The following is a 194,283-nucleotide window of genomic DNA, read 5'->3' on the forward strand; positions in this document are numbered from 1 at the left end:
CGCTCGACCTGGTGTTCGTCAGCGCGGACGGACGAATCGTCAACGTCGCCGCCAATGCCAAGCCCTATTCGCAGGACCTGATCCCGTCGCAGGGTCCCGCCGTCGCGGTGCTGGAGCTCGCGGGCGGCGAGGCGGCGCGCATGGGCCTGCGCCCCGGCGACCGGGTCGAATACACGCTGCCGTGACGCGTCTGTGCGCCGGGGCCGTGACGCGCTCACGCCGGGTTCAGGGGCCGCGGTCCACGCGGCGCGCATGATCCTCGCTGCCCTGCTGCTCGCCGCCGCTACCCCTGCGCCGCCGCAAGACCCGCGCGATGCCGAGCGCTACAGCGCCTGCCTCGCGACCGCCGGGGCCGAACCCGCGGTCGCGGTGACCGAGGCGGCGCGCTGGCGCGGTGCGGGCGGCGGCGTGCCGGCGCGGCACTGCCTGGCGCTCGCCTATCTCGCGCAGAAGCAGTTCGCCGGCGCAGCGCTCGAACTCGCCGGTGCGGCGCGCGAGGCGGAGGTTGCGCGGAGCCCGCTTGCCGTCGATCTTTGGGGTCAGGCCGGGGTTGCCGCACTCGCGGGTGGCGACGCCGCGAACGCGGTCACCTACCTGACCAGCGGCATCGCGATCGCCAGCGCGCCGGTGGCACGCGCTGCACTGCTCACCGACCGGGCGCGCGCGCTGGTCGAGCAGAAGCGGCTGGCCGAGGCGCGCACCGACCTCGATGCTGCTACGCGACTCGACGCGACCGTCGCCGATACCTGGCTGTTGCGCGCCACGCTGGCGCGGCGGACGGGCGACCTGAAGACCGCCGAGGCGAGCCTCGTCGAGGCCGCTCAGCTCGCGCCGGCAGATGCCGACGTCAGGCTGGAGGCCGGCAACATCGCTGCCGCACAGGGCCGCACCGATCTCGCGCGCGCCGCATGGAACGCGGTGATCGCCTCGGCACCGGGAACACCGGCGGCGTTGGCGGCACAGGCCGCGATCGTCGCCGCCGGTACGCCGACGCCTAGTGCAGGCGCTCCATCTCTTCCTTGAGGCGGAGCTTCTCGCGCTTCAGTTCGGCGAGGCGGACGGTGTCGGGCAACGGGCGCTGACCCTCGCGCGCCAGCGACGCTTCGAGCTGCGCGTGGCGAGCGGCGAGCGTGACGAGGTGCGCGTTGGACATGGGCTGCATCCCTTGGCTGTTGTGGTCCGGGATGAACGAGGAAAACACATGGCCGTTGCCTTGTCGCGCGCTAATTTGGCACGGTTCGGCGAAGCGCAGCTTTGCGCCGCCAAGTCGCTGTAACGGCGGACGACGGCGGGGCGGCGTGTTACACGGGTTACGGGAACGGCACGGGGGCAAGGCGTGGAAGAAGCCGAACTGCGCGCGCGACTCGAAGCGCTGACGCACGAGCATCGCGATCTCGACGCCGCGATCGATGCGCTGCGTGGGCTTGCGGGGCACGACCAGATCCAGCTCGCGCGTCTCAAGAAGCGGAAATTGCGCCTGCGCGACGAGATCGCCGTCGTGCAGGATTACCTGATCCCCGACATCATCGCCTGAGGTCCGCATGCTCGCACTGCTCGCCGCCGTCACGCTGGCCGCCACGACACCGACCGCCGCGCAGCTCCAGGCGGGCCTTGCCGGTCGGTGGACCGGCGCGCTGGGCTACCGCGACTATCAGACCAACAAACTGGAAGAGATTCCCGTCGCCACCGAGTTCCGCACTGTCGGCGACGGCGTGACGCTGATCGGCGTGTCGACCTATGACGACGGGCCGCGCGTCGGGTCGGTCTATATCACCAGCGTCCAGCTGTTCGCGGGCGACAGCGCGACGACCGCAACGTCGCGCAAGGGGCGCGCGATGGAGCTGGCGACCGACAAGGTCGCGGTGACGCGCTACGTCGACGCGACGCACTGGACGATCGTCGCCAGCCGCGACGGCACCGACGACGACAATCCGGCGAAGCTGCGCACCACCGAGACGCGCGACGGCGACAGCCTGCTCAGCATCAAGGAGGTGCTGCCCGCGAGCGCCACCGACGGCAAATACGTCTATCGCAACCAGCGCCGCCTGACGCGGGTGCGCTGAGGCGGCACTGCCCGGCGCTTCCGGATTCTGCTATACCGGACCCAGCGATATGGGGAGGTGGGTATGAATCGATTGATGCTGGCCGCGCTCTTGGCGGCAACGGTTCCGGCGGCGGCGAGCGCGGCGGTCTCGGTCATCGGCGGCGGGCTGGGTCGCGACTGCTACCTTGCGGCCGAAGCGGCGCGCGGGGCGCGCGACGGGCTCGACAGCTGCAACCGGGCGCTTGCCGACGAGGCGCTGTCGATCGGTGACCGCGCCGCGACCCTGGTCAACCGCGGTATCGTCAAGATGCAGGCGAAGGACCTGAGCGCCGCGATCGAGGATTTCGACGTCGCGATCCGCACCCGCCCGGGGACGGCGGAGGCCTATATCAACAAGGGGATCGCGCTGATCCATCTCGGCGGGCGCGACCGTGATGCGGTCGAACTGCTGACGCTCGGCCTCGCCAAGAAACCGACGCGGCCCGAGGTCGCCTATTATGTGCGCGGCATCGCCAACGAGCAGCTCGGCGCGACCCGCGAGGCGTATGAGGATTATGCGCGCGCCGCGAGCCTGAAGCCCGACTGGGCCGAGCCTGCCGAGCAGCTGTCGCGCTTCTCGGTAGTGCGCAAGGCGACGGCGGGCATCTGACGGAAAAAGCGCCCCCTCCCGGTCATGGGAGGGGGCGCGTCAGCGCTTACTCGGCGGCGAGGCGCGTCGCCTCGAGCACCGGCGTGTTCGCCGCGGCGAGCGGCGTGCCGATCTCGACCTTGCGCGGCTTCTTGTGCTCGGGGATCTCGCGCACCAGCTCGACGGTCAGCAGGCCGTTCTCGAAGCCCGCGCCGGTCACCTTGATGGTGTCGGCGAGCTGGAAGCGGCGCTCGAACCCGCGCTTGGCGATACCGCGGTGCAGGAAGGTGCGCTCACCGGCGTCGGCGTCGGCATCGGCCTTGCCGGTGACGATCAGCGTGTTCTCCTGAACCGTCAGGTCGAGCTCGTGCGCCGCAAAGCCCGCGACTGCCATCGCGATGCGATAGGCGCCGTCGCTGACTTTCTCGATATTATACGGCGGGAAGCCCGAGTCGCCGTTGTCGCCGCGCGCGGCGAATTCGACGAGGCGGTTGAGGTTCTCGTAGCCGATCGAGGACCGGAGGAGGGGGGAAATGTCGAAAGTCCGCATGTCTTCATCCTTTTCGAAAGCGATGGTCGTTCGTCCCGCCCAGGGGGGCCGGGAACGTGACCGGCCCCTGACGGCAACCGGTCGACACGGAATCTAGGTGGTGGAAACCGGGCTTCAAGAGGCGCGGCTCGCCGAACTCCATACCCGCGCGCTGCGGCTGCGCGACGCCTGGTCTGCGGCCTGGTCGGGGCTCGTGCCGGTACCGGGCGATGCCCCGACGCGGGCGCATGCAGCCTTGGCTCGCCTGGCCGCCTCGACGCAGCTGATGGAGGCGATCTCGTGGCTGCTCGTCCGCCATGCCGGGGACGCGACGCCGACCCGTCGGCACGCCGGGGCCCATGCGCCGCGTGGCCTGACCGGCGAACGCGCGACGGTCGCCGCGGCGATCGATCGACTGTATGGCGAGATTCTCGCCCTCGACGCAGGACACGAAGCATGACCGCGCTGTTCCACCTCGCCTTTCCGGTCGACGACCTCGATGCGGCGCGCGCCTTCTACGGTGACGCGATGGGCTGCGCCGAGGGCCGCGCGTCGGACCGCTGGGTCGATTTCGATTTCCACGGCCACCAGATCACCGCGCACCTGACGCCGCGCGGTGCCGAGACGAGCAGCGAGGTCGACGCCCACGCCGTGCCGATCCCGCACTTCGGCCTGATACTGGACATGGCTGCATGGACCGCTCTGCGCGACCGCCTCGTCGCGGCGGGCACGAAGTTCGTCATCGAGCCTTACATCCGCTTCGCCGGCGAGATCGGCGAGCAGGCGACGATGTTCCTGCGCGATCCTTCCGGAAACGCGCTCGAGTTCAAGGCATTCGGCGACCGCTCGGCGGTGTTCGCGCACTGACCTCCCGCGCTAGAGGTCGCGCCGCCCCAGCAGGCGCAGGCGCAGCGCGTTGAGCTTGATGAAGCCCTCCGCATCGCGCTGATCGTACGCGCCGGCGTCATCCTCGAAGGTCACGATGCCCGGTGAGTAGAGCGAGTAGGGCGACTTGCGCCCGACCACCGCCGCCACGCCCTTGTAGAGCTTGAGGCGCACCGTGCCGGTCACCTTCTTCTGGCTGTGGTCGATCGCCGCCTGCAGCATCTCGCGCTCGGGCGAGAACCAGAAGCCGTTGTAGATCAGGCCCGCGTACTTGGGGCCCAGCTCGTCCTTCAGGTGCATCGCGCCGCGGTCGAGGGTGATCTGCTCGATGCCGCGGTGGGCGATGTGCAGGATGGTGCCGCCCGGCGTCTCGTACATGCCGCGCGACTTCATGCCGACGAAGCGGTTCTCGACGAGGTCGAGGCGGCCGATGCCGTGCGTCTTGCCGAGGTCGTTGAGGCGCGCCAGCAGCGACGCAGGCGACAGCGCCTCGCCGTCGACCGCGACGGGATCGCCGCCCTCGAAGTCGACCGTGATGTACTGCGGCGTGTTCGGCGCGTCCTCGGGGTTGTCGGTGCGCGAATAGACATAGTCGGGCACCTCGTTCCACGGATCCTCGAGCACCTTGCCCTCCGAGCTCGTGTGCAGGATGTTGGCATCGGTCGAGAACGGCGACTCGCCACGCTTGTCGCGCGGGATCGGAATCTGGTGATCTTCGGCGAAGGCGATCAGCGCCTCGCGGCTGGTCAGGTCCCACTCGCGCCACGGCGCGATGATGCGGATGTCGGGGTTGAGGGCGTAATAGCCGAGCTCGAAGCGCACTTGGTCGTTGCCTTTGCCAGTCGCGCCGTGGCTGACCGCGTCGGCGTTCAGAGTCCGGGCGATCTCGATCTGGCGCTTGGCGATCAGCGGCCGCGCGATCGACGTGCCGAGCAGGTACTGGCCCTCGTACAGCGCGTTGGCGCGCATCATCGGGAAGACGTAATCGCGGACGAATTCCTCGCGCAGGTCCTCGATGAAGATATGCTCGGGGCGGACGCCCATCAGCTCGGCCTTGTGCCGTGCCGGCCCCAGCTCCTCGCCCTGGCCCAGATCGGCGGTGAAGGTCACCACCTCGCATTTATAGGTCTGCTGGAGCCATTTCAGGATCACCGACGTGTCGAGGCCGCCCGAAAAGGCGAGCACGACGCGGCGCACGCGGCCGGGCTCCTCGCTGTCGTGGGGGAATTTCTTGACGTCCTGCGACACTGGTCTGGGCCCTTTCGAAGCGCGCGCACCATAGCGGCGAGCGGCTCCGTTGCAACGATTGCGGATTTGTGACGTTGTGCAGTGCAGCATGGAGACTCAGATGGAGCCGCTCGACCCGCGCATTCAGGCCTGCATCGAGGCGTGCAACCGCTGCCACGGCAGTTGCCTGGCGATGGCATTCAATCATTGCCTCGACCAGGGCGGCGACCATGTCGCGCCGCCGCACTTTCGCCTGATGGCCGATTGCGCGCAGATTTGCGCGACGGCTGCCGACTTCATGCTGCGCTCGTCGGTGCATCACGCGGCGATCTGCGCAGCCTGCGCCGATGTCTGCGACGCCTGCGCTGACAGCTGCGAAGGTCTCGACGGCATGGAGGACTGCGTGGCCGCGTGCCGGGCGTGCGCGGAAAGCTGCCGCGCGATGGCCCTGCCGCACTGATCAGGCAGGTCTTGCGCCGACCGCCGCGCCGCGTCAGTCGAACATGTCGAACAGGCTGCGCTTCTTCTTGCGGCGGTAATCGTCGTCGTAATCCCAGTCGCGCCGCCCCTCGGGCCGGTACTGCGGACGGTTGTCGTACGGCTGCTGGTGCTGCTGCGGTGGCGGCGGCGGGCGCTGGCCGGCGTCGTCGGTCGCGACCGCGAGCAGCTTCTCCAGCTCGCCGCGGTCGAGCCAGACACCGCGGCACGTCGGGCAGATGTCGAACTCGACGCCCGACCGCTGGACGGTCTGCATCGCGCCATTGTCGTTGGGACAGAGCAGCAGGGGCATCAGAGATCTCCTTGGGCGTAGGGGGTCACGTCCATCGCGGGATAGCGTGCCTGAACCCCCGCGAGCGTCTCCGGGGTCCAGTAATCGTCGCCGGGCGGCGGAAAGCCGAACAGGTCGCGCTCGCGCACCGTCATCGCGGCGAGCGCCTCGCTCCAGCCGGGGCGGATCGCTTGGTCGGGCCACGCCATCTTGCCCGTCCAGCGCTGCCCGCGCCGCTTGAAATCGGTCATGATGATGAAGCGCGACGCATCCGCGGCCTCGAAGTTGGCGCCGCGATGGAAGACGTGGGTCTGGTACAGAATCAGCGTGCCCGCGGTGCCGGTCAACGCGACCTCGTGCTCGCGCAGCGCGTCGCCGGTCAGGTTGCGCGGGCTCAGGGGGATGTCGTGCGTGTGCTCGAGCGGCACCGCGCGCGTCGCGCCATCGGCCTCGCTAACGTCGGACAGCAGCATGATCGTCGTCAACTGCGGCCGGTCGAGGCGCGGTACGACGAGCGTGTGGTTGCCGTAGTCGCGGTGGTGCGGCTGGTCGTAGTCGATGGCACCGGCGTATTTCGCCCACAGCTCGACCTTGTAGAGGTCGATGTCCTCGCCCCCCAGGAAGCGCTCGGCGGCGTCGACGAGACCGGGCAGCACGGGCAGGCAGTCGAGCGCCGGGTTGTCGTAGGGGAACAGGCGGATCCCGGCGAACTGGCTCTTGCCGAACTTCGGATGCGCCTCGGGGTCGGCGAAATAATCGGCGGGGCGCGGGAAGATCGTCCACAGCGCCTCCTGCGCGGCGTGGAGCCGGTCGGCGGGGATGAAGTCGGGCACCATCGCGAAGCCGCGCGTGCGCACCTCGTCGAGCGTCGCGTCGGAAACGATCATTCGCGGCCTACCGGATAGAGGAGATAGCGGTCGTCGTAGTAGGGCGTGCGCGCATAGAACCACGCCAGCCGCGCGTCGCCGTCGGCGGCGAACTTCGGATCGGCGGCGAGCTTAGCGTCGAACTCGGTCTTGATCTTCGGGTCCTTAAGCATGGCGTCGGCTATCGGCGCGATCGCGTAGCCCTCGATATATTCGGTGCGCTGCAGGATGCCGGGGACGAGGCCCCAGGCGAGCGCGCCGTCCGGGCTCTCGGCCTCGAGCCACAGCGCCGCGAGCGCCGCCAGCGGCTGGTCGGCGGGCACCCGCACCGAGCCCGCAGGCCAGACCTCGCGCCGCCGCTCGCGGGTGACGCCCGTCGTCAGCGGCACGCGGCCCTCGCTTGCCTTGCCGAGCTTGGGGTCGACGAGGCGCGCCATCTCGACGTCTTGCGCGCGCGCTTCGGTCAGCGTCTCGAACTGCACGCCGTGGATGCGCAGCCGCTCGATGATCTCGGGCGCGGTCGGCGGCACCCACCACGCGACGGGCAGGGTCGCGGTGATCGACGGCTCTTCTCCGAAGATCGCGACGCGCTCGTTCTGCGGCTTGCCCAGCCAGCGCACCTCGGCGCGCCCCGATGCGGGCGACTGGTAGCTGTCCTGCGCGATGCCCTTCCACTCCATCGTCGCGACGGGCTCGGTCCGGGGCCGCCACGCCAAAGTAGCCGACTTGGGCCGCGCCGCGCGGTCGCTCGCGATCGCCGCACGCACCCCGGCCGCATCGTCGCCGAGCAGCTTCAGCGCCGCCTCGACGAGGACATAGGTACCGAGCACGCGCTGGCGATAGGGCTTCAGGCTATGCGTCTCGATCAGCACCGACGGCATGCCGCGAAGGTCGCCATAGCCGTTCGAGAAGCGCGGCGTGGTCGCGTTGAAGAACACCCCTGCGGCGGGCCGCTTGGTGTCGATCAGGTCGACGTACAGGCCTGGGATATGCCCTGCCTTGGCCAGCGCGGCGTCGGTCGCGGGCTTGAAGCGGCTGTCGAGCCAGCGGCCGATCGCCGGCGAATAGGCGTACAGCCCATTCCAGCCGTTGTAGCTGATCGTCACGTCGTACTGCTCGTCGTGACCGTCGGTGACGTGCAGGTCGAGGTAGAGCGCGGGATCGTACTTGCGGATCAGCCCGATCATCGCGCGCATTTCGGGCGCGTCGGCCTTCAGGTAATCGCGGTTGAGGTTGAGGTTCTGCGCCGTGGTGCGCCAGCCCTGGTTCTCGGGCCCGCGCTGGTTGGGGCGGTTGAAGGGCCCGCTGCGCTCGTGCCCGTCGACGTTGAAGATCGGCACGAAGACCAGGTTCGCACGGTCGAGCAGACCCGCCTTGCCCTTGAGTGCGATATCGCGGAGCAGCATCAGCCCGGCATCCTTGCCGTCGATCTCGCCCGAATGGATGCCCCCCTGCGCGAGCAGCACGGGCTTTGCGGGGTCGAGCGTCGCGCCGTCCTTGCTGACGATCACCGCGAGCATGTCGCGCCCCTGCGGCGTCTTGCCGAACACCTCGACGCGGATCAGCGGCGACGCGGCGTCGAGCTTGTCGAGCCAGGCGCGGGTCTCGGCATAGGTCGGCGTGCGGCGGAAGCCTGCGGCCTCGGCGGGCGTGATCCACGGGTCCGACGGCTTGGCGATCAGCTTTTCGCTCGCCCCCCGCCACGGCAACTCGGGCGGCAGCGGCGCGGGTGCCGCGGCGATCAGGATCAGAGCGGCGGCGATGGCGGACAGTCTCATGCCCGCGACGCTAGCCGTGCGCTCGTCCCCGCGTCTAGAGCGCCCGGTACCGCGCCTCGGTCTCGGCGATGTAATCGCGCGTTAGCGGCAGGGCTGTGCGCTGGCGGGTCATCTGGATCTGCACGTTCATATGGCCGTCGTTGCGGAACGCCGCGGTTGCCGCCGCCAGATAGAACAGCCACATGCGGTAGAATTTCTCGTCGTACAGCGCGACGATCTCGCTCCTTTTCGCGACGCAGCGGCGGTACCATTCCTCGATGGTCAGCGCGTAATGCAGGCGCAGCACCTCGATGTCGGTGATCCACAGCCAAGATTTCTCGATGCGCGGCACGATCTGCGACAGCGCCGGGGCATAGCCGCCGGGGAAGATGTATTTCGCGGTGAACGGGTCGGTGGCACCGGGGCCGTCGGCGCGCGCGATGGTATGAAGCAGCGCGACGCCGTCGTCGGCGAGCAGGCTGTGCACCTTGTCGAAGAACACGCGGTACTGCGGCAGGCCAACGTGTTCGAACATGCCGACCGAGACGATGCGGTCGAACCGCCCGGTCAGCGCGCGATAGTCGATCAGCTCGAAATGGACATGGTCGCTGACACCGGTGTCCACGGCGCGCTGCCGCGCGACCTTGAGCTGCTCCTCCGACAGCGTGACACCGGTGACATCGGCGCCGGAGACGCGGTTCAGGTAAAGCGCCAGCCCGCCCCAGCCGCAGCCGATGTCGAGCACCTTCTGCCCGGGCCGCAAGTCGAGCTTGGCGGCGATGTGCGCCAGCTTGTCGGCCTGCGCCTGCTCGAGGCTGTTGCCGGGATCGGTGAAATAGGCGCAGCTGTATTGCCGGTCGGCATCGAGAAACAGGTCGTACAGCCGGTCGCTGAGATCGTAATGGTGCGCGACGTTCCGCTTCGACTTCGCCGCCTGGTTGAACTGACCCAGCCACCCCGCCAGCGCCGCCTGACGCCACAGCGCGAAGCGGACGGGATTGTCCTTCTCCCAGCGCACGTTCCACGTCACGAGGTTGACGACATCGTTGATGTCGCCGCGCTCGAGGATCATCCGGCCGTCGATGTACGCCTCGCCCGCACCCAGCGCGAGGTTGCGCGCGATGGCGTTGGCGGTCGCGGCGTCGGTGACGCGGAATGTCGCGGGGGGCACGCGGTCGGACGGTGCGCCGTAGCGATATTCGCGGCCCTTATGGTCGATGACGCACAGGTCGCCTTCGCGGATCATGTGCTTGAACAGGCGGTCGAGCAGGAACATCGCTGGGCTTTCGAAGGTCGGTCGTGCGGCGGTTACGCGGCCTCGACCCAACCCGCTTCCTTGGCGGCGGCGCGGCGGTCGAGCTCGGCGCGGCTGACCTTCTCGCTCGCCGACTTCAGCTGGCCGCACGCCGCCATGATGTCGCGGCCGCGCGGGCGGCGAACGGGTGCGGAGATGCCGCCGCGATAGACGATGTCGCTGAACGCCGCGACGCGCTCGGGGGTCGAGGTCTCATAGTCGCTGCCGGGCCAGGGGTTGAACGGGATCAGATTGACCTTGGCGGGCAGCTTGTACTTGCGGATCAGCCGGACGAGCTCGTGCGCCTCGGCGTCGCTGTCGTTCTTGTCCTTGAGCATCACATACTCGAAAGTGATCCGCCGCGCGTTGTTGGCGCCCGGATAGGCGGCGCAGGCCGACAGCAGCTCCTCGATCCCGTAGCGCTTGTTGATAGGCACGATCTCGTCGCGGATTTCCTTGGTGACCGCGTGCAGCGAGACCGCGAGGTTGACGCCGATCTCGGCCCCGGCACGCGCCATCATCGGCACGACGCCGCTGGTCGACAGAGTGATGCGGCGCTTCGACAGGCCCAGCCCGTCGCCGTCCATGACGATGGCGAGGGCGTCGCGAACGCTGTCGAAATTATACAGCGGCTCGCCCATGCCCATCATCACGATGTTGGTCAGCAGACGGCCCTCGCCGTTGGTCGGCCATTCGCCGAGCGCATCGCGTGCCAGCATGACCTGCCCGACGATTTCGGCCGGGGTCAGGTTGCGGACCAGCGCCATCGTGCCGGTCAGGCAGAAGCGGCAGTTGAGCGTGCAGCCGATCTGCGAGCTGACGCACAGGGTGCCCCGGTCGGCGTCGGGGATGAACACGCACTCGGCCTCGTTGCCGTCGTCGAAGCGCAGCAGCCATTTGCGCGTACCGTCGCTCGACACCTGCGCCTGCGTCACCTCGGGGCGGCCGACGACGAAATGCTCGGCGATCACCGCGCGCGCGTCCTTGGAGATATTGGCCATCGCGTCGATCTCGGCCGCGCCGCGATTATAGACCCAGTGCCAGATCTGGCTGGCGCGCAGCTTGGCGGCCTTGGCGTCGAGACCGGCACCTTCCAGCGCAGCGCGCAGCGCAGGGCGCGACAGCCCGACGATCGCCGTCTTGCCGTCGGCGCGAGCACTCGGGGCCCGCGGCACGGGCACGGGATCGATAAGGCCTGGAATCTGCACGCGCGGCATGTAGAGGCGGCACGCGGCGAAAGAAAGGCCGGTTGCAGATCGGGCCCGGCAACAATAGTCTGTGCCTCGACGACCGCGCCGGTACGGGCGACCCTTCAACCGGGAGCACCGCCGATGATGCTGAACCACGTCACCCTGCCCGCGCACGACTATGACGCAAGCCTTGCCTTCTACACCGCACTGGGCCTGACCCAGATCGTTGCGGCACCACCGCGCTATGCCCGGTTCGAGATGGACGGCGGCGCGACGCTGTCGTTCGAGGTCATCGAAGGTGGCCGCGCCGGCACTGCCGAAACCTACCTGCACTGCGAGGATGTCGACGCCGCCTATGCTGCGGCCCGGTCACGCGGCGTCGTGTTCGACTTCGCGCCGCGCGACGAAACCTATCTGTGGCGGCGCGGGGGGGTCACCGACCCGGCGGGAAACCTAATCATCCTGTATCATGCAGGGACTAATCAGCGCTTCCCGCCGTGGCGGCTCGATGGCCTGATGGCCTAGGCGTTAGCGCGGGCCGCGGTCACCGCGGTTGCGTCCGCCACCGTTGCCGCTCGACTGACGCATCTCGCGACGCTCGGTGCGGACTTCCTGGCGCTGCTCGCGAACCGCCTGACGCTGCTCGCGCACCGCCGAACGGTCGACCTGCACCGGGGCCACCGCCGCGGTGGGGGCAGCGACCTGGCCGATCGCCTGCCCGACGCTCACACCGGGACGACCCGGGCGATTGTCCTGGCGATACTCGCGGCGATCCTGACGCCGGTCGGCGCGGAAACCCTGGCGGTCCTGCGTCCGGTCCGCGCGATAGGCGTTCCGGTCCTGCGTGCGGTCGGCACGGAACTGCTCGCGGGTTACCTGCCCGTTATTGAGCGCAGCGCGGTCGTCGCGGCGCTCGCCACGGAAATCGCGGCGATCGTCACGGCGCTCGGCGGTATAGTTGCGGCGATCGCGCGCCCGCTCCTGCCAATAGCGCTGCTGGTTGCCGTCCCACTGGCGGCGCTTGCCGCCGCGGTCGTAGACGTAATAGCCGGTGCCCGGATAATAATAGTCGCCGAACCAGCCGAAGCCCGCGCCGGCATAGCCGAACGGGACCGAGCGATAGCCATAAGGGTCGCCATAGTAATTGTCGTAGCCGCCGCCGTATCCGACGCCGCCATAGCCGCCGTCGTAGTAACCGCCGTCGCTGGCGTAACCAACGCCACCGTAACCATAGCCGTCGGTTGTGCACGCGCCGAGCGCGAGGAGTGCGGCACCGGCCAGGCCGGCTCGAAGAATATTTGAACGCAACATCGTGATTCTCCCGTCAATGGGCGGGTTATGCAAGTGTTGTGTTGAACGCGCGGTGAACCCTTTAGGCCGCACGGGCGCCAGAAAAACCGCCGCCGAGGTGGAGCGCGGTTTGCGTGCCGTCGACGATCTCGAACACCGTGCCTTGCGGCGCGTCGTCGGCGAAGGCGACGCCCTCGAAATCATCGCCGCCCGCCAGCAGCCCGCGCAGGACGCGCAGCGTGATACCGTGGCTGATCACCAGCACGTCGCGCGCTCGGTCGAGGCCGGCGAGCCACGCCTCCAGCCGCGCCCGAATCGCCGGGTAATACTCGCCGTTCGGCGGCACGACGTTGAAGGCGCGCCGGTCCGGGCAGACGATCGGTCCGGTCTCGGCGACGATGTCGGCATAGCGCCGCCCCTGCCAGTCGCCGACGTCGATCTCGAGCAGGCGGTCGTCGGTGCGGATGTCGAAGAAGTCGATGCCCAGATGCTCGGCGACGATTGCCGAAGTCTGCAGCGTCCGCCCCGACGGCGACGCCCAGAAGTCGAGGTCGGGGCGCTGCCCCAGATGCTCGCGCAGGAACGTCCCCATCGCCTCGGCCTGCGCGATGCCGGCGCGGGTCAGCGGCGTGTGCGCCATATGCCCCTGCATGCGGGCTCCCGCATTATAGACGGTCTCGGCGTGGCGGGCGAGGATCAGGCGCATGGGCGTGCTTGTGGGATGACAGGCGGGCGGGCGCAAGCTAGGTCGTCCCGCCATGGCCAGACTCTATCCCGACGCCGCCGCCGCCCTCGACGGCCTGTTGTTCGACGGCATGACGATCGCTGCCGGAGGCTTCGGCCTGTGCGGCATCCCGGAGAAGCTGATCGCGGGCATCGCCGCCTCGGGGGTCAAGGACCTGACCATCGTTTCGAACAACGCCGGGGTCGACGGTTTCGGGCTGGGCGTGCTGCTGCACAGCCGCCAGGTCCGCAAGATGATCTCGAGCTACGTCGGCGAGAACAAGGAGTTCGAGCGCCAGTATCTCAGCGGCGAGCTCGAGCTCGAATTCGCGCCGCAGGGCACGCTCGCCGAACGGCTGCGCGCCGGCGGGGCGGGCATTCCGGGCTTCTACACCAAGACCGGCGTTGGCACGCTGATCGCGGAAGGGAAAGAGCACAAGGACTTCGACGGCGAGACGTACATCCTGGAGCGCGGCATCGTCGCCGACCTGGCGATCGTCCACGCCTGGCGCGCCGACCCCTACGGCAACCTCGTCTATCGAAAGACCGCGCGTAACTTCAACCCGAACGCCGCGACCGCGGGGCGCGTGACGGTCGCCGAGGTCGAGGAGATGGTGCAGCCCGGCACGCTCGATCCCGACGCCATCCACACGCCGGGCGTCTATATCCAGCGCATGATCGTGGCGGCGGACAACGAGAAGCGCATCGAAAATCGTACCGTGCGGGAGCGTATCTGATGGCCTGGACCCGCGACCAGATGGCGGCACGCGCCGCGCAGGAGCTGCACGACGGCTTCTACGTCAACCTCGGCATCGGCATGCCGACGCTGGTGGCGAACCATGTTGCCGAGGGAATCGACATCACGCTGCAGAGCGAGAACGGCATGCTCGGCATGGGGCCCTTCCCCTACGCGGGCGAGGAAGACCCCGACCTGATCAACGCCGGCAAGCAGACGATCACCGAACTGCGCCGCACCAGCTATTTCAGCTCGGCCGACAGTTTTGCGATGATCCGCGGCGGCCACATGGACCTATCGATCCTCGGCGCCATGGAGGTCGCGCAGAACGGCGACATCGCCAACTGGATGGTGCCCGGCAAGCTGGTCAAGGGCATGGGCGGCGCGATGGACCTGGTCGCGGGCGCACGCCGCATCGTCGTGCTGATGGAGCATGTCGACAAGGCGGGCGGCGCCAAGTTCAAGGCGGCGTGCAGCCTGCCGCTGACCGGCGCCGGTGTCGTCGACGTCATCATCACCGACCTCGCCGTCTTCGAACGCGCCGACCGCAAGGGCGCTCCCTTCCGCCTGATCGAGACCGCACCGGGGGTCAGCGCCGACGAAGTGCGGGCGAAGACCGAAGCCGCGTACGAGGCATGATCCGCGTCGGGGTCGGCGGGTGGACGTACGAGCCGTGGCGCGGGACCTTCTACCCGCAAGGGCTGCGGCAGGCGGACGAGCTGAAGCATGCCAGCCGGGCGCTGACCGCGATCGAGATCAACGGCACCTTCTACGGCTCGCAGAAGCCCGAGAGCTATCAGAAGTGGCACGACGAGACCCCCGACGGGTTCAGGTTCAGCCTCAAGGGGCCGCGCTTCGCGGTCAATCGGCGGGTGCTGGGCGAGGCGGGCGAGTCGATCGCGCGCTTCTTCACCACTGGCATGGACCGGCTCGGCGACAAGCTCGGGCCGATCCTGTGGCAGTTTGCGGCGACCAAGCAGTTCGACCGCGACGACATGGCGGCGTTCATCGCGCTGCTGCCCGAGAAACTCGGCGAGCGGCGGCTGCAGCATGCCCTCGAGGTGCGCCACGAAAGCTTCCGCGATCCCGCCTTCCTGGCGCTGGCGCGCGGCGCCAATTGCGCGGCGGTGTTCGCGCACGCCGACAAATATCCGACGCCGCTCGACGCGACCGACGCGCCGACCGCCGACTTCGCCTATGCCCGGCTGCAGAATTGCGCCGAGGAGGAGGCGACCGGCTACCCGCCCGCGGCGCTCGACGGCTGGGCGGCGCAGGCGCGCGACTGGGCGGCGGATGGCGCGCGCGACGTCTATGTCTTCTTCATCTCGGGTGCCAAGGTTCGCGCGCCGGCGGCGGCGCAGGCGTTGATCGCGCGCCTCGCCGCGCAAAGCTGACGATCCGTTAACGAAACTGTCGCCGAAGCCCGACGTTTCCAGCGGTGTGAGCAACTCAAATTCCGAAGACGGCCGCCGCGACGACGATCGCGTCGTCGGCAACCCGCAAGCGCCGCTTCCCGAACCCTGGTTCATCCGCGAGGCGCGGGAGCGCAGTGCGGCGCGTCCGGTCGAACGGGTGGTCCCCGCCCCGGTGATGCCGCAAGCAGCGGCGGTCGAGGCTATTCCAGCCGCGCCCCCCGCCGACCGCCGGTGGCGGACCGCTTCGCTTATCGCCCTGGGTATCCTCGCCGCGATCTTCATCGGCCTGGCGTTGATCCCCAAGCAGGGCGGCGCGCCACCCGTCGCCGACCTGCCCGAAGATGGCAGCGCCGCCTCCGTGCCGCCGGTGCCGCTCGACTGTGCAAGTCCTGCATCGATCGCCAGACTCCGCGATGTCCTGGTCGGCCAGGCGCGCAGCGCCGGCGGGAGTGGCGCGATGCTCGACAACAGCGCCGCGGCCCTCTCGGTCAGCGTCGCGGCAGCATCCGACAGCGGGCGCGGCGACGGCCGGACGCTGGTCTGCCGCGGCCTGCTCAGCCTGCCGGCGATCGGCGGTGCCGCACCCCTCGCCGCGAGTATCGAGTACCGGATCCGCCCCGCGGCGGGCGGCGCGGTGGACGTGTCCGCGGTCAGCGGCGCGGCGCCGATCGTCATGGCGCTCGTGGAGGCCGGGGCGGATCAGGTGACGACGGTCGAACCCGATGGCGCAGCGGTTATCGAAGCCGAGCCGATGCCGGACGTTCCGGCGCCCTCGCAGCCCGCCGCACCCTTCATCCCCCGCGCCGCGCCGCCGCCCGCTCCCCCCGTATCCGTTCCGAACGAGCCGGAGGTCGCCGGCCCCAGCTTCGATTGCGGCCGCGTCACCTCGCGCGTGCTCGAGGCGGTCTGCTCGAGCCCGCGCCTCGCGGCGCTCGACGTCGAGATGTCCGAGCTGTTCTTCGCGCTCCGCGACGGGGCGGACCGCAACCTGCGCGACGAGCTCGACGCCGGCCGCGACGACTTCATCGCCCAGCGCCAGTCGTGCCGCGACAACCGCTGCATCGCGCGTGTCTACCGCGACCGGATCGAGGAGCTCGAAACCTATCGCTGATGACGCGCGCGGGGTAACTTACCGCTACCGCCGCGCGCGTGCGCCGCTATAGTCGCCGCCACAACTGGGGGCATCGAGGACAAGAATGAAGGCGACTGTCGAACGCGCGACGCTGCTCCGGTGCCTCGGCCACGTCCAGTCGGTGGTCGAGCGTCGCAACACTATACCGATCCTGTCGAATGTGCTGATCGAGGCCGATGGTGACGGCCTGCGCCTGATGGCGACCGACCTCGACCTGCAGGTCGTCGAGACCATCGCCGCGACCGTCGCCAGCCCCGGCGCGACCACCGTCTCGGCACACACGCTGTTCGATATCGCGCGCAAGCTGCCCGAGGGCGCGCAGGTCGAGCTGGCGGTCGCCAACGAGAAAATGACCGTCGTCGCCGGCCGCGCGCGCTTCAGCCTCGCGACGCTCAAGCGCGACGATTTCCCGGTGATCGCCGAGACCGATCTCCCGACCGCCTTCACCTTGCCGGCCGCGACGCTGCGCCAGCTGATCGACGGCACGCGCTTTGCGATCTCGACCGAGGAGACGCGCTATTATCTGAACGGCATCTTCCTGCACGTCGTCGACGGGACAGAGCCCAAGCTGCGCGCCGTCGCGACCGACGGCCACCGCCTCGCGCGCATCGAGTTCGACCGGCCCGAGGGCGCGGGCGGCATGCCCGACATCATCGTGCCACGGAAGTGCGTCGCGGAAATCCGCAAGCTGCTCGACGAGGCCGACGGCGACGTCGCCGTGTCGCTGTCGGCATCGAAGATCCGCTTCAAGCTCGGCACCGCGACGCTGACCTCTAAGCTGATCGACGGCACCTTCCCAGACTACAGCCGCGTCATCCCGACCGCCAACGACAAGCTGCTCAAGATCGACGTGAAGAGCCTGTCCGAAGGCGTCGACCGCGTCGCCGCGATCGCCACGACGGAGAAGACCCGCGCGGTCAAGATCGCGCTGGGCCGCGACAAGGTCACGCTGTCGGTCACCAGCCCTGAGAACGGCACCGCGGCCGAGGAAGTCCCCGCCGACTACACGTCGCCGGAGTTCGAGGTCGGCTTCAACTACCGCTACCTGCTCGACATCCTCGCCCAGGTCGGCAGCGACCAGGTCGACATCCACCTCGCCGACGCCGCCGCCCCGACGCTGATCCGCACCGGCGATGCGTCGAATGCGCTGTACGTACTGATGCCGATGCGGGTGTGATGCGCGCGGCCCTCGTCGCGCTGCTGATCGCCACGTCCGCGTTGGCGGCGCCCAAGCCGTCGAAGATCGCCATCACGCCTGCCAGTGCCGACGCTGCCGTGCTGGTTCGCGCGCCGCGCCTCCCGGTCACCTACACGCTCGGCATCTCCCGCTTCGATCCTGTGGCGCAGAACCTGCTGACCGGCACGTTCAGCGGCGGCTGGGTCAACATGGTGATCGACGGCGGCGCACCGGGACAAAGCTATGTCCTGCGCAAGCTCAAGCCCGGCACCTACGTGGTTCGCGACGTGTCGCAGCAGGAGTATTGGGCGGTTTGCTTCGGCGACGCGACCCGGCAGTTCAGTGTCGGGCCGGGCCAGCTGCTGTTTCTCGGCGACTTCGACGGTGCGACGCCGATCGCCGAACTCCATGCCAATGTCCGCGCCAACCCCGGCCATGGCAGTGCCAAGCAGGACACGATCCACCACTACCTCGACAAGGTCACGCCGCCGCGCCTGGCCGAACCCGATGCGGTGGCGCTCGCCGAGGCGGCCGCGTGGCTCAAGGCTGAGAGCCCCGGCACCACCGTCACGCCCGTGGCGGCAACGCTGACGCCCACGAAATTCGGAACCGGCGTCACCCTGTTCGGTCAACGGGCGTGCGGCGGCTATTTCAAGAAGAAGGTCGCGGAGGCACCTGCTCAATGACCTTCGACGATCTCACCCCGGCCGCGCTCGCCCTGCCCGGCGTGACGCTCGGCACGAGCTACGGCACCCCCGCGCTTAAGGTAGCGGGCAAGCTGATCTGCCGCCTGCGCGAGGACGGCGACTTGGCGCTCAAGGTCGAGGACGGCTTGCGCGAGGCGCTGCTCGAGACGCAGGCGGACGTCTTCCACACCACGCCGCACTACGACGGCTATCCGATGCTGCTCGTGCGGCTGGACGTTGCCGACGCCGAACAGGTGGCGGGGCTGGTCGAGCGCGCGTGGGGCACGCTGGCGTCGGCGAAGCTGCGGAAGCAGCGCCAGGCCTGAGCCGCGACATCGCGGGTGCTGCCGTCGCGCGAGGCGACGCGTTACCCCGGCGTCATGATCCTCATCCCCGTTCTCGGCGACCAGCTCAGTCCGTCGCTCGCCAGCCTGCGCGGCGGGCCGGACGGCGCGGTCGTGCTGATGGTCGAGGTGTTCGACGAGGCGACCTACGTTCGGCACCACAAGAAGAAGATCGCGCTGCTCTTCTCCGCCATGCGGCATTTCGCGGATGAGCTGCGCGCCGCCGGGTGGACGGTCGACTACGTGACGCTCGACGCGGCGGGCAACACCGGCAGCTTCACCGGCGAGGTCGGGCGGGCGATGGCGCGCCATGCCATTGACGGGGTCCGCATCGTCGAGGCGGGCGAGTGGCGCGTCGCCGACATGATCGACGGGTGGAGCGCGCAGTTCGGCGTGCCGGTCGAGGTGCTGCCCGACGACCGCTTTCTCTGCAGCCGTGCCGACTTCGTTGAATGGGCGTCCGCCCGCAAGCGCCTCATCATGGAGGACTTCTACCGCGAGATGCGCAAGCGCACCGGGCTGCTGATGAGCGTCGGCAAGCCCGTCGGCAACCGCTGGAACTTCGATCCCGAGAACCGCAAGACCCCGCCGCGCGGGCTCAACACGCCCGGCGTCGCGACCTTCGAACCCGATGCCGTGACCGACGACGTGCTGGCGCTCGTCGCGGCGCGCTTCGGGGGGCATTTCGGCGACCTGACGCCGTTCCGCTTCGCCGTGACGCGGGCACAGGCGCTGGTAGCACTCGATCATTTCATCGAGCACGCCCTGCCGCGCTTCGGCGACTATCAGGACGCGATGGTCGCGGGGCAGGATCACCTGTGGCACGCCGCGCTGTCGCCCTACATCAACTGCGGGCTGCTGCTGGCGCGCGAGGTCGTCGATGCGGCGGTCGCGGCGTACGACCGGGGCGCTGCGCCGATCAACTCGGTCGAGGGCTTCGTCCGCCAGATCATCGGGTGGCGCGAATATATCCGCGGCATCTACTGGATCGAGGGGCGCGACTACACCGCCTCCAACGCGCTGAAGGCGACGCGCGACCTGCCCGCCTTCTACTGGACCGGCGAGACCGACATGCGCTGCATGGCCGAGGCGATCGGGTCGACGAAGCGCGAGGCGTACGCGCACCACATCCACCGCCTGATGATCACCGGCAATTTCGCGATGCTGGCGGGCATCGACCCGCACCAGGTCCATGTCTGGTACCTGATCGTCTACGCCGACGCATACGAATGGGTCGAGGCGCCCAACGTCATCGGCATGAGCCAGTTCGCCGATGGCGGCCGGCTGGGGTCGAAGCCCTATGCCGGCGGCGGCGCGTACATCAACCGCATGTCTGATTACTGCGGCAAGTGCCGCTACGACGTGAAGCAGAAGACCGGCCCCGACGCCTGCCCGTTCAACGCACTCTACTGGGATTTCCTGGCGCGCCACCGCGAGGCGCTGAAGGACAACAGCCGCCTGTGGCGCATGTACGACGGCTGGGACCGCCTCGGCTCCGAGCGCCAGAAGGCGACGCGGGAGAGCGCGGCGGCGTTCCTCGCTACCCTGCCGGGCAAGGCGCCCGAATGGACGGACGGCACCGCGCCGCCTACCAGCGGGACGTGCCCCACGTCGCCCGCCTGACGCTGACCGATTTCCGCTCGTACGCGACCGCCGACGTGGTCGCCGAGCCGGGGCTGATCACCGTCACCGGCGACAACGGGCAGGGCAAGACCAATCTTCTCGAGGCGGTGTCGCTGCTATCGCCGGGGCGCGGCCTGCGCGGCGTCGCGCTGTCCGAGATGGCGCGCGAGGGCGGCGCGGGGGGCTTTGCGGTCGCTGCGGCGGTGGAGGCCGAGGGCGGCGCGATCGAGGTCGGCACGGGCACCGCCGCCGCGACCCCCGAACGCCGCGTGCTGCGCATCAACGGGGCGGCGGCGCCGATGACGCGCCTCGGCGAGTGGCTGTCGGTGCTGTGGCTGACCCCGGCGATGGACCGGCTGTTCGCCGAACCGGCATCGGCGCGGCGGCGCTTTCTCGACCGGCTGGTGCTGGCGCTGGTGCCCGGCCATGCGCGCGAAACGGTGCGCTACGACGCCGCGATGCGCGCGCGGACGCGGCTGCTGACCGGCGATGCGCCCGATCCGGCGTGGCTTAGCGCGCTCGAGCTCGCAATGGCCGAGCATGGCGAGGCGATCGCCCGCGCGCGGGCCGAGACGGTCGCGGCGCTGGGCGACATCCTCGCCGCGACCCCGGCGGGGCCGTTCGCGCAGCCGCTGCTCGCGCTGGCGGGGAACGACGCCGCGGACCTTGGCACGTTGCTGGCACGCAGCCGCGCCGCCGACGCCGCCGCGGGCCGCGCGTTGACCGGGCCGCACCGCGCTGATCTGGTCGTCCGGCACGCCGCCAAGGCCGAACCCGCGTCGCGCGGCTCGACGGGCGAGCAGAAGGCGCTGCTGATCGCCATCATCCTCGCGCACGCCCGCCTCGTCGCGGCGCGTACCGGCCGCGCGCCCATCCTCCTCCTCGACGAGATCGCCGCCCACCTCGACGCCGCGCGCCGGGCGGCGCTGTTCGAGCGGCTGGCGGAAACGGGGTCGCAGGTCTGGATGACGGGGACCGACGCGGCGCTGTTCGCGAGCGCGGGCGGTCGGCGGTTGCGCGTCGAGTCCGGTGTGGTGACCGGCTAGTATTCGAGTTTCGGGTACCATCCGTCGGGCCGACCGCCCGGTGTCAGGTCGAGGACGGTCCATAGCGGGGCGAAGTCCGGACCGCCGCGCGGATCATGGCCGGGATCGGCCATCTCGCCGGTCATCTCGCCTTTCCAGAACAGGCGGGCCGCGCCGTCGACGCGCTTGAACACTGCGAGGACCGGCCACTCCGAGCCATCGGTATCGAGCCCGCCGAAGTCGCGCGGATAATCGTCGCCGACGGCCTGCACGAACCTGAGGGCCTGCCAGCCCCGCTCGCGTGCGAAGGCGGCCTGGCGCTCGACCGGGGAGCGGCCGATGACGACCAGCGCGACTTGCTGCGTCAGATCGCGGGCGTTGGCATCGAGCGGACCCAGCAGGTTGGTGCACATCGGGCACGGCCGCTCGCGCTGCGGCCCGTACATCCAGAAATAGGTGACGAGCGTGTCGTGGTCGCCGAACAGGTCGATCAGCCCGACCTCGTCGCCATTGCCGTCGCGGAAGCGGTAATCGGTATCGATCGCCGGGCCATCGGGCAGCGTGCGCCGCAATTCGGAAACCCGGTCGATCTGCCGCTGCAGCGCGATTTCCTCGGCGAGCAGGCTCTGCCGGACGCGGGCATAGTCGGCGCTTTCGCCCGGGAAGTGTTTGCGTAGTTTGGCAAGTTCGGTCGCAGCAGTCGCTTCCACGAGCATGTCCTCCCTTTGCCTCGATAACGCTCGGCTCCAGGAAAAGTCGATTGCACCTGATACGGCGCTGCACTGAATCCTCGCGTACACGGGCGCGAACCCCTATATGACACTATCGAAACAGCGCCCCCGCGCGAGGACCCCGCATTGACCGACGAACCCCAAGACCCCACCGGTGATTCCGAGCGCGCCGACTATGGCGCCGATGCCATTCAGGTGCTGCGCGGGCTCGATGCCGTGCGCAAGCGGCCGGGCATGTATATCGGCGATACCGACGACGGGTCGGGCCTCCACCACATGGTGTTCGAAGTCAGCGACAACGCCATCGACGAGGCGCTCGCGGGCTATTGCGACCGGATCGACATCCGTCTGAACCCCGATGGCAGCGTCACCGTCGCCGACAACGGGCGCGGCATTCCGACCGGCATCCATTCGGAGGAGGGCGTTTCGGCGGCCGAGCTGGTGATGACGCAGCTCCACGCCGGCGGAAAGTTCAACAACAGCGACGACAATGCCTACAAGGTGTCGGGCGGCCTGCACGGCGTCGGCGTGTCGGTGGTCAACGCGTTGAGCGACTGGCTCGACCTGCGCATCTGGCGCGAGGGGCACGAGCATTACATGCGCTTCCACACCGGCGTGCCGCAGGCGCCGCTCGCCGTCGTCGGGCCGCAGGGCGAGCGGCGCGGCACTGAGGTGACCTTCCTGCCGAGCCCGGCGACCTTCAAGATCGTCGACTTCGATTTCGCGAAGCTCGAGCATCGCTTCCGCGAGCTGGCGTTCCTCAATTCGGGCGTCCGCCTGTTCCTGACCGACGCGCGCCACGCCGAGCAGAAGGTCGTCGAGCTCTATTACGAGGGCGGCATCGCGGCGTTCGTGAAGTATCTCGACCAGTCGAAGACCGCGCTGATCGCAGCCCCGGTCGCGATCACCGGGCAGCGCGACGACATCGGCATCGAGGTCGCGCTCGAGTGGAACGACAGCTATTACGAGCAGGTCCTCTGCTTCACCAACAACATCCCGCAGCGCGACGGCGGCACGCACTTGGCCGCCTTCCGCGCGGCGCTGACACGCACCCTCAACAGCTATGCCGACAAGTCGGGCGTGCTGAAAAAGGAGAAGGTGACGCCGACCGGCGACGACATGCGCGAAGGCCTGACCGCGATCATCTCGGTCAAGCTGCCCGACCCGAAATTCTCGTCGCAGACCAAAGACAAGCTGGTTTCGTCGGAGGTGCGCCAGCCGCTCGAAAGCCTGATCGCCGACAAGCTGGCGGAGTGGCTCGAAGAGAACCCCAGCCAAGCCAAGACGATCATGGCCAAGATCATCGACGCTGCCGCTGCCCGCGAGGCGGCGAAAAAGGCGCGCGACCTGACGCGGCGCAAGGGCGGCCTCGACATCTCGTCGCTGCCCGGCAAGCTGGCCGACTGCCAGGAGCGCGACCCGGCGCTCTCGGAGATCTTCCTGGTCGAGGGTGACTCGGCGGGCGGCTCGGCGAAGCAGGGGCGCAACCGCGCCTTTCAGGCGATCCTGCCGCTGCGCGGCAAGATCCTGAACGTCGAGCGCGCGCGCTTCGACCGGATGCTGGGATCGAAGGAGATCGGCACGATGATCCAAGCGCTCGGCGCCGGGATCGGCCGCGACGAGTTCAAGATCGAGAAGCTGCGCTACCACAAGATCGTCATCATGACCGACGCCGACGTCGACGGCGCGCATATCCGCACGCTGCTGCTGACCTTCTTCTACCGGCAGATGCCCGAGCTGATCAAAGGCGGCTTCCTCTATATCGCTCAGCCGCCGCTGTATAAAGTCTCGCGCGGCCGGTCGGAGGTGTATCTGAAGGGCGACGCGCAGCTCGACGATTATCTCGTCGACACCGGCATCGCGGGCATGGAGCTGCAGTCGGCGAGCGAGCTGCGCACCGGCAACGACCTGCGTGCGCTCGTCGATCATGCGCGGCGGATGAAGACGCTGACCAGCCACATCCCGACTCGCTACGACGCGCGGCTGGTCGAAGCATTGGCGCTGACCGGCGCGCTCGACCCGGCGATCGGCGACGATCGTGAGAAGCTGGTCGCGGCGGGTGCGAAGGCGGCGGCGTGGCTCGAGCACGGCGAGCACGTCAAGGGCTGGGTCGTCGAGCCCGCGGCGGAGGGGGGTTATCACCTCAGCCGCGCCGACCGCGGCGTCACCGACCATTTCATCGTCGACCGCGCGCTGCTGCAGTCGGCGGAGGCGCGCAAGCTGCACGCCCTCGCGCTCGAAGTCGGCGATGCCTATGCGGCGCCGTCGAAGCTGGGCGACATCACCGTCCGCCGCCCGTCGGAGCTGCTGAACGCGGTGCTCGACGCCGGGCGCAAGGGGCTGAGCGTCGCGCGCTACAAGGGGCTGGGCGAGATGAACGCCGAGCAGCTGTGGGAGACGACGCTCGACCCCGCGGCGCGCACGCTGCTGCGCGTCACGGCGGACGAGGCCGACCTCGCGGACGAGATCTTCACCAAGCTGATGGGAGACATCGTCGAACCGCGCCGCGCCTTCATCCAGGACAATGCCCTGTCGGTGGCGAACCTCGACGTCTGAGGTGGATCTGACTTAAAGGACTTCATTGCCCTTTTAAGGGACTTGGCTGTTTCTTTCAGCGCCTACGTTGTTCGAGTCTCGTGCGGAACAGGTGCGCCCTTCGCCAGCAGAACCGAAGGACGGGCGTTTGGTCGGGATTGCGCGAAATTTGAACGCAATCGGCGCGGTTTTCTTGTCAGGCGCCGCGTATTGCCAACTACCGATAGTAGGACCACGTCTAGGGGGCGGCCTGGCGCATAGGTCGCGTTCGGACCGGAAAGCGATCGCCAACTCAGTGGCTCGTCGGCATTCACACCGAGCTCTACAGAAGCGGGCAGATCGCCAGACCGATCGACTGATGGCTCTGTGCGACCGATTGGCCCTTCGATCGATCCGTCGACTGGGGATCGTCGTAAGTCTTGCGCAAATTGAGCAACTACGGCGAAGCCTAGGCCATCCGGACCTCCCTGATGGCTTCACAAAAATAGGCGAGAAGAACTGTACTTTCTTCTACGTGGTGAAGCTTGCTGGCCGTGAGATCGTCATCTCTTACGACACCAAGAACGGTTCGATTTCGGACTTTTTCGATTTAACCGAATTCGAGGGTTTGGGCTTCATGCGGTCATAAAGTTTGGCGTGCGTCTTCGCGACGAGCCGGGCCGGGCCGGGGCCACGCTAAGTTCCTGATTGCCAGCTATATGGATATCGCGCTGCGATCACGATTGATGGTCGGCAGTTCCACGCCTGGATAAGATATCAGTGCTACGATTTCTGCCTTACGCGTTAACGTGATGCCATCTGGATTGTAAACCCGGTACGTGAAGCCTCGCTCATGGCCAAGCACCTGAGCCCATTCGTTTTCAGCGACGCCCGCACGTTCCATGATCCTGGTGACATTCTTCCGGAATGAATGAAATGCCTTTGAGCGGGCGCGAAAACCGCGACTGGCTTTGAAGCGGGAAAACTCTCGTCCCGCGTCAGCGCCTGCCTTTTTGCCAGGTCCCTCGGGATTGAACGTCGGCCAGATCCGAGCTTCCGGATCACGACAGGCTCGGTCCGTGAGCCAAGACAGCGCCGGGTGGACCGGCACTTGGCGATTGCCTGCGGGAGTTTTGGCGTCACGGATCTCAAAATAGGTGACGCCTTCTGCTTGTCGCATCTGGCCCCAGGTGAGCGACGCAATTTCATCCAGCCTCAACCCGGAATGCATGCCGACCAGAGTTATTTCGAGGAGGTCCGAGCGTCGCGGGGGAGGGACAAGCAAGTTGTTCAGTTCATCGTGTTCCCACGCTCTGTAGGGCGACATGTTGACACCGGCGCGAAGCCTTGTGTGGAAGTCCACGAACGGGTTGCTGCCTTCGCAATGACCGCGCTTCTGAGCCCAATCCCAAAGCGCTTTGAGCGTGGCCATATGCCGGTTCATTGTCGCATCAGACAGGCCGCGCTCGCGGTTGCCATGGACGACGAGCAGAGCGTCCCAGCTCATAGACTGGGAAGACTTTGGCCGGACCCAATGTGGATCGAATAGACGGATCGTGTCGTAAAACCTCGCTGCATCGGTGCTGCCGATGGCGCGTATCGGCTCGTTCGCCCAGAAGCCCTGGAACAGCCGATACGTTGCCCGTTTTTGATTTTCGGTATTCGTCGCCTTCCGACCTGCTTTTGCTTTCCACTGTCGCATGAAGCTTTCTGCGACGTCGGCAAAGTCGGGATCCGATCGGCACGATTGAGCCGTGCGCCCGTGACGATCGGACCTGTCCTTCTGGCTGGAGCGACGCCCTTGACCGGCTGACTTTGCTGATGTCGAGCATTGGGCAGCTAGGGGCTGGTCGAACAAGGCGGCCCCCCCGTCGACGGGTCTAGCTTGTGCGGGGTCGACCGCGCCCGCATGGCGGCTTAGTTGCGCCAATCCGTCCGCAAGTAGCGCAGCCTCATAGATCTCGCGGAGCGGTTCAGCGATGCTCGTTTCGCCACGAAGCCGCGCTGCGAACTCGGACTTGAGCATCGCTCTTATGATCGCTGCGCGCTCATTCGCTACGTTGCGATTGGCAGTCTCCAGCTTCTTCTCGACGACAGCCAGGCCACCGTATGCCTGCCTTAGCGCAGCGGGGACTGTCTTACGAAGAGAGAACCTGCCATCTCGGCGAAGCACGATCATTTCACGATTTTGCCCCGGGGTAGCGGACCACGTGCGGGAGCTATGGCCCTATTCAACATCAGCTAGATGTTGTGATATTTCAATCGGTGCCGATCGCTAACGGGTCTGCAAGGCTGCAGTCACGAAGTCGCCTCCCATGCGAAGGCCAACCGGGTCGACAGTGTGGCCAACCTCCGGCGAGACGTGCGCCGTCACCGTGATGCCGAGATGCTCCAAATCTCGCTTGGCGGCATGCAAAGCGGCGACTGGTACCACCGGATCTGCCGAACCATGTACGAGCAGCACCTTGCCCGGCTGCAGCGCGACGCGCTCGACCCGGACGCGATCAAGCGTATGATCGCGCTGATCGAAGCCGAGCAGGGCCTTCCCCTCTATGACGCCGTTGGCCGGCTCAAGCGCGAACTCTCCGTCGACGATCGGGCTGTATTCCACTTCGAAGGAGGTGGCGTGACGATCGCCGCAGAGGTGCGGCGCGACGAGTTCGAGGGCTGGATTGCCACCGATCTGCAGCGGATCGAGACGACGATGATCAACGCCCTCGCCGCCGCACGCATGCAGCCGAACGCGGTCGACCGAGTGTTCCTGACCGGCGGCTCCTCGCTCATCCCCGCGATCAGGGGGATGTTCGACCGCCATTTCGGCGAGGAGCGCATTGCGACAGGCGGCGAGTTTACATCGATTGCGCACGGGCTTGCCCAGATCGGAAGCGAGCCCGATCCGGTAATTTGGACTGCGTGAGTTCGTTGTGGCTGACCGGTCGTCAGACAGGATCCACAAGTAGATGTTCCCGGCGCCTTTCGCCTTCCCAACTTCCGACGTTCAATCAAAGGTGTGAGATCAACCTGGAGCGCGGCTATGGTGAGAATTGGGATGCATCCGGCGTTCCCGATCTGAATGCTAAGCGCCAGCTCACTCCGAGACCGGCCATTCTCAGGTCGAAAGGCTGAATGTGCCAAATAGTCTTTTTCAAATACGGGAGGGCTAGGCGGTTTTCCGATGAGCGAAGGCTGATAGGTTTAGTGTCAAACCCTGCAATATTCGCATCGCCTCCGGATCGTCGTCAGTGAGAAGCTCGACCAAATCTTCTTGGTCAGGTTGGCCAAGCGCCACGCGGTAGAGAAGCCGTTGGGTCTTCAACTTCGCAAACCGATCGATGTCGCGGCTCTGTGGCAGGGCGAACAGGTGGCGTTTGAGCTCCGCGCCGGGCAGCGTCCACCAAGGCGTCAGGCCGGTCTCGTCATTCTTGAACGCCGTATTGGCGCTGGCCGCGACAGAGTCCCAGGGAGAGGTCCGATTGCGGCGGGCCTCGGTCAACCCATCCTTGCCCAGCTTTTCGGCGAGAGGGCGACGGACAGCGAGCCCGCCAAAGCGCTGCACGCGCCCCTCGCGCTGCTCGAGATCTACGGGACTTGAACACAGGTCCCAGTGACCGAGGCGGTCGCACCAGCTATGGAAATCGAGACCTTCCTGACCAACCGAGGTTGTCGCGAGGACATAGGGCCAGAAGGGCGTATTGAATGCACTCCTGATCTCCTCCGAGCGCGCGGGAGCCTGGTTGTCGTCGTTCTGCTCTTTCCTGAGAGACTCGCTTTCGGTTCCGCCGAACGGTACGGCCGCATGACATCGGATCCGGATTTTCTCCTTCTGCGCCTGCCCCTGAAAGCCAAACGTGCCGACGTTCGCTGATAGCGCCCCGGACAGATCGTCAACCAGACCGATCGAGCCCACCTTGGATTTGCGCAGCCAGAAATGCTCGTCGAGGACAGCCTCGAGACACCCTTCGACGCAGGCGCGCTGATACTTGGCCGTGGCGTCATCCCCTGGTAACACCGACCAGAACACAGGACGATCAAGATAGGTGCGCAACTTCGTCCAGCAGAGCCGCGCCAGCTTGCGGTAATGCTGGTTCTTATAGTCAAACAGCTCCGGCAAGTGACGATACAGCGCGCGGCCCACGACGACGCCCGGCGCGCCGAGCGCCATGTCTACGAGAGCGTCGAGCTCCCATTTGCTGATCCAGCTAATCGGCTCCGCCTCTTGGCGTAGCTTGAGAAGAGACTGGAGCGCAGCGTCCTTGGGCGCCACCCATGCCCAAGCTTTCTGAATAGCGGCAAACTCGCGCGCGTGCGGTTGCTTCTGTGCGGCCTCGATAGCTGCCAGAACCGCCCACGCCGGCTTGCGACGACGATTGTCGCGCTTGTTCAGCGCTTCGCCCGCAATCGAGGCAGGGAGCGCTCGAATGATCTGTTGTCTTGCGCGCGCGCGGACATGCCTGATCGAAGCGCCATCGCGAACATCGAGCGGGTCAACAACGCGGATCAGGAACGGGCTCGGGTGAAAGAGCGCCAAGGTCGGTCCTTGGTTGGGCTTGGGATTGAGGTGGCGTTTCTTCCATGCATTCGCGTAGGGAAGGCTGCTCTTACCCACGAACTTGCGCTCGACCTCTAGGCTGACCAGTGCGGCGACGCTTTGTGGTGTCGCCCTGAACCGGCTGAAGATCAGCATCTTCTGAGGCTGCTCCACCTTTGCCCAAGGACCTACAGGATCCCACCAAGGCAGCGATGGAAGGATCCAAGGCAATGCGAGCGCATCGGTCGGTACAATATCGCTGAGCGCACGAAGTTTGGCGCTCCCCCAGGCATCCTTCGGGGGCTTGGTCCAGGTTGTGACGCCGAGGCGCGGGACATTGCGCGTCGCCGGGAACTGCACACCGCGCGTGATCTGATAGCGGTCACCCAGCGCCTGAGCCGGTAGGGGAACAGACAGCCAATAGGCGATCGTCGCGGTCTTCAGATTCCTGGGCACTTCGGCGGTGAAGTGCCGATAGACATCCAAATCGTGTGGTTCGATCCGAACGGGCTTGGGCGGCGGTTCATTTCCTTCCCGAGATGCCGGTCGTTCGGTCCGAGACATGAGCGGCGTTAGCAGCGCCTCAAGTCGATGCTTGATCGTCTCGGCCTCGCCGATCGCCGCCTGACGGCTCTCGACCGGCAAACGCCCAATCACGTGAAGCAGATTCCCAAACCGACGGAATTGTACCTCAGCCTCTGCGCGCACCTCGGCACCACCAAGAAATGCGATGAGATTGAACAGTTCGACGTGGGGCGCAGCGCCCGAACCGGTCTCCCACCGCTCTGCGTAAAATCGATACGGAGTGGCGGAAAGCAACAGGATAGGCGGCGGCGTCGCATCGTCCTTGCCTTCGAGCAACTGGCGCGCAAGCGGATTGTCGTCGCCCGAATCGAGCAGCTCTCGGTAGCATTGAAACTCATCGAGAATTACGAGATCGGGTGTCGCGGAATCGAGCGCTGCCTGCGCCAGCGCCTTGCGCATCATGCCGACGATGTGGCCGTCCGAAAATGTCGTGTCCCTGACCGCCCGCGAGATTGTCTCGCGCGCAGGCTTGCCAAATTCAGCCCTTAGTGCCCGGCCATAGGCGGTCTTGAAAGCGACCGATGCGTGTTCGAACTTCCGCTGGGCTTCGGTGAGCGCCCAGCCCCAACCTGTACTGGCACCGTGCTCGATGAAGCCATCTGGAAACGTGTCGGTCAGACCGGGATAAATTTCGTCGAGCAGCAGCTTGATAAAGGCGCGCTCGACCGCTTTACCGCCGTAGAGGCGCTTCTTGCTGGAGAAAGACGTGTGCGGCGTGAACGCGTAAAGCCGTAAACTGCTGCTACGCTTCTCTTCGAAAGGGATGAGGCCCACGCGATCGATCTTGGAGAGCGCCGCGTCGGCGGCATCATCGTCCAGGAAACGAAGCAGCTCGAACTTGTTCTGGTCAGCAACCTTCTGACCGCTCGAGATGTAATAGACCGTGAACTTGCGGGCTTTGCGGGAGAGCGCCGCGAGCGTGTCGCGGGCGACAACGGTCTTGCCGAGACCGACCTCGTCCGCAACTAGGAACCGGCGACGCCGATTTCCGCCGGCAAGGGCTTCTGAGGCTGCTGCGACCGTGGCCTGCTGGAAAGGCTTGGACGGGGCGCTCATGCGAAGAGCTGCGTGCGGGCGATCGCCCAGATTTGGGCGAGTTCGTTCAGATCCTTCTTCTCGGAAGCGCTAAGGTTTCCGTCATGGGCGAGCAACGCTTCGACATAGGGTCTGAAATGCTTGTCGACCCTCTTAAATGCCTTTTCGTCGCGCGCCCATGCGGTGAGTATGTCTTCGAGCGTCAAACGGCCATAGCCCAACGCCTCGCGCCCCTTGGCCGCGCCTCCCAGGTCTTCGTCCCAGGCGACGTCGCCGACCGGGACTGTCTCGCCGCCGAGCATCGCACGCATCCATTCGTGGAAGGCACGCAGGCCCATATGGCTGGCGAGCGCGGCAAGGTCGCGCTTCTCATCGAGTGGCGGATCGACTTCGACACGCTGCATCCATCGCACTGAGTTTTGTGTGGAGGACACACGGACCTGAATGAACGCGGATTGGACGGACAGTGGGATCGTCCCGAGATCGAGCCGAACGCCGTCCTTGGGCCATGCGAGAAGATCGCCATTGGCGTGACCCGCAGCCAGATGGTGGCTCTCTTCAGCTAATAACGGCAGCGATCTCGCATCCAGAACGAAGCGATCACCGTCACGATGCAGGATCGGATCCCAACAGGCCATGAGCGCTTTGCGCGAATCCTCAAGCGCATCGGCTTCGCTGGTGTCGGCGGACTTAACTAGCGCGAGCTCTCCGATCGTGACCGGGGTGGCCTTACCGATCAGGAAGGCGAGGCCGGGATTGAAGGCCTCTTCGGCCTCGAGCTCGACCATGACTTCGGAATTCCGACCCGACCAGGCGCGATCGGTCGCGTTAGCGCTGCCAACCCGGACTATCGTGGTGTCACCCTGATGAAAGGCGAAGAGCTTGGCATGGAGCGCGAGTGGCTGCGGTTCGGCTTCGTCGTCCTCAGAAGGCGAGGTCCGGGGCGCTTCCGGAGCTTTCTCCTCGGTAGCATCATCTGGCGCCGCGTAAGCGAGTAAATTCGAAAAGGCTGCGAGCGGCGCCCCCGACCGGTTCGCCATGTCGATCAGCGCTGGCATCGACGACACCAGGGTTCGTGCACCCTCCGGACCCCAGCGCCCAGCCTCTTTCAGAAAGTCCGATGAGAGGAAGGGGCTGACGATCGTGAGACCGTCGATCGCGCCGGCCGGTGGCTCAACGGCGAGACCAACGCCCTCATAGAGCCCATCCAGGAGCGCGCGCATCCGGAAGCCCTCGGGCGCCTTCCACCAGACCGCGTCCAGTTCTTCGCTGATCGCCGACGCATCCGGCCGCCCGGCGACCTTGGCAAGGCCGGCGCCAAGATTCCCAACCCCTTCGAGCCGCGCCCTGCCTTTGCCGCGCTTTGGATGTCCGTCGAGAAGTATGCCCACTTCGAGATTTTGGGAGCGAGTAAGGTTCCGGCTACCGATCCACAGTCTCCAGCGCAACGGGCCCTTCGGGCTGCCGTAGGCCACCAATGCGATCTTGGGATGCCAGCTGCGTACCCGCTCGTCATGCGCTTGTTCGATCACGAATTGGTCGAGGATTCCCGCGATGCGCGGTAGCGTAACTGGCCGCGCAATCCTTCCGCGCTGAATGATTATTCGCACGTGGTCTCGGAGCTGATCGACGGCTTCCGCGAAATCGATCGCGGTGCCGCTGCCCTGCTCGTTGTTGCGACCGATCAACGCCAGCAGCATCGCTGCGATGGCCGACAGGTCTACGGAATAGGTCGCGAACAATGCCAGCCGGACGGTCTCACCGCGCTCGGGGCGAAGCTCGTCGAGATAGGGTTGCCCGGGCCATGCAGGCGGTCGCTCTTTCACGCGACGTCCTCCAAATCTCGAAGCAAGCGTTTCACGTTATCCCAACGGTAGTGGAGGGGCTGCGCATAGCCGTGCTTGTCGCCCTGCCACTCCATGCGTCGATCGACGCCGAACTGATTGTTCGCGAGACGGGCCCGGTCGCCTTTCCGGCTATACTCAGCCCGTTCATAGACGCCGAGCAAGGGCGCGGGATTTTTTTTCTTCGAGCGGACCCAGGCAATGGTCTCGCGAAGCACCGCCTCGACTGCCGTGGGCAGGTGACCGACATCCTCGAGGAAGCGAGCAAAGTCTAGGGCGGCGGCCTGCACCCCCCATTTATCCACGACGTCTACCAAATCTTTGCGGTGCAGATTCTCCTGAGGCCGCTTGTCACGTTCTTCCTTCACCGATTCGACCAAAGCTGCATAGACGGCCCGGCCGATTGCCGAGAGCGCTGCCGCCTGCCCCGCACGCCTGAGACGTGCCGCTTCCTTGCCAGCTAAGCCGAGAATCTCGTCGTCCCAACTACGCTCGGCCTCTTTCAAAGGGCGGCCGACGAGCTTAGCCAACAACGAGGGTTCGCTCGGGTCGGTTGGAGATCGGACCGCGCGAAGCTTTCGTGCCAAGAATGCTCGCTCATCAGAACTGAGTTCGAGCGTCATCTTGCCGTTGCTTTCCCAATCTAGCGGAGCATCGATCAGGCCCGTGATCGGCCACGCGATCGTCTCGAGGGGCTTGCCGTCATCATCATGCAGGGCTCGTTTGCTTCCGCCCGCGAGCAGCCTCGCCATATCGGGACGGCTCCATTGGCGTCCGTCGGGCCGCGCTGCAATTAGTCCCCATTTTGCGAGCGCCGTCCAATAAACATAAGCCGGCGGCTGGCTGATGGCGCGCGGATAGACTTCGCCGCCGATCACGCCGTCTGGCTCGCCCTCACCGTCCTTGTACTGAAGGCGGCCGGTCAGCCGATGCTCAAGATCGATGAATGCCTGAGCGAAGTCCTTTGGGGCGGGACGCTTCGCTCGCAGGCTCTGATAGAGCCATGGAATGAGGAGGGTGTAGCGTAGCCGGGTGTGCAAGACCGACGTGCCCGGGAAGAGATGGTCCGCGTAGCGCTGGTGGACGATCAGGAAGCCGACCTCGTCACGGACGCCGGCGTTGGCGCCGAACATCATCCGCTCTGCTTGCCCGAGCGCCGTTCGCGACAGGAACGTAAATCCAAAAGACGACAAGCGACGGCTCCCCCAGAACGCAGCGGATCGGAAAGTTGTTTGACGCCAGTCAGGACGACAGGCTTCCTACTTATAGTGTGGCCTGCACGCGGCGGCGCGATCAACCCCCTCGTCCGCGCCATTGTTTGATCTGACTGTACCCCGCCAACGCTCGGGGCGCCTCAATTCCGAATTCTCCAGGCGTCGATGACCAGAGGCGTTCGTGACGCCGAGGTCGAAGACTGGTGGCACGTGAATACCCCGGACAATGGGCGCTCGGACACGAAACGCAACATCGCCTACCTGCGAGCCTATCGCCGGATCGCGACAGGAGGCCACCTCTATGCCACGGGCATCTTGCTCGACCGGTCACGACTTTGGATGGATCGCTCGGTTATCAGCCGCCTTACGCGCGACGGCTATCCGCCCTGCAGTCGGCGCGCTTGGTGTCCTATACAGTCTTGTGCATTATGGCCGGAACTGAATGGCGCGGGTGAAGTGTCGGTAACTCGGTATCAGCGACAGGTGGAAGAATGGCTAGTCGCCTGCTTCCCTGCGACCGTCGCGAGAGATCGGAACGAGCGGACCCATCGCTTTCTCGAAGAGGCGCTGGAGCTCGCGCAGGCGAACGGCTGTACGCGTGAGCAGGCCGGGGCCCTTGTCGACTACGTCTATGGGCGGCCGGAAGGCCGACCGGAGCTCGAGGTCGGCGGTGTGATGGTCACGCTGGCCAGCCTATGCAGCGCCAGCGGGATCGACATGCAAGACGCCGGCGATGCGGAACTGCGCCGGAATTGGGAACGCATCGACACGATCCGTCAGAAGCAGGCATCTAAGCCGCCAGGCTCGCCCCTTCCTGAATGACCGCAGGATGCTCGCTTCAGGCATGCCGTGACGCCGGAAGGTGGCGCGCTTGATCGTGTCCTATGAAACGCCGGCGCTCCAGCAGGCCTGCTTCTCGCTGGAGGTGGCGGAAGCAGAGTATGGCGCTGTCCACGCCCAAGCGCTCATCGCGCTCATTGCCGACATCGAGGCGTTCGAGAACGTAGCGGAACTTGCCGACTTCTGGGGTGACGAGCTGCTCGTCACGATTGACGATTCACTTTCTCTTCCCATCGGTGCACACTATCGCGCATCGCTCGCTGCCGTCGGGACCCGCTACCGACGGGATGCCGGTGGTCGCGTGGTCTTGTCGAGCGTTACGAGGTTGAAGCTGTTGGCGATCACGGGGTGTCAATGACAAGCGAACAGCGCACCACGGCCGATTGGTTCTCGAAGCCCGGTGACACGCTGCGCACCCTCATGCAGCGACGGGAGATCACCGCGAACGAACTTTCGCGGCATGTGGGCGGTCCAGCGGTCATGCGCGGCCTGCTTGACGGTTCACATCCCATCGATGTCGATGTCGCTGGAAGCCTCGCCTCGGCACTCGGAGGGACCCAGTCCTTCTGGCTCAAGCGGCAGGCGAGCTACGAGGAGGCCCTCGACCGGGCCGTCGTCGCAGCGGCGTCAACGGAAGCTGCCGACTGGCTCGAGCGAGTGCCGGCCCCGGGCGCGCGTCGCGGCCGCAGATTGGACGAGGTGGCAGTGCGCGAGGAACTCCGCCGGCGCATATCCTTCTTCAACGTGCCGACCATGCGAAGCTGGCAGGCGCGCTATGGGCGCCTGTGTACGGATACTCGCTTCCGGACGTCCGGTAGTTTCTCGTCCTCCGACCCTGCGGTACTGCTTTGGCTGCGCCGGGGCGAGCTGGAGGCGGACTTATTGTCCACTCGGCTCTGGAACGCAGAAAACCTGCGCGACCGTGTAATTGAGATCAGGAAGCTATCGAGGATCAGCCAGCCGGCTCGCTTCCTTCCTAAGCTCAGGACACTGTGTGCCGAGGCCGGCGTTGCCGTGGTCGTCGTTAAGACGCCCCCGGGCTGCCATGCCAGCGGCGCTAGCCGTCTTGTGACCGCCGACAAGGCGATGATGCTCCTCAGCTTCCGGCATCGGGCGGACGACCAGTTCTGGTTCACCGTGTTCCACGAGATTGGCCATCTGGTCCTGCACGGCGCGAAGACGTTCGTCGACGAGGACGCTACCCCGGATGACGATTGCGAGCGCGAGGCCAACCACTTCGCGAGCCAATGCATCGTTCCTGAAAACCGGCTTTCGGAGTTCGAGAGCCTGCGGCCCGACCGCGACGCCATCCTGCGGTACAGCGTGTCGGTCGGCGTGGCGCCCGGCCTTACTGTTGGGCAGATGCAGCATCGGCGCATGATCGAGCGCAACCGACTTAATATGTTGAAGCGTCGTTGGACTTGGGACGAAATCGATCCCGCCCTCGTCTAGCGCGTCACCCCTTAAAGTGAACGAAACGCAGGGGACTCTTCTGCCAGTTGCAGAGCGCGTCCTCCATAACTTCCATTCCCACCTGCAAATCCTTGTCGAGTTCGTCGAGCATGGCTTGCAGCGCCGCGATCGATACGCCTGAGCGGTGCTGCCCGGTGAACAGCAGGCTGACGCCAGACCGAGGTCCCGTGGCTCCATCGAGGTACGCGGATCCTGGGATGATCGGCACTAGGCCATAGCGGCCAAGCAACATCAGGTAGTCGAAGCGTGCCAGCCGTCCGAAGCTGATGACCGGCATCTCGCGGTAGAGGACATCAAAGATGACACGAGGGTCGTTTCCCGCTCGACGTACGAGGTCAGCAAAGAAGCGACCATGGCCATTCTGCCCGATCCACCCGACATAATCCGCAACGACGCGGGCCATGTTGCGGTTCGCGGTGGGCCGGAGGCTTTCGTACTTGCGGTGGTTGCCGAACTTACCCCCCACTGCTTCCCAGTTCGTGGCAAGCCAAGCCGAGAAGGCCGCCGGGCTTCCGCTTACCGATGCCCAATCCCATGTTCCGTGGCCTAGTCGGCCGTAGACGTCGGCCAGCCGCTTCCAGCCGCTGTCCGCCGGTCGAGCGAAGTGGGTCATAAGGAATATTAGCCAAGCCGCCTCGTCTACGTTGCCGGTCTGCGCATGGAAGGCGACTGCCCGCTCGGGATCGAACCCCGGAGAATTCGGGTCGGCACGGAACGCCGCAACCGGCCGACGCTGGACTGCGTTGTAATATGACTCCCGGCGAAGGCTCGCGACAAACTGGAGAGACAGCGCCTCCAAAGCGCGAGCGTCTGCTATGCCCGGCAGCGCTCGCGCCCCCGCTGCATGTCGTCGAAGCGCGTCGGAGATGCGCAGCCGCTCATGGTCCCACGAAGGCCACATCACGCTGCGCCTGCCTGAGGCAGCGCGGACAGCGCCTGCTCCCCCACGGCTCGTCTTCCCTCTAGATAGACACGATACATCGGGTCGAAGAACTCGCGCTTCAGATCGTCGAGGGGCTCACCGCGCCGTGATGCCCAAAACACCTGCACCAGGCGGATGAAGTCCGCCCAGTAACCTGGTCCGGCCACACCGTCCGCCACGACGGACCCACCGCTCCGTATAACGGCCTCGGCGGCGAGCAGCTTGGGAATGAGCGCGAACGGGTCACCGTCTGGCATCCTCCCCATCTCGATCGGCCGCTGGAAGCCCTCACCCATGTATCGGGCCAGCCGATCCGCGAACTCGTCGTAGAAGTGCATACTGCCAGCGTGATGGATGTAGTGGCCAAGGTCCAGACCGAGCCGACGCGTCATCATTTCCTGCAGCATCGTGAAGCAGAAGACGTCGTGCGGCAGACCGAAATACGCATCGTTCGACCTCATCATCACCGACATATGCAAGAGGCCATCGCGGATGTGGAACTGCAAAGTAGTAGTGCAGGGGATCTCCGACTTGCGAACCGCAATGTCCGACGCGTCGAAAAGTTGGATTACCGCCCGCCGGGATCCCGGGCTCTTCGAGAGCAGCTCTATCACGTTGGCGATTTGATCATGCTGCCCGTGCATGCCGAACAGGCGCGGTCCATACGCTCCGGGTAGAATGCCATCCACGGCATCCTCCTCGTAGCGCTTGATATACGGAAGGATGAAGTCGAGCCGATCGGACTTTTTTAGATACCAAAGTAGCTCGCCGATCGCACTGAACGGCCGGCCTCGATCCTCGGATCGGCTGATCCGCGCACGAGGGTTCGTAAGTCGCAGCGTCACTCCCAGTAGTTCGGTGCTTGGCCCTCTAGATCCTCCGTCATGCTTGAGGCCGCTGTCGAGTAGTCGCTCGTAGAGAGCGAACAGCAAATCATCAATATTCGCACACTCGAGTTCCATGCCCGTCCCCGCAGCGCCCTAGATGCAGTTTAGCTTCCGCTCGATCCTTAGCAATGGAGCGTTCGGGCACATCCGCCAGAACTGATCCTGTCCGCCCCGGTCGCCAAAACCCGTTTTCGAAAGTAAAGAGGGGTGCGGGCGAAGCGATCCGACACCGGCAAGCCCCGGAGCTGACCGAAAGCATGGGGTTTGGGCGATGATCGAAGAAATTAGTCAAGCAACCGGCCTTGATCAGGGTGACATCCGGCAAGTCATCGATCAGTTGGCGATTCATCTTATCGCAGGCTCGAAACCTATAAGGGTCGAAATGCAGACTACATTGGGGAGTCTCTGCATTGGGAGGTAGGCTCAAGAGCCTTTTTTCACCTTCTCGGCTTTCTCGCAATCTTCTCCGAAAAGTACGAATGGGAGGCCGGAGCTGCTAACGAGTACCTTCTCCGACTCGGCTCGTCTGCCGACTGGGCTCAGTATCGATCTGATCAACCCGGAGAAGTGGATGAGAGGAAGCCTCGTTAAAGACCCGATCGCATCGTACGGCCGATTTGTTGCAAGCGTATCGAGCACAGGCGTCTTGACGGCGCAATTTTTGGCTCCGGCCTTGCACCAACGCCGCTGGATTGAACGGAACAAGCTAGCCGACCACGAGCAAGTCGAGCAGGTTGCGGATATCCGCAACCTGCACCTTAACCGCCGGGCGCTAAACTTTCAACCGAGTGCGTCAATTCAGGTGAGCAGGTGGACCGGTTACACTGTCGCCAGCGAGGCCACCGGGGTAGCCTCGACCAGTTTGTACAGCAATCTGGCCAGGGCTCGGAATTTTTGTCGTGAGCCGCCGTGGTATGCTCTTTTACCTTAACGCAAACTCATTTACGCTCCGGGAATGGATGTTGCAGCTAATCTGCATAAGACACTCGTCGCATGGCTGGGCAGCGCCGATCTGCGCGCACCTCGATCGTCAGGCGAGACTGGCGATGGGCCGGTCGCGCAAGCTGCGATTTCTGCCGATTATCAGCGTATCGTTTTGCTCGCCGATCAGCCGCAACAAGATGTCCAAAGGTATGTCAATTGGCTCGGGTGCCGTACGAAGGCAGTCGTTGCGGTCATCCCGGTCAGCCTAACCTCGCCGACCGCCTTTGCCGAAATTTACGAAACTGCGTCGACGGCATTGAGCCGCGTGACGCGGGACGATCCCGACAGGGAACTGGTCATTCATCTCAGTCCCGGCACCCCAATGATGGCAGCGGTGTGGATTATTCTTGCAAAGACCAAATTTCCAGCAACGCTGATCGAGTCATCGATCCGCCACGGTGTCAAGATCGCGTCGATACCGCTCGACATGACCGCCGAATTACTGCCGGATCTACTTCGACCTGCCGACCGTCGCTTGGAGCAGCAGAGCAGCCTCCCCGTCGCAGTGGACCCGGCGTTTTCGACCATTATTCGATCCAGCGAAATTATGGAGCGGCTGTTGGCGCGAGCCGCTCGCTGCGCCGTAAGATCAGTGCCGGTACTTATCGAAGGGGAGACCGGAACCGGAAAGGAATTGCTGGCTCGCGCTATCCACGCTGCCAGCCCGCGCGCCAGCCGGGATTTCGTTACCATCAACTGCGGCGCCTTGCCCAAGGACCTAGTCGAGGCAACGCTTTTCGGTCACGAGCGCGGTGCCTTCACCGGCGCGGTTGCCGCCCGTCCGGGGGCGTTCGAGCATGCCGATGGCGGCACGATCTTTCTCGATGAAATCGGCGAATTGCCGCTCGACGCCCAGGTCAAACTGTTGCGTGTCTTACAGGAAGGAGAGGTACAACGGATCGGAGCGGAGCGACCGCGAAGAGTCGATGTGCGGGTCTTGGCGGCGACCAATCGCGCGTTGGCGAGCGAAGCCGCAGCGGGCCGTTTTCGTGATGATCTCTTTTATCGCCTTGCCGTCGCAGTGCTCGATCTGCCAGCCATTCGCGAGCGGGGCGACGATTTGGCCTTGCTTATTGATCGCCTGCTCGAGCGCATCAACAGCGACAGCGCTTCCCAACCCGGATACGCGTCTAAGCGCCTTGCGCCGGCGGCGCGACGACGCCTCCTCAATCACGACTGGCCTGGTAACGTGCGCGAATTGAACAACACGCTTCTTCGCGCCTCGATCTGGTCGGATAGTGAAGTTCTGAATCTGCAGGACATTGAAGATGCTCTGCTCCAGCGAGCCTCGTCTGGACTAGCGGGGCAGCAATTTCGTCCTGCAAAGGGTGCTAGCCTTCCCGATCATCTCGCAACGTTGGCGCGGGCCGCCCTCGAGACCGCGCTTGAGACCGCTGGCGGGAATCGAACCGAGGCCGCCCGGCTGGTTGGGCTGCCAAGCCGTCAGACTTTTGACAACTGGCTTTCAAGGTACGTCAGGCCGCCGATCGGAAGCGGTGACGCAGTTGGCACGCGACATGCATAGACCATATTCCTGACATGACGACATCCATCAACTTTGAGTTCCTTCGGGAACGCTGGCCCGGCCTCGCCGCCCTTGGCGGGTTCGCCGAGGCGTATGCCGCGAGCGATCCCGCGAGCGCGCTGATGAAGCTGCGCCGCTTTGGCGAGGAAGCAACTGCGTATATTTATCGGGCGCACCGCCTACCGCGCCTGCCGCAATCCAACCAAAACGACCTGCTGACCAGCGCGGCGTTCGAGACGGTCGCGCCGCCGGTCGTCCGCAACAAGCTCCATACATTGCGGATCGTAGGCAACCGTGCCGTACACGGTGGTGCCGTAAACGCCGAGCAAGCGGTGCAGTGCTGCCGCGAGGCGTTCGACGTCGGCCGACTTTTCGCGGTCACGTATGCGGGCGTCTTGCCGAGCGCGTTGCCCGAGTTCGACGCAAACGCGCTAAGCCAACGTTCCGAGCCCGAGACTGCCAAGCTGCGCGCCCGTGCCAGCGCCGCCGAAGCGGCGCTCGCCGACGCTCTCGACCGGCTATCTCGCGCTGCCGTCCCCCCGCCGTCAGGCGTCGCCGTCGCCCTGCCCGATGCTGCGCAGGCGCTGGGTTTCAATGAAGCGCGGACACGCTCTGAGCTCATAACAGCGCTTCTGACTGAAGCGGGCTGGAGCGGCAGCACGGTGCACGCCGAACGTCCTGTCGGCCACCAGCCCACGCCCTCGGGCAAGGGCTCTATCGATTACGCATTGCTCGACGACGACGGCACCGTGCTCGCGGTCTTTGAGGTCAAGCGCACTGGTACCGACCCCGAGCGGGGGCGCGAGCAAGCGTTGCACTATGCCAAAGGTGTCGCGCATGAGCAGCCGTGGCAGCCGCTGGTGCTATTCGGTAACGGCTTCGACCTGTGGCGCTGGGACGAGGCGCGAGGCGAACCGCCGCGCCGCATCTTCGGCCTCCCCGCTAAGTCGAGCCTGCAGCGCCTACGGCACCAGCCGCGCCCCCTGCCACGGCTTGCGGACCACGCTCCCGACGCTCGTATCACTGGACGCGATTACCAGCGCGAGGCGATCGCGCGCGTCGCTGCTCGCTTCGATGCCGGACACCGCAAGGCGCTGATCGTCATGGCGACGGGCACCGGTAAAACCCGTGTTGCGGTCTCGCTCTCCGACGTGCTGCTGCGCGCTGGCTGGGCCAAGCGCATCCTGTTCCTCTGCGACCGTCGCGAGCTGCGCAAACAGGCGCGTGACGCCTTTGCTGAACATCTGCCGGGCGAGCCGATCCGCGTTATCGACCGGCGCATGCCCGCCGATCCGCCCGAGCGCATCTTCTTCGCCACCTACCCGGGCATGATGGGCGTTTACCGCGCGCTCGACAGCGGCTTCTTCGACCTGATCATCGCCGATGAATCGCACCGGAGCCTGTATAACATCTATCGCGAGCTGTTCTTGTGGTTTGACTCGCGCCAGCTTGGGCTGACCGCGACGCCCGTCGATATGGTCAGCCGCAACACTTTTGCGATGTTCGGCTGCGAGGACGGCGCGCCGACCTTTAACTACGGCTTGGCTGAGGCAATCGCCTACCCGTGGCTCGCGCCGTTCGAGGTCTTTGACCATTCGACGACCTTCCTGCGCGATGGGCTCAAGCTCGAGGTGCTGACGCCCGCTCAGCTCAAGGCGCTTGAGGACGAAGGCAAGGACCCCGCTGAGCTCGACTTCGACGCTGCCGAGATTGACCGCGCGGTGTTCAACAAGGACACCAACCGCCAGATCCTGCGCAATCTGATGGAGCACGGCATTCGCGACGCCGACGGGGCGCTGCCGGGCAAGACCATCGTCTTCGCGCGCAGCCATGCCCATGCGGTGCTGCTCGTTCGCCTGTTCGACGAACTGTATCCGCAATACGGCGGTCGCGTCGCGCGCGTCATCGACAGCCACGACCCCCGCGCCGACACGCTACTCGACAATTTCAAGGTTCCGACCTCCGACCTACGGATCGCGGTGTCGGTCGACATGCTCGACACCGGCATCGACGTGCCCGAGATCGTCAACCTCGTCTTCGCGCGCCCTGTCCGCAGCCCCGTCAAATTCTGGCAGATGGTGGGACGCGGCACCCGGCTGTGCGCCGACCTTTTCGGTCCCGGTGCCGACAAGACCGTGTTCCGCATCTTCGACCATTGGGGAAACTTCGAGCATTTCGGCAAAAGCCTCGCGGTCGCGCCGCGCGAAACGCCGAGCGAGGCGCTGCTGACGCGCGTCTTCCGGGCGCGCATCCAGCTTGGCCTTGCTGGTCAGGAGGCTGGCGAGGCCGACACTGCGGCCCTCGCGGCGACTCTGATGGCGCAGGACCTTGCCGCCCTCGACGAGCGCAGCGCCGCCGTGCGCGACAAGTGGCAGGCCAAGCGTCAGGCGCAGGATCCTACCCTGCTCGCGCGTCTGGCCCCTGCCGATGTCGCTCTGCTCGGCGACATCGCGCCCTTGTTCACCTGGGGGTTGCTCGACGACGGTGCTGCCGCGCGCTTCGACCTGCTGATAGCCAACCTGCAGACCGCGCGCCTGCGCGGCACCGCCGCCGGCTCGCGCTTCGCCGAAGCCGTGATGGAGGCGGCCACCCGCTTGCCGATGACCCTCACGCAGGTCGCTGCGCAGGCCCCGCTGATCCGTCGCATCGCTACACCCTCGTTTTGGGCAAGCGCGACGACCGCCGACCTCGAAACCGTCCGTCTTCAGTTGCGCCCGCTGATGCGTTTGTCGCCCGAGCCGCTGCCAGGCCCCGGCCCGGCGCTGCACGATATCGTCGAGGACGCGGCCGGCATCCGTACGGCGCGCCGCGCGGCAACTTTCCCCGCAAACGACATGGCGGCGTATCGGCACCAGGTTGAAGCGGCCCTGAAGAAACTTTTCGTGACCGACCCCGTGCTCCGCCGCATCCGCGCCGGGGAGGCAGTCAGCACCTCCGACCTCGATCACCTCGCCGCGCTTGCGCTGGTCCAGAACCCATCCGCCGACCTCGCGACCCTGCGCGAATTCTATCCCGAAGCCCCCGCCTTCGCCGCCGCTATCCGTGCCATCGTCGGGGCGGACCGCGATGCTGTGCACGCGACCTTCGCTGCCTTTACAGCGCCGCGTGCCCTGACCGGGCCGCAACTCCAGTTCCTGCGTCTGCTTGAAAGCGAGATCGTCCGCGCCGGTGTCCTCGCGCCCGCGCGGCTGTACGAGCCACCCTTCACCGGCATCGAGGCGAGCGGTCCCGACGCCCTCTTCGGCCCCCATATCGACGCGCTGTTCGACCTCGTCGCGCGCTTCGCCCCCCCGTTAAAGGACGCCTGATGGTCGACTCAGCCCTGCGCGCGCAGATCGATGCGCTATGGAATCAGTTTTGGACCGGCGGCATCACCAACCCGCTCAGCGTCATCGAACAGATTACCTTTCTGATCTATGCGCGCCTGCTTGATGTGCGCGAGGAGGCCGAAGAGGCACGCGCCCGCCGCCTCGGGCAGCCGCATGCGTCACGGTTCGACGACGAGGAACTGCGCTGGCGCGTTTGGAAGCACTGGTCGGGCGACAAGCTGCTCGCGCATGTCCGCGACCGGGTCTTCCCGCACCTGCGCCGCAGCGGCGGGGACGGTGGCACCATGGCCGCGTTCATGGCCGACGCGCAGCTGCTGATCCAGAAGCCCAGCCTGCTCGTCACCGCCGTTGCCGCTGTCGACAAGCTGCCGCTGACGCAGGGCGATACCAAGGGCGATCTCTACGAATATTTGCTGTCGAAGCTGACCACGGCGGGCATCAACGGACAGTTCCGCACGCCGCGCCATATCATTGAGCTGATGGTAGACCTCGTCGATCCGCAGCCTGGCGAACGCGTTGGCGACCCGGCGTGCGGCACCGGCGGTTTCTTGATGGAAACGATCAAGCACCTGCTGCAAAATGCCAGCAGCACCGAGCATCCAGACAGTGGCGACCGCCTGGCGCCTGCGCAATGGGATCACCTCCGCTCCGACGCCGTTCACGGCTTCGACTTTGACGCGACGATGCTGCGGATCGCCGCGATGAACCTGATGCTCCACGGCGTCGACGCGCCAGGCGTGCACTACCAGGATACGCTGTCGGGCAAGTTCGTCGGCGGCCGCAACACCGCGCTGGCGATGGACGCCTTCGATGTTGTGCTGGCGAACCCGCCATTCAAGGGCAGCCTCGATACCGAGGATGTCGCCCCCGACCTGCTGCGCGCCGTCAAGACACGCAAGACCGAGCTGCTGTTCCTGGTGCTCATCCTGCGCCTGCTGCGGGTCGGCGGGCGGTCGGCGACGATCGTGCCCGATGGCGTGTTGTTCGGCTCCAGCGCCGCGCACAAGGGCATGCGCGCCTTGCTCGTCGACCAGCACCAGCTCGACGCGGTCATCTCGCTCCCGGCTGGCGTGTTCAAGCCTTATGCCGGGGTGTCCACGGCCATCCTGGTGTTCACCAAGGGCGGGCGGACCGGCGACATCTTCATGTACGACCTCGAGAACGACGGATACAGCCTCGACGACAAGCGCACGCCCGTTGGCGGCAGCCAGTTGCACGACGTACTGACGGCGTGGAGCGCGCGCGGCAAAGCGGGCCTCGGCGACCGCATGTCGTCCGCCTTCACTGTTCCCGTCGCTGAGGTGCGTGCGCGTGGCTACGACCTCAGCGTCAGCCGTTGGCGCGAGCGCCCGGCGGAGGTCCGCGACTTCGAACCGCCGCACATCATCCTCGCGCGCATGAAAGAGATCGAAGCCGAAATCGCCCGGGACCTGGCCGAACTCGAGGGGTTGCTAGGGTGAGCATTACTTGGACTGAGAAGCCACTTGCAAAAATGGTCACTGTTACCGCTGGACAGGGCGCGCCTCAGGATGCTGCAGATTTTGGCGGTACTGGGCACCCGTTCATCCGTGCGGGTAGTCTCGACAGCTTGCTAAAGGGTCTTCCAGAAGCAGACTGCGAGACACTGTCCGATGCTTCCGCAAGTAAGAACGGCATGCGGCTTTTTCCGCGAGACACCATCGTTTTTGCCAAAAGCGGAATGTCGGCAAAGCTCGGTCGTGTCTATCGATTACGCGACGCCGCCTATCTAACGAGTCACCTTGCTGCACTCGTCCCCGATGGTCGCGCCGATCCCGGCTATCTGCATCGCTGGCTCACCAAGAATCCTCCATCGCATCTCATCCCGAACGACTCTTACCCCTCGATCCGGCTGTCGGATATCGAGCGGTTGTCCGTTCCAACCCCTTGCGAAGCCGATGAGCAGCGTCGCATTGCGGCCATTCTAGACAAGGCGGATGGCATCCGGGCCCGCCGCCGTGCCGTCCTCGCCCTCACCGACGACCTCCTTCGTGCCGCCTTCCTCGACCTGTTCGGAGATCCAGTCGCCAATCCACAAGGTTGGCCAAAATTGCCCTTGGGCAATTTGGGAAAATTGGAACGCGGACGTTCTATGCATCGTCCCCGGAATGACCCCAAGCTTTATGGTGGTATCTATCCCTTCATTCAGACGGGAGACGTGGCGCGCGCGAAAGACGTCATAAAATCCTGGTCCGTCAACTACTCCGACTTCGGCTTGAAACAAAGTCGCCTCTGGCCTGCTGGTACATTGTGCATCACAATCGCGGCGAACATTGCGGACACCGCAGTCCTGGGTTTCGATGCATGCTTTCCCGATAGTGTGGTCGGTTTCGTACCTAGCGACGATGCAACATCCGAGTATATTCAGCATGTGTTTCGTTTGCTTCGCGCTCAAATAGCAAAGGATGCGCCCGTCTCGGCGCAAGCCAACATCAATCTGGATATCCTTCGAAATTTGATTGTATGCGTTCCGCCTCGGGCCTTGCAGAGGAAATTCTCTGATTTGGTTGCCCGAAGTCGTGAAACGAGTATCCGATTTCGCTCGGCTCTCGCCGAAGCTGATACCCTCTACGCCGCCCTCGCAGACCGCGCTTTCAACGAGGAACTGTAATGCGTCTGACCGGCTTTTCGGTGCGCAACTTCAAGTCGATTGGCAATACCCCCGCCGTCGTGCGGCTCGCGCCCGTTACGTTGCTGTTCGGCCCTAACGGTGCGGGCAAGTCGAGCCTGCTCCACGCCCTCCACTACGCGCGCGAGATCGTAGAGCACGCCAACCTCGACGCCGACGTGACGCGCACCGGTGGCAGCCTCGACCTCGGAGGTTTCGCGAACTTCGTGCACGCCCGCGACCTCGACCGCGACGTGGTGCTGACGTTCGACATCGACCTCGAAGATGACGGCCTGCCGGACACTGGCTCGGTCAACGACGTCGCCGTCATGGGCTTCGAGATTGGCCACGACGAGATCGCCAGCCTCGACGAAGCAACTAACGCCCGCGTCACGCTGACAATCAGCTGGAGCCACATGGTCGGCATCCCCTATGTCGCACGCACTGCAGTCGCTATCGACGGTGAGCCGTTTGCGGCGCTTGAAGCCTCTGCCGAAATGCGCAGCGTCGAATTCGTCGATCTCAACGAATTTCATCCGGTGTTCCGTTCGCGCCTCGCCGTCGAACCCGACGACCTGGGCGCCGGCGAACGCTTTGCCAGTCTAATCTACCGCAGCATGACGCAGGACGGCGAACTCGTGCGGCGAGCACCCGTGCACCGCTCTCGTGTCGGTGCCTTGCCCTTCCTCGACCGCAACCTCGGACTCGATCAGGACTTCTCGTCGCTCGAAGAAATGCGCGGCGCGATGGCGAGCGACCCGGCAGAAACGGTGCGGATGGTGTCAGAGCGGTTGGCGATCAACGCCTATGCCTCGCGCGCGATGATCGGCGCACTGCGCGCACTCCGCGACGCCCTTGCCGCGCTCGTCCACGTTGGTCCGCTACGTGCTCTGCCACCGCGCGGCTACCTCGCCCAGCGGACGCTCGACGCAGGTCGCTGGCATAGCGGCCTGGCGGCGTGGGACCGACTTCACCACGACGACGGCACGCTGGTTCCGGTTGTCGACGACTGGCTAAGCGACCGGCTGCACAGCGGCTTTGGCGTCCGCATCGTCGAGGAGCGCCGAGTGCCCGTCGGTAGCGCCGTCGACGATGCGCTACGCACGCCGAGCCTATACTACGACGATGAGCTCGATAGCGCCGGTACCGTTCTATACGGTCGCCCCGTCGAACGGCGTATCGCGCTGACCGACACCGGCAACTACCTCGAAGTGACACCGCACGATATCGGCGTCGGTATCTCGCAGCTGCTGCCCGTCATCGTCGCCGCGCTCGCCCCTGAGAACCGCCTCGTCGCGATCGAGCAGCCCGAACTGCACATTCACCCGCGCTTGCAGACGCAGCTCGGCGATATGTTCGTCGCGGCGATCGGTGCGCCTGAAGCAGGAGCCGCCGATATCGCGCCGGCCGGAGGCAATGGAAGGACGCTTCTGATCGAGACCCACAGCGAGCATCTGCTTCTCCGCCTTCTGCGTCGCATCCGCCATACCGACGCCAGCGACCTCGCGCCCGGGGAACCGCTGGTAACGCCCGCGCTGGTCGCGGTGCACTATGCCGAGCCTGGTCTTAACGGCATGGAGATTCGGGAACTCCGCATCTCCCGAGACGGCGACTTTCTCGACGATTGGCCTGGTGGGTTTTTTGACGAGCGCGGCGACGAGCTGTTCAAGTGATTGCAGAGTTTGCTGTCGAGCCAACCTCGATTGTCGCCAGTATTCACCTGTTCGATAATGTCACGAGCCGCTTCGGTTTCGATCAGGGACGAACAATCTCAGATTTCGCTGGTGGCAGGGACGCCTGGGCGGAGCGCGTCCGCAATGCGGCAGCGTCATCATTGCGACCAGTCGAACGACTGCGTGTCGCTGATCGCCTCAATCAGCTGCGCCGCACGGCCGGGATTTTGCGCTTGCGAGAGCCCTACATTGGGGGTCCCGCCGAATGGGAAGAAAACATAGTTCGAGAACATGCGCGGAAACCTTGGGATGGGGTGGTCAGTCGGTCCGAAACCTGCGGCGGCGTCCCGGCCTGCGCCGCCGATCGAATTGGCGACAGCGCGTTATTCGAGAGCGGCGGGATCGCTCGTCAACCGCGCTCGGAAGCGGCGCTCACAAATTTGGTCGGACGTCTACTCGGCAATTCGCGCCAACTGGACCTAATCGATCCATACATGTCGATGACATCACGTTGGGTCGACCCGATTGCAAGCCTGATTGCCGTCTTCACGGCAGGAGGTCGCAGCGTCGGCGACATCGCTTTACACATGGACGAGGCGAACCAAACAAACGAGACCGACTTCGTCGCAGAGTGCCGCCGACGATTGTCACCCCGTCTCCGTGGGGGAGTGAAGATAACAATTTTTCGCTGGGGTCGAAGTGACGACCGCATGCATGAGCGGGCAGTCATCACTGAGCTCGGCGGCTACGACATCAACTCCGGTCTGGACGTTTGTGCAGGAGCGACAACATCTGTGAACCGTATCGGCCGGATTGAGGCAGCACGGATTCGCGACCGCTACACTGCCAATGGGCCATTCCCCCTCCGCCATCGCTTTACCTTGGTCGGAGAAGGGCCAAGTTGATGATCTGATAGGCTCAAAACTGCTGGCCAACGAATCGCGGGACTGGTGGATAGTCTCACCGTCGACGGCTCCGCTGAACATGAGCGGCCCGCCAGAAGACGAAGGGTCTTCCGCCTCTCATCACTGTAGGGCTCGATGGGGTATCGGGACAACGCCGCGACAGATATCTAGCGATTTTAGTTGGTGTTCTGGCTGAGCCCGGCACGACTCGCTTCATGGTGGAGATCTAGGTAGCCAAACGCATGGTTGCGGCCAGTTTTGAAGTTGCAGGCGCGAGGTGGCGTGCGTAGGCGAGTGGCTGTTTGGGGCTCGACCAGCGTAGTCCTTGCATGATTGCGCCGATATCGACTCCAGCGGCAAATAGGTCTTGATCGCAACCGACGCGCAGAGAATGCGAAGAGACACGGACTGCTGCTTTAGCAAGCTCGTCGTCCGATAGTTCGCCATCGTTTTTGAGTTGTTCGAGCAGGTGGGCAACGCGCTGCTGCAGGATCTTGGAAACCGCGCCGTCGGCGAGATGTCCGGTCGACGCGACCCGGTACGAGAGCGAGCGGAATACATAGCCAGCTTCGATGGCCGCTCGACCGAGCCACGCATCGACATGTTTGATCGAGCGGGCCGACAGCCAGGCCCGCGCCCCGTCGCCCGCCTGGTCGGTTTTCGAGCGCGGGATAAACAGCGACGCGTCACCGTTTGTTAGGCGCTCGATGTGTTCGACCTGAATGCGAACCAGTTCCGAACGCCGCAAGCCCGCGTCATAGGCCATCGAGATCAACGCACAGTCGCGTAGGCCTCGTGGATCATCAGGAATTGAGTCCAGCAAGCGCATGACCGAAAGTGGCTTCGGCACATCTGCGACAACATCGAGAGTGTCGCCTTTAAGACGAAGTCCGAAGGCCTGCTTGACGGTGCGCTTATCGATCCGCGCCAGTTCCTTCAGCTTCCAGCGGACGTTGTCGTCGACGCAGTTTGGAAACCCGGCCAGCGCGTGAAGCCGCACCAGCGAGGCGATCAGGCGATTGAGCGAGGCTTTTCGTTTGCCTGCGCGGGACTGCTCATCAACCAACAGATAGAGAGCGTGCGGGGTCAGCGGTAAGGTCGGACAGTTGCGGATGCGCTGATAGGCTTCGACGATCCGAAGATCGCTGCGGATCGCCCGAACGGTGTTAGGAGCGGCCGCCTGCATCCAGCCGACGATACGCCGATGCAGCTCGGGGTCGGGCAGCGAGGCCGGCGAAATCGCACGGAGGATCTCCTGTCGAGCTTCGCCGGCCGCGTCTGGCCCGGTCGCAACCGACATCGAACCATCCCGTTGTTCTGTCATGTCGTCACTCGCCCCAGATAATCGGAAATCTGACTATACTCGATAACGACCAGTAACAACGATAATAGCCCTTATCGTGCTTACCCAGCGAACTTGGGTTCTGGCGGTGAAGGCGCCAATTCGCGGAGCGGCTAGTTGGCGGTTCGGAAGGCACTCCTAGCGTTCCGAAAAACGGAGTATTCTCTCCAAGGTAAACGGTCCGCGAGCGTCGGGATGACTGTGAATACAAAGGGTTGCATACGTCTCTAACGCACCGTGAGTGTGGGACGTCAGCGCATGCTTTCACCGCCGACAACCGGGAAGGGAATGTTGAAATTGCGCGCTTGCGCCATCAAACGGCTTCTGCAAGGCTCGTTTTATCGCTGGTCAATCCCAGCGATGGGGCGTGGTAACCCCGAAGGCTGTCGGCCGGTCGCAATCTTGTTGTGGCCGGGTGGCCGTCGCGCATGTCCAGGGCTCGCCTAAAGGCGGCGGCGCTTGCGCGACAGCTCAGGTTACCAACACCCGGCTTCTGCCGGCGCCTCTCGACCCATGGAGAGGCTCATGATCAAGCTCGAAATGCCCGGTCAGATAACGCTTGATGCGTGGGATCGCGAACTCAGGGAAATCAGGCAATTCCTTGGCCCCTACGGTATTGAGCATATTGAAGATTTGTACATTGAATTGCGCGGCTTTGATGCCTTAGGTCGCGAGTATTTTATCGAGAGGTCGGTGAGGCTTATTCCGGTGCTCGATTTGCCTGGTGGCCCGCGCCGACGGCGGCGAAGAACGTCGACAAGCTATTTCGAGGTTCTCTCGCTGCCCCGATCCTCAAGCAATGACAGCTGACCTCACATATCGTCTCATACATTCGACCGATCATTTGTGCGAATGACGGGACCGTAAAGGCGCAGAGCGATTTTAGCGGTTACGGCTGCGGCGAAGCCGCCGAAGCGATCGCGGTAGTCTCGAAAGCGTTTAGGAATTAGCGGACTCTCGCGTGGGATCGCGACCAGGGCGAGGCGCGAGCCGTTCGGCCGAGGCGGGTGAGATGTCGCGGCACCCGACGGACCGGTTGCCCGGTGTCGGTGCGGTCATTCCATGGCGCATTGCGGCGCGGCCGAAATGCAAATTTGGGCGCTTTTGCACGGCAGTCTGCAACCCACCGTCTGGTCTTTTTCTCCCAACCTGCCCGCACCGCGAGCCCAGTTAGGCGCCGCGTGTTAGGGCTACAGCGGCAGACGGTTTCGCCAAGTCGAGCTACTCCATGGCACATGGCGGGACCAATCTGCCGACCAACGTTGCTCGATTTGGGATAAAGATTGGTAGATTCGGGACGCCTAACATAATTGAGTCTGGCCTAATTTGCCTATTCCCGCGAGTCCCGATCCTCGTCGCACAGTTAAAATACTTATCGTCAAAGTAGAAGATGCAAGTGTCTTTGACATCTGCAATGTGCTGTGCATATTGTAATTGAAGAGCGTATCGATTCGAACCTATTCGTAGAAGGATTATCGACATGGGATGCATCGGCCCTAGCTTATCATATGTTCCGCTGTGTCGGATTGGTCCGGAGTTGTGCGCGAGTGAGTTCAAATCAGATACGACGGGTAGTATGAATGGCTGGGATTACCACGGCGTCATTGGAATATTGGTAGCCGACTGGGACACGAGTTTCTTGGCGACGGGCTTCGGTTGAGCGTACCGAGTGCAGTGCGTCACTCGTCTGGGCCTTCGAAGAGCCGCTGGCCTCGTTGAAGGCGCTGATCTCGCGCGCCGCCGACCGCCTGGCCATGCTTAGCCTCATCGGTATGCGCCTGCTCGCCCCTGACCTGTTGCACGGGATCGGCCCCGAGACACTGGTAAGAGAAGGACCGCGACCATGACGCGATTTCTCCGACTCGCCACGGGCGACACGCTGATCGAGACGATGCAAGACGGTGCGCGTCGCAGGCACGTCGTCGTGCGGCGCCTGCGGTCCGCCTACGTGCTGCGGAGCAACGACGAGCGCGGCGAGCGAACGTGGACTGACGATGATCTTTGGGATCGCCACGTGCGCGGCGCCCTCGAGCACTTCGCTGCCGACCTCACGCAGCTCGATGCGAAGATCGTGAACGTGCTTGAGGCGGCCTTCGAGAGCTGGCCCAAGCAGTTGCAGTTTAGAGCACACTGCAAAGAGCAGTATTGCCTCTACGTCGACCAGCTGCACCGGCGCGGCGTCAGGCTGATGGCCGCCTACGAGCGCGCGGCGAAGACGATTTTCCGCCGCAACCGAGAGCGCTGGACGCTGCTTGCTAACAGGCAAGAGGGCGAGCGGGCTGCCGAGCGCCGTCTGCGGGCGCGCAAAGGCGTGTCAGTGATTGAGGAGCAGGAAAATGATAAGCTGGTGGTCACGCTCGACCAGCCGTCGCTTTATACCGTGCGGCTCTGGCACCAGCGCTGGGTTTCGGCCGGCCGCGTGATTGAGGTCTTGATTGATCGCTACCATGATCGAGGCGACTTCAAGCCGAAGAAGATGTCGAAGCTGGACGTACAGCAGGACGAGAGTCGCCCGCTGTGCGTCTACGGGGCGATGGGGTGGATCGCCAAGTCCGTGTATATGAAAATGCCCCGCGTGCCGGTCATGCACGCCTACCGTCAACTGAAGGCGCTCTGCACAGATCGAGGAATCGACTGCATTTCGCATACAACTTTTTATGCCTTCATTAGAAGGTATTATACTGACTACGAGGAGTACAAGGCACGCCACGGCTGGAAGGCCGCCTATTACCGCTTCAAGCTGTTCTCCCGGCGCGAAGCGCCCTCGACGCTCCTAGAAGAGGTCGAAGTTGACCACACTCTCCTCGACGTATTCGTCCGCGACCCGAACGGCCGAGTCGGCCGGCCCTGGCTTACACTCCTCTTGTGCCGCGCCACGCGGTGCGTTGTGGGGATCCATATCGGCTTTGACGTGCCCTCCTACGCCACCCTCCAGCGCGCCTTAATACATGCCATCAGTCCGAAGGACGTGAGCGCCCTCGGCCTGAAGCACGACTGGCCGTGCAGCGGCGTGATGGGCGCGGTGATAACCGATCGCGGCCTAGAGTTCCTGTGCGAGAGCTTCGTCGCTGCCGGCCGCCGCATCGGGTTCGCCATCGTCAACCTGCCCGGGCGCTGCCCGCACCTCAAGGGTGCCGTCGAGCGCTTTTTCGGCAGCATTAACGTGCGCGTACTCAGCTATATTGACGGGACCACGATCTCTCGGACGCCCCAGCACTACGATCCGGAGGCCAAGGCCAGGTTCTCGCTGGCCGATCTCACCCACCGCATCGTCGAGTGGGTCGTCGACCACTACCACCAAGAGGCGCACGAGGCGCTCGGCTGCGCGCCCGCCGCTCGCTGGGCGGAACTTGAGGCGACCCAGGGCATCCCGCCCGCCAACTTTCACCTGCTCGTCATCCTGCTGGGCGAGCGCGTGAATCGCAAGGTGATCAACACCGGCATCCACTGGGAGGGGCGGACCTATAAGTCCGATGAGCTGGAGAAGCTCCGCAAGCAGCGCGGCGGTCTCAATAAGGATTGGGAGATCCGCTGCGATCCGTACGATCGAGGCGAGGTCTGGGTTCTAGACGACACCATCAAGGTCGCCCGCTGGATCGTCGTGCCTGCAGTGCACCAGAGGACGGCACGTGGAATCACCCGCTTCCAAGCCCGCACACATCTCCGGGTGGGGCGCCAGCTGGTGCCGAAGGGTGAGCCCCTCACCGACGCGGTGATGGAGGAGGCAAAAAGTCTGGCGGATGCCGAGGCGGCGTCCGGTGTGGGGCGGCAGGTGCTGCGCTACTCCGCCGATGGCGCCCTCGCCACCCCCGTGGTCGGCGGCATGAGCATCCCGGTCATTCTGGGGTCGGCGCCCGCGCAGCGGGGCGAAGCCGGGTCGGTTGGCGGCAGCTCGGGGGCGCCGGGCGACGACCGGCCCACCCAGGTCCGAGAGGCTGCGGCCTCTGCCGGCGCCGCATCAGCCACCGACCTTGCGACCGCAAGCGACGAAGATGCTGAGGCGTCGGAGCGGTTGCAGACCCTGCTCGACGAACTCCTTCAGGTCTGAATGGAGAGGACCAATGCAGGAGCCCATCATCAGTCCGGCTGACGCCTCGCCCGCCGCCCCCCTTACCTTGGCCAGTCACGCCGGGTCGGTCCGCCTTGGCGCGGCCACCGCCGTCCCCGCAGCGGAGGCCGGTGGAGAAGATTTGGCCGAACCGCCAACTGCCACCGAGCGCGATGAGGCGTTCGGACGCCTGCAGGAGCGGATGACTAAGCTTGAATTGACCATCATCTCCCATCCCACCCACGATGCGGCGCTGGACGCACTCGAGGAGTGCCTCGCCCGGGCTAGGATGCGCAGCAACGGCCGGCGTCTGAAGGCGAAGGCGCGTCTGATCTACGGGCCTAGCGGTGCCGGCAAGACCACGCTGCTCGAGGCGTTCCTCGACCGACACCCCGATGTCGAGATGGAAGACGGCGACATCCGTCGGGTAGTCCCGGTCGAGATGCCCGAGCAGACGACCAAGCGCGCTCTTGTCGACGCGGTGCTCACAGCGATGGGCTACAAGGCGAACAACCAAGACACCGCCAACCAGATCATCGAGCAGATTGTCGACAAGGTGCAGCGGCTCGGCGTCGAGATGATCTTGATCGACGAGGGCCACCACGTTGTGGCCGGCTCGTCGCTGGAGGCGATCAGTGAGTTCCTGAAGAGCCTGCTGAACCGGGTCAAGTGCCAGATCGTCATCTTGGGGCTGCCCGAATTGCGCGAGCTGAACGACTACGCGCAGTTCGACCGTCGGCTGATGCCTGACGTGGTGCTACAACCCTACGACTGGACCAGCGTCGGGGGCCGACTCCAGTGGCTGGCGCTGCTGAGCAAGTTTGAAACTTTGCTCGACCTTCCCGAGAAGTCGCGCCTCGCTAGCGAGGACTCCGCCATGGCCATTTACGTTGCGACGGGCGGGGTGGTTGGGATCGTCTCCAAGTATCTCTCCCGCGCGCTCGAACTCGTTACGGCGCGCGGCCTCCAGCGCGTCGACAAAGCGCTTCTGGCCGAGATCTTTGCGGCGTGGCATCCCGTCGACTGCACGCCGACGAGGATCGACTTCACCGCCAAGCTGGTGGTTCCCCGAGGCGAGACCAACGAGACACTCCTGAAAAAGCTCTTGTCGGTGCCCATTGACCCCGAGACCAACCCCTTCGCCGCGTCCGCTGCAGCGTGCGAGGTGATCTGGGCTCGGCGACTCAGCGCAGGTGGTGACGTGGTCAAGGCGAAGCAGCGGACTATTGGCGGCGGTCGTCGTCGCGTCCTTGGGAAGGGCCCGCCACCGGTCAGGGCGTTCGGTCGGTGACCCGCCTGCCGCTGCGGCTCAGACCGGTGGTGGGCGAACCCGGGCATGGCGCCCTTTTGCGTCTCGCCGGCAGGAACGGCGAGTCGCGGGCGGGCTGGTTCGCCACTAGCCTGGGCCTCGATTATCGCGAGGTGCTGACGGGGCGCCACGTCGAAGCCATCGCCACCAGGGCTGGCCTTAACCCGGGCGAATTGGCGCGCTTCTCGCCAGACATAGACGCACCGACGCGGACGGTGCTCCTGAACGGCCAGGAAGTTGCACTCGGGGACTGGTCGGCGTCCTCGCGCCGGGCCTGCGTTGCATGCTGTGCTGCAGATGAGGAAGAAGCACGCGCCACCGGGCGCGCGCTTGATTGGGCTGTCGCGCATCGCGCCTTCCTAGACGTACGGTCGATCGAGCGCTGTCCCATCCACCGGCTACCCCTCCACAACTGCTGCCTAGGCTGTGGGACAGAGCTGCTCTGGTCCCGCGCGCCGTTGGGCGCGTGCCCGCATGGCTGCCGTCTCTCGAGCTTCAACGCCCGTGGCGATCTCGATGTGAGCCTTGAGCGATACCTTGCAGCCAGGATCGGCTTCGGCCCTACCATAGCGATGTTGCTGCTCGACGGCCTCCCGTACCGGCGCGTCGCGCAGCTTCTCGAGCGAGTGGGCCGGGTGGAATTGCTGGGGTGGACCCGGAGGCTTGCCCGGCAAACGCCGGAGGCGGACGCGGCCGCCCGCCGCCTGGGCTTTGAGATGGTCAGCGACTGGCCCGCCTCGCTCCTCCGCGCTCTCGACGGCATACTACTCGCCGCCTCGGAGCCGGTCGGCGTGGAGGAGGGCATCATCGCACGCTACGGCTGGGTCTACCCGGACTGGCTCGCGGTGGAGAACGACGAGGTCACCGCCTTGATCGCACCGATCGTGCGCGGGCACGCGGTCCTAAACGGGATCGTGGCCCGCGACGAGCCAATGCTCGGCCATCGTCCCCCGCCGACGATTAGCCTGACGGCGGCGGCCCGCCTTAGCGGCCTAAGCCGCGAGCGTACGCGCGCGCTTCTCGAAGGTGCGGGAGCCATCCCGGACGGCTCCAAGCGCGGCGTCGCCTTTGCGCTGGAACCGGCGGCAGTCGCTGCCGCGACGACTGCTCAGAAGACAATGGGCCTCACCAGGGAGTCTGCAGCCGTCCTGCTCGGAACCTCTCGCTCGCGCGTCGCCGACCTCCTCAGGGCTGGACTCTTGGACCGCGAGGGGAAGCATGTCGCCGCCACCTCGATCGAGACGCTGCTGCGTCTGCTTCATTCGAAAAGCAGGTCCCAGCCGGCACCCCCTTCCGCCGTGCCCCTGCCTCGCGCGTGCCGAGGCTGGGGCGTCCCGCTGGCGGAGGCGTGCGAGGCGATCGTCGTGGGGCGTCTCGCGGTGTGGGCTTCGCCGGCCAGCGGGGGCCTGTCGATGCTGCTCGTTCGGCCGGAGGACCTTGGCGCCCGTCGCCGCCAGCTGAGTCTGGCTGTCGCCGCTCGTCGCATTGGCATTCATACCGAATGCATGGGTCAGCTAGTGCGGGCCGGCGCGGTCGCGATCTGACGATGGCGGCGTGGATGCGGCTAGCCTGGAACGGTTCGCACATCTCCATGTCCCCGCCTCCGCAGTCGCCGTCGCCAGCGGCCGTGACGTCCGGCGATTAATAGTCGATCTTCGCAAGATCGGCGTGCTGCCGCGCTTTGGACCGCCTGACTTCCGCCAAGCCATTTACCTGCGCGTTGCACTCCCCGGCCAGCGGGCATGACTGCCGTGCCCCAAGACTGGCGAGGCGCGCTCGACCTCTCGGGAGTGCCCCGCCTACCGCTCCGAGTCACCCCGGGGGTCCATGAGATCGCCATCTCCTTGCTGAACCGACAGGCTGCACGCAGCGGGTTCTCCGGCATGGCGGAATTGCTCTCCCGCACTCCCAAGCTGCCTCGCAAGGGCCGCTACACGATGGGGGAGCTTGTCGAGATTGCTGCCAGGGTTAACGGGTGCGAAGAGGCCGCGCTTGCCCGCTCCAGCATCGCCCGGATCGGTGCTTCGTTCGAGCTTAACGGCGTGACCGTCCAGTCGGGACGGTTCGCTGTACAGGGCCGCGTGTGCGTCGGCTGCCTGCGGCAGGATGCGGCAGCTGCGGCCGCCCGGTCGCGCGCTTGGGCACCCTACTTACGCGACTGGTGGCAGGTGGCCCAGCTCGGCTCCTGCCCTAAGCATCGCCTTGGTCTGCTCGGCGTTTGCCCCGGTTGCTCCTCGCCGCTGGACCTGCGGCGGCCGCTCGCCGGCCGGTGCAGGTGCGGGGAGGACCTGCTTGCAGCCGTGTGCACGAGCCTGCCACCTGAGCAGGTCGAGGCGGACGCCTATCTGCTGGGGCGGCTTGGCAAGTGGCATGGGCGCGCTGTCCCGCTGGCCGACGGCCTATCGTTCGGTTCTGCGGCGGGGCTAGCGCTCAACATCGGCGGCTCGCTTGATCCGAACCTCGGGTTTAACCGGACGTGGCGACCGGGAGTCGACCGGTCGCGCTACGGCTCGATTGGCTTGCAGATCTTGGAAGAGGGCTGGGACGCGTTCGATCGGGCGCTGGGCGAGATCTGGTCGATCGCCACGGCGGTTCGTGTCCGTAGGAGGTTGGTCGGCACCTACGGCCGGTTGCAACACTGGCTCAACTTTGAAAAGGCATCGGATCTCGAGCCATTCCGCACGCGGCTGCTCCAACACGCGGCGCGGCACGCTGCGGTCTCCGGGAGCACTCGGATCTTTGGCGTTCCGCTCGAGAGGGCTGAGCGGATGACGATGGATGCTGCGAGGGTAGTGGTCGGCAAGCACCCCGGACCCATTTACTCTGTGCTGAAGGCGCTCGGCATGGCGGATCAGGCCACCGGGACCAACCGGTCAGATCTGATCCTGGTTTCTGCTGTCGAGCGTGTAAAAAAAGAGTTCGAGGAACTGGTCGATTCGGCCGAGGCGGAAGCTATGCTGGGCAGCACCAGGCAACAACTGCGCCGGTTCACCGCTGCCGAAATGATCCGCCAGTTCTGTAAGGGGCTCGGCCCCACTTCGACGGCCTACTATCGGCGGGTTAGCGTCGACCGGCTTGCGTCTGCACTCATGGACGGTCTGTTGATGGTCGATAACATCCCGGTCGGCATGATCCGCCTGGAGACTGCAAACAATCTCCTCAAGCTGGAGAGAGATGCTGTCTTCAAAGCAGCGTTCGAGGGCCGTCTTCGGCTCGGGGCCCTGCTGGTCGGAACGGACGGACGGCGTTCGGTCCGGAACGTGCTGGTCAAGCGCGAGGATCTCCGGACCCTCGTGGAGGGGACCGGCCAGCGGCGCTACAGCTATGCCGAGGCGGGTTCCGTCCTCGGCATATCGCGCCTGACTGTAGGGAAACTAGTGACGTTGGTTGCTCCCTCTAGGAAACCCGGCCGCCTTTTGCACGAAGAGATCCGGGCGATGCGAGAGCGGTTCGTTACAAGAAGTGAGATCGTCGCCGCATGGCCGCATCGCCTTCGGGGCGTCGGTGTCACCAAAGCGCTGGCCAACCGGGGCGTTCATCCGGTGTTCGACAACCTCTTAATTAATCGGGTCTTCTATCGCGCCGATATCGTGGCGGCACTTGGATCGATGCCAGCAAAGCCGTTTCGGGACCCCCTAGGGACCGCTGAACAACGAAGTTGCTAAGTCGATTAGGGACCGAACAGCGAACTTGTAGAATGAACAGCTAAGTGCCTTAGCCGACGCTTCAAAAATAGGAGTTTTCCGTATGCCCCACTTGAACGAACTCCTTAAAGTCAGAGTGGAGTACGACGTCGTCATCGTCGGCGCAGGCCATGCCGGCGCGCAGGCGGCGATCGCGCTGCGCCAGGCGAAGTTCGCAGGCACCATCGCGCTCGTCGGCGACGAGCCCGAGCTGCCGTACGAGCGCCCGCCGCTGTCGAAGGATTATCTGGCGGGCGACAAGGCGTTCGAGCGCATCCTGATCCGCCCCGCCGATTTCTGGACGGGCCGCGATATCGCGATGCTGACGGGGCGCAAGGTCGTCGCGGTCGATCCGGATGCGCGGCGGGTCACGACCGCCGACGGCGCTTCGATCGGCTACGGGGACCTGATCTGGGCCACCGGCGGCGCGCCGCGGCGGCTGTCGTGTCTGGGGCATGATTTGTCGGGCGTGCACAGCGTGCGGACGCGCGCCGACGTCGATCGGATGATCGGCGAACTGCCCGACACGGCCCGCGTCGCGGTGGTCGGCGGCGGCTATATCGGGCTCGAAGCGGCCGCCGTGCTGAGCAAGCTCGGCAAGCAGGTCGTCGTGCTCGAGGCGCAGGACCGCGTGCTGGCGCGCGTCGCGGGCGCGCCGTTGTCGCGCTTCTACGAGGCCGAGCACCGCGCGCACGGCGTCGAGGTGCGCCTCGGCGTGCAGGTCGACAGCATCGTCGGCGAGACCCGCCCGACCGGCGTCCGCCTCCACGACGGCGAGATCGTGCCGTGCGACATGGTCGTCGTCGGCATCGGCATCGTCCCCGCCGTCGCGCCTCTGCGCGCCGCCGGTGCCGAGGGCGAGAACGGCGTCGACGTCGACGAATATTGCCGGACCAGCCTGCCCCACATCTATGCGATCGGCGACTGCGCGGCGCACCGGAACGCCTTCGCCGAGCATGCGCGCATCCGGCTGGAGAGCGTGCAGAACGCCAACGACCAGGCGGGCGTCGCGGCGCGCGCTATCACGGGGGCGCCCGAACCCTATCACGCCGTGCCGTGGTTCTGGTCGAACCAGTACGATCTGCGGCTGCAGACCGTCGGCCTGTCGACGGGGCACGACGGGGTAGTGGTGCGCGGCGACCCCACAGCGCGGAGCTTCAGCCTCGTTTACCTGCGCGAGGGGCGGGTGATCGCGCTCGACTGCGTCAACGCCACGCGCGACTATGCGCAGGGCCGCGCGCTCGTCGTCGCGGGCGCGCGCCTCGACGCGGCGGCGATCGTAGGGGCGGTGGCGCTCAAGGAACTGCTCTGACCCCCTCGCGCGGCACGACCTCGATGATCGTGTCACCCGCCTCCAGCTGCTTCGCCTCGGGCTCCCAGAAGCAGAACATGCGCCCCCCGCGGTAAATGCGGTGGCCGAGCCCGGTGCGGATCTCCGCCAACGGCTTGCCGACCTCGTCCGCGGTGACCAGCCGCTCGTTCAGACCGACGCGGCCGTCGTCCGCCGCGAGATCGGCCATGTACTCGGCGATATGTGCGCCATGGGTCGAGCCCGCCAGCAACAGCCCGGCGAAGCTGGCGGGATTGATGACCGTGTTGGCGCCGGCCTGATAGGCGATCGCCTCGTTGTCCCCCGACCGAATGACGACGCTGATCGGCACATTTGGTGCGAGCCGCCGCGCAGTCAGGACGATCAGGATCGACGTGTCGTCGCGGCCCGCGGCGACGATCAGCGCGCGCGCCCGGTCGATCCGCGCCGCCTCCAGCGCGGCGTTGCGCGTCGCATTGCCCGCCATCACCGTCGTGCCGCACGCTTCGGCGGCCTGCAGCGCCGCCGGGCTGTCGTCGATGACGACGATGGTCTCGGGCTTGGCGCCGCGGCTGACGAGTTCGGTAACCGCCTCGGCCCCGCTGGTGCCGTAGCCTGCGACGACGACATGCCCGTCCAGATTCCGCTGAATGACGTTCATGCGCCACTGCTCCCCGACACGCTTGAATAGGAAATCATAGGCCGACCCCAGGAAGATCAGCCAGACGAAGATGCGGATCGGCGTCACGACCAGCGCATCGAACAGCCGCGCCTCGGTGGTCACCGGCACGATGTCGCCGTAGCCGACCGTGGTGATCGTGATCATCGTGAAATACAGCACGTCGGGGAAGGTGATCGGCGCGCCCGAACTCTGGCGCAGCCCGTCGCGGTCGAACCAGTGCACCGCCAGCGCGACGCCGATCAGCCCGACCGCGAGCAGCATCCGCCAGGTCAGCGACACCCATGGCGAGGTGCTGCTCTTGCGGCGCAGCTGGTAGCGCCTGAACTGTCCCTCGCGCTCCCGCATCGTGTCTCAATAGCGCGATCAATAGGTCTTCGAATAGCGCAGCTCGACGTTCGACCCGCCGAACGAGCTGGTCGAGCTCAGCACGCTCAATGTGCGGCTCAGCGCGATCTCGAGCTGCGTCGCGGTGAAGCCGCGCGCGTCGGTGATGACCTCCACATAGATGTTGTTGCTGATGTACTGGCCCGCTGCGAGCGCCGTGCCGCGGCCCGCGGTCTTGTCGGCGCCGAGGACGCGCAGCCGGTCGATGCCGCTGGCGGAGCGCAGCTTGCCGAGCGGGTTGAGCCCGCCGCCGCCCGAGCCGCGCAGCGAGTTGAGCGCGGCGGCCAGCTGGATCGCCTGCGTCGGCGACAGCGAAGTGATCGACCCGCCGAAGAGCAGCCGCGACAGCACCTCGTCCTGCGCCAGCGCGGGAGTCGAGGTGAAGGTGATCTCAGGGCGCTGGGCGCGACCGCCGATGTTGATCGTCGCCGACACGCCGTCGACCGTCGTGCTGGCGCTCAGCGACAGCTGCGGGTTGGTGAACGCGCCGCCGTCGAAGGTCACCGCACCGTCCTGCGCCAGCTCGAAGCGGCGGCCGGCGAACGAATAGGTGCCGCGCACGATCTGCAGCTTGCCGACGACGACCGGCGCGGTGGCGCTGCCGGTGATGCGCATGTCGGTGCGCCACTCGGCCTCCAGCCCCATGCCGCTGACGAAGATGCGGTTGTCGGCGCGGATGCGCAGGTCGAGGCGGAACTGCGACGACGGTGCGGCGGCGGCGGCGGTCGGCGCGGGCGCACCCTTGCGGCGCACGCCGGTCAGCTCGCTGATCTCGGCGGCACCCTGGCGGATGATCGCGTAGCGCGCCTCGGGGATGGTCAGCGTGCCCTTGATCAGCCCGACGCCGCGGCTGCTGGTGATCGCGATCTGGCCGGTCGCGGACGCCCCCAAAGCGTCGCCGCGCGCCAGCTGGGCGTTCGCCAGCGTGACGTTCAGGTCGAGCGGGAAGCCGGTCGCAGCGTCGAGGCCTATCGTGCCGCGCGCCACGACGGTGCCGCTGCCCGCGCGACCGGTCAGCGACAGGATTTCGAGGCGCGACCGGCTGAAGCGGCTGTCGAGCGCGATGTCCCGGATGACCGTACCGTACGCCTGGTTCTCGTAGCGCAACGTCGCGGCGCGCACGACCCCGGTGACGCTGGGGTTGTCGACGCGCCCGCCAAGGTCCGCTGCGACAACGACGGGCCCGCTGACCTGCTGCCCCGCGATGCCGGTCAGCGCCCACAGCAGCTCGGCGGGGCCGTTGTATCGGATGCCGCCCGACAAAGGTGCGGCGAGCAGGCGCTGGCTGAGGCTCGCGCCGGCGCCCAGCGGGGCAAGCTGCGCACGCACCCGGCCGATGACCGAAGTGCCACGACGGACGACCGCGTCGAGCCCCGCGCCGGTGCCCGACAGGCGCAGCCGCGTGCTCACGTCGAGCGGCGCCGACACGGTATAGGCGGCGGTGCGCGTGAAGTTCGCGATATTGAGGTTGGCATCGACCGCCGGGGTGGCGCCGCCCGCCTGGGTCGCGTCGATCGTGCCCGACACCTTGCCGCCGAGGCCGAGGCCGGGGGCGAAGGTCTCGACGATCGCAAGGTCGATGCCATCGAGGACGGCGCGCAGGCGGCTGTTGCGGCCGTACTCGCCCGCCAGCACGGCGCGGCCCTGCGGGACGATCAGTGTCGCAGGCGCGAGGCTCCAGCCGCCCGCGGTCTTGGTCGCGACCGCCGGGGCGGCGAGGCGGAAGGCGATGCCGTTGAGCGTGCCCTTGGCATTGCCGACGACGCGCGTCGGCGTCAGCGCGGCCTGCGCGGCAATGTCGAACGGTGTCGGCGCGGTCCCGCTGGCGACCAGCCCGACCGTGCCGCGGCCGGCGCGATAGTCGAACTTCGACTGGACGCGCTTCACCAGCAGCGTCCCCGAGCGCAGGTCGGCGAGATAGGCGGTGCCGCTGACCGACGGCGTGCCGGGCGTCAGCAGCGCGGTGGCGCGGACGGTGCCCGACCCGATGGTGATCGGCACCGTTCCCGGGATGCGCGCGGCACTGGCGCGGACGTCGACCGTGGCGCGCTGGACGCCGCGCTCGGACGCCAGCAGCACGCCGCCGTTGAAGCCCGAGCCCGCGAGCGTCAGCCGCCCGGCGAACGGTCCGGCCTCGGTCTGCGCGACGCTGCCCCTGAAATCGATGCCGGCGAAGCGCGCGCTGGCGATATCGACGGTCAGCGGCCCGGCGCCTGAACGCACGAGCACGTTCGCGGCGAAAGGCCCGTACTCCGAGCCGCCGGTCGCCTTGATGCGGTAGCCCGCGGCAGTGCCCTCGAGGTCGGCGACGACATTGTTCAACTGGACCCCGACATTGGGCCGCGCGGCGCGCAGCCGGACGAGCGGGCGCGCGACGGTGCCGCTGCCGCTGACCGACAGTGGGCCGTACTGGGTCGACGATCCCTGCGCTTGGAAGGCGATGCGGCCGTCTGGACGATAGCTGCCCTCGCCGCCGGTGATCCGGAAGCGCGGCGCGGTCAGGCGCAGGGCGCTGAAGCGCGCGACGCCCGCGGGATCATAGGCGATGCGCGCCGTGGCGACGGCGTTGCCGCCGAGCTGTTCGCGCAAGCTCGCGTTGTCGAGCTGCCGCGTCGCGACGCGGACGCTGCCGGTGATGCCGAAGCCGCCGCGTGCGCCGCTGACCAGCCGCGCGTCGGTCAGCAGGTCGACGCGGCCCAGTCCCTCGACGCGATAGTCGTTGACCCGGCCCTTCAGCGCGCCGTTGTACTGGCCCGTCGCGGGCGTCGCGACGACGATGGCTGTCGCATCGAGGCGGTCGGAGCGCAGGCGCAGATTGTCCGACAACAGCCGCCCGTTCGACCAGGCGAGGTCGCCGTCGACGCGGAGATTGGTCAGCAGCCCGCCGGCGGCGGCGTTGAGCCCGGTGACGCGGCGGGCGCGGGCACTGACCGGAATCAGGATGCGCTCGGCATCGATCGTCGCGCGGCCCGTCGCGGCGAGCATCTCGACCGTCGTGCCGTTGAAGACGAGCGTCGTCGCGCTGAGGTCGTACGCCAGCGCTGGCGTGCCGAACGGCCCGTCGAGGACGACTGCGAAGCGCAGATCGCGACCCGCGAGGTTCGGCGCGACCGCCCCGGGGCGGAGCAGCTGCCCGGCAACGCGGAAATTGCCGAAGCGGCTCTCGGCGAGGTCGAGCAGCCCGGTCGCGTTCGCACGGAAGGCGGTCGACTCGGCGGTCGCGGTCAGGTCGACGCGGCGCTCGGCAAGGCGCGCGGTCGCGTCGATGAGGACACCGCCGTCGGTCAGCGACGCGACCGGACCGGTGGCGAACAGCCGCTGCGGCTCGACGCGGCCGCGCACGCCGAAAATGCCGTCGCGGCCCGTGACCGCGAGGTCTGCGAGCGGCGCGCCGCCGGCCTGTGCCGCGACCTGGCCTTGCCACGCCTGCCAGCTGCCCCGCCCCGCGACGGTCAGCAGCAGCGGCTTGCCGAGTTTCGCATAGCTGTCGACCAGCCCGCCCGCCGGGCCTGCGAGCCGCGCATCGACGATCAGGCGGTTGTTGGCGGGCACCGCGTCGAGGCGCAGGCGCAGCGTGTCGCCGCCCGACAGGCCCGCACCCTGCACCGCGGCGGCATCGGCGGTGACCTTCGCGCGGCCGTCGGCGATGTCGATCGCCGCGCTCAGCCGCGCGACATGGCGCCGGCCGGTGACCGCGGGCGCGATCTCGAGCCGGTTGACGACGAGGCGGTCGAGCTTGAGGTCGATGTCGGGGAGCAGCGGCTCGTCGGGGTCCGACGGCCCCAGCACCGGGCGGCGCAGCAGCTGCGCCTCGTCGACCAGCACCTCGGCGATCTCGATCCGCTGGCTCAGCGCGGGCAGCGGCGACCAGTCGACGACCACCGCGGGCGCGGTTGCGAGCACGCCCTTCAGGTCGCGCACCTCGACGTCGCGCAGCGTCATCCGGCCATAGATCGACCCGTCGATTCGTCCCGCGCGGTAGTTGAGACCCGTCGCGCTGGTGAAGCCGGCCAGCTGGTTCAGGATAAATCGCTTGCCCGGCTGGGTGTTGAGCCCGGCGATCAGCGCCACGACGAGCACGGCCAGACCGGCGACGATGCCGGCGACCCAGAGCAGGACGCGCCGCACGCTCAGAATGCCTGGCCGATAGAGATGTACAGCGCGACGCGCCCTTCGCCGGGCCGGCGGCCGAGCGGCGTCGCGACGTCGATCCGCATCGGTCCGAAGTTGGTGTAGTAGCGCCCGCCGATCCCCGCGCCATAGCGCATGCCGCTCAGCGACGGCGACGACGCCTCGCCGACGCGGCCGCCGTCGACGAAGGGCACGATGCCGAAGTTGCCGAAGCGGTAGCGCACCTCGGCGCCGAACTCGGTCAGCGACCGCCCGCCGAGCGGCTTGTTGTCGAGGTCGCGCGGGCCCAGCTCCTGGAAGCCGAAGCCGCGCACCGACCCGCCGCCACCGGCGTACAGCCGCCGCGACGGCGCGATCGAGTCGCGTGACGCCCCGACGATGCTGCCGACCCGCGCGCGGCCCGCCAGCACGATCGCGTCGGTGACCGGGAAATAGGCACTCGCCTCGAACAGGGTGCGCGCATAGCCCTCGAATCCTGCGCTGGTCTGCTTCTGCGCCTCGGGACTGACGCGTGCGGTCAGGCGGAAGCCGCGCGTCGGGTCGAGCAGGCTGTTCGACCGGTCGTACCCCAGCTGCAGCGGCAGGGCTGCGATGAAATAGGTCCCGCGATCACGGTCGAGCCGCGTCGCGTCGAAGGCGGTCTCGCGCGACGCGATCAGCTCGGTGCCGACGCTCCACGTCCAGCGCTTCTGCCAGATCGGCGTGCTGCTGCGCGACAGGCTGGCATTCAGGTTGAAGGTCTCGGCATTGTACGCCTCGAAGCGCTGGCGCGCGAGCGAGGTGCCGAGCTGGAAGGCGCGGTCGCGCTGGCCGGCGTTCGAGCGGCGGAACTGCGCGCTGACACCCTGCTCCTGCGTGCCCGCGATCGCCGCGACTGTCAGCGCGCCCTCGGGCGGGAACAGGTTGCGGTGGGTCCAGCTGCCGGTCGCCTTCAGCCCCTCGCCGGTGCCGTAGCCTATGCTCGCGGCGAGCACCCGTGCCGGCCCGCGCGTCTGGCGGACGAGCAGGTCGACCGTCTCGGTGCCGTCGGCGGCGATGGTACCGGTGGCGACGGGCTCGACCGACACGGTCGACAACAGGCTGGTGCCGATCAGCGCCTGGCGGAGGTCGTCGACCTGGCGGCTGTCGTAGATCTCGCCCGCCTCGAAGCGCGGCAGCAGCGCGATATGGTCCACGTCGAACACCGGGTCGCCCGCGACGCGCAGGCCCCCGAAGCGCGCCTTGCGCCCCGCGGTGACGGGCAAGGTGTAGTCGCCGACGTGCGTCGCCTCGTCGAGCAGGATGTCGCGCTGGCCGACGGTGGCGAAGGGGTAGCCGCGCTCGGGCAGGCGCAACGCGATGCGTGCCTCGCCGCTCTCGACCACTGCGGCGACGATCGGGTCGCCGGTCTTCAGTTCGAGCGCCTCGAGGGCATAGCCGCGCGGCTCGGCGGCGGCGTCGGAGATGACGATGCGGCCGAGCGAATAGCGCGAGCCCTTGGTGGCGGTCAGCGTCACCGCCAGCTGCCCCTTGGCGTCCGGCGTCGCGATGACCGTGCTGGTGGCGACCGCATCGAAATAGCCTTCGGAGCGCAGCAGCCGCGCCATCAGCGCCTCGTCCTCCTCGGCGCGCGCGGCGATCTGCGCGGCATTCTCGGCAGTACGCCCCTTGCCGAGCAGCGCCGACAGGCCCTTGAACCGCGCTTCGAGGGCATCATCGTCGAGGCCCGTCACCTCGACGCGGTAACCAATGCGCGGCGCGTCGGTATCGGCGACAACGACCGTCGCGGGTGTCTCGGCAACGGCGGTACCGAGCGGCACCAGCGGCGCACCGAGCGCCGGGTCGGCGGGGGTCGGTTGCGGCGGCACGACGGGCGCCGCTTCGCCGGTCAGCGGCGGCAGCTCGGCCTGCAGATCCTGGTCGGTCAACGGCTGCGCGACCGCCGCATGCGCCAGCCCGGCTACGACGATCGACAATGCGGAACGGCAATATAGTCCGGACACCGTCAAGCGATCGTCTCGACGGAGTAATGCGGGGTCATCGGCGTTGAACCCTCCCGGGCGAACAAGGGTCCGTCGGCTCGTCGCGAGCCGACGGACCGGTTGCTAGGCACGACGGATGCGATACGGTCCGGCACGCGCCGCCAGCATTTCGCCTTTCCAGCTCAGCCGCACCAGCCCCTCCGCAACCAGCAGATCGATCGCCGCGTGCACCGCCGGCATGGTACCGCGCCAGTCGTCCGCGTCCAGCGCGCGCGCCACCTCGCTCGGGCAGATCGTCGCGTCGGCGGCACGCTGGCCGAGCAATGCCAGCGTCGCGTCGCGGGCGGTGGTCACCGGCTCGCCCCTCGCCGCGCCGATCCAAAGTTTCGATTGCAGTCACCGGTGCGGGCGGGCCTATTTGATTTCATGCTCGTTTCAATCCCGCGAACGACAGCGTGGTTGCTGGCTCTGCTCGCCCTGGCTTTCGGCGTCCAGCGGGCAGCTGCCGGTTCGCCGGAACTCGACGCCCGGCTGGCGGCGGTCCGCGCCGATGCGATGCGGTCCGTACCGGCGCCGGAGATGCTCGCCAAGATCCCCGCCGTCATCGCCTTGTCCAAGACCTTCGAGACCGGCGGCGAGCCGGCGAAGGCGGGCGCGGCGCTCAATTCCGCAGTCATCTACGCACTGCTCGGCGGCGACCTGCGGCGTGCGATCGCCATCGCCGACCGGGCGGCGGGTCTGTGCGCCGGGGCGGGCGACCGGCGCTGCTACGGCAATGCAATGAACCAGTCGGGGATCGCGCTGTGGCGGCTAAACGACCCTTATGCCGCGATGCAGCGTCTCGACCGCGGCGCGCGCGCCTTCGTCGATGCGGGCGACATCGAGCGCGCGGCGATCGCACGGCTGAACGCCGCCAACATCCGCTACGACATCGGCGACCTGACCGGCGCGCTGGCGGATTACGACCGGATCGACCGGCTGTACGGCAACAGCGCGCGCTGGGACCCGGTCGGCATGCTCGCCAGCAAGGCCGAGGTGCTGGTCAAGCTCGGCCGCCTCGACGAGGCCCGGGGCACCGCGCAGAGGGCGGCCGCGATGCTGCAGCAGCGCGGGCGGTCGAGCGGCACGCGCTGGGAGAGCGATGTCGTCAACAGCACGCGCGGCGTCATGGCACTGGTCGAGGCGAGCCTGGGCAACGCCGCCGCCGCACTGCCGCTGTACCAGGCCTATGTCGCGGCGGCCGAGAAGTCGGGGTCGCCGCTCGAGCGGCACAATGCGCATTATGCCTTTGCCGAGGGGCTGATGCTGCTCGGCCGGGCCACTGCCGCCTATCCGCACGTCCGCATCGCGCTCGACCTGATCGACGAGACCGATCCCGCGGGGCGGCGCGACACCTACGACCTCGCGTCGCGCATCGCTGCCGACAGCGGGCGCACGACCGAGGCGCTCGACCATCTGCGCAACGCGGAAAAAGTGCGCAACGAACTTGCCGCGACGACGCTGCGCTCGGCGATTGCCGATGCCAACGCCCAGACCGCGGTCGCCGAGCGCGAGGCGCAGCTGGCGCGGCGCGACGCCGCCTGGGCGACGCAGCGGACGCAGCTGCTCGGGCTCGTCGCACTCGCGGTCATCCTGACCATCCTGGTCACGGTGGTGGTCTTCGTCCGCTACCGCGCGCGGACGCTCGAGCAGCGCTATGCCGCGGTGCTCGACGAGCGCACGCGCCTCGCCCGCGAGCTGCACGACACGCTGCTTCAGGGCTTTACCGGCATCACCCTGCAGCTGCGCGCGGCGGCGAAGCGCGACCCCGCCAGCGTCAACGGCGTGCTCAGCACCATGGCCGACGAGGCCGGGCGCTGGGTCTCCGAAACGCGCCAGGCGGTGTGGGACATGCGCGCCGCGACGTCGGACCATGACCTGCAGAAGGGGCTCGAACAGGCGATCGCCACGACGCGGACGCAGAGCGACGCGCAGATCAGCCTCGATTGCGAGTTGTCCGGACAACCCGGCCAGACCGTGACGGGCGCGTTGCTGCGCGTCGCGCAGGAGGCGCTGGGCAACGCCGCGCGCCACGCCAGTGCGACGCGGATCGACGTCGCGGCGCGGACGACCGCCGAACAGGCGCGCCTCAGCATCGTCGACGACGGGGTCGGCTTTCGTGCCGCGCCCGAATTGTCGGCGCTCGGCGGGCATTGGGGGCTGCTCGGGATGCGCGAGCGGATCGAGGCGCTGGGCGGCGTGCTCACCGTCGATGCGGCGCCGGGCCGGGGCACGCGGGTCACGGCGGAGGTGCCGCTGTGACCGGCCTGCTGCGCATCCTGTGCGTCGACGACCATCCGGTGGTGCGCAGCGGGGTCGCCGCGATGCTGGCGACCGAGCCCGACTTCGCGCCTGCCGACCTCGCCGCCAACGGGCACGAGGCGCGCCTGCTCGCGACCGCGCGCCGCCCCGATGTGGTGCTGCTCGATTTCCGCCTGCGCAAGGAGGACGGGGTCGATCTCGCCGGCGAGATCAAGGCATTGGCCCCTGCCGCCAAGATCGTCATGATGACCACCTATGCCGGCGACGAGCCCGCGCACCGCGCGCTGCAGGCCGGGGTGCACGGCTATCTGCTCAAGGATTCGCTCGACCGCGAGCTGATCACTGCGGTGCGCGCGGTGCTGGCGGGGCGGCGCTATGTCCAGTCGGAGGTGGCGCGGCAGCTTGTCGAGAACGGCCCGCGCGTCATGCTGACGGCGCGCGAGCGCGACGTGCTGGCACTGCTCGCCGAAGGGCTGCGCAACAAGGTCATCGCCGACCGGCTGGGGGTGGGCGAGGCGACCGCGCGGTCGCATGTCGAGGCGATCCTGCTCAAGTTCGGGGTGCGCGAGCGCACCGCCGCCGTCGCCCACGCCGCGCGACGCGGATTCCTGCACCTCGGCTGATCTCCGCCGATTTACGGAGACTATTGCCCGCCGTCCGGGTGACGCGCCGGCGCCGGTGCGGGCGCATCAAGGCGCATGGCCTCGCTCGAAAGCTTCCGCGCCCCGACGCGCCCCCTGACCGACCAGCTGCGTCGCGTGCCGCTGTTCGCGGCGCTGCCGACCGATCGCCGCGGCTGCCTCGAACTGTTGCGCGAGGGCGCGCTGTTCGAAGTGCCGGCGGGAGTCGAGATCGTCGCCCCCGGCGATGCGGCCGCGCTGCTCGTGGTGACCGAAGGCGCGCTGGCCGACGACGGCGGGACGCGCGTCTGGTCGGCGGGCAGCTACCTCGGCGTCGCCGAAGCGCTCGGCGGCCTGCCCTTCACCGATGCCGTGCGCACCGTCGCGCCGACCCTGCTCTACCGCCTCGACGGCGCGCTGGTCGCCGAACTGATGACCCGCTGCCCGGCGATCGCGGCCAGCCTGCGTGCCGACTTCGCGCCCGCCGCGCGCCGCGCCGATTTCACCCCGACCGCATCGATCTGACCGTCCAACCCACAGGGAGAGCTGCCGTGAACCATGCCGCATCGAAGTCCGCGCCGACGCGCACCGCCCTGCGACGCCTCGCGAAGGCCGCGCCGCTCGCCGCACTCATGCTCGGCGCCGCGCCGGCCGCCGCCGAACGCATCTTCTTCGACGATTTCAACGGAGAGGCGGGCGGCGGCACCGCGACCTTCCAGACCAGCCTGAGCAACTGGACCATCGACGGCTATGTCGACGTCATCGGTACCGGCAACACGCTCGGCTACACCGTCGGCAGCACGGTCATCGACCTCGGCGGCGGGCTGACCGGCGGCTTCATGAAGAGCAAGTCGACCTTCCGCTACGATGCCGGCCAGGTCGTCACCATCTCGTGGGATATGGCGGGCAATCAGATCCGCCCGCTGGGCGAGGACGTGCCCTATCTGCAGTTCTACTTCGAGCAGACCAACCCCGAATCCTACCAGGAGGTCTATTACCTCGACGGCACCGCCTTCTTCGATTTCGCCGACTTCTACCCCTATACCGAGGGCGAGAACACGGTGCGGATCTTCGATCAGTACTTCGCCTACGGCTACGGCCTCTTCGGCGACTACCCGACGACGCGCCAGTCGATCAGCTTCCGCCCGGTCATCGCCGGGGCCTTTCAGTTCGAGCTCGGGACCTACAGCGGCGGCGGCTACGGCCCGCTGATCGACAATTTCGCGGTCGATGTCACGGACTTCGCTGCGCCGGTACCCGAGCCCGCGACCTGGGCGATGCTGATCGCGGGCTTCGGCGCGGTCGGCCTCCGCGCCCGCCGTCGCCGCGCCGCGACCGTCGCCGCCTGACCCGCCCCCCGACAGGAGACCGACATGACGATCAAGACCCTCATGCTGTGCGCGGCCGTGCTGGCGACGCCGGCGTTCGCCGCCAACGGCATCGGCCGGACCCAGTCGGGCAGTGCGAACGGCCTCAGCTGGACGGCGGTCAGCCGCATCGTCGGCCAGACCTCGACCGCCACGATCGCGGGCGGTGGCAACCCGATCTATCTGCCCACGCAGCCGCAGAAGGCCGGCGTCGTGCAGCTGCTGATGGATTACGGCCAGCTGGGCGCCGCGGTCTGCTCGGGCAGCCTCGGCTCCGACCGGCGCACGATCGTCACCGCCGCGCACTGCGTCAGCCCGTTGTCGTCGGGCCTGACGCCCGACAAGGTGACCGCGATCTTCTGGAACGGCGATCCCGACGCCGGCGCGCTGGGCAATGCCGCGGCGACCGCGATCGACATCACCGAGACTTTCGTCAATCCGGCCTATACCGGCCAGGTCATCGACCAGAACGACATCGCGGTGCTGCGCCTGGGCAGTGCCGCGCCGTCCTGGGCGACGGCGTACGACCTGTATGACGAGGGCGATCTGACCGGCAAGGCGTTCAACGTCGCGGGCTACGGCCTGCGGTCGAGCGAAGGCGGCGCGCTGGGCACCGATCTCGGCACCAACCGGCTCCGCGAAGGGGACAACACGTACGAGTTCCGCCTCGGCGACCCGCGCTGGAACGGCGTGCTCAACTTCGGCACGGCGTCCGAATACGCCTTTTCGTTCGTGTCGGACTTCGACAACGGGCTGGCGGAGAACGACTCGTCCTGCAACATCGCCGTTGCCATCGCGCTGCCGGCCGGGACCTTCTGCAATACCGGCCTGGGCGCGCGCGAAGTCGGCATCGCGGGCGGCGATTCGGGCGGGCCGGGGTTCATCGACGGCAAGCTTGCGTCGATCAACAGCTACGGCCTGACCTTCGGCAACGACTTCGGCGACGTCGACCTATTCCTCAACGCGAGCTGGGGCGAATTCAGCGGCTATGTGCCGATCTACCTCCACAGCAGCTGGATCGGCGCGGTACAGGCGGCGATTCCGGAGCCCGGGACCTGGGCGATGCTGATCGCCGGCTTCGGCATGGTGGGCGGCGCGATGCGCCGTCGCCAGGGGGTCATGGCCTGATCGGCAGTCCTTACGGGGCGCGGGCGTCGCGCACGAGCTCGCGCAGCCGCTCGAGGGGCACGCGTCCGGTGACCAGATAGGGCCCGACGACGAGCACCGGCGTCCCGGCGAGGCCCAGCCCGCGCGCCAGGCGATCGGTGTCGTCGAGCAGGCGGGTCACCGCGGGGCTCGCCGCGTCGCGTTCGAGGCGCTGCCAGTCGACCCCGGCGGCAGCGGCGGCGGCACGCAACGCCGTCTCGTCGAGCGACCCGCCGCGCCGCATCAGCGCATCGTCGAACGCCGCGTGCCGTCCTTGCGCGGCGCTGGCGAGGGCGAGGCGCGCGGCGCGGGTCGAGCGGGCCCCGAGGGTCGGCCAGTCGCGGTAGACCAGCCGGACGTCGGGGTCCTCGGCGACGAGGGTCCGCAGCGCCGGGTGCAGCGCGCGGCAGTTGCCGCAGGCATAGTCCGAAACCACGTAGATCAGGACGTTCGCGCTGGCGGGTCCCAGCGTTGGCGCGCGCGGATCGGCGAGCGCGGCCACGCCGGCGAACAGCGTCGGCGGCTCGGCCGGGCGGCGGCTGCCAAGCCACGACGTCAGCAGCTGCGTCAGCACGATGATCAGCAGCAGCCCGCCGAAGACCTGCCAGGGGCGCGGCCGCGTCACGCTGCCAACAGCCTTGAGTTCGATCGGTCGGACACGCGAGGACCAGTCTGCGGTCGGCGCGCGTGGGTCAATACGCGCCTTGCCGCGCCGAAGCCCCGCGGGCAGGTGACAGCGGGTTCGCCGGTTGCCGAATACGACCCGGCGCGCCATCTGAGGCCCATGCGACAGGAGATCGGCGTGCGACTGACGGCTTTCCTGCTGGTGCTGGCAACCGCGGCGAGCGTGCAGGCGCGCACCTACGACCTGACGATCGAGCGGCAGGTTCGCGAGATCGAGCCCGGGCGCAAGGCGAGCGTCATCACGCTGAACGGCAGCGTGCCCGGCCCGGTGCTGCGCTTCACCGAGGGTGAGACGGGCGAGGTGCGCATCACCAACCGCCTCAAGGAAAAGACCTCGATCCACTGGCACGGGCTGCTGATCCCGGGCGAGAACGACGGCTCGCCGGGGTTCAACGGCTTCACCGGCATCGAGCCCGGCGCGACCTTCACCGCGACGCTGCCGCTGCGCCAGTCGGGGACCTATTGGTACCACGCGCACTCGGCGACGCAGGAGCAGGCCGGGCAGTACGGCGCGCTGATCATCGACCCCAAGGCGGGCAGCGACATCGCGCTGAAGGTCGACCGTGAACAGGTGGTGCTGCTGTCCGAGCACACGCGCGAGACGCCCGAGCGCATCCTGCGCAACCTCAAGGGCGACGCCGGCTATTACAACTTCTCGAAGCGCACGACCCCCGAGCTGATCGCCGACGCGCGCAAGTTCGGGCTGAAGGCGACGCTCGCCGATCGCGCGGCGTGGGGGCGGATGCGGATGGACCCGACCGACATCGCCGACGTCGGCAATTACACGCTGCTGGTCAACGGCGAGCCCTCGGCACGCAACCCGTCGCTGCGCTTCACGCCCGGCGAGACGGTCCGCCTGCGCTTCGTCAACGGCTCGGCGATGAGTTTCATGGACGTGCGGCTGCCGGGGCTGACGATGACGATCGTCGCCGCCGACGGACGTGCCGTGCAGCCGGTCGAGGTCGACGAATTCCGTATCGGCGTCGCCGAGACCTATGATGTCGTCGTGCGGCCGAAGGACCAGGCGTATCCGCTGTGGGTGGAGACGCTCGACCGCAAGGCGTCGGTGCTGGCGAGCTTCGCCCCGCGCGCCGGGATGGCGGTCACCGCCCCTGCGCCGCGCCCGCGCCAAGTGCTGCTGATGAGCGAGATGGGCCATGCGATGGGCGGCATGAAGATGGCGGGCGCCGCGCCGATGGCCGGGCACGACATGGCGGCGATGGACGACGCGACGCTGACCCGCGCCGCCGCACGCCAGGCGCTCCCGGCGACGGCCGCGCCGGCCTGCACCGCCGAACACGCCGCCATGGGCCATTGCACGATGACACCCCCCGCCGCACCGGCACCCGCCTGCACCCCCGAGCATGCGGCGATGGGCCATTGCACCGCCGCCCCGCCGCCGCCTGCTGCGCCCGCCTGCACGCCCGAACACGCCGCGATGGGGCACTGCACCCCGGCGGCGCAGTCACAACCGCGCAGCGGCACCGCGGTCGCGGCGAAGGTTGCAGGCGGCACGCCGTTCCCGCGCGTCGACTATGGCTATGGCAATGACCCGATGGCGGGCCACGACATGGGCATGCCGGCGCTGGCGCGCGAGGGCGACACCGACGGCTCGGGCCGCGTCTTCGGCTGGGCGAGCGGTGCTCCCTACGGCAGCCGCGTGCTGTCGATGCGCGACCTCGTGGCGCTCCGGCCCCAGGCCGACACGCGCGCCCCGACGCGCGAGATCGTCGTCAAGGTGTCGGGCAACATGGAGCGCTACATCTGGACATTGAACGGCGCGAAGTTCGGCGAGGCGCCGCCGATCCGCGTCGCGTTCAACGAGCGCGTCCGCGTCACCTTCGTCAACGAGACGATGATGGCGCACCCGATGCACCTGCACGGCATGTTCTTCCAGGTCGAGAACGGTCAGCCGATCGACCGCATGCCCGACAAGAACGTCATCGCCGTCGCGCCGGGCCGCACCCAGTCGGTGCTGCTGACCGCCGACGAGGCGGGCGAATGGCCGATCCACTGCCACCTGCTCTACCACATGGAGTCGGGCATGATGCAGAAGCTGGTGGTCGCGTCGGTCGACAATCGCGACGGCACGCCCGCGGCGGCGCACGCCGGGCACGGCAGCCATTGATGCGGGCGCTGGCGCTCGCGCTGCTGGTCGCCGCCCCCGCCTTCGCCCAGCCGAGCGACGGGCCGGCGGTCGCACCGGCACCCGCCGACAAGGCGGTCATGGACCGGCAGGTCGACATGGGCGCGATGGGGCACCACGAGCGCACCTACACCTACAACCGCATCGAGCTCGATTATGCGCGCGACGATGGCGCCGGGCTGCTCAACTGGGACGCCGAGGGCTGGGTCGGCGGCGACCGCGACAAATTCTGGTACAAGGCGGAAGGGGAGCGCGCCGGCCGCAAGGTCGAGCAGGCCGAGTTCCAGGCGCTGTACAGCCGCAATGCCTACAGCTTCTTCGATGTGCAGGGCGGCGTGCGCTACGACCTCGAACCCGACCGGCGCGGCTATGCGGTGGTCGGGGTCCAGGGCCTGTCGCCGTACCTGCTCGAAACCGAACTCCACGCTTTCATCGGCTTCGAGGGCGACGTGTCGATCCGCTTCAAGCAGAGCTTCGACCTGCTGGTCACCAACCGGCTGATCGTCTCGCCGATGGTCGAGACCGACCTGTACCTCAACGACGCCGCCGACCGCCGCGTCGCGTCGGGCTTCTCGCGCGTCGAGACCGGCGCGGCGCTGCGCTACGAATTCAGCCGCAAGTTCGCGCCCTATGTCGCCGCCGTCTACGACCGCAAGCTCGGCGGCACGGCGCGGCTGGCGCGTGCCGACGGCGACGATCCCGGCGGCTGGACGATCCGCGCGGGCGTGCGGGCGTGGTTTTGAAGTCGCCCCGGGTCGGCGATTTCAACCGGATGAGGTGACTGTCCGGCCGAGCAAGTCCACGGCCGTCTCGCTGTCGATGACCTCGGCGTATTTCGCCTGCAGGTCGAACAGGTTGGCTTCGTGCGGGGCCGAATGCCGGTCGGCGCAGGCATCGCGCACGACGAACGGCGCAAAGCCGTGCTGCAGCGCATCGAGCGCCGTCGCCCGGACGCATCCCGACGTCGAGAAGCCGGTCACGAGCAGCGTGTCGATGCCGAGACCGCGGAGCGTCGACGCCAGCGCCGTGCCGAAGAACGACGAGGCATATTGCTTGGTGACGACGACATCGTCGGGGCCGGGCCTCAGCGAGGGCGGAAAATCGCCGAGCGGCGACCCGGCATCGAAGACGCTCAGCACCGGTAGCTTGCGGTAGAACAGCCCGCCGTCGCGGCCGCCCGCGGTATAGACGACGCGGGTGAACAACACCGGCACAGCCGCCGCCCGCGCCGCTGCCACCAGCCGCTCCAGCACCGGGATCGCCGCCTCGAACGCAGGGTCATGGAGCGCCGCGCCGGGGGTCAGATAGGCCATGCAGACGTCGACGAGCAGCAGCGCGGGCCGCTCGCCGAACGGCAGATGTCCGTCGAACGACGCCGCGTAGGAAGCGGCGAGATCGTCGCCCATCAGATCGCGCCCGCCGCCCGCAGCGCCTCGATCTCGGTGTCGGAGAGGCCGAGCAGGCCGGCATAGACCTCGTGATTATGCGCGCCGACGGAGTCGGGCGCCGGCGTCCGCACGCTCGACGGCGTGTCGCTGAGCTTCGGGAAGCTGTTCTGCATGGTCAGCGTGCCCCAGCGCGGGGTGTCGAGCTCGACCAGTGCCTCGCGCGCGGCGAAATGCGGGTCGGCGAGCATCTCCGGCGCGCGGTAGATCGTGCCGGCCGGGACGCTGTGCGCGATCATCGCGGCCTCGACTTCGGCAACGGTCCGCGTCCGCGTCCAGTCGGCGACGCGCCCGTCGAGCTCGACCTGGTTGCGCCCGCGCGAGACGTGGTCGACGTAGCGAGGATCCTGCGCCAGCTCGGGCTGGCCCATCGCGGCGCACAGCCGGGCGAACACCGCGTCTTGGTTGGCGCCGATCAGATATTCGCCGTCGCGGCAGGGATAGACGTTCGACGGCGCGATGCCGGGCAGCACCGACCCCGACCGTTCGCGGATGACGCCCGATACCTGATATTCGGGGACGAGGCTCTCCATGACCTGCAGAACCGCCTCGTACAGCGCCGAATCGACGACCTGGCCGCGGCCCGTGCGTTCGCGTGCGTGCAGTGCCGCGAGTGCGCCCATGCAGCCGTAGGTCGCGGCGAGGCTGTCACCGATCGAGACGCCCATGCGCGACGGCGGCCGGTCGGGATCGCCGACGATCGCGCGCCAGCCGCCCATCGCCTCGCCGATGCCGCCGAAGCCGGCGCGGTCGGCATAGGGGCCGGTCTGGCCGTAGCCCGAGACGCGCACGACGATCAGCCGCGGATTGTCGGCCATCAGCACGTCGGGACCCAGGCCCCATTTCTCGAGCGTGCCGGGCTTGAAATTCTCGATGAGTATGTCGGCAGTGGCGGCGAGCTTGCGGACGAGTGCCTGCCCCTCGGCGACGCGCAGGTTGGCGCTGACCGACTTCTTGTTGCGCGACACCACCTCCCACCACAGCTTGGCATCGCCGCGGCCCCATTCGCGCATCGGGTCGCCGCCGCGCTTGCCGTCGGCGGCGGGCGGCTCGACCTTGATGACCTCTGCCCCCATGTCGCCAAGCAGCTGGCCGCAGAACGGCCCCGCGATCAGCTGGCCGAGCTCGATGACGCGCAGCCCCGCCAGCGCGCCGCTGTTGACAGGCTCGCTCACGCCGCGGCGCGCTCCGGGCGCCAGACCGGCTGGCGCGGCGCGGGCAGCCCGGTTTCGGCGAGGCAGTTCGCCCGCAGCGTCTCGATCTCCGGCCCCCGGTCGAACAGCGCGGCGGTCGCCGGCCGTGCGGCGCGGATTTCGGCCCGCAGGGCCTCGGTCGCCGCCGCATCGCCGACCACGACGCCGTAGGCGCGCGCCCCGGCGGCGGTGACCAGCCCCTCGCCGACCTCCTTCTCGACCAGCGCCGGGTCGCGCAGCAGCGGGTCGCCCCAGCCGCCGCCGCCCCAGGTGATGAAGTGCAGCTGGTCGCCGGCCTCGACAGCCAGATCCTCGAGCTTGTTGCCGACGATCGCCTCGCTCCCGTCGGCGCGCTCGAGGATCTTGCGCGCCCGAGCGCCCGGTGCGCCGCCGTTGACGCCCCAGGGGGGAACGAACCAGCGGTCGTCGTGGATCGCGACGATGCCGGGTTCGAGGAAGCGATAGGTCATGTGGATGCCGTTGCCGCCGCGGTGCAGCCCGGCGCCGCCGCTGTCGGGCACGGTCTCGTAGCGTTCGATGCGCAGCGGGAAATAGCGTTCGAGGAACTCGTTCGGCACGTTGGTGAAGCCCGGCCACAGCGAATGCCCGTCGGGCCCGTCGCCCATCGGCCGCCCGGGTATGCCGCCGAAGCCGATCTGGAACAGCTGGAACCACTGCCCCGTGCGGTCGACGCCCGAGTAGAAGAGGTGGGGGCTCGACGAGAACCCCGCAGCGTTGAGGAATTCGGGCGTCCGCTGCCCGAGCAGCCCGCCCAGGATGTCGAAGATGCGGCCCAGCGCGTGCGTCCGCCCCGACAGTGCCGCCGGGAACTTCGGCTTGAGCAGCGACCCTTCCGGAATCCGCACCTCGATCAGATCGTAGAAGCCGTCGTTGAACAGGATCGCGGGGTCGAAGACCATGATCATGTAGATGCCGAAGAACATCTTGAACATGTTCTCGTTGAGATAGAAGTTGATCGAGGCGTCCGACTGCGGGTCGGTGCCGGCGAAGTCGAGGATGACCCGGTCGCCCTCGCGGTGCATCGTGCAGCGGATCCGGTAAGGGCCGAAGCCCATGCCGTCGTCGCAGATGAAATCCTCGAAGCTGACCGGCTCGGTGCCGATCGAGCTGGCGATCAGCGTCTTCATCGCGCGGTGGTTGCGCGCCAGCAGTTCCTCGGTCGCGGCGACATACAGCTCGTCGCCGAAGCGTTCGCTGAGTTCGAGCACCCGCCGCGCCGCGACCCGGCACGAGGCGATCAGCGCGTTGAGGTCGGCGCGGCACCAGTCGGGCTTGCGCGTCTGGTGCATGACGAGGGTGATCAGGTCCTCGTTATACTCGCCCTTGCGCCAGATCTTGACCGGCGGGATGCGCACGCCTTCCTCGAAGATCGAGTGCGCGTTGATCGGCATCGACCCCGCGACCTTGCCGCCGATGTCGCTCTGGTGGCCGAACATCGCGGTCCAGGCGATCAGGCGGCCGGCCTTGTAGACGGGCAGCAGGACCAGCCAGTCGTTCGAGTGGCTGATCGCCCCCTCGACCGAATAGGGGTCGCTGAGGAAGAACATGTCGCCGTCCTCGACCGTGCCGCCATAGCCGTCGAGGAAGCCGCCGATGAAGCTGCCGAACTGGCCGACGACCATGCGGCCGTGCCGGTCGGCGATCAGCGGGAAACTGTCGCCCTGCTCGCGGATGCCCGGCGACATCGCGGTGCGGACCAGGGTCGCGTCCATCTCGACGCGGGCGTTGCGCAGCGCATTCTCGATGATGTCGAGCGTGACGGGGTCGATCGCGACCTTTTCGAAGGGGACCGTGCTGGTTTCGACGATGGTCGCGGGCATCAGTGCGCCTCCGGACGGATCAGGATGTTGCCGACGGCATCGACGGTGCCGGCATGGCCGCTTTCGATCAGCGTCGTCGAGTCCATCTCGACGACGATCGCCGGGCCGGGGATGACGTCGCCGGCGCGCAGCTTCGCGCGGTCGTAGATCGCCGCCGGCTGCATCCGCCCGTCCATCCACAATTCGTGGTTGCGCAGCTTCGCCGCCGCAGGCGACCCGTCGCCCGGTTCGAGCGGCGCCGCCGGCAGGTCGAGCGTGCGGCCCAGCGCGACGGCGCGCAGGTTCACGATTTCGTGCGGGCTGGCCATGTTGAACGTGAACAGGCGGCGATGCTCCTCGTCGAAGCGCGCCAGCAGCCCCGCGATGCCGTCGGCGCGCAGCACGTCGGGGGTGATCGTCATCGGCACCTCGAAGGCCTGGCCCTCGTAACGCACGTCGATCTCGAACAGCGAAGTGACTTCGTCCTCGGGCACGCCTTCGGCGACGAGTTCGGCGACGGTCGCCGCCGCCATCGTCTCGAGCGCGCCGAGCAGGTCGGCCTCGCTGGTGTCGCGGGCAAGGCGCGCGAATGACCGCGCCGCCTCGGTCCGCATCCGCGTCGTCGCGTCACCGAGCGCGCACAGCACGCCGGGTGACACCGGCGACACCGCGGGCCAGCTGCCCATCAGCCGCGCGACCGCGTTGACGTGGAGCGGCCCGGCGCCGCCGAAACCCATCAAGGCGAAGTCGCGGGGATCATAGCCCTGTTGCACCGAGATCATGCGCAAGGCGCCGAACATGTTCTCGTTGACGATGTCGATGATGCCGCGCGCCGCCGCCATCAGGTCGATGCCGAGCGCATCGGCGATGGTCTGCACGGCAGCGGTCGCAGCGGCCCGGTCGAGGCGGAACGCCCCGCCGAGCAGGTTTTCGGGCAGGTAACCGAGCACGACATTGGCGTCGGTCACGGTCGGCAGCACGCCGCCCTTGCCGTACGCGGCGGGTCCCGGCACCGCCCCCGCCGACTGCGGCCCGACGCGCAGCGCGCCGGTCAGCTCGGGCACCGTCGCGATCGAACCGCCGCCCGCGCCGACGGTCTTCACGTCGAGCGACGACGCGCGGACGCTGAGGTGACCGACCTCGGTCGTCCGGGTGCGACGCGGCTCTAGGTTCTCGATCAGCGCGACGTCGGTCGAGGTGCCGCCGACGTCGAGCGTCAGGATGTTCTTCAATCCGGCGTTGCGCCCGACCCACAGCGCCCCGGCGACTCCGCCCGCCGGGCCCGACATCAGCAGCGAGACGGGATGCTCCTCGGCCTTTTCCGATGACATCAGCCCGCCGTCGGAGCGCAGCAGCGCGATGCGACCCTGCATGCCGGTGTCGCGCAACTTGGCGCGCAGGCTTCGGACGTAGCGGCCCACGACCGGACGCACGGCAGCATTGGCGACGGTGGTCAGCGTGCGCTCGTACTCCTGCATCTCGGGCAGGACGACATGGCTCAGCGACACCGGTGTCCCGGGCATGATCTCGGCAGCGAGCGCGCCGATCCGGGCCTCATGGTCGCCGTTGAGATAGGCGTTCGTCAGACTGACGGTGATCGCCTCGACCCCCCGCGCCTTGAGCAGTTCGAGCGCGGCGCGGACCGAGGCTTCGTCGAGGGCCGCGACCTCCGCCCCCTGGCCGTCGATCCGCCCGTCGACCTCGACCGTGTCCTGCAGCGCCGCCATCGGCACCGGCTTGGGCCAGACGATCCAGCCGGCGAGGCCGCCGGGCACGAAGCTGCGCGCGATCTGCATGACCTGGCGGTAGCCGCGGGTGACGATCAGCCCGACGCGCGCCCCCTTGCCCTCCAGCACGGCATTGGTCGCGACGGTGGTGCCGTGCAGCAGCGTCCCGATTGCGGACGGCTCGATCCCGGCCTGGTCGCAGATCGCGGCGACACCCGTCAGGATGCCGGTGGCACTGTCGGCCGGAGTCGAAGGCGTCTTGTGCCGCCAGAAGCGACCGCCCGCCGAATCGAGCAGCAGCAGATCGGTGAAGGTACCGCCGACATCGACGCCGAGACGATAGGCCATGCGCTGATCTGCCCCTGTTTGTATACAATCTATTCTTCTGTTCGCGCTCCGGTCAAGCCGGCCTGGCGGAATGCGTCGTCATAGGCGTGGAAGGCGCGCCGGATGTGCGCGGTCATCACCGCGCGCGCCCATTCGGCGTCGCGGCGGCGAAAGGCGAGGATCAACTCGTCGTGCTCGGCGTGGCTGCGGGTCACCGCCTCGCGGTCGTAGTGCCGCGCGGTGCGCAGCACGATCGGCTGTTCGACGACGGTCGCCAGCATCGCCGCGAGCCGCTCAGACCCGGCGGCGTCGGTGACAATCTGGTGGAAGGCGCGGTTGTGCGCGACGAAGCTCGCGGTATCGACCGTCGCGCCGCCGACCGCCACCCCGACCGCGGCGTTGTGCGCCGCCATCGCCTCGATCTGCTCGGGCGCAATGCGCGCCGCGGCACGGGCGGCGGCATGGCCCTCCAGCATGGTGCGCAGCGCGAACCCCTCGGCGATGTCGTCGGGCGACAGAGTGGCGACATAGCTGCGCTGCGTTTCGGAGCGCTGGATGAAGCGTTCGGCCTCCAGCCGACGCAGCGCCTCGCGCACCGGCGTGCGCGACACCCCGCAGGCAACCGCCAGCGCTTCCTCGCGCAGCGGCGCCCCGGGCCCGAGCGCGCCCGACAGGATCTCGCCCCGGACGTAGCGGTAGGCGGTATCGGCGGCCTTCGACATCGCGCCCTGTGTCGCGCCGAACACAACGGCTGACAAGTGGTTTCGGCCGTGCGCGCACCCCTTGACGGACCTGTAATGTATACAATAGCCTTTCCCGGTACATCGGAAAGGCGGTCGAAGCGACGTGTCCGAGGCCAAGCGCATCAAGGTCATCGTGCCCATCCCGATGGATCAGGCGGGCGTCGCCAATCGGCGTTCGCAGCTGCCGGATGCGCTGATCGCGCCGGGCTTCGTGCCCGAGTTCGAGGCGGTGAAGTGGGGCGCGGCGCTCGGCGACTCCTACCACGACATGCTGCTGATGGACTGGACGGTGTTCCAGGCCGGCATCGATGCCGAGGACCAGGGCTATGCCGCGGTCGTCGTGGATACCGTCAGCGACTCAGGCGTCCGCGCGCTGCGCTCCCGCCTCAGCATCCCGGTCATCGGCCCGGGCGAGGCCGCGTTCCACGCCGCGATGCTGCTCGGCAAGTCGTTCACCGTGCTGACCATGTGGCCGCAGTGGTTCCCGCTCTACGAGAAGACACTCGGCGACTATGCGCTCGGCGACCGTTGCGCCTCGCTGCGCTCGATCGACACGCGGCCCGACGTTACCGAGCTGCTGGCGGGCAAGGAAGAGGTGATCTTCGAGAAGCTGCGCGCCGAGGCGTTGCTGGCGATCGAGGAGGACGGGGCGGACGCCATCGTGCTGGGCTCGACCACCATGCACCAGTCCGCCGCCTATCTCGCCAGCGTGCTCCCGGTGCCGGTGATCAACCCCGGCGTCGTCGCGTGGAAGACCGCCGAGATGCTCGTCTCGCTCGGGCTCAACCACAGCAAGAAGGCCTTCCCCTCGCCAGAGGTCGGCAAGGACGCGGATATCAGGAGGGGCTGGGCATGAGCGGCTGGACCGAGGGCGGGACCGCTGCGGTGCCGGTGCCCTACCCGTATCTGATCGACATCGTCACCAAGCGCTATTTCGACGGCGTCGACAACAAGGCGCTGGACCAAGTCCTCGACTGTTTCACCGAGGACGCGGTGCTGACCGAGGTCACCTCGAACACCGTCCACAACGGCCGCGACGCCGGCATCGCCGCCATGTTCCGGAAGCTGTTCGCGGACTTCTCGGCCATCTGGCACGGCAACTTCGTCCATGTCGCCGATCCCGCAACCGACGCGATCTGCTCCCAGTTCACCGTCCTGATCACGCCGAACGGCGGTGCCGAGGTACGGTACGAGAACTGCAACCGCTTCTACCTGAAGGACGGCCGCTTCCACCGGGTCTATGTCTATATGAGCGGCGACAATCTGCTCAGGTCGGGAGACGCCTGATGCAGTACGAGCCCGGCCTCAGCCGCGAGCAGCTGATCGATCTCGCGCTGCATCGCTACTTCGCCGCGGTCGACCGCAAGGACCTGGGCGGCGCGCTCGGCTGCTTCCACGACGAAGCGCTGTTCACGGTGCAGACCTCGCACACCCGCCACGCCGGCCGCCAGGCGATCGCGCGGATGTTCGAAGATTTCTTCGCGGCCTATGCGACCATCGTCCACCGCGGCTTCACCTGCACGGTGGATGCCGCCCACGGCCGCATCGCGGCGTCGTTCGAGGCGGTACTGACCGGCCACGACGGTTCGGTCACGACACTTAACAACACCAATTTCTGGCGCGTCCGCGACGGTCGCTTCCAGGAGGTCCACGTCTACATGAGTGGTGCGAACGTCCTCGTCTGAGGACCGAACAGGGGGACATGCGATGCGCGCGACGGGAAGATTGCTGATCGGGGTCGCGGGTGCCGCGCTGAGCACCGGGCTTCACGCCCAGTCGACCGCCGCCCCCGCCGCCGAGGCCGCGAGCGCCGCGGCGCCCGAAGACGGCGAGATCATCATCACCGCGCGGCGCGTCAACGAGGCGCTGATCGACGTGCCGGCCTCGATCACGGCCTTCTCGGCCGCGACCATCGAGGCCAAGAACATCCAGAAGGCCGAGGACTTCGTGAAGCTGACGCCCGGCGTCACGATCGTCACCGGCACGGACGAGGCAGGTAGCACCCAGATCAACATCCGCGGCATCAACGGCGCCCGCGACGCCGAAAGTTCGGTGGCACTCGTCGTCGACGGCATTCTCAAGACCAACACCGCGCAGCTCAACCAGAAGCAGGGCACGCTGCGCCAGATCGAAATCCTGAAAGGCCCGCAGGGCGCGCTGTACGGCCGCAACGCCGCGGCGGGCGCGATCGTCATCCAGACGGTCAAGCCCGGCGACACGTTCGAGGGCGAGGGCCGCGCCTCGTTCGGCAACGTCGGCACCTACAGCGCCAACGCCTATGTCGCCGGACCGCTGTCGGACACCGTCGGCTTCGTGGTGTCGGGTGACTATGCGACCACCAACGGCTTCTACCGCAACAGCTTTCTGAACAACCGCAAGGTCGTCGACGACCAGACCAGCTGGAGCATCGACGGGCGCCTCGTCGCCAAGCTCGGCGAGGCGACGACGCTGGATGCCAAGGCCCGCTACGGCGAGCTCGACGGGGCGTCGATCAACTTCAACGCGGCGTTCCTGCTGCCCAATTTCGGCGGCGCCTTCTACGAGGACGTCAACGAGCATCCCTTCAACAGTTACAGCAACATCCGACCGACCAACGACCAGAAGACGTTCGAGGCGTCGCTGAAACTCGATCATGACTTCGACTTCGCGACGCTGACCGTCTGGGGGCTGTACAGCGATATCAAGAACGACTTCGTCGCCGACGGCACCTCGGGCGATTTCGCCCGCTACATCAGCGCCGCCCAGCCGGCGGGGAATGCCGCGGTCAACGCCTGTTTCGCCTCGACCGCGGCACTGACCGGCTTCCCGGTCAACGCCCCCGGCTTCATCGGCCAGATCCCGGTGCCGTTCATCTTCGCGCCGGCCAACGGCTCGACCTTCGGACCCTATTCGCCGACGACGTGCGACGGGACCCAGTATCAGAAGCGCGACCAGCGCGACTTCTCGACCGAAATCCGCCTGGCGTCGAACGGCGACGGGCCGCTCAACTGGCAGGTCGGCGCCTATTATCTGCACATCGACCGGCACGTCGGGGTCAGCCTCGGCGCCGACACCGGCAACGGCGTGATCAAGCAGCTCTACAACGGGCCGACCACCACCAACCCGACGTCGCAGCTGTTCGACGACAAGTTCAAGACCGACGTCTACGCCGGCTTCGGATCGATCGACTACAAGCCGACCAGCCGCTTCGACCTGTCGGTCGCGCTGCGCTACGACATCGAGCGGCGGCGCGCCGACAATCAGGTTCCGGTCGCCATCGATCCGTTCACCGGCAGCTTCATCAACCCCGGCATCGTCGGCGGCGTCGCCATCCCCGACCAGAAGAAGACCTTCAAGCAGTTCGAGCCCAAGATCAGCGTCCGCTACGAGATCTTCGACCGCAACAACGTCTATGCGAACTACGGCGTGGGCTTCAAATCGGGCGGCTTCAACAACCAGGGCGCGTCGGCGATCGTCAACACCAACTTCAACGACGGCGTGACGCCCGGCACGATCGACGCCGACGTCACGATCAACGACATCTACCGGAAGGAGAAATCGGACGCCTTCGAGGCCGGGATCAAGGGCCGCGTCGGGCCCGTCAACTACAGCCTCGCGGGCTATTACACGCGCATCAAGGACATGCAGTTCTTCGAATTCTTCGTCGGCAGCTTCGGCCTGCTGCGCGTCGTGTCGAACATCGACCGCGTCGACATCAAGGGCGTCGAGGCGAACGTCGACGCGACGATCCTCAAGGGCTGGAGCGTCTATGCCGCCGCCAACTATACCGACTCCGAGATCAAGAAGAACCGTTCGCGCCCCGACACCATCGGCAACGAGTCGCCCTACACGTCGAAATACACGATCAACGCCGGCAGCCAGCTCGACCTGCCGGTCACCGACAGCCTGAGCTTCCTCGCGCGCGCAGACTGGCGGCTGACCGGCCCGACCTGGTTCCACACGGTCCAGAACCAGACCGAGCCGACCTTGTTCAGCGCGCTGCTGCCGATCTCGGCGCTGGGCCTGCCCGCCTTCGTCGGCGACGGCAAGTTCGACCGGGCCCGGCGCGACAGCTTCTCGGTCGTCGACCTGCGCGCCGGCATCCAAGGCAAGAGCTGGAAGATCGTCGCCTTCGCCGACAACGTGTTCGACAAGAAATATCTGGCCGAGGTCATCCCGGCGATCGAGTTCGGCGGCGCCTTCATCTCGCCGGGCGCGCGCCGCCGCTACGGGGTGGAGATCGGCTACAAATTCTAGGGGCGATCCCCGCCGGCGCGATCGCCCCGGACTCAGTCGGTGCGACGCCCGACCCGGGCACGCGATGTCTGATCGAGGTCGACGACCGCGTCGACGGTCTGCAGCAGCGCGCCGATCGCGTCGTGGAGCGCCACCAGCAGTTCGCGGTTGGCGGCGGGCTTGCTCAGCTCGGGCAGCTTGAACAGCGCGCCCGACCAGCTCGGCAGCGCCAGCAGTAGCCGGTTGTCCACCGCCAGCGCCAGCGGCTTGCCGAAGCCGGCGCGTTGGCCGAGTGCCTTGAACCGTTCCATGAAGGCCGGGGTCAGCAGGGCCCGCGCGCCGATCTGGTCGGTGCCATAGACCTGCCAGCCGGCCTCGAACTCAGGGTCTTCGACGCGCACGCGCGTGCCCGGCCCGCTCTGCATCCAGTCCCTGACCGTGCCGATCACCCCCTCGTCGGCGATGATCGCGGTCGTGCCCTTCAGGCCGCGCGGCAGGGTGATCTGCGCGATCAGGCCGTTGAAGACGCTCCTGCGGTTCTTGCCGTTGCGCTTGTGCAGCGACAGCTCCAGGATGCTGATGTCGAGGCCGTGGTAGGTGCCGAACAGCTCGTCGGTGGCGCTGCTCTCGTCGAAATCCTCGAACACGTGCTCGCGCCTCAGCTGCTCGAGATCGGGGGGCACCGCCTGGCGATAGGATATGTCGCCGAACCCCGCCGCCAGCTTCGGCAGCACCTTGTCCTTGTACAGCCGCGTGTACTTGGCGCTGTTGCTCGCGGTTGCCCAGAAATAGCCGGCGACGGCGCCGATGCCGACGAACATCAGCAGGCCGAAGAGGCCGCTCGGGTCCGTTTCGAACTGGTCCCTGAGCCACCACGCGGCGCCGGCGACCGCGCCCGCGGGCACGCGCCACTTCGCCCGCTCCATCGCCTCGGTGTAGAGGTCCACGCGGGTCTTCTCGAGCTCCGTCAGCACGTCGGCGAGACCGGCCGCGAGCTGCTCGCCGAGCAGCGACTGGGCCGGTGCTGGCGCAGACTTGGGCGCGAGTTTCGTTGCCATCCAGGCGCCGCCCGCCATCACCAGCAGCCCGCCGAAAAGGCCCGCGAAGATGCCCGACAGAATTCCGCCGATGCCCGGCGACTTGTGGATCGAGCCGATGACCGCGGCGACGAACACCGCAACGGCTGCGACCAGCGCGCTCGTGAAGACCAGCTTCGCGGTCCCGCCGCGTGCCGTGGCCGCGTCGCTCACGGTGCTACAGATATTTGCTGGCGTCGACCGCAGCGCGGCTCGCGTCCGGTGCCTCGTAGAAGGGCGGCGGCGTCGATGCGCCCGCGAGACCCGCCAGCAGAGTGCCGGGAAAGATCTGGGTCGCGTTGCGCAGGTCGCCGACCGCCGAGTTGTAGAAACGGCGAGCGGCCGAGATATTGGTCTCGACCTCGCTCAGCCCGCGCTGCGCCTCGATCATCGGGCCGTCCGACTTGAGGTCGGGATAGGCCTCCGCGACGGCGAACAGCTTGCCGAGGCCGATATCGAGCTGGCCCTCGGCGGCGAACTTGGCGGCCGGGTCGGTGGCGCTGGCCGCCCTGGCGCGCAGTGCGGTGATCTCGTCGAGCAGGCCGCGCTCATGCTCCATGAAGCGCTTGGCGATGGTCAGGAGGTTGGGGATCAGGTCGTGGCGCTGCTGCAGCTGCACGTCGACCCCGGCGAGCGCCTCGCCGACCCGGTTCCGCCGCGTGACGATGGTCGCGTACCACAGATAGAGGCCGCCGATGATGACGGCGACGACGATCCAGCCGATGACACCCATTCGAACGCCCCTTACTGATGCCTCGCAACTTGACCGTTCCGGGGCCGTCTCGCAAGCGCGGCGTGCGCCGAGCGCGTGCCCGTCGAGGCCAGACCCAATCCGCCCTACCCCTGTGTCAGACCACGCGCGACGACAGGCTGTATGACGATCTCGACCCGGCGATTCCGCTGACGGCCGTCCGGATTATCGCCGCCGCCGGCCGTTGCATTTTCTGCCACCGGTTGGCGCTCGCCGAGCCCGGCGATGCTGATCGCGCGGTCGCCGCGGCGCTTTAGCCATGCTGCCACGGTGTTCGCCCGGTCCAGCGATAGCCGGTCGTTATAGTCATCGCTGCCCTTCGCGTCGGTATGGCCGTTCACCTTCACCGGCGCGGTGGGGTAGCTTTCGAGAAGATCGGCAACCTTGCGCAGCGACGCTTCAGCGTCGGTCCGAAGGCTGGCCTTGTCGAAATCGAACAGGACGTCCGCCGGCAGATCGACGACGATCGACTGGTCGTCGGTCTGCCGCGCTTTCAGGTCGGATAATAAATTGGTCGTCAGCGCGAGGCGCTCCGGTGCGACTTCGGCTGACCGCATGACCGAGGACGGTGCCGCAGCTTCGCCGAAGCTGCTCTCAGGCCCTGCCGTACCGCCACTGTCGGTTGCACCGGCGATAACGAGTTTGCTTTCCGGCGCATCGACCACCAGGCGGAAGCTGCTTGGCTCGTCCTTGAGGCTGCGCTGCGAAACGCGACCGTCGCAACCGGCCAGCGCCAGACCGAGGCAAGCGGCAAGAAGGGCAATCGCCGGCCGCGTCGCAACAGCGGGCTCGGCCCTGGCAATTCGCATCACCGCGTTGCGCCGTCCAATGGGATGACCATCGTCAGGCCCGGCGAGACGATGCTTGCGCCATCGTTGTTGTCGTTCACGACCAGCTTGATCGACTTCGCATCGGGTGCCACGGCGCCGAGAAAGACGAGCTTGCCGTTCATCGTCTGGCCTCGCTCGATGCGCAGCGACTGGTTGTCCTGCGGCGGCTTGAGCATCAGCCGCTCGCCGCTCGCGTTGAGCAGGTAGGTGCCGTTCCCGGCGAGGTCGAGACTGTTGGTGATCGTGCCGCCATAGGATGCGCTGACATCGAGCGTCGTGGCATCGGTGCCGAGCTCGACGCTCTTGACGCGCAGGGTGACGCCGACGGGGGCAACGCCTTGCACGTTCACGGCGATGGTTCGCGGGTCCGACGGAATGGCGGCGGCGGCCGGCGCGGTGGCACTGCCCCCTGCCGCGGGTGCCTCGGCGGTGACCGCGCCGGTCTTGGCCGGTTCGGACGACGTCGGCGGGGAACACGCGGCGATCAGCGACGCCAATGCCGTGACCGAAAGCATCGCACTGAATTTACGCATCTATTCACCCCGTCTTGTTGAACCACCGGAAACCGAGGCAGCCGATATTGGTTCCGAAACGAGTTGGCCCGGGGACCCGGCATCCCCCCGGTCGTAAGGCAGCCAGATCGCAACGCGCGTCGACTGCCCCAGTGCCGCCGTCGTGCGCGCCAGCCCGCGCGCCTATGTCAGCGCCGGCTTTGCCGGATCGACCGTCAAGGGCTCGACCGGCGCCCGGGTCGGCATCGCGTTCGGCTTCTGAAGCGGATATGATGGCGAACGAGGGGAGCCGGACAATGATGCGTCTGTTCATCGGGGGTGCGGTGCTGGTCGCGCTGGCAGGGTGTGGCGAGACCAGGGACGGCAATAAGCCGACGGGGGAGGCGACCGCGAAAGCCGCGCCCGCCGGGTGGAACGCCATGGACGCCTGCGCGACCGTCGGCACCCCGGCCGTCGCGGCGGCGATGGGCAAGGCGGTCACCGGCACCGCACTCGACCCGGTCAGCCAGCCCGACGGTCTGCGCGCCGGCTTCTCGATGTGCACCTTCACCCTCGCCGACGGGGCAAAGCTGACGGTGCTGACGCGCGAGGCTGCGGACGGCGACGCCTATGATGCGGCGGTCGCCGCCGCACGCAAGATCGGTGAGGAGTTCGGCTCCCCGGCAGTCGATGTCGCCGGCATCGGCAAGGCCGCGATGTGGACCGCCAGGCCAGCGGCGCTGCAGGTCTTTCTCGACGACCGGCGCTATGCGACGATCAGCCTGTTCGGCGCGGACTTCATGCCCGACGGCAGCGAGGCGGCGCGCAGCGCGGCGACGGCGATTGCACGAAAGCTGGCGTCGTGATCGCACGCCTGCTCGCCGCAGCGGTCATGGCCAGCGCCGTGCCGGCCTTCGGACAGGCGCCGGAGATCGTCCGGGACATGGCGGGGAACTGGCAGGTTCTGCCGGTCGACGGCAGGCCGGGTTGCACGATCATGCTGACCGCTAAGTCAGCCGGCGCCGAGAGCTGGGCGGCAAAACCAGAGGCATCTTGCGCGACCCGCCTGCCCGCGCTGAAGAACGTCAACGCATGGCGTCTGCAAGACGGCGTGGCGCTGCTCGCGGGGCCGGCGAGGGTCGCGTTGAGCTTTATCGAGGATGAGACCACGCTGCTCAGCAGCCCTGACCTGATCGCGCCGAAATATTACATGATCCGCGCGATCGCCGGCTTCACCCATGTCCCCCAGGCTGGCGAGCTGGCCGGCGAATGGACGATCACGCAGGGCAGGACGGCCTGTTCGATCCGGCTGCAGGGCGGCGCGATCGGACAGAGCGGCACACGGGTGGCGAAACCGGCTCCGGCGTGCACCGGGACGGCGCGCAAGCTCGACCATTGGTGGTTCGAGGGGCTGACCCTGCTGATCGGTGGCCCCGACGACCGGCTGGTGCAGTTCCACCCGACCGGCGACACGCGCTTCGCGGGCGAATCGACCGGCCCCAACGGCGCGCCAATCGCCCGCTGGTCGCTGACGCGGCCGGTCCGCGCGAAGGGTTCATAGAAGGGCTGGATCGAGTCTCCTGCTCGGACTGCTGCGCCGCATTCAGCGGCGGCGCACCGAAAGCGTCGCGATAACCAGTGCGGCGCCCGCCGCCAGCATCAGCACCCACAGCATCAGACCGAATGCCGGGCCATCGCGCACGAGAGCAATGATCAGCGCGGTCGCCAGCAGCGCCCACCCACCCGCCTTCAGGAGCCCGGCCCTAGCTGCGGGATACGGACGACCGGGCAGGACGAGCGTCCAGTTGCGCGACTGGCTGAGCGCCAGCAGGGCGAAGCCGCCATAGACGCACCCTAGCAGCGCGATCAGAAGCGACGTCGCCACCGTTATGCGGCCGGCAGGGCGGGTGCCGCCGGATCGCCGGCGACCAGCCGGGGCTTGCGCTGCCACAGCCGCATCGCGGCGATCGCTGCGACCGACCCGCCGGCGAGCATCACCAGATCCATGCCTGCCACGCCCCATTGGCCGCGCAGCGCGGCGTGCAGAGGATGATCGCCGGTGGTAACCGCATTCGACGCGACCGCCGTCAGCGCCCCCGCGGCGATCGCCCAGCACTGCACCGCCCAGGCGCGGCGTGGCAGCAGCGCGGCGTGGGCGAAGCTCGCGATCCAGACGATGAAGAACGCCCATATTTCCAGCTGCGCGCGCGACTGGCCGAGCGCGGCGGCATCGGCAGGCAGGAGGCGGTTGGCGATCAGATAGGCGAGCGTTGCAGCGATCATCCCGGTCGTTGCCCCGATGGTGATGGCGCGCACCAGGGGCATGCCCACTGCGCCTTCATTCATGTGTCGCTTGGTGCGGGACTGCAGCCAGAACAGGCTGCCGGTCGCGATCAGCACGCAGCCGAGCAGGCCGCTTGCGAAATAGAGCCAGCGCAATGGCCAGTGGCGGAACTGCGCGAAGTGCATGCCCGAGATGAAGCGCTGCGTCGTCATCATCGGGCCCGTTCGATGCTCGTGGAGCAGCCTGCCGGTCGGTCCGTCGAAGATGACGGCGTCCGATGTCATGCTCACGCGCCTGGCGAGCGACCGGTCGAACGACACGTAGGCGGCGGCGTCGCCCGAGTGGGTGACGCGCACGATCCGCGCCGTGTCGCCGCCCCAGCGCCGCGAAGCCTCGCGCGCCATCGCATCGAGCGATCCCAGCGCACGAGCCTCGCCCGCCGCATCGCGGTCGAAACCGCCGAACGCGTCCTGGGTGAAGCTCGACCCCGCGGCCGGGTACACGACCGACTGTATCCCGGGGACGTAGACCGCGATGAAGAAGACCAGCCCCGACAGGGCGATCATGAAATTGAAGGGCAAGCCCAGCACGCCCGCGACATTGTGCAGGTCGAGCGTTGTCCTCGACGTCTTGCGTCCGATGCGCAGCGTGAAGAAATCGGCGAAGATCCGGCGGTGGATGACGACGCCCGACACGCACAGCGCCATCATGGCGATCGCCGCCAGCCCGATCAGCCATTTGCCGATCTGCCATTGGTCGATCAGCAGGCTGTAGTGGAACGGGAAGAAGAAGTCGGTGGCGCCGCGGGTGGCGGGATCGTGCAGCGGCTTGCCGGTCGCCGGGTCGAGATTGAGGAAGGCGTAGGTCCCGTCCGTGACGGTGTAGCCACTGACGATCGGCGTGCGATCGGTCGGCAGCTGCATTCCCCATTCTGCAGCCCCCGTCTGGGTCATGGTCTTCGCCATCGCATCGAGCGAGACGGTCGCGGCGGGCGCCAGCCGTGTCGCCGGCATCATCCAGCGGTCGATCTCGCGATCGAACACGCTCAGCGTTCCCATCCAGAAGATGGCGAACAGCAACGCGCCGATGATCACGCCCGTCCAAGTGTGAAGCCAGTGCATCGATGCGGGGAAGGTCTCGCTCATCCCGCAGTCCCCGGCGACGCGGCAAGCCAGGCGGCGGCCGCATTGGTCAGCACGGCACCGCCGCCTATCACGATCCACGCTCGCAGCAGCCGTGCCGCGTGGACCGCCCACAGCAGGACAATCAGGAAGACCGGAAAGGCCAGCATCGACGCGAGCGCCGCCGCCTCGACGCGCGCCATCCCGGCGTCGGCCAGGGCGACGGCCAGCAAGGACCCGATGCCGATCGTCAGCGCGTAATTGCCCGGCAACGCTGCGAGGCACCGCGACACGATGTCGACGGCGGTGTTGCGGCCTCCGTTGGTCGCGGCCCTCCGGGCCATCGCTACGCTTCCCTCATCGAAAGGCCGCTGACACCGACAGGGTGACCAGCCGGGGCACGCCGACCACGAACAGGTTGCGCCCGGCCGCGGCGAGCCAGTTGGTCTTGTCGAGCACGTTGACGACGTTCAGCCGAACCGTCGTCGGCGTTCCCGCGATCTCGGTTCGATACCGCGCGCCCAGATCGAAGCGCTCCCACGACGGAATGCTTTGGGTGTTGGCGACGTTGATGAATGCCCGGTCGGTGTAGATGTATCGCCCGGTGACGGTCAGCCCTGCGAGCCTGGGGATATCCCATTCCACCGACCCGCTGACGTTCCACGGGCTGACCCCGAGCGCCTTTTTGCCATCGGTGACACCCCCCGGCGTCCGTTCCTGACGGCCATCGATATAGGCGACGCCGCCCAGCAGGCGGAGTCCCTTGACCGGCTCGCCGAAGGTCTCCAGCTCGACGCCGCGATTGCGCTGCAGGCCGTTGGCGGAAAAGATCAACGTCGTCGGATCGGTGATCGCCGACTGCTGGCTGATGTCGAAATAGGCCGCAGTCACCCCGAAGCTGCCCGCATTCCACTTTACGCCGCCCTCATATTGTTCGGCGACGAAGGGCGGCAGCACGGCGCCCGGATTGGCGACGCCCGTCGCGGGGGCGACCTGGCCGGCGCTCAGGCTCTCGGCATAATTGCCATAGAGCGAAATCGCGTCGGTCGCCTTGATCAGGACGGCGATCGTCGGCGTCACCTTGTTCTCGTTATAACCGATCTGCCGAACCTCCTGATACCGCGCGGCAAGGGTGACCAGGACCCGGTCGTTCAGCGCGCCGATCGTGTCCGCCACCGAAACGCCACGCTGCCGCGGCTGTTCGAGCTTGTCGAGGGCAAGCGGCGAGTCGCCCGCGAACGGGTTGGCGATCGCAACCGTCTGATAGATTGATCCGACCGCAAGCGGCGACGCGACGGTGACGCTCGGCGCGAAATCGCTGCCGCCGGCGAACTGCGACGCCGAGACCACGACGCGGTGGTTCAGCCCGCCGGTCTCGAAGCGCCCGCGCACCGTCGCCTCCAGCGCCGTCCGGCGGCTGGCGAACTTGCGCAGCGAGAGGTTGTTGATCACAAACGTTCCGTCGGAGCGCACTGGGCCGATGGCCGGCGCCGGCTCGTTGGTGATGCCATAGGATAACCCGGCGCGCCCGGTCAGCGTCCAGCGGTCGGACAGGTCGTATTCCGCCGTGATCAGGCCGAGATGGTTGCGCGAGCGCGACCCCGCCCAATCGGGGAATTGCTGCAGCCGGGGGTCCGGCGGCGTCGGCAGCGTGGCCCCGGCGGCCAGGCTGTAGTTCACGCCGAAGCCGCCGACGTCCGAGTGCGTATAGCCCGCATCGAGCACCGCGCGGAACCCGCCTGCGCGAACGTCGAACGCGGCCTGCACGCTGCCGAAGTCGGTGTCGGTGCCGTTATATGCCTTGCCGGTTTCGCCCGACGCGTTGATCCGTAGCCCGAACATCCCGTCCTTGCCGAAGCGGCGGCCGACATCGGCATGCGCGGCGAACGACGAGCTTTCGCGGAAGGACGCGTCGATCGACGTGACCGGCTCGTCGATGGCCCGCTTTGGCACGAAGTTGATCGACCCGCCGGCGGTGTTCCCCGTCGCGCCCCCGATCAGTGCGGTACTCGGCCCCTTGAGCACGTCGACACGCTCGAAATGGAGGATCGGCGTTCTGGTGCGGTCGGCGGTGAGATTGGGCAGCCCGTCGAACAGATAGTTGGCACTGAAAACGACGAAACCGCGGATCGCGCTCTGGTCGATGACGAAGGTGGGGTTGAGCGCCACGCGGATCGAAGGATCGTTGGTCACGACCTCGTCGAGGCTGCGCGCGCCCTGGTTCAGGATCAGCTCGCTGGTAAAGCCTTTGACGGAGAACGGCGTCTCGTAAATGTCGCCGTTACCGAGGATGCCGAGCCGCGTCTCGCCCGCGACCTGACCGCCATCGACCGCACGGTTGGCGGTGACCACGATCTCGTCGCGCTCGCGTCGATCCCGTCCCGCGGCCGGGGCGTCCTGTCCGTAGGCGGGCAGCGCCACTCCGACTGCCGACAGGACGGCACAGAGCCTCAGGTGCACCACGGATTTCATCAAGCTCACTGCCTTTGCGAATCGCTCGCAAGAGCATTAGATCATTAATCTTGCGAATCAATCGCAAACTGTCGGCGTCTGCGAGCGTCATGCCGATGTGTGTGGCGCGCGTCGCACTCGATTGACCGCGCGGCGACGATCGGCAGCCGGCAGGCTTCGATCTCGCGCAGTGAGCATGCCGGCAGTGTGGTGACCCCTACGGGAATCGAACCCGTGCTTCAGCCGTGAAAGGGCCGCGTCCTAACCGCTAGACGAAGGGGCCTCAGCGGAGCGCGTGCTGCTAGGGCAGACGCCGCTCAGGGTCAAGCCGCCACTCTGCCGCAGATTTATTGCATCGGCGATACAACCAATTACGTACATAGGCGTTATTCATAATAGTTGCGTAAGAGTAACCAGGGTAACGTAGATGAGTAGCATTGCGTCGAAATTGTTGATGTGCGTCTGTGCCGGCGGAACCGGCGCGGCGGTCGTTCCCGTGTCGAAGGCGGTTCGAAACCAGGTTGCGCCGCGCCATGCCGCGGCACCCAAGCGCGTCGCACCGATGGCCGTCGCGGCCGCCGTGGCGCCGTGCGCGCCGGTCTTCGCGGGCGCCGGGTTGACGCCGAGCCTCGCCGGGCTGGGCGGTCTGTCGCCGATGGTGTCGCTCGGCAACGAGACGCCGCTGGCCATCGGGTCACCCGGGTCGCCGCTCGGCACGCCGGGCGCGGTCGGCGACATCCTCGCCACGACGGTCGGTGGCTTTACCACAGTTGGCGGCGGCGGCGGCGGCGGCGGTGGCGGTGGTGGCGGCGGTGGCGGGACCGGCACGGGTGGTGGCGGCGGCGGCCTGCCGCCGGTGTCGAGCAACGCGCCCGAGCCGACGACCTGGGCGCTGATGATCGGCGGTTTCGGCCTGGCCGGCGGCGCGATGCGCTACCGGCGGATGGCCGCGGCCTAATCGGCGAAGGCGATATCGTCGAGGTGGAGTTCGGCGGCCGGGGTACGGCCCCAGTCGTCGCGCTTGACCCGGCCCGCCAGGTAGATCGGCCGCCGTCCCGCCGCGACAAGTGCGGCGCCCAGCGGTGCATCGGCCGAGCGGAACGCCATCGCCTTGACGCGGGCGCCGTCGGGGGCGACCGCGACGACGCGGACGTGCGCCTCGCCGACCACCTTGCACTCGAGGATCGTCCAGGGTCCGCTCGCCACGCGCGGCTGCGGCCAGCCCTGGCCGTAAGGGCCTGCACCGTCGAGCGCCTCGCACAGGTCGACGCAGACCCCGCGCGGGGAAACAGCAGCGTCCATCATCAGGCTGGCGGTCGCCCCCGCGCCCGCGACCTCGCTCGCGCAACGCTCGTTCAGGAATGCCGCGAACGCCGGGATGCCGCCGGGTGCGACGGTGACGCCCGCCGCCATCGCATGGCCGCCGCCCGCGATCAGCAGGCCGCGCTCCTTCGCCGCGAGCACCGCGCCGCCCAGATCGACGCCGGGTACCGACCGGCCCGACCCCTTGGCGCTGCCGTCGGGCTGCACCGACAGGATGATGACCGGGCGGTGGAGCCGGTCCTTGACGCGGCTGGCGACGATGCCGACGACGCCGGGGTGCCACCCCTCGCCGGCGATCACCGCGACGGCGCCGCCGGCCTCGGCGGCGCGGGCAAGGGCTTCCTCGGTGACCTCGGCCTCAATGGCGCGGCGCTCGACGTTGAGCGCATCGAGTTCGGCGGCGAGCGCGGTCGCCTCCTGCGGGTCGTCGGTGGTCAGCAGCCGCACGCCCAGGTCGGCGCGTCCCACGCGCCCGCCGGCATTGATGCGCGGCCCCAGCGCAAAGCCGAGATCATGGCACGCGGGCGCGCGCTCGATGCCGCTGACCGCGATGAGCGCGTTGAGGCCGGGGTTGCGCCGCGCCGCCATGACCTTCAGCCCCTGCGCGACGAAAGCGCGGTTGAGGCCGGTCAGCGGCACGACGTCGGCGACCGTGCCGAGCGCGACGATGTCGAGCAGGTCCATCAGCTTCGGCTCGGGCCGCGCAGCGAAGAAACCCTCGGCGCGCAATGTCCGGACAACTGCGACCGCGAGCAGGAACGCGACGCCGACCGCCGCCAGATGGCCGAACGCCGCGCCGTCCTCCTCGTCGAGACGGTTGGGGTTCACCACCGCGACGCAGCGCGGCAGCTCGGTCGAGGCGCGGTGATGATCGACGACGATGACGTCGAGCCCCGCGTCGCACGCCGCCGACAGCGCGTCGAACCCCTGCGTGCCGCAGTCGACGGTGATCACCAGCTCGGCGCCCGCACCCTTCAACGCGCGCATCGCGTCGGCGCTGGGGCCATAGCCCTCAAGCAGCCGGTCGGGGATGTAGGTCGAGACCGTGCCGCCCAGCTGGCGGATCAGGCGGACGAGCACCGCGGCACTCGTCGCACCGTCGACGTCGTAATCGCCGAACACGACGATGGCCTGGGCCCCCTTGACCGCATCGGCGACGCGGCGCGCGGCAACGTCCATGTCGCGAAAGATCGACGGGTCGGGCAGCCAGTCGCGGATCGTCGGCGCGCGCAGCCGGCTGAAATCCTGCGCGACGGCACCGCGCGCCCGGAACAGCTGCTCGACCAGTGCGTCAATGCCGCCGGCACCGTCGCCGCCCGCATCGGGCGCGACGCCGCCGCGCCACTGCCACTGCTTGCCGAGGACCGATGCACGGACGTTGAAGACGGTGGACATGGGCGGGAGTGTAGGCGCGCAGCCGCACGAAGTGAATCCCTCGGGCCTGCAACAAGCCTGCCATCTCGCGGTGGTTTTGGGCCCGTTCACGCGTAGTCGCCCCTAAAGCACTCATTCGGCCGGCAAAGACCGGCGTTCATAAGGTTTGGTCATGCGTCTGTCCGTCGTGCTGCTGCTCTCCGCGTCCATCCTGGCGCCTGCCTTCGCGCAGGAAGTGCCCGCGCCCGCCGCCGCACCTGCCGCGCCCGCTGCGGCGGTACCGGCACCTTCGGCGGACGAAGAGGAGTCGATGGACGACGAGATCGTCGTCACCGCGTCGCGGCGCAATCTGGGTGCGGTCGTCGGCGACATCACGCCCGAGGTGACGCTGAACGCCGCCGACATCCGCGCCTACGGGGTCAGCAATCTCGGCGAACTGCTCGAGGAGCTCAGCCCGCAGACGGGCAGCGTGCAGGGCCGCGGCGGCGAGGCGCCCGTCGTGCTGCTCGGCGGCCGCCGCATCAGCAGCTTCCGCGAAATTCGCGACCTGCCGCCCGAGGCCGTGGTGCGCGTCGAGATCCTGCCCGAAGAGGTCGCGCTGAAATATGGCTACCGCGCCGACCAGAAGGTCGTGAACTTCATCCTGCGCCAGCGCTTCCAGGCGATCACCACCGAGGTCGAGACGCTGCAGGCTACCGCCGGCGGGCGCCAGGGTTACGAGGCCGACATCAATTACCTGCGCCTGGCGCCCGGCAGCCGCCTCAGCCTCGACGCCGAATACGAGCGCCTGACTCCCCTGTTCGAGAGCGAGCGCAACGTCATCGAGGCCGACCCCGACCGCACCCTGTTGTCGAGCTCCGACGCGCTGAAATTGAATGGTACGTACAACCGCACCATCCTCGGCAACGTCTCGGCGACGATCAGCGCCGAGCTGGAGGGCGCCGACACGACCGCGGCGCTGGGCCGTGCGGCGGACGGCTCGCAGCGGCTGCTGCGCGACGGCGAGACGCGTAACGCCAACGTCAATTATGCGCTGAACGGAAATATCAACAAATGGCGCTGGTCCTTGGACGGCGGCTATACGCGCAACCAGTCGACGATCCTGACCGACCGCGACACCGTCACCGGCGTGGGCCGCGACCGCGCCCGGTCGGTGGCGACGACGCTGTCCAGCGTCGCCACGCTGGGCGGCGACCTGCTGACGCTGCCTGCCGGCTTCGTGTCGCTGACGCTGAAGGCGGGCTTCGACCTGCGCGACATCGCCAGCGAATCGACGCGTGCCGGGGTGTTCACCGCGACCGACCTGTCGCGCGACCAGGGCAATGCGCAGGCCAACCTCGACGTGCCGCTGCTCGAGGACAGCGCGGTCGGCAACCTCAGCGTCAATCTGAACGGCCAGCTCGAGCAATTGTCCGATTTCGGCACGCTGACGACGCTCGGCTATGGCTTCACCTGGAAGCCGGTCGACGCGGTCCAGCTGATCGGCTCGATCACCGAGGAAGACGGCGCACCGTCGATCCAGCAGCTCGGCGACCCCGTGCTGGTGACGCCCAACGTGCGCGTGTTCGACGTCGTCACGGGCCAGACCGTCGACGTCACGCGGATCGAGGGCGGCAACCCCAACCTGCTGGCGGACAGCCGCCGCGTCATGAAGCTCGGCCTGACGGTCAAGCCGATCAAGGGCAGCGACCTGTCGGTGCTCGCGACCTACACCGACACGCGGATCGACAATCCGACCGCCAGCCTGCCGTCGCCGACGCCCGAGATCGAGGCGGCCTTCCCCGACCGGTTCGAGCGCGACAATGCCGGCAATCTGTTCCGCATCGACAGCCGCCCGCTCAATTTCGAGCGTAGCAAGCAGCGGTCGCTGCGCTGGGGCCTCAACTGGTCGAAGGCACTCGCCGGGCCGCCGCCGGTCGGCCCCGACGGCAAGCCGCTGACCGCCGAACAGATCGAGGAACGCCGTGCCGCCCGCCGCGACGAGCGCCAGGGTGCGCGCGGGGCCGGTGGACCCGGCGGCGAGCGCGGCGGCAGGGGCGGCGGTCCCGGCGGCTTCGGCGGGCCGGGCGGTGGTGGCGGCGGCGGCTTCGGTGGCGGTCGCGGCGGCCGCATCACGCTGGCGCTGTTCCACACCTGGCGGCTGGAGGACACGATCCTGATCCGCGAGGGCGTGCCCGAACTCGACCTGCTCGACGGCTCGGCGACGGGGTCGCGCGGCGGCCAGTCGCGGCACAGCGTCGAGCTGCGCGCCGGGATCAACAAGAACGGCCTCGGTGCGCGGGTCAACGCCGACTGGAACAGCGCGACGCGGATAACCGCCAACCGCTCGACCGGCCAGGCGTCGGCGCAGGACCTGCGCTTCGGCGCGCTGACCACGGTCAACCTGCGGCTGTTCGCCGACCTGGGGCAACAGCGGAAGCTGGTGACCGCGGTGCCCTTCCTGCGCCGCTCGCGCGTCACGCTGGCGTTCGACAATATCTTCGACCAGCGCCTCGACGTCCGCGATACCGCAGGCCTCGTGCCGATCGGCTACCAGCCCGACCTGCTCGACCCGCTCGGCCGCTCGGTCCGGGTCAGCTTCCGCAAGCTGTTCTGATCGCTTACTTCTTCACGACGAAGCCGTAGGGGATATAGACGAACAGCTCGGTATTGCTGACCTGCGTCCAGGCGACGGCTTCGTCGAGGCCGGTGACCTCCACGCCCGCAGTCGGATAGAAGCTCGCCGCCTGCTTCGCGCCCGCCGCGATGCGGGCGTAGAGTTCGTCGCGGTACTGCTCGGGCTTGATGATGGTCAGCGCGATGCCGCCCTTCTGCACGATCTGCGAGCGCCCCGTGGGGGGCACCGATTTGACGAAGCCGGCGATCTTCGCCTGGGCACCGCCGATCGAGCCGTCGAGCTTCGTCTTGACCTTCAGGCGGATTGTCGTGGTGCCGCTATAATCCTCGAACGCCGGCTTTGGCTTGTTGTCGCCATCGTCTTCGTCGTCATCGTCGTCGGGCTCGTCCTTGCCGGCGAGGCCCGGAAACTGGTCCTGCCAGTTGGCGCGCGTCACCTCGACGACCTCGAGCTGGCCGGTCACGAGGCTGAAGCCTTGGCGCCCGGCGCGGTCGATCGCGGCGAGCAGCATCGCCTGCACCTCGCGCTGGCGCATCGCGGCGTCGCGCGAGTCCGAGGTGATCTCGATATTGCGCACCGCCGAATCGGCGAGCCGCCTGAGGCCGATCACCGGCGGCGCGGTGGTGATCGTGACGGGGCTCGCCGCCACCCGCATCCCGGTCACGATGATCTCGCCGCTACCCTCATCCTGCGCGGCGAGCGGCGCCGCGAGCAATGCAAGGCCAATGGCGGCGACGGCAGACGCTCGCATGGCGGTTCTCCCCGGGCTCACTTGGGCACGATCGTGTAGCGATAGGGCAAATGCAGGAAGACCTCGGTGGGGCTGACCTGCGACCACACGACCTGGCCGTCGATGCCCGTCACCTGCACCGCATAGTCGGAGCCGAACAGCGCGGCATGCCGCCGGGCGTCGTCCGCCACGGCTTTGGCGATCGCGTCGCGGTACTGGTCGGGATCGACGATGGTCAGCGTTAAGGAGCCGGTGCGGTCGACTGCGCCGCGACCGGTGCGCGGGATGGCCTTCACGAAGGCGTCGATCCGCTGCCCGGCCGCCGCCGTCGAGCCCGCGAGCCTCACCTTCACCAGCAGCGTCGCCTGGCTGGTATCGACCCGGCCCGCCGAAAACAGCGGCAAGCTCTGGTAACCCGTTTTGGTCACGGGAGTCAGGTCGAAACCGCCAGTCACGAGCTCGACGCCCGCGCCCGCGGCCCGGTCGAGCGCCGCCGCCAGCATGGCGTGGATCTCGCGCTTGCGCACCTCGGCATCGCGCGCGTCGGACGAGAAGCTGACCTGCACCACCGCCGAATCGGCCTGCCGTCGCAGCCCAACGACCGGACGGTCCTGCCAAGCATAAGGCGCGTTCTGCCGGTTGGCGGTGACCAGCACCTCGCCGAGACCCGGCGGTTTGGTGTCCTGCGCGTGGACCGGCACGCTGGCCACACCCAGCGCCGTCGCAAACAAGAATGCCCGTCTCATGCCCGCCTCCCCCGCAGCCGAAGTGTCGACCAAGTCGACATCAAAAGCCAGCGGCAGGCGGCGTCAGCCGCGCTTCACCGGCTCCGCGCGGCGCGTGCCGATGACGCGGCGCACCGTGCCCGAGGAGGCGCGCATGACGACGCTTTCGGTGGTGATCGTGCCGTCGCGGCGGCGCTTCACGCCTTTCAGCAGAGAACCGTCGGTGACGCCGGTCGCGGCGAAGATCACGTCGCCCTGCGCCAGGTCCTCGAGGGCGTAGATGCGGTCGAGGTCGGTGATGCCCCAGCGGCGCGCGCGGCCGCGCTCGTCGTCGTTGCGGAACACCAGCCGGCCCTGCATCTGGCCGCCGACGCAGCGCAGGGCTGCGGCCGCCAGCACGCCCTCGGGGGCGCCGCCGCTGCCGATGTAGATGTCGATGCCCGTCTCCGGATCGGTTGTCGCGATGACCCCCGCGACGTCGCCGTCGCCGATCAGCATGATGCCGCAGCCGAGCGACCGCAGCTCGGCGATCAGCGCCTCGTGGCGCGGGCGGTCGAGGACGCAGGCGATGATCTCGTGCGGCTGCACGCCCTTGGCGGCGGCGAGCGACTGGATATTCCACGTCGTCGACTTCGACAGGTCGATGGTGCCGTCGGGGTAGCCCGGGCCGATCGCCAGCTTGTCCATGTAGGTGTCGGGGGCGTTGAGCAGGCCCCCCTCTTCGGCGATGGCCAGCACGGCAAGGGCGTTCGGCCCGGCCTTGGCGGTGATCGTCGTGCCCTCCAGCGGGTCGAGCGCGATGTCGATCTTGGGGCCGGTGCCCTGCGCGCGGCCGACCTTCTCGCCGATGTACAGCATCGGGGCCTCGTCGCGCTCGCCCTCGCCGATGACGATGGTGCCGTCGAAATCGAGCTGGTTCAGCGCGTCGCGCATCGCCTCGACCGCGGCGGCGTCGGCGGCATGCTCGTCGCCGCGCCCGATCTGCTTCGACGCGGCGATCGCCGCATATTCGGTGACGCGCACCATCTCGAGGACGAGCACGCGGTCGAGGACCGCGCTGGCGGGGGCAGTGTTGGGCATGAAGGCTCCGGATGGTTCGCCCGACGGCCTAGGCGCGCCCTTATCAAAAGTCGAGAATATGCATCATCATCGGGGGTGCGAGCAGGTCGTCCGAGGCAGTCATGCGGTCGAGCGCGGCGCGAACCTGGCGCTCGACGACGTGGTGGGTAACCATCACAACGAAGACCCCGCCGCTGCCGCCGTGGCCGCGCTGGATCAGGCTTTCGATCGACACGCCCGAATCGCGCAGATGGGCGGTCAGCGCCGCGAGCACGCCGGGCCGGTCGGCAACGGTCAGGCGCAGGTAGAAGCGTCCCGCGTGGCTCGCCTGGTCCGCGGTCTCGAACTGCGTCAGCGCGGCGACCGGCATGCCGAAGGCGGGCTGCGCGGGCCCGCGGGCGATGTCGATCAGGTCGGCGACGACCGCGCTGGCGGTCGGCCCCGCGCCCGCGCCGGGGCCTGAGAAGAACAGCCGTCCGGCGAAATCGCCCTCGACCACCACGGCATTCAGCGCGCCTTCGACGTGCGCGAGCGGGTGCGCGAGCGGCACCAGGCAGGGGTGGACGCGTTGGAACAGCTTGCCATCGGCGGCACTCGCCAGCCCGACGAGCTTGATGCGGTAGCCGAGGGTCGCGGCATGGTCGATGTCGGCGCTGTCGACCGCGCGCACGCCCTCGGCGGCCACGCCCGCGAAGTCGATGCGGGACGCGAACGCCAGGCCGCTGAGGATCGATAATTTGTGCGCGGCGTCGATGCCGTCGATGTCGAAGCTGGGGTCGGCCTCGGCGTAGCCTTGCGCCTGCGCGTCGGCCAGCACCGCGCCGAACGACAGGCCCTCGGCCTCCATCCGCGTCAGGATATAGTTACACGTGCCGTTGAGGATGCCGTAGACGCGGGTGATCCCGTTCGCCGCCGCGCCCTCGCGCAGGCCCTTGATGACCGGGATGCCCCCCGCCACCGCCGCCTCGTACTTCAGCGCCGCGCCGTTCGCCTCCGCCAGGTCGCCGAGTTCGAGGCCGTGATGGGCCAGCATCGCCTTGTTCGCAGTAACCAGCGCCTTCGCCCGCCCCAGCGTCGCGCGCGCCAGCGTCAGTGCCGGGCCGTCGCTGCCGCCGATCAGCTCGACCACGACATCGACATCGTCACGGCCCGCCAGTTCGGTCGCATCGTCGACCCAGGCGAAGCGCGACAGGTCGACCCCCCGCCCCCGGTTGCGGTCGCGTGCGCTGACCGCGCTGACGACAATGCCGCGGCCCGCACGCCGCGCGATCAGCTCGGCATTGGCGTCGAGCAGCGCGACGACCCCGCCGCCGACGGTGCCGAGGCCCGCAAGGCCGATGCGCAGGGGGTTTGTCATGGCCTCGCTCTTCGCGTCGCGGGCGGGACCGCGCAAGCCCTACTCGACGATCAGATCGATTTCGCGTGTCGCGATGGGCGCATCGGGCTGCCACGGTCGCGCCAGTCTCGCGACGATATGGTAGCGACCGGCCGGTGCGGCGACGCGCAACGCGCCGCCGCTGCCGCCGCCCAGTTCCTGCCCCGGAGGTGCCGGGGTGCGCGGGCCGTCGGGCGCGCGCGTCACCCCGGGCGGCAGGTCGAGTACCCAGCTGTACCCGGTCGCCGGGCCGTCGGCGACGGGCAGGTCGATCGCCGTGCCCGCTTGCCCGCGCACCTCCATGACTCAGCCTTGCCAGCCCGCGGTGTAGATGCGCTTGTCGGGGCCGACCGCGAAGATATCGAGGTTGTTCGGGCTGCGAGCGATCGCGGTGACCATCGTGCCCGGCCCGGCGCCGCCTTCCAGGATCCGCCACCAGCCGCGCCAGCGCGCATCGCCGACCTGCCACCCGGCCGAATAGATGCCGCCGTCCTCGCCGACCGCGAAGATGTCGATGCGGCCGGGCTTGCGCGACACCGCGTGGACCGAGGTGTTCGGCGCGACGCGGAAATGCCCGACCGGCCACCAGCCCTGCCACGCCGGATTGGCCGGCGACCAGGCGGCGGTATAGACCTGCCGGTCGGTGCCAACGCAGAAGATGTCGAGCATGTCGGGCCCTCGCGACACGCCGAACACGCTGGTGTTCTGTGCCGCGACGCCGCCCGCGACGGGCCACCAGCCCGCCCACGCCTGGCCCGAATGTTTTGCAGCAGTATAGACGCGCTGGTCGGCGCCGACGCAGAAGATGTCGATCTGGTCGGGGCGGCGCACGACGCCAGTGACCGAGGAGTTGCGCGACGCGACTCCGCCGTTGATCGGCCACCAGCCCTTGATCGCCGGGTCGCCCGGCTGCCACGACGCGTGGAAGATGCGCCGGTCGCTGCCGACGCAGAACAGGTCGAGCTTGTCGAGGCTGCGCGACACCGCATGGACCGAGGTGTTCTCTGCCGCGACGCCGCCCGCGACCGGCCACCAGCCGCGGAACTCGTTATCGCCGGGCATCCAGGCAGCGGTGTAGATCTTGCGGTCGCCCATGCCGACGCAGAAGGCATCGAGGTGATCGGCACGGCGCGACACGATGGTGATCGACGACCCCGCCGCCGCCTTGCCGCCGCGCACGTGCGCCCAGCCGCGCCACTTGGTGTCGCCCGGCTGCCACGCCGCGTTGAAGGTGCCGAGGTCTGACCCGACGCACATCACGTCGAGCTTGTTGGGAGCTCGCGATACGCCGTGCACCGACGTGCTGGCTGCTGCGACGCCGCCGTTGAGCGACCACCAGCCGGCCCATCCGGCGGGTGCCGGGTAGATCACGCCCTGCGCGCCGAAGAACGCCTCGCTGTCGCTGTTGGCGGTCCCGTAGGCCATCATGAACCAGCCGGCGCCCGTGCCGTCGGGGTCGGCGGTGCCGCCGAAGCCGGTACCCCAGCTATTGCGGCAGATCCACGCGCCGAGGTCGTCGTCATAGCCGACAACGAGCACGGCGTGGCCGCCGCGCTCCTTGCCCTTGACGTGCGTGTAGACGCCGCCGTCGTAGGTGTCGAAATCCTCGTACACCGTGAAGCCGCAGACCAGCGGCCCGACGTTGGCGAGGTAGATCTTGCGGTCGTCGCCGGTCCACGCGGTGACGTCGGTGACCTTGAAAACCTTGCGGGCGCGGTCGGCGACGGCGCGCGTGTACGCCTGCCACAATTCGCTGCCGTCAGCCTGCTTCTGCCCGGGATCACCCTTGGGCGGCGTGTCGAACGCTGAACTGAAGCTCAGGTCGGCCTCGGCGACGACGCCGCGCGACTTGATCTGGTTGAGGCAGGTGCTGTTGTCCCAGCCGCCGCAGTTGGCGCCGTGCGACGAATTGAAGTGCGCGTCCGCCTCCGACAGATGGATGCTCGTCGTCGAGTGCTCGATCGCCGCCATCGCGCCGACCAGCCCGGTGCAAGCGAACGAAACGCAGGCTCCACAATAGCCCTGGTCGGTAACCGGGCCGATGACGCCGCGGTCGCGCCAGTCGAAGCGCTTGGGATGGGTGGTGAAGCCGCCAACCGCCGATTTCATCGGCGCGCGGAAGATGTGCGCCAGCCCGTCGGACTTCAGGAAATCGGCGTTGACCCGCGCCGTCTTGAGCAAACTGCGGTTTGCGGGCTCCCAACCCAGTGCCCGCGGGCGGAAGTTGGCGGGCAGTTCGCGCGCCTTCCAGGTATCGCCCGCCGCCTTGATTGCAGCGCGCAGGTCCTTGATGTCGATGACGGCCACGTTCTTCTCCCACAAAGATCACGCGACCGTTTTTTTTCAGTCAACGCGATTTGCGGGTGGAAGGCAAGTCGTTCCGGGTGCAGGCTAGCCTGCGGCGCGCACCGGCCCGCCGGCGTTGACCCCCATCGACTGGAGGTACTTCTTCACCCCCCGCGCGGCCTGGCGGATGCGGTGTTCGTTCTCGACCAGCGCGATGCGGACGAAGCCTTCGCCTTCCTCACCGAAGCCGGTGCCCGGGGCGACCGCGACGCCGGCGTGGGTGATCAGCTGCTTCGAGAACTCGACCGCACCGAGGTGCGCGAGCGCGGGCGGGATCGGGGTCCAGGCGAACATGCTGGCGGGCGGGCTCGGGATGTCCCAGCCGGCGCGGCCGAAGCTTTCGATCAGCACGTCGCGGCGGCGACGGTAGAGCAGGCGATGCTCCTCGATACAGTCCTGCGGGCCGTTCAAGGCCGCGACCGCCGCCGCCTGGATCGGCGTGAAGGCACCGTAGTCGAGGTAGGATTTGACCCGCGTCAGCGCGGCGATCAGCTGCCGGTTGCCGACCGCGAAGCCGATCCGCCAGCCCGCCATCGAATAGGTCTTCGACATCGAGGTGAACTCGATCGCAACGTCGCGTGCGCCCGGCACCTCGAGGATCGAGCGCGTCGGCTTGGCGTCGTCGAAATAAATCTCGGCGTAGGCGAGGTCGCTGATCACCCAGATGCCGTGCGCCTTGGCGAAGGCGACGACCTGTTCATAGAACTCGAGGTCGACGGTCTCGGCGGTCGGGTTCGACGGATAGCCCATGACCAGCACGGTGGGCTTGGGCACGGTATAGCGCACCGCGCGGTCGAGCTTTTCGAAGAAGTCCGGCCCCGGCGCGGCGGGAATGCCCCGGATCGTGCAGCCGGCGATGATGAAGCCGAACATGTGGATCGGGTAGCTGGGGTTCGGCGCCAAGATGACGTCGCCGGGCGCGGTGATCGCCTGCGCGAGGTTGGCGAGGCCTTCCTTAGAGCCCAGGGTTACGACGACCTCGGTTCCGGGATCGACGTCGACATTGAAGCGGCGGCCGTAATAGGCGGCCTGTGCCTTGCGAAGGCCCGGGATGCCGCGCGACGCCGAATAGCCGTGGGCGTCGGGCTTTGCCGCGACTTCGGCGAGCTTGGCGATGACGTGCGCGGGCGGGGGCGAATCGGGGTTGCCCATGCCGAGGTCGACGATATCCTCGCTGCGGGCGCGTGCGGCCGCCTTGAGGGCATTGACCTCGGCGAACACGTACGGCGGCAGGCGGCGGATCTTGTAGAAATCGTCGTTCATGGCGGGTTCCGGCGCGGCCCGTAACGGACCGCGCCACCGTCCTGCCAGAGAGTGCCCGCCGATGCTACATCGGCTTCGGCGGGTTGCCGATTACATCGGCTTGGGGGGCGTGGCCTTGGCACCCGCGATCTTGTTGTTGCCGGCGTCGCGGCTGTCGGCGGGGTAGTAGGGCAGCGCGTTCTTCTCGGTCGTCGCGCTCTGGTCGCAGCTGTCCTGCACCTTGGCGGTGCACTTGGGTAGCGGTGCGGGGGCCGCTGCCGGGGCTTCGGCGGGTGCCGGTGCGGCGGCATCCTGGGCGACGGCGGCGACGGGCAGCGCCAGCAGTGCGGCGATCAACAGGCTCTTCATCATGGTTCCCCTTGGCCCGGGCCGTCGTGCGGCCCGCAGGCGCGATGCTAGACCCGAAACGTAGCGGTCGCCAAGCCCCGCGCGGGGTATCGCGAGTGGCGGCGCGCGCGTAGACAGGCGGCGGGGATGGAGAAGCCGATGACCGCCGAAACCTCGCCGCCTGCCGTCGAGCCGCTCGAACAGTTCCAGCGCTGGACCGACCTGATCGGGCGCGGCCAGCAGACGATGCTGGAGTTCATGACGCGCGAGCCCGCCGCCGACGCCAACCCCGATCCGTTCGGCATGATGGCGACCTGGCAGAAGGTCGCCGCTGCGGCCGCCGCCGACCCGGCGAAGCTGGTCGAGATGCAGACGCGCTTCATGACCGACAGCCTGGCGCTGTGGCAGTCGTTCCTGACGCCCGGCGCCGACAAGCCGCAGGTCAAGGACAAGCGTTTCAAGGGCGAGGCGTGGGGCGAGGTGCCGGCGTTCGACCTGATGCGGCAATCCTATCTGCTCGCCTCGCAGTATATCCTCGACGCGACCGCGAACCTCGACGGCCTCGACGCCCGCGACAAGGCGAAGGCGCTGTTCCACACCAAGCAGTTCGTCGACGCGCTGAGCCCGTCCAACTATCCGCTGACCAACCCCGAGGTTCTGAAGGCGACGATCGACACCGGCGGCGAGAATTTGCTCAAGGGTCTCGACCATCTGCTCGACGACCTGAAGGCCGGGCGGATGCGGATGACCGACGAGACGGCGTTCGAGGTCGGGCGCAACGTTGCCGTGACGCCGGGCAAGGTGGTGTTCGAAAATCGCCTGTTCCAGCTGATCCAGTACACGCCGACGACGCCGGACGTGTTCGAGACGCCGCTGTTGATCTTCCCGCCGTGGATCAACAAATTCTACATCCTCGACCTGACGCCGGAGAAGAGCTTCATCCGCTGGGCGGTCGAGCAGGGGCTGACGGTGTTCGTCGTCAGCTGGAAGAACGCCGACGCGTCGATCGCCGACGTGACCCTCGATTCGTACATCGGCGAGGGCATGATCATGGCGATCGCCAAGGTGCTCGAGGCGACCGGTGCGCCCTCGACCCACACGATCGGCTACTGCGTCGCGGGCACGACGCTGGCGGCGGCGCTGGCGTACCTGACCGCCAAGGGCGAGGCCGACAAGGTGGCGAGCGCGACCTTCTTCACCGCGCAGGTCGACTTCGGCGACTGCGGCGACCTGTCGGTCTTCGTCGACGATGCGCAGCTCGACGGCATCGCCAAGCTGACCGAGGGCAAGGGCGTGCTCGACGGCCGCTACATGGCGTCGACGTTCAACATGCTGCGGTCGAACGACCTGATCTGGAACTATGTCGTCAACAACTACATGCTGGGGAAGGATTATCTGCCCTTCGACCTGCTCTACTGGAACTCGGACGCGACCAACGTGCCGGCGCTGTGGCACCAGAGCTATCTGCGCGACCTGTACCGCGACAACAAGCTGATCGAACCCGGCGGGATCAGCGTCGCGGGCGTGCCGATCGACCTGTCGACGGTCATGACGCCGAGCTACGTGCAGGGCGGCAAGGAGGACCATATCGCGCCGGCGCGGTCGGCGTACCGCATCTCGCGTATCCTCGGCGGCCCGTCGCGCTTCGTGCTCGCGGGGTCGGGGCATATCGCGGGTGTCGTCAACCCGCCGAGCCAGATGAAGTACCAGCACTGGACCGGCCCCGCCGACGCGCCGACGCTCGATGCGTTCGTCGAGGGCGCGACCGAGCACAAGGGCAGCTGGTGGCCCGACTGGATGGCGTGGCTGGCGCCGCAATCGGGCGCGAAAGTGCCGCCGCGCGTACCCGGCGAGGGGCCGCTGCAGGCGATCGAGGATGCGCCGGGGCGGTATGTGAAGGAGCGGATTTAAGGGCCGCGCTCGGCTTTTGTTCGTCATCCCCGCGAAGGCGGGGACCCAAGGTCACTGCTCTCAATTACAGGCGCAGGGCCCCTCCGCTAAAAAAACCCGGTGACTTTGGGTCCCCGCCTTCGCGGGGATGACGAAAAAACGGTGCGACCGACTACCCCCTGAGCGCCCACCCCTCCAAAATCGCCCGCAACCCATCGGGAATCGGCGCCGGCCCCTCGGGCCCGCGGTACACCATCACAGCGTCGCTCAACCCGATGCACGCGCCCCCCTGGAACAGCCCCATCGCGGTGCGGTAGCTCTTGGTGCCGATCGAGCCGACGCCGTAGCCGACGGTAACCGGCGCCGGGTACGACCCCTCGCCCAGATAATCGATTGCGACGTGGCCGATCAGGTAATGCGGCCGGTCGATCGTCGGGTGGGCACGCCACAGGCCGTGGTTGAAGCGCACGCGCGCCTCCTCGTACAACCGCGCCACCGCGACATTGTTGAGGTGGCGGTTGATGTCCATGTCGGTGAAACGCGTCTCGAGGTCGATGCGCCAGGGGTAGTTGTCGATCAGGCGGCGGCGCGGGTCGTCACGCATAATCGGTTCCTGTGTTTCACGTGAAACATCCCGTCCGGTTAGTCGAGCCGGTAACGGATCGGCAGCGTCTTCAGCCCGCTGACGAAATTGGCGATCGTGCTGCGTGGCTCGCCCGCGAGCTCGACGTGCGCCAGGCGCGGCAGCAGCTCGGCGAACAATGCGCGGATTTCGAGGCGCGCGAGGTGCAGGCCGAGGCACTGGTGGACGCCGTGGCCGAAGGCAATCTGGGGGTTCGGCGTGCGGTCGACGCGGAAACTGTCGGGGTCGTCGAACACGCGCTCGTCGCGGTTGCCCGAGGCGTAGAACAGGCACAGCGCGTCGCCGGCGCGGATGGTCTTGCCGCCGATCTCGGTATCAACCGTCGCAGTGCGCATGAAGTGCTTTACCGGCGTCGCCCAGCGGATCATCTCCTCGACCGCACCCGGCAGCAGGCCCGGGTCGGCGCGCAGCTTCGCCAGCTCGGCAGGGGCGCGGATGAGTTCGAGCATGCCGGCCGCGGCGGTCGAGCTCGTCGTGTCGTGGCCGGCGGTGGCGACGATGACGTAATAGCTCATCGCCTCGCGCTCGCCGATCGGCGCGCCGTCGATCATGCCGTTGGCGATGACGGTCGACACGTCGTCCTGGGGGTTCGCCCGGCGGGCTGCAGTCACCGCGCCGAAATAGCCGAAATACTCCTGTGCCAGCGCGAACAGGTCGACCTGCGGGTCGCCCGACCCCGCGACCGCGCCGGCGCCGGCGGTGATCCGCGCCGAGCGTGCGACGACGTCGGGGTCCTGCGGGCCGAACATCTCCTGCGTCATCTTGAGCATCCGCGGCTCGTCCTCGGGCGGCAGGCCGAGGACGCGCATGATGACGCGCAAGGGGTAGAGCAGCGCGACATCCTCGACGAAATCGCAACGGTCGCGCCCCGCCATGCCGTCGACCGCGGCCTTGGCGAGGCTCGCGATCTCGCCCTCGAGACGCTTGAGGTTCGGCGGCAGAAACCAGCTGTTGGTCAGCTTCCTCAGCTTCATGTGCTCGGGGTCGTCGAGGTCGACCAGGGTGCGGAACAGGTGCGTGTCGCCGACGGTCGCGAGCGTCCATTTCTCGGCCTCGATCGGCGCGAGATAGGTGCGGTGCCGGTTGACGAAGCGGTCGTTGGCCTTGCTGACCGCGTGGATGTCGGCGTGGCGGGTGATCGCCCAGAACGGGCGAAAGCCTGCCGGCGTGCACCAGTGCACTGGGTCGTCGGCGCGCAGGGTCCGATAGGCGTCGTGCACCGATCCGTCGGCGGTCGCCTGCGGATTGACCAGCACATCGTCGATCGTGTCGCGGCTGAACCCCCCGAACGGCTTCATGCGGGTGGCTGCGCGTCGGCGGCGCGGGCATAGGCGCGCACGGTGCCGGGCCGCGCCTTGATGCTCTCGCTCCAGCGCCCGACGTGCGTCGCGTCCTCGGTCACCCCGAAGTTCGCCGCCGCCAGCGCCCAGGGATAGCTCGTCATGTCGGCAACGCTGTACGCCGCGCCGGCGAGGAACTCATGGTCGGCCAGCCGCCGGTCCATGACGCCGATCAGGCGCCGCGTCTCGTCGGTGTAGCGCTTGATGCCGTATTCGATCTTCTCGGGCGCGAAGCGCGTGAAGTGCGCCGCCTGCCCCGCCATCGGGCCCAGCCCGCCGACCTGCCAGAAAAGCCATTCCTTGACCGCGACGCGCTCGCGCAAGCTATCGCCGCCGAAGCGCTTCGCCTTCTTCGACAGGTACAGCAGGATCGCCCCGGATTCGAAGACGCTCAAGGGGGCACCATCGTCACCCGGCTCCGGATCGACGATCGCCGGCATGCGGTTGTTCGGCGCGATCTTCAGGAAGTCGGGCTCGAACTGCGCGCCCTTGCCGATGTCGACCGGATGGATGCGATAGTCGAAGCCGCACTCCTCCAGCATCATCGTGATCTTGTGGCCGTTCGGCGTCGGCCAATAATAGAGGTCGATCATCGGCATGGCTCCCCAGGGTGGTGCGACGATGCCAGCCGCTCCGCACGTTGCCAACCCTGTCCCCGGACAATAACAGGGGCATAGAGGCCAGACAGCAGCGGGGACGGTGAGCAGCGATACGACCGGAACGGACACGCGGCGGCGGGGGCTGCGGCAGCCGCTGCTGTGGCTGCTCGCGCTCGGCGGCACGGCCGGCTTCGGCATCTTGCTGGTCACGCTGCTGCTCGCCGCGCAGCGCGCCGACGAGAGCCGTCAGCATGCCGAGGAATGGCAGCTGCACACCTATCGCGTAATGCTGACGGCCGAGCGGCTGCAATCGAGCCTGTTCGATGCGCAGCGCAGCATGCGCGGCGCGCTGATCACCAACGATAGCGCCTATCTGCCGGTGTATAGCGCGGCGGTCGGGCGGGTGCCGGGGCTGACCGCCCAGTTGCGCCGCATGACCCGCGACAACCCGCGGCAGCAGCGGCGCATCGACTGGCTGGACGCGCTGATCAAGACGCAGCTCGACCGCATGCGGACCAACGAGGCGAGCGTCCGGAGCGGCGAAATCACGCCGTTGATCGCCGCGGTGCGCAGCGGCGTCGGAGAGGTGAACATCAGCCAGATCCGCACGGCGATCGCCGCAATCGTCGAGGAGGAGCGTCAGTTCCTGGTGACCCGCGCCGCCGTCGCGCGCGCCGCAGGCGCCGAGGTGCGCGAGGCGGCGCGCGCGGTCTGGGTGATCGGTATCGCGCTGCTCGCGCTGGCGCTCGTCTCGGGCGGGGCGGCGGTGACGGCGCTGCTCCGCGCCCGGCGTGCCACCGCGCTCGCCGAGGAGGCGGCACGGGCGCGCGGCACGCTGGAGACGGCGGTCGCGCTGCGCACCGCCGAGATCGCCGCGTCGAACGCCGCGCTGAAGGAGGAGATCGCCGCCAAGGAGGTCGCCGAATCGCAGGTCCGCCAAATGCAGAAGCTCGAATCGCTGGGCCAGTTGACCGGCGGCATCGCGCACGACTTCAACAACATGCTGGCGATCGTCATCGGCAGCCTCGACCTCGCGCGTCGCCGCCTCGAAGACCCGACGGGCAAGGTGCTGCGCTATCTCGACAACGCGATGGACGGGGCAAAGCGCGCGGCGACGCTGACCGCGCGGCTGCTCGCCTTCTCGCGCCAGCAGGCGCTGGCGCCCGAGCCGATCAATCCCAACACCTTCGTCGGCAACATCTCCGAACTGCTGCGCCGCACGCTGGGCGAGGCGATCCAGATCGAGACCGTGCTGGCGGGCGGCCTGTGGCGCACCTACGCCGACGCGGGCGAGCTGGAGAACGCCATCGTCAACCTCGCGGTCAATGCCCGCGACGCGATGGGGGGCACGGGCAAGCTGACCATCGAGACCGCCAACACCCACCTCGACGACGCCTATGCGGCGAGCCACGCCGACGTCGAGCCCGGGCAATATGTCGTGATCTGCGTGACCGACACCGGCAGCGGCATGCCCGAATCGGTGATCGCCAAGGCGTTCGACCCGTTCTTCACGACCAAGGGCGTCGGCAAGGGCACGGGGCTGGGGCTCAGCCAGGTCTATGGCTTCGTCAAGCAGACCGGCGGCCACGTCAAAATCTACTCGGAGGCGGACAAGGGGACGACGGTAAAGCTGTACATGCCGCGCTGGACCGGCGCCGACGGGCCCGACAAGATCGTGATGGCCGCGGGCGAACTGCCGCGCGCCGCCGAGGGCGAGACCGTGCTCGTCGTCGAGGACGAGGCCAATGTCCGCCTGGTCACCGTCGATGCGCTGCGCGACCTCGGCTATCTGGTGGTGCATGCCGGCAACGCCGACGAGGCGCTGGCGACGATCGCCACCGAACAGCGCATCGACCTGCTGTTCACCGACATCGTCATGCCGGGCCGCAACGGCCGCGAGCTTGCCGAGGCGGCGCAGGCGCTGCGCCCCGGCCTGCCGGTGCTGTACACGACGGGCTACACGCGCAACGCCGTCGTCCACAACGGCATGCTCGACGCACAGGTGGCGTTCCTGTCCAAGCCCTTCTCGGTCGAGGCGCTGGCGGTCAAGGTCCGCCAGGTGCTCGACGGCGGCGGCGTCAACCGGGTGGTGGGCTAGCCTCCTAGCGCTTCCGGCCCTTGGTCATCGGATCGGGCTTCTTCGGCCGCACCCAGCCGGGCGGCGGCTCCATGCGCTGCTGGCTCGTGCCGAGCCCCATGCCGCCCGGCTGCTGCCGGTAGAGCTCGCCCGCCTCGCGCGCCGTATCGGCATCGCGCAACGCCTTCAGCTCGTCGCGCAGCCGCGCCGCGAGTTCGAAGTCGTTCGCAGCCGCGGCGGCGCGCATCTGCGTTTCCAGGGTCTCGCGGGTGGTCGCCATTCAGCGAAGATCGGGCGGCACGGCCTCGCCGGCGAGGCGCGCGATGGCCTCGGCCAGCGGCAGCACGACCTGCTCGCCGCCGCCCAGCGGGCGCAGCGCGACGGTGCCCTCCTCGGCCTCGCGGCGTCCGACGACGATCAGGTAGGGCACTTTCGCCAGGCTGTGCTCGCGCACCTTGTAGTTGATCTTCTCGTTCCGGAGGTCGGTCTCGACGCGCAGCCCCGCCTTGGTCAGCGCCGCCGCGACGTCGCCGGCATAGGCGTCGGCGTCGGACACGATCGTCGCGACCACCGCCTGCACGGGGGCCAGCCACAGCGGGAACTTGCCGGCATGATGTTCGATCAGGATGCCGATGAAGCGCTCGAACGATCCCAGGATCGCGCGGTGGAGCATGATCGGGCGGTGGCGCTCGCCGTCCTCGCCGACATAGCTCGCGTCGAGCCGCTCGGGCAGCACGGTGTCGGTCTGGATCGTGCCGACCTGCCATGTCCGGCCGATCGCGTCGGTCAGGTGGAATTCGAGCTTGGGGGCATAGAAGGCGCCTTCGCCGGGCAGTTCCTCCCAGCCGAACTCGGGCGTGTCGCGCCCGGTCGCCCTGACCGCGTCGCGCAGCGACTGCTCCGACCAGTCCCACATCTCCTCGGACCCGAAGCGCTTGTCGGGGCGTAGCGCGAGCTTGATCGCGTAACCGTCGAACCCCAGGTCCTTGTACACCGCGTCGAGCAGGTCGCAGAAGATCCGCACCTCCTCGATCAGCTGCTCGGCGGTGCAGAAGATGTGCGCATCGTCCTGCGTGAACTGGCGGACGCGCATGATGCCGTGCAGCGCGCCGTGCGGCTCGTTTCGGTGGCAGCAGCCGAATTCGGCCATGCGGATCGGCAGGTCGCGGTACGACTTGATGCCCTGGCGGAAGATCAGCACGTGCGCCGGGCAGTTCATGGGCTTGAGCGCCAGCAGGTCGGCGGTACCGCTGAAGATCGCTGCCGCGTCGTCGGTATTGGGGATCTCGTCGGGCACGACGAACATGTTCTCGCGGTACTTGCCCCAGTGCCCCGACTGCTCCCACTGCCGCGCCGCCATCAGCTGCGGAGTCTTGACCTCGCGGTAGCCGCCGGCATCGAGGCGGCGGCGCATGTACGCCTCCAGCGCGCGCCACAGCACATAGCCCTTGGGGTGCCAGAACACCGACCCTTGCGCTTCGGACTGCAGGTGGAACAGGTCCATGTCCTGCCCGATGCGGCGATGGTCGCGCTTCGCCGCCTCCTCGAGCTGCACCAGATGCGCATCGAGCTGCTTCTTGTTGAGCCAGCCGGTGCCGTAGATGCGGCTCAGCATCGCGTTCGCCTGGTCGCCGCGCCAATAGGCACCCGACACGCGCGTCAGCTTGAAAGCGTTTGGATCGAGCTTGCCGGTCGAGGGCAGATGCGGCCCGCGGCACATGTCGAGCCACGAATCTTCCTGGTCGCCGGCGCGGTAGATCGTCAGCACCTCGTCGTCGGGCATCTCGGCCGCCCATTCGGCCTTGAACGCCTCGCCGTGCGCCTTGAAGTGCGCGATCAGCCGGTCGCGCGGCCATTCCTCGCGCACCAGCCGCTGGTCGCGCGCGATGACGGCGCGCATCTCGGCCTCGATCGCCGGCAGGTCGTCCTCGGTGAACGGCCGCACGGGCGCGAAGTCGTAATAGAAGCCGTCGTCGGTCGACGGACCGAAGGTGATCTGCGTGCCGGGATGAAGCTTCTGCACGGCTTCGGCCAGCACGTGCGCGTAATCGTGGCGCGCGAGTTCGAGCGCGACCGCCTCGTCCTTGACGGTGACGAGCGCGAGGCTCGCGTCGCCCAGGATCGGCCGCGACAGATCGCGCAGCTCGCCGTCGACGCGCGCCGCCAGCGCCGCCTTGGCCAGCCCCGGCCCGATGCTCGCGGCAACCTCCGCCGGCGTCGTCCCCCGCGCGACTTCGCGGCTGGAACCGTCGGGCAGGGTGAGGGTGATCAGGTCTGACATGGCGGCGGGGACTTGCCTGCCTCGCGCCGCCTTAGTCAACCATTCAGCGCGCGACGACCCGCGTATAGAGGTGCCACGTCGCGTACCCCAGCACCGGCAGCGCGACCGCGAGGCCGACGAACAGCGGCAGTGCGCCGAGTGCCAGGATGGCGACGACGGTGACCCCCCAGCGGATCATCGTCATCGGGTTCTTGGCGACCGCGGCCATCGAGGTCTGGATCGCGGCGAGCGCGTCGACGGGCTTGTCGACGACCATCGGGAAGGACGCGACCGACACGCTGAGCGTCGCGATCGCGAAGGCAGCGCCCGCCAGATTGCCGAGCAGGATCATCTTCAGACCCTCGCGCGTCGCGAACAGGTCGCGCAGGAATTCGGACGGGGTCGACGGCCCCAGCTGCCCCAGCGTCGCGCCGTAGATCGCCCAGGCGGCGGCCAGCCAGGCGAGGAACAGGCCCGCCAGCACGGCGGTGAGCACGAAGATCGGCAGGCGCGAGCGGCCGCGCAGCGGATCGAGGAAGTGGAACCAGCTGCTGTCCTGACCGGTCTCGCGGCGCTTCGCGAGTTCGTAGAAGCCGGCAGCCACCGCGGGCCCGAGGATCGACAGACCGGCGACGAGCGGGAAGATCAGCGGGAACAGCCGGTTGTTGAACGCGAATGCCGAGGCGAGCAGCCCGACCACCGGATAGATCAGCGGCAGCAGCAGCAGGTCGCCGCGCTTTTCCCGGAAATCGGCCCAGCCCTGTTTCAGCGCCCAGCTCAAATCGGCGCCGGTGATGTTGCGAACGGGCGAAACGGCGTGCTCGGCGGTGTCGTCCATGGCGGGCGTGCTCCGTTACTCGGCAGCGAAGACTAACCGGTTCGCGTCAGCCCGCAACCCTTCCCGCAAACGGCCGGTTCCGGATCACGATGGCGCGGTTGAGGACGCCGGCAAAGCTGACCCACGCCAGATAGGGCACCATGAACAGCCCGCCGAGGTCGGACACGCGCGCCACCACCAGCGTCCCCGCGGCGACCGATGCCCACAGGAAGACCCATTCGATCATCGCCCAGTCGGGCCGCCGCGCGACGAAGAACAACGGGCTCCAGCCGATGAAGAACACCGCGTTGACGCCGAACGCGATGAGCAGGTCGGTGCGCGCGGCGCTGCCCGTCGAGGCGTTCCAGCCGAGCACCGCGGCGGTCGCCGCGCACGCCAGGATGACACCCCAGGCCGGACCGAACAGCCATTTCGGCGGCTGCCAGCGCGGCTTCTTCAGATCGTCGTACCACGACGTGATCGGCGAGGTCGCGCCGCCCAGCGCGCCCAGCACGAGCGCGATGCCGCCTGCGACAAAAATAGCCGTCTGCATGATTGTCCCTGCACGCGCTTGTTTGCGCACCTGCCATGTTACACAACCGGCGCATGAGTGCACCGTTCCCCTTCTCCGCCATCGTCGGCCAGGACGAGATGAAGTCGGCGCTGCTGATCGCCGCGGTCGACGCGCGCATCGGCGGCGTCATGGTGTTCGGCGACCGCGGCACGGGCAAGTCGACCGCCGTTCGTGCCCTTGCCGCGTTGTTGCCGCCGATCGCGCTGGTCGAGGGCAGCCGCTTCAACGCCGACCCCGCCGACCGGGGGCGCTACACGGCGTGCTCCGCCGCCGCCAAGGGCAAGGCGATCAAGGGGAAGGTACCGTTCATCGACCTGCCCCTCGGTGCGACCGAGGACCGGGTGGTCGGCGCGCTCGACCTCGAGGCGGCGCTGACGCGCGGTGAGAAGCGCTTCGAACCCGGCCTGTTGGCGCGTGCGCATCGTGGCTTCCTGTACATCGACGAGGTCAACCTGCTCGAGGATCACCTCGTCGACCTGCTGCTCGATGTCGCGGCCAGCGGCGAGAATCTCGTCGAGCGCGAGGGGCTCAGCGTCCGCCACCCGGCGCGCTTCGTGCTGGTCGGCAGCGGCAACCCCGAGGAGGGCGAGCTGCGCCCCCAGCTGCTCGACCGCTTCGGGCTCTCCGTTGAAGTTCGCACCCCGCAGGTGCTGAGCGAGCGCGTCGAGATCCTCAAGCGCTGCGACGCCTATGAGCGCACCCCCGACTCCTTCGCCGCCGAGTGGAAGCGCGAGGAGGCCAAGGTGCTGCGCCAGATCGCCAACGCCCATGAGGCGCTGCCCTACGTCGTGGTCCCCGACGCGACGCTCGAGTTCGCGTCGCGGCTGTGCATGACGGTGGGTGCCGACGGCCTGCGCGGTGAACTCACACTGATGCGCTCGGGCCGCGCGCTCGCGGCACTCGACGGCGCGTCGGAGGTGACGCCCGCGATCATCGCGCGTGTCGCGCCGATGGCGCTTCGGCACCGGCTGCGCCGCGGCGTCCTCGACGAGACGGGGTCGACGGCACGCATCGCGCGGGCGCTGGCGGAAATGCAGGGAGCGGACGCGGTGCCGCTCGCGGCTTGACCGCCGCCCTCGAACTCTTCGCCGTCGACCCGCTCGGCCTCGGCGGCATCGTGCTGCGCGGCCCCGCGGACGGTGGGCGCGACCGTTGGCTGGCCGACCTGACCGAACGGCTGGAGACGCCGCCGCGGCGCCTGCCGTCGGGGATCGACGATGCGCGGCTGCTCGGCGGGCTCGATGTCGCGGCGACGCTTGCTGCCGGGCGGCCGGTGGTCGCGCGGGGCCTGCTGGCGGAGGCCGATGGCGGGGTGATCGTCGTGCCGATGGCCGAACGCCTCGGCGACGGGCTCGCGGGGCGACTGGCGGGGGTGCTCGACGCAGGCGAGGTCGTCGTCGAGCGCGACGGCGCGGGCGGGCGGTCGGCGGCGCGGGTCGGGGTGGTATTGCTCGACGAGGGCGTCGACGACGAGGCCGTCGCGACGTCGCTCGCCGAACGCGCGGGGCTGTGGATTTCGGCGGACAAGGCGCCGGGCGATCCGGCGCTGGTTGTCGCAGCAAGGGCGCGGCTGGCGGAGTTGGCGGCACCGTCGCCCGACATCCTCGCAGCGCTGTGCGGCGCGGCGCTGGTGCTGGGCGTCGATTCGGCCCGCGCGACGATCTTCGCTTTGCGTGCGGCGCGGGCGGCTGCGGCCTTGGCGGGGCGTAGGGAAATCGAGGACGAGGACGTGGCGCTCGCCGCACGCCTCGTGCTGGGACCGCGCGCGACGCGCCTGCCCGACGCCGAGCCCGAAGCGGCGCAGGGCGACGCGCCGCCCGCCGATCCGCCGCCGCCGGGCGAGGACGGCGAGCCGTCGGGCGGCGATGCCGACAGCGAGGCGCGCGCACAGGCGGCCGATGCCCTGACCGACCTCGTCCTCGCCGCAGCCCGCAGCGCGGTGCCCGCCGACCTGCTGAGCGGCACCGTCAAGCGCCGCCGCAGCCGGAAGCCGGGGCCCGAGGGCGGGCGCGGCGCGGGCGAACGGCGGCCGTCGTGGCGGCGCGGGCGGCCTGCGGGGACGCGGTCGGGGATGCCCGGGGGCGGCAAGCGATTGGCGCTGGCGGCGACGCTCGGCGCTGCGGCGGTGTGGCAGCGGGCGCGCGGCGCGACTGAGGGCCGCGTCATCGTCCACCGCGACGACTTGCGCATCCGGCGTTTCGAGACACGCGCCGAGACGACCGCGATCGTCGTCGTCGACGCCAGCGGCTCGGCGGCGCTGGCGCGGCTGGCGGAGGCCAAGGGGGCGGTCGAGCTGCTGCTGGCGCAGGCGTACGTGCTGCGCACCCAGGTCGCGCTGGTCACGTTCCGGGGCCAGGGGGCGACGCTGCTGCTGCCGCCGACGCGGTCGCTGACTCGTGCACGCCGGGCGCTCGCCGAACTCGCGGGCGGGGGCGGCACGCCGCTCGCGGCGGGGCTCGACATGGCGCTGACGCTGGCACTCGCCGAACGCGCGCGGGGGCGGACGCCGCAGCTGGTGATCCTGACCGACGGGCGCGGCAACGTCGCACGGGTGCCCGAGGCCGGGCGGGCGCAGGCGGTCCTCGACGCCGACGCGGCGGCGCGCGCCATCGCCGACGCCGGCATCGCCAGCGCGCTGATCGACACCGCGCCGCGCCCGCGTGCCGAGACGCGCGCCTTCGCGGGCGTGCTGGGCGCGCGCTACATCTTCCTGCCGCGCGTCGAGGCGGGCGGCATCGCCGACGCGGTGCGCGCCGCGTGAAACCCGACTGGGTGACCGACGGCCGCGACTGGCCCAACCGCGAACACAGTCGCTTCGTCGGCGCGGGCGGCCTGCGCTGGCATGTGCAGGTCGCGGGTCAAGGCCCGGTGCTGCTCCTCCTCCACGGCGCGGGCGCCGCGACGCATAGCTGGCGCGACGTGCTGCCGCTGCTCGCGAAGGACTATACCGTCGTCGCGCCCGATCTGCCTGGCCACGGCTTCACCGCGACGCCGGGCGCGAGCGGGCTGACGATGCCCGGCATGGCGCGCGGCGTCGCGGCGCTGCTGGCAGAACTCGGCATGGCCCCGGCGCTGGTCGCGGCGCATTCGGCGGGCGCGGGCGTAGCGCTGCGCCTCGGCCTCGACGGGCACCTGCCCGGCGTTCCGGTAGTGGCGCTCAACGGCGCGATGCTGCCGTTCCCGGGTATCGCACAGCGGCTGTTCCCGGCGGTCGCGCGGCTGTTATTCGTCAACCCGCTGATGCCCGCGATCATGAGCTTCCAGGCGTCGCGCCCGGGCGCGGTGGCGCGCGTCATCGCGTCGACCGGCAGCCGCCTCGATGCGCGCGGCATCGACCTCTATTCGCGGCTGTTCCGCCGGTCGGGACATGTCGCGGGGACGCTCGGCATGATGTCGAACTGGGACCTTGCGGGGCTGAAGCGCGACCTGCCCCGCGTCGCCGCGCCGCTGGTGCTGATCGCAGGCGACAGCGACACGACCGTGCCTCCAAGGGTGTCGCGCGAGGTCGCCGCTCTCGTGCCCGGCGCGCGCCTGATCGCTCTGGCGGGCGGGCATCTGATGCACGAGGAGGACCCCGCGAACTTCGCGGCTATGATCGTCGCGGCATCCGGAACGGCAGCATCGCCTTGACCAGAGGGTGGCGGAAGCTGTCGAGCGACAGCGATTCGTGCACCGCCATCGTGTCCTCCCCAAACAGCCGCGCCGCGACCGTCGAGCGCGCGTAGAAGGGCGAATCCTCCCATGTCCGGACAACTTGCGCGATGCCGTCGTCGGCGCGGGACGATCGGTTGACCCGCCAGCCGGTGCGCGGCAGCGGCGCGGGTCGCGGCATCTCGACCGTCTCGGCCCGGCCCTGTTCGTCGAAGCGCAGCGCCAGCGCGAAGGTCGAGCGATCGCGCCGCACGCCCTCGTAGAACACCGCCGTGTCGGCCTTCAGGTGCGCGCGCGACCATTGCCAGTCGGCGAAGCCGGCCTCGAGCGGCTCGGTCCCGGTATTGGTGTCGACGTACGCCGTGCCCGACCAGTTGAGCGCGGGCTCGCTCAGCGTCACCTCGATCCGCGCGCGCGGCGCGACGGGCTGCCAGACGTGCCGCCCCGCGAGGTCGAGCGGGAAGGCCTGGGTGTTGAGGCAGTCGGGCGTGATCCGCGCGGTGCCGCGCAGCTTGCGCGGGATCGGCGCGCAGACCTCGGTGAAATCGACGACGAGCGCGTCGCCGTCCCAGTGCATCGCGCTCGGCCCGATGGTCAGCGCGTCGGCGTCGCGTTGCAGCCCGCCGCGCCCGCGCTCGGTCATCGCCCAGCGGTTGCCGCCCGGGCGGTAGACCGCGACGTTCAGCGCGACATGGTCGAGCGGGTCGCGCCGCCCACGCGCCCAGTAATAGGGCGAGAAGACGCTGCCGATGAAGGCGATGATCGTCAGGCCGTGGGTGCCGTCGTCGCTCAGCGCGTCGACGTACCACCAGGCATAGCCCTGGGGGCCGACGTTCAGGTCGAAGCGTGGTCCCGGGCGAGTGCGTGCGCTGCCTGGATGCCCGACAGCGCCGCCATCGGCACCCCCGCCCCCGGGTGCGTCGCGCCGCCCGCCAGGTACAGCCACGGCAGCTTCGTCCGCGCCCCCGGCCGCTTGAACGCCGAGGTCGGGCCGTGCGTCGCCGCGCCATAGATTGCCCCCGCCGACCCCGGGAAGGCCGCCGCGAAGTCCGCTGGCGTCGTCAGCCGGCTCGCCCGCATGTCGAGGGTCAGCCCGCACTGCCGCAGCCGCTCGAAGGTCGCTGTCGTGCATGCGTCGAACCCGTCCTCCCCGCGGCCACCGTCGCGCAACGCGGGCGCGTTGACAATCAGTTGCAGGCGTTCGGGGCGATCGGTCGCGGGGCTGTCGTCGGCGTCGCGGTCCTGCGCGCAGACATAGACGCTGGGTTCGAACGGCGCGCGACCGGCCTTCAGCTCGGCGAACTCGCGCGCATAGTCGCCCGAGAAGAACACGTTGTGGCGCACCAGCGGGAAGCCTTGCACGGTCGCGTCGCACGTCCAGACCAGCCCCGACAGCGACCGGTCGCGGGGGTCGAGCGGCCTGACCGCGCCGGGCAGCAGGCCGCGCAGCCCCTGCGGGTCGCCGCCCCAGACGACGGCGTCGGTCTCGATCGTCTCGCCGCTGGCCAGTGTCACGTGGCTCCTGCCGACCCCGGTGACCGCCTCGCCGTAGCGGTAGGTCGCGCCGTTTGCCCGCCCCAGCCCCTCGACCGCGCGCGCCAGTGCGGTCATGCCGCCATCGACGAGCCAGACGCCGTCGGCCTCGACCGCGGCGATCAGCATCAGCGTCGCGGGCGCCTCGAACGGCGACGACCCGGCATAGGTGGCGTAGCGCCCGAACAGCTGGCGCAGCCGCGGATCGGCGAAATAATGCGCGAGCCGCCCCCACAGCGTCGAAAACGGGTGGATGCCGATCAGGCCGGGCAGGCCGCGGAGCCCCATGCGCATGGTCAGGCCGAGCGGCGAGGTGGCAGGCGCCCGCAGGAAGGGTGCGTCGAGGTTGCGCCGGATCGTTCGCGCCTCGGCCATGAAGGCGGTGAAGCCGCGCGCCTCTGCGGCGCCTGCGAACACCCCGATGGCGTCGGCGCTCGCGGCGTCGTCGGCGAAGAGGTCGAGGCGCTGGTCCGGCCCCCAGGCGTGGCGCGCGAGGATGTGCGCCGGCTGCAGCGTCACCGCGTCGTCGAGCGCGCCGCCGCAGCTCTCGAAGACCTCGTCGAACACCCAGCGCATCGTGAACACGGTCGGCCCGCCCTCGACGCCGACGCCGCCGACATCGAGGCTGCGGATCTTGCCGCCCGGGGCCTGGCCTCCGTCGACGACCGTCACCGCAAAGCCGCGCGCCGCCAGCAAGGCCGCCGCCGTCAGTCCGCCCATGCCTGCGCCGACGACGACGACGCGCTTGGTTGTTGCCGGCACGCTACCGTGCCCGGGGCCGCACCGGCCACAGCAGCGCGAGGGTCAGCAGCAGCGGCGCGACATAGGGCAGGTTGATCGCCGCCGCGTCGCGCCAGCCGAGCCCGCCCGCCATCGCGAAAGTGTCGGCGAGCGGCAGCGCGAGCAGGGCGGCGACGAAGACGAACACCACTTGCCACGCCCGCGCGGCGATCAGCGCGAGTAGGAAGCAGCCCAGCCAGATCTCGCGCAGGCCGAACAGCCGCTGCCACGGCACCCCGTCGGCGGCGGGCCGCACGAACGACACGCCCAGCCCGATCAGCACGACGCCAAGCACCGCCGCCAGCGCCACGCCGAGGCGGACACGCACTGTCATGCGGGGATCGGCGGCGGGCATCGCGATGCTTGTCCGGTCGCGGCGTGGGTGCGTCAAGCCGGGGTTTGCGGCGGCGCGCCGGCGTGGCAATCAGGCGCGATGCGTACCCTCCTCCCCGTCGTGCTGCTCCTCTCCACTCCTGCTACCGCGCAGACCGCGACCGAGGCGACGCAAGCCGCGATTCAGCGCGTCGAGCGGCTCAACCCCAAGGTCAACGCGGTCATCGCGCTCGATCCGACCGCGCTCGACCAGGCCCGCACCATCGACCGCGGGCGGCGCGCGCGGGGGCCGCTGTACGGCATGGCGATCCTGGTGAAGGACAATATCGAGACCAGGGGCCCGCTGCCGACTACCGCGGGCAGCCGCGCGTTGCTGGCCAACGTCAGCGGCGTCGATGCCCCCGCGGTGGCGCGGCTGCGCGGCGCGGATGCGGTGATCCTCGGCAAGACCAACCTGTCCGAATGGGCGAACTTCCGCAGCCAGGCGTCGATCTCGGGCTGGAGCGGCGTCGGCGGACAGACGCGCAACCCGCACGCGCTGGATCGCAATCCGTGCGGCTCGTCGTCGGGCAGCGGGGCGGCGGTCGGCAGCGGCATGGTCGACGCGGCGATCGGGACCGAGACCGACGGCTCGATCACCTGCCCCGCCGCGATCAACGGAATCGTCGGGCTGAAGCCGACGGTCGGCCTCGTCAGCCGCGCGCGCATCGTGCCGATCAGCGCGAGCCAGGACACCGCCGGCCCGATGACCCGCGACGTGCGGACCGCGGCGCGCGTGCTGGGCGCGATCGCCGGTGCCGACGACCGCGATCCCGCAACCAAGGGCGCGCAGGTCGGCGACTATATGGCGGCGTTGAACCCGCAGGCATTGAAAGGCGTGCGCATCGGCGTGCTGCGCTTCGCGACGGGCTGGTCGGTGCCGGTCGACGCGTTGTTCGAACGCGCGCTCGGCGTGCTCAAGGCGCAAGGCGCGACGCTCGTCGACATCAAGGAGCTGAAGGACCGCGGCAAGATCGGCCCGGCCGAATTCACCGTGCTGCTGACCGAGTTCAAGGCCGGGCTCAACGCCTATCTCGCCGCGACGCCGCCGGGCGTGAAGACCCGCAGCCTCGCTGACGTCATCGCGTTCAACAAGACGGACGCGCGCGAGATGGCGCTGTTTGGGCAGGACATCCTCGAGAAGTCGGAAGCGACCAAGGGCCTCGACGACCCCGCCTACAAGGAGGCGCGTGCGCTGTCGCTGCGGCTGGCGGGCAAGGACGGCATCGACGCGATGCTCATCGCCACCAACACGGTCGCGCTGGTCTCACCGACGATGCCCCCCGCCTGGCTGATCGATGCGGTCAACGGCGACCAGAGCAGCGGCGGCGGCGCCGGCGGCCTCGCCGCGGTCGCGGGCTATCCGCACCTGACCGTGCCGATGGGCGATATTCGCGGGCTCCCGGTCGGCCTGTCGCTGATCGGCCCGGCATGGAGCGAGGCGCGCCTGCTCGGGCTGGGCTTTGCGTACGAACAGGCAGCGAAGATCGTGCTCAAGCCGAGCTTCCGCGCGTCGGTCGAGGACGACGCCGACGTCAAGGCACTGCCCGCCAAGTGATCGCGGCGGCGCGGCCCGAGACGTGGCGCGTCGTGCTCGCCTTCGCGCTCGCCCCAGCTGTGCCTGCCACCGTCGCCAGCGCGACGACGCTGTGGGACGGGCATGACAACGGCGGCTGGTTCGGCACGTGGAAGCTCTACGCCGTCGTCGGTGGCTATCTGCCGGCGCTGCTGCTCGGTCTCCCGGCGTGGTTCGTGCTCAGGAACCGCGTCGCGCCGGGGTACGGCGCGGCAATGCTCGCGGGTGCCATCGTCGCGGCGCTGCCATGGGTGCTGCTGGCACTGCTCGCGGGCAATCCCGACAACGCCAGCCAGGGCGGGGTCGTGACCGTCGTCGACGGGACGCGGACGCTCGGCGGCTGGATCGCCCTCCTGCGTAGCGTCGGACTCATCGCTGCCCTCGGCGCGCTCGGCGGCGTGGTGTTCCGCGTCGTCGTACACGGGCGGCGGTCGTGAGGCGCGCGCTTGTCGCGCTGCTACTTCTCGCCGCAGCACCCGCCGAGCCGCGCTTCGACGCGACCGCCGCCTGGGGCGAGTTCACGACGCTGCTGCGCACCAGCTACGGCTATTTCCAGCGGCCTGGCGTCGATGGCGAGGCGATCCTCAAGGCGTTCGAGGCGCGCGCTACCGCCGCGTCCGACCGCGCCGCGTTTGTCGATGTGCTGCAGCGGGTCGCTGCCAACTTTAACGACCCGCATTTCGTCGTCGGGCCGTTCACCGACGACGATTACGGCGTGATCCCGACCGCGGGCGACCTGCACGCGGCGCGGAAGGGCGGCGTGGCGGAGATCGTCGCAGTCCGCGACGACAGCGCGGCGGGGCTGCGGCGCGGCGACCGGATCACGAACATCGAGGGCGGCACCGTCGACGCCGCGATCGCCCGCGCCTGCGGCCGGCCCGTCGCCGTGCTGTCGGCGGTTCAGGCCGATTACTGCCTCGACATGGCCCTGGCCGGCGTCTGGAAACAGCCGCGCCGGATCACCCTTGCCGGTGCAGGCGAGCGCGCGCTGCCCGCCACCGTCGCGATGGTTCGGCGCGTGGCGGCGCTGCCCCCGCTGACCATCGAGCGGCGCGGCGGCGCGGCGGTGATCCGGGTCAACAATTCTCTCGGCCGCAACGAGACGATCGCGGCATTCAAGGACGCGCTGGCGGGCCTCGCCGATGCGCCCGTGCTGGTCATCGACCTGCGCAACACGCCGAGCGGCGGCAACACGACCGTCGCGCGCGGCATCATGGGCCACTTCGTCGATGCGCCGCGGCCCTATCAGATGCACGTCATCCCGTCGGAGGAGCGGCAGTTCGGCGTGCCGCGCCGCTTCGTCGAATATGTCATGCCGATCGCGCCGCGCTACCGCGGGCGGGTCGTGGTCCTCGGCGGTCACTGGACGGGCAGCATGGGCGAGGGGTTAATGATCGGCTTCGACGCGATCGGCGTGCCGACCGCGGGGTCGCGGCTGGGCGGCCTGCTCGGCGCCCTGTCGAACGAGGTGCTGCCGCTGTCGGGCGCCAGGGTCGACATCGGCGAGGAGCAGCTGTTCCACGTCGACGGCAGCCCCCGCGAGGACTTCCGCCCGCGCGTGTTCCGCGCCGAAGCCGAGGCGAGGGGGCCTGCCGACCCGCTGCTCGATGCCGCGATTGCCGCGGCGCGGCGGCCGCGTGGTTGAGCCGCGTATCCTCGTCGACGGCGACGCCTGCCCGGTGAAGGAGGAGGTGTACAAGGTCGCGTATCGCCACGCGGTGCCCGTCGCGGTGGTCAGCAACAGCTATTTCCGCGTGCCGCAGCATCCGCTGGTCGAGCAGGTCGTGGTCAGCGACGCGTTCGACGCTGCCGACGACTGGATCGCCGAGCGCGCCGATGCCGCGGCGATCGTCATTACCGCCGACATCCTGCTGGCCGAACGCTGCTTGAAGGCGGGCGCGACTGTGCTGTCGCCGACCGGCAAGCCGTTCACCGCCAACTCGATCGGCAGCGCCGTCGCGACGCGGGCGATCATGGCCGACCTGCGCGCCGGGGGCGACATCGTCGGCGGCCCAGCGCCGTTCTCGAAGGTGGACCGCTCGCGGTTTCTGGGAGCGCTCGACACCGCGCTCGTCGCGCTCAAGCGCCGCTAGGACAGCCAGTCGGCGATCGTCGTCGCGGTCGCTGGGTACCAAACGAGGTCGTGGCCAGCGCCGGGGACGATCCGCAGGCTTGCCACCGTGCCCGCCGCCTTGGCCAGCGCAATGCCGTGATCGACGCCGATCACCCTGTCGGCATCGCCGTGCAGGATCAGCACGGGCAGGCCGATGCCGCGCAGCTTGGCCGCGCTCGCGTAGCGGTCGCGCACGAGGGGGCGCAGCAGGCCGATGCCGAAGGTCGCCGCCACCGCGTCGGGCAGGCTGGTGAAGCCCGACACGATAACCAGCGCGCGCCAGTCGCGGCGGCGCGTCGCGAGCTCGACCGCGATCCCCGACCCGAGCGAATTGCCGATCAGCACCGTGTCGCCCGGAGGCACCCCCGCCTGCGCCAGCCAGGCCAGCGCGCCCGCGCCGTCGGCATACAGCCCGGCTTCGGAGATCCGCCCCGGCTGGCCGGCATAGCCGCGATATTCGGGGATCAGCACGCCGTAATCCGCCGCCGCGAGCCCGCGCATCGCCGCGACTCCGCCCGCCAGCCCGTCGGCATTGCCGTGGAAGAAGACGATCGTCGGTCGCCCCCGCGCCGGCCGGTACAGGGCACGCAGCTGCAATCCGTCGGCGGTCGCGAAGACGATGTCGCGGTAACCCGGCGTCGCGCCGACGGCGGGCGGCGCGGGGGCGCGGCCGACGGGGTAGATCAGGCTGCGCTGGAACGCGAAGGCGACGCCCAGCACGAGTGCGACCGCCGCCACGACGATCGCCAGTGCCATGATCAGCCAGCGTCCGGTTTCGGGTTGCACCATGGGCGCAGGCTAGGCCGCAGCCGTGCATCCGCCAATCGTGGATGACGCGCCGCCGCCGCTCGTCCACCATGGCGGGCATGACACTCCGCGCCAATTGGCTCCGCACCCGCAACCGCCTGCTCTCGTCGCCGCGATTTCAGGCCTGGGCGGGGCGGTTTCCACTGACACGGCCGCGGGCGCGGGCCGAGGCGGCGCAGCTGTTCGACCTCGTCGCGGGGTTTATCCATTCGCAGGTGCTGGCCGCGGTCGTCGAGCTGCGCCTGTGCGAGCGGCTCGCCGACGGGCCGCAGGCCGAGGCGACGCTGGCGAAGGAGTGCGACCTGCCGCCCGATTCGATGCGCCGCCTGTTGCGCGCCGCGGCGTCGCTGGGCCTCGTCGAACCGCTGGGCGGCGACTGGGCGCTGGGGCCGCGCGGTGCGGCGCTGCTCGGCAACCTCGGTGTCATGGCGATGGTCGCGCATCACGGTGCGCTTTACGCCGATCTCGCCGACCCGGTGGCGCTCCTGCGGCGCGGCGGTGGCGGCGGGGCGCTCGCCGCCTATTGGGGCTATGCCCGCGCCGCGGCGCCCGATGCGGCCGAGCCGCAAGCGGTCGCCGACTATTCGACGCTGATGGCGGCGTCGCAGCCGATGGTCGCGGCGCAGGTCGTCGCCGCGTATGACTTCTCGCGCCACCGCCGCCTGCTCGATGTCGGTGGCGGCGAGGGAGCGTTCGTGCGCGCTGTCGCCGCCGCGGTGCCCGGTCTCGACCTCGCGCTGTTCGACCTGCCCGCCGTCGCGGCGCGGGCGCGGGTCGCGCTCGACAGTGCCGGCCTGACACGCGTCGCGACGCACGGCGGCAGTTTCTTCGCCGACGATCTGCCGACCGGCTGCGACGTGGTGACGCTGGTTCGCATCCTTCACGATCACGACGACGATGCGGCGCTCGCGCTGCTCCGGCGGGTCCGTGCCGCGCTGCCCCCCGGCGGCACCCTGGTCATCGCCGAGCCCATGGCGGACGCTGTGCCGGGGCGCGTCGGCGACGCCTATTTCGGCCTCTATCTGCTGGCGATGGGATCGGGCCGCGCGCGCTCGCCCGCCGAACTGACAGCGATGCTGCAGGCAGCGGGCTTTGTACGGTCGCGCACCCTCGCGACCGATGTCCCGCTGATTGCGCGGATTATCGTTGCGACCAACTGACAGGGCGTGTTGACAACCCCGTCCGTCAACCTAGACTGACACTTCGAAGCGTCCAATCCGGCTGACACAGACCGGAAGCGCCAGGGATCAGCGGTGGTCAGCCGCAGGGGAACAGGGTCGAGATGCCGGATACCGTCGCAGTCGTCATGGAGGGACCGGGCAGCCTGGCGCTGCGTCCGCTCGCGCTCCTGCCGATGGCCGACGATGCGGTGACGGTCGCGGTCGACTGGAGCGGGATCAGCACCGGAACCGAGCGCCTGCTCTACACCGGCCGCATGCCGAACTTCCCCGGCATGGGCTATCCCCTTGTTCCCGGCTACGAATCGGTCGGCACGGTGATCGACGCTGGTCCGTCGGCCCGCGGCCGGCTGGGCGAGACGGTGTTCGTTCCCGGTGCCAATTGCTACGACGGCGCCCGTGGCCTGTTCGGCGGTGCATCGCGCAAGGTCATCCTGCCGTCGGCGCGGGCCCACAAGGTCGACGCCGCGCTCGGCGCTAAGGCCGTCCTCCTCGCGCTCGCCGCGACTGCGCAGCATGCGCTGGTCGTCGGGCGCGTCCCCGAACTCATCGTCGGCCACGGCGTGCTCGGTCGCCTGCTGGCGCGCGTCATCGTCGCGCACGGCCACCGCGCCCCCGTCGTCTGGGAAACCAACGCGACCCGCGCCACCGGCGGCGAGGGCTACGCGGTCGTGCACCCCGATGCCGACGACCGCCGCGACTATGCCTGCATCTGCGACATGAGCGGCGACGCGAACCTGATCGACACGCTGATCGGCCGCATCGCCAAGGGCGGCGAGATCGTTCTCGGCGGCTTCTACGAGGGCGACGTGCGCTTCGCCTTCGCCCCCGCCTTCATGCGTGAAGCGAGCCTGAAGATCGCCGCCGAATGGCAGCCCGCCGATCTCGCGGCAGTCAACGCGCTCGTCGCCTGCGGCCTGCTGTCGCTCGACGGTCTGATCACCCACACATCGGAGGCGGCCGACGCGGCCGACGCCTATCCCACCGCCTTTGGCGATGCGGCGTGCCTCAAGATGATTCTCGACTGGAGAGCGTGCGCATGAGTCTGGACGAAACCAAGGTCCAGGGCCTGACGCTCGACGATTTCCTGCGCATGGAAGCCGCGATCGAGCCCGACCCCGTCCACACCGGCGAGGTTACCAAGGATACGCAGATCATCGCGATCTACGGCAAGGGCGGCAGCGGCAAGTCGTTCGCGCTGTCGAACCTCAGCTACATGATGGCGCAGCAGGGCAAGCGCGTCCTGCTGATCGGCTGCGACCCCAAGAGCGACACGACCTCGCTGCTGTTCGGCGGCAAGAGCTGCCCGACGATCATCGAGACGAGCTCGAAGAAGAAGCTGGCGGGCGAGGAGGTCCGGATCGAGGACGTCTGCTTCCAGCGCGACGGCGTGTTCGCGATGGAGCTCGGCGGGCCCGAGGTCGGCCGCGGCTGCGGCGGGCGCGGCATCATTCATGGTTTCGAGCTGCTCGAGAAGCTGGGCTTCCACGAGTGGGGCTTCGATTACGTCCTGCTCGACTTCTTGGGCGACGTGGTGTGCGGCGGCTTCGGCCTGCCGATCGCCCGCGACATGTGCCAGAAGGTCATCGTCGTCGGCTCGAACGACCTGCAGTCGCTCTATGTCGCGAACAACGTCTGCAAGGCGGTCGAGTATTTCCGCAAGATGGGCGGCAACGTCGGCGTCGCGGGCATCCTGATCAACAAGGACGATGGCTCGGGCGAGGCGCAGGCGTTTGCCGATGCAGTCGGCATCCCGGTGCTGATCTCGATCCCGGCCAACGAGGACATCCGCAAGAAGTCCGCGAACTACCAGATCATCGGAACGCCCGACGGCCAGTGGGGCAGCCTGTTCGAGACGCTCGCCGAGAACGTCGCGAGTGCGCCCCCGGTGCGCCCGACGCCGCTGACGTCCGACGGCCTGCTCGGGCTGTTCTCGCCTGAGGATACCGGCGCCAATGTGACGCTGCGCCCCGCGAGCCAGGCCGACATGCGCGGCTCGGCGTTCGTCCCCAAGGCGAGCCTCGAAGTGGTCTACGACACCGTATGACCGACGATCTCGCCATGCCCGCGAACGACCTCGACGCCGTCGGCGGCTGCAGCAGCAATGCGACGCTGCGCGATGCCGCCGCCAAGGCCGGCAAGTCGGACGTGCTCGCGCGCTATGCGGCGGACTATCCGCAGGGGCCGCACGACCAGCCGCAGTCGATGTGCCCGGCGTTCGGTTCGCTTCGTGTCGGCCTGCGCATGCGCCGCACCGCGACGATCCTCTCGGGCTCGGCGTGCTGCGTGTACGGCCTGACCTTCACCTCGCATTTCTACGGCGCGCGCCGCTCGGTCGGCTACGTGCCGTTCAATTCGGAAAGCCTCGTCACCGGCAAATTGTTCGAGGATATCCGCGACGCGGTCCACGAGATGGCCGACCCGGCGCTGTACGATACGATCGTCGTCACCAACCTGTGCGTGCCGACCGCGAGCGGCGTCCCGCTGCAGCTGCTCCCCGACCAGATCGACGGCGTCCGCATCATCGGCATTGACGTGCCGGGCTTCGGCATCCCGACCCACGCCGAAGCCAAGGACGTCCTCGCCGGCGCGATGCTCGCCTACGCCCGGAAAGAGGTCGAGGCCGGCCCCGTGCCTGCGCCCAAGACCCGCGCCGACAAGCCGACGATCACCCTGCTCGGCGAGATGTTCCCGGTCGATCCGATCGGCATCGGCCAGATGCTCGAGCCGCTCGGCCTCGCCGTCGGCCCCAACGTCCCGACGCGCGAATGGCGCGAGCTGTATTCGGCGCTCGACTGCGCCGCGGTCGCCGCGATCCACCCCTTCTACACCGCCTGCATCCGCGAATTCGAAGCCGCTGGCCGCAAGGTCCTTCCCTCGGCTCCAGTGGGCCGCGACGGCACCGCGGCCTGGCTCGACGCCGTCGGCGACGCCTGCGGCATCGCACAGGCGCAGGTCGACGCCGCCAAGAACCGCTTCCTGCCGATGATCGGCGCCGCACTTGCCGCCAAGCCGATAAAGGGCCGCATCACGGTTTCGGGCTACGAAGGCTCGGAGCTGCTCGTCGCCCGCCTGCTCATCGAGAGCGGCGCCACCGTCCCCTATGTCGGCACCGCCTGCCCGCGCACCAAATGGTCGGATCCCGACCGCGAGTGGCTCGAGGCGCACGGCGTCGAGGTCAAGTTCCGCGCCAGCCTCGAGAGCGATCTTGCGGCGGTCGATTTCTACCAGCCCGACCTCGCGATCGGCACGACCCCCGTCGTCCAGCATGCCAAGTCCAAGGCGGTCCCGGCGCTGTATTTCACCAACCTGATCTCGGCGCGCCCGCTGATGGGCGTCGCGGGTGCGGGTTCGCTCGCCACCGTCGTCAACGCCGCGCTGGCGAACCAGGCGCGCTTTGACACGATGCGCGACTTCTTCGAAGGCGTCGGTACCGGTCACAGCGCCGGCATCTGGGAAAAGACCCCCGTCGACCGTCCCGAGTTCAAGGCGAAGATCGCCGGGCAGCGCATCGCCGCCGCCAAGGCCGAAGAGGCGATCGGCGCATGACGCTGGTCCTCGATCATGACCGCGCCGGCGGATATTGGGGGGCGGTCTACGCCTTCACCGCGATCAAGGGCTTGCAGGTCATCATCGACGGCCCCGTCGGCTGCGAGAACCTGCCGGTCACGAGCGTCCTGCACTACACCGACGGCCTGCCGCCGCACGAGCTGCCGATCGTCGTCACCGGCCTGGGCGAGGACGAGCTCGGCCGTCACGGCACCGAGGGCGCGATGAAGCGCGCCTGGAAGACCCTCGACCGCGATCTGCCCGCCGTGGTGGTAACCGGTAGCATCGCCGAGATGATCGGCGGCGGCGTGACGCCCGAGGGCACGAACATCCAGCGCTTCCTGCCGCGCACCATCGACGAGGACCAGTGGCAGGCCGCCGACCGCGCCCTGACCTGGCTGTGGACCCAGTACGGTACCAAGAAGGTCCCCGCGCTCCGCCCCCGCAAGGAGGGTGCCAAGCCCAAGGTCAACATCATCGGGCCGCAGTACGGCTGCTTCAACATGGCGTCGGACCTGCACGAGATCCGCCGCCTGATCGAAGGCATCGGCGCCGAGGTCCATATGGTCTTCCCGCTCGGCAGCCATCTCGCCGACGTCAAGCGGCTGGCGGATGCCGAGGTCAACGTCTGCATGTACCGCGAATTCGGCCGCGGCCTGTGCGAAACGCTCGAGCGCCCGTACCTCCAGGCGCCGATCGGCCTGACCTCGACCACCCTGTTCCTCGAAAAGCTCGGCGAACTGCTCGGCCTCGACCCGCAGCCGTTCATCGAGAAGGAAAAGCACACCACGATCAAGCCGCTGTGGGACTTGTGGCGCTCGGTGACGCAGGACTTCTTCGGCACCGCGAGCTTCGCCGTCGTCGCGACCGAAACCTATGCCCGCGGGATGAAGGCGTTCCTCGAGGACGATCTCGGCCTGCCCTGCACCTTCAGCTTCAGCCGCACCGCCGGCATCAAGCCCGACAATGTCGCGGTCAAGGAAGCCATCCGCACCTCGCCCCCGCTGGTGATGTTCGGCAGCTACAACGAGCGCATGTACATGGCCGAGCTCGGCAGCCGCGCGATCTTCGTGCCCGCCAGCTTCCCCGGCGCCGCCATCCGCCGCGCCACCGGTACGCCGTACATGGGCTATGCGGGCGCGACCTGGCTGGTCCAGGAAGTCTGCAATGCGCTGTTCGACGCGCTGTTCAACATCCTGCCGCTGTCGACCGCGATGGACGCCGCCGACGCGACGCCGGCGCGCATCCTGGCGCAGGTCGCGTGGGAGGACGAGGCGAAGGCCGAGTTCGACGCGCTGGTCGAGGCGCAACCCGTGCTCGTCCGGATCAGCGCGGCCAAGCGCCTGCGCGACGCCGCCGAGCGCCAGGCCCGCAATGCCGGGCTTCCTGCAGTTACCGCGCGTGAGCTGGCAGCCGCCGCCCGCGCCATCGAGAGCATGGCCGCATGACGCGGTCCCGCACCCTTTCGGCCCAGTATGGGGGGCCTCAACCCATCGATGCGGCGGTGGTCGCCGCTTCGATACCGCCAGGAGACGTCGCAAGCGGCCTCCATTTTCCGGCGGATAACGTGGAGATGGAGCAATGAGCGATATCAGACCGACCGACGACCGCATCACACCGAGCACGTATCTCAGCGAAGCCGAGGCGAAGGAGTTTCACAAACTCTTCATCACCAGCTTCATCGTGTTCACGCTGATCGCCATCGTCGCGCACTTCCTCGTCTGGTCGTGGCGGCCGTGGCTCGGCGAGGCACGTGCCTTCGCCGAACTCGAGACCGGCCGTACCGGCGTTACCGTAACCGAACAGGCATAAGGGAGACCGACTATGTGGAGAATTTGGCAAATGGTCGACCCGCGCCGCGCGCTGGTTGCCCTGTTCGTGTTCCTGTTCGTGCTGGCACTGTTGATTCACTTCATCCTGCTCAGCACCGAGCGCTTCAACTGGCTCGAAGGTCCGGCAGCGACTGCTCCCGCGGCTGAAGGTTCAGTGACGCCGGGGACGTGACCGACGGCCCGGCGGCGTGGGGTGACCCCCGCGCCGCCGGACGTCATCGCCCCATGATGGGCGACAAGAATTCAAGCGGACCGCGTGTCGACGCGGCCGGAGGGGCAGGCAAATGGCGCTGTTGAGCTTTGAGCGAAAGTATCGCGTCCGCGGGGGCACCCTGTTGGGCGGCGATCTGTTCGACTTCTGGGTCGGGCCATTCTACGTCGGCTTCTTCGGCGTCACGACCGCATTCTTCTCGGTGCTCGGCACCGCGCTGATCCTCTACGCCGCGTCGCTCGGGCCGACGTGGAACCCGTGGCTGATCTCGATCGCGCCGCCCGACCTCAAATACGGCCTCAACCTCGCTCCCCTGAAGGAGGGCGGCTTCTGGCAGATCATCACCTGCTGCGCGATCGGGGCCTTCGTGTCCTGGACGCTGCGCCAGGTCGAGATCTCGCGGAAGCTGGGCATGGGGTACCACGTGCCCTTCGCCTACAGCTTCGCGGTTTTCGCGTACATCAGCCTGGTGGTCATCCGGCCGCTGCTGCTCGGGGCGTGGGGCTTCGGCTTCCCCTACGGCATCTTCAGCCACCTCGATTGGGTGTCGAACACCGGCTATCAATATCTGCACTTCCACTACAACCCGGCGCACATGCTGGCGGTCAGCTTCTTCTTCACGACGACGCTGGCGCTGGCCCTGCACGGCGCGCTCATCCTATCCGCGGTCAATCCGGCCAAGGGCAGCACGGTGAAGACACCGGAATACGAGGACGGCTTCTTCCGCGATCTGATCGGCTATTCGATCGGCACGCTGGGCATCCACCGCCTGGGCCTGTTCCTGGCCCTCAACGCTGGGTTCTGGAGCGCGATCTGCATCATCATCTCGGGCCCGTTCTGGACGCGCGGCTGGCCTGAATGGTGGACGTGGTGGCTCAATCTGCCGATCTGGTCGTGAGGGGAAACAGGAAAATGGCTCGCTATCAGAACATCTTCAACCAGATCCAGCTGCGCTCGGCGCCCGAAATGGGACCGCCGCTGCCGGCCGGCGACTGGTCCCGCGACGGTAAGCCGGGGTATAGCTACTGGGCCGGCAAGCTCGGCGCGGCGCAGATCGGTCCGATCTACCTCGGCCGTCTCGGCCTCGCCTCGCTGATCTGCGGCTTCCTGGCCTTCGAGATCATCGGTCTCAACATGTGGGCGTCGGTGAACTGGGATCCGGTTCAGTTCGTCCGCCAGCTGTTCTGGCTGGCGCTCGAGCCGCCGGCGCCGAAGTACGGCTTCAAGATCCTGCCGCCCCTCAACGAGGGTGGCTGGTGGGTCATCGCGGGCTTTTTCCTGACCGCGTCGGTGCTGTTGTGGGCGGCACGCACCTATGTCCGCGCCAAACAGCTTGGCATGGGAACGCACGTCGTCTGGGCCTTCCTGTCGGCGATCTGGCTGATGCTCGTTCTCGGCTTCATCCGGCCGATGGCGATGGGCAGCTGGTCGGAGGCGGTGCCGTTCGGCATCTTCCCGCACCTCGACTGGACCGCGGCTTTCTCGATCCGCTACGGCAACCTGTTCTACAACCCCTTCCACTGCCTCTCGATCGTCTTCCTCTACGGTTCGACCCTGCTCTTCGCGATGCACGGCGCGACCGTTCTGGCGACCGGCCGCTACGGCGCGGAGCGCGAGATCGAGCAGATCACGCACCGCGGCACCGCGTTCGAGCGTGGCGCGTTGTTCTGGCGCTGGACGATGGGCTTCAACGCGACGGCGGAGTCGATCCACCGCTGGGCGTGGTGGTTCGCGGTGCTGACGACGCTGACCGGCGGCATCGGCATCCTGTTGACCGGGACCGTCGTCGACAACTGGTACCTGTGGGCGCAGCAGCACGGTTATGCGCCGACCTATCCGACGACCGGGCTCGCCGACCCGGCGGCGACTGGAGGTGCGCAGTGAAGCGGTTCGTACACGTCATCGCAGCGGCAGGTGCCGCCCTGCTGCTCACCGGCTGCGAAGTCGGCATGAAGGAATGGACGCAGACCGGCTATCGCGGTGCCGCGCTCGAGCAGATCACCGACGTCTCGTCGAAGGTCAAGCAGGGCGCGATCCCGCCGACGCCCTACCCGCTCGACGCGTCGATGCGTGAGGGCGAGCGTGCCAACGTCACCTATCAGAACGTGCAAGTCCTGGGCGACCTGTCGACCGAGGAATTCAACCATCTGATGGCGTCGATGAACACCTGGATCGCACCGGGCGACGGTGAGACACAGGGGTGCAACTACTGCCACAACCCCGAGAACATGGCGTCCGACGAGAAGTATACCAAGATCGTCGCGCGCAAGATGATTCAGATGACCCGCAACATCAACGCCAACTGGACCAGCCACGTCCAGCAGACGGGCGTGACGTGCTGGACCTGCCACCGCGGCAATGCGGTGCCGGTCAACAACTGGTCCAACGTCAGCAACGGCAAGCCTGGCCTGCGCGGCAACAAATTCGGCCAGAACACGCCCGATCCGACCGTCGGCTATGCGTCGCTGCCCACCGGCATGTTCGCCAACTACCTGCAGGGGACGCAGAACATCCGCGTCGCCTCGGACAAGGCGCTCGCATCGCCCGACCATGTCGTGTCGATCAAGAACACCGAGCAGACCTACGGCCTGATGATGCATCTGTCGCAGTCGCTGGGCGTCAACTGCACCTATTGCCATAACTCGCAGAGCTTCCGTGCGTGGAACCTCAGCCGCGCGCAGCGCAATACGGCGTGGTACGGCATCCGCATGGTCCGCGACGCCAACGACGAGTATATCGAGACGCTGACGAACGTCTTCCCGGCCAACCGCAAGGGCCCCGCGGGCGACCCGCTCAAGGTCAACTGCGCGACCTGCCACCAGGGCCAGGCGAAGCCGCTGGGCGGTGTGTCGATGCTCCCCGAACACCCGCAGCTCCGCGGGCCGGTCGGTGCGGTGACGGCGGCGGCGACGCCTCCCGATGCCAATGCGACGACCGAGGCGTTCAACAAGCCGGCCACGATGGCAACGGCCGGACCGGCATCGAATACCGCTGCGGCGGGCGATGCGGGGATGAAGGACGCGGAGAAGTAAGACCGCCCCTCCGGGCGTAACACGTGAACGAACGTCATCCCCGCGCAGGCGGGGACCCAGGGTCCCGGATTGGCGACCTTCGGTCCTCGGCTTCGCGGGGATGACCATGTTCAGGGCATTGACCCATTGCCGCGCGTCCCCCACCTGCTGCGCGCGATGACCCCAGATAATTTCGAAGATGTCGAAGCCGAGTTCGAGGCGCTCGACGACTGGGACGACCGCTACCGCGTGCTGATCGATCTCGGCCGCGCGCTGCCGCCGATGCCCGAGGCGCTGAAGACCGACGCCACCAAGGTCCGCGGCTGCGCGTCGCAGGTCTGGCTCTATCCGACGCGTGACGGAGAGCGGCTGCACTTCGCCGCCGACAGCGACGCCGCGATCGTGAAGGGGCTGGTCGCGCTGGTGCTGCTGCTCGTCCAGGAGCGGGCGGCCGCCGACATCGACCCTGCCGCCATCCGCGCGCGCCTCGACGCGCTCGGCCTGTCGAAGCATCTGTCGTCAAACCGCACCCAGGGTCTCGCGTCGATGATCGCGCGGATCGGCGAACTCGCGGCGTGAGCGAGGTCGATCCTGCGCGGCGCCGGCGCTTCATCGCGTCGTTCGTGGCGCATGTGCCGCACATCGGCGCACTCGGCATCGACTATGTCGACCACGGCGACGACTGGGCCGAACTCGCGCTGCCGCCGCGCGCCGACCTCGTCGGCTTTCCCGATCTCGGCATCGTCTCGAACGGCGCGGTCTTCTCGCTGATCGATTCGTGCGCGGGTTTTGCCGTCTTTGCGCGCCGCGGCGCGATCGGGCACGCGACGATCGATCTGCGCCTCGATTATGTCGGCGCGCCGCCGCCGGACGCGACGATGACCGCGCGGATGGAATGCTACCGCCTGACCCGCCGCATCGCCTTCGTCCGCGGCATCGCGCACGCCGGCGACCCGGCGCGGCCGATCGCCAATGCCACGGGCACATTCATGCTGGGTGACGTTTGACGATCGCGCTCGCGATGGCGGCGCTGCGTGGCGGCGGGCGCGACATCGCGCTCGACATGCTGCCCTATGCGCATTTCCTGGGGCTGCGCGCCGACGTCGATGCCGACGAGGTGCGGCTGGTGATGCCCTTCGACGACCGGCTGATCGGCGCGCCGGGGCGGCTGCACGGCGGCGCGACCGCGGGGCTGCTCGAACTCGCGGGCGTCGTCCGGCTGCTGGTCGCGCTCGGTGACGAGGAAGTGCCGCCGCAGCTCAAGCCCGTCACGGTGACGGTCGACTATCTGCGCGAGGGCGCCGCGCGCGCCACCTATGCCAGCGCGACGCTGACCCGGCTGGGGCGCCGCATCGCGAACCTGCACGCCGTCGCCTGGCAGATCGACCGCGCGCGCCCGATCGCAGCGGCGAACCTGAACATCCTGCTCGACCGGGGCGCTGTAGTAGCGTAGTAATACGATGACTTAGCCGCTCGCCGCTGCGTGACCAGGGGGTGAGACATGTCCGAAAAGGCGATCCTGCTGCTGGCGATCACCGTCGGCTTCTTCCTCTTCATGTTCGCGCCGATGCTGATCGCCTATGCGACCAGACATCCTGAGCGGAAGCGGATCGCTGCCCTCAATCCGCTGGCGCTGCTGTCGTTTCTGCTGTGGGGCGCGCTGATCGCCTGGGCGGTGGGCGGCAAGCGCGACGATTCGGTGATCGCGCAGTTCGTCGAGAAGCAGCGGCGGCACATCCCGCTCGTCGTCACGATCCTCGTCGTCGTCGGCGTCGCGGGCGGGGCGTACGCCTGGACTCAGCGCGGCGCGATCGCCCCTACCGCCGATTCGGGGTCGTCGCTGAACACCCCGTCGACCCCCGCCGCGAGATAGGCACGATACTCGGCGGCGATGTCGCCGCGCGCGGCCGGGTCGGCACCGCGGCGCAGGTCGGTCGGCAGGAAGTAATTCTCGGGCCGGAAGGTCCAGGGGTGGACCTGCAGGCCCGCCGCGTGCGCGTCGGCGACGAGCGGCGCGGGCGGCAGCAGCTTTCCCGCCGCATCGCGCCCGATCACCCGGTCCTTCGCGGGGCCGATGCCGTCGGCATACAGCGCGACGCCCTTGAGGCCGGCGGGCGTCACCAGCGTGTCGTACGCCACTCCGTCGCCCGACACGCCGTCGCCGATCAGCTGGATCAGGCGCACCTGCGTCTGGCCGCGCAAGGCCTTCAGATTGCCGACTTCGAACGACTGGATGAACACCGGCGCAGCCCTGGTCGTCCAGCCCGCCGCCTTCAGCGCGGCAAGCAGCGGCGGCTCGAGCGGCAGGCCGAGCCCGCGGAAGTAGGACGGGTGCTTGGTCTCGGGATAGATGCCGACCTTGGCCGCCTGCGCCAGCGCGATGATCTCGTCGAGGGTCGGGATCGTCTCCTGCCCATCGAACTTCGTATTGGCGGGGCGCAGCTGCGGTAGCCGCTCGCGCGCGCGCAGCGTCTTCAGCTCGGCGAGCGTGAAGTCCTCGGTGAACCACCCCGTCGTCGCCACCCCGTCGATGATCTTGGTCGCCTTGCGCGCGGCGAACTCGGGGTGAGCCGCGACATCGGTCGTGCCCGAAATCTCGTTCTCGTGCCGCGCGACGAGCACGCCGTCCTTCGTCGCCACCAGGTCGGGCTCGATGAAGTCCGCGCCGACCCGGATCGCCTCCCTGTACGCCGCGATCGTATGCTCGGGCCGCTCCGCACTCGCCCCGCGATGCGCGATGACGAGCGGGCGCGCGGTTGCGGCGGTGGCGATGAGCGTGGCCATGATGAGGAGTCCGATTCGCATCTCGCTAGCCTGGCGCGCGAATGTGTCATCCGCGTGCGTGGGTCAGAAAATCCCGACCGCCGCGTCGGCCCACCCGACCAGCACCACGAAGACCGCCGCAGCGCCGGCGATCGCGCGGTGCGACGCACGGGGCAGCCTTGCCGCCACGACTTCGTACACCAGCCCCGCGCCGACCAGCAGCAGCGCGAGCAGCGCGAAGTCGGCGGCGTCCCACGCCATCTCGGCGGTGAACTGCATTGCGATCGCGGGGGCGATCAGGATCGCGGCGATGGCGCCCCAGCGAAAGGCGCGCCACGATGACCTGTCCCGCGTGCTCAGCATCGCCGCCTTCTCAGTTGACGCCCATCAGGCGACGATAACTCAGCGCCTCGGCGATGTGAATGCGCCCGACGCGCTCGACGCCCGCGAGGTCGGCGAGGGTGCGGGCGACGCGGAGGACGCGGTGGTAGCCGCGGGCCGACAGGCGCATCGCCTGGGTGGCCTGGGTGAGCAGGCGCGCGCCGGCCTCGTCGGGCAGGGCGACGGCGTCGAGCAGCTTGCCGTCGGCCTCGGCGTTCGATCGTACCGCCCCGCCGTAGCGCGCGGTCTGGATCGCGCGGGCGGCGGCGACGCGGGCGGCGACCATGGCGCTGGTCTCGGCGGGCGGCGGCAGGCTGAGGTCGGCGGCGCTGACGGCAGCGACGTCGACGTGCAGGTCGATGCGGTCGAGGAGCGGCCCCGAGACGCGCGCCTGATAGTCCGCCGCGCATTTTGGCGCGCGGCTGCACGCCAGCGACGCGTCGCCCAGGTGCCCGCAGCGGCACGGGTTCATCGCGGCGATCAGCTGGACGCGCGCGGGATAGGTGACGTGCGCGGCGGCGCGCGCGACGCTGACCTGGCCGGTCTCCAGCGGCTGGCGCAGCGAATCGAGGACGCCGCGCGGAAATTCCGGCAGCTCGTCGAGGAACAGCACGCCGAGGTGCGCCAGGCTGACCTCGCCGGGCCGCGCACGCGCACCGCCGCCGACGAGCGCGGGCATCGACGCCGAATGATGGGGCGAGCGGAACGGCCGCACCCGCCGCAGCCGGCCACCTTCGAGCTCGCCCGCCATCGACGCGACCATCGAGACTTCGAGTGCCTCCTGCGGCGTCAGCGGCGGCAAAATGCCGGGGAGTGCGGCGGCGAGCAGCGACTTGCCCGACCCAGGGGGGCCGCTCATCAGGAGGTTGTGACCGCCGGCCGCGGCGATCTCGAGCGCGCGCTTGGCGGTTTCCTGCCCCTTGATCTCGGACAGGTCGGGGCCGCCGGCGACGAGATCTGCCATGCTGCGCTCGGGCGGCGACAGCAGCTGCACGCCCTTCAGGTGATTGATCAGCGACAGCAGGTCGGGGGCAGCAACGACCTCGACCTCCCCCGCCCACGCCGCCTCGCCGCCTTGCGACGCGGGGCAGATCAGGCCGAGGCTCGTACCGCTGGCATGCAGTGCGGCGAGCAGCACGCCGGGTACGGGGGCGAGGCGGCCGTCGAGGCCCAGCTCGCCGACGGCGACGTACTGCGCCAGCGTCTCGGCATCGATCATCCCCATCGCTGCAAGCAGGCCGAGGGCAATCGGCAGGTCGTAGTGCGACCCTTCCTTGGGCAGGTCGGCAGGCGACAGGTTGACCGTGATGCGGCGCGGCGGCAGCGCGAGACCGATCGCTTCGAGCGCAGCGCGGACGCGCTCGCCGCTCTCCCGCACCGCCTTGTCGGGCAGGCCGACGATCGACAGGCGGAACTCTTGGCCCGCGATCTGGACCTGCACCTCGACGGGGCGCGCGTCGAGGCCCAGGAACGCCACCGTGCCGACGTGCGCAACCATCATTTTCCCCCGTGCCCCGGCCCGCGAACATAGCGGGGCCGAAACGGTGCGCAACCGCCCCAATTGCGACAAAAGCCGCCGGTAGCAGACGCCCGTGCGCCGCCCGACCTTCTTGAGGATGCTGATCCGCAGCGAACCGTTCCGCGTCGTTCAGCTGGCGCTGGGCGCGGTGCTGATGATCGTCGGGCCGATCGTCGGCACGCCGATCCCGGTGCCGTTTCCGATCGGGCTGGTGCTGTTCGGGCTGGGCCTGGCGTTGGTGCTCAGGAATTCGCTGTGGGCGCGCTGGCGCTATGTGCGGTGGAAGCGGCGCTATCCGCGCGCCGGCAAGATCACCGAGTTCGGGCTGCAGCGCCACCGCCGCTTCGGCGACTATTTCCGCCGCAACACGAACCGCTGAATCCCGGACCGGCGGGGGCCGCCGCCGGTCCGGGACGCGGACGCGCGCGTGGCGCGCCGCTTGTGCTTGCACGTCCGGAGGGGTCAGCCCCGGTGATGCTCGCCCGTTGCCGGTGCCGCGGGCACCGAAAGGCTTTGCGTCAGCAGCAGCGCCGCGATGCCCGTCCAGAGCAGCGCCGCGAAGATGACGACGCGGATCGTCATGCGGTGACCGTCCCGATCCAGTGCGAACCACTCATTTCGCGACGCCCCTCAACACTTTCGTAATCGTTGCTAGGGGCGGCGGGCTGCGCCGGGCAGCCCCATTTGGGGTATATCGTGGCCGTCACGAACGGCTTAGCGTGGGGGGCAGCGATGGATGCCGCGCGTGCCTTTCTGAACCGCTTCCGGGCGGCCGATGCCGAGGGTGCGCCGCTCGCCGCGTTCGCCGACGATCCCGACGGACTGGCGGCGGTACTGGCCGACGATCCCGACGCCCTGGGTGCCGCGCTGGCGGGCGCGGTCGATGCGCGTCACGGCGGGCCGGTGGCGATCAACCGGGACTGTTTCGCGAGTGCCGCGATCGACGGCGAGGGGCGCGTCGTCGTGGCGGACGCGCGCTTCGCGGCGTGGTTCGACGACAGCGACCCGTTCGACACCGCGGTGCGCGGTATCGCGGGCGGCGCGCCGCGCGTCACTTTGTTCGCCGACGATCGCTCCGGCCGGCCGGTGGCGCTGGCGGCGGGGGGCCTCGCGGTGGCGCGCGCCTGGCCGCTCGACGAGGGTGTCGTCGCCGCGCTGACCTCGCGCCGCGCGCGCTTTGCCGTGGTGGCGTTCCGCGCCGGGTCGGCGGCGGGGGTACAGGCGGTCGAGACCTTTCGCCTGACACAGGCGGAGGCGTCGCTGGTCGCGGCCCTCGCGCGCCACGGCGACCTGCAGCTCGCGGCGGACGCGCGCGGCATCGCGTACGAAACCGCGCGAAAATTCGTCGCCGCGGCGATGCGCAAGACCGGCACGCGGCGCCAGACCGACCTGATCCGCCGCACGCTCGCAGCCGCCGCGGGCGAGCTGCCCGGCGTCGAGGCGCTGACCCCGCTGCTGCGCGAACTGTTCGGCCTGACGCGGCGGCAGGCGGAGCTGGCGGTGCATGTCGCGGGCGGCGCGACGCGCGACGAGGCAGCGGCGCGGCTCAACATCTCGATCCACCGCGCCAAGGCCGATTTGAAGACTGTCTTCGTCGCGTGCGGCATCGCCAGCGCGGTCGACTTGGCGCGGCTGATCGCCGAGGTCGAGGCGCTGCACGGGCTCGCCACCGCGTGCGATGTCAGCATCACGGCGCGCGGGGGGTCACGCGAGCCGCTGCGCCTCGTCGCGCGGCGCTGGGCGGGCGGGGTCATCGCGGTCGCCGATCATGGTCCGGCGGACGGCGCGCCGGTTGTCGTGCTGCACAGCAATGTCAGCGGTCGCCACCACTCGGCGTCGTTCATCGCCGGGCTGCAGGCGGCGGGGTACCGCCCGATCGCGGTCGAACGCGGCGGCTACGGGCTGACCGACCCCGCCCCCGGCGATCCCGTCGTCGCGGCGGCGAACGACCTCGACGATGTCCTCGACGCGCTGCGGCTGCGCCAGGTCGCGGCGGTGGCGCGCTGCACCACCGCGTCGTTCGTCGCGTGTGCGAGTGCGGCGCGCGGGCGGATCACCGGCGGCGTGCTGGTCTGGCCCGACGGGCCCGCGCACGGCGCGGGTGCGCGGATGACCGACCGCGTCCGCAGCATCTTCACCGCGCACCCGGCGCTGGCGGAGGGCTTCGCGCGCCTCGTCGCGCGGCGGTCGGGCGGCGCCGTGATCGCGAAGCTGTGGCGGGTCAGTGCGGCAGGCGTGCCGAGCGACCTCGCCGTGCTCGACGACCCGCGCGAGGTCGCCGACATCGTGCGCGGCACGCTCCAGGCGTGCGCCGGCATGACGGGGTTCCTGGGGGAGGCGCTGGCGCTGGCGGCGCGGCCGCTGCCGGTGCGGGTTCCGGCATCGCGGCGCTGGACGCTGTTGTTCGGCACCGGCTACGAACGCCACGACGTCGCCGATGCGGTCGCCTTCTGGTCGGCGGCGCTGCCGCAGGCGACGGTGCGCATCGTCGACGACGGCGTGCATTTCCTGCACGTCACCCACGGGGCCGAGGTCGTCGCCGCGCTGGGCCGTGCCGCGCTGCCGCCGTCATTGACGCACGCGCAGCCCTCGGCTATGCGCCCCGCTCACGATTTATCGCCCGCCTTCGCGCGTGGCGGCCAAGGGTAGAGACGATGAAGCGCACTTTTCAACCGAGCAAGCTGGTCCGCGCCCGTCGCCACGGCTTTCGTACGCGTATGGCGACCCCGGGCGGCCGCAAGGTTCTCGCCAACCGCCGCGCCAAGGGCCGCGCCAAGCTGAGCGCGTAACACGGGCCGCGTTGCCCCCGGCCTCGCGACGATCCGCGCGCGCGCCGACTTCCTGTCCGCCAACAAGGCCCGGCGTGCTCCCATGCCGGGCTTCGTGCTGTTGGTGCGCCAGCGCGACGACGGCAACCCCGCGATGCGCGCGGGCTTCACCGTCACCAAGAAGATCGGCAATTCGGTCATCCGCAACCGGCTGAAGCGCCGCCTGCGCGCCCTGGTGCGCGATGTGCTGCCGGAGGCGGGGGTGCCCGGTGCCGACCATGTGTTGATCGGGCGCAGCGACGGGCTGACCCGACCGTTCGTGGTGCTCGACGCCGACTTGCGCACGGCGCTGGCGAAATGCTCGCGCGCCTCCTGACTTTCCCCATCCGCGTGTATCAGCGGGTCATTTCGCCGCTGCTGCCGCCGATGTGCCGTTTTCAACCGACCTGCTCGCACTATATGGTCGAGGCGATCGAGCGGCATGGGGTGCGTGGGGCCTGGCTGGGGACGAAGCGGATCTGCCGCTGCCACCCCTGGGGCGGCGAAGGCTATGACCCGGTGCCGTGATCGGCTAAGGGCGCACCGACTTCCGAAAGACCGATCTTGACCGACAATCGCAACATGATCCTCGCCATCGCGCTGTCGGCGCTGGTGCTTATCGGCTGGACGCTGTTCTCGGACCGCTTCCTGCCCGCGCCGCCGCCGGCCGCGCGCACCGTCGCGGCCGCACCCGCCGGGTCGCCCGCGTCGCCCGCGCCCGTGGTCCCCGGCGTGACCCCCGCGATCCCCGTGCCCGGCACCAGCGCCGGCCCGCTCCGCCCTGCCGAGCTGGTCGTAGGCGAGTCGCCGCGCATCCAGATCGAGACGCCGCGCCTTGCGGGCACGATCAACCTGAAGGGCGCGCGGATCGACGACCTGGTGTTCAAGACCTATCGCGAGACGATTCGCCGTGACGCCCCTGCAGTGCGTTTGTTCGCCCCCAGTGGCGCCCCGCGCGCTTATTTCGCGCAGTTCGGCTGGACCGGCGCGGGCGCCCCCGCCCCCGACGCACTGTGGACCGCGACCGGCACGCTGACGCCGCGCACCCCCGTCGTGCTGACGACGACCGGCCCGACGGGCGCGGTGTTCGAGATCAAGCTGTCGGTCGACGACCAGTGGCTGTTCACCGCGCAGCAGACGGTGCGCAACACCGGCACCACGCCGCTGACCGTCCAGCCGTTCGGCCTCGTCAGCCACCTCGGCGAGGGCCTCGAGCCCGCGACCTTCCAGCTCCACAACGGCCCGATCGGCGTCTACAATGACCGGCTCGTCGATACCGACGTGACCTATGAAAAGCTGCGCGAGGCCGGGCAGATCGCCGCGACGACGACCGGCGGCTGGCTCGGCATCGGCGAGAAATACTGGCTCGCCGCGCTGATCCCCGACCAGTCGAAGCCCCAGGCCTTCCGCTTCGCCAGCACGACCGGCGACCGCTTCCAGACCGACTTCCTCAGCGGCGCGGTGGCCGTTGCCCCCGGTGCGGCGGCGACCGTGACCAACCGGCTGTTCGCCGGCGCGAAAGAGGTCGAGGCGCTCAATCATTACCGCGATACGCTCGGCGTGCCGCTCCTCGACCGGTCGATCGACTGGGGCTGGTTCCGCGTCATCGCGCAGCCGATCTACATGGTCCTGCACTGGCTGTTCGGCCTGACCGGCAACTTCGGGGTCGCGATCATCGGCCTGACGCTGATCATCCGCACGCTGATGTTCCCGCTGGCGAACAAGCAGTACGCGTCGATGGCCAAGATGCGCATCGTCGCGCCGCGGCTGAAGGAACTGCAGACGCGCTACAAGGACGACAAGCCCAAGCTCCAGACCGAGATGATGGAGCTGTACAAGCGCGAGAAGGTCAACCCGGTCGCGGGCTGCCTGCCGATCCTGGTGCAGATCCCGGTGTTCTACGCGCTGTACAAGACGCTGCTGATCTCGACCGAGATGCGCCACCAGCCCTTCGTGCTGTGGATCCGCGACCTGTCGGCGCCCGATCCCGTGACGCCGCTCAACCTGTTCGGGCTGATCGACTGGACCCCGCCGCACATCATCGCGCTGGGCGTCCTGCCGATCCTGCTCGGCATCACCATGTGGCTGCAGCAGAAGCTCAGCCCGCAGGTCATGGACCCGGTCCAGCGGCAGGTGTTCGCGGTCATGCCGTGGGTGTTCATGTTCATCATGGCGCCGTTCGCGGCCGGGCTGCAGCTGTACTGGACGGTCAACAACTGCGTCTCGATCCTGCAACAGTGGCTGATGCTGCGCCGCTACCCGATGCCCGCCGAGCCGACGCCCGCGCCGCTGGCCAAGACGTGAGCGACGATACGCCAGAGACGGAGAAGGAGCGGCTCTACCGTTTCGAGGACGCCCGGCGCGTCTTCGCCGGGCCGATCGAATTCCGCCTGTCGGCTCCCGCGCTCGAGTTCCTGCCCGAGGCGAAGGTGCCCGAGATCGCGTTCGCCGGCCGGTCGAACGTCGGCAAGTCGTCGCTGCTCAACGCGCTGACCGGCCAGCATGGGCTGGCGCGCACGTCGAACACGCCGGGGCGGACGCAGGAACTCAACGTCTTCGACGTCGGCGAACCCTTGAGCTTCCGCCTGATCGACATGCCGGGCTACGGCTATGCCGAGGCACCCAAGGACATCGTGCGCAAGTGGCAGGACCTGGTGTTCGACTATCTGCGCGGGCGAGCCGTCCTCAAGCGCGTGCTGCTGCTGATCGATTCGCGCCACGGCATCAAGCCGGTCGACGCGCAGATCATGGCGCTGCTCGACAAGGCGGCGGTCAGCTATCAGCTCGTGCTGACCAAGGCCGACAAGATCAAGCCGACCGAGCTCGAGGCGACGCGCGCCAAGATGGCGGTCGAGGCGGCGAAGCACCCCGCCGCCTTCCCCGAACTGCTCGCGACGAGCAGCGACAAGGGCACGGGCCTGCCCGAACTGCGTGCGGCGGTGGTCGCGGCGGCGAAGAGTTAGAGCCGCGCGGCGCTTGCCGCACCGCGGCCGCCACCCTACAACCGCCGCCATGACCGGACGCATCGACATCGAGGCGCTGTGTGCGTCCAAGGGGCTGCGCATCACCGAGCAGCGGCGCGTCATCGCGCGCGTCCTGTCCGACGCCGACGACCATCCCGATGTCGAGGAGCTGCACCGCCGCTCGGCGCAGATCGACCCGCGCATCTCGATCGCCACCGTCTATCGCACGGTGCGGCTGTTCGAGGAGGCGGGCATCCTGGCGCGCCACGATTTCAACGGCGGCCGCTCGCGCTACGAGACCGCGCCCGACGAGCATCACGACCATCTGATCAACGTCGAGACCGGCCAGGTCTTCGAATTCCACGACGACGAGCTCGAGGAGCTGCAGCGCCGCATCGCCGAGCGGATGGGCTTCACCCTCGTCGACCATCGCATGGAGCTGTACGGCCGCCCGGTCGCACCCGACCCGGCGCTGGAGGAGGTCGCGACCCTCGACCCCGCGGAGCGCGCGCCCTGACCCCAGCCGCCAGACTGGCGGCCCGCGCCCGCCGAGCGCAGCGCTTCCAGCGCTTCGGTCCCGCCAAGGCACTGGCCGGCACGCTCGCCGCCGCCGGCCTGCTGATCCCCGTCGAGCTGATCGCGCGCACCATCCGCCCGCGCGGCCGCCAGCGGCTGCCGTGGCTGTTCCACAAGGCGCTGACCCGCGCGCTCGGCATCCGGGTCAAGGTGCACGGCCGCCCGGCACGCCAGGGCGGCATATTGTTCGTCTCGAACCATGTCAGCTGGGCTGACATCCCGGTGCTGGGCAGCCTCGTCCAGGCGGCTTTCGTCGCCAAGTCCGACGTCGAGCAGATCAAGGTGGTCGGCTGGCTGGCAAGCCTGCAGCGCACCCTCTACGTCGAGCGTGACCGCCGCCAGGCGAGCGGCGAGCAGCGCACCGCCATCGCCGAGCGCCTGCAGGCGCGCGAGAACGTCATCCTGTTCCCCGAGGCGACGACCGGCGACGGCGTCGCGGTCCTGCCCTTCAAGAGCGCGCTGTTCGCCGCGGTCGGCGACGACCCCGCGCTGGTCATCCAGCCCGTGACCGTCGCCTATACCCGCCTCAATGGCATGCCGATCACCCGCGAGACGCTGCCCGACATCGTCTGGATCGGCGACACCGACCTGATCCCCCACGCGGTCGAGTTCACCGCACTGGGCCGCGTCCGCGCCGAAGTCGTCTTCCATCCCGCCGTCCGCATGGCCGACTTCGCCGACCGCAAGGCGCTGTCGCGGCATTGCCGGGAGGTCATCGCGGCCGAGTATCTGCGGTTGATGCGGGGCTTCGCGTGACGCCCGGCGGCCTTGCGGCTAAGGGGAGGCAATTCGATACCGGAAGTCCTGTGACCCAGACTTACCACGTCAAATCCTTCGGCTGCCAGATGAACGCCTATGATGCCGAGCGCATCGGCGAGCTGCTCGAGGCCGAGGGGATGGTCGCGGAGGGCATCGAGGGCGCCGATGTCGTCGTCCTCAACACCTGCCACATCCGCGAGAAGGCGGCGGAGAAAGTCTATTCGGACATCGGGCGGCTGCGCGCGCGAGACGGCGGGGCGCCGCGCATCGTCGTCGCGGGGTGCGTCGCGCAGGCCGAGGGGGCGGAAGTGCTGCGCCGCGCGCCGGCGGTCGATGTCGTCGTCGGGCCGCAGGCGTACCACCGCCTGCCCGAGTTGCTGAAGGGCCACCGTATGGTCGATACCGACATGCCCGTCGTCCCCAAGTTCGACGCCCTGCCGACGCGCCGCCGCTCGGTCGGCACCAACGCCTTCCTGACGGTGCAGGAGGGATGCGACAAGTTCTGCACCTTCTGCGTCGTCCCCTATACGCGCGGCGGCGAGGTCTCGCGGCCTGTTGGCGCGGTGCTGGCCGAGGCGCGTGCGCTGGCCGACGCGGGCGCGCGCGAACTCACGCTGCTTGGGCAGAACGTCAATGCGTACCACGGCGACGAGGACGGCGGCGGCACGCTCGACCTCGCGGGGCTGATCCGCCGCGTCGCGCAGGTGCCGGGCATCGCGCGCATCCGCTACACGACCTCGCACCCGCGCGACATGACGCAGGCCCTGATCGACGCGCACCGCGAGGTGCCGCAGCTGATGCCCTATCTCCACCTGCCCGTGCAGGCGGGGTCGGACCCGCTGCTGCGCCGCATGAACCGCGCCCACACGCGCGACAGCTACATGGCGCAGATCGCCGATATCCAGCATCAGGTGCCGGGCATCGCGATCTCGGGCGACTTCATCGTCGGCTTCCCGGGCGAGACCGACGCCGACTTCGACGCGACACTCAGCCTGGTGCGCGAAGTCGGTTATGCGCAGGCGTACAGCTTCAAATATTCGCCTCGCCCGGGCACGCCGGCGGCAACGATGGCGGGCCAGGTCCCCGAAGACGTCAAGGACGCGCGCCTCGCCGAATTGCAGCGCGTCATCGGCGAGGGCGCGATCGCCTTCAACCGCGCCAGCGTCGGCAAGACCTGCGACGTGCTGTTCGAACGCGCCGGCCGCCGCCCCGGCCAGCTGATCGGCAAATCGCCGTGGCTGCAGTCGGTTTTCGTGAGTGACGCGAGCCTCAAGATCGGCGACATTGCGCAGGTCGAGCTGGTCGATGCCCAACCCAACTCGCTGGAGGGACGCTTAGTGACCTTGGCCCAGGCTGCCTGAGTGGCGAAATCCAAGCCGCCGTCGCGTGACGCGACGTCCCGACGCGCTCCCGCCCGGGGAGCCCCGGCGAGGGGCCCGGTTTCGGGCAGCGACCGCGTCAAGGTCGAGGCCGAGTTCGACCGGCCGCAGCTGCTCGGCCCCCTGTTCGGCCAGTACGACCAGAACCTGATCGCGCTCGAAAACCGCCTCGGCGTCTATATCGCGGCGCGGGGCAACCGCGTGACGATCGAGGGCGAGGCCGACTCGGCCGCCCGCGCCCGCGACGTGCTGACCGGGCTGTACAACCGCCTCGCTCAAGGGCTTGGCGTCGATTTGGGCGATGTCGAGGGGGCGCTGTCGCTGGCGCAGGAGCCGTCGCTGTTCGGGCTGACCCACGCCGATTCGGGCCTCGCGTCGTCGCCGTCGGTGATCCGCACGCGGCGCAAGGTCATCGTCGCGCGCTCGCCGACGCAGGTCCGCTATATCGAGGCGCTGGGCAGCCACGACGTGATCTTCGCGCTCGGGCCGGCGGGCACCGGCAAGACCTATCTCGCGGTCGCACAGGCGGTCAGCCAGCTCGTCGCGGGGTCGGTCGACCGGCTGGTGCTGTCGCGGCCCGCGGTCGAGGCGGGCGAGCGGCTCGGCTTCCTGCCCGGCGACATGAAGGACAAGGTCGATCCCTATCTGCGTCCGCTTTACGACGCGCTGTACGACATGCTGCCCGCCGAACAGGTCGAACGAAGGCTTGCGAGCGGAGAGATCGAGATCGCGCCGCTGGCCTTCATGCGCGGTCGCACTTTGTCGCGCGCCTTCATCATCCTCGACGAGGCGCAGAACACCACGCCGCTGCAGATGAAGATGTTCCTGACGCGCTTCGGCGAGGGCAGCCGTATGGTCGTGTGCGGCGACCCCAACCAGGTCGACCTGCCCAACCCGGGGTCGTCGGGGCTGGCGGACGCGGTGCGCAAATTGGACGGCATCGAGGGGATCGCCACCCTGCGCTTCTCGTCGAAGGAGGTCGTGCGCCACCCGATCGTCGGCAAGATCGTCGACGCCTACGAAGGCCCGCCGCAGGACGCCTGATGCTGCTGATCGAAACCGAAGTCGCCACGCCCGGCTGGGACGCGGCCGTCGACTGGAGCGCGCTCGCGTCGCGCGCCTGCACTGCGGCCCTGGCGGAGACGCCGCACGCCGGGCTCGACCGCGCGGGCTATTCGGTGGAGGTCGCCGTGCGCCTCGCCGACGATGCCGAGGTGCGGACGCTCAATGCGCAGTATCGCGGCAAGGATCAGCCGACCAACGTATTGAGCTTCCCGATGGTGCAGCCCGACCTGATCCAGACGCTCGGCAATTCGGACGACGGCGAGGTGTTGCTGGGCGACATCATCCTGGCGTACGAGACCGTCGCCGCCGAGGCCGCGGCGAAGGGGATCGATACGCCTGCGCACGCCACGCACCTGATTGCGCACGGGCTTCTCCACCTGCTAGGCTATGACCATGGCGACGACGCAGCGGCAGCCCATATGGAGGGCCTCGAAACCGCAGCTCTCGCGCGGCTCGGCCTCGCCGATCCCTACCTCTAGACACGGTTTCCTCGAACGATGAGCGACCCCGCCAGTACCGGCGATTTCGGCGCGCGGCTGTGGCGCGGGCTGCAGACCCTGCTCGGTGGCGGTGCCGAACCGTCGCTGCGCGCCAGCCTCGAGGAAGCGATCGACGAGCATGCGTCGGCGGGCGAGCAGGGCGACGACCTGTCGCCGATCGAGCGCACGATGCTCAAGAACCTGCTGCATTTCGGCGAGCGGCTGGTCGGCGACACTGCGGTGCCACGCGCCGACATGATCGCCTTCGACGTCGATGACAGCTTTTCCGCCCTCGTCGCGCGCTTCCGCGATGCCGGCCACAGCCGCATGCCGGTGTTCCGCGGCAGCCTCGATGAAGTCATCGGGATGATTCACATCAAGGATGTCTACGCGCGGATCAGCGAGACTTTCTCCGACGCGGTGTCGAGCCAGCCCTTCCTCGACATCAAGGTCGAGTCGCTGCTCCGCGATGTGCTCCACGTGCCGCCGTCGATGCGCGTCCTCGACCTGCTGGCGCGGATGCGTGCCGGGCAGACCCACATGGCGGTCGTCGTCGACGAATATGGCGGCACCGACGGCCTGGTGACGATCGAGGACCTGGTCGAGGAGATCGTCGGCGATATCGAGGACGAGCACGACGAGACGCAGGAGAAACTGCTGCTCGAGATCGGCGAGGGCGTCTACGAGGCCGACGCGCGCCTCGACCTCGAGGAATTGCAGACCGCGCTCGAGACCGACCTGACCGACGACGACATCGGCGAGGATGTCGATACGCTGGGCGGCATGGTGTTCATGCTCGCGGGCCGCGTCCCCGCGATCGGCGAGACGGTGGTCCACCCGACCGGCTGGCGCTTCGAGATCATCGACGGCGACCCGCGGCTGGTGAAGCGCGTCCGCCTGTATCCGCCCGTCGTCGCGGCGGCGTGAGGCTTGCGGCTGTCACACGCGCGGCCTAGGCGCGCCCCATGTCCGCGCGCATCCGCTTCCTGATCGCCTTTGCCGCCGGTGCGCTGGCGGCTTGCGGGTTCGAGCCGTTCGGGCTGTGGCCGCTGACCATGGTCGCGGTCGCGGTGCTGGTCTGGCTGCTTGACCTCGCGCAGTCGCGGCGCGGCGCGTTCGCGACGGGCTGGTGGTTCGGGGTCGGACATTTCTGCGTCGGGCTGACGTGGATCGCGACCGCCTTCACCTACCAGGCGAAGATGCCGCCGGCGCTCGGCTGGGTGACGGTCGTGCTGCTGTCGATGTTCCTCAGCCTGTATCCGGGGCTGGCGACGCTCGCGACCTGGTGGGCGACGAAATCGCGGACGGCGCGGGTGTTCGTGCTGGCGGCGGCGTGGATGCTCGCCGAATGGCTGCGCGGCCATGTCCTGTCGGGCTTCGCGTGGAATCCGCTCGGCGTGGCGTGGCTCGATACAGGCGTCGCGCAGTTGGGCAGCCTGTTCGGCGGGCTCGGGCTGTCGGGGCTGATGGTGCTGGCGGGCGGGGCGGTGATGCTCGCGCTGCGCCACAACCGGCTGAGCGCGGCGCTGACGTTGGGTGCGGTGTGCGGCGTCGCTCTGCTCGGCGGATTGCTGGTCCCCGCGCCTGTCCCCGCCACCGGCCCGATGGTCCACCTCGTCCAGCCCGATATCGGCCAGTCGCAGAAGTATGAGGCGGGGCTCGAGGAGCGGCATTTCCAGCGCTACCTCAACCTGACCCGCGGCGCGCTCGCGGCGCCCGAGAACCGTGCCCCCGCGATCGTCGCCTGGCCCGAATCGGCGATCCCCTATCTGCTCGAGGAAGATCCCGGCGCCCGCGCGGCGCTTGCGGCGCTGCTCAAGCCCGGCGACCTGCTGCTCGTCGGCGGCGAGGCGTTGCAGCGCGATGCGTCGGGCGAGGTGAAGTCGGCGACCAACAGCCTGTTCGTCGTCGATCAGACCGGCACGCTGCGCGGCCGCTACGACAAGGCGCACCTCGTGCCGCTGGGCGAGTATGTCCCGGCGCGGGACATCATGACCGTGATCGGGCTGGCACGCCTGACGCCGGGCGACATCGACTTCCTGCCCGGACCCGGACCGCGCACGCTGACCCTGCCGGGCTTTCCCGCTGCGGGCATCCAGATCTGCTACGAGATGATCTTCCCCGCCGCCGTCGTGGACCCGGCGAACCGCCCGGGGTGGCTGCTCAACATCTCGAACGATGCGTGGTTCGGTCCGTCGGGGCCGCCGCAGCACATGGCGCAGGCGCGGCTGCGCGCGATCGAGGAAGGCCTCCCCGTCGCCCGCGCCACGCCGACCGGCGTGACCGGCATGATCGACGCGCGCGGCCGCGTCGTCGCCACCGCCGAACGTCACCGCATGGCGGTGGTCAGCGCGCGCCTGCCCGATGCGCTGCCGCCGACCCTCTTCGCACGCTTCGGCCACTGGACCAGCGCCGCGTTCGGCCTGCTGCTCCTCGCCGCCGCATGGGCAAGCCGGAAGCGGATATAAGGATAGCTTTATATTCTTGCCCGCGGACGCCGGCTTGCCTAGAGCGCAGACGGCATATCCATATCGGCGGGACCCCAAATGGCGCGCAGCAGCTTCATCTTCACCAGCGAATCGGTCAGCGAAGGCCATCCCGACAAGGTCGCCGACCAGATCAGCGACGCCGTCGTCGACCTGTTTCTCTCCAAGGACCCGCAGGCGCGCGTCGCGTGCGAGACGCTGACCACGACCAACCGCGTCGTGCTGGCGGGCGAAGTCCGTGGTGCCGGCATGATCGACGCCGAGGGCAACTGGGCCCCGGGCGCGCAGGAGGAAATCCAGACCGTCGTGCGCGAGACGGTCAAGCGCATCGGCTACGAGCAGGACGGCTTCCATTGGCAGAACCTGCACTTCGAGAACCACCTTCACCCCCAGTCGGCACACATCGCGCAGGGCGTCGACGAGAGCGGCAACAAGGACGAGGGCGCCGGCGACCAGGGCATCATGTTCGGCTATGCGACCGACGAGACGCCCGACTTCATGCCCGCGACGCTCTATTATTCGCACAAGGTGCTCGAGCGCATGGCCGCCGACCGCCATTCGGGCGCCGCACCCTTCCTCGAGCCCGACGCCAAGAGCCAGGTGACGCTGGCCTACGAGAACGAGATCCCCGTCCGCGCGACCGCGCTCGTCGTCTCGACGCAGCACGCGCCGGGCTATTACTGGCACAACAACGAGGGCGATCCGGAAAAGTACGGACAGCTTCGTGACTATGTGATGAGCGTTTTCAACGACGTGCTGCCCGCGGGCTTCATCACCGACGAGACAGTCATCCACGTCAATCCGACCGGGCGCTTCGAGATCGGCGGCCCCGACGGCGACGCCGGCGTGACGGGGCGCAAGATCATCGTGGACACCTACGGCGGCGCCAGCCCCCACGGCGGCGGTGCCTTCTCGGGGAAGGACCCGACCAAGGTCGACCGCTCGGCAGCGTACATCACGCGCTACCTCGCGAAGAACATCGTCGCCGCGGGCCTCGCGCGCCGCTGCACGATCCAGCTGTCGTACGCGATCGGCGTCGCCGAGCCGCTGTCGGTCTATGTCGACCTGCACGGCACCGGCACGGTCGACGAGGCTGTGCTGGAGGCGGCGCTGCCGCGTCTCGTCCGCCTGACGCCCAAGGGCATCCGTACGCACCTCGGCCTCAACAAGCCGATCTACCAGCGCAGCGCCGCCTATGGCCACTTCGGGCGTACCCCCGATGCCGACGGCGGCTTCAGCTGGGAGAAGCTCGACCTGGTCGATGCGCTGAAGTCGGCGGTCGCGAACTGAACTTCGAACGGCGTGCGTTGACAAGGCTGCGCCGTTTCCCTACCAACCCGCTTCCCGCGCGGGCTAACCCCCGCGCGCTTTACGTTTGAAGATCAAGGCAACAAGACCATGTTCGCGGTAGTGCGCACGGGCGGCAAGCAATATCGCGTCGCCGCCGATGATACGATCCTCGTCGAGAAGCTCGACGGCGTCGCGGGTGACATCGTCAACCTCGAAGCCATGATGTCGGGCGTCGGTGGCGAGATCACGATGGGCGGCACCGTCGCCGCGACCATCGTCGCGCAGACCAAGAGCGACAAGGTCATCATCTTCAAGAAGAAGCGTCGCCACAACTATCGCCGGAAGAACGGGCACCGTCAGCAGCTGACCGTGCTCAAGATCACCAGCGTCGCCTGAAGGTAACGGACAATGGCACATAAGAAAGCCGGCGGCTCATCGCGCAACGGTCGCGACTCGGCAGGGCGTCGTCTCGGCGTCAAGCTGTTCGGGGGCCAGAAGGTCCAGGGCGGCGGCATCATCGTCCGCCAGCGCGGCACCCGCGTCTATCCGGGCCGCAACGTCGGCTGCGGCGTCGACCACACGCTGTACGCGCTCGATGCCGGCGTCGTCGTGTTCCACGACGGCAAGCAGGGCCGCAAGTACGTCAGCGTCGACGCTGTCGTCGAGCCCGCTGCGATCGCCGCCGAGTAACCCTCTCTTTTGAAGACGTTTTGCGAAGGTCGGGACCCAGCCGGGTTCCGGCCTTCGATGCGTCTGGGGTCTAGGCCAGCGCCACCCGCCCGCCGGCGTGGCGCACCAGAGCGCCGCCGAGTTCGAGATCGAGCAGCACTGCCGCGACGACCGCGCTCGGCAGTTCGCTCAGCCGTACGATCTCGTCGATCGGTACCGGCGTCGGTGACAGGAGCGCGGTGACCGCCGCGATCTCGGCGTCGCCGGTATCGAGCGCCACCGGCCCCGACTCGTAGCCAAGGCCCGGCGAGCGTAGTTCGCCGCCACCGCCGAAGCCGCTGACCGCCTCGACGATGTCGGCGGCCGACTGCACGAGCGTCGCGCCCTCGCGAATCAGCATGTTGCATCCCTGCGCGCGCGGATCGAGCGGCGATCCGGGGATCGCCATGACCTCGCGCCCGGCTTCGGCCGCGAGTCGCGCGGTGATCAGCGAGCCCGAGCGCAGCGCGCCTTCGACGACCACCGTGCCGGCGCACAACCCGGCGATGATCCGGTTGCGGCGCGGGAAATGGCGCGCCTGCGGCTGGGTGCCGAAGGGCATTTCGGCGACGACCAGTCCGGACTCGCCGATGCGGCGCTGCAGGTCGGCGGTCTCGGGCGGGTAGGCGACGTCGATGCCGCCCGCGATCACCGCCACCGTGCCGCCGCTCAGCGCGCCCTCGTGCGCCGCGGCGTCGATGCCGCGTGCCAGCCCCGACACGACGACCAGACCCGCGTCGGCCAGGTCGCTCGCCAGCCCGCGCGCGAATCGCGTGCCCGCCGCACTCGCGTTGCGCGCGCCGACGATGCCGACGGCGGGACGCTCGAGCAGCGCCGCGTCGCCCTTGACCGCAATCGCCGGGGGCGCGGTCTCGGTGCGCGCCAGCAAATTGGGATACTCCGGGGTGCCGATGAAGATCAGCTGCGCGCCGAAACCTGCGACGGCGTCGAGCTCGCGCTGCGCCGCTTCGACGGTCGCGATGCGCAACGGGCGGCCGCCGCCGCGCCGCGCGAGATCGGGCAGCGCATCGAGCGCGGCCCCCGCGCTGCCGAAGCGCTGGACGAGTTGCCGGTAGGTGACGGGGCCGATCTGGTCGCTGCGGATCAGGCGCAGCCGGGCAACTGCGTCGTCGTTCAAGGCTTGGCCCCGATGCGGCTCTCGGTCCCGGCGCGCAGCCGCCCGATATTCTCGCGGTGCATGATCAGCAGGAGCACGACCATCCCTGCCAGCCACGGCACGAGGTCAAGCCGGCCCGCCCCCCAGGCGGTCGCGGGCACCGCAATCGCCGCCAGCATGCCGCCCAGCGACGACAGGCGCGTGACGACCGCGACCGCGAGCCAGACGACGCCGAACACCAGCGCCGCGACGGGTAGAACCGCGAGCGTCACGCCGAGCAGCGTCGCAACGCCCTTGCCGCCGCGGAATTTTAGCCAGACCGGGAAGACATGGCCGACGAACGCCGCCGCCCCCGCCGCGACGGGGATCGCGCTCGCGTCGCCGAAGCGCATCGCCAGCCAGACCGCGAGCGCCCCCTTGCCGGCGTCGAGGAGCAGGGTCGCCGCCGCGAGCCGCTTGTCGCCGGTGCGCAGCACGTTGGTCGCACCGATATTGCCCGATCCGACGCTGCGCAGGTCGATGCCGTTCGCGCGCGCTAGCAGCAGCCCGAAGGGGATCGAGCCGAGCAGATAGCCGACGAGGATGGTGAGGATCAGCGGCACGGGGGCGACCCTAGCGGGCGCACGCGCACGACGAAACCCCGGCGGGCGGTCCTACGCCTGTCGGGGTGGTGATCCACGCCGCTCCGCCTCCCCTTGAACCCCCGACCGGCGCTGACTGGTCGAGGCGGAAACACGAAGTCCGGCAGTGCGAGCGATGCAGGGTCGAGGCGGCAGCATGGTCGTGGGTAAACATGAAACCGGGGGAGCTGCCGGCGTCCGGCCTCGTGACATGATCCTGCATCGATCGCGCCGCACGTCCCCGCCAGCGCGACGGGAACAGGGGCGAGCCACGGACCTGTGAGTACATCCGCGACCTGCAGCCCGTATAACCCAAACGGCTCTCATTGTCAACCCATCTGGTTAACGAGTCGCGTTTGCGATGATGTTGCCGTCGGTCCAGGTCCACTCGATCGACTTGTACGCTAGGCTGATCGTCTCGGTCGCGATGCGTTTGTCGGCGTCGGGCGCGGCGGCGTCGGCGAGGGTCAGCGCGATGGCCGTGACCACCGCGTCGCTCAGCCTGATCGTATAGGCCAGCACCTCGGCGCCTCCACTGGCGCTCCCCTTGGGATTCGGCAGCCAGAAATTGACGAGGCAATCGCTCATCAGCTCGTTGCCGACCAGCGCGGCGTAAAGCGGGGGCGACGCCTTGTCGATGCGCTTGGTCACCCGGAACGCGCCATGGCCGAGGCGGCCGGTGGCGACCAGCGCGGCGGGGTCGGGGCGGGCGATGCCGTGGTCGAGTGAATGGACCTCGATCTGCCCCTCGCGGCCCTTCTGGATCGAGCCGCCCTTGATCCAGCCCTGCTTGGTGCCGGTCAGTTTCAGATAGGTCGGCATGTCCGGTCTCCCTGCGTAACGAGTATCGCGCGACCCGGCGCGACAGTGCAACCCCGTTGCCCGCGGTGCAGACGCGACCTAGACGGAGGCGATGACCGACCGCCTGACCATCGCGCTCGCGCAGCTCGGATCGTCGGTCGGCGACCTGCGCGGCAACGGCGATGCCATCCTCGCGGCGCGTGCGAGCGTTCCCGACGCCGATCTCGTCGTCACCCCCGAGCTGTCGATCATCGGCTATCCGCCGGAGGATCTGGTGCTCAAGCCCGCGGCGGTCGCGGCGTGCCGCGCCGAGCTCGACCGGCTGGCGGCGGCGACTGCGGACGGCGGGCCCGGGCTGATCGTCGGGCTGCCCTGGGCCGAGAACGGGCGGCTGTTCAATGCAGCCGCGCTCCTCGACGGCGGCACGGTGACGATCACGCGCAAGCATCTGCTGCCGAACTACGGCGTCTTCGACGAGAAGCGGGTGTTCGACGCGGGGCCGCTGCCGGGCCCGTTGAACTTCCGCGGTGTCCGCGTCGGCGTGCCGATCTGCGAGGATATCTGGGGCCCCGACGTCGCCGAATGCCTGGCGGAGACGGGTGCCGAGCTGCTGCTCGTCCCCAACGGCAGCCCCTATGAGATCGGCAAGGACGACAAGCGCCTGAGTTCGACGGTCAGCCGCGTCGTCGAGACCGGGCTGCCGCTCGCCTATCTCAACCGCGTCGGCGGGCAGGACGAGCTGGTGTTCGACGGCGCCAGCTTCGTGCTCGGCGGCGACCGGCACCTGCGCCTGCGCATGGCGGATTGGGACGAGGCGATTGTCCGGACAGACTGGTCGCGCACTGCGACGGGCTGGGACTGTGCCCACGGCGACGTCGCCCCGGCAGAAGGGCCGTGGGAGGAAATCTACCACGCGATGCTCGTCGGCCTGCGCGACTATGTGAATGCCAACCGCTTCCCCGGCGTCGTGCTCGGCCTGTCGGGGGGGATCGACTCGGCGCTGTCGGCGGCGGTCGCGGTCGATGCGCTAGGGCCCGACCGGGTGTGGGGCGTGATGATGCCGTCGCGCTTCACCAGCGCCGACAGCCTGGAGGATGCCGCCGGCTGCGCGCGCCTGCTCGGCATGCGCCTCGACACGCTGCCGATCGCGCCCGCGATGACCGCCTTCGACGACATGCTGGCGCCCCTGTTCGAGGGGCGCGCGCCCGACCTCGCCGAGGAGAACATCCAGTCGCGCATCCGCGGGCTCAGCCTGATGGCGCTGTCGAACAAGTTCGGCCCGATGCTGCTGACGACCGGCAACAAGAGCGAGATGTCGGTCGGTTACGCGACGATCTACGGCGACATGGCGGGCGGCTATTCGGTGCTGAAGGACGTGTACAAGACCAGCGTCTTCGCGCTCTCGGCATGGCGCAACGCGCATAAACCGCGTTTGGGAATGGGACCGGCCGGGCCGGTGATGCCGCAGCGGGTGATCGACAAGCCCCCGACCGCCGAGCTGCGCGACAACCAGCGCGACGACGATTCGCTGCCGCCCTATGCGGTGCTCGACGCGGTGCTGACCGGCCTGATCGAGGACGAGCTGTCGGCCGCCGACCTGGTGGCGCAGGGGCATGACGCGCACCTCGTCGCGCGGGTCGAGCGGCTGCTCTACGTCGCCGAATACAAGCGCCGCCAGGCGCCTCCGGGGGTCAAGATCGGGCGCCGCAACTTCGGCCGCGACCGGCGCTATCCGATCACCAACGCCTTCCGGACGGCCTAGGCCTCGGCGGGTTCGAGACGTCGCGAGCGAGTCAGCCGCGCGCGCAGCGCCGACCAGACGGCGGTCCAGCGCTCCTGCCACGGCCCGCGCGGGCCGGCGGGGACGACACCGAGCACGGGCACCCCGCTGGCGACTTCCAGATCCCTCGCGCCCAGCACCTCGCGCCGCAGCAGGCCGTCGATGGTCACCGACACGAACCCCAGGCCAAGGCCGAATAGCGTCGCGAGCGTCGCGATCAGCGGGATATTGGGCGCGACGGGCTCGTTGCTCGACAGCACGTCGCCCATCACCACCAGCCCGCTCTGGGTGCGTTCGGACTGCAGCCGCAATTCGGCACCGTTGCGCATGATGCGTTCCAGGTCGGCGCGTAGCACGGTGACCTGGCGCAGCGCCTGCGCCAGCTTGAGCATTTCGGGGCTGCGGGCGAGGATGCGCGCCCGCTCGTCGCGGTACGCCGCCTCGGTCTCGGTCCGCAGCCGTCGCGCCGCCGCGATGCCGCTGTCGTTCTGCGCCGCCGCGACCGCCTGCGATAGCGCCGCGCGCGTCGCATCGCGCCGTGCGAGCAGCGACTGGTAATCCGGGTTGGCGGGGCCGAGCTGGGTCAGCGCGATGCCGATCTGCTGTTCGAGCCCGTTCAGCTGCCGGCTCAGCTGGGCGATCAGCGCGGCGTTCTCGGTCGGGCGGCGCCTGGGCCCGGCTGCGGCGGCGGCGAGTTCGGCAGTCTGCAGCCGGCCAAGCGCGCCGCTCTCCAGGTCGTTGCCCGCACTGTCGGCGACGGTGCCCGTGGCGCGCTGCAGGCCGGTATAGGCGGCCTCTGCCGCGGCGAGACGCGCGCGTGCCTGCACCGCCAGCTGGTCGTAGCGGTCGGCGCGCCGCGCCGCGCCGTCGGTCTGGAGCTCGAGCGCGGTCTCGATATACGATTCGCGGATCAGTCCGGCGATCAGCTTGGCGGCATCGGCCTCGGGTGCGCGGTAGACGATCTCCATCGTGCCGCCGCCTTCAAGCGGCACGGCCGCGGTTTCCGCCATGATCCGCCGCGCGGCCCAGGTCTTGATGTCGCCGAGCCCGCCGGTCGCGTTGTTGAACGCCTCGATCACCGCGGGGTTCTCGGCCCAGCCGAGCTTGTCGATGACGCGCAGTGCGGTGCGCTCGCTCATCGCGAGCAGCTGCTGCGTCCGCACATAGGATTCGGTGCCGTCGGCGCCGATCTGGGCACCCGTCACCAGGTCGGGGCTGACCAGTTCGAGAATGACGCGCGCCCGGGCCTCATAGGTTGGCGGCAGCCGCATCGCGAAGACCATCGCAGCCCCCACGCACGCCGCGACGCACAGCAGCAGCCGCCAGCGGCCGGCATTGAGGATCAGCAGGAACTGCGTCATCGTCATCGCCCGCGACCCTAGCCCATCCCCCGCCGCCGCCGCCAATGGTTTTGCGCAGCGGTTTCACGCACTGGCCCCGCGTGCCGCATTGGGATAGTGCGGTGTGATGCGTGGTGGTGGGGTTTACTGACGATGGCGGTGCTGACGCCGTATCGGAACGGGCGGGCAGGGCGGCGTTTCCGCCCCTTGTCGCTGCTGTTCCTGCTCGCCTATGCCGCGCTGACCGGCGTGCTGGTCGCGCTGCTGCCGCCGCAGCTGATGTTCATCGTGGCGCTGCCGCTGATCGCCGGCGTGGCGCTGATCCTGTGGCTGCTGCCCGACGGCGGGCACGTCCCCGACAAGCTGCTGGCGACCTTGCTCGTCGTATGGATCGCCGCCAACTGCCTGTGGCCCAACTATCTGTCGCTCGACCTGCCGGGCCTGCCGTGGATCAACCCGCCGCGGATCGTCGTCTTCGCGCTGCTCGTCATCTCGCTGATCGCCTATTCGTCCTCGTCGACGATGCGCGCCGAGCTGGCGGCGGGGATGCGCTCGATCCCGCTCCTCAACGCCGCCTTCTGGGTGTTCTGGACGATGACGCTGCTGACCATTCCGCTGTCGTCGTCGCCGCCGTTCAGCCTCAACAAGTGGATCAACAACCAGATCTTCTGGACGTTGATGTTCGTGCTGGCGGTGTGGCTGTGCGTGCGGCCCGGGATCATGGAGCGCATCGTCCGGGTGCTGGTGTGGTCGGCGATCCTGATCAGCTGCCTCGCGATCTATGAATACCATATCCAGATGGTGCCGTGGATGAACTCGATCCCGTCGTGGCTGAAGGTCGACGAATCGCTGCTCGGACGCGTGCTGGGCTCGCAGGGACGCGCCGGTACCGACCTTTACCGGGCGCGCTCGACCTTCAACGTCAGCCTGACGTTCGCCGAGTATCTGGCGATCGTCTATCCGTTCATCATCCATCTGACGATCACGTCGCGCGGCTGGGTCCGCAAGGGACTGCTGATCGCCGGGCTGCTCGCGGTGCTGGCGGGCATGTATCTCTCGGGCGCCCGCTCGGGGATGATCGGCTTCTTCATGTCGGTGATGCTGTACGGCGGTTTCGCCGCCTTCCGTCACTGGAAGCTGAAGCGCGACAGCCTGATCGGCGTGTCGCTGCTGGCGATGCTGCCGGTCGGCGGGGCGATCTTCCTCGCCCTGTCGCTGGCGTGGCGGCGCCTGTACGTCATGATCTACGGCGGCGGACAGCATGCCGCCAGTTCGGAAGCGCGGACCGAACAATGGTCGATGGGGATTCCGAAGGTGCTGTCGAACCCGGTCGGTCATGGCCCGGGCACCAGCGGCGACGTGCTCGGCTATTTCAGCCCCGGCGGGCTGGGGACGATCGACACCTATTATCTGTCGCTGCTTCTCGAATACGGTTTCGTCGGCTTCGCGGCGTTCGTCCTGCTGTTCGGCGGGCAGTTCTTCTGGGGCCTCAAGATGTACCTGAAGGCACCGGAGGGCGAGGAAGCGCTGGTCGGTCCGGCGACGATCGCGCTGCTCAATTTCTTCGTCATCAAGTCGGTGCTGAGCAGCGAGTTCAATATGCCGCTGGCCTTCGTCTTCCTCGGCATGGTCTTCGCCGTCGCGGTGCGCCAGCGGGCGCGTGACGGGCTGGCCGTGCCGGGCCGCACGCCGGCACCCTACGGCGCCCTTCCCGCCGCCTGATCGACAGCGCTACACCGGCGGTCCATGCGGACCGCCGGTGTAGCGGCCTTCAGGCGATGTGCAGCGTCTGGAGCAGCGCGCCGACCTCGGCCGACCCCTTGAAGCTCTGCAGGTCGAAGCTGCTAGCACCGATGCCGTCGAAGCCGTGAAAGCCGCTGGCGCCCTTCGCGACGTAGCTGCTTTCCGCGAACAGGCCGCCTGCGGGCGTGTCGAAGACCTGGGCGAGCGTCAGCCCGGTCTTGTAGTTGCGGTCCCACAGATCGACGTTGCCGCGCAGCGTCACGCCGCTGTTGAACTTGTCCTGCAGCAGCAGCGGCGTGATGTTGTTCTCGACGAGTACGCCGGCCGAGCCGTTGATGTTGATCCCGGCCTCGAGATAGCCGTTCGGCGCGCTGGTCACGGTGTTGCCCCGGATGACCGCCCCGTCGACGGCGTAGATCGAGATGCCGTGACGCGCGTCGCCGTTGTACAGGTTGTTCTCGATCACGAAGTCGCTGTGGCGCGCCGTTGCCACCTCGCTGCCGATGAAGATGCCCTGGGTGCCGCCGTTGGCGCCCTGCAGGATGACGTTGTCGCGGATGACGACCTGGCTCGACCCCTTGTTGACGCCCGCGTTCCAGAACTGGATCGCGTCGCTGTGGTCGCCGGCGGCATAGTTGGGATCGAAGCCGGTCAACCGGTTCTGGGCGATCGTCACCTTCTGCACGGCAGCGAAGTCGAAGCCCTCGCGCACGTCGGTGACGCTGTTGCCGACGACGGCGATGCCGCTGCTGTTGCTGAAGCTCGCCGCGACCTTCAGCTGTTCGAAGGTCGAGTCGACGACCCGGACGTCCTTCGACTGGTCGACCCGCAGGCCGTGACCGTCGTTCCACGTATTGCCGTCGAGCGACCCGGCGAAGTCGGTGCGCACGAAGTCGATGCGGCTCGAGTCGCTGACATACACCGACTGCGTCCAGTCGCCCTCGCCTGCCAGCAGCGTGCGGCGCACGTCGATGTCGTCGAACACGACGCCGCTCGCGGCATGAACCCGGATCGAGGTGAACACCGCGTCGTTGGCGCCGTCGGCGGACTTGATGGTCAGCGCGTCGGCGAACGCCTTGTTCTTGATGGTCAGGTCGCCGTAGCTGCCGCCGGCGAGCAGGATGGTCTCGCCACCCTTGGCGCCCGCGACCGCGGTCGCGAGCTGCGCGGCGTTGGCGACCGCGATCGTCACGCCCTTGCCGCTGGCCGGTTCGGCGATGCCGCTGACGACATTGTTGCGGAAAGACACGCCGTCGACCGCCGGGGCCCAGCCCGTCTTGACGCCCACGAAGCTGTTGTCGGCGACGGTGGTGCCGGACATGCCGCTGAAGGTGAAGGTCTTGACGACGCCGGTGACGGTATTGCCGCTGACCGTCATCGCCTTGCTGTCGGCGAACCAGGCCGCCGTGCTCCACTGCTCGAAGGTCGAGCCGGTGACCGAGACGCCGGTGCTGCCGGTGACGCGCAGCGCGACGCCGTCGTTCTTCGCATTGCCGTCCATCGAGCCGCGGAAGTCCATCCCGACGAGCTGGATGTTGTTCGAGCTCGAAATATAGGCGGCCTGGGTGAAGTCGGCCTCGCCGGCCTTGAGCGGACGGTTGAGGTCGATGTCCTCGATCCGGAAGCCCGACGACTGGTGGATGCGCAGGTCGCTGATGCGCGCGTCGTTGGCGGGGTCGGCCGACTTGATCGTCACCGTCGAGGTCAGCATCCGGCTGACGATCGAGACCGCACCATAGTCGCCGGCGGCGAGGAGGATGGTCTCGCCACCCTTGATCGACTTGATCGCGGCGGCGAGCTGCGCGGCGTTGCTGACCTTGATGATCGTGGCAGGCATGTGAAGTCTCCCGGCTGGTTGCAGGGAGGTTCACGTCGGCTTGCGGTCCGGCTTGATGCGCGAAATGGGTTACCCGCGCGGTAACCAAAACGGCCTCGGTTAGCGGATGTTTAGTTTGGGCGTCAGAAGAACGCCTGCAGCCCGGTCTGCGCACGGCCGAGGATCAGCGCATGGACGTCGTGCGTGCCCTCGTAGGTGTTGACCGCCTCGAGATTCATGACGTGGCGGATCACGCCATATTCGTCGCTGATGCCGTTGCCGCCGTGCATGTCGCGGGCGACCCGCGCGATATCGAGCGCCTTGCCGCAATTGTTGCGCTTGATCAGGCTGATCGTCTCGGGCGCCAGCCGGTGCTCGTCCATCAGGCGGCCCGCGGTCAACGCAGCGTTGAGGCCCAGCGCGATTTCGGTCTGCATGTCGGCGAGCTTCTTCTGCACGAGCTGCGTCGCGGCGAGCGGGCGGCCGAACTGCTTGCGGTCGAGCGTGTACTGGCGCGCGGCGTGCCAGCAATATTCGGCGGCGCCCATCGCGCCCCAGGCGATGCCGTAGCGTGCGTTGTTGAGGCAGCCGAACGGCCCTTTGAGCCCCTCGACGCCGCTCAGCAGCCGGTCGGCGGGGATGTGGACGTCCTGCATGACGATCTCGCCGGTGACCCCGGCGCGGAGCGCGAACTTGCCCTCGATCTTGGGCGTCGACAGGCCGGCATCGCCGCGTTCGAGGATGAAGCCGCGGATCTTGTCGTCGTCGCCCTTGGCCCAGACGACGAACACGTCGGCGATCGGCGAGTTGGTGATCCACATCTTCGCGCCGTTGAGGACGTAGCCATCGGCAACGGTGCGCGCGCGGGTCTTCATGCCGCCGGGGTCCGACCCCGCGTCGGGCTCGGTCAGGCCGAACGCGCCGGTCCATTCGCCGCTCGCGAGCTTGGGCAGATAGGCCTCGCGCTGCGCCTCCGACCCGTACGCCCAGATCGGGTACATCACGAGGCTCGACTGGACGCTCATCCCCGAGCGGTACGACGAGTCGACGCGCTCGACCTCGCGCGCGATCAGGCCGTAGGCGACGTAGCTGACGCCCGCGCAGCCAAAGCCCTCGATCGTCGGGCCGAGCAGCCCGGCCTGCCCGAATTTGCGCATCAGCTCGGGATCGTGCCGCTCGTGGCGGTTCGCCTCGCGCACCGCGGGCACCAGATGCTCGTCGCAGAAGGCGCGCGCGGTATCGCGCACCATGCGCTCCTCAGGCGTCAGCTGGCTTTCGAGAAGCAGCGGATCCTGCCAGTCGAAGCGCGCCCAGGCAGGCGAGGCACCGGTGAGTTCGATCTTGGTCGCGATGTTCATGGGCGGCAGGATAGCGAAAACCGCGCGCGCATGCACCCTCGACTTGGTGCCGCATGGATGCGGCCCTGGAATATGCCGCTAGCGCGCCGCGGTCTGCGTCGGCCCGGTCACGCGCCAGATGACGTTACCGACGTCGTCCGCGACCAGCAGCGCGCCCCTGCCGTCGATCGCGACGCCGACCGGGCGGCCCTGCGCGCGGCCCTCGGCGTCGAGGAAGCCGGTCAGCACGTCGACCGGCATGCCCGCCGGTGTCGCGCCCGCGAACGGCACGAAGATCACCTTGTAGCCCGACGGCGGGTTGCGGTTCCACGATCCGTGCTGGCCGACGAAGGCGCCGCTGGCGAAGGTCGCGGGCAGCCCCTTGGCGCCGTCGCTGAACGCCAGGCCGAGCGACGCGGTGTGCGGCCCCAGCGCGTAATCGGGCTTGATCGCCTTGGCGACGAGTGCCGGATTGGCGGGCTCGACCCGCTCGTCGACGGTCTGGCCGTAATAGCTGTACGGCCAGCCGTAGAAGCCGCCCGCCTTCACCGATGTCATATAGTCGGGGACGATGTCGCTGCCGATCTCGTCGCGCTCGTTGACCGTCGTCCACAGCGCGCCGCTCGCCTTGTTCCATGCCAGGCCATTGGGGTTGCGCAGGCCGCTGGCGAACAGCGTCGTCGCACCGGTGGCGCGGTCGATCTGCAGGATCGCTGCACGGTTCTTCTCGGCGTCCATGCCGTTCTCGGCGACGTTCGAGTTCGAGCCCACGGTCGCGTACAAAGTCGCGCCATCGGCGCTGGCGATGATGTTCTTCGTCCAGTGATGGTTGCGCGGGCCCGCGGGCAGGTCGGCAAGCTTGGTCCCGGGCGTCGTGATCGTCGTCGCGCCCGGCGAATAGGCAAAGCGCACCACCGCATCGGTGTTCGCGACGTAGAGGTCGCTGCCGACCAGCACCATGCCGAACGGCGAGTTGAGGCCCTGCAGGAACACCGACCGCACCTCCGCACGGCCGTCGCCGTCGGCGTCGCGGAGCAGGGTGATGCGGTTCGCGGACGGCACCGTCGCGCCGGCGCGGCCCATGATCAGCTTCTGGATCTTGCCCTTGATGCTGGCCTCTTCCTCGGGGCGGGGCGGCGCATTGCTCTCGGCGACGAGCACGTCGCCGTTGGGCAGCGTGTAGATCCAGCGCGGATGGTCGAGGCCCCACGCGAAGGCCGAAACCGCGAGGCCGGGCGCCGCGGTCGGCTTGCCCGCCTGCCAGCCGACGACCTTGGCGATCTTGACCGTCGGCAGCAGGGTCTTGTTGGGCGCGACGAGGGTCGGGTTGGGGCCGTAGCCGGCCTCGACGGGCAGTGTCGCGGTATCGCCGCACGCGACGAGCGTCAGGGCGGCGGCAACGGGGATCAGGTGGCGCATGTCGAGAGCCTTCGCAGGTTTGCGGTCTAACGGTGCGCCGCGGCGACCGTTCCGGCGGCGGCGGCGCGGATTGCCGCACGCACGGCATCGGGGTGTTCGAGCGGCAGGAAATGCGAGGCGCCGTCGACGCGCGTCACGGCACCACCTAGGGCGGCGACGGTATCGGCGTCGGCCTGGCTGACCGTGCTGAAGCGCGTGCCGTGAAGCAGCGCGAGCGGCCCCTGCCAGGCGCGCACCGCGGCTTCGACTGCGGACGTGACCGCCGCGAAGGTCGCCGCCTCCCACGCCGGGGCGCACGCCAGCATAACTCCGTCGCCATCGGGGCGAAGGCCGCCCGCCAGATAGGCGTCGAGGTCGGCATCGTCCCAGCCGCGGAAGACGCCGCGTCCGTGCCATTGCGCGCGTGCCTCATCGACGCTGGCGAAGCGGTCGCGGCGGCGCGCGGCCTGCTCGGCGAGCGGGTTGGCGATACCCCCGTCCTGCCATGGCGCGACGCCGTCGAAGGGCACGAAGGCGGGTTCGACGAGCACCACGGCGGTCGCCAGTTCGGGCCGGCGTGCCGCGAGCTCGATGCTGACGCTCGCCCCCATCGAATGGCCGGCGAGCAGCCACGCGGGCGCGTCGTAGGTCGCAAGCAGCGCCGCGAGATCGTCCTGATAGACGCGCCACGAGGTCATCGCCGCCGGGTCGGCGGGCAGCGTCGACCGCCCGTGCCCGCGCGCGTCGCTCGCAACGATGTTGAACTCGCGCGCCAAGGGGTCGAGCAGCCGCGCATAGACCTCGGCGCACATCCCCGTCGCGTGCGCGAAATGCAGCCATGGCCGTGCGGGGTCGCCCAGCCATTCGAGGACGCCGTGCCCGGCGCGGACGCTGCGGGTCACCATTCGTGCGGCAGCAGCGAGTAGATCGCGGTGTCGCGGACGTACCCCGTCCAGGTCCGGCGGTTGCGGCGCAGGACGCCCTCGCGTGTGCACCCCAGCTTCTCGACCGCGCGGCACGAGCGGGTGTTGCGTGTGTCGATGCGAAACTCGATGCGCTCGAAGCCCTGCGCGAAGGCGTGGTCGATCATCAGGCGCTTGAGGCCGGCGTTGACGCCGCCGCCGCGCTTGTCCGGGCGAATGAAGGTGCCGCCGATCTCGACCGTGAACCGCGCCGCGTCGGGCCAGTACGATGTGCAGCCGACCACCGCGCCACTATCCAGCACCGCGAACGCCAGCCGCCCCGGCGTCGCCAGCATCGCGTCGAATACGGGATCGAAGGCGTCGCCGAGCATCGAGTAAGGGTAGATGTCCCAGACCTCGGGGTCGGCGGCGCACGCGGCGCGCAAGGCTTCGCGATGGACCTCGGCGAGCGGTACGAGGACGTCGCCCAGTGCAACGTGCAGCGGGTCCACCCTAATCCATCGCCGCGGCGAGCCTTGCCGCCATCGCCTGCCGCTCGGCGAGCGGCGTCGGCTTTTGCACGGTCGCCCATTGGCCGCGGCGGTGCGGCACCACATGGACGTGAAGGTGGAAGACCGACTGCGCCCCACCGATGTTCTGCTCGACACGGTTGCCGTCGATGCCATCGGGTGCGAGCGCGACCAGCTGCGCGCGCGCGACGCGGCGTGCGACGTTCATGATCCGCGTCAGATCGCGTGGCGACATCTCCAGCAGGTTGCGCGCCCGGCTGGTCTTGGAGATCACCAGCACGTGCCCGGGTGTCAGCGGTGCATGGTCCATGAAGGCGAGGACATATTCGTCCTCGTAGACCTTGGCGGCGGGCAGTTCGCCGCGGATGATCTTCGCGAACGGGTTCTGCAGGTCGTACGATCCCGCGACGGCGGCGGGCAGCGCTTGCAGCCGGGCCTGCGGCGCGCAGGCAGCGAGCAGCAGCGCGATCGTAACGGCACGGATCATTCGTCCCCCTTCTCCTCCGCTTCCTCGCGCGCCCGGCGGGCGTCGGACAGGCGCGTCGGCGGCGCGTCGTGGCGCAGGTCGCGCGCGACGTGCGGCTGGCGCAGGATCGCGTCGATGCGCGCACCCGCATCGAAGCTCTCGTCGCGGCGGAAGCGCAGGTCGGGGGTGTATTTGGTCGACAGCTGGCGCGCGATCTCGCCGCGCAGATAGCCGGCATGGCTCGCCAGCGCCTTGATCACCGCCTGCTCGTCGACGTCGCCCAGCGCCTTGATGAACGCGGTGGCGTGGCGCAGGTCGGGCGACACGCGCACCTCGCTGACCGAAACGATCGTCTTGTCGAGCAGCTCGTCGCGAAGCTCGCGGCGCAGCAGGATCGCGGCGAGCGCGTGGCGGACCTGCTCGCCGATGCGCAGCAGGCGCACCGAGCGGCCCTTTTCGTCGGGGGTTACCTTCATGCCTTCCCTCTATGCCGTGCGGCGGTCGCGCGCTAGGGAGCGCGCGGGACGCGAGGGGATGCACGTGGCGGCACTGTTGATGTTCGGGGCCACGGGCGACCTGTCGCGGCGCATGCTGCTGCCCTCGCTGTTCGGCCTCGACGCCGACGGGCTGCTGCCGGCCGACCTGCGCATCGTCGCGACGGCCCGCAGCAAGCTCGACGACGCGGGCTTTCGCGAGATGGCGGGCGAGGCGCTCGAAAGCGCGATCGATGCCGAGCGGCGCACCCCGGCAGCGGTCGCGCAGTTTCTCGCACGGCTCAGCTACGTACCCCTCGACGCCAGCCAGCCGCAGGGCTTCGACGCGCTGAAGGCCGCGGTCGGCGACACGCCCGACCTGTCGATCTTCCTGTCGACCGCGCCGTCGCTGTTCGAACCGACGATCGCCGGGCTGCAGGCGTCGGGCCTCGCGGGCGACGGCACCCGCCTGGCGCTCGAAAAGCCGCTCGGTCACGATCTCGCGTCGAGCGCAGCGATCAACGACGCGGTGCGCGCCGCCTTCCCCGAGGCGCGGACCTTCCGCATCGATCACTACCTCGGCAAGGAGACGGTGCAGAACCTGCTTGCGCTGCGCTTCGCCAATCTGCTGTTCGAGCCGCTGTGGAACCAGGACGGCATCGACCATGTCCAGATCACCGTGTCCGAAACCGTCGGTTTGGAGGGGCGCGGCGACTATTATGACGGCATGGGGGCGCTGCGCGACATGGTGCAGAACCACATCCTCCAGCTCGTCGCGCTGGTCGCAATGGAGCCGCCGGCGCGCTTCGACGCCACCAGCGTGCGCGACGAGAAGGTCAAGGTGCTGCGCTCGCTCCGGCCGATCGGCGCGGTCGAGGTCGAGGCGTGCAGCGTGGTCGGGCAGTACGCGGGCTATGCCGATGAGCTGGGCCGCGCCTCGGTCACCGAGACCTTCGTCGCGCTCAAGCTGCACATCGACAATTGGCGCTGGAAGGATGTGCCCTTCTACCTCCGCACCGGCAAGCACCTGACCGCGCGCCAGTCGGAGATCACCGTCGAGTTCAAGCCGGTGCCGCACTCGATCTTCGGCGACCGCAGCGGCCCGCTGTGCGCCAACCGCCTCGTCATCCGCCTGCAGCCGCACGAGAATATCCGGCTGACGATGATGGCGAAGCAGCCCGGCCTCGACCGCGACGGCTTGAAGCTGCGCGAGGTGCCGCTCGACATCGGGCTCGCCAACGCGTTTGCCGACACGCGCCGCCGCATCGCCTACGAGCGCCTGCTGCTCGACCTGATCGAGGGCGACCCGACGCTGTTCGTGCGGCGCGACGAGGTCGAGGCGCAATGGGCGTGGATCGACCGCATCCGCGCGGGCTGGGCCGCAACCGGCATGGCACCGCGTCCCTATGCGCCCGGCAGCTGGGGTCCCGACGCCGCAAAGGCGCTGATGGCGCGTGACGGGCGCGAATGGCATGACTGAGCCACGCTGGGCGAGCGCGAGCGGGCTCGTCGACCATGTCGCGGCCGAGATGCAGGTCGGCGGGGTCTTCGCGCTGCCCGGCGGCGCGACGCCGCTGCCCTATTTCGCCGAACTCGCCGCGCTGCCGCTGGGGTGGGACCGCGTCACGCTGATGCCGGGCGACGAGCGGCAGGTGCCCCACGACGATCCCCTGAGCAATTTCGGCGCCCTGTCGCGCGCCTTTGCCGAGACCGACGCGGTGCTGACGCCGCTGAGCGAAGGGCTCGAAGTGCCGCCCCTCGACCTCGTCTGGCTCGGCGTCGGCATGGACGGCCATGTCGCGTCGATCTTCCCCAGCGTCGATCCGGCGCGCGACGCCGACACCGGTGTCATCGCGGTGACGCCCGATCCGCTGCCGCCCGAAGCGCCGGTGTCGCGCCTGACATTGTCCCTCGGGACAATCGCTGCTGCCGACCATCTCGTCCTGCTCATCAAAGGCGACGCCAAGCGCCGCGCCCTCGAGGCGGCGCTGGCGGGCGGCACCCTCCCCGTCGCCCGCCTGCTCCGCATGGCGCGGGGGGCGGTCACGATCTTCTGGAGCGCGTGATGCACCCGACCGTCGCCGCCGTCACCGACCGGATCATCGAGCGCAGCCGCGCCGGGCGTGCCGCGTATCTCGCGCTGATCGAGCGCGAGGGCGAGTCGGGGTTGCGGCGGGAGAGCCTGTCGTGCGGCAACCTCGCGCACGGCTTCGCGGCGGCCGAGGGCGACAAGCCCGCGATCCGCGGCGGGCGCGCGCCGAACCTCGGCATCGTCACGGCGTTCAACGACATGCTGTCGGCGCATCAGCCCTACGAGCGCTACCCGGCGCAGATGAAGGTCTTCGCGCGCGAGGTCGGGGCCACGGCGCAGGTCGCGGGCGGCGTGCCGGCGATGTGCGACGGGGTCACGCAGGGGCAGGTCGGCATGGAGCTGTCGTTGTTCAGCCGCGATAACATCGCGCTCAGCACCGCGGTCGCGCTGAGCCACGGCATGTTCGACGGCGTCGCGCTGCTCGGCATCTGCGACAAGATCGTGCCGGGTCTGCTGATCGGCGCGTTGCGCTTCGGGCACCTGCCCGCGATTCTGATCCCCGCCGGGCCGATGCCGTCGGGGCTGCCCAACAAGGAGAAGCAGCGCGTCCGCCAGCTCTATGCCGAGGGCAAGGCGACGCGCGCCGAGCTGCTCGAGGCCGAGGCCGCGTCCTATCACTCGCCGGGCACCTGCACCTTCTACGGCACCGCGAATTCGAACCAGATGATGATGGAGGTGATGGGGCTGCACATGCCCGGCAGCGCCTTCGTCAATCCGGGCACGCCGCTCAGGACCGCGCTGACCCGCGCCGCGACGCACCGGCTGGCGGCGATGACGGCCGAGGACCGGCCGCTCGGGCGCTGCATCGATGAAAAGGCGATCGTCAACGCCGCGGTCGGGCTTCTCGCAACCGGGGGATCGACCAACCACGCGCTGCACATCCCGGCGATCGCGCGGGCGGCGGGGATCGTCATCGACTGGGAAGACCTCGATCGGCTGTCTTCGGCCGTGCCGCTGATCGCGCGCATCTACCCGAGCGGCGAGGGCGACGTGAACCGCTTCCACGCGGCGGGCGGCATGGCGTTCACGATTGCCGCGCTGCTCGATGCCGGGCTGCTCCACGACGATATCGTCACCGTCGCGGGCGCGTCCCTGCGCGACCATTCGCGGGAGCCCGCGCTCGACGGCGAGGCGCTGGTGTGGCGCGATCCGCCGCCTGCGTCGCTCGACGCCGCGATGCTCCGCACCCCGGCCGAGCCGTTCGCGCCCGACGGCGGGATGCGGCTGGTGCAGGGCAATCTGGGGCGCGCGACCTTCAAGACCAGCGCGGTATCGCCCGACCGCTGGACGATTCAAGCGCCCGCCCGCGTCTTCGCAGATCAGAACGACGTCGGTGCGGCATTCAAGGCGGGCGAGCTCGACCGCGACGTCGTCGTCGTCGTGCGCTTCCAGGGGCCGCGCGCCAACGGCATGCCCGAACTCCACAAGCTCACCCCGGCGCTCGGCGTGCTGCAGGACCGCGGTTTCAAGGTCGCGCTGGTCACCGACGGGCGCATGTCGGGCGCCAGCGGCAAGGTCCCCGCGGCGATCCATGTGACCCCCGAGGCGCACGGCGGCGGCCCGCTGGCCGCCTTACGCGACGGCGACATGGTGCGGGTCTGCGCGCGCGACGGGACGCTGTCGGTGCTCGTCGACGCGGCCGAATGGGCGGCGCGGACGCCCGCGCCCGAACCGGTGCACGCCATGGGCACGGCCCGCGAGCTGTTCGCCTTCATGCGCGCCGGTGCCGACGATGCCGAGCGCGGCGCGTCGGCGATGCTGGCGGCGGCGGGGCTGTAAGCTTTAACGCCGTCATGCTGGCGCACGCCAGCACCCATTGTCGTTGCGAACCCTGAACTCGTTGACGGCGGCGTGATGGGTGCTGGCGTGCGCCAGCATGACGAGAGAGTGCGAGGGGACTAGCCCAGCTTCGCGCAGGTCGCGGCCATACTCTTGGTGAAGTCCGACGCCGGGCCGATCGTGTCGCCCAGGATCTTGAGGCCCGCCGCGCAGTCGGTGCGCGCCTCCGCCTTGCGCCCTGCGGCAGCCAGGATGGTGGCGCGGTTGACCAGCAGGTCGCCGTGGTTGGCGTGCAGCTTGCCGTAGCTGACGTCGTAATTGCGCTTGGCGTCGTCGAGCACCGTCAGCGCCGCGTCGGTGCGGCCGCGCGCGCTCTCGACGAGCGCCAGATACACCTCGGCGATGCCGATCTGGTAGTGCGGGCCACCGTAGGCCTTGCGGTAGATCGCCACCGCCTCGCGCAGCGACCGCGCCGCGGCGTCGAGTTCGCCGCGGCCCTGCTGGATCTGCCCCTGCAGCGACAGCGCATCGCCGAGGATAGGGTTGTCGGCGTCGAGGACGCGGCGCTCGATCGCCAGCGCGCGTTCGATGCGCGCCTCGGCGACCGGCAGATTGCCCGCCATCAGGGCGTTCTGCGCGAGCCCGTACCACGACCGGCCGGTGGTCAGATGATCGTCGCCCAGCGCTTTGCGGTAGCGCGCGTTGGCATCGAGCAGCGACGCCTCCGCACCCTTGAAGTCGCCCGCGTCGGACATCACCAGCCCGCGGTTGTTGAGCAGGGTGGCGATCATCTCGGGCTTGGTGTCGGGCGCGGCGCGCAGGAAGCGCAGCGCGCGGTCGAACGCCGCGATGCCCGCGCGCGTGTCACCGCTCCCGGTATGGATCGGCCCCTCGGTTGCCGCCGCGAGGCCGCGCAGGTCGCGGTGCGCGGTCAGGTCGGGGCCGAGCAGTGCTTCGGCGCGCCGCACGTTGGCCAGCGCCTCGTCCATCCGCCCGAGCTGGAAATTGGTGTTGGCGAGCGTCAGCAGGACGCGCGCACCGTCGGGCCCGGCGCGCGGCAGCGCCGGCAGCACCCCCTCCAGCGCGGTCCGCGCCTCGGTGAACAGCCCGAGGTTGTTGTATGCGGAGCCCAGCGTCGCGAGCAGCCGCGCCTGGATCGCCGGCTGGTCGGCAAGCTCGATCCGCGCGCGGTCGGCGGAGCGGCCGAGGATGGTCAGCGCGGTCACGGTGCGCGGGTTCTCGGTCGCGGGGTTCGACAGCTTGAAGGTGCCGATCAGATAGTCGGACGCCGCCTTCGACGCCGCGCTCTCGCGCACCGCGATCAGCCTCTGCTCGTTGGCCTCGATGCGGCGCGCGTTGGCGTAGAGCGCGAGGCCGACCGCGAAGACCATGCCGACCAGCGACGCGACGGTGACCGCGAGCAGCCGCCGCAGCCGCCGCTGCGCCTCGCGCCTCACGAGATCGTCGAGCTTGAGCGCGGTCAGCCCGGCGATCAGCTTGAGCTTGGCGAGGCGCTTGCCGTCGGCATCCTCGCGCAGGTCGGCGGCGATCGGCTCGGCGGCCTCGTCGGACAGGCTGCCGTCGGGGGCGAGCTTGAAGCGCAGCGCCTGGGGGAAGCACTCGGCGTCGGGCGTATCGGTCAGCGAGGCATAGGGGGTGCCGCTGGCGATCAGCGCGAGGACGCGGTGCTCGCCGTGCAGCCGCTTGAACGCCAGGATCTCCTCGTTGACCCAGTGCGACTTGGCCGACGCGGGCGAGCAGATGACGACGAGGAACAGCGCGTTCTCGAGAGCGCTGCGCAGTTCGGCCCCGAGGTCGCCCGATGCCGGCAGCTCGTCGCGGTCGCGGAAGATCGGCGCGACGCGGCGCGGCACCGGGCCGACCGGCGTCTCGCGCCCGACCAGCTTGCGGGGGATGCGGTACGTCTCGATGGCACGGTGCAGCCATGCCGCGACGGTCTTGTCGCGGTGGCTATAGCTGATGAAGGCGCGGTAGCGCGGTGTGCCGGGTCCCTCCTCCGGCGCACCGCTCATCGTGTGACGGTCACGCCGCGACCAGCGTCCGCCGCCGCCGTGCCGCTGCGCCGACCAGACCGAAGCCGCCGATCATCATCGCCCAGGTCGCGGGCTCGGGAACCAGCGAGCCCGTATAGGTCACGTCGAGGCTGCCGTCGTCGCCGAAGGTCGGCGTGTCGAAGCCAAAGGCAGTGAACGAAGGCGGCGGCGGGATGCTGCCGTTGCGCCCGATCGGATCGCCGAAGCCGGCATAGGCGACGACGTTGCGGCCGTCGAAGCTCTGGTTACGCGTGAAGCTGGTGACGCCGGTCTCGTAGGTCAGCGTGCGGAGCTCACCCGGATTGAGCAGCCCCTCGATCGCGATGTCGATGTCGGTGGCGTCCCAGGCGAAGCCGATCGCGTACGGGTCCTCGGGGTCGGTGACGAGATTGAAGTTGGTCAGTCGCGCCGAAGCGTCGGCGAGGTCGGTGACGACGATCGCCTGCTGCAGGCTGAAATCATAGACCAGCGAGATGCCGCCCGAGATCGAGTAGATGGCGTTGCCGTCGCTCAGCACGTTGAAGAAAAAGCTCGACGACGCGATGATGCTGCCCTCGCCGCCATTCAGGCTGCGCTGTTGCACCGACAGCGGTCCGTAATCGTTGCTACCGCCGCAGTTCGGCAGCCGAGCCTCTTCGCCGCAGAACGCGCTGACGAACAGGCCGAGGCCGGCGGGCGTGATCGACGAGTGCAGGATCGGCTGCACCGCCGTCGTGCCGCTGTTGCGGAAGGTGATGTCGAGGCTGGTGAAAGAGCTCACCTGCGACGCGATGCCCGCCGCAGCATTGCCGTTCTGGAAGACGATGCTGTCGCCCGCGACGTCGGAGGTCGAGGAGAAGGCGGCATTACTGCCGAAGCGGTCGCCGACCGCGTCCGACAGGTTCTCGCCCGTGTAATCAAAGACGAATGTCCCCTCGTCAGGGGTCAGAATGATCTGCGAATTGGCGACGGTGACGATGCCGGTCACTTCGGCCGCGGCAGGTGCCGCCAAGACCAGCGCAAGCAGCGCGCTCCCCAACAGTTTGCGTCCCATCGTTACTCCCCTTGCGCTACCCCTAACGAGCGCCTGCATAGCAGGAATTTGGAAAGAGTCGATCAATGCTCGACGCGTGACAGGCGGTACATCGGGAAGGTGCCGTAATCCTTGGCGAGCGCCACGCGGCCGACATAGCGGCAGGCGAAACGATCGGGCGCCGCCATCGCCAGCGCGGCGGCGAAGCTTTCGGTGACGTAGACCTGCCCCGGCGGGGTCACCGGCTCGATCCGCGCGGCGCGCGCCACCTCGCAGCCATAGAAGGTCGGCTGGCCGGTGATCGGATCGGGGACCGCGAACATCGCGCCGTAGTGGACGCCGACGCGAAGCGTTGCGCCGGTGCCGAGCCGCGCCAGCGCCTCCTGCAGCGACAGCACCAGCTCGGCGGCGACGGCGCTGCCCTCGACCACGGCGAACAACGCGTCGCCCCAGCTGTTGCGGCACCTGACCGATGCGGCGTGGACATCGAGGACATTCGCCACGGTGCCCATCACGTCGCGCCAGAAGCGCGGCAGCTCCATCTCGGTCAGGCGCGCGAAGCCGGGGAAGTCGGCGAACACCACCGCCATCACGGCGCGCGCCGGCCCATCGTAGGCGGCGGGCAGCTTGGGCCGGTTGAGGCGGCGGTCGAGGCCGTCGGCACCCAGCACGATCGCCTCGCCGCCCGCGTCCTGCCACGCCGCGACATCGACCGCGGTGCCCGCCACGCCGCGCGCCGCCGCACCGTCCCATACCGCGAGCAGCTTCGCCGGGCCGCCGATCTGGCGGGCGCGCAGCCGCGTCATGCCCATTGCGATATTGCTCGAATAGCTGAACGCCGCCGGATCGCCGATGTCGCCGATCGGCGAGGCGATATCGACCGCGGACGCCGCCGCCAGCGTGGCATCGAAGCGTGCGCGCCATGCCGCGCCGCCGGGATCGACCGACAATGCCGCAAACTGGTCGACCGGGAAGGGCAGCACGACGTTGAGCTCGGCGCCGCGCGCCAGCAGCCGCTCGGCGACCAGGATGTCGGTGCCGCACGCCAGCGCCCCGTACGCCACCGCGACCGGGGTCGCATCGAGCACCGCATCGATGCGCGCCGCCAGCTCGGCCTCGGCCGCAGCATCGGCGAGGAACATGTGGCCGCAGTAGAACAAGGTCACCGGTGGGCGCAGCGCGTCGCGGACCAGCCGCTCGGGGTCGAGCCCCGCACCGCGTGCCAGCAGCTCGAACTGCCGCGCGGTCGTCGAGCGCGCGCCGGGGTTGCTGCCGGGCAGCGCCAGCGCGGCGCGGATGGCAGCCGCCGCCTCGGCATCGCGGCCCAGCAGCAGCAGCGCCTCGGTTCGCGTCGCGGCGCCCCAGAAGTCGGCGGGCTCGGGCAGGTCGCCCAGCAATTGCGTCGCCCGCGCCCGTGCCGCGTCGGCGTCGCCCGCCAGCAGCGCGAGGCTCGCGGCGTTGATGCCGGGGAAGGCGTCGCCGGTCTCGTCGTGGATCGAGGCGTAAGCCGCGCTCGCCTCGGCGAAGGCGCGGGCGCGCTCGGCACCGCTCAGCACCTCGGCGGCGTCCTTCGCCAGCCGTGCACCCAGTGCCCGGGAATCGACGTCGCGCGCCAGGTCGAGGCCGCGGGCGGCATAGTGGGCGCGCGCCGCCGCGGTGTCGCCCATGCGTGCCAGCGCCAGCACCAGCAGGTATGCCGCCGCCAGTCCGCCGTCCTGGGCCAGCGCGGTCTGCGCGAGGTCGTAGGTCGCGATCAGGTCGCCGCGCGCGAGGGCCGCCCGCGCGGCCGCGGTCTCGTCGATCGGATCGGCGATCAGCACGCGACGATGCCGCGCCGCACGAGGTCGTCAATCATGTCAGCCCCCAGCCCCAGGTCGCGCGCCAGTACCTCGCGCGTGTCGTGCCCCAGCGGCGGCGGGGCATTGCGATACTCGACCGGCGAGGCCGACAGGCGCAGCGGGCTGGCGACCGTCGGCACGCTGCCCGCCACGGGGTGCGGCAGGTCGAGCGCCAGTTGCCGCGCCACGACCTGCTCGTCGGCGAAGACCTGGGCGATGTCGTTGATCGGCCCGCACGGCACGGTGGCGGCCTCCAGCACCTCGACCCAGTGCTTCGTCGGCCTCGTCGCGGTGGCGGCCGACAGCGCGGCGATCAGCGGCACGCGGTTGACCACCCGCGCGGCGTTGGTCGCGTAGGCCGGGTCGGCCGCCATCGCGCCCAGCCCCAACGCGTCGGCGAAGCGCGCGAACTGCCCGTCGTTGCCGACCGCGACGATCATCGCGCCGTCGGCGGTCGGGAAGTCCTGGTAGGGCACGACGTTGGGGTGGGCGAGGCCCATCCGCCCCGGCGGCTTGCCCGACACAAGGTAGTTGAGCGCCTGATTGGCGAGGGAAGCGACGTTGACGTCGAGGAGCGCGATGTCGAGGCTCTGCCCCTCCCCCGTCCGGTCGCGGTGGGTCAGCGCCGCCAGGATGCCGACGGCGGCGTACATGCCGGTCAGCAGGTCGACGACCGCCACCCCCACCCGCTGCGGCCCCGCGTCGGGCGCGCCGTCGGCGCCGCCGGTGATGCTCATCAGCCCGCCCATCGCCTGCAGCAGCAGGTCGTACCCGGCGCGCGGGGCATAGGGTCCGGTCTGGCCGAAGCCGGTGATCGAGCAATAGACGAGGTCGGGCTTGACCGCCTTCAGCCCGGCGTAGTCGAGGCCGTATTTCGCCAGCCCCCCGACCTTGAAGTTCTCGATCACCACGTCCGCGTTGCGCGCCAGGTCGCGGACGATGGCTTGTCCCTCGGGGGTCGCGATGTCGACCGCCACCGACTGCTTGTTGCGGTTGATCGCGAGGTAATAGGCCGAGTCGGTCGTCGGCTGGCCGTCGCGGTCGTGGACGTACGGCGGCCCCCAGCCGCGCGTGTCGTCACCGCTGCCCGGCTGCTCGATCTTGATCACCGTCGCCCCCAGGTCGGCGAGCGTCTGCGACGCCCAGGGCCCCGCCAGGATGCGCGACAGGTCGAGGATGCGGATATGCGACAGCGGAGCCATGCCGCCGATGCTGTGCCCCAATCGTGACGCGGGCGCAAAGGTGACGGCGAAGATGAACAAGTAAGCGAATTTTACACTCGTGAGGCTCGTTTTCGCGGGCTCCTGCGCCCGACGGTCATGCTTCGGTCAGGCCCAAGTGCAGCTTTCTGACGTCTAACCGATCTGGTTCAAAAAGTCAATCTAAATCTGATTGGCAGCACGCCAACAGTTCGTGACATCTGCTTCGGTTCCGTTACGTTGGCGCAACCGGCTGACGGGGGGCCGCCGTGGTGCTGCGACACGCCTTGCTGACGATCCTCCTGCTGGCTGCGCGGGGCGCCGCCGCCGACGCGCCGCCACTGGTGCCGCGCGTCGTGCTGCAGGTCGATCACGCGACCGTCGCCAATGTCGCGAGTGCGAGCGCTGACCGGCAGATCATCGTTACCGCCAGTTCGGGCGACAACAGCGTGCTGATCCGCGACGCGGCGACGGGCAACATCATCGACCGATTCCGCCTGCCCTATAACAATAATCATTTTCCGGCGTTCGACCGCTTGACCGTCTCTCCCGACATGCGCCACGCGACGATCGCCGGGTGGGGCTATGCGCCCGTCGATACAATCCCACCGAACACGACGTTCGAGCAGGAAGAGACGCTGACCGTCGACCTGCGCCTGCGCCGCGTCGTCGCGACGGTAACGGGCAAGCCGCTTCGCAAGCCCGCCCGCAAGACGTTCGGACCGCAGCCGCTGAAGACGCATATCCTGCCGAACATCGGCACTCTCGGCTATGGTGCAGACGCCAGATTGCAGCTGCGACCCGCCGCGGGGGCGCCGCGCATCATTGGTCACCCGACGGCGCGCAGCTTCGCCGTCGCATCGGTGTCGCGCGACGGCACGAGGCTGGCGCTCCTGAGCCACAAGCGGTTGGCACCGCGCCGCTGGGCGACGACGATCGAGACGCTTTCGCTCGGCGGCGCAACCGCCGGTCCGGCGGTTACGCTAACCGGCTTCTTCGACCGGATCGTCTGGATCGACGCCGATACCGTGCTGCTGGCGTACGAGGATATGCTCAACGCCTTCGTATACGACACCGTCGACTATGACGCCCCCGGCCGCGCCGCGCTCGTTGACTTGGCCGCCGGCCGGGCGGTCCGAGACATCCCTGCGCGCTGTGCGGTGGTCTCGGCACGCGGGCAGCTGATCGGCATCGGCCGCCCCGGCGACTGCCGCGGGCGCGACCGCGCCGCGCCGGATACCGCGAGCGAGCGCGGGCTGTGGCAACTGGACCCGCGGCTCGACAAAGGCACGTGGCAGCGCCTCGCAGTCACCGGTCTCGAGGGTCTGCGGCTCGAGCGCATCGCCGCATATCCCGATGGACGCCGCATCGTCGTTGCGCACGACACCGGCAACCGCGCCAGCGCAGTCCACGTCGTCGAGCTCGACCGAGCGCGCGTCACCGACCAGATCAACCTCGTCGAGCAGGCGTCGCTACCCAATTGGGTCGGCTCGCTCGCCGTCAGCAGTGACGGTCGCCGCGTCGTCGGGACGGGTTCGTTCCTGTTCTTCTCGTGGACGCCGGGCAAGCGCGCGATCGACTTCCAGCGGGAGATGTCGACCGACCTGCTCGCCAGCGACGGCCGGACGCTCGTCGCCGGCTCGGCGGGAGCGGACCTGAGCCGCGTCGACGCCGAGAGCGGCAAAACCCTCGGCGGCCTGACGACCGACGCCGCGCTGGCCTTCGACTTCCTGCCCGGCAAGCCGGTGTTCGTCGGCCTGTCGCAGAACGGCGGCGCGCGCTTTTGGGATACGCGAACCTGGACCGAGCTGCTGACCGTCTACAGCTTCCCAGACGGCAAGTTCTTCGCGGTCGATCCGGCCGGGCGCTACGACACCAACCTGGGGGCGGACACCAACGAGCTGCGCTGGGTGATGGACGACGCGCCGTTGCAGTCGCTGGGTGCGCAGACTTTCATGCGCAACCTGTACGAGCCCGGGCTGCTGCGCCGGACGCTGGCGTGCGTCGAGGCCGGGTGCGCGGCCGAGTTTCCGCCGCTGCCGTCGATGGCCGACCTCAACCGCGTGCTGCCCGAGGTCGCGATCGTCGAGGTCAAGCAGCAGGGCGGTATCGCGCGCGTCACCGTCGAGGCGCGCGAGGGCAGGAACGCCAATGTCCCCAACGGCAAGCGCCTGTCGGGGATCTATGACCTGCGGCTGTTCCGCGACGGCCGGCTGGTGCGCCAGACGCCGAACCTCGGCGTGGCGCGCGACGAGGGCAAGACGCTGCCCGCGTGGCGCGCCGCGACGGCGGTGCCTCAGGCGATGGAGCATGAACGCTACCGCGAGACCTTCGAGGTCGCGGTGCCCCGCAGCGGCGGCAAGGTGGAGTTCAGCGCCTATGCATTCAACGAGGACCGGGTGAAGGGCGAGACCGCGCGACGCACGCTGGTCGTGCCGCCGCCCCGGACCCCGCCGCGCCGCCGCCTCGTCGTCGTCGCGATCGGCGTCGACAGGACGCGCAACCCGGAATGGCACCTCAGCTACGCCGCGAACGACGCGCGCAGCATCTCTGCGGCGCTCGCGAACGTGCCCGACGCCGATGTGACGGTCATTCCGCTGATCAGCGACGCCGGCGGCAACCGCGCGACCAAGCCCATCATCCGCAGTGTCCTGCTGGCGCTGGGCGGCAATGAGGACGCGTATAATCGGGAGGAGCAGCGCGAGGCGGGCATCGACCTCGCCAAGCTGACCCCCGTCGGCCCCGATGATGCGGTGCTGATCGCCTTCTCAGGGCACGGCACGACGCTCGACCGGCAGTTCTACCTGCTGCCGTGGGACGCCGACGAGGATCAGGTGACGGGCGCGCCGCAGCTGCAGACGATGATCTCCTCGGTCGAACTGACCGCCTGGCTGCGCCAGCTCGATGCGGGCGAGATCGCCTTCGTCATCGACGCCTGCCATTCGGCCGCCAGCGTCGACGGCGGCGGCTTCAAGCCGGGGCCGATGGGCGATCCCGGGCTGGGCCAGCTGGCGTTCGACAAGGGCATTCGCATCCTCGCGGCGACGCAGGCGAACGACGTCGCGCTCGAGGACGGAAAGCTCGGCCACGGGCTGCTGAGCTATGCGCTCAACGAGGGGCTGGAATGGCGCGCCGATGCGAACCGCGACGGCGCGGTGACGCTCGGCGAATGGCTGGACTATGGCGTCCGGCGCATGCCCGGCCTTGCCGCCGAACTGCGCGCCGGTGGCGTCAAGCTGGCTCGCACCGTCGCCGCGCCGCGGCCCGCGGGTGCAGTAGTGTGGTTCGACGCCCCCGACGCCAGCGTCACGCGCGTCCAGCAGCCGGCGCTGTTCGACTTCACCGGCACGCCGGCGACCATGGTGCTGCGTCGCGTGACAAAGCCGGTTAATTCGTTACGCTCGCGCTGACCGGGTACCGGGGGCCCCGACGTGCTGCTGCGACGCGCCTTGCTGACGATCGCCGCGCTGTTCGCGTGGGGCACCGCCGTCGCTGCGCCGCTGCTGCCCAAGATCGTCATGCAGGCGAACAATTACATCGACGTCGCGGCGTGGACGTCGCGCGACGACTTCATCGTGACGGTCAGCGGCTACGAGGGCGAGGTGACGGTCTGGGACGTCGCGCGGCGCGTCATCGTTGATCGCTTCGTGCTGACCATGCCCGCCGACATCGGCAACGACTTCGTGGTGATCGACCGCGTCGAGGTGGCGCCGGGCGACGCGACGGCGCTGGTCACCGGGCGGCGCTTCGCGACCGGCGAACTGCTCCCCGAGCGGCGGCAGAAGTGGCAGGTCGACCTGCGCGGCAGGCGGGTCACGCCGCTACCGGTCGAGACGGTCGCGGGCTCGAAGGCGCCGGCGACGCGCGAGGCCTATCTGGGGCCGTGGGTACGCCGCACCGAGGCGCTGACGCAGTTCTACGAGGAGGACGGCGGGGACGCGGCCGACGCGAAGGCGGTCGCCGCGCTGCCCGTGCTGCCGCGCTCGCACGACGGCAAGTGGAGCATCAAGCGCAACATCGACGGCATGATGATCGCCGGCGGCGGCGAGGTGCGGACCTTCGACACCGATCCGCCGCTGATCATCACCCACGCCGACCTGTCGCCCGACGGCACGACGCTGGCGCTGATCGACAGCGCGACCGCCGCCGTCGATGGCTCCGACCGAATCGAAACGCGCGTCCTGCTCGTCGATTCGGCGACCGGGCGCAGCCTGCCGACGCTGGTCCGGCGCGGCGCGTACGGGCGGGTGCAATGGCTCGATGGCCGGCGGCTGGTGCTGTTCGCGAACGACGACGACGACGGGCGCGACCCCGCCGATCCGGCGTCGGCGGTGATCCCGGCGCCGACGCTGGTGGTCGACATGGTGACGCGGCGCGACGTGCAGACCTTGGCGCCGCGCTGCTATGTCACCGCGATCGACGGCGGGTTCATCGGCGGCGGCCTGGCGAACTGCCGCACCGTCAAGGCCGACCGCAAGCTGTGGGTGACCGACGCCGCCGGCCGCTGGAGCAACGGGACCGACCTGGGCAAGGGCACCGCGATCGACCTGATCGCCGCCGACCGCAAGGGCGAGCGGGTCGCGATCGCCACGAGCTTCACCGACGGGACGCTGGGTGTCGCGGTGATCGACCTCAACAAGGGGCTCGACCTCGATGCGATCCCGATGGGCGGCGGGGTGTTCTCGCGGCTGGTCTTTGCCGAAGGCGGCAAGTCGCTGCTGATCGGCGCGAACGGTCAGCTGTTCCGGCGGCGCATCGGCGCCAGGCTGCCGAACGGCGAGGCGCCGCCCGTGCAGCAATACGGCGCGATCAGCGTGCTGCCGCACCTGCTCGTCACCGACGACCGGACGATCATCACGTCGAGCGTCATCGGGACCGATGTCACGCGCCTCGACCTGGTGACGGGCAAGCGCCTGCCCGGGCTCGACCACCGCAACGCCGTCGCGGGCGGGTTCCTGGCGGGCGGGCTGTTCTGGGCGGTGTCGGCGAGCGGGGGCCTGCGGATCTGGGACCTGCAGACCGACCGGATCCTCGTCACCAGCTATTTCTTCAGCCGCGAGCGGTTCTTCGCAATGACGCCGGACGGGCGCTACGACACCAACCTGGGGGCCGATGCCAAGGCGCTGCGCTGGCTGATGCCCGACGCGCCGTGGCAGAGCCTGGCGGCGCAGACCTTCATGCGCGACCTGTACGAGCCCGGGCTGGTCCGCAAGGTGATGGACTGCGCGCGGCCGCGCTGCACGCCCGGGCTGGGGGCGGTGCCCGACCTCGCGGCGCTCAACCGCACGCTGCCCGAGACGCGGATCACCGGCGTCGTCCGCAACGGCGACCGCGCGACGGTGACGGTCGCGGTGACCGAGGGCCTGGACCCGCGTGCGCCGAACGGGCGGGGGCGGTCGGGCATCCACGACGTGCGGCTGTTCCGCGACGGCAAGCTGGTGCGCCAGACCCCCGACCTCGGCATCGCGCGCGACGAGGGCAAGTCGGTCGCGCAGTGGCGCACCGCGACACGCGTCAGCCGCGACGGCGACACGGTGCAGCTGAGCTATGACGTCGCGCTGCCGCGGCGGGGCGGCAAGGTCGAGTTCACCGCCTACGCCTTCAACGAGGACCGGGTGAAGGGCGAGACGGCGCGCTCCACGCTGACCGTGCCGCCGCCGTCGGTGCTGCCTCGGCGGCGGGTCGTGGTGGTGGCGATCGGGGTCGATGCGACACACAATCCGGAGTGGCGGCTGAACTATGCCGCGAACGACGCCAACGGCCTCGCGGGCGCGCTGGGGGCGATCGGCGATGCCGACGTGTCGGTGGTGCGGCTGGTCAGCGACGGCAAGGGCGACCGCGCGACGAAGCGCAACATCCGCAGCGTCCTGCTGGCGCTGGGCGGCCAGGCGATCGACGACAACATGTTCGAACTCGCCGACGCCGGCGTCGACATCGCGGCGCTGAAGCCTGTCGGGCCCGACGACAGCGTGATCATCAGCTTCTCGGGCCACGGCACGACGCTGGCCGGGCAGTTCCACCTGCTGCCGTCGGACGCGGTGCCCGACCGCGCGAGCGGAGAACCGGTGGCGGGGTCGCTGATCTCCTCGGTCGAACTGACCGCGTGGCTGCGCCAGCTCGACGCCGGCGAGATCGCGATGGTGATCGATGCCTGCCACTCGGCCGCGAGCGTCGATGCGGGGGGCTTCAAGCCCGGGCCGATGGGCGATCCGGGGCTCGGCCAGCTGGCGTTCGACAAGGGCATCCGGATCCTCGCCGCGACGCAGGCCGACGATGTCGCGGTCGAGGACGGGCAGCTGGGCCACGGGCTGCTGAGCTATGCGCTCGACGAGGGGCTGCGCGGCAAGGCCGACACCAGTGGCGACGGGCGGGTGACGCTGGGCGAATGGCTCGACTACGGCGTCGCGCGCATGCCGGGGCTGGCGCGCGAGCTGCGCGAGGGACGGCTTAAGCTGAGCGGCGCCCCGGCCGCCGCGCCGCGCGCGCGCGGGGTCGTCTGGTTCGACGATGCCGATGCCAGCGTGACGCGGGTGCAGCAGCCGTCGCTGTTCGATTTCACGGGCACGCCGGGTGCCCTCGTCCTGCGGAGCGCGGCGCGATGAAGCTGGTCCTTGCCCTTGCGCTGCTGCTCGCCGCCCCGGCGCAGGGCGCGGTGCGCGGCGTGTTCGTCGGGATCAACGCCTATGCCAATACCGGGCCCGACCTGAAGCCGCTGCAGGGGTCGGTCAATGACGTCGTGCTGATCAAGGCGACGCTGGAGGAGCGCTACAAGCTCGGCCTCGATACGCCCGGCGCCGGGTGCCGGTCGGAGAATGCGGTGTCGATCACGCTGACCGACGCTTGCGCGACACGCGCCGCGATCCTCGACGCGCTGGTGAAGCGCATCGCTGCGAGTGCGGCGGGGGACACGCTGCTGTTCTTCTACTCCGGCCACGGCGCGAAAGCCAACGACGGCATGCAGGAACAGGCATACGGTTACCATGGCACGATCGTGCCGTACGACGGGCGCGGGTCGGGGATCGTCGACATATTCGACAGCGAACTGAAAGACCTGATCGATATCGCGGAGGACCGCGGGGTCAATTTCGTGACGATGTTCGACAGCTGTAGTTCAGGCACCGCGACGCGCGACCTGCGACCTGCCAACGCGCGGCGCGCCGGTCCGGCGACGATGCCGCGCCCTGCGACCCGGATCCGTATCGCACCGCCCGCTGCGCCGTCCGCAGGACCGGTAGCGGCGTACCGCGTCCACCTCGCGGCCTCGCGCGACCTAGAGGTGGCGAGCGAAACCCCTGACGCCGACGGCAAGTGGAACGGCAATTTCACGCGCGCGCTGGTCGACGCGATCCCCGGCCCGGGGCGACCCGCCCGGACCTATGGCGACATCATCGCGGAGGTGCGCCGCAAGATGTTCGGCACGACGCAGAACCCCCAGGCCGAGGGCGCGCTGACGACCCCGTTCCTGGGGCTGCCGCCGCCGCCGCGGCGCGTGTTCGACGCCGAGCCGCTGGGGACCGCGGTGGTGATCAGCGGCGGCACGCTGGCAGGCGTGACGCGCGGGTCGACCTACGGCCTCTACGCCAGCGACGCTGCGACGCAGGCGGGCGGGCCGCCGCTGGCGACGGGACGCGTCGAATCGGTCGAGCCATCGCGCGCGATACTGGCCGTGGCACCGCCGCCCGGGGCGAGGCGTGCGCTGGAGCTGGTCCATGCCTACGGCGACGATGCCGTGCGGCTGCGCATCGACGGCGACGGCAGTTTGGCGGCGCGGCTCAAGGACCTCGACCTGATCGTCGTCACCGACCGCGACCCGCGCTACGTGCTCGGCGTCAAGGCCGACGTCGCCGAGCTCAAGGCCATCGACGGCACCCCGGTGGGCAGCGCGATCCCGCGCGCCGATCCGAACTTCGATGCGCGGCTGCGCGAACTGCTGCGCAAGGTCGCCAATGCCGATGCGCTGCTGGCCCTGCACAACGACCGCGGCGCGGCGCTCGCCGACGTGACGCTGCTGCGCGCCTGCGCCGATACTGCGAACTGTCCCGACCTGCCGAAGGAGGGCGACGAGCCCCTGATCCCGGCCGGCACACCGGTGTATGTCGAGATCATCAACAAATCCGACAAGCCGTTGTACCCGTATGCTTTCTATGTCGATGGCGACAAGGGCATCCTGACCCTGATGCCGCCCGCAGGCGCGCGCGACCCGGCGCTGAAGCCCGGCGGGATCCGCGCCGTGCCGCGCCTGCGCACCGCCGGCGTCGGGCGCGACAATATCATCGTCATCATGGCCGACGAGCCGGTCGATCTCGCCAGCCTCGAGCAGGCGGCGGTGCGCGACGTGGCCACACCGCCGCGCAACGACCTCGAACGCCTGCTTCGCGCGGCACGGCGCGGGGCGTCGAGCCGCGACATCGCGCGCGTCGGGACATGGGGCGCGACCGTATTGACCGTCCGGCGCGTTGCGAAGGAGACCAGATGAAACGCCTGCTGCTCGCCGGGTTCGTCATGCTGACCGCCGCCGCACCGACACCGCCCCCCCCGCCGACGCCGCCGCCCGAGGAGTCGAACGGGCGCATCGTCGGTGGCGTCCCTGCCTTGCCGGGGAGCGCGCGCTGGCAGGTCGAGCTGCACCGCATCGCCGCCTTGAAAAAACTTCCGGTCGACAGGGAGCGGCCCGAATGGCAGCGTCGGCACGTCTGCGGCGGCGCCTGGATCGCGCCCGGCTGGGTACTCACCGCGGCGCACTGCGCGGAGCCCGAGACCGGCCTCGATCTAAAGGCTGACTACATCATCCGCGCCGGTTCGCTCGACATCAGCAAATCGGAGGGCATGCGCACGTATCGCATCGTGCGAATCATGATCCATAAGGGCTATCGCCCGGGCGGTCCACCGCCGCACGATATTGCCCTCCTGCGCGTCGAGGCCATCGGCCCCGAGATCCCGGTTGCCGAGCCGCCGGAGCCGATCGCGCTGCCGAGTGCCGCGACGGTGCTGCCCGCGAATGCGCTCGTGACAGTCACCGGCTGGGGCTACCAGGCGGTCAACGACAACAAATCGGTCCCGGGCGTGCTGATGGCGGCGAGGCTGCAGCTGATCCCGACCGCGTCGTGCGCCATCACCGGCACCAGCCGCGCGCTCGACCCCGATCAGCATCTCTGCGCCGGGCCCAGCGATCCGGAAAAGCCCACCGACAGCTGCCAAGGCGACAGCGGCGGCCCGCTGACGTGGCAGGGGCCGCGGCGCAGATGGTATCTGGTGGGGCTGGTCAGCTGGGGGCCGAAGAACGTCTGCGGCGGGGGCTCCCCGGGCATCTACACCAATGTCGCCGCGCATCTCGACTGGATCGAGCGCGCCAAGCTGGGACCGGAGGGACGGGTATGACGCGCTTCGCATGGCTGGGTGGTGCGGCGGTCGTCGCGGCGGCGGCAGGCGTGGCGCTGCTGTCGGGTTGCGCGCTGACCCCGCGCGTCGACTATCACGGCCTCGCCGACGCGGCGCGCGCCGACAACTGGGTACCCTATGCGCTGACCGACACGACGATCGCCATCGGCACCGGCGAGGCGCTCGGCGACAAGCTGTCGCTGGCGCGCGCCACGCCGGCTTGCGACGAGACCGGCTGCGAGCCCGCGATCGCGGCGGTGGCGGTGCCGATCGCCTTCGACGGCGAATTGCTGGCGCTGGCCCCGCGCAGCCGCCCCCTGATCTCGACCGAGATCTCGCCGACCTACTGGCCCGATTCGCTGCGCCTCAAGGTGCTGACTGTCGAGGCCAAGGATCACACGCTGGAGGCGATCACCGCGGTCGGCACCATCGTCACCGGTGCCGCGAAGCTGGGCGGCATGCGCTCGGCCGACGAGGACGACGGCGTCGAACTCCAGCTGCCGCTGATCATCGATCTCGCCGATGCCAAGAAGGCGCTGGGGAAGGCGCAGCCACTGCCGGACAATCCCGGCTGGACGATGGAGGCGCGCTTCACCGACCGGCCGCCGGGGCAGGCGGGGTTCCTCGCGCGCGCCGACCGCGGGCGCGTCCACAACGCGCTGCTGACCTCGATCTGCCGGCCGCTGCGGCTCGAACTGAAGTACGGCGAAACAAAAACCATCGTGACCGTGACCGTGCGGGTCGCCGATCCCGACTGGCTGGTGGCGATCCCGTTCCCGGCGAAGGGCTCGCTGACGCTGCACCCGCTGTGCGGCGCCGACGTGCAGGCGCAGCCCGTCACGCGGGTGACCGCCGACAAGGTCGCGGAGACGCTGTTCGCGCAGGTCGAGGCGGTGCGCGCCGCGCGGTAATTCCCCCCTCCCTTCTTCAGGGAGGGGC

At 68.7% G+C, this 194,283-nt stretch carries 172 protein-coding genes, 1 tRNA gene and 3 pseudogenes (1 of these 176 cut by a window edge); 101 read left to right on the forward strand and 75 right to left on the reverse strand.

Annotation, left to right across the window (positions count from 1 at the left end; genetic code table 11):
• A protein-coding gene (locus FMM06_RS15755) for a DUF192 domain-containing protein (protein ID WP_235889347.1) crosses the window boundary here: on the forward strand, positions 1-185 show its final stretch. Its footprint begins 277 nt before the window's first position; only the last 185 of its 462 coding nucleotides appear in the window; its start codon lies off the left edge, out of view; the stop codon is at positions 183-185.
• Between the two features lie 67 nt (positions 186-252).
• Complete coding sequence (locus FMM06_RS15760) at positions 253-1,023, forward strand: tetratricopeptide repeat protein (protein ID WP_144335269.1); 771 nt, start codon at positions 253-255, stop codon at positions 1,021-1,023.
• Here the strand turns inward: FMM06_RS15760 and FMM06_RS15765 are convergent.
• Complete coding sequence (locus FMM06_RS15765) at positions 995-1,153, reverse strand: YdcH family protein (protein ID WP_144335270.1); 159 nt, start codon at positions 1,151-1,153, stop codon at positions 995-997. The genes FMM06_RS15760 and FMM06_RS15765 overlap by 29 nt on opposite strands.
• A 183-nt stretch (positions 1,154-1,336) precedes the next feature.
• Between FMM06_RS15765 and FMM06_RS15770 the strand changes: the two genes are divergently transcribed.
• The 3 genes from FMM06_RS15770 to FMM06_RS15780 all read left to right on the forward strand — a co-directional run bounded on the left by FMM06_RS15770 (position 1,337) and on the right by FMM06_RS15780 (position 2,693).
• Positions 1,337-1,534 carry a YdcH family protein gene (locus FMM06_RS15770; protein WP_144335271.1) on the forward strand — a complete coding sequence of 66 codons (198 nt, stop codon included), beginning with the start codon at positions 1,337-1,339 and terminating at the stop codon, positions 1,532-1,534.
• 7 nt (positions 1,535-1,541) lie between these two features.
• Positions 1,542-2,063, forward strand: coding sequence for a hypothetical protein (locus tag FMM06_RS15775; protein WP_144335272.1), 522 nt, complete (start codon positions 1,542-1,544; stop codon positions 2,061-2,063).
• A gap of 63 nt (positions 2,064-2,126) precedes the next feature.
• Positions 2,127-2,693: a tetratricopeptide repeat protein gene (locus FMM06_RS15780; protein ID WP_144335273.1), complete on the forward strand. Its 567-nt coding sequence runs from the start codon at positions 2,127-2,129 to the stop codon at positions 2,691-2,693.
• A 46-nt stretch (positions 2,694-2,739) separates the two neighbouring features.
• Here the strand turns inward: FMM06_RS15780 and FMM06_RS15785 are convergent, their stop codons facing one another.
• Entirely contained in the window at positions 2,740-3,222 is a 483-nt protein-coding gene (locus FMM06_RS15785; protein WP_144335274.1) for an Hsp20 family protein, read from the reverse strand.
• Positions 3,223-3,322: 100 nt separating this feature from the next.
• On the opposite strand from FMM06_RS15785, the gene FMM06_RS15790 reads away from it, so the two are divergent.
• Positions 3,323-3,661, forward strand: a complete 339-nt coding sequence (locus FMM06_RS15790; protein WP_144335275.1) for a hypothetical protein — start codon at positions 3,323-3,325, stop codon at positions 3,659-3,661.
• Positions 3,658-4,068, forward strand: coding sequence for a VOC family protein (locus tag FMM06_RS15795; RefSeq protein ID WP_144335276.1), 411 nt, complete (start codon positions 3,658-3,660; stop codon positions 4,066-4,068). The genes FMM06_RS15790 and FMM06_RS15795 overlap by 4 nt, the downstream gene beginning before the upstream one ends.
• 9 nt (positions 4,069-4,077) lie before the next feature.
• On the opposite strand, the gene FMM06_RS15800 is transcribed toward FMM06_RS15795, so the two are convergent.
• Positions 4,078-5,283, reverse strand: a complete 1,206-nt coding sequence (locus tag FMM06_RS15800; RefSeq protein WP_235889377.1) for an argininosuccinate synthase — start codon at positions 5,281-5,283, stop codon at positions 4,078-4,080.
• Positions 5,284-5,434: 151 nt separating this feature from the next.
• Between FMM06_RS15800 and FMM06_RS15805 the strand changes: the two genes are divergently transcribed.
• Complete coding sequence (locus tag FMM06_RS15805; protein WP_144335278.1) at positions 5,435-5,773, forward strand: four-helix bundle copper-binding protein; 339 nt, start codon at positions 5,435-5,437, stop codon at positions 5,771-5,773.
• A gap of 33 nt (positions 5,774-5,806) precedes the next feature.
• Here the strand turns inward: FMM06_RS15805 and FMM06_RS15810 are convergent, their stop codons facing one another.
• From FMM06_RS15810 to rlmN, 5 genes are read right to left on the reverse strand one after another with little or no spacing between them, the layout of a single operon-like run.
• A complete protein-coding gene (locus tag FMM06_RS15810; protein ID WP_144335279.1) occupies positions 5,807-6,103 on the reverse strand; it encodes a TFIIB-type zinc ribbon-containing protein in 297 nt (98 codons plus the stop codon).
• Positions 6,103-6,969: a phytanoyl-CoA dioxygenase family protein gene (locus FMM06_RS15815; protein WP_144335280.1), complete on the reverse strand. Its 867-nt coding sequence runs from the start codon at positions 6,967-6,969 to the stop codon at positions 6,103-6,105. The genes FMM06_RS15810 and FMM06_RS15815 overlap by 1 nt, the downstream gene beginning before the upstream one ends.
• Positions 6,966-8,726: a M14 family metallopeptidase gene (locus FMM06_RS15820; protein ID WP_144335281.1), complete on the reverse strand. Its 1,761-nt coding sequence runs from the start codon at positions 8,724-8,726 to the stop codon at positions 6,966-6,968. Before FMM06_RS15820 ends, FMM06_RS15815 begins: the two co-directional genes overlap by 4 nt.
• Before the next feature lie 34 nt (positions 8,727-8,760).
• The gene (locus FMM06_RS15825) at positions 8,761-9,981 is read right to left on the reverse strand and encodes an SAM-dependent methyltransferase (RefSeq protein ID WP_144335282.1); all 1,221 of its coding nucleotides are present in this window, start codon (positions 9,979-9,981) and stop codon (positions 8,761-8,763) included.
• A gap of 32 nt (positions 9,982-10,013) precedes the next feature.
• Positions 10,014-11,216: a 23S rRNA (adenine(2503)-C(2))-methyltransferase RlmN gene (gene rlmN, locus FMM06_RS15830; RefSeq protein WP_144335283.1), complete on the reverse strand. Its 1,203-nt coding sequence runs from the start codon at positions 11,214-11,216 to the stop codon at positions 10,014-10,016.
• Positions 11,217-11,330: 114 nt separating this feature from the next.
• Here rlmN and FMM06_RS15835 point away from each other — a divergent pair, with 114 nt between their 5' ends.
• Entirely contained in the window at positions 11,331-11,714 is a 384-nt protein-coding gene (locus FMM06_RS15835; protein ID WP_144335284.1) for a VOC family protein, read from the forward strand.
• A 3-nt stretch (positions 11,715-11,717) separates the two neighbouring features.
• Here the strand turns inward: FMM06_RS15835 and FMM06_RS15840 are convergent, their stop codons facing one another.
• Together FMM06_RS15840 and FMM06_RS15845 are read right to left on the reverse strand one after the other, a co-directional pair.
• A complete protein-coding gene (locus FMM06_RS15840; RefSeq protein WP_144335285.1) occupies positions 11,718-12,500 on the reverse strand; it encodes a hypothetical protein in 783 nt (260 codons plus the stop codon).
• 61 nt (positions 12,501-12,561) lie between these two features.
• A complete protein-coding gene (locus FMM06_RS15845; protein WP_144335286.1) occupies positions 12,562-13,185 on the reverse strand; it encodes a histidine phosphatase family protein in 624 nt (207 codons plus the stop codon).
• Between the two features lie 52 nt (positions 13,186-13,237).
• Between FMM06_RS15845 and FMM06_RS15850 the strand changes: the two genes are divergently transcribed.
• The 9 genes from FMM06_RS15850 to recF all read left to right on the forward strand — a co-directional run bounded on the left by FMM06_RS15850 (position 13,238) and on the right by recF (position 21,361).
• Complete coding sequence (locus tag FMM06_RS15850) at positions 13,238-13,939, forward strand: CoA transferase subunit A (protein ID WP_144335287.1); 702 nt, start codon at positions 13,238-13,240, stop codon at positions 13,937-13,939.
• Positions 13,939-14,577 (forward strand): CoA transferase subunit B, encoded by a 639-nt coding sequence (locus FMM06_RS15855; protein ID WP_144335288.1) that lies wholly within the window; start codon positions 13,939-13,941, stop codon positions 14,575-14,577. Before FMM06_RS15850 ends, FMM06_RS15855 begins: the two co-directional genes overlap by 1 nt.
• On the forward strand, positions 14,574-15,332 hold the full coding sequence (locus tag FMM06_RS15860) for a DUF72 domain-containing protein (protein WP_144335289.1): 759 nt from the start codon (positions 14,574-14,576) through the stop codon (positions 15,330-15,332). The genes FMM06_RS15855 and FMM06_RS15860 overlap by 4 nt, the downstream gene beginning before the upstream one ends.
• A 46-nt stretch (positions 15,333-15,378) precedes the next feature.
• Positions 15,379-16,464, forward strand: coding sequence for a lysozyme inhibitor LprI family protein (locus tag FMM06_RS15865; protein WP_144335290.1), 1,086 nt, complete (start codon positions 15,379-15,381; stop codon positions 16,462-16,464).
• 85 nt (positions 16,465-16,549) lie between these two features.
• A complete protein-coding gene (gene dnaN, locus FMM06_RS15870) occupies positions 16,550-17,662 on the forward strand; it encodes a DNA polymerase III subunit beta (protein ID WP_144335291.1) in 1,113 nt (370 codons plus the stop codon).
• On the forward strand, positions 17,662-18,348 hold the full coding sequence (locus FMM06_RS15875) for a hypothetical protein (RefSeq protein ID WP_144335292.1): 687 nt from the start codon (positions 17,662-17,664) through the stop codon (positions 18,346-18,348). The genes dnaN and FMM06_RS15875 overlap by 1 nt, the downstream gene beginning before the upstream one ends.
• Entirely contained in the window at positions 18,345-18,674 is a 330-nt protein-coding gene (locus FMM06_RS15880) for an MmcQ/YjbR family DNA-binding protein (RefSeq protein WP_144335293.1), read from the forward strand. Before FMM06_RS15875 ends, FMM06_RS15880 begins: the two co-directional genes overlap by 4 nt.
• Positions 18,675-18,728: 54 nt before the next feature.
• A complete protein-coding gene (locus FMM06_RS15885) occupies positions 18,729-20,315 on the forward strand; it encodes a cryptochrome/photolyase family protein (RefSeq protein ID WP_144335294.1) in 1,587 nt (528 codons plus the stop codon).
• Positions 20,258-21,361, forward strand: coding sequence for a DNA replication/repair protein RecF (gene recF, locus FMM06_RS15890; protein ID WP_144335295.1), 1,104 nt, complete (start codon positions 20,258-20,260; stop codon positions 21,359-21,361). The genes FMM06_RS15885 and recF overlap by 58 nt, the downstream gene beginning before the upstream one ends.
• On the opposite strand, the gene FMM06_RS15895 is transcribed toward recF, so the two are convergent.
• On the reverse strand, positions 21,358-22,050 hold the full coding sequence (locus FMM06_RS15895) for a DUF899 family protein (protein WP_407925202.1): 693 nt from the start codon (positions 22,048-22,050) through the stop codon (positions 21,358-21,360). The genes recF and FMM06_RS15895 overlap by 4 nt on opposite strands.
• A gap of 147 nt (positions 22,051-22,197) precedes the next feature.
• On the opposite strand from FMM06_RS15895, the gene gyrB reads away from it, so the two are divergent.
• The gene (gene gyrB / locus FMM06_RS15900) at positions 22,198-24,627 is read left to right on the forward strand and encodes a DNA topoisomerase (ATP-hydrolyzing) subunit B (RefSeq protein ID WP_144335297.1); all 2,430 of its coding nucleotides are present in this window, start codon (positions 22,198-22,200) and stop codon (positions 24,625-24,627) included.
• A 673-nt stretch (positions 24,628-25,300) separates the two neighbouring features.
• Here the strand turns inward: gyrB and FMM06_RS15905 are convergent.
• Positions 25,301-26,764, reverse strand: a complete 1,464-nt coding sequence (locus FMM06_RS15905; protein WP_144335298.1) for a DUF6538 domain-containing protein — start codon at positions 26,762-26,764, stop codon at positions 25,301-25,303.
• Positions 26,765-27,028: 264 nt separating this feature from the next.
• Here FMM06_RS15905 and FMM06_RS15910 point away from each other — a divergent pair.
• Positions 27,029-27,502, forward strand: a pseudogene (locus FMM06_RS15910) (Hsp70 family protein); the annotation flags it as partial.
• A 243-nt stretch (positions 27,503-27,745) separates the two neighbouring features.
• Here the strand turns inward: FMM06_RS15910 and FMM06_RS15915 are convergent.
• The 3 genes from FMM06_RS15915 to FMM06_RS15925 are packed head-to-tail and all read right to left on the reverse strand — an operon-like array spanning position 27,746 to position 33,770.
• A complete protein-coding gene (locus FMM06_RS15915; protein WP_144335299.1) occupies positions 27,746-30,754 on the reverse strand; it encodes a helicase in 3,009 nt (1,002 codons plus the stop codon).
• Positions 30,751-32,559: a phospholipase D family protein gene (locus FMM06_RS15920; protein ID WP_144335300.1), complete on the reverse strand. Its 1,809-nt coding sequence runs from the start codon at positions 32,557-32,559 to the stop codon at positions 30,751-30,753. Before FMM06_RS15920 ends, FMM06_RS15915 begins: the two co-directional genes overlap by 4 nt.
• A complete protein-coding gene (locus tag FMM06_RS15925; protein ID WP_207790300.1) occupies positions 32,556-33,770 on the reverse strand; it encodes a DUF6361 family protein in 1,215 nt (404 codons plus the stop codon). The genes FMM06_RS15920 and FMM06_RS15925 overlap by 4 nt, the downstream gene beginning before the upstream one ends.
• A 186-nt stretch (positions 33,771-33,956) precedes the next feature.
• Between FMM06_RS15925 and FMM06_RS17310 the strand changes: the two genes are divergently transcribed.
• The 3 genes from FMM06_RS17310 to FMM06_RS15940 are packed head-to-tail and all read left to right on the forward strand — an operon-like array spanning position 33,957 to position 36,083.
• The gene (locus FMM06_RS17310) at positions 33,957-34,613 is read left to right on the forward strand and encodes a hypothetical protein (RefSeq protein WP_235889348.1); all 657 of its coding nucleotides are present in this window, start codon (positions 33,957-33,959) and stop codon (positions 34,611-34,613) included.
• A gap of 49 nt (positions 34,614-34,662) precedes the next feature.
• Positions 34,663-34,989: a hypothetical protein gene (locus FMM06_RS15935; RefSeq protein ID WP_144335301.1), complete on the forward strand. Its 327-nt coding sequence runs from the start codon at positions 34,663-34,665 to the stop codon at positions 34,987-34,989.
• Positions 34,986-36,083 (forward strand): ImmA/IrrE family metallo-endopeptidase, encoded by a 1,098-nt coding sequence (locus FMM06_RS15940; protein ID WP_144335302.1) that lies wholly within the window; start codon positions 34,986-34,988, stop codon positions 36,081-36,083. The genes FMM06_RS15935 and FMM06_RS15940 overlap by 4 nt, the downstream gene beginning before the upstream one ends.
• Before the next feature lie 4 nt (positions 36,084-36,087).
• On the opposite strand, the gene FMM06_RS15945 is transcribed toward FMM06_RS15940, so the two are convergent.
• A complete protein-coding gene (locus FMM06_RS15945; protein ID WP_144335303.1) occupies positions 36,088-37,005 on the reverse strand; it encodes an alpha-glutamyl/putrescinyl thymine pyrophosphorylase clade 3 protein in 918 nt (305 codons plus the stop codon).
• A complete protein-coding gene (locus FMM06_RS15950; protein ID WP_144335304.1) occupies positions 37,005-37,988 on the reverse strand; it encodes a thymidylate synthase in 984 nt (327 codons plus the stop codon). The genes FMM06_RS15945 and FMM06_RS15950 overlap by 1 nt, the downstream gene beginning before the upstream one ends.
• Before the next feature lie 880 nt (positions 37,989-38,868).
• Here FMM06_RS15950 and FMM06_RS15955 point away from each other — a divergent pair.
• From FMM06_RS15955 to FMM06_RS15980, 6 genes are read left to right on the forward strand one after another with little or no spacing between them, the layout of a single operon-like run.
• On the forward strand, positions 38,869-40,422 hold the full coding sequence (locus FMM06_RS15955) for a sigma-54 interaction domain-containing protein (RefSeq protein WP_207790301.1): 1,554 nt from the start codon (positions 38,869-38,871) through the stop codon (positions 40,420-40,422).
• A gap of 14 nt (positions 40,423-40,436) precedes the next feature.
• A complete protein-coding gene (locus tag FMM06_RS15960) occupies positions 40,437-43,730 on the forward strand; it encodes a DEAD/DEAH box helicase family protein (RefSeq protein WP_144335305.1) in 3,294 nt (1,097 codons plus the stop codon).
• A complete protein-coding gene (locus tag FMM06_RS15965) occupies positions 43,730-45,211 on the forward strand; it encodes a class I SAM-dependent DNA methyltransferase (RefSeq protein ID WP_144335306.1) in 1,482 nt (493 codons plus the stop codon). Before FMM06_RS15960 ends, FMM06_RS15965 begins: the two co-directional genes overlap by 1 nt.
• Positions 45,208-46,380, forward strand: coding sequence for a restriction endonuclease subunit S (locus tag FMM06_RS15970; protein WP_144335307.1), 1,173 nt, complete (start codon positions 45,208-45,210; stop codon positions 46,378-46,380). Before FMM06_RS15965 ends, FMM06_RS15970 begins: the two co-directional genes overlap by 4 nt.
• Positions 46,380-48,050, forward strand: coding sequence for an AAA family ATPase (locus tag FMM06_RS15975; RefSeq protein WP_144335308.1), 1,671 nt, complete (start codon positions 46,380-46,382; stop codon positions 48,048-48,050). Before FMM06_RS15970 ends, FMM06_RS15975 begins: the two co-directional genes overlap by 1 nt.
• A complete protein-coding gene (locus tag FMM06_RS15980) occupies positions 48,047-48,955 on the forward strand; it encodes a hypothetical protein (protein ID WP_144335309.1) in 909 nt (302 codons plus the stop codon). Before FMM06_RS15975 ends, FMM06_RS15980 begins: the two co-directional genes overlap by 4 nt.
• Before the next feature lie 226 nt (positions 48,956-49,181).
• On the opposite strand, the gene FMM06_RS15985 is transcribed toward FMM06_RS15980, so the two are convergent.
• Positions 49,182-50,255: a tyrosine-type recombinase/integrase gene (locus FMM06_RS15985; protein ID WP_185965224.1), complete on the reverse strand. Its 1,074-nt coding sequence runs from the start codon at positions 50,253-50,255 to the stop codon at positions 49,182-49,184.
• Between the two features lie 567 nt (positions 50,256-50,822).
• Here FMM06_RS15985 and FMM06_RS15990 point away from each other — a divergent pair.
• From FMM06_RS15990 to FMM06_RS16015, 6 genes are all read left to right on the forward strand, one after another.
• Complete coding sequence (locus FMM06_RS15990) at positions 50,823-51,107, forward strand: hypothetical protein (protein WP_144335311.1); 285 nt, start codon at positions 50,823-50,825, stop codon at positions 51,105-51,107.
• Positions 51,108-52,140: 1,033 nt separating this feature from the next.
• Complete coding sequence (locus FMM06_RS15995) at positions 52,141-54,345, forward strand: Mu transposase C-terminal domain-containing protein (protein ID WP_144335312.1); 2,205 nt, start codon at positions 52,141-52,143, stop codon at positions 54,343-54,345.
• Between the two features lie 13 nt (positions 54,346-54,358).
• Positions 54,359-55,636 carry a TniB family NTP-binding protein gene (locus FMM06_RS16000; RefSeq protein ID WP_185965225.1) on the forward strand — a complete coding sequence of 426 codons (1,278 nt, stop codon included), beginning with the start codon at positions 54,359-54,361 and terminating at the stop codon, positions 55,634-55,636.
• Positions 55,633-57,198 (forward strand): TniQ family protein, encoded by a 1,566-nt coding sequence (locus FMM06_RS16005; RefSeq protein ID WP_144335314.1) that lies wholly within the window; start codon positions 55,633-55,635, stop codon positions 57,196-57,198. The genes FMM06_RS16000 and FMM06_RS16005 overlap by 4 nt, the downstream gene beginning before the upstream one ends.
• Before the next feature lie 339 nt (positions 57,199-57,537).
• A complete protein-coding gene (locus FMM06_RS16010; RefSeq protein ID WP_235889349.1) occupies positions 57,538-59,319 on the forward strand; it encodes a hypothetical protein in 1,782 nt (593 codons plus the stop codon).
• A 115-nt stretch (positions 59,320-59,434) separates the two neighbouring features.
• Positions 59,435-60,649 carry an NAD(P)/FAD-dependent oxidoreductase gene (locus FMM06_RS16015; protein WP_407925203.1) on the forward strand — a complete coding sequence of 405 codons (1,215 nt, stop codon included), beginning with the start codon at positions 59,435-59,437 and terminating at the stop codon, positions 60,647-60,649.
• Here FMM06_RS16015 and FMM06_RS16020 read toward each other — a convergent pair.
• The 4 genes from FMM06_RS16020 to FMM06_RS16035 form a co-directional block, all read right to left on the reverse strand.
• The gene (locus FMM06_RS16020; protein WP_235889350.1) at positions 60,633-61,673 is read right to left on the reverse strand and encodes a potassium channel family protein; all 1,041 of its coding nucleotides are present in this window, start codon (positions 61,671-61,673) and stop codon (positions 60,633-60,635) included. The genes FMM06_RS16015 and FMM06_RS16020 overlap by 17 nt on opposite strands.
• A gap of 18 nt (positions 61,674-61,691) precedes the next feature.
• Positions 61,692-65,840 (reverse strand): translocation/assembly module TamB domain-containing protein, encoded by a 4,149-nt coding sequence (locus FMM06_RS16025; protein ID WP_235889351.1) that lies wholly within the window; start codon positions 65,838-65,840, stop codon positions 61,692-61,694.
• A 2-nt stretch (positions 65,841-65,842) separates the two neighbouring features.
• Entirely contained in the window at positions 65,843-67,798 is a 1,956-nt protein-coding gene (locus FMM06_RS16030; RefSeq protein ID WP_235889352.1) for an autotransporter assembly complex protein TamA, read from the reverse strand.
• 129 nt (positions 67,799-67,927) lie between these two features.
• Positions 67,928-68,158 (reverse strand): DUF3253 domain-containing protein, encoded by a 231-nt coding sequence (locus FMM06_RS16035; RefSeq protein WP_144335318.1) that lies wholly within the window; start codon positions 68,156-68,158, stop codon positions 67,928-67,930.
• Positions 68,159-68,263: 105 nt separating this feature from the next.
• Between FMM06_RS16035 and FMM06_RS16040 the strand changes: the two genes are divergently transcribed.
• The 6 genes and pseudogenes from FMM06_RS16040 to FMM06_RS17470 all read left to right on the forward strand — a co-directional run.
• On the forward strand, positions 68,264-70,105 hold the full coding sequence (locus tag FMM06_RS16040) for a sensor histidine kinase (RefSeq protein ID WP_185965226.1): 1,842 nt from the start codon (positions 68,264-68,266) through the stop codon (positions 70,103-70,105).
• Entirely contained in the window at positions 70,102-70,728 is a 627-nt protein-coding gene (locus FMM06_RS16045) for a response regulator (RefSeq protein ID WP_185965227.1), read from the forward strand. Before FMM06_RS16040 ends, FMM06_RS16045 begins: the two co-directional genes overlap by 4 nt.
• Positions 70,729-70,803: 75 nt before the next feature.
• On the forward strand, positions 70,804-71,250 hold the full coding sequence (locus FMM06_RS16050; RefSeq protein WP_144335321.1) for a cyclic nucleotide-binding domain-containing protein: 447 nt from the start codon (positions 70,804-70,806) through the stop codon (positions 71,248-71,250).
• Between the two features lie 26 nt (positions 71,251-71,276).
• Entirely contained in the window at positions 71,277-72,074 is a 798-nt protein-coding gene (locus FMM06_RS17315; protein WP_144335322.1) for a PEPxxWA-CTERM sorting domain-containing protein, read from the forward strand.
• A 243-nt stretch (positions 72,075-72,317) separates the two neighbouring features.
• Positions 72,318-72,680 (forward strand): annotated as a pseudogene (locus tag FMM06_RS17465) (trypsin-like serine protease); the annotation flags it as partial.
• A 435-nt stretch (positions 72,681-73,115) separates the two neighbouring features.
• Positions 73,116-73,220: pseudogene (locus FMM06_RS17470) on the forward strand (PEPxxWA-CTERM sorting domain-containing protein); the annotation flags it as partial.
• A 10-nt stretch (positions 73,221-73,230) separates the two neighbouring features.
• Here FMM06_RS17470 and FMM06_RS16065 read toward each other — a convergent pair.
• Positions 73,231-73,863, reverse strand: a complete 633-nt coding sequence (locus FMM06_RS16065) for a DsbA family protein (protein WP_185965228.1) — start codon at positions 73,861-73,863, stop codon at positions 73,231-73,233.
• 177 nt (positions 73,864-74,040) lie between these two features.
• On the opposite strand from FMM06_RS16065, the gene FMM06_RS16070 reads away from it, so the two are divergent.
• Positions 74,041-76,050: a multicopper oxidase domain-containing protein gene (locus FMM06_RS16070; RefSeq protein ID WP_207790302.1), complete on the forward strand. Its 2,010-nt coding sequence runs from the start codon at positions 74,041-74,043 to the stop codon at positions 76,048-76,050.
• Positions 76,050-76,811 (forward strand): copper resistance protein B, encoded by a 762-nt coding sequence (locus FMM06_RS16075; protein WP_185965229.1) that lies wholly within the window; start codon positions 76,050-76,052, stop codon positions 76,809-76,811. The genes FMM06_RS16070 and FMM06_RS16075 overlap by 1 nt, the downstream gene beginning before the upstream one ends.
• Before the next feature lie 21 nt (positions 76,812-76,832).
• Here FMM06_RS16075 and FMM06_RS16080 read toward each other — a convergent pair whose 3' ends face one another.
• Genes FMM06_RS16080 through FMM06_RS16100 form a run of 5 tightly spaced genes read right to left on the reverse strand, consistent with a single transcriptional unit; the run spans position 76,833 to position 83,302 of the window.
• On the reverse strand, positions 76,833-77,474 hold the full coding sequence (locus tag FMM06_RS16080) for an isochorismatase family protein (protein ID WP_144335327.1): 642 nt from the start codon (positions 77,472-77,474) through the stop codon (positions 76,833-76,835).
• Entirely contained in the window at positions 77,474-78,688 is a 1,215-nt protein-coding gene (locus FMM06_RS16085; protein ID WP_235889353.1) for a CaiB/BaiF CoA transferase family protein, read from the reverse strand. The genes FMM06_RS16080 and FMM06_RS16085 overlap by 1 nt, the downstream gene beginning before the upstream one ends.
• Positions 78,685-80,547 carry a hydantoinase B/oxoprolinase family protein gene (locus FMM06_RS16090; RefSeq protein WP_144335328.1) on the reverse strand — a complete coding sequence of 621 codons (1,863 nt, stop codon included), beginning with the start codon at positions 80,545-80,547 and terminating at the stop codon, positions 78,685-78,687. Before FMM06_RS16090 ends, FMM06_RS16085 begins: the two co-directional genes overlap by 4 nt.
• A complete protein-coding gene (locus FMM06_RS16095) occupies positions 80,547-82,601 on the reverse strand; it encodes a hydantoinase/oxoprolinase family protein (RefSeq protein WP_144335329.1) in 2,055 nt (684 codons plus the stop codon). The genes FMM06_RS16090 and FMM06_RS16095 overlap by 1 nt, the downstream gene beginning before the upstream one ends.
• 29 nt (positions 82,602-82,630) lie before the next feature.
• The gene (locus tag FMM06_RS16100) at positions 82,631-83,302 is read right to left on the reverse strand and encodes a GntR family transcriptional regulator (protein ID WP_144335330.1); all 672 of its coding nucleotides are present in this window, start codon (positions 83,300-83,302) and stop codon (positions 82,631-82,633) included.
• A gap of 124 nt (positions 83,303-83,426) precedes the next feature.
• Between FMM06_RS16100 and FMM06_RS16105 the strand changes: the two genes are divergently transcribed.
• The 4 genes from FMM06_RS16105 to FMM06_RS16120 are packed head-to-tail and all read left to right on the forward strand — an operon-like array spanning position 83,427 to position 87,559.
• Complete coding sequence (locus FMM06_RS16105) at positions 83,427-84,179, forward strand: aspartate/glutamate racemase family protein (RefSeq protein WP_207790303.1); 753 nt, start codon at positions 83,427-83,429, stop codon at positions 84,177-84,179.
• Entirely contained in the window at positions 84,176-84,610 is a 435-nt protein-coding gene (locus tag FMM06_RS16110; RefSeq protein WP_144335331.1) for a nuclear transport factor 2 family protein, read from the forward strand. Before FMM06_RS16105 ends, FMM06_RS16110 begins: the two co-directional genes overlap by 4 nt.
• A complete protein-coding gene (locus FMM06_RS16115) occupies positions 84,610-85,008 on the forward strand; it encodes a nuclear transport factor 2 family protein (RefSeq protein WP_144335332.1) in 399 nt (132 codons plus the stop codon). Before FMM06_RS16110 ends, FMM06_RS16115 begins: the two co-directional genes overlap by 1 nt.
• Positions 85,009-85,030: 22 nt before the next feature.
• On the forward strand, positions 85,031-87,559 hold the full coding sequence (locus tag FMM06_RS16120; RefSeq protein WP_144335333.1) for a TonB-dependent receptor: 2,529 nt from the start codon (positions 85,031-85,033) through the stop codon (positions 87,557-87,559).
• Between the two features lie 32 nt (positions 87,560-87,591).
• On the opposite strand, the gene FMM06_RS16125 is transcribed toward FMM06_RS16120, so the two are convergent.
• The 4 genes from FMM06_RS16125 to FMM06_RS16140 form a co-directional block, all read right to left on the reverse strand.
• Positions 87,592-88,788 (reverse strand): DUF3137 domain-containing protein, encoded by a 1,197-nt coding sequence (locus FMM06_RS16125; protein WP_144335334.1) that lies wholly within the window; start codon positions 88,786-88,788, stop codon positions 87,592-87,594.
• Positions 88,789-88,792: 4 nt separating this feature from the next.
• Positions 88,793-89,347, reverse strand: coding sequence for a LemA family protein (locus tag FMM06_RS16130; protein ID WP_144335335.1), 555 nt, complete (start codon positions 89,345-89,347; stop codon positions 88,793-88,795).
• Positions 89,348-89,451: 104 nt separating this feature from the next.
• Complete coding sequence (locus FMM06_RS16135; RefSeq protein ID WP_144335529.1) at positions 89,452-90,174, reverse strand: OmpA family protein; 723 nt, start codon at positions 90,172-90,174, stop codon at positions 89,452-89,454.
• Positions 90,174-90,728, reverse strand: a complete 555-nt coding sequence (locus FMM06_RS16140) for a hypothetical protein (protein ID WP_144335336.1) — start codon at positions 90,726-90,728, stop codon at positions 90,174-90,176. Before FMM06_RS16140 ends, FMM06_RS16135 begins: the two co-directional genes overlap by 1 nt.
• 275 nt (positions 90,729-91,003) lie before the next feature.
• On the opposite strand from FMM06_RS16140, the gene FMM06_RS16145 reads away from it, so the two are divergent.
• Positions 91,004-91,552: a hypothetical protein gene (locus FMM06_RS16145; protein ID WP_144335337.1), complete on the forward strand. Its 549-nt coding sequence runs from the start codon at positions 91,004-91,006 to the stop codon at positions 91,550-91,552.
• Positions 91,549-92,247, forward strand: coding sequence for an AprI/Inh family metalloprotease inhibitor (locus FMM06_RS16150; protein WP_144335338.1), 699 nt, complete (start codon positions 91,549-91,551; stop codon positions 92,245-92,247). Before FMM06_RS16145 ends, FMM06_RS16150 begins: the two co-directional genes overlap by 4 nt.
• Before the next feature lie 42 nt (positions 92,248-92,289).
• Here FMM06_RS16150 and FMM06_RS16155 read toward each other — a convergent pair whose 3' ends face one another.
• From FMM06_RS16155 to FMM06_RS16175, 5 genes are all read right to left on the reverse strand, one after another.
• Positions 92,290-92,571: a DUF3325 domain-containing protein gene (locus FMM06_RS16155; RefSeq protein WP_185965230.1), complete on the reverse strand. Its 282-nt coding sequence runs from the start codon at positions 92,569-92,571 to the stop codon at positions 92,290-92,292.
• Between the two features lie 2 nt (positions 92,572-92,573).
• Positions 92,574-94,115 carry a PepSY-associated TM helix domain-containing protein gene (locus FMM06_RS16160; protein ID WP_144335340.1) on the reverse strand — a complete coding sequence of 514 codons (1,542 nt, stop codon included), beginning with the start codon at positions 94,113-94,115 and terminating at the stop codon, positions 92,574-92,576.
• A complete protein-coding gene (locus tag FMM06_RS16165; RefSeq protein ID WP_144335341.1) occupies positions 94,112-94,435 on the reverse strand; it encodes an iron uptake protein in 324 nt (107 codons plus the stop codon). Before FMM06_RS16165 ends, FMM06_RS16160 begins: the two co-directional genes overlap by 4 nt.
• Before the next feature lie 13 nt (positions 94,436-94,448).
• Entirely contained in the window at positions 94,449-96,551 is a 2,103-nt protein-coding gene (locus FMM06_RS16170) for a TonB-dependent receptor (RefSeq protein WP_185965231.1), read from the reverse strand.
• Between the two features lie 199 nt (positions 96,552-96,750).
• A tRNA-Glu gene (locus FMM06_RS16175) sits at positions 96,751-96,825 on the reverse strand.
• A 144-nt stretch (positions 96,826-96,969) separates the two neighbouring features.
• Here FMM06_RS16175 and FMM06_RS16880 point away from each other — a divergent pair.
• Positions 96,970-97,500, forward strand: coding sequence for a PEPxxWA-CTERM sorting domain-containing protein (locus FMM06_RS16880; protein ID WP_185965232.1), 531 nt, complete (start codon positions 96,970-96,972; stop codon positions 97,498-97,500).
• On the opposite strand, the gene recJ is transcribed toward FMM06_RS16880, so the two are convergent.
• Positions 97,497-99,260, reverse strand: coding sequence for a single-stranded-DNA-specific exonuclease RecJ (gene recJ / locus FMM06_RS16190; RefSeq protein WP_144335345.1), 1,764 nt, complete (start codon positions 99,258-99,260; stop codon positions 97,497-97,499). The two genes, FMM06_RS16880 and recJ, sit on opposite strands and share 4 nt — an antisense overlap.
• A 151-nt stretch (positions 99,261-99,411) precedes the next feature.
• Between recJ and FMM06_RS16195 the strand changes: the two genes are divergently transcribed.
• Positions 99,412-101,835, forward strand: a complete 2,424-nt coding sequence (locus FMM06_RS16195; RefSeq protein ID WP_144335346.1) for a TonB-dependent receptor — start codon at positions 99,412-99,414, stop codon at positions 101,833-101,835.
• 4 nt (positions 101,836-101,839) lie between these two features.
• Here the strand turns inward: FMM06_RS16195 and FMM06_RS16200 are convergent, their stop codons facing one another.
• From FMM06_RS16200 to FMM06_RS16885, 8 genes are all read right to left on the reverse strand, one after another.
• Positions 101,840-102,607, reverse strand: a complete 768-nt coding sequence (locus tag FMM06_RS16200; RefSeq protein WP_144335347.1) for a hypothetical protein — start codon at positions 102,605-102,607, stop codon at positions 101,840-101,842.
• 17 nt (positions 102,608-102,624) lie between these two features.
• The gene (locus tag FMM06_RS16205) at positions 102,625-103,332 is read right to left on the reverse strand and encodes an SIMPL domain-containing protein (protein WP_144335348.1); all 708 of its coding nucleotides are present in this window, start codon (positions 103,330-103,332) and stop codon (positions 102,625-102,627) included.
• 63 nt (positions 103,333-103,395) lie between these two features.
• Entirely contained in the window at positions 103,396-104,391 is a 996-nt protein-coding gene (gene glpX / locus FMM06_RS16210) for a class II fructose-bisphosphatase (RefSeq protein ID WP_144335349.1), read from the reverse strand.
• Positions 104,392-104,434: 43 nt separating this feature from the next.
• On the reverse strand, positions 104,435-105,727 hold the full coding sequence (locus FMM06_RS16215; protein WP_144335350.1) for a homoserine dehydrogenase: 1,293 nt from the start codon (positions 105,725-105,727) through the stop codon (positions 104,435-104,437).
• Positions 105,728-105,766: 39 nt separating this feature from the next.
• Positions 105,767-106,042, reverse strand: a complete 276-nt coding sequence (locus tag FMM06_RS16220) for a protease inhibitor I42 family protein (RefSeq protein WP_144335351.1) — start codon at positions 106,040-106,042, stop codon at positions 105,767-105,769.
• A gap of 9 nt (positions 106,043-106,051) precedes the next feature.
• Positions 106,052-108,052, reverse strand: a complete 2,001-nt coding sequence (locus FMM06_RS16225) for a C1 family peptidase (protein WP_144335352.1) — start codon at positions 108,050-108,052, stop codon at positions 106,052-106,054.
• Between the two features lie 84 nt (positions 108,053-108,136).
• Positions 108,137-109,354: an LL-diaminopimelate aminotransferase gene (locus FMM06_RS16230; protein WP_144335353.1), complete on the reverse strand. Its 1,218-nt coding sequence runs from the start codon at positions 109,352-109,354 to the stop codon at positions 108,137-108,139.
• Between the two features lie 90 nt (positions 109,355-109,444).
• Positions 109,445-109,702, reverse strand: a complete 258-nt coding sequence (locus FMM06_RS16885; protein WP_185965233.1) for a hypothetical protein — start codon at positions 109,700-109,702, stop codon at positions 109,445-109,447.
• Between the two features lie 138 nt (positions 109,703-109,840).
• On the opposite strand from FMM06_RS16885, the gene FMM06_RS16240 reads away from it, so the two are divergent.
• Positions 109,841-111,592 (forward strand): PHA/PHB synthase family protein, encoded by a 1,752-nt coding sequence (locus FMM06_RS16240; protein WP_235889354.1) that lies wholly within the window; start codon positions 109,841-109,843, stop codon positions 111,590-111,592.
• A 151-nt stretch (positions 111,593-111,743) separates the two neighbouring features.
• Here the strand turns inward: FMM06_RS16240 and FMM06_RS16245 are convergent, their stop codons facing one another.
• Genes FMM06_RS16245 through FMM06_RS16255 form a run of 3 tightly spaced genes read right to left on the reverse strand, consistent with a single transcriptional unit; the run spans position 111,744 to position 114,147 of the window.
• Positions 111,744-112,175 (reverse strand): acyl-CoA thioesterase, encoded by a 432-nt coding sequence (locus FMM06_RS16245; RefSeq protein WP_144335355.1) that lies wholly within the window; start codon positions 112,173-112,175, stop codon positions 111,744-111,746.
• 38 nt (positions 112,176-112,213) lie between these two features.
• Entirely contained in the window at positions 112,214-113,512 is a 1,299-nt protein-coding gene (locus FMM06_RS16250; protein WP_144335356.1) for a cytochrome P450, read from the reverse strand.
• Positions 113,509-114,147, reverse strand: coding sequence for a glutathione S-transferase N-terminal domain-containing protein (locus FMM06_RS16255; RefSeq protein ID WP_144335357.1), 639 nt, complete (start codon positions 114,145-114,147; stop codon positions 113,509-113,511). The genes FMM06_RS16250 and FMM06_RS16255 overlap by 4 nt, the downstream gene beginning before the upstream one ends.
• Before the next feature lie 106 nt (positions 114,148-114,253).
• On the opposite strand from FMM06_RS16255, the gene FMM06_RS16260 reads away from it, so the two are divergent.
• Complete coding sequence (locus FMM06_RS16260; RefSeq protein WP_144335358.1) at positions 114,254-116,251, forward strand: CHASE3 domain-containing protein; 1,998 nt, start codon at positions 114,254-114,256, stop codon at positions 116,249-116,251.
• Between the two features lie 4 nt (positions 116,252-116,255).
• Here the strand turns inward: FMM06_RS16260 and FMM06_RS16265 are convergent, their stop codons facing one another.
• The 4 genes from FMM06_RS16265 to FMM06_RS16280 are packed head-to-tail and all read right to left on the reverse strand — an operon-like array spanning position 116,256 to position 119,860.
• Positions 116,256-116,510, reverse strand: coding sequence for a UvrB/UvrC motif-containing protein (locus tag FMM06_RS16265; protein WP_144335359.1), 255 nt, complete (start codon positions 116,508-116,510; stop codon positions 116,256-116,258).
• Complete coding sequence (gene thrS / locus FMM06_RS16270) at positions 116,511-118,511, reverse strand: threonine--tRNA ligase (RefSeq protein ID WP_144335360.1); 2,001 nt, start codon at positions 118,509-118,511, stop codon at positions 116,511-116,513. It abuts the gene before it with no gap.
• 43 nt (positions 118,512-118,554) lie between these two features.
• Complete coding sequence (locus FMM06_RS16275) at positions 118,555-119,328, reverse strand: DUF2189 domain-containing protein (RefSeq protein ID WP_144335361.1); 774 nt, start codon at positions 119,326-119,328, stop codon at positions 118,555-118,557.
• Between the two features lie 46 nt (positions 119,329-119,374).
• The gene (locus tag FMM06_RS16280; protein ID WP_144335362.1) at positions 119,375-119,860 is read right to left on the reverse strand and encodes a TspO/MBR family protein; all 486 of its coding nucleotides are present in this window, start codon (positions 119,858-119,860) and stop codon (positions 119,375-119,377) included.
• A gap of 53 nt (positions 119,861-119,913) precedes the next feature.
• On the opposite strand from FMM06_RS16280, the gene bchI reads away from it, so the two are divergent.
• From bchI to bchO, 3 genes are read left to right on the forward strand one after another with little or no spacing between them, the layout of a single operon-like run.
• Positions 119,914-120,948 (forward strand): magnesium chelatase ATPase subunit I, encoded by a 1,035-nt coding sequence (gene bchI / locus FMM06_RS16285; protein ID WP_144335363.1) that lies wholly within the window; start codon positions 119,914-119,916, stop codon positions 120,946-120,948.
• Entirely contained in the window at positions 120,945-122,642 is a 1,698-nt protein-coding gene (locus tag FMM06_RS16290) for a magnesium chelatase subunit D (RefSeq protein WP_144335364.1), read from the forward strand. Before bchI ends, FMM06_RS16290 begins: the two co-directional genes overlap by 4 nt.
• The gene (gene bchO, locus FMM06_RS16295) at positions 122,639-123,511 is read left to right on the forward strand and encodes an alpha/beta fold hydrolase BchO (protein ID WP_144335365.1); all 873 of its coding nucleotides are present in this window, start codon (positions 122,639-122,641) and stop codon (positions 123,509-123,511) included. Before FMM06_RS16290 ends, bchO begins: the two co-directional genes overlap by 4 nt.
• Here bchO and FMM06_RS16300 read toward each other — a convergent pair.
• The 3 genes from FMM06_RS16300 to FMM06_RS16310 are packed head-to-tail and all read right to left on the reverse strand — an operon-like array spanning position 123,471 to position 126,236.
• A complete protein-coding gene (locus tag FMM06_RS16300) occupies positions 123,471-124,478 on the reverse strand; it encodes a hydratase (RefSeq protein ID WP_235889355.1) in 1,008 nt (335 codons plus the stop codon). The two genes, bchO and FMM06_RS16300, sit on opposite strands and share 41 nt — an antisense overlap.
• Positions 124,367-125,827: a 1-hydroxycarotenoid 3,4-desaturase CrtD gene (crtD, locus tag FMM06_RS16305; RefSeq protein WP_235889356.1), complete on the reverse strand. Its 1,461-nt coding sequence runs from the start codon at positions 125,825-125,827 to the stop codon at positions 124,367-124,369. Before crtD ends, FMM06_RS16300 begins: the two co-directional genes overlap by 112 nt.
• Before the next feature lies 1 nt (position 125,828).
• Entirely contained in the window at positions 125,829-126,236 is a 408-nt protein-coding gene (locus tag FMM06_RS16310; protein WP_144335366.1) for a hypothetical protein, read from the reverse strand.
• A 42-nt stretch (positions 126,237-126,278) separates the two neighbouring features.
• Here FMM06_RS16310 and FMM06_RS16315 point away from each other — a divergent pair, with 42 nt between their 5' ends.
• The 4 genes from FMM06_RS16315 to FMM06_RS16330 are packed head-to-tail and all read left to right on the forward strand — an operon-like array spanning position 126,279 to position 129,886.
• Entirely contained in the window at positions 126,279-127,775 is a 1,497-nt protein-coding gene (locus FMM06_RS16315) for an amidase (protein WP_144335367.1), read from the forward strand.
• A complete protein-coding gene (locus FMM06_RS16320; protein WP_144335368.1) occupies positions 127,772-128,230 on the forward strand; it encodes a hypothetical protein in 459 nt (152 codons plus the stop codon). The genes FMM06_RS16315 and FMM06_RS16320 overlap by 4 nt, the downstream gene beginning before the upstream one ends.
• Positions 128,227-129,438, forward strand: a complete 1,212-nt coding sequence (locus tag FMM06_RS16325) for a S41 family peptidase (RefSeq protein ID WP_144335369.1) — start codon at positions 128,227-128,229, stop codon at positions 129,436-129,438. The genes FMM06_RS16320 and FMM06_RS16325 overlap by 4 nt, the downstream gene beginning before the upstream one ends.
• Entirely contained in the window at positions 129,431-129,886 is a 456-nt protein-coding gene (locus FMM06_RS16330) for a YaiI/YqxD family protein (RefSeq protein ID WP_235889357.1), read from the forward strand. Before FMM06_RS16325 ends, FMM06_RS16330 begins: the two co-directional genes overlap by 8 nt.
• Here FMM06_RS16330 and FMM06_RS16335 read toward each other — a convergent pair.
• A complete protein-coding gene (locus FMM06_RS16335; protein ID WP_144335371.1) occupies positions 129,883-130,695 on the reverse strand; it encodes an alpha/beta hydrolase in 813 nt (270 codons plus the stop codon). The two genes, FMM06_RS16330 and FMM06_RS16335, sit on opposite strands and share 4 nt — an antisense overlap.
• 41 nt (positions 130,696-130,736) lie before the next feature.
• Here FMM06_RS16335 and FMM06_RS16340 point away from each other — a divergent pair, with 41 nt between their 5' ends.
• The 14 genes from FMM06_RS16340 to FMM06_RS16405 all read left to right on the forward strand — a co-directional run bounded on the left by FMM06_RS16340 (position 130,737) and on the right by FMM06_RS16405 (position 142,367).
• On the forward strand, positions 130,737-131,873 hold the full coding sequence (locus tag FMM06_RS16340) for an acetylserotonin O-methyltransferase (RefSeq protein WP_235889358.1): 1,137 nt from the start codon (positions 130,737-130,739) through the stop codon (positions 131,871-131,873).
• Positions 131,874-131,995: 122 nt separating this feature from the next.
• Positions 131,996-132,934 (forward strand): chlorophyll synthesis pathway protein BchC, encoded by a 939-nt coding sequence (gene bchC / locus FMM06_RS16345; RefSeq protein ID WP_235889359.1) that lies wholly within the window; start codon positions 131,996-131,998, stop codon positions 132,932-132,934.
• Entirely contained in the window at positions 132,931-133,938 is a 1,008-nt protein-coding gene (locus FMM06_RS16350) for a chlorophyllide a reductase iron protein subunit X (RefSeq protein ID WP_185965234.1), read from the forward strand. The genes bchC and FMM06_RS16350 overlap by 4 nt, the downstream gene beginning before the upstream one ends.
• Positions 133,935-135,440, forward strand: a complete 1,506-nt coding sequence (gene bchY, locus FMM06_RS16355) for a chlorophyllide a reductase subunit Y (protein WP_144335372.1) — start codon at positions 133,935-133,937, stop codon at positions 135,438-135,440. Before FMM06_RS16350 ends, bchY begins: the two co-directional genes overlap by 4 nt.
• The gene (gene bchZ / locus FMM06_RS16360; RefSeq protein ID WP_144335373.1) at positions 135,437-136,888 is read left to right on the forward strand and encodes a chlorophyllide a reductase subunit Z; all 1,452 of its coding nucleotides are present in this window, start codon (positions 135,437-135,439) and stop codon (positions 136,886-136,888) included. The genes bchY and bchZ overlap by 4 nt, the downstream gene beginning before the upstream one ends.
• Positions 136,889-137,021: 133 nt before the next feature.
• The gene (pufB, locus tag FMM06_RS16365) at positions 137,022-137,252 is read left to right on the forward strand and encodes a light-harvesting antenna LH1, beta subunit (RefSeq protein ID WP_144335374.1); all 231 of its coding nucleotides are present in this window, start codon (positions 137,022-137,024) and stop codon (positions 137,250-137,252) included.
• Between the two features lie 12 nt (positions 137,253-137,264).
• The gene (pufA, locus tag FMM06_RS16370; RefSeq protein WP_144335375.1) at positions 137,265-137,444 is read left to right on the forward strand and encodes a light-harvesting antenna LH1, alpha subunit; all 180 of its coding nucleotides are present in this window, start codon (positions 137,265-137,267) and stop codon (positions 137,442-137,444) included.
• A gap of 112 nt (positions 137,445-137,556) precedes the next feature.
• Entirely contained in the window at positions 137,557-138,381 is an 825-nt protein-coding gene (gene pufL, locus FMM06_RS16375) for a photosynthetic reaction center subunit L (protein WP_144335376.1), read from the forward strand.
• Positions 138,382-138,395: 14 nt separating this feature from the next.
• Positions 138,396-139,367 carry a photosynthetic reaction center subunit M gene (gene pufM / locus FMM06_RS16380; protein ID WP_144335377.1) on the forward strand — a complete coding sequence of 324 codons (972 nt, stop codon included), beginning with the start codon at positions 138,396-138,398 and terminating at the stop codon, positions 139,365-139,367.
• Complete coding sequence (gene pufC, locus FMM06_RS16385) at positions 139,364-140,515, forward strand: photosynthetic reaction center cytochrome PufC (RefSeq protein WP_235889360.1); 1,152 nt, start codon at positions 139,364-139,366, stop codon at positions 140,513-140,515. Before pufM ends, pufC begins: the two co-directional genes overlap by 4 nt.
• 156 nt (positions 140,516-140,671) lie before the next feature.
• Complete coding sequence (locus FMM06_RS16390; protein ID WP_144335536.1) at positions 140,672-141,073, forward strand: SufE family protein; 402 nt, start codon at positions 140,672-140,674, stop codon at positions 141,071-141,073.
• Positions 141,070-141,501 (forward strand): PaaI family thioesterase, encoded by a 432-nt coding sequence (locus FMM06_RS16395; RefSeq protein WP_144335378.1) that lies wholly within the window; start codon positions 141,070-141,072, stop codon positions 141,499-141,501. Before FMM06_RS16390 ends, FMM06_RS16395 begins: the two co-directional genes overlap by 4 nt.
• Positions 141,498-141,947, forward strand: a complete 450-nt coding sequence (locus FMM06_RS16400) for a PaaI family thioesterase (protein ID WP_328591560.1) — start codon at positions 141,498-141,500, stop codon at positions 141,945-141,947. The genes FMM06_RS16395 and FMM06_RS16400 overlap by 4 nt, the downstream gene beginning before the upstream one ends.
• Positions 141,948-141,995: 48 nt before the next feature.
• The gene (locus tag FMM06_RS16405) at positions 141,996-142,367 is read left to right on the forward strand and encodes a superinfection immunity protein (protein WP_144335379.1); all 372 of its coding nucleotides are present in this window, start codon (positions 141,996-141,998) and stop codon (positions 142,365-142,367) included.
• Here FMM06_RS16405 and FMM06_RS16410 read toward each other — a convergent pair.
• From FMM06_RS16410 to FMM06_RS16420, 3 genes are all read right to left on the reverse strand, one after another.
• Positions 142,292-143,278 (reverse strand): glycerophosphodiester phosphodiesterase, encoded by a 987-nt coding sequence (locus FMM06_RS16410; protein ID WP_235889361.1) that lies wholly within the window; start codon positions 143,276-143,278, stop codon positions 142,292-142,294. The two genes, FMM06_RS16405 and FMM06_RS16410, sit on opposite strands and share 76 nt — an antisense overlap.
• A gap of 63 nt (positions 143,279-143,341) precedes the next feature.
• Complete coding sequence (locus FMM06_RS16415; protein ID WP_144335381.1) at positions 143,342-143,620, reverse strand: hypothetical protein; 279 nt, start codon at positions 143,618-143,620, stop codon at positions 143,342-143,344.
• 10 nt (positions 143,621-143,630) lie between these two features.
• Positions 143,631-145,136: a YifB family Mg chelatase-like AAA ATPase gene (locus FMM06_RS16420; RefSeq protein WP_144335538.1), complete on the reverse strand. Its 1,506-nt coding sequence runs from the start codon at positions 145,134-145,136 to the stop codon at positions 143,631-143,633.
• Positions 145,137-145,254: 118 nt separating this feature from the next.
• On the opposite strand from FMM06_RS16420, the gene FMM06_RS16425 reads away from it, so the two are divergent.
• The 17 genes from FMM06_RS16425 (at position 145,255) to rpmA (ending at position 159,651) form a co-directional block, all read left to right on the forward strand.
• Positions 145,255-145,536 (forward strand): hypothetical protein, encoded by a 282-nt coding sequence (locus tag FMM06_RS16425; RefSeq protein WP_144335382.1) that lies wholly within the window; start codon positions 145,255-145,257, stop codon positions 145,534-145,536.
• A 353-nt stretch (positions 145,537-145,889) separates the two neighbouring features.
• On the forward strand, positions 145,890-147,806 hold the full coding sequence (locus FMM06_RS16430; RefSeq protein ID WP_144335383.1) for an alpha/beta fold hydrolase: 1,917 nt from the start codon (positions 145,890-145,892) through the stop codon (positions 147,804-147,806).
• A 5-nt stretch (positions 147,807-147,811) separates the two neighbouring features.
• On the forward strand, positions 147,812-147,946 hold the full coding sequence (gene rpmH, locus FMM06_RS16435) for a 50S ribosomal protein L34 (protein ID WP_135245803.1): 135 nt from the start codon (positions 147,812-147,814) through the stop codon (positions 147,944-147,946).
• A gap of 82 nt (positions 147,947-148,028) precedes the next feature.
• Positions 148,029-148,301, forward strand: coding sequence for a ribonuclease P protein component (rnpA, locus tag FMM06_RS16440; protein ID WP_235889362.1), 273 nt, complete (start codon positions 148,029-148,031; stop codon positions 148,299-148,301).
• Positions 148,283-148,492: a membrane protein insertion efficiency factor YidD gene (yidD, locus tag FMM06_RS16445; protein WP_144335385.1), complete on the forward strand. Its 210-nt coding sequence runs from the start codon at positions 148,283-148,285 to the stop codon at positions 148,490-148,492. Before rnpA ends, yidD begins: the two co-directional genes overlap by 19 nt.
• A 36-nt stretch (positions 148,493-148,528) precedes the next feature.
• Positions 148,529-150,268, forward strand: coding sequence for a membrane protein insertase YidC (yidC, locus tag FMM06_RS16450; protein WP_144335386.1), 1,740 nt, complete (start codon positions 148,529-148,531; stop codon positions 150,266-150,268).
• Positions 150,265-150,927 carry a ribosome biogenesis GTP-binding protein YihA/YsxC gene (gene yihA, locus FMM06_RS16455; RefSeq protein ID WP_144335387.1) on the forward strand — a complete coding sequence of 221 codons (663 nt, stop codon included), beginning with the start codon at positions 150,265-150,267 and terminating at the stop codon, positions 150,925-150,927. The genes yidC and yihA overlap by 4 nt, the downstream gene beginning before the upstream one ends.
• Positions 150,928-150,976: 49 nt before the next feature.
• A complete protein-coding gene (locus FMM06_RS16890) occupies positions 150,977-151,444 on the forward strand; it encodes a Fur family transcriptional regulator (protein ID WP_185965235.1) in 468 nt (155 codons plus the stop codon).
• A 209-nt stretch (positions 151,445-151,653) separates the two neighbouring features.
• The gene (locus FMM06_RS16895; RefSeq protein WP_185965236.1) at positions 151,654-152,259 is read left to right on the forward strand and encodes a lysophospholipid acyltransferase family protein; all 606 of its coding nucleotides are present in this window, start codon (positions 151,654-151,656) and stop codon (positions 152,257-152,259) included.
• Positions 152,260-152,309: 50 nt separating this feature from the next.
• Positions 152,310-153,623, forward strand: a complete 1,314-nt coding sequence (miaB, locus tag FMM06_RS16465; RefSeq protein ID WP_268900734.1) for a tRNA (N6-isopentenyl adenosine(37)-C2)-methylthiotransferase MiaB — start codon at positions 152,310-152,312, stop codon at positions 153,621-153,623.
• Complete coding sequence (locus FMM06_RS16470; RefSeq protein WP_144335389.1) at positions 153,624-154,685, forward strand: PhoH family protein; 1,062 nt, start codon at positions 153,624-153,626, stop codon at positions 154,683-154,685.
• Positions 154,685-155,185 carry an rRNA maturation RNase YbeY gene (ybeY, locus tag FMM06_RS16475; RefSeq protein WP_144335390.1) on the forward strand — a complete coding sequence of 167 codons (501 nt, stop codon included), beginning with the start codon at positions 154,685-154,687 and terminating at the stop codon, positions 155,183-155,185. Before FMM06_RS16470 ends, ybeY begins: the two co-directional genes overlap by 1 nt.
• An 18-nt stretch (positions 155,186-155,203) precedes the next feature.
• Positions 155,204-156,112 (forward strand): hemolysin family protein, encoded by a 909-nt coding sequence (locus tag FMM06_RS16480; RefSeq protein WP_144335391.1) that lies wholly within the window; start codon positions 155,204-155,206, stop codon positions 156,110-156,112.
• 38 nt (positions 156,113-156,150) lie between these two features.
• Complete coding sequence (gene lnt, locus FMM06_RS16485) at positions 156,151-157,653, forward strand: apolipoprotein N-acyltransferase (protein WP_144335392.1); 1,503 nt, start codon at positions 156,151-156,153, stop codon at positions 157,651-157,653.
• Positions 157,654-157,731: 78 nt separating this feature from the next.
• On the forward strand, positions 157,732-158,961 hold the full coding sequence (gene metK / locus FMM06_RS16490) for a methionine adenosyltransferase (protein WP_144335393.1): 1,230 nt from the start codon (positions 157,732-157,734) through the stop codon (positions 158,959-158,961).
• Positions 158,962-159,069: 108 nt separating this feature from the next.
• Positions 159,070-159,357, forward strand: a complete 288-nt coding sequence (gene rplU, locus FMM06_RS16495; RefSeq protein ID WP_144335394.1) for a 50S ribosomal protein L21 — start codon at positions 159,070-159,072, stop codon at positions 159,355-159,357.
• 12 nt (positions 159,358-159,369) lie between these two features.
• Positions 159,370-159,651, forward strand: a complete 282-nt coding sequence (rpmA, locus tag FMM06_RS16500) for a 50S ribosomal protein L27 (protein ID WP_144335395.1) — start codon at positions 159,370-159,372, stop codon at positions 159,649-159,651.
• Between the two features lie 70 nt (positions 159,652-159,721).
• On the opposite strand, the gene dprA is transcribed toward rpmA, so the two are convergent.
• The 3 genes from dprA to tssD form a co-directional block, all read right to left on the reverse strand.
• Positions 159,722-160,807 carry a DNA-processing protein DprA gene (gene dprA, locus FMM06_RS16505; RefSeq protein ID WP_144335396.1) on the reverse strand — a complete coding sequence of 362 codons (1,086 nt, stop codon included), beginning with the start codon at positions 160,805-160,807 and terminating at the stop codon, positions 159,722-159,724.
• The gene (gene plsY / locus FMM06_RS16510) at positions 160,804-161,388 is read right to left on the reverse strand and encodes a glycerol-3-phosphate 1-O-acyltransferase PlsY (RefSeq protein ID WP_144335397.1); all 585 of its coding nucleotides are present in this window, start codon (positions 161,386-161,388) and stop codon (positions 160,804-160,806) included. Before plsY ends, dprA begins: the two co-directional genes overlap by 4 nt.
• A 360-nt stretch (positions 161,389-161,748) precedes the next feature.
• Positions 161,749-162,228 carry a type VI secretion system tube protein TssD gene (gene tssD / locus FMM06_RS16515; protein ID WP_144335398.1) on the reverse strand — a complete coding sequence of 160 codons (480 nt, stop codon included), beginning with the start codon at positions 162,226-162,228 and terminating at the stop codon, positions 161,749-161,751.
• Positions 162,229-162,319: 91 nt separating this feature from the next.
• Here tssD and FMM06_RS16520 point away from each other — a divergent pair, with 91 nt between their 5' ends.
• Positions 162,320-163,969 (forward strand): NAD+ synthase, encoded by a 1,650-nt coding sequence (locus FMM06_RS16520; protein ID WP_144335399.1) that lies wholly within the window; start codon positions 162,320-162,322, stop codon positions 163,967-163,969.
• Here FMM06_RS16520 and FMM06_RS16525 read toward each other — a convergent pair.
• Positions 163,966-165,354: a GumC family protein gene (locus tag FMM06_RS16525; protein WP_144335400.1), complete on the reverse strand. Its 1,389-nt coding sequence runs from the start codon at positions 165,352-165,354 to the stop codon at positions 163,966-163,968. The genes FMM06_RS16520 and FMM06_RS16525 overlap by 4 nt on opposite strands.
• 126 nt (positions 165,355-165,480) lie before the next feature.
• On the opposite strand from FMM06_RS16525, the gene FMM06_RS16530 reads away from it, so the two are divergent.
• The gene (locus tag FMM06_RS16530; protein WP_144335401.1) at positions 165,481-167,049 is read left to right on the forward strand and encodes an O-antigen ligase family protein; all 1,569 of its coding nucleotides are present in this window, start codon (positions 165,481-165,483) and stop codon (positions 167,047-167,049) included.
• A gap of 49 nt (positions 167,050-167,098) precedes the next feature.
• On the opposite strand, the gene FMM06_RS16535 is transcribed toward FMM06_RS16530, so the two are convergent.
• The 7 genes from FMM06_RS16535 to rbfA form a co-directional block, all read right to left on the reverse strand.
• The gene (locus FMM06_RS16535) at positions 167,099-168,907 is read right to left on the reverse strand and encodes a right-handed parallel beta-helix repeat-containing protein (protein WP_144335402.1); all 1,809 of its coding nucleotides are present in this window, start codon (positions 168,905-168,907) and stop codon (positions 167,099-167,101) included.
• Positions 168,908-169,029: 122 nt separating this feature from the next.
• Positions 169,030-170,244, reverse strand: a complete 1,215-nt coding sequence (locus FMM06_RS16540; RefSeq protein ID WP_144335403.1) for an acyl-CoA dehydrogenase — start codon at positions 170,242-170,244, stop codon at positions 169,030-169,032.
• 78 nt (positions 170,245-170,322) lie between these two features.
• The gene (locus FMM06_RS16545) at positions 170,323-171,642 is read right to left on the reverse strand and encodes a PQQ-dependent sugar dehydrogenase (protein WP_144335404.1); all 1,320 of its coding nucleotides are present in this window, start codon (positions 171,640-171,642) and stop codon (positions 170,323-170,325) included.
• A gap of 26 nt (positions 171,643-171,668) precedes the next feature.
• A complete protein-coding gene (locus tag FMM06_RS16550; RefSeq protein WP_144335405.1) occupies positions 171,669-172,526 on the reverse strand; it encodes an alpha/beta fold hydrolase in 858 nt (285 codons plus the stop codon).
• Positions 172,520-173,035, reverse strand: coding sequence for a GNAT family N-acetyltransferase (locus FMM06_RS16555; protein WP_235889363.1), 516 nt, complete (start codon positions 173,033-173,035; stop codon positions 172,520-172,522). The genes FMM06_RS16550 and FMM06_RS16555 overlap by 7 nt, the downstream gene beginning before the upstream one ends.
• A 1-nt stretch (position 173,036) precedes the next feature.
• Positions 173,037-173,540, reverse strand: coding sequence for an HIT family protein (locus FMM06_RS16560; RefSeq protein ID WP_144335407.1), 504 nt, complete (start codon positions 173,538-173,540; stop codon positions 173,037-173,039).
• Positions 173,537-173,995 carry a 30S ribosome-binding factor RbfA gene (gene rbfA / locus FMM06_RS16565; RefSeq protein WP_144335408.1) on the reverse strand — a complete coding sequence of 153 codons (459 nt, stop codon included), beginning with the start codon at positions 173,993-173,995 and terminating at the stop codon, positions 173,537-173,539. The genes FMM06_RS16560 and rbfA overlap by 4 nt, the downstream gene beginning before the upstream one ends.
• 58 nt (positions 173,996-174,053) lie before the next feature.
• Between rbfA and zwf the strand changes: the two genes are divergently transcribed.
• Genes zwf through edd form a run of 3 tightly spaced genes read left to right on the forward strand, consistent with a single transcriptional unit; the run spans position 174,054 to position 177,863 of the window.
• A complete protein-coding gene (gene zwf / locus FMM06_RS16570; RefSeq protein ID WP_144335540.1) occupies positions 174,054-175,472 on the forward strand; it encodes a glucose-6-phosphate dehydrogenase in 1,419 nt (472 codons plus the stop codon).
• Positions 175,465-176,058 carry a 6-phosphogluconolactonase gene (locus FMM06_RS16575; RefSeq protein ID WP_144335409.1) on the forward strand — a complete coding sequence of 198 codons (594 nt, stop codon included), beginning with the start codon at positions 175,465-175,467 and terminating at the stop codon, positions 176,056-176,058. The genes zwf and FMM06_RS16575 overlap by 8 nt, the downstream gene beginning before the upstream one ends.
• Positions 176,058-177,863: a phosphogluconate dehydratase gene (gene edd, locus FMM06_RS16580; protein ID WP_144335410.1), complete on the forward strand. Its 1,806-nt coding sequence runs from the start codon at positions 176,058-176,060 to the stop codon at positions 177,861-177,863. Before FMM06_RS16575 ends, edd begins: the two co-directional genes overlap by 1 nt.
• Positions 177,864-177,982: 119 nt before the next feature.
• On the opposite strand, the gene FMM06_RS16585 is transcribed toward edd, so the two are convergent.
• The 4 genes from FMM06_RS16585 to FMM06_RS16600 all read right to left on the reverse strand — a co-directional run bounded on the left by FMM06_RS16585 (position 177,983) and on the right by FMM06_RS16600 (position 183,969).
• The gene (locus FMM06_RS16585) at positions 177,983-179,896 is read right to left on the reverse strand and encodes a tetratricopeptide repeat protein (RefSeq protein ID WP_144335411.1); all 1,914 of its coding nucleotides are present in this window, start codon (positions 179,894-179,896) and stop codon (positions 177,983-177,985) included.
• A gap of 10 nt (positions 179,897-179,906) precedes the next feature.
• Positions 179,907-180,950 carry a PEPxxWA-CTERM sorting domain-containing protein gene (locus tag FMM06_RS17320; RefSeq protein WP_144335412.1) on the reverse strand — a complete coding sequence of 348 codons (1,044 nt, stop codon included), beginning with the start codon at positions 180,948-180,950 and terminating at the stop codon, positions 179,907-179,909.
• 62 nt (positions 180,951-181,012) lie between these two features.
• Entirely contained in the window at positions 181,013-182,749 is a 1,737-nt protein-coding gene (locus FMM06_RS16595) for an adenylate/guanylate cyclase domain-containing protein (RefSeq protein WP_144335413.1), read from the reverse strand.
• Positions 182,743-183,969, reverse strand: a complete 1,227-nt coding sequence (locus tag FMM06_RS16600) for a CaiB/BaiF CoA transferase family protein (protein WP_144335541.1) — start codon at positions 183,967-183,969, stop codon at positions 182,743-182,745. The genes FMM06_RS16595 and FMM06_RS16600 overlap by 7 nt, the downstream gene beginning before the upstream one ends.
• Positions 183,970-184,238: 269 nt before the next feature.
• On the opposite strand from FMM06_RS16600, the gene FMM06_RS16605 reads away from it, so the two are divergent.
• Genes FMM06_RS16605 through FMM06_RS16625 form a run of 5 tightly spaced genes read left to right on the forward strand, consistent with a single transcriptional unit; the run spans position 184,239 to position 194,255 of the window.
• Complete coding sequence (locus tag FMM06_RS16605) at positions 184,239-187,376, forward strand: caspase family protein (protein ID WP_144335414.1); 3,138 nt, start codon at positions 184,239-184,241, stop codon at positions 187,374-187,376.
• Positions 187,377-187,397: 21 nt separating this feature from the next.
• Positions 187,398-190,568, forward strand: coding sequence for a caspase family protein (locus tag FMM06_RS16610; RefSeq protein WP_144335415.1), 3,171 nt, complete (start codon positions 187,398-187,400; stop codon positions 190,566-190,568).
• The gene (locus tag FMM06_RS16615; protein WP_144335416.1) at positions 190,565-192,442 is read left to right on the forward strand and encodes a caspase family protein; all 1,878 of its coding nucleotides are present in this window, start codon (positions 190,565-190,567) and stop codon (positions 192,440-192,442) included. Before FMM06_RS16610 ends, FMM06_RS16615 begins: the two co-directional genes overlap by 4 nt.
• The gene (locus FMM06_RS16620; RefSeq protein ID WP_185965237.1) at positions 192,439-193,344 is read left to right on the forward strand and encodes a S1 family serine peptidase; all 906 of its coding nucleotides are present in this window, start codon (positions 192,439-192,441) and stop codon (positions 193,342-193,344) included. Before FMM06_RS16615 ends, FMM06_RS16620 begins: the two co-directional genes overlap by 4 nt.
• The gene (locus tag FMM06_RS16625; RefSeq protein ID WP_144335418.1) at positions 193,341-194,255 is read left to right on the forward strand and encodes a hypothetical protein; all 915 of its coding nucleotides are present in this window, start codon (positions 193,341-193,343) and stop codon (positions 194,253-194,255) included. The genes FMM06_RS16620 and FMM06_RS16625 overlap by 4 nt, the downstream gene beginning before the upstream one ends.
• Positions 194,256-194,283: the final 28 nt, after the last annotated feature.

It is taken from the genome of Glacieibacterium frigidum (assembly GCF_007097155.1).
GTDB lineage: Bacteria > Pseudomonadota > Alphaproteobacteria > Sphingomonadales > Sphingomonadaceae > Glacieibacterium > Glacieibacterium frigidum.

Excerpts from the sequence above, each read along its gene's own strand:
- bchY (WP_144335372.1), top strand. The coding sequence starts at position 133,935 with ATGACCGACGATCTCGCCATGCCCGCGAACGACCTCGACGCCGTCGGC.
- FMM06_RS15860 (WP_144335289.1), top strand. The coding sequence starts at position 14,574 with ATGATCCGCGTCGGGGTCGGCGGGTGGACGTACGAGCCGTGGCGCGGG.
- FMM06_RS16240 (WP_235889354.1), top strand. The coding sequence starts at position 109,841 with ATGACCGCCGAAACCTCGCCGCCTGCCGTCGAGCCGCTCGAACAGTTC.
- FMM06_RS16165 (WP_144335341.1), bottom strand. The coding sequence starts at position 94,435 with ATGGCCCGGAGGGCCGCGACCAACGGAGGCCGCAACACCGCCGTCGAC.
- FMM06_RS16115 (WP_144335332.1), top strand. The coding sequence starts at position 84,610 with ATGCAGTACGAGCCCGGCCTCAGCCGCGAGCAGCTGATCGATCTCGCG.
- FMM06_RS16890 (WP_185965235.1), top strand. The coding sequence starts at position 150,977 with ATGACCGGACGCATCGACATCGAGGCGCTGTGTGCGTCCAAGGGGCTG.
- FMM06_RS15885 (WP_144335294.1), top strand. The coding sequence starts at position 18,729 with ATGATCCTCATCCCCGTTCTCGGCGACCAGCTCAGTCCGTCGCTCGCC.
- bchC (WP_235889359.1), top strand. The coding sequence starts at position 131,996 with ATGCCGGATACCGTCGCAGTCGTCATGGAGGGACCGGGCAGCCTGGCG.
- FMM06_RS15845 (WP_144335286.1), bottom strand. The coding sequence starts at position 13,185 with ATGCGCCTGATCCTCGCCCGCCACGCCGAGACCGTCTATAATGCGGGA.
- glpX (WP_144335349.1), bottom strand. The coding sequence starts at position 104,391 with ATGCCCAACACTGCCCCCGCCAGCGCGGTCCTCGACCGCGTGCTCGTC.
- FMM06_RS15965 (WP_144335306.1), top strand. The coding sequence starts at position 43,730 with ATGGTCGACTCAGCCCTGCGCGCGCAGATCGATGCGCTATGGAATCAG.
- FMM06_RS15955 (WP_207790301.1), top strand. The coding sequence starts at position 38,869 with ATGGATGTTGCAGCTAATCTGCATAAGACACTCGTCGCATGGCTGGGC.
- FMM06_RS16080 (WP_144335327.1), bottom strand. The coding sequence starts at position 77,474 with ATGGGCGACGATCTCGCCGCTTCCTACGCGGCGTCGTTCGACGGACAT.
- FMM06_RS15775 (WP_144335272.1), top strand. The coding sequence starts at position 1,542 with ATGCTCGCACTGCTCGCCGCCGTCACGCTGGCCGCCACGACACCGACC.
- zwf (WP_144335540.1), top strand. The coding sequence starts at position 174,054 with ATGCACGTGGCGGCACTGTTGATGTTCGGGGCCACGGGCGACCTGTCG.
- FMM06_RS16265 (WP_144335359.1), bottom strand. The coding sequence starts at position 116,510 with ATGGCGACCACCCGCGAGACCCTGGAAACGCAGATGCGCGCCGCCGCG.
- rlmN (WP_144335283.1), bottom strand. The coding sequence starts at position 11,216 with ATGCCGCGCGTGCAGATTCCAGGCCTTATCGATCCCGTGCCCGTGCCG.
- FMM06_RS15875 (WP_144335292.1), top strand. The coding sequence starts at position 17,662 with ATGCGCGCGGCCCTCGTCGCGCTGCTGATCGCCACGTCCGCGTTGGCG.
- FMM06_RS16885 (WP_185965233.1), bottom strand. The coding sequence starts at position 109,702 with ATGAAGAGCCTGTTGATCGCCGCACTGCTGGCGCTGCCCGTCGCCGCC.
- FMM06_RS16480 (WP_144335391.1), top strand. The coding sequence starts at position 155,204 with ATGAGCGACCCCGCCAGTACCGGCGATTTCGGCGCGCGGCTGTGGCGC.
- FMM06_RS15945 (WP_144335303.1), bottom strand. The coding sequence starts at position 37,005 with ATGTGGCCTTCGTGGGACCATGAGCGGCTGCGCATCTCCGACGCGCTT.
- FMM06_RS16000 (WP_185965225.1), top strand. The coding sequence starts at position 54,359 with ATGCAGGAGCCCATCATCAGTCCGGCTGACGCCTCGCCCGCCGCCCCC.
- rbfA (WP_144335408.1), bottom strand. The coding sequence starts at position 173,995 with ATGAAGGTAACCCCCGACGAAAAGGGCCGCTCGGTGCGCCTGCTGCGC.
- FMM06_RS16425 (WP_144335382.1), top strand. The coding sequence starts at position 145,255 with ATGCTGATCCGCAGCGAACCGTTCCGCGTCGTTCAGCTGGCGCTGGGC.
- FMM06_RS16100 (WP_144335330.1), bottom strand. The coding sequence starts at position 83,302 with ATGTCGAAGGCCGCCGATACCGCCTACCGCTACGTCCGGGGCGAGATC.
- FMM06_RS16250 (WP_144335356.1), bottom strand. The coding sequence starts at position 113,512 with ATGAAGCCGTTCGGGGGGTTCAGCCGCGACACGATCGACGATGTGCTG.
- rnpA (WP_235889362.1), top strand. The coding sequence starts at position 148,029 with ATGCCGGGCTTCGTGCTGTTGGTGCGCCAGCGCGACGACGGCAACCCC.
- FMM06_RS16145 (WP_144335337.1), top strand. The coding sequence starts at position 91,004 with ATGATGCGTCTGTTCATCGGGGGTGCGGTGCTGGTCGCGCTGGCAGGG.
- FMM06_RS15785 (WP_144335274.1), bottom strand. The coding sequence starts at position 3,222 with ATGCGGACTTTCGACATTTCCCCCCTCCTCCGGTCCTCGATCGGCTAC.
- FMM06_RS16520 (WP_144335399.1), top strand. The coding sequence starts at position 162,320 with ATGACCGACCGCCTGACCATCGCGCTCGCGCAGCTCGGATCGTCGGTC.
- edd (WP_144335410.1), top strand. The coding sequence starts at position 176,058 with ATGCACCCGACCGTCGCCGCCGTCACCGACCGGATCATCGAGCGCAGC.
- FMM06_RS16230 (WP_144335353.1), bottom strand. The coding sequence starts at position 109,354 with ATGAACGACGATTTCTACAAGATCCGCCGCCTGCCGCCGTACGTGTTC.
- FMM06_RS15805 (WP_144335278.1), top strand. The coding sequence starts at position 5,435 with ATGGAGCCGCTCGACCCGCGCATTCAGGCCTGCATCGAGGCGTGCAAC.
- FMM06_RS15810 (WP_144335279.1), bottom strand. The coding sequence starts at position 6,103 with ATGCCCCTGCTGCTCTGTCCCAACGACAATGGCGCGATGCAGACCGTC.
- FMM06_RS15995 (WP_144335312.1), top strand. The coding sequence starts at position 52,141 with ATGACGCGATTTCTCCGACTCGCCACGGGCGACACGCTGATCGAGACG.
- FMM06_RS16550 (WP_144335405.1), bottom strand. The coding sequence starts at position 172,526 with ATGGTGACCCGCAGCGTCCGCGCCGGGCACGGCGTCCTCGAATGGCTG.
- FMM06_RS16575 (WP_144335409.1), top strand. The coding sequence starts at position 175,465 with ATGACTGAGCCACGCTGGGCGAGCGCGAGCGGGCTCGTCGACCATGTC.
- FMM06_RS15765 (WP_144335270.1), bottom strand. The coding sequence starts at position 1,153 with ATGTCCAACGCGCACCTCGTCACGCTCGCCGCTCGCCACGCGCAGCTC.
- FMM06_RS16585 (WP_144335411.1), bottom strand. The coding sequence starts at position 179,896 with ATGAGCGGTGCGCCGGAGGAGGGACCCGGCACACCGCGCTACCGCGCC.
- FMM06_RS16335 (WP_144335371.1), bottom strand. The coding sequence starts at position 130,695 with ATGGTGCAACCCGAAACCGGACGCTGGCTGATCATGGCACTGGCGATC.
- rplU (WP_144335394.1), top strand. The coding sequence starts at position 159,070 with ATGTTCGCGGTAGTGCGCACGGGCGGCAAGCAATATCGCGTCGCCGCC.
- FMM06_RS16315 (WP_144335367.1), top strand. The coding sequence starts at position 126,279 with ATGCGTACCCTCCTCCCCGTCGTGCTGCTCCTCTCCACTCCTGCTACC.
- FMM06_RS15820 (WP_144335281.1), bottom strand. The coding sequence starts at position 8,726 with ATGAGACTGTCCGCCATCGCCGCCGCTCTGATCCTGATCGCCGCGGCA.
- FMM06_RS16620 (WP_185965237.1), top strand. The coding sequence starts at position 192,439 with ATGAAACGCCTGCTGCTCGCCGGGTTCGTCATGCTGACCGCCGCCGCA.
- FMM06_RS15915 (WP_144335299.1), bottom strand. The coding sequence starts at position 30,754 with ATGAGCGCCCCGTCCAAGCCTTTCCAGCAGGCCACGGTCGCAGCAGCC.
- bchI (WP_144335363.1), top strand. The coding sequence starts at position 119,914 with ATGAGTGCACCGTTCCCCTTCTCCGCCATCGTCGGCCAGGACGAGATG.
- FMM06_RS16215 (WP_144335350.1), bottom strand. The coding sequence starts at position 105,727 with ATGACAAACCCCCTGCGCATCGGCCTTGCGGGCCTCGGCACCGTCGGC.
- FMM06_RS15985 (WP_185965224.1), bottom strand. The coding sequence starts at position 50,255 with ATGTCGGTTGCGACCGGGCCAGACGCGGCCGGCGAAGCTCGACAGGAG.
- FMM06_RS16430 (WP_144335383.1), top strand. The coding sequence starts at position 145,890 with ATGGATGCCGCGCGTGCCTTTCTGAACCGCTTCCGGGCGGCCGATGCC.
- FMM06_RS16600 (WP_144335541.1), bottom strand. The coding sequence starts at position 183,969 with ATGGCTCCGCTGTCGCATATCCGCATCCTCGACCTGTCGCGCATCCTG.
- FMM06_RS15760 (WP_144335269.1), top strand. The coding sequence starts at position 253 with ATGATCCTCGCTGCCCTGCTGCTCGCCGCCGCTACCCCTGCGCCGCCG.
- thrS (WP_144335360.1), bottom strand. The coding sequence starts at position 118,511 with ATGTCAGACCTGATCACCCTCACCCTGCCCGACGGTTCCAGCCGCGAA.
- FMM06_RS16255 (WP_144335357.1), bottom strand. The coding sequence starts at position 114,147 with ATGATCGACCTCTATTATTGGCCGACGCCGAACGGCCACAAGATCACG.
- tssD (WP_144335398.1), bottom strand. The coding sequence starts at position 162,228 with ATGCCGACCTATCTGAAACTGACCGGCACCAAGCAGGGCTGGATCAAG.
- metK (WP_144335393.1), top strand. The coding sequence starts at position 157,732 with ATGGCGCGCAGCAGCTTCATCTTCACCAGCGAATCGGTCAGCGAAGGC.
- FMM06_RS16415 (WP_144335381.1), bottom strand. The coding sequence starts at position 143,620 with ATGCTGAGCACGCGGGACAGGTCATCGTGGCGCGCCTTTCGCTGGGGC.
- FMM06_RS15780 (WP_144335273.1), top strand. The coding sequence starts at position 2,127 with ATGAATCGATTGATGCTGGCCGCGCTCTTGGCGGCAACGGTTCCGGCG.
- FMM06_RS16545 (WP_144335404.1), bottom strand. The coding sequence starts at position 171,642 with ATGCGCCACCTGATCCCCGTTGCCGCCGCCCTGACGCTCGTCGCGTGC.
- FMM06_RS17310 (WP_235889348.1), top strand. The coding sequence starts at position 33,957 with ATGACCAGAGGCGTTCGTGACGCCGAGGTCGAAGACTGGTGGCACGTG.
- FMM06_RS16110 (WP_144335331.1), top strand. The coding sequence starts at position 84,176 with ATGAGCGGCTGGACCGAGGGCGGGACCGCTGCGGTGCCGGTGCCCTAC.
- FMM06_RS15850 (WP_144335287.1), top strand. The coding sequence starts at position 13,238 with ATGGCCAGACTCTATCCCGACGCCGCCGCCGCCCTCGACGGCCTGTTG.
- FMM06_RS16160 (WP_144335340.1), bottom strand. The coding sequence starts at position 94,115 with ATGAGCGAGACCTTCCCCGCATCGATGCACTGGCTTCACACTTGGACG.
- FMM06_RS15940 (WP_144335302.1), top strand. The coding sequence starts at position 34,986 with ATGACAAGCGAACAGCGCACCACGGCCGATTGGTTCTCGAAGCCCGGT.
- bchZ (WP_144335373.1), top strand. The coding sequence starts at position 135,437 with ATGACGCTGGTCCTCGATCATGACCGCGCCGGCGGATATTGGGGGGCG.
- FMM06_RS16390 (WP_144335536.1), top strand. The coding sequence starts at position 140,672 with ATGACCCCAGATAATTTCGAAGATGTCGAAGCCGAGTTCGAGGCGCTC.
- FMM06_RS15840 (WP_144335285.1), bottom strand. The coding sequence starts at position 12,500 with ATGTTGCGTTCAAATATTCTTCGAGCCGGCCTGGCCGGTGCCGCACTC.
- FMM06_RS15815 (WP_144335280.1), bottom strand. The coding sequence starts at position 6,969 with ATGATCGTTTCCGACGCGACGCTCGACGAGGTGCGCACGCGCGGCTTC.
- FMM06_RS15905 (WP_144335298.1), bottom strand. The coding sequence starts at position 26,764 with ATGATCGTGCTTCGCCGAGATGGCAGGTTCTCTCTTCGTAAGACAGTC.
- FMM06_RS16535 (WP_144335402.1), bottom strand. The coding sequence starts at position 168,907 with ATGCCTGCCACGATCATCAAGGTCAGCAACGCCGCGCAGCTCGCCGCC.
- FMM06_RS16205 (WP_144335348.1), bottom strand. The coding sequence starts at position 103,332 with ATGAGACGGGCATTCTTGTTTGCGACGGCGCTGGGTGTGGCCAGCGTG.
- FMM06_RS16195 (WP_144335346.1), top strand. The coding sequence starts at position 99,412 with ATGCGTCTGTCCGTCGTGCTGCTGCTCTCCGCGTCCATCCTGGCGCCT.
- FMM06_RS15975 (WP_144335308.1), top strand. The coding sequence starts at position 46,380 with ATGCGTCTGACCGGCTTTTCGGTGCGCAACTTCAAGTCGATTGGCAAT.
- FMM06_RS16410 (WP_235889361.1), bottom strand. The coding sequence starts at position 143,278 with ATGGCCACGCTCATCGCCACCGCCGCAACCGCGCGCCCGCTCGTCATC.
- yidD (WP_144335385.1), top strand. The coding sequence starts at position 148,283 with ATGCTCGCGCGCCTCCTGACTTTCCCCATCCGCGTGTATCAGCGGGTC.
- FMM06_RS16120 (WP_144335333.1), top strand. The coding sequence starts at position 85,031 with ATGCGCGCGACGGGAAGATTGCTGATCGGGGTCGCGGGTGCCGCGCTG.
- FMM06_RS16010 (WP_235889349.1), top strand. The coding sequence starts at position 57,538 with ATGGCGGAATTGCTCTCCCGCACTCCCAAGCTGCCTCGCAAGGGCCGC.
- ybeY (WP_144335390.1), top strand. The coding sequence starts at position 154,685 with ATGCTGCTGATCGAAACCGAAGTCGCCACGCCCGGCTGGGACGCGGCC.
- FMM06_RS16050 (WP_144335321.1), top strand. The coding sequence starts at position 70,804 with ATGGCCTCGCTCGAAAGCTTCCGCGCCCCGACGCGCCCCCTGACCGAC.
- FMM06_RS16140 (WP_144335336.1), bottom strand. The coding sequence starts at position 90,728 with ATGCGTAAATTCAGTGCGATGCTTTCGGTCACGGCATTGGCGTCGCTG.
- FMM06_RS16625 (WP_144335418.1), top strand. The coding sequence starts at position 193,341 with ATGACGCGCTTCGCATGGCTGGGTGGTGCGGCGGTCGTCGCGGCGGCG.
- FMM06_RS17320 (WP_144335412.1), bottom strand. The coding sequence starts at position 180,950 with ATGGGACGCAAACTGTTGGGGAGCGCGCTGCTTGCGCTGGTCTTGGCG.
- FMM06_RS16135 (WP_144335529.1), bottom strand. The coding sequence starts at position 90,174 with ATGCGAATTGCCAGGGCCGAGCCCGCTGTTGCGACGCGGCCGGCGATT.
- FMM06_RS15950 (WP_144335304.1), bottom strand. The coding sequence starts at position 37,988 with ATGGAACTCGAGTGTGCGAATATTGATGATTTGCTGTTCGCTCTCTAC.
- FMM06_RS16405 (WP_144335379.1), top strand. The coding sequence starts at position 141,996 with ATGTCCGAAAAGGCGATCCTGCTGCTGGCGATCACCGTCGGCTTCTTC.
- pufA (WP_144335375.1), top strand. The coding sequence starts at position 137,265 with ATGTGGAGAATTTGGCAAATGGTCGACCCGCGCCGCGCGCTGGTTGCC.
- FMM06_RS16340 (WP_235889358.1), top strand. The coding sequence starts at position 130,737 with ATGACGCGCCGCCGCCGCTCGTCCACCATGGCGGGCATGACACTCCGC.
- rpmH (WP_135245803.1), top strand. The coding sequence starts at position 147,812 with ATGAAGCGCACTTTTCAACCGAGCAAGCTGGTCCGCGCCCGTCGCCAC.
- FMM06_RS16245 (WP_144335355.1), bottom strand. The coding sequence starts at position 112,175 with ATGCGTGACGACCCGCGCCGCCGCCTGATCGACAACTACCCCTGGCGC.
- rpmA (WP_144335395.1), top strand. The coding sequence starts at position 159,370 with ATGGCACATAAGAAAGCCGGCGGCTCATCGCGCAACGGTCGCGACTCG.
- FMM06_RS16560 (WP_144335407.1), bottom strand. The coding sequence starts at position 173,540 with ATGATCCGTGCCGTTACGATCGCGCTGCTGCTCGCTGCCTGCGCGCCG.
- pufB (WP_144335374.1), top strand. The coding sequence starts at position 137,022 with ATGAGCGATATCAGACCGACCGACGACCGCATCACACCGAGCACGTAT.
- recJ (WP_144335345.1), bottom strand. The coding sequence starts at position 99,260 with ATGTCCACCGTCTTCAACGTCCGTGCATCGGTCCTCGGCAAGCAGTGG.
- FMM06_RS16420 (WP_144335538.1), bottom strand. The coding sequence starts at position 145,136 with ATGGTTGCGCACGTCGGCACGGTGGCGTTCCTGGGCCTCGACGCGCGC.
- FMM06_RS15855 (WP_144335288.1), top strand. The coding sequence starts at position 13,939 with ATGGCCTGGACCCGCGACCAGATGGCGGCACGCGCCGCGCAGGAGCTG.
- dnaN (WP_144335291.1), top strand. The coding sequence starts at position 16,550 with ATGAAGGCGACTGTCGAACGCGCGACGCTGCTCCGGTGCCTCGGCCAC.
- FMM06_RS16350 (WP_185965234.1), top strand. The coding sequence starts at position 132,931 with ATGAGTCTGGACGAAACCAAGGTCCAGGGCCTGACGCTCGACGATTTC.
- FMM06_RS15990 (WP_144335311.1), top strand. The coding sequence starts at position 50,823 with ATGATCAAGCTCGAAATGCCCGGTCAGATAACGCTTGATGCGTGGGAT.
- FMM06_RS16880 (WP_185965232.1), top strand. The coding sequence starts at position 96,970 with ATGAGTAGCATTGCGTCGAAATTGTTGATGTGCGTCTGTGCCGGCGGA.
- FMM06_RS16090 (WP_144335328.1), bottom strand. The coding sequence starts at position 80,547 with ATGCCCGCGACCATCGTCGAAACCAGCACGGTCCCCTTCGAAAAGGTC.
- FMM06_RS16095 (WP_144335329.1), bottom strand. The coding sequence starts at position 82,601 with ATGGCCTATCGTCTCGGCGTCGATGTCGGCGGTACCTTCACCGATCTG.
- FMM06_RS15825 (WP_144335282.1), bottom strand. The coding sequence starts at position 9,981 with ATGTTCCTGCTCGACCGCCTGTTCAAGCACATGATCCGCGAAGGCGAC.
- FMM06_RS16280 (WP_144335362.1), bottom strand. The coding sequence starts at position 119,860 with ATGCAGACGGCTATTTTTGTCGCAGGCGGCATCGCGCTCGTGCTGGGC.
- FMM06_RS16130 (WP_144335335.1), bottom strand. The coding sequence starts at position 89,347 with ATGGGTGTCATCGGCTGGATCGTCGTCGCCGTCATCATCGGCGGCCTC.
- FMM06_RS15795 (WP_144335276.1), top strand. The coding sequence starts at position 3,658 with ATGACCGCGCTGTTCCACCTCGCCTTTCCGGTCGACGACCTCGATGCG.
- FMM06_RS15880 (WP_144335293.1), top strand. The coding sequence starts at position 18,345 with ATGACCTTCGACGATCTCACCCCGGCCGCGCTCGCCCTGCCCGGCGTG.
- FMM06_RS16075 (WP_185965229.1), top strand. The coding sequence starts at position 76,050 with ATGCGGGCGCTGGCGCTCGCGCTGCTGGTCGCCGCCCCCGCCTTCGCC.
- recF (WP_144335295.1), top strand. The coding sequence starts at position 20,258 with ATGGACGGACGGCACCGCGCCGCCTACCAGCGGGACGTGCCCCACGTC.
- pufL (WP_144335376.1), top strand. The coding sequence starts at position 137,557 with ATGGCGCTGTTGAGCTTTGAGCGAAAGTATCGCGTCCGCGGGGGCACC.
- FMM06_RS16540 (WP_144335403.1), bottom strand. The coding sequence starts at position 170,244 with ATGAACATCGCGACCAAGATCGAACTCACCGGTGCCTCGCCTGCCTGG.
- FMM06_RS16525 (WP_144335400.1), bottom strand. The coding sequence starts at position 165,354 with ATGACGATGACGCAGTTCCTGCTGATCCTCAATGCCGGCCGCTGGCGG.
- FMM06_RS15835 (WP_144335284.1), top strand. The coding sequence starts at position 11,331 with ATGATGCTGAACCACGTCACCCTGCCCGCGCACGACTATGACGCAAGC.
- FMM06_RS16020 (WP_235889350.1), bottom strand. The coding sequence starts at position 61,673 with ATGCGGGAGCGCGAGGGACAGTTCAGGCGCTACCAGCTGCGCCGCAAG.
- FMM06_RS15960 (WP_144335305.1), top strand. The coding sequence starts at position 40,437 with ATGACGACATCCATCAACTTTGAGTTCCTTCGGGAACGCTGGCCCGGC.
- FMM06_RS16615 (WP_144335416.1), top strand. The coding sequence starts at position 190,565 with ATGAAGCTGGTCCTTGCCCTTGCGCTGCTGCTCGCCGCCCCGGCGCAG.
- pufM (WP_144335377.1), top strand. The coding sequence starts at position 138,396 with ATGGCTCGCTATCAGAACATCTTCAACCAGATCCAGCTGCGCTCGGCG.
- lnt (WP_144335392.1), top strand. The coding sequence starts at position 156,151 with ATGTCCGCGCGCATCCGCTTCCTGATCGCCTTTGCCGCCGGTGCGCTG.
- FMM06_RS16200 (WP_144335347.1), bottom strand. The coding sequence starts at position 102,607 with ATGCGAGCGTCTGCCGTCGCCGCCATTGGCCTTGCATTGCTCGCGGCG.
- FMM06_RS16530 (WP_144335401.1), top strand. The coding sequence starts at position 165,481 with ATGGCGGTGCTGACGCCGTATCGGAACGGGCGGGCAGGGCGGCGTTTC.
- FMM06_RS16275 (WP_144335361.1), bottom strand. The coding sequence starts at position 119,328 with ATGGACGACACCGCCGAGCACGCCGTTTCGCCCGTTCGCAACATCACC.